We start from the raw sequence: 224,221 nt of genomic DNA on the forward strand, positions 1-224,221 counted from the left end.
GGGCATCATCGTTCGACTTGCATGTGTTAAGCACGCCGCCAGCGTTCGTCCTGAGCCAGGATCAAACTCTCCGTAAAAAATTACAGACCCAACACCCCAAAGAGCGTCAGACCGAGTTGATCTTGACTGTTGACTGTCTACTGACAATCTTCAATCCAAAAGGAATTGTCTCCGGACGCCCCAAAAAGATGAGACGCCACGGGGTCAATAAATTGGCATTGACAATGTGCACGCTGTTGAGTTCTCAAGGACCAGACGCACTCCCCGCTCGACCCGTGAAGGCTCCGCCGGAGAGGCATTCGTTCTCGTCCACCCGAGGAAACGCCGAATCGCTTCGACTTCTTCGGGGGTGGTTGCCTGAGCGGGACCCCGTCCGGACTGCGTCACCGGGGCTTGCACCCCGTGACCGTCTCGGCCGTTCCGTTCTCCGCCTCAGCGGCAACGAGTGATTACTTTACACACGCCCCGGGGGCCCCGCCAACCGTCGTCCCGCCCGGGCGTGTCGCGGCTGCACCGCCCCGTGGTTCCACGGATCTGGGCCGTAGGAGCGCCCGCGGGCGGCGGGGGCGTGCGCATCGTTCGACACCGCAGAGGTCGATCGACTTCTGCGCTGTCGAACCTTGCGGGGGCATCCGGTGCGTCCGCAAGGGTCGACAGCGCACGAGTCGATCGACGTGCGCGGTGTCGGAACACTGGCGCGAACCCGCCCGGGCACCGCAAACGCGGCCGGGCACCGCGGGCGCGCCCAGGCCGGGCACCGGCCGCGCGGCGGCCGCGCACGACGGAGGGCACGATGCGCGAACGCATCGTGCCCTCGGGAGCGGGGGTGCTACTCGGCGGCGGCGAGCTGTCCGCACGCGCCGTCGATCTCCTTGCCGCGGGTGTCGCGGAGCGTGGTCGGGATGCCGGCGGCGTTGAGGCGGCGGACGAACTCGTCCTGCACGTGGACCTCGGACGACGTCCACACGGAGCCGGGCGTCGGGTTCAGCGGGATCGGGTTCACGTGCACCCAGCCCTTGCCGCGCTTGTTGAGCTTCTCCGCGAGCAGGTCGGCCCGCCAGGCGTGGTCGTTCATGTCCTTGATGAGCGCGTACTCGATCGACACCCGTCGACCGGTCTTGACGTAGTAGTTGTGGGCGGCGTCGATCGCCTCGTCGGCCTTCCACCGCGAGTTCACCGGGATGAGCTCGTCACGGAGCTCGTCGTCCGGCGCGTGCAGCGACAGCGCGAAGGTGATCGGGATGTCCTCTTCGGCGAGCTTCAGAATCGCCGGCACCAGGCCGACCGTCGACACCGTGATGCCACGGGCGCTCATGCCGAGCCCGTGCGGCTGCGGGGCCACCATCGTCCGGACGGCGTCCATCACGCGCTTGTAGTTCGCCAGGGGCTCCCCCATGCCCATGAACACGATGTTCGTGACGCGCTCGGCGTCGACGCGGTCCTTGCCGCCCTTGCGCGGGTCACCGCCGAGCTCCCCGGCCGCGATGGCCGCGTTCGCCCGGACGATCTGCTCGATGATCTCCGCGGTGGACATGTTCCGTGTCAGGCCCTGCTGCCCGGTCGCGCAGAAGGGGCAGTTCATGCCGCAGCCGGCCTGGGACGAGACGCAGAGCGTGATGCGCCCCGGGTACCGCATCAGCACCGACTCGACCAGGGCGCCGTCGTGCAGCTTCCAGAGGAACTTGATCGTGTCGCCCTTGTCCGTCGCGAGACGCCGGGTCTCGGTCAGGAGCGGCGGGAGCATGCCCGCGACGAGTTCCTCGCGCTGGGCCGCCGGCAGGTCCGTCATCCGGTCGGGGTCGGACGTGTAGTGCGTGAAGTAGTGGGTCGACAGCTGCTTGGCCCGGAAGCCGGGCAGCCCGAGTTCCTTGACCTTGGCCTCGCGTTCCTCGACGGAGAGGTCGGCCAGGTGCTCCGGCGGCTTGCCGCGCTTGGGCGACGCGAACTGCAGGAGCGGGCGGCCCTCGCCGTCGGTGGCCTGGGTCCAGCCCTCGGTCCGGGGACGCACCTGCGGGCGGGCAGAGCGTGCTGCCTGCTGTTCCTCGAACGGGGTGCGGGTCTCGGTGGCCATCACTCCAGCTTACGGGAAGCAGACGACCCGTCAGGAACCGGCGGGCAGCAGGCGTGCGAAGTGGTGCGCGGCCGAGTACATCGGCACGATGTCGACGACCTCGCCCGGGTGCGGTGCCTGCAGCACGAGGCCGTCGCCGAGGTAGAGCCCGACGTGGTCCTCGTCGTCGTAGACCACCATGTCGCCCGGCTTCGCCTCGGCGGCCGGGATCGTCGTCGCGGCGGCGTCCTGCGTCGGGACGTAGTGCGCGAGCTGGATGCCCACCGCCTGGTACGCCACCATCGTCAACCCGGAGCAGTCGATGCCCGCGTGGCTCGCGCCGCCCTCGACGTACGGGTCCCCGAGGTACTGCAGCGCCGTCTGCAGGATCGTCGCGCGGTCGCCGCCGGCGGACAGCGCAGCGGAGATCGTCGACTCGGCCTGCGCGGTCGTCACACCGAAGCGGGTGACGAGCGTCGGGTAGGACACGACCGAGGTGGTCGTCATGCCGTCGGTCGAGGTGATCGGGATCTCGACGTCGTGCGCCACCGTGTAGGTCTGCAGGTGCTGCGACGTCGTCGTCGTCACCGGGGCGGCGACCTCGGCCGTCGCGGCGTTCGCCGGCATCGACAGGGTCAGCGCCGAGGTGAACGCCAGCGCCGGCGCGAGCAGGATCGCGGCGCGCTTGGCGTTGGCGGCGCGGCGGACGTGCCGCGGGTCCAGGGCTCGCTCAGCACGGAGAGCTCCGGTGCGCGAGACGAACGACGAGCCGGTGGCCGCACGCGCGACCGGGGCCGACACACGTGCCGGGGCCAGCGCGACGACGCGGGCGGGCTTCTGGTGCTCGACGAAGGTGGAACGGGCCACGGCCGGTCCGGCGGCCGATCGACGACCGCGGGGACGGGCCGGGGGTGCCACGGGTGCTGCGGTCGACGGGGTCGGTGCGTGCAGGCCGTCGTCGGCTGCGGGCAGAGCGTGGCGTCCCATGGTTCCTTCCGGGTACGAGTCGACCGCCTCGGGAACGGGACTCGGGAAGATAACGTATTGGTCACGAACCTGATCCCGGCTGGGGAAGCGCTGACGTTTCCTGCAGCCCGTCACAGGAACGACGGTCAGCCCCAGCGCTTCCCGAGCCGTTCGGGGCCCTGGTGGCGACCGGTCAACCGGCCGTCGGCCACATGACGGCGGCGAGTCGGGCCTCCCGGTCGGTCGCGACGGCCTCGAGGCGGGCCGCGAGCGCGACGACGGACGGATCCGCCCCGACGTCCCCCGTCCTGTCCCCCGACAGGGCGCCCGGCACCGGGGCACCCGCCCGGACCGCGAGCGGCAGGACCCCGGCCCAGACGTCGTGGTCCTCGCCGTCGTCGGCGGCCTCGCCGACGCCCGCGAACCGCACCTTCACGCTCGCGTGCTCGAGCGGGACCTGCAGGACCTGGGTCTGGCGGACCTCCTTGGCGGTCATCTCGCGGACCTCGGCGCGCCGGCCGGGCATCAGGTGGTCGCTGATCTGCCAGAGCGCCTCGGCGCGGAGGCCGTCCGGGACGACGGTGGCACGACCGGCGATCATCGCGCTGCGGTAGTTCGCCGAGCTGTCGAACGTCGAGCGCGCGAAGACGATGCCGTCGAGGTGTGTGACGGTCGCGGCGACGGGGACGCCCTCCGGCCCGGCGTCGAGGAACAGACCACCGCCGGTCGAGCCGTGCAGCAGGAGCACCGGTCCGGCGCCGAGGTCGCCGACGCCGCAGAGGAACGGCAGCACGATCGGGTGGCCGCCGCGGACGAGGCCGACGTGGGCGACGAGGGCCTCGGCGAGGACCTCGCGCAGCGCCTCGGGGTCGGTGCGCTGGCGGTCCCGCTTGCGCCGGACGGTCATGTCGGGGTGGTCGGCGCGGTCGTGCGGTGCGGCGGTCTGCGTGGTCATGGCCTCACGCTAGGTTCGGGAGTGGACCACTCCGTAGTCCAGATCGAGGTACACCGCATGGACCAGTTCGGGAAGACGGCCGGGGTCGTCGCACGGATCCGCGGCATGGTCCACGACGGCATGCTCCGCACCGGCGACGCGCTGCCGTCCACCCGTGCCCTGGCCGCGGAGCTGGGCGTCGCACGGGGCACCGTCGTGGCGGCGTACGAGCAGCTCGACGGCGAGGGGTACATCCGGACGCGGCACGGCGCCGCAGCACGGGTGGTCGGCGGAGCAGGGGCGGCGGGACGCACCCCCGCACCAGCGCCCGACCCACGTCCGGGGACGCGCCCTGATCCGCGTCCGGCGAGCGTGGTCGACTGCCGCCCGGGCATCCCCGCGGTCACCGCGATCTCGGACCGGGACTGGCGGGCGGCGTGGCGTGCGGCCGCCGACCTGCCGCTCCGCAACGCCCTCTCCGACCCGCTCGGGCTCCCCGCGCTCCGCGAGCAGATCGCCGCGCAGCTCGGGTTGAGCCGCGGCTTCGCCCCGGATCCGAGCCGGGTGGTCGTGGCCGCGGGCACCTCGGAGGCGGTCTCCCTCGTCACCGAGGCACTCCGGGTGTCGCTCGGCCGCGCTCCGCGGATCGCGGTCGAGGACCCCGGGTACCGGACCGGCCACCGCGCGGTCGTCAGCGCCGGCGGTGAGGTCGTCGGGGTCCCGCTCGACGACGACGGGCTCTCCCTCGACGCCCTGCGCGCGGGCGGCCGGTTCGACGCCGTGATGGTCACGCCGACGCACCAGTATCCGCTCGGGTCGGTGATGCCGGTCGCGCGACGGCGCGCGCTCCTCGACTGGGCCGCGGCGATGGGGACGCTCGTCATCGAGGACGACTACGACTCCGAGTTCCGGCACCGCGGACAGCCCGTCCCGGCACTCGCCGCGCTCGACGCGGGCGTGCTGCATGTCGGCGGGTTCTCGAAGTCCTTCGACCCGCGGCTCCGGTGCGCGTACGTCGTGCTGCCCGCCGATCGCCCGCACGTCGCCGCTGCCGTCACGGCCGCCCGGACCGCGCGGGGCGCCGTCGTCGCGGAGCCGGTGCAGGCAGCGGTCGCACACCTGCTGCGGACGGGCGCGTTCCGACGGCACCTCGGACGGGTGCGGCGGGACTACACGCACCGGCGGGAGCTGATCGCGGGACGACTCGCGTCCGCTGTCGCCGCCGTCCCCGGCCTGGAGGCTCGTGCCCTGACCGGCGGGCTGCACACGGTGGTGACGTGGTCGGGTCCACTGCACGGTGCGGCCGTGGTGGACCGGCTCGCGTCGCGCGGCGTCCTCGTGGCGGACCTGGCGGACTACGAGGTCACGGCGGGGAGCGCCGGCGACGGGGTGGTCCTCGGGTACGGGGCGGTGTCCCTGCCGGTGCTGGAACGGGCGCTCGACGCGCTGCTCGAGGTGCTGGGCGCGGGCCCCGGTCCGGTCACGGGGTGAGGTGCGCTCGCGCCCTGGCCTGCACGGCCGCGGCGTCGCGGTGGTCCCAGAACGCGAAGTGCGTGCCGCCCGGCAGCGTCACCAGCTCGGCGTCCGGGAGCTCCGCGGCCGCACGGGTGCTGTGCGACGGCCGGACCTCGGTGTCCGCGTCCCCGTGCACGAGGAGCACGGGTGCCCGGACCTCGGCGAGCCCGAGCGAGGTGATCCCGCGGAAGGCCCGGACGTCGTTCACCCACCCTGTGCGGTGCGGTCCCGAGCTGTTCCCGGTCGCCGCGACGTCGAGCAGGAACGCCCGCCGGGCCGGATCCGCGAGGACGCCCGACACGTGGTCCCGGAGTGCACGCCCGCGGAGTGCACTCACGCCGGACACCGCGCCGAGCACCGTCGCCCGCGGAGCGTGCGCGGCGAGCCACCCGGACACCCGGGCGCCGACCGCGGTGTGGGAAACGACGTACTCCGCCAGGTGCGGCCGCGCCGGACCCCACGCACCGCTGACGGCCGACGCCGCGACGACGGCGTGCACCCGGTCGGGGTGGCGCGCCGCGAGCCGGTAGGCGGCCGGTCCCCCACCGGACCACGCGAGTACCCCGACCCGGTCGATACCGAGGTCGTCGAGCACACCGGCGAGCAGGTCGGCCTCGTCGTCGATCGACGCGTGCGCCGGGTCGAGCGGGGTGCCGAGGTAGCCGGGCCGGGAGACGAGCACGCTCCGGAACGTGTCCTCCGGCAGGAAGCGGCTCATCACCCGGGCGGCGTCGATCCCGCCCGGGGAGCCGTGCAGCACGAGGACGGGGACACCGGTGCCCCTGGTCGTGGCCTCCACGTGCATGGACCGAACCTAGTCGGCCCGCCCATGCACACGCTGCGTGGGCACGGACGGATCCCGCCCCGGAAGCGAGATCAGCGCTTGACGGCGTCGATCTTCAGCATCTTCGCGATGACGCTGTCGAGCTCGCTGTCGTCGAAGACCTGCTTCCAGTCCTCCTTGATGAGCTTCTCGCGGCCGTAGCCCATGGCGATGTGGCACGCGTCGGAGAACGGGTTCGAGCCGCGCAGGCCGTTCGTCAGCGCGATCCAGGTGTGGCCGTAGAGCATGGCGCGGGCTGCCTCGCGGGGCACGCCGACACCGGTCACGGTCTCCTCGAGCGCGTCGTTGAGGAAGTCGCCGATCATGCAGGCGATCGTCTCGACCAGGGTCGGCTCGAGCACGGCGAGCTGCTTCACCGTGACCCAGTGCACCTGGATGACGGGCGCGTACATCGTGGTGATCACGGCTTCGGCGACGGCCTTCGCGGTGTCGCCCTCGTCGCCGAGGGACTCGGACGCGTCGAAGGCCGCGATGACCTCCTGCGGGGCGGCGATGCCACCGAAGGTGTCGTCCCACTCCTCCTTGGTGGTGCGCTCGAGGAACACCGACGGGTGGCACGGGTGCGCCACGGCGTAGTGGATGTCCGCACGCTTCGCGAGCAGGCCCGCGTACGCGGCAGCCGGGTCGAGCGTCAGGATCGTCGCACCCGCCTTCATGACGGGCACGAGCTGCTCGGAGATGCTGCCGAGCAGGACGTCCGGCACGGCGAGCACGACCACGTCAGCGGCCTTCGCGGCGTCGATGCTGTCCGTGATCGATCGGCCGAGACCCTGGATGCGCTCCTGCCCGGCGGGCGAGGCCTCGCTGTAGAGCGTCGTGTACTCGCTCTTGGCGAAGTTGTTCGAGACGCGGGTGCCCATCTTGCCGCCGGCGCCGATCACGGCGACGGTGACGTCGGCCGTGCCGGATCCGGCTGCGACGGTGTGGGTGGTGGCGGTGTCGGTCATGATTCCCTGCTCCTGGTGTACTCGATGGTCTGTTCGGTCCACGCCGCCTCGGTGCGGGTGGTGGTCTCTGCGGGGTCCCCGGTCGCGCCGACGGTGGCGTCCTGCCACGGCAGCCAGAACTCGATGACCCGGTTGATGCCCCGGACGTCGGGTGCGATGGCGGCCCGGATGGCGTCGTGGTCGATGCGACCGGTGCCGATCGGGACGCCCGTGTACTGGAACCCGACCCAGCCCGGCGACCGGGTGAAGTCGGCGTCCTTGACGTGCCAGTTCACGACCCAGGGCAGGCACGCCTCGACGACGTCGGACGGGTGCTCCAGGTCCGCGACGGTGTTCGCCGGGTCGAGGCAGATCCCGAGCGACGGCGAGGCGATCGCGGCGACGACGGCGACGAGCTCCGCGGTCGGCACGACCTCGTACGTCTCGAGGGCGAGCGTCACGCCGGCGGCCTCGTAGGCGGGCAGGGCCGCGCGCAGCCGACGCTCCGTCTCGGCAGCGGAGGGCAGGTCGTCCCCTGCGCTCCACATCGACCGGACGAGCGTCGCGCCGAGCTGCTCGGCGACGTGCAGGTACCGCGCGAGGTGGTCGGGTGCGGTGCCGCGCGTGCCGACCTCGAGCCCCAGCCCGAGGTCGTCGGCGAGCGACCGGATCGATGCCAGGCGCTCGTCCGACGCGGTGTCGAGCGGCGCGTGGTCGCAGATCTGGAAGAGGTCGACGCGCTGCGCGGCGGCGTCCCGCATCGCGTCGTCGAGCGACATCGGCGACGGGACACGGTCGGACATCCGCCAGAAGTAGGCGTACGTGGAGAGCCCGAGCAGCGAGGTCATGCGGTCACCGCCAGCGCCTGCGCTTCGTCGAGGATCGTGCGGATCGCCTCGGGGTCGTGCGCGAAGCGGCCGAGGAACAGTCCGCCGATGGCGCCCCGTCCGCGGGTGAGCAGGCCGGGTCCGGCACTGCCGCCGTAGATCACGACGCTGCCGGCGAGTTCCGGCCGGGTCGCGAGGTGTGCCTCGATCCCGGCGAGCACCGCGACGATGTGGTCGTCCGGCGCCGGCTGCGGTGCGCCGATGGCCCAGACCGGCTCGTAGGCGACGATCACGGGGCCGGCGATGCCGTCCGCGACGGCCGTCGAGACGAACCGGTCGAGCTGCGCGGTCACGTCCGCGATCGCGTCGGGACGGGAGGCTCGGCTCGGCTCACCGACGCAGATCAGGGGACGCAGGTGGTTGCGGAACGCGGCGTGCACCTTCCCGGCGACGTCCTGGTCCGTCTCGTGGAACAGACCGCGACGCTCCGCGTGCGCGATCTCGACGATGTCCACGCCGATCTCCGCGAGCTCGCGTCCGGAGACCTCGCCGGTGAACGCGCCCTCGTCGGCCCACGCCAGGTCCTGGGCGCCGAGGAGCACCGGGGTGCCCTCGAGCGCGGCCCGCACCGGGACGAGCGACGGGAACGTCGGGATGACGAACAGCTCGACTGCGCCGCTGGTGACGGCGGGGTGGTCCCTGGCGATGTCGGCCACGGCGGACGCCCACGCCAGCGTCCGGGCGTGCCCGAAGTACATCTTCAGGGACACCCCGATCGTCAGTCGGGGCGTCACCGTGGCGGGGCTCACGCGTCCGTTCCGACCGGAGCGGACCCGTCGTAGGAGCAGATCGCGGCGACCTTCTCGGCGGAGGCGGACGTGGTGTCGAACTCGTGTCCGAGCCACTCCTTCGCCATCCGGCGGGCGACCTCGACCCCGACGACCCGCTGGCCCATGCAGAGCACCTGCGCGTCGTTGGAGAGGACGGAGCGCTCGACGCTGAACGAGTCGTGCGCGGTGACCGCACGGATGCCGGGGACCTTGTTCGCCGCGATCGCGACGCCGAGCCCGGTGCCGCAGATCAGGATCGCCCGGTCCGCCGCACCGTCCGCGACCATGCGGGCCGCGTCGACGGCGACGTGCGGGTAGGCGGTGTGCCCGTCCGCGTCCACGCCCACGTCGACCACGGAGGCGACGCGGGGGTCTGCCTCGAGGTCGCGCTTGATGATCTCCTTGTAGTCGAAGCCGGCGTCGTCCGAACCGACGACGAGACGGAACTGCGTGCTCATGCTGTGGTGCCTTTCGTTGCGGTGCGTGCGGGTCAGGCCGGGACGGAGATCGTCGACAGGACCGCAGCGGTGATGAGGGCGAACGAGATCGCGCCGGCGTCGGGCGTGCCGACCGCGTCCTCGCCGTGGGTGCGGGCGCGGCCCATCCTCGGCAGGAGCGATGCGGTCGCGTCGGCGGCTGCGGTCGCGGCGGCCGTCGCCTCGGACCAGGCGGCGACGAGGTCGTCACCGGCCGCGATCCGGGCGGCGAGCACGTCGTCGAACGGGACGAGCGCGTCGACCATGGTCTTGTCGCCGACGACCGCGCCGAAGGCGAGGACCGCCTCGGTCGCGGCGTGCACGGCGCGCTGGACGGTGGCGGGTGTCGGACGCTCCTGGTCCCCGATGACGCGACCCATGGCCTCCAGGGCGGCACCCCAGATCGCGCCGGACGTGCCGCCGGCCTTGTCGGACCAGGCGTCTCCGGCGATCGCGAGGGTGGTGCCGGCTCCGGCACCGCGCGCTGCGGCGTCGGTGGCGGCCGCGTCGGCGGCGGTGGAGCCGCGCTGCATGCCGATGCCGTGGTCGCCGTCGCCGGCGACCGCGTCGATCCGGCCGAGCTCGTCGGCGTGGGCGTCGATCGTGCGGCGGACCGCGGTGACCGTCTCGGCGACGATGCGGGCGGACTCCTGGGAGTCCGGGCTGCCGGGGGCGACGGGGACCTCGACGCCGGCCGCGAGCACGGCGTCGGGGAGGCGCTCCTGCGGGACGGCGCCGCCCTTCCGGAAGGCCGGGCTGTCGGCGGGTGCCGCCCAGAGCTCCTCGAGTTCGGCGTCGAGCCAGAACAGCGTCAGCGAGACACCGGCCGTGTCGAAGCTCGTGACGAGTTCGCCCACCTCGGGCTCGACGATGACGGCGCCCGCTGCGGTGAGTCGACGCTGCACGGTGCTGAAGACGACGAAGAGCTCCTCGTACTTCACCGACCCGAGCCCGTTCAGGATCGGGACGACCCGGGCGCCGTCGGCGGTGACGCCGTCCGGCAGCTGGTTCAGGAGCTCGTCGACCAGGAGCGCGGCGAGCTCCGACGCGGTGGGGACGTCGGTCTCGTCGATGCCCCGCTCGCCGTGGATGCCCATGCCGATGGCCATCCGCCCCTCTGGCACGGTGAACAGCGGCTCGTCGGCACCGGGGAGGGAGCAGCCGGAGAACGCGACGCCGAAGCTGCGCGTGCGGTCGTTGGCGCGGTTCGCGATCGCGGTGACCTGGTCCAGGGAGTCCCCACGCTCGGCGGCCGCACCGGCGACCTTGAACACGCAGAGGTCACCCGCGATGCCGCGGCGCTGGTGCTCGTCACCGCTCGGTGCGGAGGCGACGTCGTCCGTCACCCGGACGGTGCGGACGTCGATGCCGGCCTCGGTCAGGGCACGGGCCGCCGCGTCGAAGTTGAGGACGTCGCCGGCGTAGTTGCCGTAGGACAGCAGGACCCCGCCGCCGTGCTCGGCGGCCTTGGCCACCGCGGTGACCTGCTGGGCGCTCGGGCTGGCGAACAGGTTGCCCATCGCGGCACCGGAGGCCAGGCCGTGTCCGACCAGACCGCCGAAGGCCGGGTAGTGGCCGGAGCCACCGCCGACGACGAGGGCGACGGTGCCGGCCGGGCTGGCGGTCGCGCGGGCGACACCGCCGTGCACCTTCCGCACCCACGCCTGGTTCGCGGCGACGAAGCCGTCCACCATCTCGTCGGCGAAGTCCGCCGGGTCGTTGAACAGCCGGGTCATGCGCCTGCCTCCTGCGTGACGGCGCGCTCGGCGTCGGTCGTGGTCGGTGCGCCGTCGTCCATCCGGTGCCGGCGGGAGACGATCACCATCAGCACGCTGGAGAGCACCATGAAGAAGCCGACGATGAACATCGGGACCTGGTAGCCACCGGTCCACTCACTGACCGCACCCGTGATGTACGGGGCGGCGAAGCCACCGAGGTTGCCGACGGTGTTGATCAGGGCGACCCCCGCGGCCGCTGCGGCGCCGGAGAGGAACTGGGTCGGGACGGTCCAGAAGTTCGGCAGCGCGGCGAAGATCGAGCACGCGGTGATCGCGATCACGGCGACCGTGGCGGCCGGGGAGTTCATGTACAGCGCCACCGGGATGCTCAGGCCACCGACGAGGGCGGGGAGCGCGATGTGCCAGACCTTCACCCCGCGGCGGAAGGCGTCACGCGACCAGAAGTACAGGACGACCGCGGCGGGCACGTACGGGATCGCCGTGATGAGGCCCTTCTGGAACAGGTCGAACGTGGTGCCGAACTGCTCCTGGAACCCGTCGATGATGGTCGGCAGGAAGAAGCTCAGCGCGTAGAGGCCGTAGATGAAGCCGAAGTAGACGAACGCGAGCATCCAGACGCGACCGTTGCCGAACGCGGCACGCAGCCCGCCCTTGCCGTGGCCGTCGTTCTTCGCCTGGTTCTCCTTCGCCAGGGCGGTCTCGAGCCAGACCTTCTCGTCCTCGTCGAGCCACTTCGCCTGGGACGGCTTGTCGCGGAGCACGAACAGGCACAGGATGCCGACGATGATCGCCGGGATCGAGACGCAGAGGAACATGAAGCGCCAGCCCGCGAGGCCGCCGAGCAGGCCCTCGTGGGTCATCAGCCAGCCGGCGAGCGGGGAGCCGATGACGCTCGTGAGGGGCTGCGCCAGGTAGAACAGCGCGAGCATCTTGCCGCGGTGGCGCGCCGGGACCCAGGTCGAGAGGAACAGGATCGCGCCCGGGAAGAACCCGGCCTCCGCGATGCCGAGCAGGAACCGCAGCCCGACGAGCTGCGGGTAGTTCTGCACCCACGTGAAGAGCAGCGAGACGAGGCCCCACGTGATCATGATCCGGGCGAGCCAGACGCGGGCGCCGAACTTGTGCAGCGCCAGGTTGGACGGGACCTCGAGCACGAGGTAGCCGATGAAGAACACCCCGGACGCGAAGCCGAACTGGGCCGCGGTCAGGCCGAGGTCGGCCTCCATGCCGTTCGGCGCCGCGAAGGAGATCGCGGTGCGGTCGAGGAAGTTGATGAAGAACATCAGTGCCACGAAGGGCACGATGCGGATGGCGATCTTCCGGATGGTCGTCTTCTCGACGATGGAGGTCGGAATGCCTCGCGTCGCGGGGATGTCCACGATGACTCCTGCTCGGTGATGGTGATGGTCGCTGCGGTGCGCCCAGGACAGTGTGCAGCGCCTCGTCGTGATTTGTCAACCGGTTGACCAATTGACCGAACGGTACGCTTCCCCCATGCCCGCGTTCAGCGAGAACGACCCTCTCAACATCCGGCTCGAACTCGAGTCGGTGCCGACCGGATCCCCCGCCTCCGAGGTCGCCCGGCAACTCGTGGCCCTGCTCACCGCTGGCGACCTGGCTCCCGGTTCGCGACTGCCCTCGGAGCGCGTGCTGGCGGAGCGGCTCGGCGTCGGACGGTCGGCCGTGCGGGAGGCCCTCGCCGCGCTCGAGATCCTCGGCATCGTGCAGGTCCGCCCGGGTTCCGGCACCTACCTGCGCGGTGGCACGTCGGACCTGCTGCCGACGACCCTGTCCTGGGGCCTCATGCTCGCGTCGAACCGGACCCGGGAGCTCCTGGAGATCCGGTCATCGCTCGAACGGACCGCGGCGATCCTGGCCGTCCAGCGCGCCAGCGACGAGCAACTCGACGCGCTCGGGGCGACACTCGACCAGCAGGCCGTGGCGCTCGACGACCCGCCGACGTTCATCGAGGCCGACGTCCGCTTCCACATCCTGCTCGCCAGGGCGGGCAACAACGACGTGCTCGCCGACCTGCTGCAGAGCCTCCGCTCGATGCTCAGCGTGTGGGTGGGCCGCCGGGTCACCACCCGCGAGGCCACCGAGGTGGCGTACCGGGAGCACCGGGCGGTCTACGACGCGATGCGCGCCCGGGACGTCACGCGGACGCAGCAGGCGATGGACGCGCACATGGCCACGGCGAGCGCCCGCATCGAGCACGCCGACCCCGTCCCCGCCGAGTAGCGCGGCGCCCGGGGCACGCGGGTGCCGTTGCCAGTCCGGCAACGGGGCTTGCCCCGTGAGGCCGGGGTGTGTCCGACTGGGCGCATGTCGAACGATGCCGAGCCCACCACCGCCGCCGCGTACTGGGAGCAGCGGTACGCCGACGAGCAGCGGATGTGGTCGGGCCGGGTGAACGCCGTCCTCGCCGACGTCACCGCATCCCTCGACCCCGGGTCGGTGCTCGACCTCGGGTGCGGTGAGGGCGGGGACGTGCTCTGGCTCGCCGGGCGGGGGTGGACCGCGACGGGCGTCGACCTCTCCCCCACCGCGGTGGCACGTGGCGGTGCGGCTGCTGCGGCGGCCGACCTCGACGCGCGCTTCGTTGCTGCGGACCTGGCGACGTGGGACACCGACGAACGCTTCGACCTGGTGACGGCGTCGTTCCTGCAGTCGTGGCCGGTCGAGATCCCCCGCGACGCGATCCTGCGCCGGGCGACGGGCTTCGTGGCGCCGGGCGGCCACCTGCTGGTGACGGCGCACGCCGCGGCCCCGGGAGCGCACGAGCACGAGCACGAGCACGAGCAGCACGGGTACCGGTTCCCGACGCCCGAGGACGACCTCGGCGCGCTCGACATCGACGGGTCCTGGGACGTCGTCGCCGCCGAGCTCCGCCCGCGCTCCGTCACGCGGGACGACGGGTCGACGCACGAGCTGCTGGACAGCGTGGTGCTGGTCCGCCGCGGCTGATCCCCGGTCGGCGCGGTAGGTTCGCGAGGTGACGACCGACGCGGGTGGTGACCGGACCAGGACGACTGCCGGGGAGCAGCCGCCGGGTGTCGTGCTCGTCGGTGCCAGGGGCCACGGCCGGCACCACCGCGCGAACATCGACCGTCTCGTCGCTGCCGGGGTCTGCACCCTGACCGCCCTCGTCGACCCCGCGATCGGGACCGACCGGGACGCGGGTGTCCCGGTCGTCGCCGACGTCCTCGCCGCACGCATGGTCGGCCCCGTCGACGTCGTCGTGGTCGCGGCACCGATCGCGGCGCACCTCCCGCTGGCGCTCGCGGCGCTCGAGGCCGGCGCCGACGTGCTCCTGGAGAAGACGCCGGTGACGACGAGAGCCGCGCTCGCCGAGCTGCTCGCCGCCGAGCGGCGCACGGGGCGGGTCGTGCAGGTCGGGTTCCAGAGCCTCGGGTCCGCGGCGCTGCCGGCGTTCCGCGCCGGCGAGGTCGTCGGCCGGGTCCGCTCGGCCGCCGCGGTGGGGACGTGGCGCCGGGACGCGGCGTACTGGGCACGGGCCGCGTGGGCCGGGAAGCGCCGGGTCGGCGGGGTCGACGTGCTCGACGGGGTCGTCGCGAACCCGCTCGCGCACGCGGTCGCCACGGCACTGGCGATCGTCGGGTGCCGGCGTGCCGAGGACGTCGCACGTGTCGAGGTCGAGCTGTACCGGGCGAACGCGATCGACGGCGACGACACCTCGGCCGTGCGGGTCACGACGACCGCAGGACTCGAGGCGACCGCGGCCCTGACGCTCTGCGCCGCCGAGGAGTCCGCGCCGACCGTCCGGGTCCGCGGCGCGAGCGGTTCGGCGACGTTCGCCTACACGCTCGACGAGGTCACACCCGAGCGCGGAGCGGACGACGTGACGCCCGAGCGCGCCGCGACCCCGACCGTCCACCACGACCGCACGGACCTGCTCGAGAACCTCCTCGACCACCGCCGCACCGGCGCCGACCTGCTGGTCCCGCTCGTCTCGACCGGCGCCTTCGTGGAGGTGCTCGAGGCCGTCCGTGCGACCGGACCGGTCCAGATCGACCACCCGCACGTGACGTGGACCGGCGAGGGACCGGAGCGGCACCCGGTGGTCGCCGACGTCGAGGCGGTCGTGGCCCGCGCGGCCGACGGGCTCGCCCTGTTCTCCGAGGTCGGCGCTCCCTGGGCGCACGCGACCCGCGACGAGGTGCTGCACCGCTTCGTCGTCGACGCACCGCACGGCGGTCACACCGAGGTCGCGACGTCCCTCGACGGCGCGGGCACGATCCCGACGTCCGTCCCCCGGCCGTACCTGCACCCGGTCCGGACGCTGGGCAGCGTGCACGTCAGCGCCCACCACCCGGGCGACCACGACTGGCACGCCGGCGTCGGGCCGGCGATCCCGGACCTCGACGGCGTCAACTGCTGGGGCGGGCGGACGTACGTGCACGGCGAGGGCTACGTCTGGCGCGACGACCACGGCACCGTCACCGTCGACCGCGCCACCGCGCTCGGCGACACCCGCACGGTCGAGGTCTCCTGGCGCGGCCCGGACGGCGGTGCGCTCCTGCACGAGGAACGCGTGACCACGGCGCGGGCCGCGGGACCGGACGCGTGGGAGCTCCGGATCGCGTCGTCGTTCCGGACGCCGGCGGACACCCCGGTCCGGCTCGGCGGCCCCGGCAGCAACGGCCGGGTCGGCGCCGGGTACGGCGGGTTCTTCTGGCGGTTCCCGGCGTGCGCCGACGTCGACGTCCGCTCGGCGAGCGCTGCCGGCGAGGACGCGGTGCACGGCGCGGTGGCCCCGTGGGTGTCCTGGTCGGCGGACTTCGACGGGCGTCCGGCGACGATCGTGCTCGAGGCGCTCGGCCACCGCGACCCCTGGTTCGTCCGCGCGGCCGAGTACCCCGCGATCGGGTCGGCGCTGGCGTGGTCGTCGCCGGCCGTCGTCCGCCCCGGCGTCCCGCTGGTGCGCGCGTTCCGCGCGGTGGTCGCGGACGGGCGGGCCGACCCCGTCGAGCTGCTCGGACGGTCTCCCGCGACCACGTGACGGCGTGGGCCCACACCGCCGCCGACGCGTCAGCGGCAGACCAGCCGTGTCGGACGGGAGGCCCGGTACCAGCTGGCACCGGGCCTCCCGTCCGGTGGTCCGTCAGATCAACGCGTCAGGCCGCGCGCAGGGTGGGTGCGTCCTGGGTCGCCATCCAGTCGAGCAGGAGTGCCACGCCACGCGACGGGTCGAAGCGGGGCTCGTAGCCGAGCAGTTCACCCGCGGCGGTGACGTCGGCGAAGGCTGCGCGCACGTCCCCGAGCCGGTACTGGCCGGTGACCTGCGGTGCCGGCGCGCCCGCCTGCTCGGCGATGACGCCCGCGAGTTCGAGCAGCGTCATCGGTGCACCGGAGCCGATGTCGACGGTGGTCGTCCCGGTGCGCTCGCTCCGGGTCGACGCGGCGAGCGCCCGTACGACGTCGTCGACGAACACGAAGTCGCGGGTGATCGAGCCGTCCTCGTAGACGGGGATGGAGCGGTGCTCGCGGGCCAGGCGGCCGAACAGGCTGACGATGCCGGTGTACGGGTTCGTCAGGGACTGGCCGGGACCGTAGACGTTCTGCAGCCGCAGCACCGAGAGGGGTGCGCCGTGCGCGGAGGCCCAGGCGTGCAGGACGTGCTCCTGGGCGAGCTTCGTCGCCGCGTACACGTTCGACGGGCGGGGGTGCGTCGTGGCGGCGGCGTGGGCGAGCGGCGTCGCGAGGGAGCCGTCCGGCGATGCCGGGTCCCACTGCGCGCGCTCGAGCTGGTGGACGTCACGGGCGTCGGCGGCGAAGCGCTCCCCCGAGGCCGTTGCCCAGTCGCCCTCGCCGTAGACCGCGCGGGAGGACGCCAGGACGAAGCGGTCGGGGACGACCCCGGCCCGGTGCAGGCCGTCGAGGAGCTCGCTCGTGCCGACCACGTTGACGCGGGTGTGGCGGCTGGCCTCGGTGAGGGACTGCCCCGTGCCGGTCTCGGCGGCGAGGTGCACGACGACGTCCGGGTGCACGGACCGCAGCACGGCGTCCCACATCGTCGGGACGGTGACGTCGAACGGGACGGCCGTGATGCCGGCCGGCAGGGCGGGCCAGCCTGAGGCGTGCACCTGCGGGTGCAGGGAGTCGAGCAGGACGACGTCGTCGCCGGCGGCGGCGAGGTCGGCGGCGAGACGGGAGCCGATGAAGCCGGCGCCTCCCGTGATCAGGACGGTTCGGGTCATGATGCCTCCTCGGCATGCTGCAGGACGTGCTCGTCCAGGGCGACGAACACGGCGGGGTCCGGGCCGAACTTGCGCGCGAACGGCAGCCCGGCGGCCGTCAGCATCGGGACGTCGTCCAGGGTGAAGACGTCCGGGCGGCCGGAGGTGGTGTCCGACCAGCGGATCGTGTGCAGGCTGGCCCGCTCCAGGTGGAGGGTGGGGTCGTTGCCGATGATCGTGGCGGTGGCGGACTCGACCGGGATCATCGTGCGCTCGAAGTACCGCACGAGTGCGGGGTCGTCGGTGGTGCGGTCGACGACGGCCTGCATCGCCCGGCGGTCGATCGCGAACCAGCAGCTGTCGAACCAGCAGGGCGCCTCGGCGGTGAACGGGCTGCGCAGGGCGAGGAACCCGATCCGGGCCGGGGCGCCGACACCCGGGGACGGGGCGTAGAGCCGGACGGGCATCCGGTGCTCGCGGAGCCGGTGGATGGCGACGCCGCGCACCCAGCGGAACACCCGGGCGAGCGGCTCGGGGAGCCGACGCTCGAAGCCGATGTCCGGGAACGCGCGGTACTGGAACCGGTAGCGCTGTTCCGCTTCGGCGCGGATCGCCGGGTCGGGGACCTCGGCGACCGGCCAGGCCTCGATGACCGCGTTGTCGCCGGCGGCGCTCGCGGCGGCCAGTCGGTCGTGCAGGACGGCGAACGGCGCGGTCGGGTAGTCCTGTTCGGAGAGGAGCATCACCCAGTCGACGTCGAGGTTCGTGAGCACCCAGTCGAACAGACGCCAGCGGGCGCGCTCCAGGGTGATGTCGCCCCAGCCGATGGTCTCCGGGCTCAGGAACACGTGGACGCCGAGCGCTTCGAGCGGTTCCCGGTCCAGCGGGTGGTGGGTCTCGTCGTGCTGGACGACGACCTCGGCGTGCGGGTCGCCGCGCCGGAGCGTCCGGACGAGCCGGAGCAGCTGGCCACCGTCACCGTAGGAGGTGAGCAGGTAGGCGAGCCGCGGTGGCGCGCCGGGGGGCTGCTGGTCGGGCTCGGGGTGGGGCTCGGACATCGCCTGCTCCTCGCGGGACGGTGTTGCCGTGGACCGCGGGGAAGGGCGCCGCGGTGACCACAGTGTTATACCCACGGGTACCGGTGGTCGATGACGGATCTCCGATCGTGCGGGAAACCGCAGGGGCGGGCGGGGCTGGCGGCCGTGCCGATCGCGCGCGCGGTCGGTCGCGGCTGGCGCGCGTTCCAGGCGGACGCCCGGCGCACCGTGCACCGCTTCGACACCGACGGCACCACCGACATCGATCCCGACTCCACGCGCCGTACGGTCTGGGGCAACCGCCGCTGAGCCGGTCCGCGACAGCGCACGATCACCACACGAGGTCGCCGGGGTCTCCCTCCGTGCCGAACGTGAACGCGTGCGACGACCACCCGCCCGAGCGTTGCGCTTCGTGACGATGCATGACACGTGTTGCCCAAATGTGACGAAGTAGCTCGCGTGACCCGGCATCCGGAGCCAGGCTGACGGACGCGGCGCATCCGTGCCGCCGTCAGCCCAGACGCCGCAGCCCGGAAGGCACGCACCCGATGTCCCGCGAACTGATCTACAACGCGTTCCTGCACCTCACGCCGAACCACCACAGCCACGGCTACTGGCGGACCGAAGAGGGACAGGTGCAGCGCGGCTACTCGAAGCTGCAGCCCTACGTCGACGTGGTGAAGACCCTTGAGCGCGGGCGCATCGACAACCTCTTCATCGCCGACGTCGTGGGCGTGTACGACCTGGAGTTCGGCGAGGGCGACGCCACCATCCGCGCGGGCTCGCAGTTCCCCGAGCCGGACCCGGTGTCGATCGTGTCGGCGCTCGGCCTCGTGACCGAGCACCTCGGCATCGCGGTGACGAGCAACATCATCCAGAACCACCCGTTCTCGTTCGCCCGCCAGCTCTCGTCGCTCGACCACTTCACCGACGGCCGCGTGGGCTGGAACATCGTGACGTCGTACCTGAAGAACGGGTTCCGGAACTTCGGCTACGAGGACATCGTCGGCCACGACGCACGGTACGAGTGGGCACAGGAGTACATCGACGTCGCCTACAAGCTCTGGGAGCACTCGTGGGAGGACGGCGCCGTCCTGCACGACGCCTCGACGAACCGGTTCTTCGACCCCGAGAAGATCCACACGATCGACCACGTCGGCGATCGGTACCGGGTGCAGGGCCCGCACATCGTGGAGCCGTCGCCGCAGCGGACGCCGGTGCTCTTCCAGGCCGGGAACTCGCCGGCCGGTCGCGAATTCGCGGTGCGCAACGCGGAGGTGACGTTCCTGCCGTCGGCGACGCCCGAGGCCGCTCGACGTGACATCGAGGTGCTCGACGCCCTGGCGCGGGAGCACGGCCGAGACCCGCGATCGTTGAAGAAGATCGTGACGCTGTCGACCGTGATCGGCGCGACGGAGGAGGAAGCGAAGCGCAAGCAGGCGCATCTGCACGAGCACATCGACTACGCAGCGCTCCGTGCGTTCCTCAGCGGGGGCAGCGGCATCGACCTGTCGAGCATCGACCCGTCGACGACGCTCCGCGAGCTGCAGGAGCGGTCCGAGTTCGGCGAACACGTGCGGTCCTCGTTCCGCGCCGCGGTCGACGGTCACGGCGAGGACGTCACGTTCGCCGACTACCTCCGAGACAACGCCTTCCTGCCCGGCCGGTTCGCCGGCACGCCCGACCAGATCGCCGACGAGGTCGAGCGCTGGGCCGACGCCGGCGTCGACGGGTTCAACGTCGTCCCGGTCACCACGCTCGGCTGGTGGGACGAGTGGGTCGACCAGGTCGTCCCCGTGCTGCAGTCCCGCGGTCTCGCCCAGCGAGAGTACGCGCCGGGCACACTCCGCCAGAAGCTCTTCCGGAACGGCGACGCCCTGGACCCGACGCACCACGCGCACACCGTGCGCATCGGCGAGCCCGCCACCACCCGCTGATCCGAACCGTCCCGCGCACGCATCCGGCGCGCGGTGCCGCGCCGAGCCTCCAGACCGCCCGGACCCGACCACCCGCATCTCGAAGGAACCCCGTGAACAACCCCAGGACCAGACTCGGCATCGTCGGCGCGATCACGGCCGCGGCAGCGGTCGTGCTCTCCGGCTGCGCCGGCGGCAGCGGAGCCGCCGACGGCACCGGCAAGCCGATCCACGACTCGACCATCACCTACGTCCACGCCCAGGAGCCGCCGTGCATCTGGGGATCGTGGGTGCAGGAGGCGTACTTGTCCCGCCAGGTCTTCGACTCGCTCGTCGCCTGGGGCGACAGCGGCAAGGCGGTGCCGTGGCTCGCGACCAAGTGGTCCGAGTCCGACGACCGCAAGGACATCACCTTCACCCTGAAGGACGGGGTCACGTTCACGGACGGCACGGCGTTCGACGCGGACGCGGTCGTCACGAACGTGGCCTACTGGGTGAAGAACCTCGGGTGGAACTCGTTCTCGTACCTGACCGGCGCGACCGCGAACGACGACGGCACGGTGACGCTGCACCTGTCCAAGGCGAACCCCGAGATCTACCGCGAGCTCGCGAACGGGCACTACGGCATCCAGTCCCCGAAGGCGCTGGCGGAGAACTCCGAGGCGCAGAACTGCCAGTACCCGGTGGGGACGGGGGCGTGGAAGGTCAAGAAGTGGACGAAGGGGCAGGACATCCTCTTCGAGCGCAACGACGACTACGCATCGGCTCCCGCCGACGCGAAGCACACGGGTCCCGCGTACGAGAAGTACCTCGACTGGAAGTTCGCCACCGACGCGACGTCGCGCTGGAGCGCCCTGACCACCGGCCAGGCGCAGGCGATCTACGATCCGCCGTCGACGCAGTGGGCGACCGCGAAGCAGGACTACACCGTCTCGACGTTCGTCACCGGCGGCCGGCAGCAGGCGTTCTCCTTCAACGTCCAGCAGGGACCGTTCACGGATGAGAAGGTGCGCAAGGCCTTCGTCTACGCCGTGGACCGCAAGCAGATCGTGAAGAGCGTGTTCAAGGGTTCGGTGCCGTTCGAGGGCAACGGCTCGCTCAGCCCGAACAACCCGTACTACCTCGACCTCAACGACACCTACGGCTACGACGTCGACAAGGCGAACGCGCTGCTCGACGCTGCCGGGTGGAAGAAGAACGCCGACGGCATCCGCGAGAAGGACGGCAAGGAGCTCGAGGTCAAGCTCCCCTACGGCGCCGGCCCGATCGTCAGCCAGGACGGCGCCACCGCGCTGCAGGCCGTCCAGCAGCAGGTGAAGAAGGTCGGTTTCAAGCTCGACCTGATCCCACTCACCCAGACACAGCTGTTCTCCGGACAGTCGCAGGCCGCCGACGAAGAGGACATCTCCTTCGGGTACTGGGTCTGGCCGGCACCGAACATCCTCGACATCGTCTACAACGCCGGTACCGAGGACGCCCCGAACGGCAACAACACCACGCACTTCGACGACCCGGCCATCCAGGCGAAGATCGACGCAGCGCAGGTGGAACCGGACGAGGCGAAGCGGAAGACCGATTACCAGGAGCTGCAGCGGTACTTCAACGACCACGCGATCGCGGTCGGGTTCTACGACTTCACGAACACGGTCGTCGCGTCGAAGGACCTCAAGGGGTTCCGTCAGGACCAGGGCAGCAACGGCCTGCCGATCTTCACCGACGCCTACCTCGTGGGGAGCAAGTAGGTGTCCGCCGCCACTGTCCGGACGGGAGGCTCGGCGCTGCTCCGCCCCGCGGGCTCCGGTGGACGTGCGGTCGCCGTGGTACGCGGCGTCCTCCGCCGTCTCGGCTCGGCTGTCTTCGTCCTCTGGGGCACGGTCACCGTCACCTTCATCGTGCTGTCCGTGCTGCCGGGCAGTCGTGCCACGATCGTGCTCAACGTCCAGTCCGGGCAGACGACGGTGCGGACCGCTGCGGAGATCGCACGGGTGAACCACGAGTACGGCTGGGACCGGCCGCTCGTGGTGCAGTACCTGTCGTACCTCGGCGGACTGTTCCGCGGTGACCTCGGGACGTCCTGGGAGCTGAAGCGGTCGGTGTCGTCGGTGATCGGCGAGCAGTTCGGGCCGACCGTCACACTCGCGGTCGTGTCGCTGCTGCTGGCATGGGTGCTGTCCGTGCCGTGGACACTCTGGACCGCGGGCCGAGGTGGGCGGCTGCGGAGCGTCGGTTCAGCGGTGGAGACCATCGTCGCGGGACTGCCGCAGTACTGGGTCGGCATCATCCTGCTGCTCGTGTTCTCGGTCGCTCTCGGCTGGTTCCCCGTCCTGGGCGGTGCCACGTTCACCGGCACGGTCCTGCCCGCCTTCACCCTCGCGATCCCGCTCGCCGGGTTCCTCGGGCAGGCCACCAGGACCGAGTTCGACCGGGCCGTCCGGCAGCCGTTCGTCCTGTCGGCGAGGACCCGCGGGATGACCGCGTCGGCCGTGCGGCGGCGCCACGTGCTGCGGCACGCGCTCATCCCGGGCATCACCCTCTCCGGGTGGGCGATCGGGAGTTCGCTGTCCGGTGCGGTGCTCGTCGAGTCGGTGTTCTCGCGGCCCGGCCTCGGCAACGTGCTCGTCACGGCGGTGTCCGACAAGGACCTCGCCCTGGTGATGGGGATCGTGATCCTGATCAGCCTGGTCTACGTCGTGGTCAACCTGGTCATCGACGTCGTCTACGTCATCGTCGACCCCCGTCTCGGAGGTGCACGATGACCGGGACCGTCGTGGGTGTGCGGCCCGCACCGCTGCGCAGCAGGAGGCGGCTCGGCGTCCCCGTCTCGGTCGTCGTCGCGGGCGTCGTCGCGCTGTTCTTCGTCTTCGCGGCGCTCGTCCCGCAGCTGCTCGCGACGCGCTCGCCGCTCGAGATCGACCTGTACGACACGCTCAGCGCGCCGTCGGTGGCCCACTGGCTCGGGACCGACGACGCCGGCCGCGACCTGTACAGCCGGATCGTGTGGGGCACCAGGACGTCGTTGCTCATCGGTGTCGGCGCGATGGCGGTCTCGCTCGTCATCGGGCTCGCGCTGGGCTTCGCCTCGGCACTGACCCCGCGGTGGATCGCCGGGCCCGTCGACCGGTTCCTCGAGATCCTCCTCGCGTTCCCGGTGCTGTTGCTCTCGCTGCTGTTCGTCGCGTTGCTCGGCCCCTCCGCACCGAGTCTGGTGATCGCCGTCGGCATCGGCTCATCACCCGGGTACGCGCGGCTCATCCGCGCGCAGGCGCTCGGCGTCCGGGACTCCGGCTACGTCGAGGCCGCACGGGCCCTCGGGCACACCCGCAGGACGGTCTTCGTGCAGCACGTGTTCCCGAACGCGTTCCGGCCGCTCGTCGCCCTCGTCGCGCTCGGCATCGGCCAGTCCGTCGTGTGGGCCTCGGGGCTGTCGTTCCTCGGCCTCGGCGTCGCACCGCCGTCGTCGGAGTGGGGCGTGTTGCTGAACGCCGGCAAGTCACTCATCACCACTGCCTGGTGGCTCGAGGTCATGCCCGGCATCGCCATCGTGCTCGTCGCGCTGTCGTTCACGCAGCTCGGCCGGTACTTCCAGGACCGTTCGGAAGGAGTCACCCGATGACCGCGCTCGAGGTACCGGCGGCCGACCCGCTCGACGACGTCGTGATCGACGTCGACGGACTCGACGTCTCGTTCGACACCCCGGACGGTGGTCGGCAGCACATCGTCAAGGACGTCGGCTTCACCCTCCGCCGCGGACGCTGCGTCGCCCTCGTCGGCGAGTCCGGTTCCGGCAAGTCCGTGACGGCACGCTCGATCGTCGGCTTGACGGGCGAGGGGGCGTCCGTCACCGCGCGCACCCTCGCGTTGGAAGGGGACACACTGCTCGGCCGTCCGGAGTCCTGGTGGCGCCGCATCCGCGGCAGCCGCGTGGGCTTCGTGCTGCAGGACGCGCTCGTCTCGCTCGACCCGCTCCGGCCCGTCGGGAAGGAGATCGAGGAGGCGTACCAGCTGCACGGGATCGGCGACCGTGCGTCCCGCCGGGCCGCGGCGATCGAGGTCCTCGGCCGGATCGGCGTGCCGGAGCCCGAGGTCCGTGCGCGGCAGCGGCCGGGTGAGCTCTCCGGCGGACTCCGGCAGCGAGCGCTCATCGCGTCGGCCATCGCGCTCGACCCGCAGGTCGTGATCGCCGACGAACCGACCACCGCGCTCGACGTCACCGTCCAGTCGCAGATCCTCGACGTGCTCGAACGCATGATCGCCGAGGGCCGCAGCGTGATCCTGATCAGCCACGACCTCGCCGTGGTGGCCCGCCTCGCGGACGAGATCCTCGTCATGCAGGACGGCCGCATCGTCGAGTCCGGCACCACCGAGCAGATCCTGGACGACCCGCGACACCCCTACACGCGGCAGCTCATCGACGCCGTGCCGAGCGAGCACACCAAGGGCACCAGACTCGCACCAGAGGACCCGTCGCGCCGGAGTGCCGCCGAGCTCTTCCCGCGCCGCGCTGCCGTGTCGCCGGACGAGCCCGGCCAGCACCTCCTCGAGGTGCGGGACGTCGTGAAGGCGTACCGCGGTCCTGACCGGGTCTCCCGCCGCGCGGTCGACGGCGTCTCCTTCCACCTCGACCGTGGCGAGACCCTCGGCATCGTCGGCGAGTCCGGCTCCGGCAAGAGCACCGTCGCCCGCATCGCGCTGTCGCTCGTGCGTCCGGACGACGGCGACGTCCTGTTCCGCGGTGCACCCTGGTCGGCGGCGTCCCACGCGACGCAGCGGGCGATCCGACGGCGGATCTCGGTCGTCTACCAGGACCCGCTGAGCTCGTTCGATCCCCGCTGGCGCGTCGGACGGATCCTCGACGACGCGATCCGGCTCGGCCACCCCGACCGAGCCGGACGGCTCCGGGAGCGGACGGTCGAGCTGCTCGAGATGGTCGGCCTGACCGCGGCGCACGTCTCCGCCTGGCCGCTGACGCTGTCCGGCGGCCAGCGGCAGCGCGTCGCGATCGCCAGAGCCCTCGCCACGAACCCCGAGATCGTCGTCCTGGACGAGGCGGTCTCCGCGCTCGACGTGTCCATCCAGGCGCAGATCCTCGACCTGCTGCAGGACCTGCAGACGCAGCTCGACGTCAGCTACCTGTTCATCTCACACGACCTGGGGGTGATCCACCACATGAGCGACCGCGTCGTCGTCATGCAGCACGGACGTGCCGTCGAGCAGGGCACCGCCGCCGAGGTGTTCACCGACCCGCAGGACCCGTACACGCAGCGACTGCTCGACTCGCTGCCCCGACTGCAGTACGCCCGGCTGCACCAGGCCTCCCGCCGCCCCTGATCCCGACCACCACCCGGAGACACCGATGCCCGACACCCTCATCCCCGCCGAGACGGCGCCCACGACACTCCACGACGTCGCAGCAGCCGTCCGTGCCGTCGCTGCCCGCGCGGCCGAGGACGCCGTTCGCCGAGAAATCGACGGCACGTCGCCCGCCGAGACCGTTCGGGCACTCGCCGACGCCGGTCTCGGAGCGGTGCGCGTGCCCCTGTCGCACGGCGGCGTCGGCGGCACGGTCGGCGATCTGGCGGAGCTCCTCGTCGAGGTCGCTGCAGCCGACTCGAACCTGGCCCAGATCGTGCGCGGCCACCTGGGCTTCGTCGAGTTCCTCCTCGCACGCCCCGCCGACGCGGTCCGCGACGAACTGCTCCGCGCGGCCGGACGCGGTGAGCTCTTCGGACCGGCCGCGTCCGTCCACGCGGGTGGTGTCGGCGACGCGGGGCCGGCGTCGACGATCATCGACACGTCCACGTGGCTCGACCGTGCCGACGGCGTGCGACTGACCGGGGAGAAGTACTACACGACCGGCAGCCTGTACTCGGAGTGGCTCAACGTGCTCGTCGTCGAGGACGGCACGGTCTTCGAGGTCGTGGTCCGCAGGGACGACCCCGGGGTGACGATCGTCGACGACTGGGACGGCTTCGGCCAGCGTGCCACCGCGAGCGGGACGACACGGTTCGACCGCGTCCAGGTGCGCGACGGACACGTGCTGCCGTACGACGTCCCGCGCCTCTCGGAGTACCTCGGCGCGTTCTACCAGTTCGTGCACTCCGCGACCCAGGCCGGGATCCTCCGCAGGGCATCCGCGGACCTCGCCGAGGTCGTCCGACGCCGGCGTCGGACCTACCCGCTCGCATCCGATCCGGACCCGAAGCACGACCCGCAGGTCCTCGAGGCCGTCGGCGAGGTCGCGAGTGCGGCGTTCGGCGCACTCGCCGCCGTCGAGGCCGTCGCCCGGACGATCGACCGGCTCGAGGGACTCGAGGACGCCGACGGTCTCGACCAGGTGGTCGTCGCATCGGCGGCTGCGCAAGTCCGGAACACCGCACTCGCCGGAGAGGCGCTCTGGCGGTTCTTCGACGCCGCCAGCGCATCCGCGGTCGCGACCGGGAGCGCCCTCGACCGCCACTGGCGGAACGCGCGGACGATCTCCTCGCACAACCCCGTCGTCTACAAGGCGCGCCTGGTCGGCGACCACGCGATGAACGGGACGCTGCCCACCGCCACGATCTGAACCCCGACCGGCGTCGTACCGGTGCGTGGGGTTCGTCGTCCGAGGGCGGCGCGCACGACTCGTGACGCTGGCCCTGCTCGACCTCGTGCTCGTGCTCGTGCTCGTGCTCGTGGGTTTGGCCGCCGTGCTCGCGGTACTGTTCGGCCGATCGTGACGGCGTCTGGGGCGAGTCAGTAGCGTCACCGCCATGGAACTCCTCTTCGTCCACGGTGCCCTGGTCCGCGACGGCGCGTGGTGGTGGCAGCCGAGCGCCGACCTGCTCCTCGAACGCACCGGCATCCGCAGCCGCGCGGTGGCCCTGCCGTCCTGTGGCGAGGACTCCTCCGGCGTCCCCGAGGGCGGACTCGTCGAGGACGCGGAAGCCCTCCGACGGGCGCTCGACGAGGTCGACGAGGACGGTGCCGTCGTCGTCGGGCACTCCTACGGCGGCACCGTGATCGCCGAGGCCGGCCACCACCCCGCCGTGCGACACCTGCTGTACGTGTCGTCGTACCTGCCCGACGTCGGACAGGCCCAGGCGGCGATCATGAGCGGCGAGCCGGACCCGGTGTCGATCGGCGACGCGGGCGACGGGACCCTCGCCGTCGAGGGGTACGACCGGTCGTCGTTCGGGGCGCGGTTCCTGCAGGACGCCGACGACGCGACCCAGCGGTCCGCGTGGGAGCGGGTCACCGCGCAGTCGGCCGCCGCCTTCGTGACGCCGACCACGGCCGCGGGCTGGCAGGACGTCGACTCGACCTACCTGGTGTGCACCGACGACCGGAGCACCACGACCACGCTGCAGCGCGAGCACGCGGCACGAGCGACCCGTGCCGTCGAGGTGCCGACCGGTCACCACCCGTTCATCACCCGGCCGGACCTGGTCGTGGACCGGATCGAGGCGCTCCTCGGCGAAGGTGCCGTTCCGCCCACCCCGTGAGCGGTGGACGGCGGCGTCGTTGATCGCGCTAGCGTCGGGACCATGTCGTCTCGTCCCCACGACCTCCCCGAGTGGGTCCGCGACGCCGCCGGCGGGGTCCTGCTCTTCGTCCTGTCGTTCCTCCCCCTCGGCGTCGCCGGGGTGGAACTCGGCGAACTGCACCACGACGTCGCCCCGTGGGTCCCCCCGGTCCTGGTCGCCGGGCAGTCCCTGTCCCTCGCCGCCCGCCGGGTCGCCCCCGGGATCGTCCTCGCCGTGGTCGGGGTGTCGTTCGCCGCGGCGCAGCTCGCCGGCGTCGGCACCGGCGTCGCCGGGCTCGGGCTGTTCGTCGCGATCTACTCGTTCGCCGCGCACCAGCACCGGCACCGGCGGTCGATCGCCGCCGCCGCGGCCGTCGGGTACGTCCTCCTCGCCCTGGCCCTGCACGCCGAGGGGTCGCCCGAACGCCTCATCGACTGGGCGACGTTCTTCCTGGTGCTCACCACCCCGTGGCTCGTCGGGCTCCTGGTCCGCCGACGCGTCGCCGAACAGGCGGCACGTGAGACGAAGGCGGCGGAGGACGCCGTCCGCGAGTCCCGCAACCTGCTGGCGCGCGACCTCCACGACATCGTCACCCACCACGTCACCGCGATGGTCGTGCAGGCCGACTCCGCCGCGTACCTCCAGGACTCCGACGTCGCCGAGCGCACCCGCACCCTCGAGACGATCGGGACCACCGGCCGCCGCGCCCTCCAGGAGCTCCGGTCGCTGCTCGGCGCCCTCGAACAGACACCGCACGCCCCGGGCGGGCCGGTACCCCGGGAAGCCGTCGCGCACACCGTCGCGGAGCTCGTCGCCGAGGCCCGGCAGCGCGGCTACCCCGTCGTCCTCACCGAGCCGGCCGACCGCCCCGACGTGTCCGACGAGGTCGCCGTCACCCTCTACCGCATCGCCCAGGAAGCCCTGACCAACGCCATGAAGCACGCCCCCGGCGCCCGCGTCGAGATGACCGTGACCGACCCCGACGGGCGCGTCGAGCTGCGCGTGGTCAACGCGGTGCAGGGCCGGGCACCCGGCGTCCCCGGCCGCGGCCTCCGCGGCATGGCGGACCGCGCCGCACTCCTCGGCGGACGGCTCGACACCGGCGCCGCCGACGGCCGGTTCGAGGTCGTCGCGTCCTTCGCCGTCGATGCCCGGGCCACTCCGGAGCCCCGCCGATGAGCACCGAGGGCCGCCTCCGCATCGCGCTCGTCGACGACCAGACCATGGTGCGCGACGGCTTCGCCCGGGTGGTCCGCGCCCAACCCGACATGGAACTCGTCGGGCTCGGTTCGAACGGCCGCGACGCCGTCGACCTCGCCCGCGACGAGACCCCCGACGTCATGGTCGTCGACATCCGCATGCCCGTGCTCGACGGGATCTCGGCCACCCGCGAGATCCTGAGCGCTCCGCGTGCGGACGGCGCCGAGCCACCCAGGATCCTGGTCGTGACGACGTTCAACCTGGACGAGTACGTCTTCGACGCGCTCCGCGCCGGGGCGAGCGGCTTCCTGCTGAAGGACGCATCGCCCCCGCAGCTCCTCGACGCCATCCGCACGATCTCCCGCGGCGAAGCACTCGTCGACCCCGCCGTGACGCGCACCCTGATCGGCAGCTTCGCTGGCCGGATCCGTCCGCCGGCCGCCCCGGCCGACGAGTCCGCCCAGCTCACGCCCCGCGAACTCGAGGTGCTGCGCCTCCTCGCCAGGGGCATGTCGAACGTCGAGATCGCCGAGGCCGTTTTCGTCACCCGCGAGACGGCGAAGACCTACGTCTCGCGGATCCTGCTGAAACTCGGGGTCCGCGACCGCGTCCAGGCCGTCGTCTACGCGTACCGCACCGGCATCGCGGACGACTGACGGCGAGCTCCGGCGGGACTGTCCACCTTTGGGGGACCCGGCGGATCCCGCCGTTTCCTAGCGTCGTCATGGCAGCGGATGCTGCTCCACGACGAAGGAGACAGACCATGGCGACGACCACCGCCCCGAAGCGCCCCACCCGGCGAGGACACGCCGACCAGCGGCCCGCCAAGCCGAGCGTGATGCGCCGGATCCTGACGTTCCCGGTCACCTGGATGATCATCGGCACCGTGTTCGTGTTCCTCACGAACGCGATCCTGGTCGGCGTCGGCTCGGAGATGGACACCACCGGCGTGATCGTCACCGCCCTGATCGGCGCCGCGGCCGGGCTGCTGTTCTACACGCTCACGATGTGGCTCGTCGCCCGCCGACGCACCCCCGAGCTGACGCTCCGGGGCATCGGCCGCGAGACCGTCCTGGGACTCGCGATCGGCGTCCTCTTCATCGCCGTGTCGTACCTGATCGTCGTCGCCACCGGCGCGTACAGCGTCGTCTGGGCACCCCACGACGTCACCACGACGGTCGCACTGGCCCTCGCCGTGAACGCCGGAGCCGCCATCGTCGAGGAACTCACGTTCCGCGGCCTGCTCTTCCAGGGCATCGAGCAGCTCGGCGGTCCCCGCGTCGGGCGGTGGATCGCCCTCGGCGTCACGGCGGCGTTCTTCGGCGGCGCCCACCTGCTCAACCCCGGAGCCACCCTCTGGTCCTCGCTCGCCATCGCGATCGAGGCCGGCGTCCTGCTCGGAGCCGCCTTCACCTGGCGCCGGAACATGTGGTTCGTCATCGGGATCCACTTCGCGTGGAACGTCGTCGAGGGCCTCCTCGGCATCCCCGTCTCCGGCCACCGCGACCCCGGCCTGTTCGTCACCACCGTGCACGGCGACGGCCTGCTCTCCGGCGGCGCGTTCGGTCTCGAGGCCTCCTTCGTGCCGGTGCTGGTCAGCCTCGCCGTCGCGGTCCCGATGCTCGTCGCGGCCCGCCGTCGGCGCGTCGCGCCGACGGTGTCCGCAGCCCGCGACGTCCGTCTGGACGCAACCGCCCGGTGATCGGTCACCATCCGACGGACGGGAGGCCCGGTGCCAGCTGGCACCGAGCCTCCCGTCCGCATCGGGTCGCGTCCTCACTGGGTCCCGTAGGCCACCGACAGGTGCAGCGCCTGCGCAGCTGCGCGGTGCTCCTCGGCCAGGTCGCCGGTGTCGATCTGGACCCAGTGGATCGCCCCGGAGAACCCGTTGCCCGTCGGGGCGTAGTCCTCGCTCACCGGCGACCCCGCGTCGAGCCCGACGTCGCAGGTCTCGTCGGCCGAGAAGCGGGCCGGTTCGGTGCGGTCCACGCGTCCGGAACCGATCGGCTCGCGATCGACGAACAGCGTCACCGTCCCGCCCTTGGCGAGACCTCCGCCGTCGTAGTCGAACTCGAACCGGAGCTCGTGATCGCCGGCGGCCAGCGGCACCGTCCCCCGGACCGTGGACCGCTCGAGCCCGAAGAAGTTGTAGCAGTACGCCAGGACACCGTCGACGCAGTACAGGCTCCACCCGCCGGCTCGGCCGCCCTGGGCGATGACGACGCCGTCCGCGCCGGACGCCGGGACCGAGACCGAGGCCGTGACGGCGTGCGAACGGTTCTTGATGCTGATCACCGACTCCTCGGTCAGCCGGACCATGCCGGGGAACAGCCGCTGCGAGTCGCCGTGCACGAGCTGCGGGCGTCCGGCGAGGTCGGGGTTGCCGCGCTCGGCGAACCGATCGTCGAGGGGCAGCACGGAGTACTTGACCGCCTCGATCAGCCAGAGCCGTTGCAGGTCGCGGAGCCGGTCCGGCTCGTCCGCGGCCCGGTCGTGCGCCTGCGTCCAGTCGTCCGCCGCGTAGAGCTCCCAGACGTCGTCGTCGAACGCGGGCAGGGCCACCGCGCCGGTCTCCCACGGCGTCCGGTGCTTCGTCACCGCCGTCCACCCGTCGTGGTAGATCCCCCGGTTCCCCACCATCTCGAAGTACTGCGTGGTGTGCCGTTCGGCGGCGTCGGCATCGGTGAACGTGTACGCGAGGCTGACCCCCTCGTACGGCTTCTGCTGCACGCCGTGCACGATGGTCGGCTCCGGGATGCCCGCGATCTCGAGCAGCGTCGGGGCGACGTCGATGACGTGGTGGAACTGATGGCGCGTCCCGCCGCCCGAGCGGATGACCGCCGGCCAGTGCACGATCGTCCCGTTCCTGGTGCCGCCCCAGTGCGACGCGACCTGCTTGGTCCACTGGTAGGGCGTGTTCATCGCGTGCGCCCACGCCACCGCGTAGTGGTTGTACGCCGACGGCGTGCCGATCTCGTCGATCCGTTCGGCCAGGTACTCGGGCGTCTCCAGCGAACCGAACCCGTTGAGCGTCGTCATCTCGTTGAGCGTCCCCTGCAGCGTGCCCTCCGCGGACGCGCCGTTGTCCCCGATGACGACCATCACGAGGGTCTCGTCGAGGATCCCCCGTTCCTCGAGCCCGTCGATCAACCGGCCGATGTGGTGGTCGGTCTGCTCCATGTAGCCCGCGTAGACCTCCATCTGCCGTGCGAGCACCGGCTTCATCGCGTCGTCCGTGTCCTCCCAGGAGTCGAGGCCGGGCGTCCGCGGTGTGAGGTCGGCGTCGGCGGGGACCACGCCGAGCTCCCGCTGCCGTGCGAACGTCTCCTCGCGGAGCGCGTCCCAGCCGGCGTCGAACCGGCCGCGGTACCGGTCCGCCCACTCGGCCGGCACGTGGTGCGGCGCGTGCGTGGCACCGGGGGCGTAGTAGAGGAAGAACGGCTTGTCGGGCGTGAGCGACTTCTGCCGGTTGACGTAGGCGATCGCGTGGTCGGCCAGGTCCTCGTTGAACGTGTAGCCCTCCTCCGGCGTGCGGTCCGGCTCGACCGGGTTCACGTTCTCGTAGATCGCCGGGTAGTACTGGCTCGTCTCGCCGCCGATGAATCCGTAGAAGTACTCGAACCCGCCGCCCGGGTGCGGCCAGTGGTCGAACGGTCCCATCGGGCTCGTCTCCCACACCGGCACCTCGTGGCACTTGCCGAACTGCGCCGTCGAGTAGCCGTTCAGCCGGAGCGTCTCCGCGACGGGCGCGCAGGTGTTCGGGCGCACCGACGTCTGCCCGGGAGCGCTCGTCGCCCCCTCGGTGATCCCGCCCATGTTGACGGTGTGGTGGTTGCGTCCGGACAGCAGGGCAGCACGCGTCGGCGAGCACAGCGCGGTGGTGTGGAACCGCGTGTAGCGCAGTCCGTTCCCGGCGAGCCGTTCCAGGTTCGGCGTCCGGCACGGGCCGCCGAAGACGCTCGACGAGCCGAACCCGGCGTCGTCGATGAGGATCACGACGATGTTCGGCGCTCCCTCCGGCGGACGCAGCGGTGCGATCGCCGGGTAGGTCGCCTCCGGGTCCTTCGCGTCGTACGTCGTGAAGCGCGGTCGCTCCACGTCCGGGATCGGTAGCACGTTCCGGAACACCTCGTCGCCCACTGCAGCCATGACCTGCGCCTCTCGTCGTCGTCGTCCGGCAACCGTCGCCGACCCGCCGGCCGAGGGCATCACCCGTTTCGGAGGGGATACGGTCGGACGGGGCGGGCCCGTCGGCGCCGGACCGGCTCGACGACGGACGGGAGGCCCGGTGCCAGCTGGCACCGGGCCGTCCGTCTGGTGGTCGCGTCGCGACGGCGCTCAGCGTTCCGGAGCCGCGGGAGCGATCACCACGCCGGCTGCGTCGCGAAGAAGCGTTCCCAGAACGCCGCCCGCTCCGGTGTGGCGACCGGTCGCATCGCGAAGGTGGTCCCGAGGTCCATCACCGTCGGTGCCGTGGCCGCGTACGCGGGCCAGACCGGCAAGCCGGGTCCGTTCGGGTCCCCGGTGGCGATGTAGTTCACCCAGTACGCGGACATCGTGGCGGCGACGGCTCGGTCCTCGTCGTCCCAGTCCAGGTCGACGACGTCGAGGTTGTCGAAGACGAAGTCGATCTCGGATCCGTGTCCGGCGCGACGCGGCCCGCGGGACGGAGACGGCGGCCTGTGCGTCCAGAAGTACGTGCGGACCGGGCGATCGCACGCCGCGCTCCAGGTCGTCCCCCACAGGAACGTCGAGACGGTCGCGTTGTCGTGAATCGCGTCGTTGCTCGCGCGGGCTGCCTCGTCATCGTCCCGAGCGGGGTAGAGGGTCAGGAACTCGTCGGCGAGGGAACCGAACTTCTGGCGAGCGCCCCTGGTGAACGACTGGAGGGTGACGTGGGTCGGGGGGCGTCCGGGGCGCCACGGCTGTTCGCCCTTCGCCCGGATCGCGGCGAACGCCCCCTCGGGGACGGCGCCGCTCTCGTCGAGGTCGTTCCCGGCGATGTAGTCGACACGGTTCTGGGTACCGTGCGCGTAGGTCTCGGCGTAGCCGCGTGGCAGGACCCAGCCGTCGACCACGGGCCGGAAGAGCGGCGGGCGCGCGTCACTGCCGGTCTCGACGCCCATGTCGCCGAGACGATCCCGGTCGACGAGGTCGGTCCACGGCAGCGCACGCATCGCGTCGAGGTCCGTCGCTCCGCGGGCCGCGACGAACGCCGCGCCCTGTGCCTCGGCAGCGGCGCGGTCGCGGTAGGACGTCGAGAGGTAGCGCAGTTCGGTGTCGCCCGCGTGCCGGGCGTGGCTCTGCGCGATGACCCGGTGGAACAGCCCCGCCGCAAGGGGCGACATCGCCAGGAAGTTGCACGTCCCGGCGCCGGCCGACTGCCCGGCGATGGTGACGCGGTCGGGGTCGCCACCGAACGCGGCGACGTTGTCCCGCACCCACTCGAGGGCGCGGACGCAGTCGAGCAGGCCGTAGTTGCCGGACCCGTCGTGCCCGGACTCCGCGCTCAACGCCGGCGTCGCGAGGAACCCGAGGGCCCCGAGCCGGTAGTTGAACGTGACGACGACGACCCCTCGCCGGGCGAGGTTCTCCCCGTCGAACCGGGGGTCCGCGGCGCTGCCCTCCTGGAACCCCCCGCCGTAGATCCAGACGAGGACCGGCTTCGGCTCCTCGCCGGCCGGCGCGGGCGTCCAAACGTTCAGCGTGAGGCAGTCCTCGTCCATCGGCAGGGCGAGCGCGCGGGTCGCGGCGGTCTCCGGCTGCGGGCTGATCGCCCCGAACCGGGTCGCCGCGCGGACGCCGTCCCACGGCTCCGGTGACTGCGGCGCGCGCCATCGGAGATCGCCGACCGGCGGAGCAGCGTAGGGGATCCCGCGGAAGACGTGGACGTCGTCACGGCGGCCTGTGGTCCCACCGACCAGCCCGGCGTCGGTCCGCACGGTCGTCACCGTGTGCTGATCGGCGCTCATGCCGTGACCACGCTGTCGATCTGGCGCACGATCGCGCGACGGAGGACGACCACGAGGACACCACTGATGACGAGGGCCACGGTCATGCCCTGCCACATCGCGGTGTACCCGAAGGTCGTCGCGATCGACCCGCCGACGATCGGACCGACGATGTTGCCGAGGTCGCTGCCGAGGAAGTTCGTCGTGCTCCCGGCTCCGCGGCGCTCCCTGGGGACCATCTTCATGGCCATCGACTGCAGGACCGGCTGGCAACCGCCGTAGCCGAACCCGAACAGGACCGCCGCGACGAGGAACGCCAGCAGGGAGTGCGAGACGCTGATCAGGAAGAACGATCCGATGAAGAGCACCATCATCGGGACGAGCACGAGGTACCCGAAGCGGTCGGCGAGACGCCCCGCGAGTGGCCGGGAGACGAAGAGCACGCCGGCGTAGATCGTGAAGAAGAAGGAGATGTTGCTGCCGACGCCCTGTTGCCCCGCGAAGATCGCCAGGAACGGGTTGACGAGGCTGTAGCAGGCGAAGACGAAGAAGGTGATGATCGCGGCGAGCAGGACCTCCTTCGCGAAGAAGTTCTTCGGCGAGAGTGTGAACCCCTTCGGACGCTTGTACGTGAGCTTGATCTGCGTGCACATCACCACACCGAGGCCGACGAAGCCCGCTGCGATGAAGAACGCCGTGTCGTAGGAACCCGCGGCCGCGACCTTGAGCGAGATCACCGGTCCGACCATCTGCGCGACACCGGCACCGAGCGTGAAGAACCCGAGCCCGGTGCCGATCCGCTCACGCGGCAGCGCATCGGCCGCCATGGCGATGAACGCCGTCGTGCTGAACGCCTGGCCGGCCCCCTGCAGCAGACGGAAGGTGATGAGCTCCGGGACGTTCCCGGAGATCCCGAAGCCGAGGAACGCGACGCCGATCGCGATGATCGCGCCGAGGACGATGAACTTCCGGTTGAACGCGTCGAGGGCGGGTGCCGACGCGAGCTTGAACACGATCGCGGACCAGGCGAACGCGCTCGAGACGATGCCGACCACCGCGGCCGTCGCACCGAGGGAGTCCGTGTACTTGCCGATGAGGACGTTCGACATCTGCAACCCGATCGACACGAGGACGTTCGTCGCGAAGATCGCGATGAACGCGCGGTTCCAGATCTTCGAGGGTTCCGGAGGCACGGACCCCTCTTCCTCGGCCGTCGCTGCCGGGACGGGCAGTTGCCCGTGCGCGTTGCCCGTTGTGTCCTTCGCCATTGGAGGGAGCCTTTCGCCATGTCGTCGTAACTCACACGAAATCGTGTGAGATCGAAGATAGGCAGGAACGATCGAGCCGTCAAGCGGGGCTCAGGCGACGGGCGTCGGCACGTCCAGACCGTTCAGCTTGTGCTGGCGAGCGCACGTTTCGATCGCCTCGGCACTCGCTCCGGCCTCGAGCAGGTCGAGGAGTCGCTCGTGCTCGGCGATCGAGGCACGGTGCCGGCCGGGCACCGAGTGGCTGACACTCCGACGGATCACGTCGAAGCGTTGCAGCTCGCTCGTCAGGAGCGACGCGATGTGGGCATCGCCGCTCCGCTCGTGGAAGAGTGCGTGGAACCGGCGGTTCAGCTGGCCGAACCGGTCGAGGTCGATGACGTCGAGCGCCTCCGCCATCTCCCGGTCGAGCGCCCGAGCCGCCGCGATGTCAGCATCCGTCAGATTCGGCTGCGCCAACGCGGTCGCGAACCCCTCGAGCCGTGCGATCAGCTCCAGCGTGTTCCGGTGGTCCTCGACGTCGAAGAGCGCGACGCGGGCGCCGACGTTCCGGACGACCTCGATCCACCCCTCCGCCTCGAGTCGGCGGATCGCCTCACGGAGCGGGATGTTGCTGAGCCCGGTCTCACGGACGAGCTGGTCGACGACGATCCGGAAGCCGGGCACGTACGTCCGGTCGATGATGCGACGCTTGATCAGGGCGTACGCGAGATCCGCTTTGCTCTCACTGTCCGGCTCGCGACTGCTCACGCCAGCACGATAGCGCAGAGCTCGTCGGGAACGCCGTTGCCCGACTTGACGATCGACGCCGACGACTCTAAGTTCATGCATTGGATCGTGCACGATCTTCGACAGGGAGGTCGAGATGCAGCAGCTGGGAACCGCGCCACCGCAGCGTGTGTGGACCGCTGGGTTCGCGTGCCTGTTCGCCTCCTACGCGCTGATCTCGCTCGGGCTGACGATGAGCAACGTGCTCATCGGCAAGTACACCGACTCCCTCGGTGCGACGCCGAGTGTCATCGGCATCGTGAGCAGCGCGTTCGCGGTCACGGCGATCGTGTTCAAGTGCGTCTCCGCACCGGCGATCGACAGCTTCGACCGCAAGAACGTCCTGATGGCCGCCGCCGCGACGATCGCGATCGCGATGTTCGGCTACGGTCTGTCCGGATCCGTTCCGCCGCTCATCGTCTTCCGCCTCGTCCAGGGCGCAGGTCAGGCGTTCACCGCCACGTGCTGCATCGCCTTCGCAGCCGACCTGCTCCCCCGCGAACGACTCGGCATCGGTATCGGGGTGTTCTCCCTCGCCCCGGCGATCGCCCAGGTCATCGGTCCGAACATTTCCCTCGGGGTGTCCGCCGCGTTCGGGTACCGCACGCTCTTCTTCGTCGCCGGCGGCGTGCTCCTGGTGGCCGCCGCGCTCGTCACCCGCGTGCATGCGCCGTCGGTACCGCGACGTCCGTTCCGGATCACGCCCCGGAACGTCTTCGCGCCGGAGGTCGCGGTTCCCGCGCTGCTCTTCTTCCTGCTGGTCGGCTCCTACAGCCTCGTGAACCCGTTCCTCGCGCTCTTCGCCGAACAGCAGGGAGCCGGCGCCCACATCGCACTGTTCTTCACCGTCGACGCCCTGACGCTCTTCGTGTCGCGCCCCCTCGCCGGTCGGCTCGCCGACCGGTTCGGCTACGGCGTGCTCGTCGTGTTCTTCGGTCTGTTCGCGGCATCGCTCCTGGTGATCAGCGCCGCGCACACGCTGCCGGTGTTCCTGCTGGCCGCCGTGCTGCTCGGCTTCGGGTACGGGTCGTGCCAGCCCCTCATCGAGGGCATGGCGATGAAGATGGTGCCTGCCGACCGGCGAGGCGCGGCGAGCTGCACGACGTTCCTCGGCAGCGACGCCGGGGACTTCGCGGGCCCGATCGCCGGCGGTGCGATCGCACAGTCCGCCGGGTACCCGGCGATGTGGCAGACGATGACGCTCCCCCTCGTCGCCGGAGCGGTCCTCGCCGTCGTGCTGCGCCGCCCGGTGGCGCGGCGGCTCGGGCTGGCGGCGCGGTCCGAGGCCGCCTTGTCCGGCCGACCGACGGACCGGGGTTCGGTGACCTGACGCGCGGGTCTCCACATCGCCGACGGGACCCGCGACGACCGCTGCACGGCATCTGATCTGCAGTCACCGCTGCGCGGCGTCGTCCGAGGACGCCCGACCGATCGTGACCCGCCCGGCGAGGACGGCGAGGGCGACCTCGGCGATCGGGAGCTGGTTCCGTCGTGCGTGGCCGCGGAGCAGGGAGAACGCGGTACCGAGGTCGACGCCGTTGCGGTTCGCGACCCACCCCTTCGCCTGTTCGATGACGGTGCGACTGTCGAGGGCCGCTTGCAGCTGCCCCTGCGTCGTCACGGCGTGGTCGATGGTGCGTTGCTGGACGAGGGAGATCGTGGCGATGTCGGCGAGCGCGCGCGCCGCGGTGAGGTCTTCCTCGTCGAGCGCCCCGGCGGACTCGTTGAACAGGTTGAGCGACCCGATGACGGTCGCTCGGACCCGCAGCGGGATCGAGTGGACCGCCGCGTACCCGGCGTCGGCCGCAGAGCGGCAGAAGTGCGGCCAGCGCGTCCCAGCAGCCCCGAGTTCGGGGATCGAGACCAGGTCGCCTGTTCGTGCCGCCTCGAGACACGGACCATCGCCGACCTCGAGTTGCAGCAACTCGAGCAAGCCGCTGTGGTGGCCGACCGAGGCGGCGATGTGCAGCCGCCCGTCCGGCCCGAACAGCATCAGTCCGGCCGCGTGGACGTCGAACAGGTCCGCCGACTCGTCCACCAGGAACTGCAGACGCTCCGCGAGGTCCGGTTCACTGGTGACCCCACCGACCAGTTCGGTGATCGTGCGCAGGAGACGGCGTTCACGGTCAGCACCCATCGGGTCACTCCAGATGCTCTGATCAGAAGTGGCCGATCGTGCGCTGCTCCAGCAGTCGAAGACCGCGTGCGACCACCGTACCGGCCGGAGATGCGAACCCACCGGGCGAGTCCGCCCCGTGCATCCGTCCTGATGACCCGGCGCTACTGCGATCGCAGTACGTGGGCAGGTCGCCGACTTGGTCAGATGGTTCCGTCCCGAGCCGCCCGTGCTCGTGACGTGAGGAGCACCATGCGCACCGTCGTCGTCACCGGCCCCGGATCCGTCGAGATCCGCGACGAGCCCGTCCCCGAGGTCGGCCCTGCCGACGTCCTGATCGCCGTCAAGGCGTGCGGGGTCTGCGGCTCCGACGCCTTCTACGCTGCGCGCGGTGGCATCCCGCCGCGCGAGGGCCACACACCGCTCGGCCACGAGGTCGCCGGCGAGGTGGCCGTCGTCGGCGACGCGGTCGAGGGCATCGCCGTCGGCGACCACGTGGTGGTGAACCCGATGGGCGACCCTCGCGGGATCATCGGCAACGGCGGCCCCACCGGCGGCCTCTCCGAGTTCCTGCTCGTCGAGCAGGCCGTGCTCGGCACCAGTGTCGCGATCGTCCCGGACGTCCTCCCCTGGCAGGTGGCCGCGCTCAACGAGCCGATGGCGGTCGCCCTGCACGCCGTGAACCGGACCGCGCCGCGGCCGGATGACAAGGTCGTCGTGTTCGGCGCGGGTCCGATCGGGCTCGGCGCCGTGATCAGCTACAAGGCACTCGGCGTCGGGCACGTGGTCGTCGTCGACGTGATCGCGTCGCGGCTCGAGAAGGCCCTGCTCGTCGGTGCCGACGCGGTCGTGAATTCGGCCGAGGAGCCGCTCGACGAGCGGCTGATCGCACTGCACGGCGAAGCACGGGACGGCGTCGGGCACGGCGGGAAGGCCGGCACCGACGTCTGGCTCGACGCCGCCGGGGTCCCAGCGACGGTGCAGACGGCGCTGCGACTGGCGAAGCACCGCGCGATGATCGGCGTCGTGGCCGTGCACAAGCGGCCGGTGGAGGTCGACTTCGGTGACCTGCTGGCCGTCGAGCCGACGATCGTGACGGCGATGGGGTACCCGACCGAGATCTTCGACGTCACCGAGCACATCATCGCGAACCCCGAGGCGTACACGCGGATCGTCAGCGACGTCTTCCCCGCGAGCGACGTGCTCGAGGCCCTCCGGGTGGCGGCGACCCCGGGCGCGGCCGACAAGGTCGTCGTCACGTTCGACTGATGGCGGTGCGCAGGCAGGCGGCCGTCCGGTACGCGGTCGCGGTGTGGCGGGACCGATCGCGGCGCGGGCTCGTGCTCGCTGTGCTGTCGGTACCGGGCAGTCTCGTGATGGCGGGGTGGAAGGTCGTCCTGTTCTGCGCGGCTCCGTCCCTGTTCCTCGCCGCGACCGTGGTCTTCACGCTCGGGGTCGCAGCCGCGAAGGTCTGGGCCGTCCGTCGGCACCGACAGTCGTTCGCGTTCGATGCGGCGAACGGCGACCGGATGCGGTTCAGGCAGGCCGGTCACCGGTGGATCGGGGGCGCGGTGTCCGCGATGTCGGTCGTGTTCGTCGGGTGCAGCGTGCCGATGCTCGTCGGGCGAGCGCACCCGGTGCACCACGACGAGTGGGTGGCGATCGTCATCGCGGCCGCGACGTTCGCGGAGCTGGGCATCGGGGTCTGGGGTGCGGTGACCGCACGCAAGGACGGGGAACCACTCGTCGAGGCGACGAAGCTCGTGAACGTCGCCGCCGCGGTGGTCCTGCTCGTCCTGACCCAGTCGGCGCTGCTCTCGTTCGCGGGCAGCGCCGAGGACGCCGCCGCGTCCACCGGTGCGAGCGGGGTGTTCCTCGGCGGTGTGGCCGCGGCGATCGGACTCGCGATGGTGCTCCGGCGGTTCCCGGTGGTTCCGCGGGCCGTCTCAGTCGACCAGGCCGGCCTGGAACGCGAACGCGACGAGCTGGGCTCGGTCGCGGGCGTCGACCTTCGCCATGGCGCGGTTCACGTGGGTCTTCACGGTGAGCGGTGAGAGGAACAGCTCAGCACTGATGGCGTCGATCCCCTGACCTCGGCTGACCATCGCGACGACGTCGCGCTCGCGAGCGGTGAGTGCTTCGAAGCGCCGGGTCATCTCGGGGTCGACGGAGGACGCCGGTGTGCGAGCAACCTGTCCGATGAGCGCCGCTGCGGCCGCCGCGGACAGCGCCCCTCCTCCGGCAGCCACCTCCTCGATCGCCGCGACGAGCTCTCCGGGCCCGGCGGCCTTGCTGAGGAAGCCGTTCGCTCCGGCACGCAGCGCCGCGAAGACGAGCTCGTCCTGGTCGAAGGTCGTCAGCATGACGATCCGCAACTCCTCAGCGGTGCGTTCGGCGCGGATCCGTCGGGTCGCCTCGACCCCGTCGATGCCCGGCATCCGGATGTCCATCATGACGACGTCGGCCGGGACGGACAGCGCAGTCTGCACGGCGGCGAGCCCGTCCGCGGCCTCGCCGACGACCTCGAGGCCGTCCTGCCGGTCGAGGATCGCGCGGAGACCCAGTCGGATCATGTCCTGGTCGTCGACCAGGATGAGGCGGGTGCTCATCGTGCTCCGTTCGTCGTGGGGAGGTGGACGCGGACGATGAACAGCACGCCGTCCGCCCCGGCCTGGACGGACCCGCCGACGGCGGCGACGCGCTCGCGCATGCCGACCAGGCCGAGGCCGCCACTCCGGGCCGCGACGGGATCGTCCACCGGGGTCCGGCGGCGGGCGTTGCTGACCTCGAGCACCAGGTCGTCGCCGTTGCGGGCGAGGGTGATGGTCGACCGGCCCTCGCCGTGCCGGTGGGCGTTGGTGAGCGACTCCTGCAGGACCCGGTAGATCGTCACACCGATCGGCGCGGAGACCGGGCCGACGTCGTCCAGGCGCGCATCGACGTCGAGGCCGACCCGTTCGTACGACGCGATGAGTCCGGGGAGCTGCTCGATGCCGGGGGCAGGAGCCGTCGGGTCGTCGAGCTCGGCGCCGCTGCTCGACGCCGAGCGCAGCACGGTCAGGACGTGCTGGGTCTCCGTCAGGACGTTCCGGACGCCGTCGCGAGCGGCGCCCAACGCGCGCCGGGCATCGTCCGCGCCGGCGGGCAGGGTGACCTCGGCGACCCCGAGCTGCATGCTCACCACCGCGATCTCGTGCCCGATGACGTCGTGCAGGTCCCGCGCGATCCGCACGCGCTCCTCGGCGACGCGGCGTTCGGCCTCGAGCTCGCGCGTGGCGACGGCATCGGCGGCGCGCTGTTCCAACGACGCCCGGTACTGGTGCTGGACCCGCAGCCCCGAGCCGATGGCCGCCGCGGCGACGACGGAGATGAGGGCGCCGAGGGCAGTCGGCACTGCGCCGCCCTCCCCCGGTGCGAGGAGTGTGCCGACGACCACGCCGGGTGCGACGATCGCTGCGGCGCGGACCGGGTGCCCCTCCCGCGAGGAAACCGCGAACAGCAGCAGCACCGCGCAGCTCCAGGTCACGATCGGCGGCCACCCGGACACACCACCGAGCACCGGCGCGACCGTGGCGAGACCGAGCGCCGTCCACGGGGTCCACGGCGCCGCGACGACGGCGAGCACGGTCGCGGCGACCGCGATGCCGGGCCCCGGGCCGGCATCGGCGGCGATCACCCGACCCGACTCGATCGCGCACGCGATCAGCACGACGGCAGCCGTGCCGCGGAACACCCAGCGGTCGTCCGGACGCCACGAACCCCAGATCGTCCGCAGTCGCCGCATGCACTCATCCTGTCGTGCGCGGCCCCACTCCGGCTACTGCGAACGCAGTAGCCGGAGGTACCACCGATCGGTGACGTCCCATCGCCCCACCGCCGGGACGATCGACAGCAGGCCGGGACACTCCGGCCCCGACCGGAGGAACCACCATGACGCTGACCACGACGAACACCGCTCCCACGACCTACGACTACTGCACCGTCGACGTCCCGCGCGGGAAGGACGCCCTGTACGCAGACACCTACCGCAACTTCGGCTGGATGCCCGACGGCTCGGACCGCACGGTCGGAGCGAGCCGGGAGCGTGTCCTCCGTCTCCGCCGCGACCGTTCCGTCCGCTCCGTCGAACTGACCGAGCTCCAGCAGAACGCCGAGACCGCCCTGGCGACGATCGACTCCCTCGAACGCTCCCGGACGACCGCGGCGTCGGTGGTCGCCTACGCCCTCGGCGCGATCGGCAGCGTCCTACTGGCCGCTTCGGTGTTCGCCATGCAGGACACCGTGGCCGTCCCCGACCTGCTCGGCGGGCTCGACCCGGTCACGGTGTTCCTCGTCGGAGCCGGCGGCCTGGTCAACTGGGCGATCGCTCCGGTGGCCTTCCAGCTCGTCCGTGCGGCGCGCACCAAGCGGGTCCGGCCGGCCGTCGACCGCCAGTTCGACGTCGTCTACGGCGCGTGCGAGGCGGCCAGTCGCCGCCGGACCGTCTGAGCGCGGGCTCGAGCCCCGATGACGAACACCACCGCCCGGACCGGTGCCGCTCTCCTGGCGCCGGTCCCCGGCCACCTGGAGACCCGTGTGCTGTACGCAGCGACCGCGTTCGTGCCGCTCTACCGGCACACCCTGGAGCAGTTCGGCTGGACGGTGACCGTCCAGGGCGAACGGCTCGGCACGACGTCGCTCCTGCTGCAACGTCTCCGCACCCGGACCGACCCGGCACGACCCATCCTCGAGCGTCGTGCCGAGCGTGCGCTGGCCCGGATCGCCGCCCTCGAGCACCAGCCCGCCCGGCTCGCCGGTCTCGTCGGCATCGCCGGCTCCGCGGTCGCCGTGCTGGCGGTGGCGCTCGGCGGTGTGCTCGCCCTCGGCGGGGATCCGACGCTCGTCCCGGTCCTCGTCGGCGCTGGCGTGTGGATCCTGGCAGTGGCCGCAGCGCCCGGCATCCGGTCCTGGCGGACCGAGCGGAACCAGGCTGCACTCGCCCGGGAGTACGCCGCCGTCGACGCGTGCACGCACCCGCTCGTCGGGAGGTGACGACGGCGGAGCCCCGGACGCAGCGCACGAGTGAGAACGGCAGCGGCTCTTCTCGTTCACCGGCCTCGTCGAGCCGACATGCCACGAGGCTAGGACCAGTAGTCGGCCCGCACCACCAGGAAGCCCTCGTCGACCTCCGACGACAGGTTGACCGTCCGGGGGTCCCACATCGTGCCGTGAACGCGGTGGCCGAGCTCGGTAGCCAGGTCCTCTGCGGTCGACCCGTCCGGAGGGTGAACCGTCAGGAGCCGCCAGCACCCGCCGGAGCCGCACTCGATGTCATCGTCCACGACCGCGGACCCCGACGGGAGCGCGACCACGGACGCGGACGGCACATCACCCTCGGTCGCGAACAGGAACAGGGCCCCTGCGTGCACCACACCGGGATTCTTCGCTGGCTGTCCAGTCGACGGTCACTGTTCGGGGTCTGGCTCACCCGCCGGCTCCACCGCCGCGTCCGCCGCCGTTCGAGCCGCTTCATCGCCCCACTCCGTGTGGGCTGCGATCTCCTCTTCGTAGCGAGTATCCGCGCAGAAACGGAAGGCCCAGCGCCACGACCAGACCAGCTACGTACACGATCACCGTGGACCGGCTGTCCGGGGTGTCTGAGTAGTTCGACCACCGGATTCCGAACACGACCTGCACCAACGGACCCAGCGCTGCGATGACTCCGCCCGGTAGCACGCTGAGGAGCCATGCCCTGCGCCATGGTCGTTCCTTCCCGCCCCACCGTATGACCGCGCCAACTGTCGCACCGATCGCGATCCCACCCCAGAACCATGACGCCCCTGACATTCGCCAACCGTCGTGTGTCCACCACGCTTCGATCAAGGCAGTCGTGCGTTCCCACGCGTCGGTCCGGACGTATCTTCCGGAGGACACCGGCAGCGGCCAGCCGATGATCGCAAGAACCCCAGTGACGGCAGCCACCAGCCCGAGCAGCCATCGGACCAGCCGGCGATTGTCGACTGGTTCGACGTCGAAAGACTCGATGCTCACGATCGGAGCGTATCGACCACTCGGGAGCCGAGGTCGAATCTGCAACACCGGAAGCTGATCGATCTCCAACCCCCATTGCCACGGCCGTCGACAACTCCGACCGCGAGTTCGTCCTGATACGGACTGTCCGGATCAGTTCCGCCGCTCATCGTCTTCCGCCTCGTCCAGGGCGCCGGTCAGGCGTTCACCGCCACGTGCTGCATCGCCTTCGCAGCCGACCTGCTCCCCCGCGAACGACCATCGGCAGCCCTTGATGACCGCGATAGAGAACGCGTCGGCGTCCGGAGCGAGTCGGACCGATGCCGATTCGGGCGGCTTGCCATGTTGTGGCCCGACGCTGACCAGAAAGCCTCAGAGCCTGTAGAGGACCTTCGAGCAGTCTGGGTGACGGTCGAGACCTGCGTGGCTGAGCGGACGGGCTGGCCTAGCGTTTCTCGATGAGGTCCTGTGCGTGACGGGGGCTGACCCCGTCGGCAGCCGGACGGAGCGTCCGCACCACCGGAGGAGGAACACGGATGAACGCCAACCCACGCACCGCGCTGTGGTTCGCAGCACCGGTCGTGCTCATCGCCATCGCGGTGGCGATACTCCTGTTCGACCTGCCCGGCTTCGCGTGGCTGTCGGTCCTGGTCGTGCTCGGTATCGCAGCCGCGGTGTTCGTCGTCTCGGCACGACGAGAGTGACCTCGGCAAAGGCGCACCCGCGAAGCGACTGGGCGCGGACCATCTGAATGAGACCGAGCACCTCAGACTCACGCAGGCCGGTAGGTCCTAGCGACCTGCCGCTCCTCGACTGCTCTGTCGAGGAAGGTCGTCACCGCAACAGCGACTGCACGGCGTTCCACAGATCGAACTGCTTACCGCCTGCGAAGAGCGCGCCGGCTTTCTTGTACCGGTAGTTGGTGGCGCCAGGCATGCCTGCGCCGAGCAATCGGACACCGCCGACCAGGCGACCATCATCGGCGCTCGTCACCTTCCAATCCGAGGGAGAGCCGACTGGTGGGCCTTCGCAAGTGACCACGTAGCGGTGTCCCGTGTCGGTCTCGACTTCGAACTGCTGTGCATGGTCGAGGTCGGCGTCGCGGTCCTGCGTTCGGCCCTGCACTGTCACCGTTCTGATGTTCGCTTGCACTCCTCGAGCTTCCTCGCTCTTCGGCGCTGGCGTCCGGGCAGGGATCGACCATCACGACGCCTCCGTGTGAGGCGATGCCAGGCCGGGAGGGCCGCAGGGCGCGGCCCTCCCGGCCGAGATCAGAGCGTCCGGGCGTAGTCGACAGTGGGGTACGGGATGAATCCGAGGGATTCGTAGAGCGCTCGTGCCGGCGCATGGAACTCGTCACCACCGGTTCCGATGTGCACCACAGTGACCCCCAGCTCTCCGAGGCTGGTCAGCGCGGCTGAGCAGAGCGCCCGCGCGACGCCGCGCCGTCGAGCGTCGGGGTGAACGGCGACCATCTCCAGCCGTCCGGACGATGTGCCCGTGGTGTTCCAGCCGACGTAGCCGACCTGCTTGCCGTTCTCTTCCGCCAATGTGATGAAGCGGCCGTCATCGGGAGCGAGCAGGGAGGAGACCTCGTGGCGGTAGTCGTCTTCCCAGTGCCCGTGGTCGTGCGCGGTGACTTCGGGCCGTAGCTCTACGAGGGAGCCGGCGAGGAGGGGCCGGAAGGTTTCGATCGTGAGTGCGGTGAGCGCGGGTAGGTCGAGCGGGGTGCAGTCGCGGATGTGCATGGTTGTGCTTCTTTCGTTGGCAGCCTGAAGGCTCCACGCCCGCGGTCGGGGTGGAGGAGAGCGACGGCCGAGGCCGTCCCTTCAGTGACGCGTGCGCCAGCTCGCGAAGCAGTCCATGTGACCACGGTATGCAGCGGGACTCAGCCGGGGAAGAGGTGCCCCCCTCATGCCGTACCGGCCAACCGTCCGCCATCACGACGACCCGCGGCGTCAAGCCCGGGTCGAGTCACCGCCGTTCCGACCCTGGGGTCCGGCGGTACCACTGAGACGGGTGTGTTCTGCGGTGTCCGTGAGTTGCCATCCGTAGTTCGTGACGACGACGTAGCTCTCACCGCGATGCTCTGCCCTGACTCGTCCAGATCCCAAACCGTCGGTGAAGACCTCCTCGTCGATCCAGGTCAGGAGTTGGCCGACCCAATCGGCAGCGCTCTCTGGTCGGGCGTAGACCCAGTACTGCGGTGACCCGGAAGCGGGCATCTCGACGAGCAGGCGAGCAGACTCGCCATCACGCTGAGTGATGCGCACGTCGACGACGTGTCCGCTTCGGAGGCGGACATCCGTGAGCTGATAATCGAGACGACTGCTCTTCGCGGGGTCCAAAAGACGCCAAGTTGCTGTGCGCCGCAGAGCGTCAACGATGGCCTCGTCATCAAGCATGTGCGGATTTTCCCATGCGTCCGGGCACCGATCCGTCAGCGGACGAGGGATGGACCACCGTCTCGAGGATCGTCGTCGGTACTCCCGACCGCCCCGGGTGTGGGTCCACTGCGCCGTTGAGCAGGTTGAATGAACCCATGCTCGAGGTGAGAACACGTGCCGCACGTTCTACGGCTCTTTGGACGGCCCCGGCACCGGTTGATCTGGTGCGTGAGCGGCTGCTCAACGAGATCGCACAGTCATCACGTGCACAACTGATGACGAGCACGAACGACGTCATCGAGGCATCGGTGCGTGGCAACGCGTTCTCGTGGGGTGAACGAATCACGGTGACGCTGACCCCGACCACCGGCGGAACGAGCGTGGCCGTCGAGACGCGACCAGTCATGCCTTTCACGCTGTTCGACTGGGGCGAAGGCGAACGGGACATACGCCTCCTGCACGCCGCGGCACCGGGAATGGACAGCGACTCGGGCCAGCAATCGGCCGTCGACGGTGCTCATTCCAGGCTCGGGAGAACGTCGAGGTTTGCGAAGCCCCTCGGGTGGTTCGTCGTATTCGTGGCCGGCGCCATGCTCGTGCTCGCGCTGGTCAACCTGGTGGTGAACACCGAACGCATCGGGTCATGGCTCCCACTCGTGGTCCTCATGCCGTTCGCGCTCATCGTCGTGCTGCGGGACCTCAGGCGGCGCTGAGGTCCCGCACATTCTGCCGCGAACTGATCCGTTGGCGGATCGGCGACTGATACCCGACCGAGGCGCCAGCCGTGTTCCCTTCCGCGTACGTACCATCGAGGCGTGAAGTGGTTCGTGGGACTCTCCTGGCTTCTCGGGCTGCCGTTCCTCGGACTCGCCGGGGTCGCAATCACCCTCATCACCTCTGCCCGCGGAGACGTAGGCCGCATTCTCGAGGGATGCCTCTTCGCTGCTGGCGCTGCACTGTGCGCCACTCTCATGGGCCTTGCGCAACAAGCAGGCAGGAATCGCGAGGCGGACGAAGCCATCGAGCGCAGTGCGAGATGGGATGCCCAGGAAGATCCGCTCTTCCGACGGTCAGCTGTCGAGGGCGATGCCCCACAGGATCAGCAGCAAACCCGCGACGGCCCACACTCCGATTCCTGACCAGAACCAAGGGACACGGGTCCCGCGCTCTGCTCTGGCCCGGCCGACCGATCGACTACCGAGGCACGTGAGCCGGTTCTACGAGCTGGTCACGCTTCGTGTCATCACGATGCTGTCGTAGCGCTTGCCGGGGAAGCGCACGTCGTCGACGTGTTCAAAGCCCCAACGTGCATACATGGCGACGAGGTGCTCGGCCGGTGCGGCAGTGTCGAGTCCGATCCTCGTGATGCCGTTCCTCATGGCCCACGTACAGGCGACGTCGAACAGCGTCCTGGCGACGGCGCGCCCCCGCAGCTCCGGCCCGACTGCGACTTGGCACAGCCATCCGGTGCCTGGTGCTCGAGCGTGCTCGGACAGCGATCGGACGTCGTCCGGTGGAGGCACGGACATCGTCATGCTCGCAGCGATCCGGCCGCCGTGTTCCACCACCCAGCAGACGCCTTCTGCCACCCGCTGGCGGGTCGTCTCGACATCCTGGGTCGCTGCGGTGAAGTTCAATCCCGCATCCTGCAGCTCTCGATAGGCCGAGTTCAGAAGAATCGTCAGCTCCGCGGCGTCTTGGGGGCGGAACGGACGCGGCTCGACGTTGGTGGACACCCGGCAAGCCTAGGATGCTGCCTCACGGCGGAACGACCAGGCCCGCACCGCCCGGCTCGGGGTCGGCTACCGGGCAGTGTGTGCTCGATCGTGCAACACCGGAGTCCACGGGGTGTTCGCCCTCGCCGGCGTCTGCCATGCTCACCCCATGTCCACGAGCCCGACGACCGATGCGCGGCACGGCGGCACACGCCGACTCGGACCAGTGTCGATCGACGGGCCTCGCCTGGCCGGGTGGACCGTGCTCTTCGTGGTCGTGCAGGCCGTCGCATCGGCATGGCAGATCTCGGCGACACAGCCCGGCGTGCCGGACCGCGAGTTCGACTTCCAGTCGTATCCGACATGGTGGCTGGCCGCGGTCAACGTCGCAGCCGCGGTGATCGGGTGGCAGCTCTCCGAACGGCTCGATCCGTCCGCACGGTTCGACCAGCAAACCCTCCTGCGATGGACCGTCAGAGTGATGGCCGCGATGACGGTGTTGGTTGTCGTCGCGCTGCCCGCCCAGATGGTGTGGGTGGTGTGGGCAGTCCACCACGGGGTGCTCGATCCGGTCACGTTGCCCAACGTCGTGCGAACCGTTCGACAGTTCTGATCGTCAGAGGCACGACGCACGACGCACGACGCACGACGCCCCGGATGTCTGCCGACTCCGGCTGCGGCGTATCACCTGGCCGCGCGCGGCCGTCGCGACCGCTGTCACCGCCGACGCCGTGGGGATCTCCGCGAACCCGGTCTTCCCGAACGTTCTCACCGCGACTCCGACCTCTGGACCTTGGAAGCCGGCGCTGGCGCTGACCCCGTTCCAGGAGCACCGCCTGGACCGCGGAGCAGCATCCGCTTGGGGTTCCTCTACTCGACGGCGATCGTCCGGAGCGGAGAGCACGCAGCCACCAGGACCGCACAGACGAACACGAGCGTCACGGCCAGTAGGGCGAAGCCATCGCCAGCGACGGTCATGAGGGCGCCACCACCCACTGCCCCCGCAGCCGCGAGGGTCCTGTTGGCGCTGCGCATCGTGCCGTTCGTCCGCCCGAGAAGCGCGTCCGGTGTGACGGTCTGGCGCAGGCTCATCTCGTTCGCGTTCTCGCAACCCGCAGCGAGGCCGTGCACGGCGAAGGCGACGAACCAGACCACGACAGTCAACGGCGGTGCTGCGACGCCGAGGCCGACGGTCGCGAGGGTGATGGCTGCCCACGCGATCGGGTAGGCGGCACGTGCGGCGATGATCGTCCGGCCGGCACCGAAGCGGGTGCCGAGGCGCGGTGCGGCAGTGGCGATCCGAACGCAGAGACGGTCGCGGCAGACCAGTACGAGCGGAACCCGGGCACTCGGCCCAGGGTGCTCACGTCGTCGGCCATGCGCCAACGCTGGCAGACCGCAACCCCACGAGCAAGGAAGGCAGCTTCGCAGCGGGGCTGCGCCCACGAGACCCAGAAGCACGAAGAGAGGCCCGCAGCCAGTCGGCTGCAGGCCTCTCTTCGTTCTCGGCTTCCCGCGACAGTTCGTGAGAAGCCCGTTCGGTCGGGCTGACAGGATTTGAACCTGCGACCCCTTGACCCCCAGTCAAGTGCGCTACCAAGCTGCGCCACAGCCCGCGAGCCCTTGCGGACCCGAAGCCCCGGAGGGCTCCGCCACCCGCACCCGACCGAGCGCGGAGCAGCCAGACCAGCATAGCGGACGCAGGACCCCCGCCGCGCCACTCGTCGCACCCACACCCACCACCACCCGCCGAGCACGACTCCCCTAGGGTGGCCCGATGCGTTCCCGTCCCGCCCGTGCCCTCCTCGCGCTCGCGGTCACCGGCCTCGTGATCGGTGTCGCCGGATGCAGCGGATCCGCCCCGGACACCGCCCGTCCCACGCTGACGAAGTCCCCCGCCGACACGGTCACCGTCGCCGCCCAACAGGATCCGGCCGCTCGGGCCATCCGGGCGAGTCGCGCCCTGTTCGCCAGCGCGCCCGGAGCGGTCCTCGCGCCCGCCGACGACGCCGCGGCGATCCGCCACGCGGCGAGCGCCGCCCGCGCCGCACACGTCCCCGTCCTGCTGACGGACGCGAGCCACTCGTCCGGGACGGACGACGGGGACACCGCCGTCGGGGCGGAACTCGCGCGCCTCGACGCCCGCTGGTACCAGGCCGAGGGCGACGTCGACGTCGACACCGGGCTCGAGCGCCGCGACGCGCCGGACGCGACGAACGCTGCGGAGACGACCCGGGCCTCCCGGCCGGCGACGGTGGTGGTGGCGGACCGGACGGCCGACGCGGCGGTCGTGGGGACCGCGCAGGCCGCGGGTGCCCACGTGGTGACCATGCCGCACGGGGTGACCGACCCGGCTGCAGCACCCGACGTCGTGAACGCCCTGCACGCGCACCGGTCCTCGCCGACGGTGCTGGTCGGGGCGGCGTTCGCGCAGCTCGGCGACGCGAGGTGGACGGTGCGGGCCGCGGAGAGCGGTTGGCAGCTGCCGCACGGTGGGCAGCGCCCCTTCGACGGGCACCGGTACGTAGCGACGTACGGTGCGCCCGGCGCTCCGGCGCTCGGGGTCCTCGGCGAGCAGGACCCGGCTGCGTCCGTGGTGCGGACGAAGCAGCTCGCCGCCTCGTACGACGGCGTGTCGGACGAGCCCGTGACGCCGGCGTTCGAGCTCATCGCGACGGTCGCCGCCGGCAGCGCCGGGACGGACGGGGACTACTCGAGCGAGCTGCCGGTCTCGGCCCTCGAGCCGTACGTCGACGCCGCGCACGACGCCGGCATGCCGGTGATCATCGACCTGCAACCCGGCCGTGCCGACTTCCTGTCGCAGGCGAAGCGCTACGAGTCACTCCTGAAGCGGCCGGGCGTGTGGCTCGCGCTCGACCCGGAGTGGCGGCTCGGCCCGGACCAGGTGCCGCTGGAGCAGATCGGGAGTGTCAGCGCGACCGAGGTGAACCAGGTCTCCGACTGGCTCGCCGCGCTCGTGCGCTCCGAGGGCCTCCCGCCGAAGGCCCTCGTCCTGCACCAGTTCCGGCTGTCGATGATCCAGGATCGGTCCGCGCTGCAGTCCCACCCGGAGCTCGACCTGCTCATCCACGCCGACGGGCAGGGGTCGCAGCCGGACAAGCAGGCCACGTGGAAGGCACTGCACGCCGACGCGCCGGCGGGCGTGCACTGGGGGTGGAAGAACTTCTTCGACGAGGACCAGCCCATGCTCTCCCCGTCCCAGACGATGAGCGAGGTGGCGCCGACGCCGTCGCTGGTCACCTACCAGTAGCGCGAGTTCTCCACAGCCTGGAGGCTCGGTGCCGGTTTCGTCGGACGGTCCTGACAGCATGGGGTCATGTCCACCCCCGCGCTCGGCTCCGTCCCGTCCGTCCCGGCCTCGGTCCCCGCCCCGGCACCCGCCGCGGCTCCGCCGTCGGCGGAGATCGCTGCGGAGGCACAAGAGGCCCTCGCGGCGCTCACCGGCCGCCCGGACGCGGTCTTCCACCCCGGCCAACTCGAGGCGATCTTCGCCCTGGTGGAGCACCGGCAGCGCGCCCTCGTGGTGCAGCGCACCGGGTGGGGCAAGTCCGCGGTGTACTTCCTCGCGACCCTGCTGCTGCGTCGTCGCGGCGGTGGGCCGACGGTGCTCGTGTCGCCGCTGCTGGCGCTCATGCGCGACCAGGTCGCGGCGGCCGCCCGTGCCGGCGTCCGCGCGGTCTCGATCAACTCCGCGAACGCGCACGAGTGGGGTGAGACCCAGGCCGCACTCGCCCGCGACGAGATCGACGTGCTCCTGGTCTCCCCCGAGCGCCTGAACAACCCGAAGTTCCGCGACGAGCAGCTGCCGTCGCTCATCGCCCGCATGGGGATGCTCGTCGTCGACGAAGCGCACTGCATCTCCGACTGGGGGCACGACTTCCGTCCGGACTACCGGCGTCTGGCCGAGCTCATCCGCTCCCTGCCGCACGGCGTGCCGGTCCTCGCCACCACCGCGACTGCGAACGAGCGCGTGGTCGAGGACGTCGCCGAACAGCTCACCGCCGGCCCGGCCGACCCGGTGTTCACCATCCGCGGGTCACTCGCCCGGGCATCGCTGCGACTCGGGGTCCTGACCCTGCCCGACGCCCGCGCACGGCTGGGGTGGCTGCTCGCGCACCTCGGGGACCTGCCCGGCAGCGGCATCGTCTACACGCTCACGGTCTCCGCCGCCGAGGACATCGCCCGGCTCCTGCGCGAGAGCGGGCACGCCGTCCGCGCGTACACCGGCCGCACCGACACCGACGAGCGCGAGCAACTGGAGCAGCAGCTCAAGGGCAACGAGCTCAAGGCCCTCGTCGCCACGAGCGCGCTCGGGATGGGCTTCGACAAGCCCGACCTCGGGTTCGTCGTGCACGTCGGCGCACCGTCCTCCCCCGTCGCGTACTACCAGCAGATCGGCCGCGCCGGGCGTGCGACCGACAACGCGGACGTGCTCCTGCTCCCCGGGTACGAAGACCAGGAGATCTGGAAGTACTTCGCGAGCGCGTCGATGCCGACGTCTGCGCGGGCCACCGCGGTGCTCGGTGCGCTCTCCACCGACAGCGCCATGTCGACCGTCGCGCTCGAGGGACTCGTCGACATCAAGCGGTCCACGCTCGAACTCCTGCTCAAGGTGCTCGACGTGGACGGTGCCGTCCGTCGGGTCGCCGGCGGCTGGGTGTCCACGGGGCAGCCGTGGGAGTACGACACCGCCCGGTACGAGCGCGTCGCCGCTGCCCGCGCGGCAGAGGCTGCGTCGATGCTCGACTACGAGTCGACCTCGGCCTGCCGCATGCAGCTCCTCCAACAGGACCTCGACGACCCCTCGGCCGAGCCGTGCGGGCGCTGCGACAACTGTGCAGGGGTCTGGTACCCCGTCGACGTCCCGGACGGCGCGACGGCCGGTGCTGCCTCGGCGCTCGACAAGGTCGGCGTGGAGATCGCTCCGCGTGCGCAGTGGCCGTCCGGGATGTCCGCGCTCGACGTCCCGGTCCGCGGCAAGCTCGCCCCAGCAGAGGTCGTAGCGCCCGGACGCGCCGTCGCACGACTGACGGACCTCGGGTGGGGCGGACCGCTCCGGGCCCTGTTCGCCCCCGGGGTGGCCGACGCTCCGATCTCCCGCGAGCTCCTCGACGGGTGCATCCGGGCGCTGCGGGACTGGCCGTGGGACGTCCGGCCGACCGGGGTCGTCGCGATGCCCTCGCAGTCGCGCCCACAGCTCGTGGCGTCGCTGGCGCAGGCGCTGTCCTCCATCGGCAAGCTCGAGTTCCTCGGCACGCTCGACCGCGACGGTGGGGTGCCCCGCGGTGACGGCGCGACGAACAGTGCCTACCGGCTCGCCGGGGTGTGGGACACGTTCGTGGTCGGGCCCGGACTGTCCTCGGCACTGCAGTCGCACCAGGGGCCGGTGCTGCTCGTCGACGACCTGGTCGACAGCCGGTGGACGATGACCGTCGCCGGGCGGGAACTCCGGCGTGCCGGGGCCTCCGCGGTGCTGCCGTTCGCCCTCGCCACCGTCGCCTGACGGGGACCGTGGGCTGACGCGCGCGGCGGTCCCGGCTCAGGCGCTGTAGCCCACCAGGCGCCGGACGGCTTCCTCGACGCGGGCGCGCCGTTCGCCCAGCGGTACGTGCGCGGTGAACGTACCGTCGGGCAGGTGTGCCTCGGCGGCGACCACACCGAGCACGTACGCCAGCAACTCGGCCGGGTCGAAGGCATCGGTGTCGACGGCGCCGCCCCCGGACTCCGCGAGTGCCGCGACGGCCTCGGCGGTCAGGTCCGGTACGGCGCCGCCGGCCACGACGTGTGCGAAGAGCTCCCCCGCGAACCGCGGGAGGTCGTCCGGACGGAATCGCACGCCGAGGATGATCGCCATGGACCGATCCTACGGAGCGGCCGGCCGTGCGGGTTTCGGGAACGTGGCGCGCATGTGGTCAGAGGTGAGCACGTCGCCGATGCCGATCATGAGCACCGAGAACACGATCTGCTCGACCACCATCCAGAACGGGTACAGGTTCGGGATCGCGGCGATGACCAGCGTCACGACGGGGAAGATCCGGCTGAACAGGCGGAGGCGCTGGTACGCCCAGTAGTACCCGAGCTGCGCGCGCCACGCGAAGACGTAGAGGGTCAGCGTGATGAGGAGCACGACGGTCGCACGGAACCACACCGCCCACGGGATGGTCTGCCCCGCGTGTGTGAGCACGATCGCGATGACGATCGCGGCGAGGCCGACGACCGTCTCGGCGACGAGCAACCACCGGATCCACCGGAACGACCGGACCGTGTCCGGGTGCTCGAGCATCGACTCGCGGATGACGTACCCGCCCGCGCGGCCGCCGGCGAGCCGGTCGAGCCGGAGTCGGCACCACATCCGGTCGGCCAGGGTCTGCTGCGTCACCCGTCCATGGTGCCGTATCCGACGTGCCTGGTGGACCACGGCCTCCGGACCGGTGCGCGGATGCCGCGGGGTCAGCGCCCCGGCAGCAGCTCGGCGCCGCCCAGGATGGTGGTCGTGTTCCAGTCCAGGACCACGAGGGAGTGCACCTCGTCGGGCAGGATCTGCGGGATCGCGACGTCGATGACGGCGGAGGTCGCACCGTGCGGGATCACCCCGATCTCGACGGGGTCGCCGTCCGGGATCCACCGCGCGCGTTGGCCGGTGCCGACGACGTCGCCGCCCGTGAGCTGCACGCGGATGTCGGCGGTGGCGATGTCGGTCGAGAATCCGGTGATCGTGACCCGGATCGCGCGCTCACCGGACCGGACGACCGTGACGTGTCCGGTCGTGTGCACGCCGATCGGGATGATCGTGCCGTCGACGGGCAGGCCCGTGCGGTACCAGGGCTCGTCGACCGGCGGCAGCGTCGCGACCGCGTTCACCGGAGCACGCCCCACGGGCGTGTGCGCGACCGGTTGCGGCGCGAGCAGCCAGAAGCAGAGCGCCGCCACGATGGCGACGCTGACCGCTCCGATTGCGGCCCAGCCGTTCGGCGTGGGCCCGTTCGCGGGTGACATGCACGGAGCGTACGCCCGTGCAGGTCACCCGCGCTCGTGGATCAGGTGCGCTTCCGGCGCTCGCGGACGCGCATGTTGACGGTGATCGGCGTCCCGGCGAAGCCCCAGACCTCCCGCAGGCGCCTGGTGATGAACCGGCGGTACTGCGGGTCGAGGAACTGCGTCGTGAAGAGCACGAACGTCGGCGGCTGGCTGGCGGCCTGCGTGCCGAACAGGATGCGGGGCTGGCGGCCGCCACGGACCGGGTGCGGGTGCTCCTGCACGAGTTCGGCGATGAAGGCGTTGACCTTGCCGGTCGGGATGCGGGTGTCCCACGACTCGAGCGCGGTCTCGAGGGCCGGCACGAGCTTCTCGAGGTGACGACCGGTGCGTGCCGAGATGTTGACGCGCGGTGCCCAGGCGACGTGCGCCAGGTCCTGCTCGATCTCGCGCTCCAGGTAGCGGCGGCGCTCGTCGTCGAGGAGGTCCCACTTGTTGTAGGCCAGGACCAGGGCGCGGCCGGACTCGAGCACGAGGTCGATGATCCGGAGGTCCTGCACGGAGACCGGCTCGGTGACGTCGAGGACGACCACGGCGACCTCGGCCTTCTCGAGGGCGGCGGTGGTGCGGAGCGAGGCGTAGAAGTCGGCACCCTGCTGGAGGTGCACGCGTTTGCGGATGCCGGCGGTGTCGACGAAGCGCCAGACACGACCGCCGAGCTCGACCTGTTCGTCGACCGGGTCGCGCGTGGTGCCCGCGAGCTCGTTCACGACGACGCGCTCTTCACCCGCGGCCTTGTTGAGCAGCGAGCTCTTGCCGACGTTCGGGCGACCGAGGATCGCGACGCGGCGCGGACCACCGATCTCCTGCTTCGCGACGGCGGAGACGTCGGGGAGGGTCGTGATGATGAGGTCGAGGAGGTCGGCGACGCCACGGCCGTGCAGAGCGGAGACCGGGTGCGGCTCGCCGAGCCCGAGGTTCCAGAGCTCGTAGGCGTCGAGGTCGCGGCGGTCGTCGTCGGACTTGTTCGCCACCACGATGACCGGCTTGTCGGTGCCGCGGAGCATCTTCACGACGTGCTCGTCGGTCGCGGTGATGCCCACCGTGACGTCCACGACGAACAGCACGGCGTCCGCGAGGTCGATCGCGACCTCGGCCTGCAGTGCGACGGAGGCGTTGATGCCCTTCGCGTCCGGCTCCCACCCGCCGGTGTCGACGAGGGTGAACCGCTTGTCGTTCCACTCGGCCTTGTAGCTGACGCGGTCACGCGTGACGCCGGGGACGTCCTGCACGACGGCCTCGCGACGGCCGAGGATGCGGTTCACGAGCGCGGACTTGCCGACGTTCGGGCGGCCGACGATCGCCAGGACCGGCAGCGCCGGCAGGTAGGCGATGCCGTCCTCGCCGAGGGTGCCGGCTTCGAGGAGTGCGACGTCCTCCTCGTCGAGCTCGTAGTCCTCGAGCCCGGCGCGGAGCGCGGTCGCACGCTGCTCCGCCTCGGTCTCGTCGAGGCTCGCGATCCGCTCACCCAGGGAGTCGTCGTACTCCGGGAAGTCGTCGTGCTCTGGTCCGTTGTCCAGTTGCGCCATGGTGGTTTCCTTGCCGGCGACCGTTCGGTCGCGTGTCAGTGCCCGGCCGTGCGGGCCAGGTCGACGACCGCCTGGACGGTCTGGTCGAAGTCGAGGTCGGTGGAGTCGAGCGTCGTGACGCCGTCAGCGGCGTTCATGAAGTCGACGACCTTCGCGTCGGCGGCGTCTCGTCGGGCGAGTGCTGCCGAGGTCTCGGCGGCCGACTGGGTCGTGACCTCTGCCGAGCGCCGAGCCATTCTAACCTGCTCGTCGGCGGTCAGGAGGATCCGGACCTCGGCGTCGGGTGCGACGACGGTGGTGATGTCCCGTCCCTCGGTGATGATGCCCCGTGCGTCGGCCTTCCGCATCACGTTCCGGAAGAGCTGCACGAGGCGCTCACGGACCTCCGGGAGCTTGGCGATGTGGGCCACCGCGCCCGTTACCTCTGGCGTGCGGATGGCGTCGGTGACGTCGGTGCCGCCGACCCGGACGAAGTACGCGTCGGGGTCGGTGCCGATCTCGTACTCGAACGTGTCCCAGCTCGCCAGCACCGCGCTCGCGTCGTCGAGGTCGACGCCCTGCTGCAGGGCGTGCCACGCGAGTGCCCGGTACGCGGCGCCGGTGTCCTGGTAGCCGAACCCGAGCGCCCGTGCTGCGGCGCGGGAGACGCTGGACTTGCCGCTGCCGGCGGGGCCGTCGACCGCGATCACCAACTTGGCGACGTACGCACCGTCGGCCAGGCCCGCGGGCAGCGGGTCACGGGTGAGCCCCGGCTCGCCCCCGCCCTGTCCGTCCGCGCCGCCGGTGCCGGCGGTGCCGGTGGCCGGACCCGGCTGGTCGCCGGGCGTCGGGAGACCCGTGTCGGGCCCGTCCGGTCCGCCGGTCACGCCGGAGTCGTCCGCGGTCGTCCGGCCGTCGCCGATCTGGCCGCCGTTGATCTGGTCGGGGTTCAGGCCCATGCTGCTGCGATCCTCCATCCGCGGCTCTCGAGTTCCTCGACGAGTCGCTGTTCCTGCTCGGGGACGACCGACACCTCGACGATGCCGATCGGTGCGCCCGGTGAGTGCTCGAGGCGCAGGTCCTCGAGGTTGATGCCGATCTCACCGATGGTCGTCATGAGTTCGGCGATCTGCCCGGGTCGGTCGTCGACGAGGACGACGACCTGGGCGAAGCGCTTGGTGGTGCCGTGCTTGCCGGGCAGTCGCTCGACGCCACGGTTGCCGGACGCGATCGTCTCGGCGATCGTGCGGGGCGCGCCGGCGGCGTCCGGGTCGGCGAGCGCGTCGATGACGCGGGAGAGCTCGTCGCGGAGTTCCGTCAGGACCGGTCGGATGTGTGCCGCGTTCGCGCCGATGATCTGCACCCAGAGCCCCGGGTCGCTCGAGGCGACGCGCGTCACGTCGCGGACACCGCCGCCCGCGAGCTCGAGTGCCGCTTCCGGGGCGTCCTGCAGGCGAGACGCCATCAGGGTCGACACGAGCTGCGGGACGTGGGACATGATCGCGACGGCGCGGTCGTGGGGTTCCGGCTCCATCTGGATGACCGTCGCCTCGAGGTCGAGGGCGAGGTCCTCGACGACGGCGGCGCGTCGGTAGGTGATGGCGTCGTGTCCGGCGATCACCCACGGTCGGCCGATGAACAGGTCCGCCCGAGCCGCGGTCGGGCCACTGCGTTCCCGGCCGGCCATCGGGTGGGATCCGATGTAGCGGGACACGTCGGCACCGGCGGCTCGGAGCCGCTGGAGCGGGACGGACTTGACGCTCGCGACGTCGGTCACGACGGCGTCGGGGTAGGCGGCGAGCTCGCGCTCGACGACCTGGGCCGTGACGTCCGGCGGGACCGCCACCACGATGAGCTCCGGGGCATCACCGTCGGCCGGACGACGGCCGGCGCCGTAGTCGACGGCGAGCGCGAGGGCCGCCGGCGAGACGTCGTCGAGGATCACCTCGACGCCCTTCTGCCGGAGGCCGAGGCCGATCGACGCCCCGAGGAGCCCGGTGCCGACCACGCGGACTGGGCCGCGAACGCGCCGGTCGACCTCGGCGGTCGGGTCGTGGTGGGTCGTCTCGGTCACCGCTCAAGCCTATCGACCGGTCCCGTGCGGTCCGCGGACGCCGGCCGGGTCAGCGCCAGGGTGGCCGCGCGCGCGGTGGCGATGACCTCTTCCTGTGGGGCGTCGGTGCCGAGGGCGGCGAACAGCGCGGCGCTCACGGTGTCGAACGCCATCCGGGCGCGGAGCTTCTCGGTCCAGGGGGCGTCGGCCGGGACGAGGCGCTCGACCACCTCGTCGAACCAGGCGCGGATGTCGCCACCGTCGTCCGCGAGCTTGTGCATCATCGGGCGGTTGGCGTGGGCGAACCGCATCCCGCGGATGCGACCGGGTGACGTGGAGTCCACCCACCGGAGCGCCGCACGCTGCAGCAGGTCGGGTGCCGGCGGCTGCTCGTCGATCCAGGCGAGGAGCTCGTCGAGCTCGCCACGGCGGTCGTCGAGGAGCGCCCGGAGGATCGCTTCCTTGCTGGCGAAGTGGTAGTAGAGCGACGACTTCGTGACCCCGAGCGCCTCGGAGATGTCCCGGATGGACGTGCCTTCGAACCCCCGGCTGGTGAAGAGCTCGAGAGCGACACGGAGGATCTCCGCGCGGGTCTCACTGCCCGGGCGTCGGGTCGGGGTGCTGTCGGTCACGGAGACGAGTGTACTTGCCGAACGATCGTTCGGGAGGTACCGTTTCGACCTGACCGAACGTTCGTTCGGTGGATCCGCCGAACAGGAGTCAACGTGAACCAGCAGCCCCGCATCGCCGTCATCGGCGCCGGCCCCGGAGGACTCCTCTGCGCCCGCGTCCTCCAGCTCGCCGGCGTCGACGTCACCGTGTACGACGCCGACGACTCCCTGTCCGCCCGGACGCAAGGCGGCACGCTCGACCTCCACGCGGACAGCGGACAGATCGCGATCGAGGACGCCGAGCTCCTCGACGAGTTCATCGCCCTCGCCCGCCCGGAAGGCCAGTCGAAGCGGATGGCGGCGCCGGACGGCACCGTCCTGATGGAGCACGTCGCCGCCCCGGACGAGTTCGCGGCACCCGAGATCGACCGCGCCCAGCTCCGCACACTGCTCGCCGACTCGCTCCGCCCGGGCACGATCCGCTGGGGGCACAAGCTCACGGAGATCCGGGGCGGCTCCCGCGGGCTCCGCTTCGCCGACGCCGAGGGCGCGTCCGCCGACGTGGTCATCGGCGCGGACGGAGCGTGGTCCCGCGTCCGCGCTGCCCTGACCGACACACTTCCCCGGTACACGGGGGTCAGCTTCGTCGAGGTCCTCTTCTCCGCGGTCTCGACGGCGCATCCCGACGTCGCGCGCCTGGTCGGCGACGGCCACCTCTGGGTGAACGGTGACGGCCGCTCGATGATCCTGCAGCGGAACAGCGACGACGTCGTCCGCGGCTACCTCGGGATGCGGGTGGAACTCGACTGGCTCGCCGCCGCCGGACTCGGTGCGGCGGACGGTCGTGGTGGCCTCGTGGCCGACAGCCCCTCGCTCGACGCGAACGCGACGCAACAGACGGACACCGAGCGCGTCCGCGCCGAGATCCGGTCGCGGTTCGCGGACTTCTCGCCCGAGCTGCTCCGCATCGTCGACCAGAGCGAGGGCACACTGCCCAACCGCCCGATCATGGCCCTGCCCACGCCGATGACGTGGGACCACGTCCCCGGGGTGACCCTGCTCGGGGACGCCGCGCACGTGATGTCGCCGTTCGGCGGCAACGGGGTGAACCTCGCCATGCTGGACGGCGCAGAGCTCGCACGTGCGATCATCCGCGCACTCCGGGACGGCACCGACCTCGACGAGGCGATCCGCACCTACGAGGCCACGATGATCCCTCGCGGTGCGTCGATCGGTGCGGGCGCGAACGCCGCGATCGTGGAGCACTTCGCCGCCGGTGGCCCCGACCTCGACGGCGTCCCGGACTTCGACGTCGAAGCCGAACGCTGGCGTGCGGGAGCGGACGAGTACCGTGCGGCACGGCTGGACTAGCGCACGCCGTGCCGCACCGCGATCAGTCGCTGGACTCTTCGGCCGTCTCGTTCGCCGCGGTGCCGCGCTCTGCCGCCTCGGACGTCGCGCCCCGCGCGATGCCGAGCAGCTTGCCGAGTTCGACGCCGTTCAGCTCACGGGTGCGCCCACTCGGCAGGCTCCCGAGGTGCAGTGGCCCGAACGACCGACGGACCAGCTCGTTCACCGGGTGTCCGACGGCGTCGAGCATGCGACGGACGATGCGGTTCCGCCCGGAGTGCAGCGTCAGCTCGACGAGCGACTCCCCGCGGGACGACTCGAGCAGCCGGACCTTGTCCGCGGCGATCGGCCCGTCCTCCAGGTCGACGCCGTCGAGCAGGACCTGCACGGTCGCCGGCGTCACGTTCCCGGCGACCTTCGCGATGTAGGTCTTCGTCACGCCGAACGACGGGTGCGCGAGCACGTGGGCGAGCGCGCCGTCGTTCGTGAGCAGCAGCAGCCCGGACGTCTCGGCGTCGAGGCGACCGACGTTGAACAGGCGCTCCTCGAACTTGTCGACGAACTGCGACAGGTCCGCACGACCGCGCTCGTCGAGCATGCTCGAGACCACACCCGTCGGCTTGTTCAGCAGCACGTAGCGCCGGCTCGTGTCGACCTGTACCGGTACTCCGTCCACGGCGATGGCGTCCTTCTCGGGGTCGACGCGTCGTCCGAGCGCTTCGACGACCTCGCCGTTGACGCTGACACGGCCCTCGGCGATCAGGTTCTCGGCGACGCGACGCGATGCGACACCGGCGGCGGCCATCACCTTCTGCAGGCGCTCACCCTCCGGCTCCGCGGGCGTCGCGGCACCCTCGGCCGCGTCCCACTCGGGGATGATCGGGCGTTCCGGGGTGCCCTCGAGCGGGGTGCCGTTGCTGTCGCGCTGTCCTGCGGGGCGCGGGGTGGTGCCACGGTCACGGTTCCGGACGGTCGCCGTCCCGCCGACGTAGCGCCGGCCGTTGTGCCAGACCCGGCTGGCCTCACCGTCACGGGACTGCGTGCTCCGGCGGTCGTCACCACGACCGCGCTGGTCCCGGTCCCGCTGGTCCCGGTCGGCGTTGTTCCACCGGGGGCGGTCGACACGTCGGTCGCCGGTCGGAGCCGGGCGGCGGTCGCCGTCACGGCGGGCGGGGCCGCGGTCGTCGCGGCGGTCACCGCGGTCGTCCCGACGGTCGTACCCGCGGTCGCCGCGGTCGTACCCGCGGTCACTGCGGTGGTCACGGTCGTCCCGGCGGGCGCTGCGGTCGTCACGGCGGTCGCCGCGGTCGTCACGGCGGCCCGGGCCACGAGCGTCGTCGCGACGGACGAACCCGCGGTCCTCGCGGCGCGGGGCTCCCCGGTCGTCCCGACGCACGAAACCGCCGTCGTCACGGCGCTGAGGGCCACGGTCGTCACGGCGGGGAGCGCTCCGGTCATCGTCACGCCGGCCGTACCCACGGTCGTCCCGCTGGCCGTAGGGGCGGTCGCCACCGGGACGGCCCCCGGAGCGAGCACCGTACCCACCGCGGTCGGCACCACGATCCGAACCACCGGTACGTGCACCGTAGCCACCACGATCGGCACCACCGGAGCGACCGCCACGGTCGTCCTCGCGGCGCCCGTGGCCACCGCGATCGGCACCGCGGTCGGCGCCCCCGGAACGCGCACCGTAGCCACCACGATCCGGACCACCGGAACGGCCACCACGGTCATCGTCACGACGCCCGTACCCGCCGCGGTCCGAACCACCGGAGGACGCCCCGTAGCCACCACGATCCGAGCCGCCGGAGCGCCCGCCGTAGCCACCACGATCCGAGCCGCCGGAGCGCCCGCCGTAGCCACCACGATCCGAGCCGCCGGAGCGCCCGCCGTAGCCACCGCGGTCGTCATCACGACGCCCGTACCCGCTGCGGTCCGAACCGCCACGGTCCGAACGACCACGGTCCGATCCCCCGCGGTCGGCACCGCCCGAACGCGCACCGTACCCACCGCGATCCGCCTCGCCCGGGCGACCCGAGCCTCCGGACCGTCCGCCGCCGGAGCGGCCCGCGTCGCCACGGCCAGCACCCCCGCGACCGGCGTCGCCGTGTCGTCCGTCCTCATACGCGGCCATCGGGGATCCCTTCGTTCTGCTCGAAACCGTCAGCGCCATCGTCCAAGAGCGGCGAGATGAGCGGCAGTTCCTCGAGCGAGTTGATGCCGAGCTGCTGCAGGAGCAGATCGGATGTGACGTAGTTGATGGCGCCGGTCTCGGAGTCCGTGAACGACTCCTCGATGAGCCCGCGCGCCACCAGCGTGCGGACGACCCCGTCGACGTTGACGGCCCGGATCGACGCGATCTGGGAGCGGGTGATCGGCTGCTTGTAGGCGACGACGGCGAGTGTCTCGAGCGCGGCCTGGGACAGCCGGGAGGGCCGTTCGGACTCGACGAACTGCTCGACGACGGCGTCGAGGTCGGCGCGGACGTAGAAGCGCCAGCCGCCACCGACCTCGCGGAGCTCGAACCCGCGGCGAACGGTGCCGTCGACCCCGTCGAAGTCCGCGACGAGGCGCTCGATGGCCTGCCGGACGACCGGCACGGGTGCGCCGACGGCGGTGCCGAGTGCGACGAGCGACTGGGGCTCGTCCGCGATCATCAGGATCGCCTCGAGCTGCCGGTCGACCGGCGCGTCGAGGTGCTTCTCGGCCGCCGCGTGCGCGCGGATCGTCTCCTCGATGGCGCGTGCGTCGCCGATCTCGTCGGCGCCACCGGGTTCGGCGCTGGAGACGTCGTGGACGTCATCCGTCATAGTCGGCTCCAAGATTGGCGAGGCTCTCGTCGGTCCAGTGCTCCGCGGTCCACCGCAGGGTGAGTTCCCCGAGCGGCTCGTCCTGCTCGAAGGTGATCGACGCGTTCCGGTAGAGCTCGAGGATCGCGAGGAAACGAGCCACCACGATACCCGTCATGTCGACACCGGCGACCAGTTCGCGGAACGAGACGTCCGGGGAGCCCTCCTCGGCGCGGGTCCGGAGGATGGACACGACGACGGCCGCCTGCTCCCGGATGCTCACGAGCGGGGCGTGCAGGTGGTCGAGTCCCACGGTCGGGATCTCCCGGGGTGCGAAGGCCAACGCGGCGAGCGCGGCGAAGTCCTGCACGGACAGCGTCCAGAGGAGCTCCGGGGTGCGGGCGCGGAAGCGTTCCTCGAGCCGGACGCTCCGGACGTGCCGGCGGGACTCCGTGGCCCAGCGGGCCCCGAACCAGTCCGCCGCCTGCTTGAACGCCCGGTACTGCAGGAGTCGGGCGAACAGCAGGTCGCGGGCCTCGAGGAGCGCCACGTCCTCCGCGTCGACGAGTTCGCCCTGCGGCAGGAGCCCGACGATCTTCAGGTCCAGGAGGGTCGCCGCGACGACGAGGAACTCGCTCGCCTCGTCGAGTTCCTCGGCGGACTCGGCCTGGCGGACGTACGCGATGAACTCGCCGGTGACGACGCCGAGCGCGACCTCGGTGATGTCCATCTCGTGCTTCGTGATGAGCGAGAGCAGCAGGTCGAACGGGCCGTCGAAGTTCGTCAGCCGGACCCGGAAGCCCGGCGTGTCGGCCTCGGGCGCAACAGCGTCAGGCGACGGCGCCACGCTGGACGAGCTCTCGTGCGAGCTGCCGGTAGGAGTGCGCCGCAGCGTGGTCCGGAGCGGTCTGCGTGATCGGGCGCGCCGAGACCGTGGCGTCCGGGAACTTCACGGTCCGCCCGATGACGGTGTCGAGCACCCGGTCGTCGAACGTGTCGACGACGCGCTCCATGACCTCTCGGGAGTGCAGGGTCCGCGAGTCGTACATCGTGGCGAGGATGCCGTCGAGCTTCAGCGCGGGGTTCAGCCGGTCGCGCACCTTGTCGATGGTCTCGATCAGCAGCGCCACACCGCGGAGCGCGAAGAACTCGCACTCGAGCGGGATGAGGACACCGTGTGCGGCGGTGAGCGCGTTCACGGTGAGCAGGCCGAGCGAGGGCTGGCAGTCGACCAGGATGACGTCGTAGTCCCCGGCGACCTTGCGGAGGACGCTCGCCAGGATCTGCTCCCGCGCGACCTCGTTGACCAGGTGCACCTCGGCCGCGGACAGGTCGATGTTCGCCGGGATGACGTCGAGGTACGGGGTGTTCGTCGGCTGGATGACCTGGTTGGGGTCCTTGATGGTGCCCATCAGCAGGTCGTAGACGGTGGGGATGTCGTGGGTCCGGACGCCGAGGCCTGCGGACAGCGCACCCTGCGGGTCGAAGTCGACCGCCAGGACCTTGCGGCCGTACTCCGCCAGTGCCGCCCCGAGGTTGATCGACGTCGTGGTCTTGCCGACGCCGCCCTTCTGGTTGCAGAGCGCGATGATGCGCGCGGGGCCGTGACCGTCGAGCTCCTCCGGGACGGGGAACGCCCGAACGGGCCGGCCGGTCGGACCGTACGTGGTCTCGCCGGTGCCGGGCTGTGTCGTCGGGTTGGTGCTCACCGGGCCATCGTACCGGCGCACCCGCCGTGGCCGGGGCCGCACCGCCGCGCGGCGCGACGTGCCCGCCGGTGACGAGCCGGGCCTCCAGGCCGCACGACCGGGACGGTCAGGCCACGCGCAACGCGACCCGCATGCTGTCCACGCGCTCCGCGATGACGGCGTCCGTCGACCACCGGGTCTGCAGCCTGCCGACCAGCTCCCCCACCTGCTCCCGGTCGAGGCCCGGGTGCAGGGCCAGTCCGACCGTCAGCTCGGGGCCGGCGAACCGCCCCAGCGGGTCGCCGGGCTCCAGCTCGACGCGGGCGACGCTCCGCTCCCCGTCGACGGACGCGGCGAACGCCGCGGCGACCGCGGTGTCCTCGAAGCACGGCGTCCACGGCAGGTCCTGGCCGAGTGCCCACACGGCGGGCCGGCGCAGGACGAACTCGCTCGGCGAGGTCGGGTCGAGCACCACGAGCTGGGTGTCCTCGCTCGCCGCCGCCATCGCGACCCGGCGCGACTCGACGGGGATCGGTCGGGCGGTGGCGTCCCAGGACTGCATCGCGGCGACCGAGGTGAACGCGGGCATCACGGTCCGACCGTCGGGTCCGGCGACCGTGACGATGGAGAGCTCCTGGGTCTTGTCCACGAGCCGGCCGCCCGGCGTCTCGCCGATCTCCCCGGCCTCCGCGACGAGCGGGATCAGCAGGCGTGCGGTGCCGAGCGCGCGCACGACGGCGCCCTGCGAGCCACCGGCCGTGAGGTCCGCGATCGCCGCCAGCACCGCCGGGTCGGCCAGGCCGTCGTCGTCGGCGAACGCGTCATCGTGGCTGTCGAAGGTGCGGCCCGCCCACGGGAACCCGGCCGAGTCCGCGGCGTGCGCGTGGTCGTCGGTGTCCTCGGGTCCTGCCCCGCGGCCGTTGGAGATGCCCGCCACGGGCTACTCCGACGCGATGTCGAGTGCGGCCGGCAGCGTGAACGCGCCGGAGTACAGAGCCTTGCCGATGATGGCGCCCTCGAGGCCGTGCGGCACCAGCTCGCGCAGCGCGACCAGGTCGTCGAGGGTCGAGATGCCACCGGACGCGACGACGGGCTGGTCGGTGCGGTCGCAGACCTGGCGGAGCAGCTCGACGTTCGGCCCCTGCAGTGTGCCGTCCTTCGTCACGTCGGTCACCACGTACCGGGCGCATCCGGCGGCTTCGAGGCGGTCGAGGACCTCCCAGAGGTCGCCTGCGTCCTCGGTCCACCCGCGGCTGGCCAGGGTGGTCCCGCGGACGTCGAGCCCGACGGCGATCTGCTCGCCGTACTCGCCGATCACACGGGCCGCCCACTCGGGGTTCTCGAGCGCCGCCGTGCCGAGGTTCACCCGGGCCGCGCCGGTGGCCAGTGCCGCCTCGAGCGAGGCGTCGTCGCGGATGCCGCCGGACAGCTCGACCTGGACGCCCTCGACCTCGCGGATCGCGTGCGCGATCACCCGGCGGTTGTCGCCGCGACCGAAGGCGGCGTCGAGGTCCACCAGGTGGATCCACTCCGCCCCCTGGTCGCGCCAGGTGCGGGCGGCGGCGACGGGGTCGCCGTACGACGTCTCGCTGCCGGCCTCGCCCTGGGTCAGGCGCACCGCCTGGCCGTCGACGACGTCGACGGCGGGCAGCAGGACGAGGGGCGGGGTGGAGGTCAGGTCGGTCATGGTCCTGTCGGTTCTGTGGCTGGTTCGGGGACGGTCGGGAGGCTCGGTGCGGGTCTCAGAGGGACCGCACCCAGTTGCGGAGCAGCTGGACACCGGGCTCCCCGGACTTCTCCGGGTGGAACTGGGTCGCGGTCAGCGGTCCGTTCTCGACGGCGGCGATGAAGCGCTGCCCGTGCTCGGCCCAGGTGAGCTTCGGCGCACGGAACGGGCCGTACGCCTCGAGCGGGAAGTCCGTGACGCCGTACGAGTGCACGAAGTAGAAGCGCTCGTCGCGCAGGCCGTCGAAGAGGACCGAGTCCTCGGGGGCGTCGATCGTGTTCCACCCCATGTGCGGGAGCACCTCGGCCTGCAGCTGCTCGACCGTGCCGGGCCACTGCGCGAGGCCCTCGACGTCGGCGCCCCGCTCGACCCCGCGGGAGAACAGGACCTGCATGCCGACGCAGATGCCGAGCACCGGGCGACCTCCAGCGAGCCGGTGGTCGACGATCTCGCCGCCCTGGACCCCTTCGAGCTGGTCGACGACGGCCGCGAACGCCCCGACGCCGGGCACGAGGAGCCCGTCGGCCTCGAGGGCCGCGCGCTTGTCGGAGGTCAGGGTGACGTCCGCGCCCGCGCGCTCGAGGGCCTTCGCCGCCGAGTGGACGTTGCCCGAGCCGTAGTCCAGGACGACGACGTTCGGCTTCGCGCTCACAGTGCGCCCTTCGTGGACGGGATGCCGTCGACGCGGGGGTCGAGCTCGACCGCGCGGCGCATCGCCCGCGCAAACGCCTTGAACTCCGCCTCCGCGATGTGGTGCGGGTCACGGCCGCCGAGCACACGGACGTGCACCGTGATGCCGGCGTTGACCGTGATCGCCTCGAACACGTGACGCACCATCGAGCCGGTGAAGTGGCCGCCGATGCGGTGGAACTCGAAGCCCTCGGGTTCCCCGGTGTGCACCAGGTAGGGGCGCCCGGAGACGTCCACGACGGCCTGGGCCAGGGCCTCGTCGAGCGGGACGAGCGCGTCGCCGTACCGGCCGATGCCGGCGCGGTCGCCCAGCGCCGCCTTCAGCGCCTGGCCGAGCACGATGCCGGTGTCCTCGACGGTGTGGTGCACGTCGATGTCGGTGTCGCCCGTGGACTCGACGCGGAGGTCGATGAGGGAGTGCTTGCTGAACGCCGTCAGCATGTGGTCGAAGAACGGGACGCTCGTCGAGATGTCGGACTTGCCGGTGCCGTCGAGGTCGAGCGACAGGGACACGCTCGACTCGCTCGTCGAACGGGTGATCTCGGCGGTGCGCGCGGTCATGCTCCCAGCCTAACCGGCGGCTGTTCGCGGGCGACGCGGCGCATGGCGTCGAGGAACGTCGTCGTCTCGGACTCCGTCCCCGCGCTCACCCGGAGGTGGTTCGGGATGCCGAGGTCGCGCACGATGACGTCCTGTTCGAGCAGCGACTCGAACGCGGCACGGGGATCGGCGACCCCGCCGAACAGGACGAAGTTCGACCAGGTCTCGTACGGCCGGTACCCCATGTCCCGCAGCTCGGTGACCATGCGGTCGCGCTGTCCACGGATGTCGTCCACCATCGCGAGCATCTCCGGCGCGTGGCGGAGCGCTGCGACCGCCGCCACCTGCGTCAGGACCGAGAGGTGGTACGGCAGGCGCACCAGCCGGAGTGCGTCCACCACCGCGGGGTGAGCCGCCATGTACCCGACACGGGCACCCGCGAACGCGAAGGCCTTGCTCATCGTGCGGGACACCACGAGCCGCTCGCGACCGGGCAGCAGCGTCAGGGACGTCGGCTGTCCGGGAGGCATGAACTCCGCGTACGCCTCGTCCACCATCACGATGCCGTCGGTGGCGTCGTACACGGCTTCGATCGTCGCGAGTTCGAGCGGGGTCCCGGTGGGGTTGTTCGGCCCGCACAGGAAGACCAGGTCGGGCTGGTGCTCGCGCACCGCGGCGACGGCGGTCTCCGGCGAGATCCGGAACTCCGGGTCGCGCTCGGCGGCGATCCAGCGGGTCCCGGTGCCCGAGGCGATGATCGAGTGCATCGAGTACGTGGGCGGGAAGCCGAGCACGCTGCGCCCCGGACCGCCGAAGGCCTGGAGGAGCTGCTGGATGACCTCGTTCGAACCGTTCGCCGCCCAGATCTGCTCGGGTGCGAGGTCGTGGCCGAGGTAGCCCGCGAGCGACTGCCGCAGTTCGGTGAACTCCCGGTCCGGGTAGCGGTTCACCGACCCGAGGGCCTGGCGGATCGACGACACGATGTCCTCGGCGACGTCCTGCGGCACCGGATGGGTGTTCTCGTTGACGTTGAGCTGCACGCTGACGTGCTTCTGCGGGGCGCCGTAGGGGCTCTGACCGCGGAGGTCGTCTCGGATCGGGAGGTCTTCGAGCGTGAATGCCACCGATCCATCGTAGAGCGGTGCGCCTCCGCGATGACCGGCCGTCCAGACGGTCCGGCTCGTTCCGGGCCCGGGCTGGCTCGTTCCGGGCCCGGGCTGGCTCATTCCGGGCCCGGGCTGGCTCGTTCCGGGCTCCTGCTACTTCGCGTCGGCGTACTTCGCCGGGATCGCGATCTGCTCCCCCGCCTGCACACCGGAGCCGTCGAGCGCGTTGAGGCTCACGACGTCCTGGATGAAGTCACGCGGGTCGGCGTTCGGCGCGGTCTGCTCCGCGAGCTGCCAGAGGGTCTCGCCCGGCTCGATCGTCACCGTCTGGAAGTGCACGTCTGCTGCGGTGTTGCCGGCCGACGCCTGCCCACCGTTGAGCGCGATCAGGCCGACGACGAGCAGCAGCGGGAGGGCGGCGAGCGTCGTGAGCACGACACGACCACGACGCGTAAGGCGGAGCCGAGTCCCGACGACGGCGCGCTGCGAGCCGTCGCGCTGCAGCGTTCCGGGCTGCACGGTCTCGCGTCGCGCGGACCCGCGCTGCACGGAGCTGCTCTGCATGTCTGCGAGTGCGATGGTGCTCATGTCGTGGTGCCTTCCTGCTCAGGTGAACCGAAGCGATGTACCGAACATACGTTCGAACGGGCGGCCGCACAAGCCCCCTGGAGAGATTTCTGGAGAGTTTTCGTGCGACACGCTCGAACAGGTGTTTGTCCGGCGTCATGCAGTCGGATACTGTTTCGACCGACTGGGACAAGTCTCACGGGGACCACCGACATTCCCCGATCGACAGTCCAACGGTCGTGACGAGAAGGCGAGACGACGTGGCGGACGAACTGCGGGGACAGAAACCGCTGACCGCGAAGCAGCAGGCGATCCTGGACGCGATCCGGGCCTCCATCGCCAGCCGCGGGTACCCGCCGAGCATGCGCGAGATCGGCGACGCCGCCGGCCTCTCGTCCCTCTCGAGCGTCTCGCACCAGCTCGGGCAGCTCGAGCTCGGCGGCTGGATCCGACGTGACCCGAACCGCCCCCGCGCGCTCGAGGTCCTGGTCGACGAGCCCTCCGCGGCATCCGACGGCCCCGACGTCGACGCCACGACCCTGGTCCCCCTGGTCGGCCGGATCGCCGCGGGTGTCCCGATCACCGCGGAGCAGCACGTCGACGAGATCGTCCCGCTGCCCCGTCAGCTCGTCGGGTCGGGCGACCTCTTCATGCTCAAGGTCGTCGGCGAGTCGATGATCGACGCCGCGATCTGCGACGGGGACTGGGTCGTCGTCCGCTCGCAGCAGACCGCGGAGAACGGTGACGTCGTCGCCGCCATGCTCGACGAGGAAGCGACGGTCAAGGTCTTCCGGCAGCGCGACGGCCACACGTGGCTGCTGCCCCGCAACACCGCGTTCGAGCCGATCCTCGGCGACGCCGCAACCGTCCTCGGCAAGGTCGTGGCAGTCCTCCGCTCCCTCTGACCGCTGCACGGCGGCGGCTCGATCGACGCCGCACAACGAGAACCGGTCCGAACCACGTGGGTACGTGGTTCGGACCGGTTCTCGTTGTGCGGTTGCGGACAGAACCGCCTGCCCGACAGGAGGGGGCCTGGCGGACGCCAGCCGGGCCTCCAGGCTGGGCGGAACCGGCCGCTAGGCGGACGGGACGGGCGCGACCACGTACGGGTCGAGTTCCGCGACCTGCCGCTGGAAGACCTTCACCCGCAGGCGCGTCCCCGACTCGACGTAGTCGACCGTCTCGACCGAGCCGGTGTCGTGCAGCTGGGAGACGAGGTCCCCACGGTCGTACGGCACCACCACGGTGAGCGAGACGTCGGGCTCCGGCAGCCGGTCCTCGATCGCGGCGAGCAGGTCGGCGATGCCCTCACCGGTCCGAGCCGACACGAAAACGGCGTCGGGGGCGAGGCCCACCAGCACGAGCCGCTGCGCCTCGTCGATGAGGTCGGCCTTGTTGAACGCGACGATCTCGGGCAGGTCGCGGGCGCCGACGTCGGCGATGACTTCGCGGACGGTGGCGAGCTGCGCGGCCGGGTCCGGGTGCGAGCCGTCGACGACGTGCACGATGACGTCCGCCTCGCCGACCTCTTCCAGGGTGGACCGGAACGCCTCGACGAGCTGGTGCGGCAGGTTCCGGACGAAGCCGACGGTGTCCACGAACGTGAACTCGCGGCCCTTCGTGCTCTCGGTCCGGCGGACGGTCGCGTCGAGGGTGGCGAACAGCTGGTTCTGCACGAGCACACCCGCGCTCGTCAGACGGTTCAGCAGCGAGGACTTGCCGGCGTTGGTGTAGCCGGCGATCGCGACGCTCGGGACCTCGTTGCGGTGCCGGTCGGCACGCTTGGCCTCTCGTGCGGGGCGGAACCCGGCGATCTGGCGGCGGAGCTTCGACATCCGGGTGTGGATGCGACGCCGGTCGAGTTCGATCTTCGTCTCACCGGGGCCACGCGAGCCCATGCCGGCACCGCCGGACACCTGGCCACCGGCCTGGCGGGACATCGACTCACCCCAGCCGCGGAGACGCGGGAGCAGGTACTCGAGCTGCGCGAGTTCGACCTGCGCCTTGCCCTCGCGGGACTTGGCGTGCTGGCTGAAGATGTCGAGGATCACAGCGGTGCGGTCGATCACCTTCACCTTCACGACGTCCTCGAGGGCACGACGCTGGGAAGGAGCGAGCTCGGTGTCCGCAATCACGGTGTCGGCGCCGGTGGCCTTGACGACCATCGCGAGCTCCTCGGCCTTGCCCTTGCCGAGGTAGGTCGACGGGTCCGGGTGCGGCCGACGCTGCAGCAGCCCGTCGAGGACCACGGCGCCAGCGGTCTCGGCGAGGGCCGACAGTTCGCGCAGTGAGTTCTCCGCGTCGGCCGCGTCGCCCTGGGCGTACACGCCGATCAGGACGACCTGTTCGAGCCGGAGTTGCCGGTACTCGACCTCGGTGACGTCCTCGAGTTCGGTGGAGAGACCGGCGACCCTGCGCAGCGCCGCGCGGTCCTCCCGGTCGTACTGGTCGCCGTCGCCCGACCAGCCGTGCTCGTCAACGGAGCGGGTCTGGATGGCCTGGGCGGGGGCGAAGATGGACGAGCTGGCTCGCGAGTCGGCGTTGCGCAGCACGCGCTCGACGACGCCGTCGCCTTCAGCTTGGTTGTTGGGTTCCGTCATGCTTTCCACAGGGTACCTCCGGGGCCGTCAGGACACACGGGGTTCCCGGTACGGTTCTTCCATGGCGAACGACCACTACTTCTCGGCCACCCCGGAGAGCCAGGCGCGACCGCGTCAGATCGCCGTCACGCTGGCGGGCCGTTCGCTGTCGCTGACCACCGCTGCCGGGGTGTTCAGCCCGGACGGCCTCGACCGCGGCACGCGCGTCCTGCTGAACTCGGTGCCCCCGCCTGCGCACGACGGAGCGCTGCTGGACGTCGGGTGCGGGTGGGGTCCGATCGCGATCACGATGGCGATCCACGCCCCGGACGCCGCGGTGTGGGGCGTTGACGTGAACGAGCGGGTGCTCGACCTGGCGCGCCGCAACGCCGAGACCGCCGGGGCGTCGAACGTCTCGATCGCGCTGCCGTCGGACGTCCCGGCAGACCTGCGCTTCCGGACGATCTGGTCGAACCCGCCGATCCGGGTCGGCAAGGACGAGCTCCACGACATCCTGCTGACCTGGCTTCCCCGGCTCGAGGTCTCCGGCGACGCCTGGCTCGTCGTCTCGAAGGACCTCGGCGGCGACTCCCTGCAGCGCTGGCTGCACGACACGCTCGGGGCGTCGTTCCACGTCACGCGGGCATCGACGGACAAGGGGTTCCGCGTGCTGCGGGTGCACCGCACCGCGGAGTAGGGCGCGCCGCGCGGCGCCGCGCGGCGCCGGCCGCAGTGTGCGCCGTTCCGTCCACTGTGCGAGGGCCCGAGCGCCGCACACTGTACGAAACCTCGCACAGTGCCGAAGCGCGCAGCGCAAAGCGCGCGCAGCGCGCGCCCCGCGCGCAGCGCCCCGCGCCTCAGACCGTCAGGTCCCCCGAGAACACGAGCTCGGCGGGCCCCGCCAGCGCGACGTGCTCGCCGTCCTCTGCCGCGAACATCCGCACCGTGAGCACACCCCCGGGAACCCGCACCCGCCACGTGTCCGGCGCCGCCGACCCCGCCCAGTAACGGGTGGCCAACGCCGCCGCGACCGCTCCGGTCCCGCACGACAGGGTCTCGCCGCTGCCCCGCTCGTGCACGCGCATCGTGATCTGTCCGACCCCGTCCTGCACCAGGGGATCGCCCGGCAGCACGAACTCGACGTTCGCGCCCTCCGACGGAGCCGGGTCGAGCACCGGCACGTACGTCAGGTCGACGTCGGCGAGTTCGTCCTCGGTCGCGACGGCCACGACCACGTGCGGGTTGCCGACGTCGATGCCGAGCCCGGGCCGCGCGGTGTCGAGGTTCTTCGCCCGCACCATCACGTCGTCGGAACCCCTGCCGTCGACACCGAGGCCCCAGCGCCCGAGGTCGGCGGAGAACCCGTTCGTCTGCCGCTGGATGTCGACGATGCCCTTCCGGCTGCCGACCGATAGGGTCTCCCCCGGTTCCAGGTCGACGAGTCCGGACTCGGTCAGGTACCGCGCGAACACCCGGATCCCGTTGCCGCACATCTCGGCGACCGTACCGTCGGCGTTGTGGTAGTCCATGAACCAGGTGGCGCCGGGGTCCTCGGCGACGATGGCCTGTCCCTCTGGGATCGCGTCCGAGCGCACGGCGCGGATCACGCCGTCCGCCCCGACACCGAAGCGTCGGTCGGCGATGGCACGGATCCGGTCGGGGGTCATCTCGACCGTGGCGTCGGGGTCGGCGAACAGGACGAAGTCGTTGCCGGTCCCCTGGCCCTTGGTGAAGTGCAGCTCGGTCACGGGACGATCCTACGGGCCAACGCCGACAGCCCGTCGCGGTCCGCCCCGGTCACGTCGAGGTCCTCGGCATCGGCGTAGCGCTTGAACCAGGAGACCTGCCGCCTGGCGTACTTCCGCGTCGCGACCCCGGTCGCTTCGACGGCCTCGGCCTCGGTCGAGACGCCCCGCAGCACGTCGAGCGCCTGCGAGTACCCGATCGCGGCCCGGGCGGTCCGGCCCTGCTCGAGGCCGACGGCGCGGAGCGCCGCGACCTCGTCCACGAGACCGGCCGCGAACATCCGCTCGGCCCGGGCGTGCAGGGCCGTCACGAGCTGCTCTCGGTCGCGACGCAGGTGCAGCACCCGCGCTGGTCGCCACGCGCGGGGCGCGGACGGGAGGCTCGTGGTGACCTGGTCCGATCGGCTCGCGATCTCCACGGCGCGGATCAGGCGCCGTGGGTTGCGTGCGTCGATCGTGTCCGCAGCCGCGGGGTCGAGTTCGCGGAGCCGCGCCAGGAGGAAGTTCGGCCCGCGTTCCTCGTGCTCGCGTTCGAGCTCCGCACGCAGGGCGGGGTCGGTCCCCGGGAAGTCCAGCTCGTACAGCACCGACGACACGTACAGCCCGCTGCCGCCGACGAGCACCGCGACCCCACCGCCGTCGACGATGTCCGCGATCACCGCGCGGGCGTCGCGCTGGTACGCCGCGACGCTGGCCTCGTCGGTGACGTCCAGCACGTCGAGCTGGTGGTGCGGGATGCCGTGCCGGTCAGCCTCGGGCACCTTCGCGGTGCCGATGTCCATGCCGCGGTAGAACTGCATTGCGTCGGCGTTCACGATCTCGGCGCGACGGCCGTGCACGCGGTACCGGTCGGCGATCGCGATGCCGAGGTCGGACTTCCCCGTGCCGGTCGCCCCGACGACGGCGATCAGTCCGGGCGCCCCAGTACCGTCGCCCGTGCCCGGCGCAGCGTCGGTGGAGGCGCCGGCGACGTCAGCGGCCGACACGGAGCGTCGGCAAGCCGAGTGAGACCGGCTTCGGGCCGTCGCCCGGCTCGGCAGGGGTGGGCACACCGCAGGACTCGGCCTGCGCCCGGTCCCAGGCGTCCCCGGCACGGGTACGCCGGATCCGGAGCGGCTCGTCGGTGTCCGCGATCAGGAAGTGGGGCGCCGCGCGGGTGATCTCCACCGTGACGACGTCCCCGGGCCGCGGCACGGCGGAACCGGTCGGCACCGAGAAGTGCACGAGCCGGGAGTCCTCCGCGCGTCCGGACAGCCGGTGCGTGGAGTCGTCCTTGCGGCCCTCCCCCGTGGCGACGAGCACCTCGACGGTGCGGCCGACCTGCGCGGAGTGCTCTTCGGCGGTGATGCGGTCCTGCAGGGCGACGAGTCGCTCGTACCGGGCCTGCACGACGGCCTTCGGGAGCTGGTCCGGCATCGTGGCCGCCGGCGTGCCGGGGCGGATCGAGTACTGGAACGTGAACGCCGAGGCGAAGCGCGCCTGCTCGACCACGCGCATGGTGTCCTCGAAGTCCTCCTCGGTCTCGCCGGGGAACCCGACGATGATGTCGGTGGAGATCGCGGCGTTCGGGATCTTCGCGCGGACCCGGTCGAGGATCCCCAGGAACCGCTCGCTCCGGTAGCTGCGCCGCATCGCCTTGAGCACGCGGTCCGAGCCGGACTGCAGCGGCATGTGCAGCTGCGGCATCACGTTCGGCGTCGCTGCCATCGCGTCGATGACGTCGTCGGTGAACGCGGCCGGGTGCGGGCTGGTGAACCGGATGCGCTCGAGTCCCTCGATCTGCCCGGCGGCACGCAGGAGCTTGCCGAACGCCTGGCGATCGCCGAACTCGACGCCGTACGAGTTCACGTTCTGCCCGAGCAGCGTGACCTCGATCGCGCCGTCGTCCACGAGCGCCTGGATCTCCGCGAGGACGTCCCCCGGGCGTCGGTCCGTCTCCTTGCCGCGCAGGGACGGGACGATGCAGAAGGTGCAGGTGTTGTTGCACCCGACCGAGATCGACACCCACCCGCTGTGCGTGGAGTCCCGCTTGGTGGGGAGCGTCGACGGGAAGACGTCGAGCGACTCGAGGATCTCGAGCTGCGCCTCGCCGTTGTGCCGTGCCCGTTCGAGGAGCGTCGGGAGCGACCCCATGTTGTGCGTCCCGAAGACGACGTCCACCCACGGTGCCTTCTCGAGGATGACGTTCTTGTCCTTCTGCGCCAGGCACCCGCCGACCGCGATCTGCATGCCGGGGTGCTCGCGCTTGATCCCGGCGAGTTGCCCGAGGTTGCCGTAGAGGCGGTTGTCCGCGTTCTCTCGCACGGCACAGGTGTTGATCACGACCACGTCGGCCTGGTCGCCGTCGGCCGCCACGTACCCGGCGGCCTGCAGTGACCCGCTGAGCCGCTCGGAGTCGTGCACGTTCATCTGACACCCGTAGGTGCGGACTTCGTAGGTGCGGGGGCGCGCTGCGACGGTGGCCATGGTCGTCCCAGTGTAAATCGCGGTGTGGCTACTCGAAGCGCACGGGGCCGCGCGGACCGCCCGGTCCGTTCGACCGTGGACCGCCACCGCGCCCGCCGCCGTCGAGCGCTCGCTCGACCGCGATCCGGACGATGCCGCCGTTGTAGCCCTTGCGCATCAGGAACCCGGAGAGACGCCGCTCCGCCGTCGCGCGGTCGAGCCCACGGAGCTGTCCGGCACGCTTGACCGCGAGGTCGATCGCCCGGACGAACTCGTCGTCATCGTCGTCGGTCGCTGCTTCGAGTGCGGCGTCGATCGCCGTCTGGTCGATGCCACGGCGCCGGAGCTCCGCGACGACGCCCTGTCGGCCGAGGCGCTTGCGATCGTGCAGCCGGTCCACCAGGTCGGTGGCCAGGGCGACGTCGTCGAGCAGCCCGACCCGGGTGAGCCGTTCGATCTCGTGGTCGACCACGTCCGGGTCGAGGTCGTTCTTCGTCAGGGTCGTCCGGAGTTCGGACGTGCTGACGCCCTTGCGTCCGAGCGCACGCATGCTGAGTCGCTCGGCATCGGCGCGCTGCTCGTCGAGGGGACGCGGCGCATCGGCGGGGTCGATCTCGTCACCGCCGACGATCGAGAAGACCGACGCGGTGGTCGCATCGGCCCCGGAGTCCTCGGGGTCGTAGCCGGCCATCTCGGCCCGAGCGCTCCGGCCGGAGCCGTCACCGACGACGGGCGACACCCAGTCGGCCTGCGCCTCGGGACCACGGAGGGGCAACGGGACCGGGGTGTCCGCGTCGTCCTCGAGCATCGACGACGGCGGGCCGTCGGGGTCGATCGCGTCGGGGGCCGGGGCGACCGGCTCGGGAGTCGTACGACGGCGGGACCTCGCACCGAACAGGTCGGTGACCGGTGCGAGGTCCGCCTCGTCGTCGCGGGGGGTCACGCGCCCTTGCGCGCGGCGAGCTTGGTCTCGATGGACTCGACCGGAGCGGCTTCCGCTTCGGGCTTGGCTCCACCGATGCCGAGCTTGGCGAGGATCTTGCCCTCGATCTCGGCGGCGATCTCCGGGTTCTGGATCAGGAAGGAACGAGAGTTCTCCTTGCCCTGCCCGAGCTGGTCGCCGTCGTAGGTGTACCAGGCGCCGGACTTCTTCACGATGCCGTGGTCGACACCGAAGTCGAGCAGCGAGCCTTCGCGCGAGATGCCCGTGCCGTACAGGATGTCGAACTCGGCCTGCTTGAAGGGCGGCGCCATCTTGTTCTTGACGACCTTGACACGGGTGCGGTTGCCCACTGCGTCGGTACCGCTCTTGAGGGTCTCGATGCGGCGGATGTCGAGGCGGACCGACGCGTAGAACTTCAGCGCCTTACCACCGGAGGTGGTCTCCGGGGAGCCGAAGAACACACCGATCTTCTCGCGCAGCTGGTTGATGAAGATCATCGTGGTCTGGGTCTGGTTGAGCCCACCGGCGAGCTTGCGGAGCGCCTGCGACATGAGGCGTGCCTGCAGACCGACGTGGGAGTCACCCATCTCGCCCTCGATCTCGGCGCGGGGCACGAGCGCCGCGACGGAGTCGATCACGATCAGGTCGATGGAACCGGAGCGGACGAGCATGTCCGCGATCTCGAGTGCCTGCTCGGCGGTGTCCGGCTGCGAGACCAGCAGGGCGTCGATGTCGACACCGAGCTTCTTCGCGTACTCCGGGTCGAGGGCGTGCTCCGCGTCGATGAAGGCGGCGATGCCACCGTTGCGCTGGGCGTTCGCGATCGCGTGGATCGTCAGCGTCGTCTTGCCCGAGGACTCCGGGCCGTAGATCTCGATGATGCGGCCACGCGGCAGCCCACCGATCCCGAGCGCGACGTCGAGGGCGACGGAACCGGTCGGGATGGTGGCGACCGGGGCGCGCTCGTCGGAGCCGAGGCGCATGACAGCACCCTTGCCGAACTGCCGGTCGATCTGCGCGAGTGCGGTCTCGAGGGACTTCTCGCGGTCTGCTGGTGAGGGCATGGTGTGCTTCCTTCGTGCTCGATGTCTGCCGCCTGTAGGCTGTCTGGCCCCCAGGAGCCGGTGGTGCAAGGCCCCTGGTTCTCGGACAAGGCTTCGGGCGTTCCCGATGACTCGAACCTAGGGCGGGCCACCGACATCACTGCCGGTCACCGCGCTGCCTGTGGACGAACCCATCGATCTGCGCCGCTGTGGAGGAAGCTACCACCCGTCGAACACGTGTTCGAGCGACACGCCGAACAGATGTTCGGAGATGTCGGTTCAGTCCCGCGGCTCGAGCAGGCCCTTGCCGTGCCGACGGTCCTGCGGCACGTCCTGGGAGTCACAGAGCGCGTCCCAGACCTTCCGGGTGTCGATCCCGGCGGCGATCGCATCGGCGGCGGAGCGGCCTCCGAGCTCCTCGAGCACGACGTCACGGGCGACGACGGCACCGTAGGCCTCCCCGAAGACCTGGTCGACGGCCCGCCAGAACTCACTCACCCGCATCCCACAAGCCTAAACGCCGAGCCGCGCCGGACCCAGCCCACGACGAGCGAACGCCCCCGCCGGCGGACCGGCGAGGGCGTTCGTGGTGCAGTGCGGGTCAGCGCACCGCGAGGTCGTTGTCGAACTCGGCGACGAGTTCGTCCGGGAGCGTGTCCGGGACCGGGGTGAGTCCTTCCACGACGGCGAGGCGGTCGCCCACTTCGCGCATGATCGTGGAGATGGGGGTGTCCAGCGCGTCCGCGACGGATGCGAGGATCTCCGAGCTGGCCTCTTTCTGACCACGCTCGACTTCACTGAGGTACCCGAGAGCAACGCTGGCCTTGGACGCGACCTGACGGAGGGTCCGGCCCTTCTGCAAGCGGAAGTCCCGCAGAACGTCGCCGATTTCCTGACGAACGAGAACCATGAGAACTCCTCCTTCCTGTCGTCTCCAAAGCCCGATCGATCGGGATGACCGTCACGGGTTCAGCAACACTAGCGTTGCCGGTTGCAGCATGCTAGCCACCTGGGCTGCCGTCCTGCTGGAGATTGCGTGAGATGTAACCCAGCGGTAACGCGGGCTATTCCCCGGCGTCCAGTTCGTCGAGCAGCCGTACCAGGAGTTCGGAGACGGAGGCCTGTCGGATTGCCGAGCGGTCCCCGTCGAGGTGCAGTTCGAACGCCCTGGCGCCGGCTCCGGACGCGATCCCGACGAACACCGTGCCGACGGGCTTGCCGTCCTGCGGGTCCGGACCGGCGACGCCCGTGGTGGAGATCCCCCACGTCGCGGGGACGCCGTCGACGGCCAGCGCCGACCGGACCCCGTCCGCCATCTGCATGGCGACGTCGGGGTCGACGGCACCGCGCGCGGCGAGCAGCGACGAGGACACGCCGAGGACCGACGCCTTGACCGGCGTCGCGTACGCGACCACGCCGCCACGGACGACGGCGCTCGCGCCCGGCACGCCGACGAGCTCCGCGACGACCAGGCCGCCGGTGAGCGACTCCGCGACGGCGACGGTCTCACCACGCCGGGTGAGCGTCGCGACGAGCGCGTGGGCCACCCGGTCCGGAGGCTCGGTGCCGGTCACGCCGGCGGCTCCGGTCACGGGGTGGTCCGGTTGTGCTTCCACGCCTGCCAGAGGTAGTCCAGGCCGCTCAGGACGGTGGCGATGAACGCGGCCGTCATCAGGATGCCGTTGGTCCAGTGCGCGAAGTCGCCCGCGAAGTTCCACCACGGGAAGAGCGCGAGCGTGATCGCCACGGCCTGCAGGACGGTCTTGATCTTGCCGCCGCGGCTCGCCGGGATCACGCGGTCCGAGAGCACCGCGAAGCGGAACACCGTGATGCCGATCTCGCGCACCATGATCAGGACGGTCACGTACCACGGCAGTTCGCCGAGGATCGAGAGCGCCACCAGGGCGCCACCGATCAGGACCTTGTCGGCGATCGGGTCGACGAGCTTGCCGAAGTCCGTGACCAGGTCCTGCCGGCGCGCGATGATCCCGTCGGCGCTGTCCGTGACGATCGCCACGACGAAGATCACTGCGGCCCAGATCCGGACGGGCCCGTCGTGGCCGGCGTCTGACAGCAGCAGGACGAAGAACAGCGGCGCCATCAGGATCCGGATGACGGTGATGATGTTCGCGACGTTCGCCGTCGACGCGGGACCCGGACCCTTGCGGATCAGTCGTCCGCGCCACGGGAACCGCTTCGTGTTGGTGCCTTCCGAGGCGGTCATCGTGTTCACTCCCTGCCGGTGAGGCCCCAGGCGTCCTCGTCCGGTTCGTCCTCGACTTCATCGTACCCGCGGGTCATGTCGCCCACCGGGTCGGCGCCGTACCGGTCCGCGCCGTCGGAGGCTCCGGCGGCGGGTGCGGCCGGTGCGGCCGGTGCGGCAGGGGCAGCGGGCGCCGGCGGTTCCTCACCGCGGAGCTTCGCGAGCACCGACGGCAGCTGGTCGGTCGTGACGAGCACGTCGCGGGCCTTCGAGCCCTCTGACGGACCGACGATGTCGCGGGACTCCATCAGGTCCATCAGGCGCCCGGCCTTGGCGAACCCGACCCGGAGCTTGCGCTGCAGCATCGAGGTCGACCCGAACTGCGTCGACACGACCTGCTCGACGGCGGCGAGCAGCAGCTCGAGGTCGTCGCCGATGTCCGCGTCGATCTCCTTGCGCTCGACGACCGCCGCGACGTCCTGGCGGTACTCGGGCTGGGCCTGCCGGGTGACGTGCTGGACGACCTCGGCGACCTCGCTCTCCTGCACCCAGGCGCCCTGCACACGCACGGCCTTCGACGAGCCCATCGGCAGGAAGAGCCCGTCGCCCTGCCCGATGAGCTTGTCGGCACCCGGCTGGTCGAGGATGACGCGGGAGTCGGTGACACTGGTGACCGCGAACGCGATGCGCGACGGGACGTTGGCCTTGATCAACCCCGTGATCACGTCGACCGACGGACGCTGCGTCGCGAGCACGAGGTGGATGCCGGCGGCACGCGCGAGCTGGGTGATGCGGACGATCGATTCCTCGACGTCGCGCGGTGCGACGAGCATCAGGTCGGCGAGCTCGTCGACCACCACCAGCAGGTACGGGTACGGCTTGAGCTTCCGCTCGCTGCCGGCGGGCAGCACGATCTCGTTGTTCTCGATCGCCTTGTTGAAGTCGTCGACGTGGCGGAACCCGAACGACGCCAGGTCGTCGTACCGCATGTCCATCTCCTTCACGACCCACTGCAGCGCTTCCGCTGCCTTCTTCGGGTTCGTGATGATGGGGGTGATCAGGTGCGGGACGCCCGCGTAGATCGAGAGCTCGACGCGCTTCGGGTCGACCAGGACCATGCGGACCTCGGACGGCTTCGCGCGCATCAGCAGCGAGGTGATCATCGAGTTGATGAACACCGACTTGCCGGACCCGGTGGAGCCGGCGACGAGCAGGTGCGGCATCTTCGCGAGGTTGGCGACGACGAACCCGCCCTCGACGTCCTTGCCGACGCCGATGGTCATCGGGTGCTTCGACTTCCGCGCCGCGTTCGAGCGGAGCACGTCGCCGAGGGAGACGATCTCGCGGTCGGTGTTCGGGATCTCGACGCCGATGGCGCTCTTGCCCGGGATCGGCGAGAGGATCCGGACCTCGTTCGAGGCGACGGCGTACGACAGGTTCTTCGACAGCGCCGTGACGCGCTCGACCTTGACGCCCGGCCCGAGCTCGATCTCGTAGCGCGTGACCGTCGGGCCGCGCGAGAAGCCGGTGACCTTCGCGTCGACCTTGAACTCGGTCAGGACGCCGGTGATCGCCGCGACGATGTCGTCGTTCGCCTGGCTGCGGGCGACCGACGGGGTCCCCGAGCTCAGCGTCGTGGCCGCCGGCAGACGGTACGGGCGCGACGGGTCGTCCGCAGCGGCCGCCGCGGGGAGGTCGTCGGGCTCGTCCGCCACGTCCGCCACGTCGTCGACGGGCTCGGGCGGGAGGCTCGGGGAGACGACGGCGGGCACGTCACGGCCCGGACGGATCACCTCGGTCGCGTCGTCGGGCACGGGCGCACCGAAGTCGCGCAGTGCCTGCTCGGCACGGTCGAGGTCTGCGGCGACCTCGGTCTCCGCGGAGTCGTTGAGGTTCACCGACGCGGGCTCAGCGGGCGTGTGGTCGATGAGCCCGGCCGCCGCGCCGGCGTTCGGCGACGGTGCCGCCGACGGGGCACCGGCGTTCGCCGCCGGGATGACGGGGCTGTCGTACGCGGGGTCTTCTTCCCGTCCGGACTTGTTCCGACGCCACCAGGGGACGGTGCCCTCGGCCGGTTCGTCGGCGTCCGCGTCGAAGCCGAGGTCCTCGAAGAGCTGCAGGCCCTGCGAGTCGGTCTTGCCGGCGCGCTTCCGCGACGGCCTGGTGACGGCGGGAGCTGCGGCGTCCGGTTCTGGCTCGGCGGCGGGAGCCGGGGCCCCGAACAGGTACGCGTAGAGCTCGTGGAGTCGACGACCGACCTTGTTCGGCGGCGTCTTCGTGATGATGAACAGCGAGAGGACCAGGAGCACGATCGCGACGGGGACGGCGATCCACGCCGTTGCGACGGCCACGAGCCACCCGATGACGACCCAGCCGATCACGCCGCCGGCCGCGGCCAGGGCCGGCATGCCGTCGGAGGCGCTCGGCTGCCCGCCGAAGACGTGGCAGAGCGAGGCGATCGAGACGAGCAGGAGCCCGAGGCCGATCCCGATCCGGGTGTTGTCGTGCACGGAGGCCGGGTGCCGGAACAACCACCCCGCGAACACCACCATGATCACCGGGAGCGCGAACGCCAGCCGGCCGAACAGCCCGCCGAACGTGTACGCGTCGAGCGCGATCGAGACGGCGTTCGTCGGGTTGAGCCACTCCACCACGGCGCCGGCGATGGCCAGCACGAACAGGAAGAACGGGAAGCCGTCGCGGCGCTGGTCCTTCTCGAGGGACTCCTTGCCGAGCAGGCGGAACATCGCGCCGACGCCGTGCGCCATCGCGAGCCAGGCGGTCACCAGCGGGTTCTGCCCGCTGAACTCGACCGCGGGTGCGGCCTGCGGGAGCTTCTTCGTGGTGGCCTGGGTGCGCGACGAAGGACGCGACCCGCTTCCGCGGGACGACGAGGACGCGCGCGAGCGCGTGGTCGACTTGGTGCCTCCGGCCATGGGCAGAACCCTAACGCCACCTGGGGACGTTCTCGCGGAGGCGCGCACGGCTGTGGACAACGGCAGGAGGCCCGGTGCACGTCCGTGACGGACGTGCACCGGGCCTCCAGACCGAGGGCCGAACGGCCGAACGGCGCAGCCGCTACGCCTCGATGATCACCGGGACGATCATCGGGCGGCGGCGGTGCTTCGTGTTGACCCACCGGCCGACGGTCCGACGGACCACCTGGCTGAACGCGTGCTGGTCCCGCGTGCCGTTGCCGGCCGCGTCGGCCAGCGCACGCGCGATCTGCGGGCGGACGTCGTCGAAGACGGAGTCGTCCTCGGCGAAGCCGCGCGACTGGATCTCCGGGCCGATGACGCACTGGCCGGTCGCGAAGTCGACCGCGCAGAAGACGGAGATGAAGCCCTCTTCTGCCAGGACACGGCGGTCCTTGAGGTCGGCGTCGGTGATCTCGCCGACGGTCGACCCGTCGACGTAGACGTACCCGATGTCGAGCTGCCCGGCGACGGTGACGGCACCGTCCTTCAGGTCGACGACGATGCCGTCCTGGCCCAGGATGACGTTCCGCGGCGGCACACCCGTCTGGATCGCCAGGTCGGCGTTCGCGTACAGGTGGCGGTGCTCGCCGTGCACGGGCAGCACGTTCCGCGGCCGCAGGATGTTGTAGCAGTAGAGGAGCTCGCCGGCGGAGGCGTGTCCGGAGACGTGCACCTTCGCGTTGCCCTTGTGCACGACCTTCGCGCCGAGCTTGGTCAGGCCGTCGATCACGCGGTAGACGGCGTTCTCGTTGCCCGGGATGAGCGACGATGCCAGGATCACGGTGTCGCCCTCGCCGATCTCGATCTGGTGCTCGAGGTTCGCCATGCGCGCCAGGACGGCCATCGGCTCGCCCTGGGACCCGGTCGACATGTAGACGATCTGGTCGTCCGGGACGTTCTTGGCCTTCTTCGTGTCGATGAGCACGTTCTCCGGCACGCGGAGGTACCCGAGGTCGGCCGCGATCGTCATGTTGCGGATCATCGAGCGGCCCATGAACGCGACCTTGCGGTTCGCGGCGGCCGCGGCGTCGAGGACCTGCTGCACGCGGTGCACGTGCGAGGAGAAGCTCGCGACGACGACCTTCTTGCGGGCGCGCATGATGATGTTCTCGAGGACCGGGCCGATGTCGCGCTCGGGGGCGGTGAAGCCCGGCACGTCGGCGTTGGTGGAGTCCGGCAGGAACAGGTCGACGCCGGCCTCGCCGAGGCGCGCGAAGGCACGGAGGTCGGTGATGCGGTCGTCGAGCGGGAGCTGGTCCATCTTGAAGTCGCCCGTGTGCAGCACGCGACCGGCGGGGGTCGTGATGGCGACGGCGAGGGCGTCCGGGATGGAGTGGTTCACCGCGACGAACTCGAGGTGGAACGGGCCGAGCTGCTCGGTCTGGTCCTCGGCGACGACCAGCGTGTACGGCTTGATCCGGTGTTCCTTGAGCTTGGCCTCGACCAGGGCGAGGGTCAGCGTGGAGCCGATCAGCGGGATGTCGTCGCGGAGCTTCAGCAGGTACGGGACGGCGCCGATGTGGTCCTCGTGGCCGTGCGTGAGCACGACGCCGAGGACGTCGTCGAGGCGGTCCCGGATCGGGGCGAAGTCCGGGAGGATCAGGTCGACACCCGGCTGGTGCTCCTCGGGGAAGAGGACACCGGCGTCGACGATGAGGAGCTTGCCCTCGTACTCGTAGACGGTCATGTTGCGACCGATCTCGCCGAGGCCACCGATCGGGATGACGCGGAGGGTGCCCGGCTCGAGGGGCTGGGGTTCGGAGACTTGCGTGGGCATTCGGTCCTGACTGCTTCGGCGGCGCGCGATCCCGCGCGCCGCGGTCGATCAACGGGTGGTGCCTGGCACCTTCGGAAGCGCACCGCCGGCGGCCGCGTTGCGGTCCGGGCGGAAGTTGGAGAAGTCGGCGCCGGGGATCCCGTGCACGGCTTCGAGGGAGGTCTCGATGGCGTACGCCTCGGAGTCCTCGGGGCCGACGAGCGGCAGACGGACGCGCGGGCTGCCGATGCGGCCGAGCCCGTGCAGGATGTACTTCGCCGCGACGGTGCCGGGCACGTGGGTCATCACCGCGCGGACCAGCGGCTCGATGCGCTGGTGCTCGCGCGTGGCCGTCGCCAGGTCCCCGGCGTTCACGGCGTCGATGATCGTGCGGTACGGCGTCGACGTGATGTTCGCGGTGACGCCGATCAACCCGGTGGCGCCGATCGACAGGTGCGGGAGCACGTTCGTGTCGTCGCCGGAGAAGTACATCAGGTCGGTGTTGTTGAGCACCCGGGACACCTCGGCGAAGTCGCCCTTGGCGTCCTTCACGGCGAGGATGTTCGGGTGGTGCGAGGCCCGCACGATGGTCTCGTACGTGATCGGGATGCCGGTGCGACCGGGGATGTCGTACAGGATCACCGGCAGGTCGGTGGCGTCCGCGATCATCCGGAAGTGCGTCAGCACGCCCGACTGCGTCGGCTTGTTGTAGTACGGCGTGACGATCATCACACCGTCGGCGCCGGCCTTCTCGCTCTGCTTGTACAGGTGGATCGCGTGCGCGGTCTCGTTCGAGCCACCACCCGTGATGATCTTCGCGCGGCCGCCGGCGACGGACTTGCCGACCTCGACCAGGCGGAGCTTCTCCGGGTCGGTGAGGGTCGACGTCTCACCGGTGGTGCCGGTGACGACGATGCCGTCGGCGCCGGCGGTGATGCAGTCGTCGATGTGCTGCTCGACGCCGGGCCAGTCCACTTCGCCGTCAGCGGTGAACGGGGTCACGAGGGCGACGAGGACCTGGCCGAAGGGATTCTCACGCGGGGACACGGGCACCAGCGTACCGGGGATGCGCGCAGGTGCCGCCGTCCGCCCGGACGGTGCGCCGCGGGCGGGCGGCCGGGAGGCTCGGCGCGGCGGCGCGGTGCGCCCCCGGACATGCGCGTGCGAACGACGAGTGCACGTGCGGGCGCGTGTGCACTCGTCGCCACGGCGCGCACTCGGCGGGCGTCAGGCGCGGCGGCGCCACTCGACGAAGCGGTAGCGCTGCCCGCCGTTGCGGGAGGTCTGCCACGGGCCCTCGTCGACGAGCGACCACGCGTCGTCGAGGGTCGGCGCGACGGTGTCGCCAGCGACCTCGGTGTCGATCACGGTCTCGGAGACCCGGTCCGCGAACGGCAGTGCCGCCGCGTAGACCTGTCCCCCGCCGATGACCCACACGGGCTCGTCGGTGTCGAGCGCGGTCGCCAGGTCGTGCACGACCTCGGCGCCCTCGGCGGTCCACGACCCGTCTCGGGTGAGCACCACGTTGCGGCGGCCGGGCAGGGGCCGGAAGCGCGGCGGGAGCGAGTCCCAGGTGCGCCGGCCCATCACGACGGTGCCGGAGCCGGTGACCTGGCGGAAGTGCGCGAGGTCCTCGGGGACGTGCCAGGGCATCCCGCCGTCCGCGCCGATGACCCCGCCGGTCGACCGTGCCCAGACCATCCCGACGCCACGCACCGGCTCGACCCAGTGGTCCGACGCCATCAGACGGCGACCGCGCCCTTGATGGCCGGGTGGTGGTGGTAGCCGATGATCTCGAAGTCCTCGTAGACGTAGTCGTCGATGGAGTCGCGCGGCGCGATCGCGAGCGTCGGCGGGGCGTACGGGGTGCGGGAGAGCTGCTCTTCGACCTGGGCGACGTGGTTGTCGTAGACGTGGCAGTCGCCGCCGGTCCAGACGAAGTCGCCGACCTGCAGCCCGGTCTGCGCCGCGATCATGTGCGTCAGCAGCGCGTACGACGCGATGTTGAACGGCACGCCGAGGAACATGTCGGCGCTGCGCTGGTACAGCTGGCACGAGAGCTTGCCGTCGTTGACGTAGAACTGGAAGAACGCGTGGCACGGGGCGAGCGCCATGTCCGGGATGTCCGCGACGTTCCACGCCGAGACGATCAGCCGGCGGGAGTCCGGGTTCGTCCTGATCTGCTCGATCACCTGGGCGATCTGGTCGACGTGCTCCCCGGACGGGGTCGGCCAGGAACGCCACTGCACGCCGTAGACCGGGCCGAGGTCGCCGGACTCGTCCGCCCACTCGTTCCAGATCCGGACGCCGTGCTCCTGCAGCCACGTGGCGTTGCCGTCGCCGCGGAGGAACCAGAGCAGTTCGTACGCGATCGACTTGAAGTGCACGCGCTTGGTCGTGATCAGCGGGAAGCCCTCGGACAGGTCGTACCGGAGCTGTGCGCCGAAGAGGCTGCGCGTACCGGTGCCGGTGCGGTCGCCCTTCGGTGCGCCGTCGGTGAGGACGCGGCGCAACAGGTCCTCGTAAGGAGTCGCAACGGTGGCGTCGGGCTGGACGGTCGCGGTGTCGGTCACGGCAGAAGCCTAAACGGGACCACCCACACTGGCGACCCGACCTGCGCGGCGTACCCCGGGCCTCCAGTCCGGATGCGTACCGTTGTGCCCAAGGAGGCCCACATGGCGGATCAGCCGCTCTCGATCCTGGTGGCCGGCGCGTCCGGCTTCATCGGGACCCCCCTGGTGCGCGCCCTGCGCGACGCCGGGCACCACGTCTCGACCCTGGTGCGGCGCGAGCCGCACTCCCCCACGGAGTTCCGGTGGGCTCCCGGCTCCCGTCCGCTCGACCCGGCGGTGCTCGACGGTGCGGACGTCGTGGTCAACCTCGCCGGTGCGAACATCGGCAAGCTGCCGTGGACCGACTCGTACAAGCAGGAGATCGAGCGCTCCCGCACCGACGCGACCGACACCCTGGTCGAGGCGATGCGCCACGCGAGCACCCCGCCGCGCCTGTTCCTGTCCGGTTCGGCGTCCGGTGTCTACGGCGACCGTCCGTCCGACGTGCTCCAGGACGACGCCGCCGCGGGGTCCGGCTTCCTCGCCGAGGTCTGCACCGCGTGGGAGGCCGCAGCGAACCGGGCGCCGGAGGGGGTCCGCGTCGTGACCTTGCGCACCGGGATCGTCATCGGGCAGGGCGACGGCGCACTCGCACCGCTGATCCCGCTCACGAAGGTCGGCCTGGGCGGCCGGCTCGGCACGGGTGGCCAGCACTGGCCCTGGATCGCGCTCGAGGACGAGGTCGGGGCGATCGTGCACCTGGCGACCGCGCCCGGCGCCGCGGACGTCTCCGGACCGGTGAACCTCGCCGGCCCCGAGGCCGCCGTCGCCGACCGCATCACCAAGCGCGTCGCCGAGGACCTGCACCGGCCCTACCTGTTCCGGATCCCGGAGTTCGCGCTGCGGACGCTCCTGCGGGAGGCGGCCGACGAGATGCTGCTGTCGAGTCAGCAGATGGTGCCGACGAAGCTCCTGGAGTCCGGGTACGCCTTCCGGTACACGCGCGCCGAGGACGCCGTCGACGCGGTCTTCTAGCGCGCGTGCGCGAGTGCGGTCCGCATCGCGGCCCGTGCTCGCTTCCGGTCGCCGGCGGCGTCGTAGACGACCCCGAGCCGGAACCACGCCCGCCAGTCGTCCGGAGCCGCCTCGACCGCGGCCTTGTACTCCGGGAAGAGCTCGTCGGCCGCAGCGCGGTCCGGGCGGCCGGACGGCCGGACGGGCACCACGTCGCCCGGCGTGCCGCCCTCGCGTTCGAGCCGCGCTCCGAGGCGCGTGATCCGCAGCCCGAAGCGGAACTCCAGCACGAGCAGGAGCGCCCCGATGACGGCGATCACGAACAGCGCGACGCCGATCGCGATGCCGATGGCGAGCCCCGTGGCGATGAAGGCGACGGCACGCTGCCCGACGAGCACGATGTACAGCGCGAGCAGCACGGTCATCAGGGCAGCGCCCCAGAACGGCGACCGGATCCCCATCGTCAGCCGATGCCGAGCACGGAGCCGAGCCCGACGGTCAGACCCCTGGCGTCGACGACGGCGGACAGCGCGGCACGGATGCCCGGCGCGTAGGCGACGTCGTCGTTGGTGTCGTGCCGGATCGTCAGGGTCTCCCCCGGCCCGCTCAGGACGACGTCCTGCACGGCCTTGACGCCCGGCAGACGCAGCGAGTGGATCGGCACGCTCGCGACCTGCTGGCCGCGGGCGCGCTGGTCGACGTGCGGTGCGTCGACCGGTCCGACGTCGCGCCGCGCCTCGGAGATGAGCTCCGCGGTGCGCACGGCGGTGCCGGACGGCGAGTCGATCTTTCCGGCGTGGTGCGTCTCGACGATCTCGATCGCCGGGAACCACGGCGCCGCGATCGTCGCGAGGTGGGTGCCGAGCACGGATCCGATCGAGAAGTTCGGGACGACGAAGGCGCCCTGCTCCGGGCGGTCCGCGAGTGCGGTCCGGAGCGATGCCAGCCGGGCCGCCGACCACCCGGAGGTCCCGACGAGCACGTTCGCGCCGCTCTCGAGGGCGTTCGACACGATCGCGGGGCTGAGTGCGGGGACCGTCACGTCGACGACCACGGCCGCACCCGCGAACACGGACGGTCCGGCCTCGTGTGCGCTGTCCTTCGACGACAGCCGCGCGACGAGCTCGAAGCCCGGCAGTTCCTCGACCACGGCGGCCACGAGGCCCCCGAGACGACCGGTGGCGCCGACGACGGCGACGGGAGTGACCATGCGCCCCATCCTAGGATCGACGCATGACCATCGATCGCACCCCGGTCACCGTGCGCACCGTCCCGGCGGACCTGCCCGAGGTCGATGCGCTCCTCGACGCCTACCTCGACGAGCGCGAGGCGACGTTCCCGAGCGCGCAGGGCTCGTACTCCCGCAAGCGCACCCCGGCAGCGGAGTTCACACCCCCGCGCGGCGTGTTCGTGGTGGCGTACGACGGTGACGACACCCCGCTCGGGTGCGGCGGGCTCCGGCGGATCGCGGATGACGGCGACGACGTCCGCTTCGAGGTCAAGCACGTCTTCGTGACCCCGGCGGGCCGCGGACGCGGGGTCGCGACGGCGGTCATGGACGAGCTCGAGCGTGCGGGCGCCCGGCTCGGTGCGACGGCGATCGTCCTCGACACGAACGACTCGCTCGTCGCCGCCGGCGCGATGTACCGCAGCCGTGGGTACGTCCGCGTCGACCCGTTCAACGACAACCCGAACGCGACCGCCTGGTACCGCCGACCCGTCGGCGGTGACGAGGGCCGCTAGACCGGCTGGGCGACCGGCAGACCGGTCCGCAGCTCGACCGGCAGGTGCGCGGTGTCGTTGAGCGTCACGAGCTCCGCCGGCTTCGCGGACCGGATCCGGATCACCGTCAGGGCGGTGTGGGCGACGTTCGTGCCCATCCAGCGCCACTCCGGGGCCTGGAAGACCTCGCGCACGAACCAGCCGATGACCGCGTTGTGCGTGATGATCAGGTCGTGACGGTCCTGCATCGCCGGTGTGAACCACTCGGCCACGGCATCACCCATCTGGGCCTGCCCGGCGATGATCTCCTCTTCGGTGATCCCGCCGTAGAAGGTCTTGTACGCCGTGGGCATGTCCGGGGTGGGGCCGGAGGGGATGCAGTCGAAGAGCAGCGTCGACGGCTCGGGCTGGATCGCCGGCAGCCGCTGCGCCAGGAACGAGGCGGTCTCGCTCGGGGCCTCGAGCGGCGAGTGGTACACGCCGTCGAACGGCACACCGCCGAGACGGTCCGCGATGAGCATGGACTGCCGCTTGCCGCGCTCGGAGAGCTTGCCGTCGCGGAGCCCGTGCTCGGCGTCCTGGTGCTCGCCGTGGCGCACGAGGTAGAGGTAGTGCGACATCTCCCGCATCAACCGCCGATGCCGATCGCGTGCTCGAGCGCCGCGCGCTCGACGTCACCGACGACCGCGGTGATCTTCGGCCGGGTGAGCAGGTCGCGGGCCAGGTCGAGCACGTCGCCACGGGTGACCCGGTCGACGCGCTCCAGCGCGGTGTCGAGGTCGGTGAACTCACCCGTCCCGAGCTCGGCGCGGCCGAGGCGGGTCATCCGGGCGTCCGAGTCCTCGAGCGAGAGCGTCAGCGCCCCCTCGATCTGCCCCTTGGCCCGACGCAGCTCGTCGTCGGTGATGCCCGAGTCGACCATCCGCGCGAACTCCGCGTCGATGATGTCGACCACACCGGCGACGTTCTCCGGGGCGCATCCCGCGTAGACGCCGAACGCGCCGTTGTCGAGGTAGGCGGGGGCGAACGACGACACCGCGTACGCCAGGCCCCGGCGCTCGCGGACCTCTTGGAAGAGGCGGGAGCTCATGCCGCCACCGAGCACGGCGTTCAGCACGCTCAGCACCGGACGGCGGTCGTCACGGAGGTCGAGGCCCTGCGACCCGCGGAGCATGCTGACCTGCTCGGTGGGCCGGTGCACGACCGTGAGCTGCTCCACCGCGCGGTCGGCGACGGGTTCCGCGGTGCGTCGAGCGACGGGAGCGGCCTTCGCGGCGTTCTGGAAGACCTCTTCCACCAGGGCGCAGAAGCGGTCGTGGTCGACGGCGCCCGCTGCGGTGATGACGAGACCGCTCGGGGCGTAGTGCTCGGCGTAGTGCGCCATCACCTCGTCCCGCTGCACCGCGCGGATGCTCTCCGGTGTGCCGCCGATCGGACGGCCGAGTGCGTGCCCCTCGAAGGCGGATGCGAAGAAGGCCTCGCCGGCCAGGTCCGCCGGGTCGTCAGCGGCCATCGCGAGCTCTTCCAGGATGACCCCGCGCTCGACGTCGAACGCCTGGGGTTCGAGCACCGAGTTCGTGACCATGTCGCCGATCACCCGGACGGCCATCGGGACGTCGGCGTCCCGGACCCGGGCGTAGTAGCAGGTGTACTCCTTGGCGGTCGCGGCGTTGTGCTCGCCACCGACGGAGTCGAACGCGACGGCGATGTCGAGCGCGCTGCGCGTGGTCGTGCCCTTGAACAGCAGGTGTTCGAGGAAGTGCGTGGAGCCGAACTGGCCGGCACGCTCGTCGCGGGACCCCACACCGACCCAGTACCCGATGCTCGTCGAGTGGGACGCCGGAACCGCCTCGGTCAGCACGCGGACGCCCGAGGGGAGGACGGAACGGCGGACGAAGGATCCCCCGGACGTCAGGAACGACGTGTCCGGGGCCTGGAGGGGCAACGGCACTGGGTGGTTCATCGCGGTCGAGCCTACTGACTCCCGGGAGGCGTTCATCCAGCATCTGGACTGTGCCTCGAAGTGGGGTACAGAAATTGAGGACAGACCGACTCGTCTGTCTGTCCTCCTTGTGCTACAGTCGTGCATGCCGGATCGGTAGCCCCCCTAGATTCCGATCCGGTGGCTCGGGACATCAGTCCTCGGCGGCATGAGTCCCCCCGCTCAGCCGCGGAGCCGATGAGTCCCAAGGAGAGCCACGCTGTGACGGTCGATTCCCCCCAACCGGCCGTCCAGCGTCTCCTTGGACCGAGCGATCCGAACCTCGCGTCGCCGGGTGGGTCGAGCCTCCCCCCGGCTCCCCGTCCCGGCGGCGCGAAGGTCCGGATCCTCGAGACGGCCACGCGACTGTTCTACGAAGAGGGCATCCACAGCGTCGGCGTCGACCGTCTCATCTCCGAGGCGAGTGTCACGAAGGCGACGTTCTACAAGCACTACGGGTCCAAGGACAACCTGATCCTCGCCTACGTCCGGGCGCAGCACGACCACGTGCAGGACCGCTTCGAGCGACTCATCGCCGACGCCGACTCCCCCGCGCGGGCCGTCCGGTCGTGGGTCACCGCGGTTGCCGACGAGGTGCACGAACCCGGTTTCCGCGGGTGCCCGTTCCTCAACGCCGCAGCGGAGTACCACGACTCCCGTGACCCCGTGCGCGAGGTCGTGGCGAGCCACCGCGACTGGTACACCGAGCGCCTCGCCGACCTCCTGCAGGAGGCCGGCCACCCGCTCCCCGGCGACGGCGCCGACGAGCTCATGCTCGCGCGCGACGGTGCGATGTCGGGCGCGTACGCCGGTGACGCCATCGCCGCGACCGCTGCGCTCGGCCGGGTCGCCGAGCGCGTGCTGGCCGGCTGACCGCCGCACCCCGAGCCGGCTGACCGCCGCTTTCCGCGCTGCCCTGGTGACGCCCCCTCTTCGGGGGTAGCTTGACGCGCACGATCGACCAACCCGCCGATCGCGATCCCGTCGACCCGTTTCCCTGCAGCGTCGGCGGGACCTCAGTGCTGCCAGCACGACTCGAGGACAACGATGTTCGACAACGCCTTCATCCGCCACGCCGTCGACCGGAGCGCCGAGAACGCTCTCGACCGCCGACGCTTCTTCGCAGCCGCCGGTGTCGCCGGCGCCTCAGCCGGCCTCGCCGCGCTCGGGACCTCGGTGCTCACCGCCGCCCCCGCCGCCGCCACCCCCGAGGAGGACGGTGCCGTCTCCGACGCCGCCATCCTCAACTTCGCGCTCAACCTCGAGTACCTCGAGGCCGAGTTCTACCTCCGCGCCGTCTTCGGGACGGGCCTCGCGGCGAGCATGACCGGTGGCATCGACCCGCAGGGGCCGGTCGTCGGTGGGCGCCGTGTGCCGTTCAAGACCCCCGCCATCCGGGGCATCGCCACCGAGATCGCGAACGACGAGCGGGCGCACGTCGCCTTCCTCCGGTCCGCGCTCGGGAGCGCGGTGGTGTCCCGGCCGAAGATCGACTTCACGAACAGCTTCACCGCGGCCGCACGCGCCGCCGGGGTCGTCGGCCCGACCGGCACCTTCGACCCGTTCGCGAGCGAGGAGGCCTTCCTGCTCGGTGCGTACGTGTTCGAGGACGTCGGGGTCACCGCGTACAAGGGTGCCGCACCGCTCATCACGAACAAGACGTACCTCAGCGCCGCCGCGGGGATCCTCGCGGTGGAGGCCTACCACGCCGGCATCATCCGCTCGAAGCTCTACGACAAGGGCCTGCAGGTGCCGGCGAACAAGATCTCCGACGCCCGCGACTCGCTCGACGGGGGCACCGACGACGACCAGGGCATCACGACCAGGGCCGGCGCGGTGAACTTCGTGCCGACCGACGCCAACTCGCTCGCCTACGGACGGACCGCGGAACGCGTGCTGAACATCGTGTTCCTCGACCCGACCCAGATCGACCGGGGCGGGTTCTTCCCGGAGGGCGTGAACGGCGCCATCGTCGCGAGCGGCAACCCCGGCAGCGCGACCGGTCCGGCCTGATCCGCCGCGGAGGCGACGGATCGCCGGACGGGAGGCCCGGTGCCAGCTGGCACCGGGCCTCCCGTCCGTCTCCCGGTCGCCACCAGGGCCCGGGTGGTTGCCTGGGTGCATGGCCAACGACCCGCTCTGGCGCCTCCCCGAGGTGCCCACCTTCACCCTGACCAGCCCCGACTTCACCGACGGCGGCGAACTGCCGACCAGCGCGCGCGGCTCCGACGTGGGCGGCGAGGACCGCTCCCCCGCCCTGGAGTGGTCCGGCGCGCCCGACGCCACGCAGAGCTACGTGCTCACCGTGTACGACCCCGACGCCCCGACGGGCTCCGGCTTCTGGCACTGGGCCGTGTCCGACATCCCCGCGGACGTGACCTCCCTCGCCGCCGGTGCCGGTACCGACGACGCCCTGCTGCCGGCCGCCGCGCTCCGCCGCCACAACGAGTTCGGCTCGGACACGTTCCTCGGCGCCGCGCCGCCCGCCGGACACGGCTCGCACCGGTACTTCTTCACGCTGAGCGCACTCGACGTGCCGCTGCTCGAGGTCCCGGTCGACGCGACGCCCGCGGTCGTCGGCTTCGTGCTCCGCGACCACCTGCTCGCCCGTGCCGTCCTGATGGGCACGCAGGAGACCCCCGCAGCCTGAGGGCCGTACACGCAGAACGGCCGCCGCCCCGAGGGGCGACGGCCGTTCGTGCTGTCAGGCGACAGGCTGGGCTCAGCCCTCGGCCGGCGCGGTGGCGTGGGTCTCGTGACCCGCGCCGCCCTCGACGTCGACCTCGTCGGCCACGACCGGCGCGAGCGAGAGCTTGCCGCGGTCGTCGACCTTGGTGACCTCGACCAGGATCTTCTGGCCGACGCCGAGGACGTCCTCGACGTTCTCCACACGCTTGCCACCGGCGAGCTTGCGCACCTCGGAGACGTGGAGCAGACCGTCGCGACCCGGGAGCAGCGACACGAAGGCGCCGAACGTGGCGATCTTCACGACGGTGCCGAGGAACTGGTCCCCGATCTCCGGGTTGGTCGGGTTCGCGATCGCGTTGACCTGGGCGCGAGCCGCCTCGGCCGACGGACCGTCGACGGCGCCGATGTAGACGGTGCCGTCGTCCTCGATGGAGATGTCGGCTCCGGTCTCGTCCTGGATGCCGTTGATCGTCTTGCCCTTCGGGCCGATCAGCTCGCCGATCTTGTCGACGGGGATCTGCACGGAGATGACACGCGGCGCGGTGTCCGCCATCTCGTCGGGGGCGTCGATCGCCTCGGTGAGGACACCGAGGATGGCCGAGCGGGCCTCCTTGGCCTGCTTCAGCGCGGCGTCGAGCACGCTCGACGGGATGCCGTCGAGCTTGGTGTCGAGCTGGATCGCGGTGACGAACTCCGAGGTACCGGCGACCTTGAAGTCCATGTCGCCGAGGGCGTCCTCGGCACCGAGGATGTCGGTCAGCGCCGCGTAGCGGGTCTGGCCGTCGACGGTGTCGGAGACCAGGCCCATCGCGATGCCCGCGACCGGGGCCTTGAGGGGCACACCGGCGTTGAGGAGCGACAGGGTCGAGGCGCAGACGGAGCCCATCGACGTCGAGCCGTTGGAGCCGAGGGCCTCGGACACCTGACGGATCGCGTAGGGGAACTCCTCGCGCGACGGCAGCACCGGCACGAGGGCGCGCTCGGCGAGGAAGCCGTGCCCGATCTCGCGACGCTTCGGCGAACCCACGCGGCCGGTCTCACCGGTCGAGTAGGGCGGGAAGTTGTAGTGGTGCAGGTAGCGCTTCTTCGTGACGGGCGACAGCGAGTCGATCTGCTGCTCCATCTTGAGCATGTTCAGCGTGGTGACGCCCAGGATCTGGGTCTCGCCGCGCTGGAAGATCGCCGAACCGTGGACGCGCGGGATCACGGCGACCTCGGCGTCGAGCGGACGGATGTCGGCGAGGCCGCGGCCGTCCATGCGGATCTGCTCGGTCAGGATGCGGCCGCGGACGACCTTCTTCGTGACCGACTTGTAGGCGCCGCTGACCTGGCCGTTGGCGCTCTCCGGGAGCTCGCCGGCCGTCACCTTGGCGGCGATGGCCTCCTTGACGCGGGCCTTGAGGGCGTCGTCGGCGTCCTGGCGCTCGAGCTTGCCGGCGATCTTGTAGACGTCGCCGAGCTCGGACAGCGCGATCGACTCGACCGCGTCGTAGACCTCGGGGGCGTACGGCGGGAAGACCGGGTAGTCCTGGATCTCCTTGGCCGACTGCGCGGCCATCTTCGCCTGCGCCTCGACGAGGACCTTGAGGAACGGCTTCGCCGCCTCGAGGCCCTGCGCGACGATCGCCTCGTCGGGCTTGGTGGCGCCGCCCTGGATGAGGTCCCAGCTGTGCTCGGTCGCCTCGGCCTCGACCATCATGATCGCGACGTCCTCGTTGCCGGCCTCGTCCGTGACGACACGGCCCGCGACGGTGAGGTCGAAGACGGCCTCGGCGAGCTGCGACGCCTTCGGGAACGCGACCCACTGGTCGCCGATGAGCGCGAGGCGCACACCCGCGATCGGGCCGGAGAACGGCAGACCGGAGATCTGCGTCGACGCCGACGCGGCGTTGATCGCGAGCGCGTCGTAGAACTCGTCCGGAGCGATGCTCAGGACGGTGATGACGATCTGGACCTCGTTGCGGAGGCCGTCGACGAACGACGGGCGCAGCGGCCGGTCGATCAGGCGGCAGACCAGGATCGCCTCGGTCGAGGGGCGGCCCTCGCGGCGGAAGAACGAGCCGGGGATCTTGCCGGCGGCGTAGGAACGCTCTTCGACGTCGACCGTCAGCGGGAAGAAGTCGAAGCCCTCACGCGGGTGCTTGCCGGCGCTGGTGGCCGAGAGCAGCATGGTCTCTTCGTCCAGGTACGCGGCGACGGCACCCTGTGCCTGCTGCGCGAGACGGCCGGTCTCGAACCGGACCGTCCTGGTGCCGTAACGACCGTTGTCGATGATCGCTTCAGCGAACTTGATTTCGGGACCCTCCAAGAGGATGCCTCCTTGCGTCTGTGATGCAGCAGACCCGGCCTCGGGCACACGCGTGCACGTGCGCTCCACGACGCGGAACGCATGCCTGGCCAGCAGTAGAAGCAGTCGGGACGTGACCGGCCCGCATGCCACCACCGATGACCAGCTTCGTGCCGGTCTGCGTGCGATGTTGTGTGTCGTCTCGGGAAACGGTCCCCGGACATCGTGACTTTAGCATTCAGCGGTGAATCGGCGGCGAGGCTGGTGGCGAACGGGCGTGTCCTCGCTAGCCTGGCGCCATGCGTCGAAGCCCTTCCGGACGCGTGCTCGTCGTGGCCGCCGTGGTCCTCGGTGCACTCGTCGCCCCCGTCATGACCGCTGCCCCGGCGACCGCCGCGACCGAGTACCCGAGCTGGCAGGACGTCGAGAAGGCCAAGGGCAACGAGCAGGCCAAGGCCGCCGAGGTCGAGAAGGTGCAGGCCGCGCTCGAGTCCGCCCAGGCCGAGGCCGCCACGAAGTCGCAGGCCGCGCTCGACGCGTCCGCGAAGGCCACCGCCGCCGAGGCGGACCTGACCGAGGCCACCCAGACCGCCACGAGCCTCCAGGCCCAGGCCCAGCAGGCGTCGGCGACCGCGGAGCGCGCCCAGACGCGCGCCGGACAGCTCGCCGCCAACCTGTACCGCGACGGGTCCACGAACCAGATGACCACGCGCATCGCGACCGCGAAGGACCCCGACGAGCTGCTGTACCAGCTCGGCGCGCTCGACCAGCTCTCGAGCAGCTGGGCCGGCGTGATGGACGAGGCGTCCGTCGCGGCGAAGACCGCGTCGTCGCTGCACGACCAGGCGAAGCGCGCCGAGACCGAGCGAGCGTCCCTCGCGCAGGCCGCCGAGGAACGGTCGGCCGCTGCGGAGTCGGCGGAGCGGATCGCGGACGCGGCGGTCGCGTCGACGAAGGACCACAGCGACGAGCTGTACGCCCAGCTCGCGTCCCTCAAGGACACCAGCGCGGCGACCGAGCAGCAGTACGAGGTCGGCCAGGCCGTCGCGGCCCAGGCGGCCGCGCAGCGCGCGGCGGCGAAGGCGGCTGCGGACGCGAAGGCGTCGGCGTCGACGTCGACGGGGGGATCCGCGAGCGCGGGGACGTCCTACCCGAGCACCGCGGGCGTCTCGGTCGACCCGGTCGCGGCGAAGGCCTACGCGCGGAGCGTCCTCGGCGACTACGGCTGGGGTGACGACCAGTACGGCTGCCTGGTCTCGCTGTGGACGCAGGAGTCGGGCTGGCGTGCGAACGCCCTGAACGCCTCGAGTGGGGCGTACGGCATCCCGCAGGCGTTGCCGGCGAACAAGATGTCCGCCGCCGGAGCCGACTGGCGGACGAACCAGAACACCCAGGTCAACTGGGGGCTGGCCTACATCAAGAGCTCCTACGGCACCCCGTGCGGCGCCTGGAACCACGAGATGAGCGTCGACCCGCACTGGTACTGACCGGCGGCAGGGCCACCGGGCCGGCCGTCAGCGCCGGACCAGCCGGAGCGCCTGCACCGGGCAGAGCGCGACCGCGTCCCGCGCGGCCTCGGACTCCCCCGGCCCGATCGGCACGTCCCGCGTCCCACCGCCGTCCCGCGCGATCGGGAAGCCCCACTCGTCGCGGTCGAGCCGGCCCGCGAGCAGCTCCGTGCAGAGCCCGCGACCCCGGCAGCGCGTCCAGTCCACGTGCAGTGCCTCGGTCATCGGACGCCGCCCCGTACCGAGCAGGACCCGGCGAGGTGCGCCTGCACGTCCTCGTGGAACACGCTGAGCGCACTCCGCACCATCCGTGCGACACCGTCCGGGTGGTGACAGGCTCCCCGGCCGGCCACGAGCGACGCGACCCGACGGACCTCACCGACCAGGTCCGCCCCGTGTCCGCCTGCGGCCAGCGCCGTGAGCACGTCCGCGATCCGCGGCAGGCCGTTGACGCACGGTCCGCACCGTCCGGAGGACGCACCGGCGAGCGCCCCGGCGATCCGCGCCGACACGGTGACCGGGCACGTCGCGTCGTCGAGCAGGGCGACGACGCCGGCCCCCGGCGACGCACCCCACGGTCCGAGACCCGCCGCGTCGAACGTCGCGTCGAGCGCCGCGGCCGGCACCCAGGTCCCGCCCCACCCACCGAGCAGGACGGCTCGCGTCCGCCCCGGGGCAGCGGTCGGCCGGGAGGCCCGGATCACCTCCCCGAGCACCGTCCCGCCCGCCACCTCGAGCACCACGGCCGTGGCCGGGTCGCGGACGTCGCTGACGGTGACGAGCCGGGTGCCCGGCGCCGAGGCCGATCCGACCGACCGCGTCCACGTCGCGCCGTAGCGGGCGACGAGCGCCGCCTGCGCCAAGGTCTCCACGTTCGACACGACGGTCGGCGCGCCGCTCGGTCCGCGCTCGGCCAGCCGGACGACCCGGTCCCCGGGCGTGCCGGGCCCGCCGGCCACCGCGGACGCCAGGGCGCCGGCCTCCCCGGCGACGAACGAACCGTGCTGCAGGACCCGGACCTCGACCTGGACCGGATCGCGCCGTTCCGCGAGCGCACGTCGGACGCCGTCGGCGAGTCCCGCGGACGTCGCGAGGACGGCGGACGCGGCGCCGACCGCCATGGCGGCGACGACGAGTCCGTCGAGCACCAGGTGGGGCGCGCGGCCGAGCAGGACCGCGTCCTTCCGACTGGCGGGCTCGCCCTCGGCACCGTTGGCGACGACGATCGGGGCACGGCGCCCGGACCGGTGCCCGGCTGCGGCGGTCGCCAGCTTCCGGGCGAGCGGGAAGCCGGCGCCGCCGCGCCCGTCGACGCCGGCGCGACCGAGCTCGTCGACGATGCCCGGACCGACGGCGGGCATCGGGCCGTACGTCCGCTCGTGGTCGGCGATGCCCGGGCCGGGGGCGGCGAGGAGCCGTCGGACCCCGACGGGTGGTGCGGGTGCCGTGGTCGTGGTCGTGGTCGTGGTCATGGTCATGCTGCCTGCTCCAGTCGGATCGTGCGGTGTTCGGTGACGCGGTCGGTGCAGCGCCAGACGACGGCACCGACCACCGCGGCAGCGCAGGTGCCGGCGACGACGAGGAACCAGGCGGACGTGCCGTCCGTGCCGGTGCCGATCGCGTGCGCCATCGCGATCGGCCACATCGCGTACGCCGACCAGTGCACGAGCCGGAAGACCCGCGGCCCGATCACCCGGCGCAGCAGTGCCGTCACGACGAGCACGACGAGCAGGTCCACCGCGAGCGTGCCCAGCCCGAGCCAGAACCACCGGTAGGCACCGACGAACGGCACGACGGTGTCGACCAGCCGGAGTTCGGCCTCGGTGTCGAAGAGCAGCGTGACGACGTGCACGACGACGAACAGCGTCGCGGCGAGCGCCACGTCCCGGTGCACGAGCTGCACGGCGAACCGCGGCAACCCGCGGAGCGGCCGACCACCACGGGTGACGACGCCCAGCACGACGGTGGCGGAGAGGAGCAGCACGGCGGCGACGCCCATGCCCCGCCCGAGCACCCACAGCGCGGTGTCCATCAGGCGGCCGCTCGGGCCTCGGGCCAGCCGCCGACGCGGACGACCGAGCCGTCCGCCGCGACCAGCCGCGCGGCGACGCCGTGCCGGCGGAGCATCGGGAGCGCCCGGTGTCCGCGGACCACGGCCGCGGTGGTCATCGTGTTCGCAGCGACGCAGGACGGCGCAACGACGGTCACGCTCCGCCACACCGGGTCCGCCGGCAGTCCCCAGCGCGGGTCGAGGATGTGGTGCCGACTGGTGCCGTCCTGCTCCCACCGGCGCTTCTGCGTGCTCGAGGTCGCGACGGACCAGCCAGCGGCGAGGGTGACCCGGTCCTCGGGGTCGTCGTCCACGTCCTGCACGCGGACCTGCCAGCCGCCGCGCGGCTCCGGGCCGGCCGTGGCGACGTCCCCGCCGAGGGAGACGAGCACGCCGATGCCGAGCCGGGCGGTGACGCTCGCCGCGGCCATGTCGGCGGCGGCGGCCTTCGCGGTGGCGCCGAGGTCGAGGACCACCCCGTGCGGGACCCGGAGGAAGGTCCCGGAGAGCAGCACCCGGCGCCATGCCGGTCGGCCGTCGAGCGCCGCGGCGACGTCGGCGGCCCTGGACGCCACGGGAGCGTCGGCGAAGGCGGCGTCGTACCCGAGGGACACCATCGCCGCCCCGAGCGTCGGGTCGACGTCGCCGTCCGTGGTCTCGGCGGCGTCGAGCGCCTGGTGGACGAGGGTCGCGAGCAGCGGGCTGACCGCGACGCCGCGCTCGAGTTCCCCGGCGCGGGCGAGCAGTTCCGAGTCCGGCCGGAAGCGGCTGCACGCGGCGTCGACGGCCGCGGTGACCTCGCGCACGCAGGACTCGGCGGCGGCGAGGTGGCGGCGGTCGCGGTGGTCGAGGACGACCGATGCGGTGGTGGTCCAGAGGTCCCACGTCGTGGTGGCGCGCATGGTCACGACCCCGTCGTCGTCGCGTCGGAGCTGCCCGCGCCGCCCTGGCTGACGCCGGAGTCGGATCCCGTCGACGACGAGGGGGACGACGACGAGGAGGACGACGAGCCGCTGTCGGTCTCCGTGGACGAGGAACCCGACCCCGTCGACGACGACCCACCCGAGTCGGTCGTGGTGCTCGTGCTCGTCCCGGTGTCCGACTGGGTCGTCTCCGTCTGGTGCCCCAGCCAGAGCCCGCCACCGGTGACGAGCGCCACCACGAGTCCGCCCGCGCTGACGAGCGCGCTCGTGATCCGTGCCGACCGCTTCCCGCTGCTTCTGATGTCCATCGTTCCTCCTCGCCGTCATGACGAGGCTCGCGGCCGGAACGATGGAATCCCCGGGCAGGTGCTGCACCCCTGCCCGGGGATCCCTGTGGCGCGCCTAAGAGCGCGGTCCGTGCGGGCTACTGGTGGCCGAGCCCACCGAGCAGGCTCGCGAAGTCCGCCACCTCCGGCAGGGCGTCCGCTTCCTGCGGGTTCCGACGGGAGGCCCCGATCGCCCATGCGAGGTCGGCGCCGGCCCGGCGGATGCGTCCGTCCAGTGCGGCCTGGTCGCCCTGGGTGCCCCAGTCGTCGGTCGCGGCGAACACGCCGGTGGGCACGACGGCCGCGCGGAGGTAGGCGAACACGGGGCGCATGCCGTGCTCGATCGCCAGCGAGTGGCGGGAGGTCCCGCCGGTCGCCGCGAGCAGCACCGGCATGTCGACGAGGGCGTCCTTGTCCATGACGTCGAGGAACGACTTCGCGAGGCCGCTCATCCCGGCGGTGAAGACCGGCGAGACGAAGACGAGCGCGTCGGCCTCGACGACCGCCGCCGTCGCTGCCGCCAGCGCCGGCGCCTGGAACCCGGTGAGCATCGCGTCGGTGATCTCGTGGGCCAGCGGACGCAGGTCGACGTGCACGACGCGCGTCGGGCCTCCTGGCTGGCGCTCGATGGCGGCGACGGCGGACTCGGCGAGCCGGTCGGCGAGCAGGCGGGTCGACGACGGCTCGGAGAGCCCGGCGGAGACGACGGCGATGGTGGTCATGGTGACTCCCGATCTTTCAATGCGTTTGCATGAACATCGTAGCCAACCGGGATCGGGACGCAACCATTCCCGGCAACGGAGAACGCCCCGGCCCTCTCGAGGAGAGGCCGGGGCGTTCGGTCAAGCCGTGGGTCGGTCGAACTATCGACGCAGGCCGAGGCGCTCGATGAGCGCACGGTAGCGGGCGATGTCGACGTCGGAGAGGTAGCCGAGGAGACGGCGACGCTGACCGACCATGAGCAGCAGACCACGACGCGAGTGGTGGTCGTGCTTGTGCTCCTTGAGGTGCTCGTTCAGGTCGTTGATACGACGCGTCAGAACGGCGACCTGGACCTCGGGGGATCCGGTGTCGCCCGGGTGGGTCGCGTACTCTTCGATGATCTCCTGCTTGACCTTCGCGTCAAGTGCCATTGGTGATCCCCTTTCGGTCCGTTGCGCGGTGCCCATGCCGAATGCATGAGCGCTCTTTGTCCGCGGCCGTTCGACGGCAACCGCACAAGACTACCAGAGCGGGAGTGCGTCCAGGAGCGTCAGACGGTCCGAGCACGCAGGCGACGACGGCGCGGCGCCGGCATCAGGCTGCGCACCAGTCCGACGAGGGTGGCGCCGAGCAGTCCGCCCATGCCGTTCGACAGGACGTCGCGGGGGTCGGAGACGCGGTACGGCAGCAGCGCGCCCTGGGCGACCTCGATGCCCGCGGACAGTCCGACGGCGACGATCACGCCGAGGAACCACCAGCGCCGCGGGAGCCACATCGCCGCGATCATCCCGACGGGCACGAACATCGCGATGTTCGCGAGGAACTCGGTCCGGTCGTAGGTCAGCCACGAGCCGTGCGGCAGGTGCTGCGCCCAGGCCAGCGCGTGCAGCACGAGGGAGTTCTCGGCCGACGTGAACACGTGCGGTGTCAGCGTCATCCGCCAGATCACCCAGGCGTAGGCCGCCGTCAGGGCGAGCAGGAGGAGTTTCCGGAACATCCGGACAGTGTGGGACATCTGTCTGCCAAGGACCTGGAGCGCTCCTGGGGAGATCCGTACGATGGGACACGACGAGCCCGACGGAACACGGTCAGACCAGGGAGCACCGCCGATGCCGGACCAGGACACGACCGAGCGAGAGCCGTCGGACACGACGAAGCGCCGACACCGCCGACGCCTGTCGAGCGCCGCGCGACAGTGGGTGCTGATCGGCGCGGTCGCGGTCGTGGTGGCCGCACTCGTGGTGACCGTGTCGGTGTGGCTGCCGAACCGGCCGAACGGCCCCGACGGGCGCCGGATCGTGGAACGGAAGACCGCGGCGCAGGCGTTCCCCGGCGGCCTCGCACGACAGCCGGCGAGCGCGAACCAGCCCGGCATGCGCGAGCGTGCGGCCCGGGCGGACGGCGAGGAACGCACCGCCGACCGCATCGCCGAGATCGCGGACCAGCCCATCGCGACCTGGCTGACGAACACCTCCGTGACGAAGACGCGCGCGACGATCCGGCAGGTCGTGACGAACGCGCGCGCCCAGGGCCGGACACCCGTGTTCGTGCTCTACAACGTGCCCGACCGCGACTGCGGGAGCTACTCGAAGGGCGGCACGACGGCATCGGGGTACCTGCCGTGGGTGCGGTCGGCCGTCCGCGCGATGGCGGGGTCGAAGGCGGTGGTCCTCGTCGAACCGGACGCCATCGCGCAGATCCAGGTCTGCAAGCGCCTGCTCGACTCGCGTCTGCCGCTGCTGCGGAAGGCCGTCGACGAGCTCTCCGGGCACGGGCTGACGGTGTACCTCGACGGCGGCAACGAGAACCGGGTGCCGACGGAGAAGATGGCGGGGTGGCTGCGGAAGGCCGGGATCGACCAGACCCAGGGCTTCTTCACGAACGTGTCGAACTTCTACCGCGTCGACCAGGAGCGCGCCTACGCCGACGGACTGGCGGACGCGGTCGGCGGCGACCCGCACTTCGTCATCGACGTGTCGCGCAACGGGCAGGGCTGGCGCGGCACCTGGTGCAACCCCGACGGCGCCGGACTCGGCCAGGACCCGCACGTGGCGGCGGGGTCGTCCCGACTCGACGCCCTGCTGTGGGTGAAGACGCCGGGCCTCAGCGACGGCACCTGCAACGGCGGCCCCGCAGCCGGCCAGTGGTGGGAGTCGTACGCGCTCGCGCTGGTCGAGAACCGCAAGGGCAGCTGAGGAGATCCGATCAGGTCGCCGGATCCGGGTCCGATGTCGGTGCCCGGGGGTTGCATGGGCACCATGACCGCCGCCCAGCTCCGATCCGTCGTCCCGCCGTACCTGCTGCGCGCCATCGCGGACGCGCCGACCGACGCGTTCCCCCGCGCCACCCCGGCCGCGCGCACGGCACTCGCCTCGCTCGAGACCGTCCAGGCGCCCAAGCGCGAACCCCGACTCGGTGTGCGGCCGTCCGCCACCGCACCCGACCGCTCGCCGCAGCGGAGCATCTTCGACGCGAAGGGCGCCACCACGCTGCCCGGCACGCTCGTCCGGAGCGAAGGCGCCCCCGATTCGGGCGACCCCGCCGTGGACGAGGCCTACGCCGGCCTCGGCGCGACGCACGCGTTCTGGCTCGACGTGTTCGGGCGGGTGTCGATCGACGGCGCCGGGCTCCCCCTCGACGCCAGCGTCCACTACGGGCAGGACTACGACAACGCGTACTGGGACGGCACCAGGATGGTGTTCGGCGACGGTGACGGCGAGGTCTTCACCCGCTTCACGATCGCGCTCGACGTGATCGGCCACGAGCTCACGCACGGCGTCACCCAGTACACCGCGGACCTGACCTACCAGGGGCAGTCCGGGGCGCTCAACGAGTCCGTCAGCGACGTGTTCGGCTCGCTCGTCGCGCAGTACACCGCGGGGCAGACCGCCGAGCAGGCCAGCTGGCTGATCGGCGAGGGCCTGTTCACCGCCGCGGTGCACGGAGTCGCGCTGCGGTCCATGAAGGCCCCGGGCACCGCGTACGACGACCCGGTGCTCGGGAAGGACCCGCAGCCGGCGACCATGGCCGGGTACGTGGAGACCACGGACGACTCCGGCGGCGTGCACACGAACTCGGGCATCCCGAACCACGCGTTCTACCTGGCGGCCACGGCCATCGGCGGGAACGCCTGGGACGGTGCCGGCGCGGTGTGGTGGGACGCCCTGACCTCGCCGCAGGTCACCGCGTCGATCGACTTCGCCGGCTTCGCCCGGGTCACGGTCGCCGCGGCGGACGCCCGCTTCGGCGCCGGGTCGTCACAGTCCGACGCCGTCACGACAGCGTGGCGGAGCGTCGGCGTGCTGGCCTGAGAGCGCGTATTTTCGGGACCATGCACATCGTCGTCCGCCGGAGTGGTGGGTTCGCCGGCCTCACCAGGGGCTGGCGCGTGGACACCGACGCGTGCGACGACCCCGACGGCTGGTACGACCTGGTGGGGTCGCTCCCCCGCGAGTCGCCCCCGCGCCGTCGGAACTCCGTGCCCGACGACTTCGAGTGGACGATCACCGTCGCCCGGACCACCGTCCGGATGCCCGGCAGCCAGCTCGACGGCCCGTGGGCCGCGCTCGTGGACCGGGTCCGCACCGAAGGCGAGCCGACCTGACGGAACCGCACCGGGCCTCCCGTCCGGTCGTCGCACCCGATCGCGCCCCGCTTGGTCAGTCGACGTCGATGACCGTCAGGCGGCGCGTCGGGCGCGTCATCGCGACGTAGACGGCCGCGGCGGCCCTGGCCGCGTCGGCACCGACGCCGTCCGGGTCGACGAGCAGGACCCCGTCGAACTCCAGGCCCTTCGCGTCGGCGCCCGTCAGCACCGTCACGGACCCCGGCCGCGGTGACCCGAGCGACCGGACGTCCACGTCGGCGCCGGCCAGCCGCTGCCGGACCACGTCGACCTGGGCGTCCGGCACGATCACGCCGGTGGTCCCCGAGCCGATGTGCTCGCGCTCCCGTGCCACCGTCGTGGCGATGGTGTCCAGGACCTCGGCGCGCGGCACCCGCAGGCGCACGACGGGGTCGCCGTCGCGGACCGCCTGGTTCGCGGTCACGGTCAGGCCGGCGGCGGCGGCGAACTCGCCCGCCGCGTCGACGATGGAGCGCGGCGTGCGGTAGTTGACCGTGAGTTCCTCGACGCGGTGGTCGAGCGGGACCTGGGGTGCGCGACCCCGACGGCGCCGGGCGAGGGCACCGATGACGTCGTCCCAGGTGCGTGCGGCCCCGGGGGACGAGCCCTGCGCCATGTCCCCGACGATCGTGAACGAGCGCAGCGGGTTGCGGCGGGCGAGCACCCGCCACTGCATCGGCGAAAGTTCTTGTGCCTCGTCGACGACGATGTGCCCGTAGGTCCACTCGCGGTCCTCGGCGGCACGCTCGGCCGTCGTGCGCGGGTCCCCGCCCTCGGCGAACGCCCCGGCGACCTGCTCGGCCGAGACGATGCCCTCGACGCCCATGTTCTCGATCGCCTGGCGGGCGTTCTCGATGTCCCGGTTCCGGCTCGCCTTGGCCTGCCGCTTCGCCGCACCGCCGGTCGGGTCGAAGGTGCCGAGGAGCTCGGCGGCTTCGTCGAGGAGCGGGACGTCCTCGACGGTGAAGCCGGCACCGCGCTCGCGGGCGAGCAGTGCACGGCGCTCCGGGGACCAGTTCGGGGTGAGGGACGCCAGCCAGTTCGGTCGGGCGTAGAGGTCCTCGACGAGCTTCTCCGCCGGCAGCGGGAGCCACGCGGTGTTGAGCAGGACGCGGGCGTCGTACGAGGAGCGGATGTCCTCGCGCAGGACCTTGATGTCGGCGTCGTCCACCGTGGTGCCGCGCTGGCGCAGCTGCTCGGCGAGGAGCTTCGTCATCGCGTCGAGCGCGGACTTGTTGAACGAGACCCGCGCGGCGTTGTGCGGCTTGCCGCGGTCCTGTGCGCGGTGCATCGCGTCGGCGACGAGCTGCGGCGGGACGACGAGCCGCTCGCCCTCGATGTCGAGCGTGACGGACTCGGTCGGCACGACCTGCCGGGAGCGGACCGCGCGGCGCAGCAGGTCGGCCATCTCCGCGGAGCCCTTCACCGCGGCGACGTCCCGGCGGTCGTGCTTCGCGGTGTCGATGCCCGGGTAGAGCGACCCGAGCGACGCCATCACGACCCCGGTCTCGCCGAGGGACGGCAGGACCTGCTCGATGTACGTCAGGAACGCGGGCGACGGACCGACGACGAGCACACCGGAGCCCCGGAGGCGCTCGCGGTAGGAGTACAGCAGGTACGCCGCACGGTGCAGCGCGACGGCGGTCTTGCCGGTGCCGGGGCCGCCCTGCACGACGAGCACGCCCTCGAGCGGGGAGCGGATGATGCGGTCCTGTTCGCCCTGGATCGTCGCGACGATGTCCGTCATCCGGCCGGTGCGCTCGGCGGTGACGGCGGCGAGCAGCGCGCCCTCGCCCTGCAGGTGGGTGCGCTCGTCGTCGTAGAGGGTCGCGTCGAAGACCTCGTCCTCGACGCCGACGACGCTGCGGCCCTCGAGGGAGAGGTGGCGACGGGCGCGCATCCCCATCGGGTGCGCCGCGGTCGCCTGGTAGAACGCGCTGGCACCGGGGACGCGCCAGTCCAGCAGGAGCGGGCGGTGCTCGGCGTCCCGCAGGCCGACACGGCCGATGTAGCGGAAGGCGTCCTCACCGGCGGGCGGGTCGGCGACCTCGAGCCGGCCGAAGACCAGGCGGTCCCCGACGCGCTCGAGCGTCTGGATGGTGTCCTCGTAGAGCTTGGCGAACGCGTCGCGCTCACTGCGGCTCTGGTGGTTCCCGCCGACCGCCTGACGACGGGTCTCGGCGAGACGCTGTTCGGCCTCGGCGGTCAGTTCGTCGAGGCGGGCGAAGAGCCCGTCGACGTACGCACGCTCACGGTCGATCTCGGTCGGTTCGGACACACGCCACCCTTCGGGACAGGGGTATCCAGTGTAGTCCCCCTGCCCCGTCGGGTGATGTCGCTACCGCGGTGTGCGGCCCGTCACATCTCCTCGTGGGTGTCCGGGTCGCCGTCCCAGAGCCGGCCGCGCTCGAGGCCGGAGATCGCCGCGACCTCGGCCTCGGTCAGCGTGAACCCGAAGACGTCGAGGTTCTCGCGCTGCCGGTCCGCGTCGCCGGACTTCGGCACCGGGACGGCACCGAGCTGGGTGTGCCAGCGGAGCACGACCTGCCCGGGGGTGACCCCGTGCGCGGCCGCGGCGGCGGTGATCGGCTGCTCGGTCAGGAGCTCCGAACGCTTCGCGAGCGGGCTCCAGCTCTCGGTGACGATGCCGAGGTCCTGGTGCACCCGGCGGAGTGCTGCCTGCGGGAAGTACGGGTGCAGCTCGACCTGGTTCACGGCCGGGGCGACACCGGTGGCGTCGATGATCCGGTCGAGGTGCGCCGGCGTGAAGTTCGAGACGCCGATCGAGCGGACCTTGCCGCTGTCCCGGAGGTCGACGAACGCCTTCCAGGTGTCCACGAACTTGTCGACCGACGGGTTCGGCCAGTGGATCAGGTACAGGTCGACGTGGTCGAGGCCCAGGTTGCCCAGGGTCTCGTCGATCGACCGGTGGGCCTCGTCCCAGCCGTGGTGGCGCCCGGGGAGCTTCGAGGTGACGAAGAGTTCCTCGCGCGGGACGTCGGACTCGCGCACGGCACGGCCGACCGCGTCCTCGTTGCCGTAGTTCAGCGCGGTGTCGAGCAGCCGGTAGCCGCTGGTGATCGCGGTGCCGATCGCCGCAGCGCCCTCGTCGCCGTCGAGCGAGTAGGTGCCGAGGCCGAGGACGGGCATCAGGTGCCCGTCGTTCAGCTCGACGGTCGGAGCGGTCGGGACGCTCGGCATCAGCGCACGCCCAGCAGGTCGATCACGAAGATCAGGGTCTTGCCGGAGAGGAAGTGGCCGCCACCGGCCGGGCCGTAGGCGAGCTCCGGCGGGACGACGAGCTTGCGGCGCCCGCCGACCTTCATGCCGGGGATGCCCTCTTGCCAGCCACGGACGAGGGCCGCGAGCGGGAAGTCGATCGGCTCGCCACGGCTCCACGAGCTGTCGAATTCCTCGCCGGTCTCGTACTCGACGCCGGCGTAGTGCACCTTCACGGTCGAACCGGCGCTCGCTTCGTCGCCGGAGCCCTCGACGATGTCGGTGATCACCAGGTCGGTGGGCGCGGGGCCCTCGGGAGCGTCGAACTCGGGCTTGCTGTTCAGGTCAGTCATGCCGCAAGTCAACCAGAGACGACGGACAGGCCCCAGAATGGTTCCACCGTGACACGATCCCCCCAGCAGCAACGCCGCCGCCTGTTCGCCGACCTCACCCCGCTCCGCCGCTCCCCCGCGTTCGCCCGACTCTGGGCCGGTACCGCGATCGCCGGCATCGGCACGCAGATGACCACCGTCGCCGTCGGCCTCGAGGTGTACGAGATCACCCACTCGACCTTCGCGGTCGCCCTCGTCGGGGTGATCGCCCTGCTGCCGATGATCGTCGCCGGGCTCTACGGCGGCATGCTCGCCGACGCGTTCGACCGGCGGACGGTGGCCCTGGTGTCGAGCATCGTGGCGTGGGCCGCGGTCGCGCTCATCGCGACGCACTCCTGGCTCGGGCTGCACAGCGTCGTGCTGCTCTACGTGCTCGCGACCGTCAACGCCGTGGCGGCGACCGTCAGCAACGCCTCACGCTCGGCCATCGTGCCCCGCCTGGTCGGCACGGACCTGCTCCCGGCGGCGAGCGCCCTCGGCGGGATCGCGTCCGGGTTCCAGGTCACCGTCGGCCCGGCCATCGCCGGCGTCCTCATCGCGAGCGTCGGGTTCGCGCCGACCTACACGATCGACGTCGTGCTCTTCACGTTCGCCTTCGCCGGGGTGTTCACGCTGCCGAGGATGGCAGCCGACCACGACGCGCTCCGTCCGGGGCTCAGCTCGCTCATCGAGGGCGCCCGGTTCCTCCGGCGTTCGCGGAACATCACGATGACGTTCGTGCTCGACATCGTCGCGATGACGTTCGGCCAGCCGCGGGTGCTCTTCCCCGCCATCGGTGCGCTCGTCATCGGCGGCGGGGCGATCACGGTGGGGACGCTCACCGCCGCCTACGCGATCGGGGCCCTGCTCTCGAGCGTGTTCTCCGGGCCGCTCGGACACGTCCGCCGCCAGGGCGAGGCCGTGGGGTGGGCCATCACGGCGTACGGTGCCGCGATCGCCGGGTTCGGTGTCGTGGTCGCGCTCGCGCACGTGCTCGGCGGGCGTGCCGGGGAGTCGTTCAGCACGGCGATCCTGCCGGCGCTCGGGTTCGCGGCGCTGTGCCTCGCGCTCGCCGGCGGCGCCGACAACGTGAGCTCGGTGTTCCGCAACACGATCCTGCAGGCGGCGTCGCCGGACGGGATGCGTGGGCGGCTGCAGGGCATCTTCATCGTCGTCGTCACCGGTGGCCCGCGGCTCGGGGACCTCTACGCGGGGCTCGCGGTCGCCGCCGGGTTCGCGTTCCCGCCGGTGCTCGGCGGCATCGCGATCATCGGCCTGGTCGCGCTGCTCCTGCGGCTCGTGCCGTCCTTCCGCCGCTACGACGCCCTGCACCCGCACGCGAACTGACGGCACCACGGCGTCGCGGGGCGACAGGTGACCGGTAGATTCGTCTGCATGCCGGAACGTGGGACGCGCGACCTCCAGCGGACCGGGGTCCGCGTCGTCGTGCGTCGTACCTACCACTCGGTCATCCGGCACCGCGTCGTGGACGCCGCGGCATCGCTGACGTTCTTCGCGCTGCTGACCGTCTTCCCGACCGCGCTGACCGTGGTGTCCGGCCTGTCGATCGTGGACCGGGCCGGCGACAGCCTGTCCGACATCATCGAGATCCTCGGGTTCATCGTCCGCCCGGAGACCGCCGCGCACCTCGAGCAACCCCTGCGACAGCTGCTGACGCTCGACAACCCGGGGCTCGGGTTCGCGATCGGGATGGTGCTGACGCTCTGGTCGCTCTCCGGGTACGCGACCGCGTTCGGCCGCGCGATGAACACCGCGTACGAGGTCGAGGAGGGACGCCGGATCTGGAAGTTCCGCAGCATGATGCTCCTCGTCACGCTCCTCGTGATGGCCGGCGGCGCGATCGCGATCGTGATCCTGCTCGGGACCCCGACGATCGCGTCCGCGGTGGTCTACCAGCTCGGCTGGGCGACCTGGATCGACGACCTCTGGAACGTCGCGAAGTGGCCGGTGCTCGCCGCCGACCTGGTCGTGATGGTCGCGGTGCTCTACTACGCCACCCCGAACGTGAAGACGCCGCAGCTGCGCTGGGTGTCCGCCGGCGCCGGGTTCGCGATCGGCACGTGGGCGATCGCGACGTTCGGGTTCGCGCTCTACGTCGAGACGATCGGCGGCGGCAACAAGGCGTACGGGTGGCTCGGCGGGGCGCTGCTGCTGCTCGTGTACCTCTACATCTCGAACTTCGTGCTCGTCGTCGGCGGGGAGCTCGACTCCGAGGTGATCCGGATGCGCCAGCTCCTCGCGGGCATCGACGCGGACGAGGCGATCCGGCTCCCGCTGCGTGACGTGACCCGGAACTTCACGCTCGCGCGCTGGCGGGACGCCGACGTCGCCGCGGCCCACGCCGTCCGGACCGCGGCGCAGGAACTCCCCCGCGCGGAACCGCCGACCCCGCGGGAGGAGCACCTGCGCGACGTGGCCGCACAGGTGCGGGTCGGCGAGCCGCCGCTCCCCTGAGCCGCCACAGCGCCACAGCGCTGCCGCGTCGCTACCGCTTGCGGTTCGCTTCGGCGTCCAGCATCTCCTCGGTGATCACCGGGATCGCTCCCGTCGCGAGCTCGATGCCGGACAACCGTGCGGGGCTCAGCACGCGCTGCACCTGGTCCTCCTCCATCAGCCCCGCCGCGGTGACGAGCGTGGAGATCGGCGTCGACGTCGTCAGCGCCGTGTGCGCGATCGAGGCGGCTGCCGCGTAGCCGATGTACGGGGTCAGTGCCGTGACGACGCCGACGTTCGTGTCCACCTGGGCTGCGAGCTTCGCCTCGTTCGCCTCGATGCCGGTGACGCAGTGCTCCCGGAGCGTGGCGCAGCCCCGGGTCATCCACTGCAGCGACTGCATGATCGAGTGCGCGATGATCGGCTCGAAGGCGTTGAGCTGGAGCTGCCCCGCCTCTGCCGCCATGGTCACGGTGGTGTCCGCGCCGGCGACCGCGAACGCGATCTGGTTCACGACCTCGGGGATCACCGGGTTCACCTTGCCGGGCATGATCGACGATCCCGCCTGTCGTGCCGGCAGCGTGATCTCACCGAACCCGGCCTGCGGTCCGGACGCCAGGAGCCGCAGGTCGTTGCAGATCTTGGAGAGCTTGGCGGCGCTGCGCTTGACGGTGCCGGACAGGGTCATGAACGAGCCGGCGTCGCTCGTGGCCTCGATCAGGTCCGGTGCCGTGACGACGTCGATGCCGCTCGCCTCCTGCAGCTGCCGACGGACCTCGTCGCGGTAGAGCGGGTCCGCCGTGATGCCGGTGCCGATCGCCGTCGCACCGAGGTTCATCTCGGCGAGGAGCGGCGTGACCCGGCGGAGCAGGACCGCGTCCTCCTGGATGGTGTGCGAGAAGCCGGTGAACTCCTGCCCGAGGGTCATCGGCACCGCGTCCTGCAGCTGGGTGCGCCCGACCTTGAGGACGTCGGCGAACGCGGTCCCGCGCTCCGCGAAGGCCTCGGACAGCTGCTCGAGCTGGTCGATGAGGCGCCGCACGCCGAAGATCATCGCGATCTTCACGCTCGTCGGGTACGTGTCGTTCGTCGACTGGCTGCGGTTCACGTGGTCGATCGGGTGCAGGTACGCGTAGTCGCCCTTCTCCCGCCCGAGGAGCTCGAGCGCCCGGTTCGCGAGCACCTCGTTCGTGTTCATGTTCGTGCTCGTGCCGGCGCCGCCCTGCACGACGTCGACCACGAACTGGTCCCGGAGGGCGCCGTCGCGGACCTCCTGCGCGGCACGGTCGATCGCGTCGGCGCGCTCGTCGTCGAGGACGCCGATGGCTCGGTTCGCGCGGGCCGCCGCCTGCTTCACCGTCGCGAGGGCCTCGATCAGGTCCGGGTACACCGCGATCGGGACGGAGGTGATCGGGAAGTTCTCCAGCGCCCGGAGCGTGTTGATCCCCCAGTACGCGTCCGCCGGCACCTCCCTCGAGCCCAGGGAATCGGTCTCGGTGCGGGTACCAGCACTCACGTGCGCCTCCTCGTCGTGGTTCACGTCACGAGGCTAGCCCAGTCCGTCTGGCCGGTCCGGGAGCGCGCGGTGCGCGGCGCAGGTGGCGCCGGACGGGAGGCACGGGTCACCGCCGACCCGGGCCTCCAGTCCGGAACGGGACCGGACCGGCGCGCGGTTCGCGCGTCAGCGCAGATCGCGCGTCAGCGCAGATTGCGCGTCTGCGCAGACCGCGCGTCTGCGCGGATCGCGCGTCAGTGGAACTGCGGGACGATGAGGTAGATGCCGTAGAGGACGACCGCACCGCAGACCACGAAGCAGGCGACGGCGAGCGCGCGGAACGCGCGCACCGCGGCGGTCGCGCCCTGCGGGTTCGGGAACCCGATGGTCGCGGGGCCGATCGTGCCGTCGTCCTTCACGGTGAACTTGCCGGCGCGGGTGTCGGCGGCGCTCCAGAAGCGGAGGCCGACCGAGTACACGGCGACGACGAAGCACGAGGACACGACGGCGACGAGCGCCACGGTGACGAATGCGAGCCAGTCGATGCCCATCAGCGACGGCCTCCCTTGCGTGCGGCCATGCGGCGCAGCGTGCGCTCGCGGCTCAGCTCGGCGCGACGCGCGGCGACGTGCTCGGCGCGCTTCTTGCGCTGCAGGTCGCGCAGCTCCTTGCGGGTGTACACCGCGTTCGCGGCGACGTCGATCTCGATCGCGGACGCCTGCTCGTGCGGCTTCCGGAGCGACCACAGGTAGAGGCCGAGGATGACGGCGGCACCGACGAGGGCGTCGATGACGAGTCCGACGATGCCCAGACGGGCGATCCCGGAGGCGACCGCGCCGACCGCTGCGGAGGCCGGCAGCGTGATGAACCAGGCGATGACGATCTTGCCCGCGGTGGACCACTGGATCTTCGACCCGCGACGACCGAGGCCGGCACCGATGATCGATCCAGAGGACACCTGCGTGGTGGAGAGTGCGAAGCCGAGGTGGCTCGACGCGAGGATCGTCGCGGCGGTGGAGGCCTCTGCCGCGAAGCCCTGCGTCGCGCGGATCTCGGTGATGCCCGAGCCGAGCGTGCGGATGATGCGCCAGCCACCCGTGTACGTGCCGAGGGCGATCGCGAGCGCACAGGCGACGACGACCCAGAGCTGGACGCCGCTGTTCGAGCTCTGCGCGCCGGATGCGATGAGCGTGAGCGTGATGACACCCATCGTCTTCTGCGCGTCGTTCGTGCCGTGCGCGAGCGACACCATCGACGAGGTGAAGATCTGTCCGATCCGGAACCCGCCGCGTTCGTTCGGGAACACCGGGCGCTTCGTGATGCGGTAGGCGATGCGCGTCGACAGGAAGGACACGAACGCCGCGATCACCGGGGACAGGAAGGCCGGGATGATGACGACGGTCATCAGTGCGAGGTAGTTCACCGAGTCGAACCCGGCACCCACGATCGCCGCACCGATGAGCCCGCCGAACAGCGCGTGCGAGGACGACGACGGCAGGCCGCGCAGCCACGTGATCATGTTCCAGACCACGGCGCCGATGAGCCCGGCGAAGATCATCTCGGGCGTGATGGCGACACCACCAGGACCCTCGTTGATCAGCCCGTGCGAGATCGACGTCGCGACGGCGGTGCTGAGGAACGCACCGACGAGGTTGAGCACCGCGGCGACCGTGACCGCCACCTTGGGCTTCATGGCCCCGGTGGCGATCGGTGTCGCCATCGCGTTGGCGGTGTCGTGAAAACCGTTTGTGAAGTCGAAGAAGAGGGCCAACGCGATGACCAGGACGACTATGAGTGTGATGTCCACCGCGGGCCAGTGTTCCCCATCCGGGGGCTTCCGAGCAAACCTGATCGGCAACTCGCCGTTCACTCCACCTTCAGACTCGTTCAGTTTCGGAAGCATGCCGATGGAAGAATGGGTCCCATGGACACCGTGGAGCTCCTCATCCTGCTGATCGGATCGCTCGCGGTGACCGGGTTCGCGCGGGCCAAGGGGCTCCCGGCACCGCTGCTCGTGACCGCGGTCGCACTCGCGGCGTCCTTCCTGCCCGGGCTGCCGCACATCGAGATCGACTCGGAGATCATCCTGACGGTGGTCCTCCCGCCGCTGCTCTACTCGGCGGCGCTCGACGTCTCGTGGCAGAGCTTCCAGACGTCCATCAAGCAGATCCGCCGCCTCGGCATCTTCCTGGTCATCGTGACCGCCCTCGCGGTCGGTGCCGCCGCCTACTTCCTCATCCCGGACATGACGTGGCCGGCGGCGATCCTGCTCGGCGCGATCGTCGCCCCGCCGGACGCGGTGTCCGCGGCGGCCATCGGCCGGAAGCTCGGGTTGCCGCGACGCGTGATGACGGTGCTCTCCGGCGAGAGCCTCATCAACGACGCGGCATCCCTGACGCTCGTGCGCGTGTTCACGCTGATCATCGCGGGCACGTCGTTGACCGTCTGGCAGGACCTCGGCATCTTCGGCCTGGCGATCGGCGTCGGGCTGGTGGTCGGCATCGTGCTCGGCGTCCTCGTGCACTGGATCCGGATGCGCATCAACGACCCCGTGGTCGAGACGATCATGAGCATCCTGCTGCCGTTCGTCGCGTACGTCCTCGCCGAGGACCTCTCCGGCTCCGGCGTGATCGCGGTCGTCACCGCGGGGCTCTACATCGGCTACAACTCCCCGAAGGAGGGCTACGCCACCCGCCTGCAGGAGCGTCCACTCTGGACGAGCATCGACGTCATCCTCGAGGGGTTCGTGTTCGCGCTCATCGGGCTGCAGCTCAACAGCGTCGTGCAGGACCTGGTCGAGAGCGAGCGCAGCCTCGGGCAGGTGATCACGGCCGCCGCCGTGGTGCTCGCGGTGGTGATCCTGGTGCGGCCGGCGTTCGTGTTCGAGTCCTACGTGCGCAACCGCTTCAACGGCCGGTGGCTCAGGCCCCTGCGGATCAAGCTGTCCCGCGGACACCGGTCACTGCGGTGGATGCGCGGTTCGGCGGAACCCAAGCTCAACTGGCGCGAACTGACCGTCATCTCGTGGACGGGCATGCGCGGCGTGGTGACGCTCGCCGCCGCGGTGTCGGTCGTCGCGAGCCCGACGAAGATCCCCGCGCAGGACACCATCTTCGTGATCGCGTTCTTCGTCACCGTCGGCACGCTGCTCCTGCAGGGCCTCACCCTGCCGTTCGTGATCCGCGCGCTCAAGGTGCAGGACCCGGCCGAGGGCGAGGAGGACATCCGCAGCGAGATGCGCCTCAACCAGCGCACGACAGAGGCGGCGATCGAACTGCTCGACAAGCGCCGCCCGGACTGGGCGAAGCAGTTCGGGCAAGAGGCCGTGGACACCGTCGTCAACCGTCTGAAGCTCCGGCTCGAACGGCAGGCCGAGACCTTCCGGCGCGACGCCGAGGAAGAGGAGTCCGAGGAACGGAACGCCCCGGTGCGGCTCCGCGGCTCGCAGATCCAGGACATCCGGCGCGAGCTGCTCGACCGGCGGCGCGAGATCGTGCTCGAGGAGCGCGAGCGCGGCAACCTCGACGAAGAGGTGATGCGCCGGGTGCTCGTGACGCTCGACGCGGAGGAGCTCGCGATGGACTCAGCGCAGGCCTCGCGCAGCCGCTCGTAGCCGTACCCGGCGGGGCTCGCTCCGGCCCGTTCCCGGGTCGGCTCTGGCCCGTTCCCGGGTCGGCTCGCCCGGGCCGCGGTCAGTCGTCCGGCGTATCCTCGACTGACCCGACACGAGAACCAGGAGCACAGCGCCGAGTGAGCACGCCGCGGAACGACGTCCCGAAACACACCGACACCCCGGACCGTTCCGGGCCGTCGGCACCGAAGTCCGCGCCGAAGCAGCGCACGACCCGCCCCTCCGCCCGTGGCACGAAGCCCCGTCGTGGTGCGAAGGTCGCCGGTTCGAGCCGTCCGACCCCGCGCCGCCAGGCCCCGGTCCCCGCACCGCAGAAGATCAGTGCCTACCGCCGCTGGTACGGCACCCTGCACCCGTCCCTGCAGCTCATCGGCCTGCAGCTCTGGATGCCGCTGTTCTTCATCGTCGGCTTCTGCCTCTGCTACGTCTTCGCGTTCCACGCCCCGCACCCGCACGACGTCCCGATCGCCCTGGTCGGCAGCGACCCCACGTTCGTCGCCGCCGTGCAGAAGGCCCTCCCCGGCGAGTTCGTGTTCCACACCTACGACTCCCTGGTCGCCGCGAAGCGTGACGTCGTCGCGGGGTCGATGGCGGTCGCGTACGACCCGTCGACGAACGAGTTCTTCAAGGCGAGCGCGCACCAGTTCCAGGTGGCGAGCCTGGTCCCCGCGACACTGTCGGCCGTGCTCACCGCGATCGGCGTCGCGACACCGAAGGTCACCGAACTGGCGGCGCTGCCCTCGTACGACGAGTACGGCACGGTCGCGATGTACGTGATGCTCGCGTGGTGCATCGGGGGCTACATGGTCGCCATGTTCATCGGCATCATGGGTGGTCCGCTCCGGCACCGCACCCGGATGACGGTGATCGTCGTCGGCGGTCTGGTCATCTCCCTCATCACGAACACCCTCGCCGGACCGGTCGTCGGTGCCATCCACGGGCACTGGATCGAGCTGGTCCTCATCGCGTGGGGCTGGATCGTCGCGATCGGCCTCGCAGTGAACGGCCTGAGCTACTTCGTCGGTCGGTTCATCGCCGCTCCCGCCATGATCTGCTTCGTCTTCCTGTCGATGCCGTCCTCCGGTGGCGCGTACCCGAAGTGGTTCATGCCGGAGCCCTTCGCGTGGCTCAACAACGTCGTCGTCGGGTCGAGCATGGTCGACATGATCAAGCACCAGATCTACGGCGTCGGCCCCGGTCCCGCTCGCGGCCTGATCACGATGGCGTGCTACGCCGGAGCCGGTCTGGTGCTGATGTACTTCGGCAAGATGTGGTGGGAGCGCCGCCGCATCCGCGCGATCGTCACCGGTCGCACCACGATGTTCCAGGACGCCCAGACGGCCAACCGCGAGTTCCTCGGCAGCCAGCGCGACGCCGAGCTCGAGCGGCACGGGCTCTCCTCCACCGAGACGGGCACGCTGCAGGTCCTCCGGGACTCCGACTGGGAGGACGAACGCGCCGGCGGGGACGTCTTCACCGGCGGTCGCGACGGCCTCGAGAACGAACCGCTGACGACCGGCCGGATCCCGGTGGTGCGCCAGCAGCCCCAGCGTCCCGGCGAGCAGCGCACCGCGGAGAAGCCGCACAGTCGGCATGCTGCGCGCTGAGCGGTATCCTGGGCCGATCATGACCCGTTCCGCCTGGCACCGCCTGCTCATCACCCTCGTCGTCGTCCTCCTGGCGCTGACGGTGGTGTTCTACGTCGCGAGCGTCGTGCTCGCGCCGGCGGACGGCCGCAACACCGCGGGGCTCTTCGTCGGCTGGGCGATGTTCTCGATGGTCGGCGCGATCGTGTTCGGGATCATCGACTTCTTCGTGCGCCCGCTCGGTGGCCGCAGTGGCGACGCCGACGTGATGGCCGCCGCGGAAGAGGCCCGGACGGGCAGCACGCGCACGCAGCAGTCCCGCTAGCGCCCCGCTCGCACGCCGCTCGCACGCCGAGGCGCCGCCGGATCCGGCGGCGTCTCGCGCGCCGTGCGGCGCCTCGGGGACGCAGCGGTGTCGCGAGATCCGGCACCTGGCCACACGACGGACGGGAGGCCCGGTGCCAGCTGGCACCGAGCCTCCCGTCGTTCCTTCCCATCGCGCCTGCGCTGGGAAGTGCTTCCGCGCGTAGGAGGTGGGAACTTCCGACCACCTACGCGCGAAACGACTTCCCTCAGGGAGCCGCGCGCGGCGCGCCGCGGCGCGCCGCGCCGCGCGCTCAGCGCGCGAGCGCGGCAGCCACGTCGGCGACGTGGGGCTCGCGGAGCACCGAGCTGTGCTCGGAGTGCACCCGGACCTCGTCGACGGCTCCGGTCAGGAACGGAGCCCACCGTGCCGCCCCGGTCTCGTTGCCGTCCGCGATGACCAGCGTGACGTCCCCCGCGTACACGGTGGGGCGGTGTCGGCGGGACACGACGAGCGCGTGGTCGAAGAACGCCCGGAACTGGCGCTGCCCCTTCCAGCTGAACATCCCCGCGCCGTAGGCCCGAGCGTGCCGCCCGAGCTGTGCGACCGGTGTGACGGCCCGCTCCCGGAACGCCGCGGTCCGGTCCGCCAGGACCCTGGCGACACCGGGGAACGCCCGGCGCGTCGGGGTCCCGAGGTCCAGCTCGCCGAACTCGACGCGGTCGGCCTGCTCGGCGGACTGCTCCGGCAGGTAGGTGTCGAGCAGGACGACGCGGCGGACCTCCTGACCGGCGGCGGCCAGGATCGCGGCCATCTCGATCGCGACCAGGCCGCCGAAGGAGTGCCCGACCAGCGTGTACGGCCCGCGGGGCTGCACGACGCGCATGAGCTCGACGTAGCGACGGGCCATCGCGTCGATGCTCCAGTCCGGGACGGCCCGGCGCTCGAGCCCGTGCTGCTGGAACGCGTAGACGGCACGGTCACCGAGCCGTCGGGTCAGCGGCACGTAGGTCAGCGCGAGCGCACCGGCTCCGGCGACGCAGAACAGCGCCTCCTCGGTGCTGTCCGCGCCGTCCGAGAGCGTCACCACGTCGGGGTGGGTCGGCACCGCGGCGGCACCACGGCGGGTGCGTGCGGCGAAGGTGCGCACGGTGGGGTCCTCGAGGAGCGCCGAGGACGGCAGGTCGACACCGAGCCGGTCGTGCACGGCGGCGAGCATCTCCTCCGCCGAGAGCGAGTCGCCGCCGAGCGCCGCGAAGTCGTTGTCCAGCCCGACCCCGGGCAGGCCGAGCGGGCCGACCGCGGGGAGCCCGAGCACCTCGGACCAGATCTGGGCGACGGCGAGCTCCCACTGGTCGTAGGTGTCCTCGTCGATGCCGGCACCGCCGTCGGCGCCGATGGTCATCGCGAGCGACGGCGCCTCCGGGAGCGCCGCACGGTCCACCTTGCCGCGCTCGTTGCGGGGCAGCACCGCCATCGGCACGATCGCGGTCGGCACCATGTAGTCCGGCAGCAGGTCGCGCAGCGCCTTGCGGATGGCCGCCGGCGACGGCGCACGACGCCCGGGCCGCGTCACGAAGTACGCGACGAGGCGGGTGGGCGCCGGCGGGGCCTTGACGGCGATGACGGCCGCTTCCTGGACGGCGTCGACGGTCCGGAGGGCAGCCTCCACCTCGCTCGGCTCGACCAGGTACCCGCGCACCTTGACGGCGTCGTCGGCCCGGCCGAGGAGCGTCAGCCGGCCCTCCTCGTCGAAGCGGCCGAGGTCGCCCACCGACCACGTGGGGACGCCGTCCTCGGAGATCCCGGCGCGCGCCGCGGTGACCTCCGGCGCACCCCAGTAGCCGCTCGTCAGGGCATCCGAGACGCAGACGATCTCGCCGGTCTCGCCGACGTCGGCGACGGTCCCGTCGGGCCGCCGCAGCACGACGCGCTTGCCGGCGACGATGCGACCGGAGGGGATGTTCCGCTCCGGGATCGGGTCCCCCGCGGCGATCTCGTTGACGGCGTAGACGTTCGTCTCGCTCGACCCCGTCCAGTTGAAGAAGGACGCGGTCGGCCCGAGCAGCGGTCGCAGCGCGGCGATGTCGGCGCCGGTGATGGCCTCGCCGACCGTGGCGACCATCCGCAGCCCGTGCAGACGGGTGTCGGTGGGGTCGAGCGCGGCGACCACGGAGCGGACCAGGTGCGGAGTGGTGTGCAGCGTCGTCAGCCGGGCGTCGTGCACCCAGGCGAGGAGTCGGTCGATCCCGGTGCGGCGCGGGTCGACGACGTGCAGGGAGGCACCGGTCAGGAGCGTGGAGAGGACGAGCATGAACCCGGCCGCGAACCCGTGCGGGAGCACGGAGGCGATCCGGTCCTCCGGCACCAGTCGGAACAGCTCGCGCTCTGCCACGGTGTCGGCGAGCGCCTGCCGGTGCGTCGTCACGACGCCCTTCGGGGCACCGGTGGAGCCCGAGGTGAAGATGATGTCGAGTGCGTCGCGCCCGCCGCGTTCCGCGGCTCCGGGCACCGCCGGGATCGCAGCGTCGGTCGCGGCGAGCGCGCGGGCATCCGCCAGCAGGGATCCGAACGGGAGGACCGTCCCCGGCTCCGCCACGAGGGCTGCGGCCTGCGCGGTGTGCGACTCGTCGGCGATCACGTCCACGATGCCGGCGAGCGACATCACGTGGTGCAGCCGGGCCTCCGGCAGGAACGGGTCGAGGGCGACGATGATCCGCCCGGCGTGCACGAGTCCGAGCAGTGCGACCACCGAGCCGACCCCGTGCGACACCATCACGCCGACCGGCACCGAGGCACCACGCTGTTCGGCACCCACCCCGCGGCCGCTGTGGTCGTCCGGCGTCAGCCGCTCGTGCAGGAGCGTCCCCAGCGCCCGGGTGACACGGTCGAACTCCCGGTGGGTCATCTCGGTGTGCTCGTCGGCGACCGCGAGTGCGTCCGGCGTGCGCGAAGCGACCTCGGCGAGCCCGGCGAGCAGGGACGAGTGCGGGACCGGAGCCCCGGCGTGGTCCGCGCGCGCCGACGGTCGCGGCGTCGCGACGACGGGGGTGGAATCGGTCGAGGTGAGCACGTGGTCCCCTTACCATGCTGGACTTTGGCGGTCCCCCGACGGTAACTCGGGTGCTCTGCGGGTCGGCATGCGGTCCGGGGTGCCTGCGGGAACCCGCGCGAACCCTGCGACAACCCGCAGGGGGCCCACGGCGACCCGCACGACGTCGCCGCGGCGGCCGTGACCCGGCGCTACGGAGTGTGCGCGGTCGGCGGCGACGGGGCGTCGACGCCCAGCCCGGTGAAGCCCGCGACGGTCGTGTCGTCGTCGGCGAACGAGAACCGGGCGTCCACGGTGCCGCCGTCGAGCACCGCGGGCAGCCAGTACTTCGCGTCGTCCCACATCGCCGCGTAGGGCACCGCGTCGACCGGGATCCACCGCGGGTCGAGCTCGTCGCTCGCGACCGGCGTCCCGGACCAGCGCCGGCAGACGAAGACGTCGGAGACCTGGGACCAGGACGGGCGGTACGGGAACCGGTAGTCCAACGTGCCCCTGGCCTCCAGGTCGGTCGGGTCGAGCCGCAGGCCGACCTCTTCGGCGACCTCGCGCACGGCCGTCTCGACGGCCGTCTCCCCCGGCTCCCGCTTGCCGCCCGGGCCGACCAGACGCCCCGCGCCGAGGCCCCGCCGCTTCTCGCCGAGCAGGACCTCCGGGCCGGTGGCTCCGTCGCGCAGCAGGTACACGACGACGACACGGGGGTGCTGGTTCTTCGTCTCGTCGCGCTCGCTCACGTGTCCAGTGTGGCCGATCATCTGGCGTACGCTCGTTCCATGGCAGGCGTGCTGCGGGGGCACCATGGCTGAGCACCGTCGATTCGGGCGCAGCCTCGAAGTGCTGCGCGCAGAGGCCGCCGAAGAGATCTCGATGATCGTCGAGCACCGGTCCCGGCAGGGCGACGACCCGTGGGACTTCATGCCGATGCTGCCGACCGTCGACGAGCAGGTCGTGCTCATCCTCCGCGCCGAGGCACTCGAACTCGACGCCGCGATCGGCCAGCGCAGCGCCCAGTGGTCGATGCACCCGGCATCCGGGCACGGCACGCAACTCGGCGAGGAGTACCACCGCCTGCGCCGCATCGCGCTCCAGCACCCGGAGCTCACCGAGGCGGTCTGGAAACTGATGGGTGCCCTGCCGAAGCAGGACTGAGCCGGGGCAGGTGCGGTTGGATGAGGACATGACCGAAACCGTGCTCGCCGTCCTCAACCAGCCCTCCCGCGACGCTGCGCCGCACGACCCGTCGGCCGACGCCTTCACGTTCGCCGCCCCGCTCGAGGAACACCTGCAGGTCCAGGACCTCGGTGTCGTCCGGGGCGACGGGGTCTTCGAGACGATCACGGTGGTCGACGGCCGACCGCAGGCCCTCCAGGCGCACCTGGACCGCTTCGTGCGGTCGGCCGGGATGCTCGACCTGCCGCTCCCGGACCTCGACGCCTGGCGCCGCGCGATCGAGGCCGTGTGCGCCGAGCTCGACCCCGTGCACGAGGCCTTCGCGAAGACCGTGCTCACCCGCGGGGTCGAGGGGTCCGACCGTCCGACGGGCTGGGTGTACGCGGCCGCCTCGGGCGACTCCACCGCCGCGCGGACGCAGGGCATCTCCGTGGTCACGCTCGACCGCGGGTACCGGCACGACGTCGAGCGGACTTCGCCGTGGCTGCTGCAGGGCGCGAAGACGCTGTCCTACGCGGTGAACATGGCCGCGCTGCGCGAGGCGGCCCGCCGCGGTGCCGAGGACGCACTGTTCGTCTCGACCGACGGCTACGTGCTCGAGGGCACCAGGGCGAACCTGGTCCTGTCGGTCGGCGGCCGGCTCGTGACGCCACGGACCGACATCGGGATCCTCGCGGGGACGACGCAGGCGGACGTCTTCCGGTTCGCCGCGGACGAGGGCATCGAGACCGCGTACGAGCTCGTCACGCTCGACGACCTCCGTGCAGCGGACGCCCTGTGGCTCGTGTCGAGCGTGCGGCAGGCGGCGCCGATCCGGCTCCTGAACGGCTCCGAGGTCCCCGTCGACGCCGACCTGACGGCCCGCGTCAACGAGTTCCTGCTGGCGCGCGAGTCCTGACGGCGGCCGCTACCAGCGCGGGGTGGTGACGCCGGCGCCGTCCGTCCAGGCGAAGACCTGACGGCCGTCGATCCACACCCGCGTCGCGCGGCTCGTGGCGTCGAGGGGGTCGCCGGACCAGAGCACCAGGTCGGCGTCGTACCCGGCCTCGAGCCGTCCGACGCGGTCCCCGAAGCCGAGGAACGTCGCCGGGTTGGTGGTGAGCGCCTCGAGCGCGGTCTGGCGGGGCAGGCCGTCCCGCACGGCCATGGTCGCCTGCGTGACGAGCATGGCGATCGGCACGACGGGTGCGTCGGTCGTGATGGCCACCCGCACGCCGGCTGCGGCGAGCGCCGCGAGGTGCGGGATCCCGCGGTCCCGGAGTTCGACCTTCGACCGGCTCGTGAACAGCGGGCCGTAGATCACCGGGATGTCCTTCTCGGCCAGCACGTCGGCGATCTTGTGCGCCTCGGTGCCGTGGTTCACGACGAGTCGGTAGCCGAACTCCTCGGACAGGCGGATCGCGGTCGCGATGTCGTCGTGCCGGTGGGTGTGCTGGTCCCAGGCGAGTTCGCCGTCGAGCACCCGCGCGAGGGTCTCCTTCGTGAGGTCCCGCTCGAACGGCTCGCCGGCCTCCTGCGCGGCGGCGCGGGCCGCACGGTAGTGGTCGGCGGCGAGGAAGGCTTCTCGGATGACCTTCGCGACGCCGAGTCGGGTCGAGGGGGTCTGGCCCTTGTCGCCGTAGACCCGCTTCGGGTTCTCGCCGAGGGCGCTCTTCACGCTGACCGAGTCGGAGATGAGCTGCTCGTCGATCGTCCGGCCGCCCCAGGTCTTGATCGCGACGGACTGGCCGCCGATCGGGTTGCCGGACCCCGGCTTCACGACGATCGCCGTGATGCCGCCGGACAGGGCGTCCCGGAAGCCCTCGTCGTCGATGTCGACGGCGTCGATCGCGCGGACCGCCGCCTGGTTCGGGCCGGTGAGCTCGTTCGTGTCGTTGCCGGCCGGGCCGTTCGCTTCCTCGTGGATGCCGACGTGCCCGTGCGCCTCGACGAACCCGGGGAGGAGCCACGCGCCGGCCGCGTCCACGACCGGGAGGCCGGGCGGCGGGACCACGTCCGGCCCGAGCGCGGCGATGCGCCCGTCCTCGACGACCACCGCCCCGCCGTCGAACTCCGGGGAGGTGACGGGGACGACGTGGGCACCGGTGATCGCGAAGGAGTTCGTCATGCCGTCCACCGTATCGATGGCCACCGACACCGCACCGGAATACAGAATACGAACGGTTGGCGTCCCGGCCGGGTCCGTGCGTACGGTTCCCCGACGAGGAGGCGCACATGGACCGGAACAGACCCGAACGACTGGCAGAGGTGCCACGACACCACACGACGGACCGTCCGTGGCGGAGCGCGCTGCGCGGGTCCCGGGCAGACCGGATGACGACATCGGTCACGGCATCGGTGCCGCCACGGATCGCCGAGCTCGTCGTCACGCCCCGCCCTGGCGACCTCGCCCTGCTCGACCGTGCGGCGGACGCGCTCCGCGCCCTCGACGACGACCACGGTGCCCGGCTCGCCCCGCTCGGCGCGCTCCTCGCCCGCACCGAGGCCGTGGCGTCGTCCCGGATCGAGGACGAGCACGCGGACCTCGTCGACTACGCCCGCGCCGTCGTCGGCATCCGTGCGAACACCAGCGCCACCATGATGGTCGCCGCCACGGCAGCGGTCCGACGACTCAGCGACGACGCCGCCGGCGGCGCCGTCACCGAGTCCTCGATCCTCGCCGCGCACCGTGCCCTCATGCGGGACGACCCCGTCGACGGTCGCGACGCCGGCCGCTACCGCACCGTGCAGAACTGGATCGGCGGTGGGCGGACGCCACGGCTCGCGACCTACGTCCCACCGCCACCCGAGCTCGTCCCCGACGCCATGGCCGACCTGCTCGCGTTCACCGCTCGCGACGACGTGCACCCGATCGTGCAGGCCGCCGTCGCCCACGCGCAGTTCGAGTCCGTCCACCCCTTCACCGACGGCAACGGGCGGATCGGCCGCGCCCTCGTCGGTGCGGTCTTCCGGCGCCGCGGCCTGACGACCTCGGTCACGGCGCCGGTCGCCGCCGCGCTCGTGGCCGACCGCGCGCGGTACTTCGACCACCTGGTGCGGTACCGCTTCGGGTCCGTGCACGACTTCGTCGCCGACCTGGCCGTCGCGGTCGGCACGGCCTGCGACGAGGCCTCGGTCACGGCGCTGCTGCTCGCGGAGCACGCCGACTCCCCCGGTGTCGACGACCTGCTGGACGACCCGGTGCTCACCGAGGACCGGGCGTCCGAGCTCGCCGAGCGGTCCGGCGTGACGACGGACGACCTCGTCGCCCGTCTGGTCCGTGCCGGCACGATCCGACCGGTGACCGCACGGCGCCGGAACCGTGCGTGGCTCGTGACGGCCGTCGCCGCCGAGCTCGACGCCTTCGCCGAGCGCGTGCACGCGGCCGTGCTCGACACCACCGCGCCCGACGAGGACCCGCACACGGTTGCGGCCTAGGCTGGTCCGGTGAGCAGCGAGCACGGAGCGACCACCCCGCCGACCGCCGAGAAGCGTCCGGTGACCCGAACGCACCACGGCATCGACTTCGTCGACGACTACGAGTGGTTGCGCGACAAGGAGTCCCCGGACACCATCGCGTACCTCGAGGCCGAGAACGCCCACACCGAGGCGTCGACCGAGCACCTGGCCGCCCTGCGCGAGCGGATCTTCGGCGAGGTCAAGGGCCGTGTGCAGGAGACCGACCTCTCGGTCCCGGTGCGGATGGGCGACTGGTGGTACTTCACCCGCACGAACGAGGGCAGCCAGTACGGCGTGCAGTGCCGTGCACCGATCAGCGGGCCGGACGACTGGACGCCGCCGTCCCTCGACGAGGGCTCCGCGACCCTCCCCGGCGAACAGGTCGTCCTCGACGGCAACGTCCTCGCCGACGGTCACGACTTCTTCTCGCTCGGTTCCTACGACATCACCGACGACGGCACCCGCCTGGTGTACGGCGTCGACGTCGCCGGTGACGAGCGCTACACCCTGCACGTCCGTGACCTCACCACGGGGAAGGACCTCGCGGACGTCGTCGAGAACACCAGCTCGGGCGCCACCTTCGACCCCTCCGGCCGGTTCGTGTTCTACCCGACGGTGGACGAGTCCTGGCGCCCGGACCGCATCTGGCGCCATACGGTCGGCACCCCGGCGTCGGACGACGTCGTCGTGTTCGAGGAGCCGGACGACCGCTACTGGGTCGGTGTCGGCGTGACCCGCTCCTCGCAGTACATCGTCATCGAGCTCGGCTCGAAGATCACCTCAGAGGCCTGGATCCTCGACGCGGCCGACCCCACCGGCGAGTTCCAGGTCGTCTGGCCCCGCCGCGACGGCGTCGAGTACGAGATCGAGCACGCGATCGTCGGGGGCAGCGACCGCCTGCTGGTCCTGCACAACGACGGCGCCGAGAACTTCGAGCTCGTGGACGTCCCCGCCGACGACCCGACCTCCGAGACCGACCGTCGCATCGTCGTCGCGCACCACGCCGAACGACGCATCGAGTCCGTCGACGCGTTCGCCGGGCACCTGGCGCTCGAGTACCGCGCCGAGGCACTCCCCCGCGTCGCGATCATCCCGATCGAGGGCGACGGGTACGGCGACGCCGACGAGGTCCACTTCGACGAGGCCCTGTTCTCCGCCGGCCTCGGCGGCAACCCGGAGTGGGAGCAGCCCACGCTCCGCCTCGGCTTCACGTCGTTCGTCACCCCGTCCGAGGTGAGCGACCTCGACCTGGCCACCGGCGAGGTCACGGTGCTCAAGCGCCAGCCCGTGCTCGGCGGCTACGACCCGGCCGACTACGTGCAGGAACGCGACTGGGCGACCGCCCCGGACGGCACCCGGGTGCCGGTCTCCCTGGTCTGGCGCCGTGACGCCGTCGATCCCGACGCTCCCGCACCCCTGCACCTGTACGGGTACGGCTCCTACGAGCACTCCATCGACCCGGGGTTCAGCGTGATGCGCCTGTCGCTGCTCGACCGCGGGGTCGTGTTCGCCGTCGCGCACGTGCGCGGTGGCGGCGAGATGGGCCGGCACTGGTACGAGAACGGCAAGACCCTCACGAAGAAGAACACCTTCACGGACTTCGTCGCGGTCGCCGACCACCTCATCGCCACCGGGCGCACGAGCGCCGACCGGCTCGTCGCCGAGGGCGGCAGCGCCGGGGGGCTGCTCATGGGCGCCGTCGCGAACATCGCACCCGACCGGTTCGCCGGCATCGTCGCCGCGGTCCCCTTCGTCGACGCGCTGACGAGCATCCTGGACCCGGACCTCCCCCTCACGGTGATCGAGTGGGACGAGTGGGGCGACCCGCTGCACGACGCCGAGGTCTACCGGTACATGAGCGAGTACACGCCGTACGAGAACGTGCGGGACGACGTCCGGTACCCCGCGATCCTCGCCGTGACGTCGATCAACGACACCCGCGTGCTGTACGTCGAGCCGGCGAAGTGGACGGCGAAGCTGCGCGAGGTCGGGGCACCCGTGCTCCTGAAGACCGAGATGGCGGCGGGCCACGGCGGGGTCAGCGGTCGCTACGCCTCGTGGAAGGAGCGGGCGTTCGAGCTCGCCTGGATCCTGGACACCCTCGGACTCGCCGAGGTCTCCCCCGCGGCGGCCTCGGCAGCGCCGATCGCCGCCGGCTGAGCCGCGGGGGCCGCGGGGGCACGAGGGTCGGGGGCCGTCACACGCGGTTGAGCGCGTGCACCGCCTCGTCGTAGGACTCCTCCGCGAGCCGCACCCGGTCCCCCGCCAGCACCCCGTACCCGAACGTGCCCTCGCCACCGCGCTCGGCGATCCCGGCGTTCGTCCGCAGCGCGTCGAGCGCGTACAGCGACCGCACCCGCTCCGTCAGCACGTCCGCCGCGGTGCCGATGCGCTTCCACAGTGCGTGCGGGAAGGCGTCGTCGCCGAGCACGTCCATCGCGAGCCGGGCCCGCATCGTGCCCTGCCACGCGAGCTCCGTCGCCGCGCGGTCAGCGGCCTCGCGCTCGGCGGCGCTGTCCGAGGTGTCATCGGCGACGGCGTCACGGACGAGCTCACGCACGTGCGGCTTCACCGTCGCGGAGACGTCCTGCGCGACCTTCTTCGGCGACCGCAGCGCCCACGCCGTCGGCGAGGGACGCTCGACCGCGTCGTCGAGGGCATCGAGCAGCTCCAGGAACGGCTCACCGTGCAGCGACGCCACGACGTCCCGCACCGCCTGGTCCCGCCGTTCGCGGGTGGCCGCGAGGATCCGCTCACGGGTCATCGCGTCGACGAGCGCGTCCTGCGCCGGGGTCGAGGCGCGCGGCAGCCGCTCGATCAGGTACTCGGCGAGTGCGGCGCGCGCGGTCACGCCCGCCAGGTCGTCCGCCGCGGCCGCTGCGCGGTCGACGGCCTCGGTCGCGGGGAACGCCGGACGGTACGCGCCGAGGATCGCGGCGATCTCGAGGGTGGTCGCGGCAGTCTGCCGGAGTTCCGCGTTCTCGCCGGACCGCAGCCGGGCCTCCTGGCCGAGCAGCGCGGAGCGCAGCTTGCGGAGTCGCTTGGTGAGGATCCGCGCGGTCGTGCCCTTCTCGGGTCGGTCGACGGTCTGGAGGCGCGGTGCCGGTGCGCCTGCCAGCCCACGTGCCAGCTTGGACGCCACGGCGGCGGGGCCGGCGCCCACGGCCTGGAACCGGCCGTCCAGTGACGCGAGGAACTCGTGGGCGATCTGCGGGTCGACGCCCTCCACGGTCTCGACCTCGACCTCGCGCCAGGTGCGCGGGTCGGCGGGGGCGTCGTCGTCGAGGCGCTGCGCGCTGACGCGGTCGTCGGCGAGCTCGGCGATCTGGTCGCCGTCCTCGTCGAGGAGCCGGGTGACGGTGCGGGTCGTGGTGATCCGGACGACGGGGCGCAGGCCGCGGCCCCGGCGCTCGGTGAACAGTGCGGCGAGGACGTCGACCGGCACCGTGTCGGCGTCGTCGGTGAGCGGGAAGTGCTGCTCGTGCCGGACCGTGTCCGACTCGGCGCGCTTGATGTGCCAGCCGGCGTCGGGTCCGCCGGTGCGGCGACGCACGGTCACCCGGGAGGCGACGAGGTCGTACCGCTCGGTGTCCCAGTAGGTGGCGTCGAGCTCGAACGGTTCCCGGTGGTCGAGCTGCAGGATCCCTCCGACGCCGATCAGGTCGGGGAGCTCGGCCCCGTCGGGCAGGTCGTACGTGCGCTCGATCTCGAGGTGCGTGTCCGTCACACGCTCTTGTCTACCAGGCCGTGCGGGGAGCTCCGAACCACGCGGGTTAGCCTGAGCGCATGAGCGAGACGATCACCCGCGACGCGTTCGTGCCGGAGGCCGGCGCCGTCACGATGTTCACGACCACCTGGTGCGGCTACTGCGCGCGCCTGAAGAACCAGATGTCGAAGGCCGGCGTGCCCTTCCGCGAGGTCGACATCGAGGCCACCCCGGGTACGGCCGAACTCGTCGCCGAGGTCAACGGCGGCAACCAGACCGTGCCGACGCTGGTGTTCCCCGACGGCAGCACCGCGACGAACCCGTCCCTGGCCGAGGTGCAGTCGCGCATCTGAGCGGCGACGCCGCGCGGCGCCCGGCGCCGGCGCCTCCGGTGCCGGCGCCTCCGGTGCCGGCGCCTCCGGTGCCGGCGCCTCCGGTGCCGGCGCCTCCGGTGCCGGCGCCTCCGGTGCCGGCGCCTCCGGTGCCGACCGGCCCTGCACAACGAAAACCCGCTCGAACCACGGAATTCCGTGGTTCGAGCGGGTTTTCGTTGTGCGGCACCGAACGGCACCGCGCGGCACCGCGCCAGCACGCGTCAGCCGCCGAGCGCCTCCGTCAGCATCGCCGCCATCGCGTCGAGCTGGATGTCGCCGGAGTCGACGAGTTCCTCGTCGGACCCGTCGAGCGCCCGCGCGGCGAGTCCGGCCTTGGAGTCGATGAGCTCCGCGATCTTGGTGTCGATCGTCTGCGCGGCGATGATCCGCCACGCGGTGACCGGCTCTTCCTGCCCGATGCGGTGCACGCGGTCGATCGCCTGCGTCTGCTCGGCGCTCGTCCACGACAGCTCCGCCAGGACGACATTGGACGCCACCTGCAGGTTCAGGCCGACGCCGGCCGCGGTCAGCGAGCAGACGATGACGGCGACGTCGGGGTCGTTCACGAACGCGTCGATCTCGGCGGTGCGCTGCGCGGGCGTCTGGTCGCCACGGACCGTCGCGGTGCGCAGACCCCGGCGCGCGAAGACCTCTTCCGCCTGGTCCATCACGTCGAGGTGCTTCGCGAAGAACACCACCTTGCCGACGTTCGAGGCGAGCTGCGCCGCGTAGTCCGCCGCGAGCTGGGCCTTGGCGCGACCGATCCGGCGGACCATCGAGAACACGTTCTCGCCGGTCGACGAGGCGTCCTGGTCCTCGAGCTCCCAGCGGGCGACCTGCCGGACGAGCCGGTGGTCGATGCCCTCGACCGGGTCCTGCCCGGTGCGGGCGTCGAGCGCCTGGTGGTAGCGCTTCACGAGCTTCGCGGTGAGCTCGCGCTCGGCGTCGCGGATCGAGCGGCCCTCTTCGCCGTCGAGCTCCACCGGGATGTCGGCGATGCGACGGGCCGGGATGTCCGCCGCGACGTCGACCTTGCGGCGCCGGACGATGCCCATGTCGATGACGGCACGCCGGGCCTCGACGAAGAAGCCCTGGTCGGCCGGGGTGAGTCCGATGTCCTCGAGCTCGTTCATGAGCTTCGCGCGGGGCTTCTTGTCGTCGATCCAGCCGAGGTACTCCCAGATGGTGCGGAAGTCCTCGACGGAGTTGATCAGCGGGGTCCCGGTCAGCGCCATGAGGAGCGGCGACGAGGACCGGGCACGGATCTTCTCGGCGAGCTGCAGCACGAACTTCGAGCGCTGCGAGTCCTTGTTCTTGATGAAGTGCGCCTCGTCGACGACCATGCCCTTGAACCCGAAGGCGCCGAGCCAGCCGAAGTGCCGGTCGAGGATCTCGTAGTTCACGACCACGATGTCCGCGAAGCCGTCGAGGTCGTCCCCGTCACCGTGGATGACCGTCGCGCGGCGGTTCGGCACCCAGCGCTCGGCTTCGCGGGCCCAGTTCGTCTTGACGACGTTCGGGACCACGACGAGCAGCGGGTACGCGCCGGCGGCCTCGGCGGCGAGGAGCGACTGCGCCGTCTTGCCGAGTCCCGGTTCGTCGGCGAGCAGGAACGTGCGGTGCCCCTGTGCCGCCGCGGCGACGAGCTCCGCCTGGTGCTGCATGAGGTTGGTGCCGGACAGCGTCGTCAGCGTCGACGGGTCGGGCAGCGGCATCGTCGCCGCACCGCCACCGGCGCCGTACTCGAACGACTTGAACAGCGGGCCGAAGAGCTCCCAGTTCGCCAGGCGTCGCGGGTGCGCGACGGGCTGGTCCGCGAGGGCGAAGTCCGGCGGCAGGAACGGGTTCGCGAGCTGGCGCTGGACGACCGCCTGCGGGACGACGGCGCGCTCCTGGGTCGCCGCGACCGGTGCGGGTTCGGCGGCGATCACGAGGTCCTGCGGCTGCATCTCCACGCCGCCGGCGATCATCATGTCCCGCTTGACCGTGCGCGTCGCCTCCGAGACGGACGCTTCCTCGGCGAGCAGCTGGATCACGCTGGTGTCCCGCGCCGCCGTCTTCGCGAGGATCTGCGCGACGCCGTCGAGACGCTTCATCTGCTCGGCGCGCTGCGCGTCGGTGAGGTCGGTGTCGGCCTTCACCCGGGCGCGCTCCTCGCGCATGAGCAGGGCGACCGCCTGGAACTTCGTGCGGTTCGTCGCCTTCAGCGGTCCGCGTTGCGCGGCCGCCTCGACCTCGCGCACGGCGCGGGCGAGCACCGGGATGACACCGTCGTTGTCGAGCGGCCGGGTCCGGCGTGACGCGGTCCGCGTCCCACCGGCTGCACGCCGCGTGCCTGATCGAGCCAAGGCTCCTCCTCTTCCACCCCGCGACCGGGGCGAGCCGCCCGGGTGGACGGAAGTCTCGTCGGTGCGTCCGTCGCACCGTTCGCCGGTGACGGGCCACCGTGGCCCGCCGATCCCCACCACGTGGTGTGCGACCGTTCGCATCGAGGACACCAGGGTGGTGTCCGTGGCCGATGCCGCGGTCTGCGCGGAGGATCCGGCGCCGTCGCACGCACGCGATGCTCGGGACGATGTCGTCCCGGCGCGGTCGCGGACCCGGTGCTCGCTCCGGCCCAGGGGCTCTGATCGCGTCCGGAATCGACGCGAAGCGCGAGCACGCGGTGCGTGCACGCTCAGTTTACTCCCGGACCACCGACGGAGGCGAGTCGACGCACCCCGCGCGAGTCGGGCCTCCCGTCCGCACCGTCGGTGGTTCCGTGCGTCGCTTGTCGAAACGCGCGTTGGTGGCCGTTTCTTCCGACCCCCGACGCGCGATCCCGCCTCCCAGCGCGCGCGGTATGGGCTGGAACGTGCGTCTCAGACGCGGGGTGCGGACCGCGGACGCGCCGTCAGGTCGGACGGGAGGCTCGGGGCCGGTTCCGCGAGCGCGGCGCGTGTCGCCTCCAGCAGCTGTTCCGCGGTGGCGATCCCGTTCGCGGAGCCGGTGGTCGCCTGGCCTCCGGCGTGGGCCAGCAGCTGGGCCCCGATGGCCGGTCCCATGCGCTCGGCCTCGCCTGGGTTCCGGGCCGCCCAGTCCCGGGCGATCGCGTCGGCAAGCCGCTCCGCGGCCGCCCCGCGGTCGGCGTCGCCACGCGACCGGTGCCAGAGCCCGGTGACGACCAGGTGCGCGACGACCGCGCCGATGTCGCGGACGGGGTAGCCCCACCCGGCCGTGTCGATGTCGAGGAGCCCCGAGATCCGCCACGGCTCGGCCTCGTCCACGAAGACCTGCTCGAGGTGCAGGTCACCGTGCACGACCTGCTTCGTCGCCGCGGCCCAGCCGATCGACCGGCGGCCGATCGCGTCGTAGAGCTCGTCGATCTGCTGCGCGTCCTGCGGCAGCGCCGCGACGAGGGTCCTGCGGTGCCAGTCCGCGTGGTCCATCGCGTCCGCTCGGGCCTGCTGCGTCATCGGGACGGTCGCGATGCGTCCGGTGAGCGCCGCGAGCGAGGCGACGAACCGGGGATCGTCGGCGATGTCGAGGATGCGGCTGCCCGCCGGCACGCCCCGGATCCGCTCGAGCACCAGCAGCCCGTCGCCCCGGCTCGACAGCACGCGCGGGACCGGGAGGCCGGCGGCGACGAACTGCTCGTGCGTCTTCACGATCGGCGCGACGCGGTGCGGCCGGACCACCTTGAGGAAGAGCGTGCCCTCCGGCGCGTCGACCCGGACCACGGCGCGCTTGCCCGGCCGGTACGCCGCGACCGTCAGCGTCGGGTTCGTGACCGGCATGCCGAGCGTGGTGAGGAGCTCGGCGACGGCGTCGCGGTAGGTGACCTGCGGCAGCACCGGCAGGCCGGGGTCGTTCGGGTACGCCCACACCGAGACCGGCTCGTTCGTCGCCGGGTCGGTGACGAGCGCGCTGTTCTGGTCGTGGGTGCCGCCGGTGTCCACGTAGGTCAGGACGGTGGCGCGCTGGCCGTTCCGGTCGACCGTGTCGACCTCGTAGCCGTAGAGGTAGCCGTTGCCCGAGGGCTCCACCGAGTGGGCCCGTGCGGCCACGACGGTGGTCCCGGAGCCGACGAAGGCCTCAGGGATGACTCGCTCGTGATTCGGCCACACGAGACCAGTCAACCGTGTCGGCGGGGTTTCGTCGCCTTCGTGCACGGCTCGGCGTGCGTCCGGTGGCTAGCGTTGACGACGTGAACCCGGTCGCGCGCCTCCGCAGTTCGAGCCGCACGCCGTTCCTGCAGGTCGTGAAGACCGCGGTGGCGGTCGTCGCGGCCGTACTGCTGTGCCGGGTCGTGATCGACGGGCCGTTCCCGACCTTCGCCGCGATCGCCGCGCTGCTGGTCGTGCAGCCGAGCATCAACCAGTCGTTCGTGAAGGGGCTCGAGCGGAGCGCGGGGGTGGTCCTCGGGGTACTGCTCGCGACCGGGCTGCACTTCCTGCTCGGCGACTCGGTCTGGGTCGTGCTGCTCGTCATCGTGGTCGCGATCCTCATCGCGTGGGCGCTCCGGCTCACCCCCACCTCCGCGACGCAGGTCGGCATCAGCGGGATGCTCGTGCTGACCGCCGGGGTCGTCACGCCGAACTACTCGGCGGACCGGATCCTCGAGACCGTGCTCGGCGCCGCGGTCGCCCTCGTGGTGAACGCCGTGATCGTCCCGCCGGTGCTGCTCCGGCCGGCACACCTCTCCGTCGCGCGGCTCGCCCGCGACACGGCCGTGGCGTTCGAGCGGGTCGCGATCGGGCTCACCGAGGGGTGGGACCACGACCGGTGGCACGATGCCCTCGTCCGCGCCAGGGCCCTCCGGCAGCAGCACGCCAGGGCAGAGGCGGCGCTGACGTCGGCGCAGGAGTCGCTCACGATGAACCCCCGCGGCGGGCGGCACCGGACGATCCTCGAGCGGGACGTCGTCGTCGCGGAGCACCTGCGGGTCCTCGTGACCCGGGTCACCGGGATGACCAGGGCGATCCGGGACAACACCGCGCCGGACCTCCGCGCCGACCCGATGGTGGGGCGGATCGCGACGGAGGTCGCGCGGATCGGCGCGGACCTCCGTGCGCTCGGCGCACGGGTGGAGGGGCCGTCGTCCGGCGAGCCCGTTGCCGCACCGGACGACCCCGGTCACGACGCGGAGCCCGAGTCGTCGCTCACGGCGCCGCTCGAGGTGATCCGGCCGAACTCGCGGCACTGGATCCTGATCGGCGCGCTGCTCGAGGACATCCGGCGCGTCCGCGAGGAGCTCCTCGGCGAGGACGACTGACGCCCTGCCGCGGGCACCCGGCGGGTGCGGGCGGTTGCGGGCGCGCGCGGGCGGTGCGGGTGCGGGTTCCTTCCCAGACCACGCGCAATGGGAAGGCGTTCCGCGCGTGGGAGGTCGTTCCTTCCGACCCCCTACGCGCGGTTCAACTCCCCGCGCAGGTTCGCGCCACCGAGTCGTGGGACGCCGTCGCGGCCTCGGCAGCCCGGCCGACGATCTCGCCCCAGATCGTCCGGGTCGGCACCATCGGGTCCGAGGCGACCACGTCGGCATCGGCGAACCGTGCGATCTCGGCGACCACGGCCTGCTGACCGACCTCGCGCGCGGCGCGGCTCGCGACGTCCGGCACGGCAGCGCGGAGTTCCGCGACGATCCGCGCACGGCGATCGGGGTCCATCTGCCCCAGGGCACCGATGCCCTTCCACGCGGCGTCGAGTTCGGCGCGCAGGCGGATGATGGCCGGGTGGTCCGGCTGGTCGTTCATGGGTCCCCCAGAGACAGGACGTTCTGTCGGGTACAGCGTCCGGCCGGGAGCCTATCAACGAAGCAAGCAGTGCTCACGTCCCTCGATCGCGGGGCAGACGTCCCACGGTCGCTGTGACGAGATTCAGTCAGGATGCCCGTCGGTGCACCCTCTGGACGCGGTTCGATGCCACGATGGGTCGCAGGAGGTCCACTATGCGGTTGTTGGTGGTCGAGGACGACGACGAGATGCGCGCCCTCATGGAGCGCGGACTCGCTGCCGAGGGGTACCGCGTCACCGCGGTCGAGAACGGTGTCGAGGCGCTCATCGCGCTCGGAGAACAGGCGTTCGACCTCGCGGTCGTCGACGTGATGATGCCCGGGATGTCGGGCTTCGAGCTCGCACGACGGATCCGCGAACGCGAGGACCCCGTGCGCATCCTGCTCGTCACCGCGCGCGACGCCGTCGACGACCGGGTGTTCGGGCTCGACGCCGGCGCGGACGACTACCTCACGAAGCCCTTCGCCTTCGCCGAACTCACCGCACGCCTGCGTGCGCTCGGTCGTCGCGAGGCCACCGGAGCCCCGCGCACGATCGAGGTCGGCGACGTCTCCATCGACTCCGAGGCGCGCCGCGTCTCGATCCAGGGCCAGCGCGTCGCCGTGAGCCCGACCGAGTTCGCGCTGCTCCGGCTGCTCGCACGGTCCGTCGGCACCGTGGTCGACCGTCCGAAGATCCTCGAAGAGGTCTGGGACGGCTCGCAGCACGTCGACCCGAACGTCGTCGAGCAGTACATCTCGTACCTGCGCAAGAAGCTGACGTCGCACGAGGCGACCGTCGCCATCGCCACCGTGCGTGGCCGGGGTTACCGCCTCGACCTGCTCGGCTCCTGACGCCGACACCCGTCGCACCGATGCGCTTCGTCAGACCGCTCCGACTGCTCTCGCTCCGGTCGCGCATCACGATCGGGTCGACGGCGATCGCCGCGGTCGTGATCGTCCTGCTCGTGCTGGTGATGCGGTTCCAGGTCGTCAGCGTCGTCGCATCGGCCACCAGGACCCTGCTCGACGCCGACGCCGACCCGTACGTCGCGACGCTCGAGGTCGACAGCGACCCCGACCTGTCCCCGCCCGGCAACGCGCAGCTCGTCGCGGTGGTCTCCCCCGCCGGTGACATCGTGCTGTCCACGATGCCGTCCCGCGTCGAGCGGGCACTCGGCAGCCTGACCACGACCTCGGCGGGCACGAGCGTCATCGACGTGTCGGGCTCCCAGTACCGCGTCGTCGTCGAGCACCCGGTGAACGGCGCCGGTCGGTGGACGGTGGTGGCCGCCCGCAACTCGCAGGCCGAGGCCATCGTCGTCGACGACCTGACCACGACGCTCTCGATCACCGGGCTCGCCATCCTGGTCGCGTTCGGGATCGCATCGTGGGTGCTCGCGACCGCAGCGCTCCGCCCGGTGAACCGGATGCGTCGCGAGGCCGAACGGCTCTCCGTCGCACCGGAGCGCGCCGAGCTGCCGGTCGGTCCGGCGCAGGACGAACTGGCCTCGTTGGCGACGACCCTCAACGCGTTCCTCGCCCGGACCCGCCAGGCGACCGAGCGTGAACGCCAGATGGTGTCCGACGCGAGCCACGAGCTGCGCACGCCCCTGGCGATCCTCACGACCCAGCTCGACCTGGCGTCGCTCGACGCCGACGACGCCGCCGCGCTCGCCGGGCACATCGAGCGGGCGAAGAACAACGTGGCGCGGCTGTCCCGCCTGGCGAACGACCTGCTGACGCTGTCCCGCATCGAGGAGTCCGAGCGACGCTCCGAGGACGGCGACCAGCGACCGCTCACGGCGTGGTCCGACCTCGGCGACGAGGTGATGGCTGCCGTCGACCGCGTCCGGCTCATCGCGAGCGCGAAGGACGTCACCGTCGACTTCGACCTCGAACCGCCGGTCGCCGTCGGCGGTTCCGGTCCGGGCATCGGCGGTGGCACCAACGAGCCGCGGTACCGGCTGGACACCGGGGGCATGGCGCAGCTCGTGACGAACATCGCCGGCAACGCGGTCGCCGCGCTGCCCCGGGGCGGCGGGATCCTGGTGACCTGGCGGACCTCGGGGAACACCGGGGAGCTCCAGGTCACGGACGACGGCCCCGGGGTGCCGGAGTCGTTCGTGCCGGTGGCCTTCGACCGGTTCACCCGGCCCGACGAAGCCCGGAAGTCGCGGCCGAACCCGGACCCGGCGACCGGCGGGATCCCGGTGCCCGGCGGCTCCGGCCTCGGGCTCGCGATCGTGCGGGCGGTCGCCGAACGCGCGGGAGGCACGGCGTCCCTCCGGAACGTCCGCTCCGGTGGCCTCGAGGTCACGGTGCGCATCCCCCAGGCCGAGTAGCCCGCACAGGACCGTGCCCCGCCCGCCGCGGTCACTGGAAGTCCCGGGAGCGGGTCCGGACGGACAGGGACAGGTGCTCGATGCGGTCCGCGACCACGTTCACCACGCCGTCCGGTGACCGCTCGAGGATCCCCCGCACGATCACCGCCGGTGACTCACGCGCCACCCGGCGGTAGCGCCCCCAGACCCCGACGCTGCAGATCACGTTCACCAGGCCGGTCTCGTCCTCGACGTTCATGAACGTGATCCCCGATGCCGTCGCGGGTCGCTGCCGGTGCGTCACGATGCCGCCGACCTCGATCCGCCGGCCCGTCTCCGCCGTCGCGAGGTCCGCCACGCTCAGCACCCGCTTCGCGACGAGCCGGTCCCGCACGTGCCGCACCGGGTGGTCATCGGTCGTCATGCCCGTCGACCACATGTCCGCGATGAGGACGTCGCCGCTCGTCATCTGCCCGAACAGCGGCGGCTGCACGACCACCTGCGTGTCCGGCAGCTGGTCGGCCCGCTCCGCCGCGGCCTGCGCGGCGGACCACATGCCACCCCGGCGGTCCACGCCGAACGGGGCGAACGCGTCCGCGGCGGCGAGGGCCTCGAGCTGCGCCGTCGTCAACCCGACCCGACGGGCGAGGTCGGACATGTCGGCGAACGGCCCGTTCGCATCGCGCTCGGCGACGATCCGCTCGGCGCTCTTCCGGCCGAGGGACGCGACCTCGGCCAGGCCGAGCCGGACCGCGAACGCCCCGTCGCGACGGTGTCGGGCGGTGTCGTCGGGGCGGGCCTTGTCGAAGGGCAGCACGGGGTCCTGCTCGACGGCGAGACAGGCGTCGTCCCCGAACCCGGCGGCACCGGAACCGGAACCGGCACCCGCACCGGTACCAGCACCGGCACCGGCACCGGCACCGGCACCGGCAGGCTCCAGCGTGGCGTCCACGCCGGAGCGCAGGATGTCCGGCCGGAGCACCGTGACCCCGTGCCGACGAGCGTCGGCGACGAGCGTCTGCGGTGAGTAGAACCCCATCGGCTGCGCCCGGAGCAACGCCGCGAGGAACGCCCCCGGGTAGTGCAGCCGCATCCACGCGCTGGCGTAGACGATGAGCGCGAAGCTGATCGAGTGGCTCTCCGCGAAGCCGAAGTTCGCGAACGCCTGGATCTTCGCGTAGATCGCGTCGGCGTCCTCGCCGTGGATGCCGTTCTCCGCCATCCCCGCGTAGAGCTTGTCCCGGAGCCGGTCGATCTTCTCGTGGCCGCGCTTGGACCCCATCGCCCGCCGGAGCAGGTCGGCGTCGTCGCCGGAGCAGTTGCCCACCGCGATCGCCATCTGCATGAGCTGTTCCTGGAAGAGCGGCACCCCGAGGGTCCGCTCGAGCACGGGTTCGAGCGACGGGTGCATGTACGTGATCGGTTCCTCGCCGGTGCGCCGTCGGATGTACGGGTGCACCGCGCCGCCCTGGATCGGTCCGGGGCGGACCAGGGCGACCTCGATCACGAGGTCGTAGAACCGCCGCGGCAACAGCCGGGGCAGCGTGCCCATCTGCGCGCGGGACTCCACCTGGAACACCCCGATCGTGTCGGCGCGGCAGAGCTGGTCGTAGACGCCCTGTTCCTCTTTCGGGATGGAGTGCATCTCCCAGCGCTCCCTGCAGTGCTCCGCGGCGAGGTCGAAGGAGTACTGCAGCGCCGCGAGCATCCCGAGCCCGAGCATGTCGAACTTGACGAGCCCCATGTAGGCGCAGTCGTCCTTGTCCCACTGCAGCACGGTGCGGCCGTCCATCCGGGCGTGCTCGATCGGCACGACTTCCCCCACGGGGCGGTCGGTGAGCACCATGCCGCCGGAGTGGATGCCGAGGTGCCGCGGGAACCCGAGGACGTCGCTCGCGAGCCCGACGACGCCAGCGGGGATGTCGTGGTCCTCGCTCTCGGTCACGGACCCCCACCGCTCGACCTGCTTCGACCAGGCGTCCTGCTGCCCCGGGCTGTGGCCGAGCGCCTTCGCCATGTCCCGCACGGCGCCCTTGGGCCGGTACGTGATGACGTTCGCGACCTGCGCGGCGTTGTACCGGCCGTACTTGTCGTAGACGTACTGGATCACTTCTTCCCGCCGGTCGGAGTCGAAGTCGACGTCGATGTCGGGCTCTTCGTCGCGCATCGCGGAGAGGAACCGCTCGAACGGCAGCCCGTACCGGATCGAGTCCACCGCGGTGATCTGCAGCAGGTAGCAGACCGCCGAGTTCGCCGCGGAACCCCGACCCTGGCAGAGGATCCCCCGCCCGCGGGCGTACTGCACCATGTCCCGCACGATCAGGAAGTAGCCGGGGAAGTTCTTGTCCTGGATCACCGACAGTTCGCGCTCGATGCGCTCCCGCTTGTGCGGGTCGACGCCGTCGGCGCTGCCCGGGTACAGCCGGCGCGCACCGTCCCAGGTGAGTTCCCGGAGCCAGGACATCGCGGTGTGCCCGTCCGGTACGTCCAGGTCGGGCAGCCCGGGCTTGACGGTCTTCAGCTGGAACCCGAGTTCGTCGGCGAGCGTGACGGTGTGCTCGATCGCCCCCGGGTACCGCGCGAACCGCCTGGCCATCTCGGCGCCGGAACGCAGGTGCGCGGTGTCCGCCGCCGGCAGCCAGCCGTCGATCTCGTCGAGGCTCCGCCTGGCCCGGACCGCGGCCAGCGCCGTCGCCACCGGGAACCGGTCAGGGGTGGCGTAGTGGACGTTCCCCGTCGCCACGACCGGCAGCGCGTGCTTCGCCGCGAGCGCCGCGAGGACGTCGTTCCTGGCGCTGTCGAGCGGGTCGCCGTGGTCGAGCAGTTCGACGATGACGTTCCCGGTGCCGAAGCGGTCGAGCAGTGCCCGGACGGCGGTCTCCGCCGCGGACTCGCCGCCCTGCTCGAGGGCTTGGCGCACGGTGCCCTTGCGACACCCCGTGAGCACCCGCCAGTGGCCGTCCGCGCGTGCGGCGAGGTCGTCGAGGTCGTACCGCGGCCGGCCCTTCTCGGACCCCGCGGCGAGGTGTGCGCTCGTCACCGCGCCCGCGAGCCGGTGGTAGCCGTCCTGGCCGTCGGCGAGCAGGAGCAGGTGCGAGCCCTCGGGGTCGGGGACACCGTTCTGCGGCTCGGTCAGCCCGAGGGAGAGCTCGGTGCCGTAGACCGTGCCGACGCTCGGGTAGGCCTCTGCCACCTCGGCCATCCGGGCGGCACCGTAGAAGCCGTCGTGGTCGGTGAGCGCGAGGGAGTGCAACCGCAGCCGTGCCGCCTCTTCGAACAGGTGCTCCGGCTGGCTGGCGCCGTCGAGGAAGCTGAAGGTCGAGTGCGCGTGCAGCTCGGCGTACGGGACGACCGGTCCGGTCTCGCCGTCCGGCAGCCCGGCGGGCTGGTACGGCGCACGCTTCCGTGACCACGCCGGGCTGTCGCCGCCGTCGCCGTCCGTCGCCGTGCCCGGGCTCCGCTTGTCGGAGAGGGCGCGCTCGAACTGCGACCACGGGATGGGTGGGTTGCTGTAGCCCATCAGGCTCCCCCGTTCACGTCGCCACGGCTTCCGCCCACCACCGGTGGTCCGCGAGCACCAGGTACCAGGCCCGTCCCTCGGCGTCGACGAGCTGCAGGCGGTGGAGTCGGCGGCCGCCCGCGTCCCACCACCGCACGACGAGCGGCCAGGGACCCGCCCAGGCCGTGACGGCAGCGAACCGGCCACCGCGGTCCCCCTCGGCGCGGAACCGCTCGGGCGCCCCGGAGAGCACCCCGCGGTCGTCGACGTCCACGCTGCCGCCGTCCCCGGCGACGACGTCCACCGGTCGGGGCCGTTCGAGCACGGTGGCCGGCGGCGGCCCGGGGAGTCTGCCCGGCCAGGGTCGGTCCCGCACGGCGGCGAGGTCGGCGGGCGGGGCGTCACCCCACGGCACGAGCACCATCCGCTCGGACAGCGTGCGTCCGCCGCCGATGCGCGGGGTCACGACGCCGTCGTGGCCGACCATGCCCTGCACCCGGGCGAGGCCGTGGTGCACGCGTTCGTCCGGCCCCGAGCCCCAGAGCCCGCGCTCGTGGTTCGCCATGTCGTCGACCGCGACCGGCTCGAGCACGACCGAGGTCACCGGCGCTTCGAGGCCCGTCGGGTCGACGCCGCCGGCGAGCTGCCAGCGCACCCGGTCCACCACGTCCGCGGCGTCGAACCAGCGCGGGTGCGTCCAGGTGCGTTCGAGCAGGATGTCCCGCTCGTCGACGATGCCCACCCGGATGCTCGTGGCGACGAGCCCGGCGGCACGGAGCCGTGCGGCGAAGTCGTCGGCCGACCGGCGGAACGCGAACGCGATCTGGTCGGCACGGTCGAGTGCGGGCTCGAAGGAGGCCTCGGTGCGGAGCTCGGGCGGGACGTCGCGTGCCGAGATCTCCCGCGGGTCGCGTCCGCCGGCCAACCGGTGCAGGAACGCCCCGGCGACTCCGAACCGGTCACGCACCTGTTCGTCGCCGAGCGCGGCGAACTGCCCCAGCGTGACGATGCCCAAGCGGTCGAGCACCGATGCCAGGTCGGGGTCCCCGAGCACCCCGAGCGGCAGCCGCGCGAGGAAGTCCGCCGAGCCCGACACCGGCACGATCCGGACGCGTTCCCCCGGGCGCCCCGGTCGGGCACGTGCTGCCTGCTCCGCCGCGAACGGGGTGTCCGCGACCCCGGCACGCACCGCGGGGGCGCCGTGGTCGGCCGCGATCCCCGCGAGGGTCGCCGCGGCGGCCCGCTCGCCGCCGTAGTAGCGCGCCGGCCCCCTGGACCGCAGCGCGAGGGTGCCGGGCCGCACGGCCTCGACCCCGGGGACCGCGGCTTCCACGGCGCGGATGACCGGCTCGAACGCCCGGTGGTCGAGGGCGTCGTCGTAGGGCTGCACGACGAGCCCCGGGCAGCGCGCCTGGGCTTCCCGCACGCGGAGCCCACGGACGACGCCGTCCTGTCGGGCGGAGGCCGAGCATGCGAACACCAGCCCCTTCACGATCAGGGCGAACGGCTGCTCCGGTGGTGCGCCGGCAGCACGGGCCGCGGCGATGACCGGCCAGTCCGGGCACCAGAGCACGATGGTCCGGGTGGGTGGCGGCTCGGGCAGCGCACCCCCGCGGGCGACCGCGTCCGCGCGGACGCGCCCCGACGCGATCACGAGGCCACCGCCACGGGGCGGAGGTCCCTGCGGAACCCGTGGCCGTCGCCCGGCAGCCGGGCCGGCACCGGCGACGCCGCCCGGACCGCGCCGTCCGCGGCGGGCAGCAGCAGCTCGGCGGTCGTCGGGCGCACCGCACCGGCACGCCCGGTGGCCGTCACGGTCGCCCGTCGCTCGGTCAGGTGGCCGTGTCCCTGGCCGATCCCGCTCCACTCCGACGCCGTGACCCGCAGCGTGACGTCGGCACCGGGCCAGGAGCCCAGCGCCACGAGGGCACTGCCACGCTGCCGCAGCCGCGCCGAGAGCCGTGCGACGTCACCGGGGACGACCCGACCGAGCGGCCGGGTCAGGACCATCTGGGCGACGTCGGCCATGGCTGCCGTCACCGCGAGCCACTGGTCCCCCGGGTCGGGCACGAGCACGAGTCGTTCGAGGTCGATCCCGGCGGCCGCCGCGGCTTCCACCCCGAAGGACGGCACCCCGACGACCGCGCACCACGCACCGGCCGCCGAAGCCGCCTGCAGCATGGTCATCGCGAGCAGCACGGACTCCGGGACGGCGTAGGTGCCACCGACACGGATCGCGCCACCGGGCAGCAGGGGTTCGAGCGCCGGCGCCGTCGGCAACCCGGCGGTGTCCACCCGGGTGGACTCCATGTCGGCCACCCGGGAACGCAGCGACGTGATGCGGTCGAGCGCCGCGCGGGCGTCACCGAGGTGGTCGGGAGCGGCAGGACGAGCGACGGCAGCGCGCGCACCCGGGGTCCGCCCGACCCGGTCCGGGCCGGGCGACCGGAGTGCTGTCGCCGTCTGCATCCCCTCATATTCGAACATGTGTTCGATGATGTCAATCGGCACCGACATCGTGTGGACAACCGGGTCGAACACGTGTTCGATCAGGGTCACCAGTGGGCAACGGCCCCCAGGCTGCCGAGCACCGAGCGGGTCTTCGTCTCGACCTCGGTCGCCTCGTCCGCGGCCACCGACGACCACGTCACGGCCCCACCGGCCCCGAGCGACCGCGACCGGACCACGGCACCACCGAGCCCGAGCCCGAACCCACCAGCACCAGCACCGGCACCAGCACCGGCACCAGCACCAGCACCAGCACCAGCACCAGCACCAGCACCGACCACTGTCACCAGTGTGCGGATCACCACCGACAGATCGACCGCCCCGCTCGCCGAGAAGTACCCGATCGCCCCCGAGTACACCCCGCGCGGCGCCCCCTCGAGCCGGTCCGCGATCGCCATCGCGCTGATCTTCGGTGCACCCGTCATCGACCCCGGCGGGAACGCCGCACGCACCACGTCCGCGCGCGAGGTCCCCGACGGCAGCGACGCACCGATCGTCGACACCATCTGGTGCACGCTCGCGTAGGTCTCCACGTCGCACAACCGGTCGACGTGCACCGACCCCGGCACCGCCGTCCGGAGCAGGTCGTTCCGCAGCAGGTCGACGATCATCACGTTCTCCGCGCGGTCCTTGACGCTCGCCGCGAGCTCGTCCCGGACCGCCGCGTCCGCGGCGGTGTCGGCGAGCCGCCGCCGGGTCCCCTTGATCGGCTCGGCCAGGACGGACCCGTCCGCGTCGATCCGCAGGAACCGCTCCGGCGAGCGGCTCGCCACGCGCAGCGGGCCGAGCCGCAGGTACGCGCCGAACGGGACGGGGTCGGCCACCCGCATCCGCAGGTACTCGTCGAGCTGCGGGTCCGCGCCGGGGGCGACCCCGGCCTCCCACCCGACGCCGGGCAGGCTGAAGGCGGTCGTGAGACAGACCTGGAACGCGTTGCCGTCCCGGATCTCCGCTCGGCACGCGTCGACCGCGGACTCGTGGGCGGCCCGCGTGACGCGGCCGGTCGCCACCACACCGGACGGGAGGCTCGGGGGCACCTCGCGGACGTCGGTGGCCGCTGCCAGCGTGGTCACGGAGTCCAGCCATGCCCGGTTCGCGCGCGTCGCGTCCGGTTCCGCGTCCACCTCGAGGGCGAGCGCCCACGCTGCACCGTCGTCACGGACCACGACGGCGCGGTCCACGAACCGCAGGTCGGCGTCGGCGTGACCGTCTGCGGTCCGGTCCGGCCCACCGGACTCCCGACCGAGCTCGTACCCGAGGAACCCGACCCAGCCGAGCGCGAACCCGAGCCCCGCGACGGGCTCGTCCAGTTCCGGGGTGGCGGCGAGGAGCTCGGCGAGCACCGTGAACGCCGGTCGGTGCTCGGACCGACCGGCACCGAACCACGGCCGCGCGGGCACGGAGACGTCGAGGACGGCTGCCCGGTCCTCGTGCCGGAACCGCACCGCGAAGGGGCCGTCGCACGGGGCCAGGATCGACCACCGGGCCCGGGCGTGGGCACGCGCGGGTGCGCCGGACGGCAGTGCCGAGTCGAGCCAGACGACGTCGCCCCGCTGCGCCAGGGCGAGCCCGCGCAGGTCGATCCCGTCGACCCGACGAGACGCGATCCGCGGGGTCAGACCGCCTGGATCGTCCACGATGCGGGGTACGAGGCGCCCGGGTCGAGCACGACGAGTCCGCGCTCGGCGCCCCCGTTGAAGGCGTCGGGCGCGCACGTCATGGGCTCGACCGCGAGGCCGGCGCGGTGGTACTCCGGCACGACGTGGTCGGCGGTGTGGACCTGCGCCCAGGGGCACTCGTCACCGAAGACCATCCGGACACCCTGGCCGTCCGCCGCGGTGAGGGTGATCGCCGCGGTGTCGCCCTGCCGATCGAAGCCGGTGAACGCGTGGTCGATGAACCGCGAGCCGATCAGCGTCGGCGTCCGCAGGTCGAACTCGTCGTGCACGGGCACGAGCGCCGTGGGGATCAACCGGTCCTCGGTGACCTCGAGCACTTCGGCCGCGGGCAGCGTCAGCGTCCAGTCGTCCACGGTGCCCGCGCCTGCGGACAGGTACGGGTGCGGGCCGGTCCCCCACGGCGCCGGACGGTCCCCGGTGTTCGTGCCGGTGACGGTCGTGTGCAGGCCCTGCTCGTCAACGCGGTACTCCACGCGCACGACGACGCGGAACGGGTACCCCTCTTGTGCCGCGATCGTCGTCGTCAGGACCACGCGGTCCGGCGCGACGGACTCGACGTCGAAGTCCGTCCAGCCGACCAGGCCGTGCAGGGCGTGCGAGCGCCGGGGCTCGGTGAGCGCGAGCTCGAGGTCCTGGCCGTCGAAGGTGTACCGGCCGTCCACCACGCGGTTCGGCCACGGGGCGAGGACCGCGCCGCGGAACACCGGGCGGACCTCGTCGGCGGCGAACGGCACCACGAGGTCGCGGCCCTGGTGCCGGAGGCTCCGGAGCGTCGCCCCGACCGTCGCGATCTCGGCCGAGTACCCGGCGGCGGCGATGGTCAGTTGCGTTCCGGACAGCGGGGCGTCGTTGCTCATGGGCTCAGCGTAGCGAACGGCTCGGCAGGCCTCCGGACGCGGAGAAGCCCCGCGCTTCCGGAGAAGAGCGGGGCTTCGTTGGTGGATCTGAGGGGACTCGAACCCCTGACCCCCTGCATGCCATGCAGGTGCGCTACCAGCTGCGCCACAGACCCAGGTCGTTGTTGCTTCCGTGACTCCGGCTTCCCGGAGGCACCATAGAAGCGTACACCATCGCCGACCCGGGGAACGAAATCGGAACCGCACCCCGGGCGCGTCGGAAGCTACGCCGAGTGCTCGGCTGCGGACGCAGCAGCAACCACGTCGAGCGGGATGGTCGGGCAGTCCGACCAGAGGCGCTCGAGGGAGTAGTACTGGCGGTCTTCTTCGTGGAAGACGTGCACGATGACGTCACCGAAGTCGATGAGGACCCAGCGGCCTTCGCTCCGACCTTCACGACGGAGGGTCTTGGCGCCGGCCTGGAGCATGCGGTCCTCGACCTCGTCGGCGATGGCCATCACGTTGCGCTCGTTGCGCCCCGTGGCGAGCAGGAACACGTCGGTCAGCTGCAGCGGGCCGGTCACGTCGAGGGCCACGAGGTCCTCGGCCTGCTTGGCGTCGGCCGCACCAGCGGCGACCTGCACGAGTTCCAGTGCGCGTGTGGAGGCGGTCACGGAGTCCTTCCGGTTGTCATCCAGCACGGTGCCGGATCGGACACGATCATAAGCCACGCCACCGACGGCGGCGAGGGAGGGGTGCGGTGCGCGACCCCGGGGAAGCGGGTCAGCCGCCGAAGAAGTTCGTCGACACCAGGGCGACGACGATGACGGCGGCCGCGGCGACGCAGACGCCGCAGACGGTCACGGCGAGCACGACCGGCACGCGTGACTCCTTCGGCTTCGCGGCCGCGAGCACCACCTGACGGGTCGAGGTGTGGCTGGACACGGCGCGGCTGGCGCGCACGGGGCTGGCGTCGGTCTCGGGCTGCTCGTCGTGCTGCTCGAGGAGACGGTCGACCTCGGCGCCGTCGATCGGCCGGTGCGAGCCGGTCGAGGACAGCGAGGCCGGCAGGTCGATCGAGCCGGTGAGGATGACCTCGCCGGTGGCGTTCAGCGCACCGGTGGGGTCGGCCAGGGCGGAGTTCGGCAGGATGATCGCGTTCGTCCGGGTCTCGGCGATGCGGCGGGTGCCGGTCTCCTCGTCGTGGACCTCGGTGTCGTGCGAGTCGTGCGCCTGCGTGGACCAGTGCCCGACCGGCGGTTCGAACGCGGTGGTCAGCGGCTTCGGCTCGGGGGCGCGACGGAACGCGACTCCCGGGGCGTCGTCGGGCTGCGGGGCGCTCTGGACCGGGACCTCGTTGGTGTCGTCGTCCTGGGCGTCGAGCGAGAGCGGGAACACACCGGGGGTGGCGGCTGCGGCGGCGGTCGGTGCCGGCGGCACGGCAGCGGAGGGCGCAGCAGTGTCGGTCGGTGCGGCGGTGTCGGGCTGCGCGTCGGCGCTGCTCGGTGCGGCGTCCTCTGCGGACTGCGGCGCCCAGGTCGACCGGTGTCGGCGCGGTTCCTCGGCGTGCGCTGCGGCTTCTTCGAGGGGCTCGAGCGCGTCCGGGGACCCGTCGGCGGAGGTGGCCTGTTCGACCGCGGCCTCGTCGAGCTGGGTGATCTCGGGGGTCGGCTCCTGCCAGTCCGACGGCGCGGCGTGGGGTTCCGGGACGGACGTCGGCACGCTCGGTCCGGCGAACCCGGCCGGTGCGGTCGGCGGTGTGGTCTGCTCGTCGTCGTCCTCGAGCGAGGCGACGGTCCCGAGGACGTCCTGCACCGTGCGGTCGGAGGACTGCGGCGTGGGGTTCTGCAGCGGGACCGGGCGGACGCCCTGTCCTTCGGCTTCCCGCATCTGCCGGATCTGGCGACGGGTGAGGCCACCGGTGCCCGGGACGATCTCGGTCGCCGATGCGGGCGGCTGCTCGGGGACGCCGCCCGAGGGCAGCTGGACCGGCACGGAGCCCTGCGCGGGAGCGCCGGACTGCGCGGGTGCCGGAGCTGCCGGCGCGACGTGCGAGCCGGGGCGACGGCGGACGCCGGGCTCCGGGGAGGTCGAGGGCACGGTCGGCGGCGGGGTCACGGGCTGCGCGCCGCCCGAGGCCGCGCGCTCGCGCTCGCGCGCCTGACGCCGCGACAGTGGCGGCTGCGCGTCGGACGGACTCATGCAACGCTCCGATACAGATGGTGCTTGGTGATGTACTGGACGACACCGTCGGGGACCAAGTACCACACGGGGTTCCCGCGCTTCACCCGGTCGCGGCAGTCGGTCGACGATATGGCCAGCGCGGGGACTTCGAGCAAGCTTACGTCTCGCTCGGGCAGTCCGGTGATGCTCAAGTTGTGCCCTGGACGGGTCACGGCGACGAAGTGCGCCAGGTCCCAGAGACCATCATGGTCTTTCCAGTCGACAATCTGCTGGACGGCGTCTGCGCCGGAGATGAAGACGAGCTGGGCATCGGGCCGCTGGTCGTGCAGGTCCCGGAGGGTGTCCACCGTGTAGGTCGGGCCCGGACGGTCGATGTCCACACGGCTCACGGTGAACATCGGGTTCGACGCGGTCGCGATGACCGTCATCAGGTAGCGGTGTTCCGCGTCGGTCACGCCGGACTTCATGTAGGGCTGTCCGGTGGGGACGAAGACCACCTCGTCGAGGTCGAACGACTTCGCGACCTCGGACGCGGCCACGAGGTGACCGTGGTGGATGGGGTCGAACGTGCCGCCCATCACACCGATGCGCGGCCGACCCGAGCTCTCGAGCATCGAGCAGTGCGTCAGATCTTGGTGTGGCCGAACTCGTCCACACCGGTCTCGTGGGTGCGGGTGGCCTCGAACTTGTTCGAGTGGCGGTACGCGACGTCACGGAAGGACCACGTGACGAACCCGAGGAACGCGAAGAACGCGGCAGCCACGACCGGGAAGATGAACGCGGGGACCGACGAGGCGTGCTCGGCGGCTTCAGCGAGGAGGGTCATGGTGCGATGCTCCGATCGGTCGAGGAAGGCTGCGGACCAGTCTAGCCGCGGATCTGTCCCTGTCCGCGCACGACCCACTTCGTGCTGGTCAGTTCGGGCAGCCCCATCGGCCCACGTGCGTGCAACTTCTGCGTGGAGATGCCGACCTCGGCGCCGAAGCCGAACTCGCCGCCGTCGGTGAACCGCGTCGACGCGTTCACCATCACGACCGCCGAGTCGACCGCCGCGATGAACCGCTCGGCCGTGTCGACGTCGTTCGTCACGATCGACTCGGTGTGGTGGGTCGACCATTTCGCGATGTGCGCCATCGCGCCGTCGACGTCGGGGACGACCCGGATCGACAGGTCGAGGTCCATCGACTCCGTGGCCCAGTCGACGTCCGTGGCCCGGAGGACCCCTGGGACGATCGCCCGGGTCTCGTCGTCGCCGCGGAGGGTCACCCCGGCGGCGCGGAGCCTGGCCGCGAGCGTCGGGAGCAGGCGCTCGGCGGCGGAACGGTGCACCAGGAGCGTCTCGAGGGCGTTGCAGACGCTCGGGCGCTGCACCTTGCTGTTCAGGACGATGTCGACGGAGCGCTCGAGGGGCGCGGACTCGTCGAGGAAGACGTGCACGACGCCGGCCCCGGTCTCGATCACGGGGACCTGCGACTCGGTGACGACCGTCTGGATGAGCGACGCGCTGCCCCGCGGGATGAGCACGTCGACGAGACCACGAGCACGCATCAGCTCGGTCGCGCCCTGACGCCCGAACTCGTCGATCGTCTGCACCACCGCACGCGGGAGCCCGACGGACTCGACGGCGTCCTGGAGCCGGGCGACGAGCACCGCGTTCGTGCGCTCGGCCGCCGATCCTCCGCGGAGCACCACCGCGTTGCCGCTCTTCAGCGCCAGGCTGGCGATGTCGACCGTGACGTTCGGGCGCGCCTCGTAGACGGCGCCGACGACACCGAACGGCACCCGGACCTGGGAGAGCTGCAGTCCGTTCGGCAGCACGGAGCCGCGCACCGACTGCCCGACCGGGTCGGTGAGGCCCACCACGTGCTCGACCGCGACCGCGAGTGCCTCGATCCGGGCGGGATCGAGCCGCAGCCGGTCCAGCAGGCCGCCCGAGAGCCCGCTGTCCTCACCCGCGACGAGGTCACCGTGGTTCGCGGCCACGATCTCGTCGGTCGCGGCGCGGACCGCTGCCGCGATGGCGCGGAGCGCACCGTCCTTGACCGCCGTGGTGGCCGTCGCGAGCGATGCCGCGGCAGCGCGGGACGCGACGAGCTTGTCCGTGAGGGTCGGTGCGGGTGCGGTCAGCGACATGGCTCGATTCTAGGTCGGCGCTCCCCCGCGTGACGGAGCGTGACCCGGCGACCGCGCGACCCCGCGACCCCGCGACCGCGTGACGGAGCGTGACCGCGCGACCGCGCGCCGGAGGAAGCCGACAGGACCGGGCGAGCCGAGCCTCCCGGCCGCGTGCGGACCGACCCCGCCGGAACGCGACGTCCGTCAGGGACGCGGCGCCGCGTGGAACCAGGTCCCGACGGCGTCGCCGGCCAACGCCTGCTCGACCAGCGCGGTCGCCGTCACCAGCACCGACGTGCCGGCCTCGGCTGCGAGCCGAGCGGCCGCGACCTTTGTGCCGGCTCCCCCGGTACCGACCCCGGACTTTCCCACGGACCCGAACGTGACCCCGGCAAGCTCGTCGCCGAAGGGGACCTCGTCGATCCGGGTGGCTCCCGGCAGCTCTGGCGGCCGCGTGTACAGCGCCTCGACGTCGGACAGCAGCACGAGCGCGTCGGCGCCGAGCAGCCGCGCCACCAGCGCGGCGAGCCGGTCGTTGTCGCCGAAGCGGATCTCGTGAGTGGCGACCGTGTCGTTCTCGTTGACGATCGGCAGGACACGCAGTGCGAGCAACCGGTCGATCGCCCGCTGCGCGTTCACCCGGTGCGTCGGGTTCTGCAGGTCCCCGGCGGTCAGCAGGATCTGGGCCGCGACGACGTCGTGCCGGTCCAGTTGCTGCTGGTACCGGAACATCAGGACGTTCTGCCCCGTGGCCGCCGCCGCCTGCTGGGTGGCGAGGTCGTCCGGGCGCCCCTCGAGTCCGAGGAACGGGAACCCCGTCGCGATCGCACCCGACGAGACGAGCACGACCTCGGTGCCGCGGCCGTACGCGGCGGCCAGGGCGTCGACGAGCGCGCCGATCTGGCCGGTGTTCTCGCCGCTGACCGACGACGAACCGACCTTCACGACGATCCGGCGGGCACGCGGGATGTCCGCGCGCTCCCGGACGGTGCCGAGCGCGGTGCGGTTCGTCGTGTCGGTCATGCCCGGTTCAGTCCCTGCTGTCGCTGTCGCTGTCGCTGTCGCTGTCCTCGTCGTCCGCCCAGAGTCCGGAGACGCGCTCCTGCTCGAGCTCGGCACGGGCAGCGGCCTTGGCGTCCATGCGCTCGAAGTACTCCTCGCGGCGCTGGTTGCGCGTCGGACGCATGTTCATGTCGACGCGGGCGTCCGTTCCGCGGGCGCTCGTGATGAGCTCGGCGGTGGACGTGAGCGTCGGCTCCCAGTCGAAGATCATGCCGCCCTCGCCGCCGATGACGACGGTCGACCCCGCGACGGCTCCGGCCTTGAAGAGGCCGTCCTCGACGCCGAGCTTGGCGAGCCGGTCGGCCAGGTAGCCGATCGCCTCCTCGTTCTCGAAGTCCGTCTGCTGCACCCAGCGCTCGGGCTTGGAGCCGCGGACGCGGTAGAAGCGGTGCTCCTCGCCGCCCTCGGCCTTGACCGTGAAGCCGCCCTTGGCGTCGACCGCCTTCGGGCGGATGACGATCCGCTCGGCGACGGGCTCGGACGCCCGGGCCGCGCGGGCCTCTTCGACGATGCCGGCCAGCGCGAACGAGAGCTCGCGGAGCCCGGCGTGCGACGCGGTCGAGATCGGGAACACGCGGTAGCCACGGGCCTCGAGCTCGGGGGTGACGAACGCGGCGAGCTCGGCGGCGTCCGGGACGTCGATCTTGTTGAGCGCGATGAGCTGCGGGCGCTCGAGGAGCGGCACCTGCCCCTCGGGCACCGGGTACCGCTCGAGTTCGCGGAGCAGGACGTCGAGGTCGCTGATCGGGTCTCGGCCCGGGTCGAGCGTCGCGCAGTCGATGACGTGCAGGAGCACCTCGCAGCGCTCGACGTGGCGGAGGAACTCGAGCCCGAGGCCCTTGCCCTCCGACGCGCCCTCGATCAGGCCGGGGACGTCGGCGACCGTGAAGCGGACGTCACCGGACTCGACGACGCCGAGGTTCGGCGTGAGGGTCGTGAAGGGGTAGTCGGCGATCTTCGGCTTCGCGGCGGAGATCGCGGCGATGAGCGAGGACTTGCCGGCGCTCGGGTACCCGACGAGTGCGACGTCGGCGATGGTCTTGAGCTCGAGCCGGACGTCGCCGCCCTCGCCCTCGGTGCCGAGCAGCGCGAAGCCGGGGGCCTTCCGCTTGGTCGTGGCGAGGGCCGCGTTGCCGAGTCCGCCCTGACCACCCTGGGCCACGACGACGCGCATCCCGGGCTCGGTCATGTCGGCGAGCAGGTCGCCGTTCTCCTCGTACACCACGGTGCCGACGGGCACCGGGAGTTCGAGGACCTCGCCGGAGATGCCGCTGCGCATGTCGCCCATGCCGGGCTGGCCGTTCTTGCTGGAGCGGTGCGGCGACCGGTGGTACCCGAGCAGGGTCGTCACCTGCGGGTCGGCGACGAGCACGATGTCGCCGCCGTCACCGCCGTTGCCGCCGTCCGGGCCGGCCAGCGGCTTGAACTTCTCGCGACGAACGGACACGCAGCCGTTGCCGCCGTTCCCCGCGCTGAGGTGCAGGATCACGTCGTCGACGAACGTCGCCATCGGGTGTCACTCTTTCGTAGGAATGGAGCCGTGCAGGAATGAGAAAGAGGGGCAGGCGCTCGGCCTGCCCCTCTTCCAAGAACGTGCTTCGTCGGGATCGCTTACGCGTTGACGATGTTGATGACCTTGCGGCCACCCTTGGTGCCGAACTCGACCGAGCCGGCGGCCAGGGCGAACAGCGTGTCGTCGCCACCGCGACCGACGTTCGCGCCCGGGTGGAAGTGCGTGCCGCGCTGGCGGACGATGATCTCACCGGCGTTGACGACCTCGCCACCGAAGCGCTTCACGCCGAGGCGCTGTGCGTTCGAGTCGCGACCGTTGCGAGTGGAACTCGCACCCTTCTTGTGTGCCATTGTCTACTCCCGCCTTACGCGATCTTCGTGACCTTGACGCGCGTGAGTTCCGCGCGGAAGCCCTGGCGCTTCTTGTAACCGGTCTTGTTCTTGAACTTCTGGATGATGACCTTCTTGCCGCGGAGGTCCTCGAGCACCTCGGCGGTGACGGTCACCTTGGCCAGGTCGGTCGCGGCGGAGGTGATGTTGTCACCGTCCACGAGGAGCACGGGCGCGAGCTCGATGTTGCCCTTGTCATCGGCCTTGGCGCGATCGATGGTGATGATCGTGCCGACCTCGACCTTCTCCTGACGGCCGCCGGCGCGCACTACTGCGTAAACCACGTGGAAATCCTTACGTAACTCTGCTTGAGGGAAGTCTCGGGTGCCCAGGCGCGATCGGGCCGGTCGGAACCGGTGATCGGCGACACAGGCAGCAGGGCCGATTGACCAGACCGCACAGTGACACCAGGGATCGAGAATACTCGATGGGCATGGGTCCGGTCAAACGGCGACACGCACGTAGCATGTCTGAGTGACCGTGTTGATCGACCCGCCGACGTGGCCCGCACACGAAACCGTGTGGTCGCACCTCGTCAGTGACCTATCGTACGCGGAACTCCACGACTTCGCGGCACGTGCGGGTGTGCCGCGCCGTGCGTTCGACCACGACCACTACGACGTGCCCCTGTCCCGGTACCAGGAACTCGTGTCGCTCGGGGCAACGCCGGTCACCGGTCGGGAGCTCGTCCTGCGGCTCATCGCGAGCGGTCTGCGGGTCGCGCAGCGCGACAAGCGCGCGCACTGACGGACTCTGCCGGGAGGCCGGGGTCGCCTCCGCCAGGCACGCTGCGGTCCCGGGACGGGGCCCAGTGCAGCCCCGCCCCGGTCGGGCGCGCATGCTCAGGATGCGGGCATGCTCAGCGCGCGGGCTCGCTCAGCGTGCGAGAGCGCTCAGCGTGCGGGCGGCGGGGCCCACGGGTTCGCCGGCGGTTGCTGCGGCGGCTGCTGCTGCGCGTGCTGCGGAGGCCCGAAGCTCGTCGGCGGGACCGCGTCGGCCGGACGGACCGTGCCGGGGGTCCCGGGAGCACCCGGGCGGGCACCACCCGCGTGCCCGGCGGCGCCGACCCCTGCGCGAGCACCGCGCGGGCGTCCGAGCCACAGCCACGTGGCCGTGGCGGTCGCGAGCAGCATCGCCGTCAACGGGATGCCGCGCTGGATCGGGGAGGTCACCACGTCGATGACCAGACGCTGCGGCCCGGCACCCACGGCCGCGTACGCCCCCGTGAAGACCCCGACGAGCGCGAGCGCGAGCGTGCCGGCAGCCCCACCGAGCACGGCGCGGAGGAGCACGACGGGCAGCGGGCTGCGACGGGTGATCGGCGTCAGAACCCCAGCGCGAGGAACGCACCCGCGTAGAACGGGAACGGCGCCAGGAAGACGGCCGTCGCGAAGCTCAGCACCACGCTCTGCCCGCCGTACGAGCCGAAGGGGCCGATGTACATGCTGGTGCCGACCATGCCGACGAGTCCGGCCACCGCCTGGATCGCCAGCACCGCGACGACCGCGATCGCCGCACCCGCAGCGGCGGACGCCGAGGCACCCGGAGCGAACGCCCTGGTCGGGTCACCGGGCACCCGGGGAGCGCGGGGCGGCCGCGGGGGTGCGTACGGACCGGTGCCGTACCCACCGCCCTGCGGCTGCTGCTGGTGCTGCGGCTGCGGCTGGTGCCATCCGGCGCCGTAGTACCCGCGACCGTCTCCCGGACGCTGCTCCGGACCGCTCACGCTCAGTTCCCCAGGATCACGGGGCCGTCGTCGGTCGGGGTCTCCCCCGAGGTCGCCGGAGCGCTGATGCTGCCGGACGACACCCGACGCGAGCGTGCACGACCCTGACCGGGCTGCTTGGGCTCGGGGAGCGCCTGCAGCACCGAGTCCAGGAGCGAGTCCGCGTCGGGCGCCTTGCGGGGCTCGCGCTTCGTGACCGCGACCGGGATGTCCAGGATCGCGACGGTGGTGTCGGTCGGGGTGACCGGTGCCGAGGACGAGACCCGACGGCGCGTGGGCGCTGCGGGTGCCTCTGCAGCGGCTGCCGGAGCGGCTGCCGGCGTCGGCTCGGCGGCCGGAGCAGTCGTCGCCGGAGCAGCAGCAGGGGCGGCGGCGGCCGGAGCGGCAGCGGGCGCGGAGATCGTCAGGATGCCGTCGTCGGACGTCGGCGCGGCCTGCTCGGAGCTCGCACGGCCACCGCGGCGACGACGACGCTTCGACCCGCCGGAGGACTCGCCCTGCGGCTCGGTCGACGCGGCGGTCTCGGGTGCGGTCGACCCGGTCGTCGACGACGGTGCGGACACCGGCGACTCGACGGCCGACGGGGACGACGGCGCCGATGCGACCCCGTCTTCCTCGTGTGCCAGGGTGGACGCGGCGATCCGGGACAGCGCGTTCTTCACGTCGTCCGTGATCTGGTGGGCCTGCGACGACTTCGACTCGCCACCGTTGTGGCCGCCGTTCCCGTTGCTGTTGCCGCCGCGCGACCCGTTCCCGTTGGAACCGTTCGAGCCGTTGCCGTTGCCGTTGGACCCGCCGTCGGACCCGTTGCCGCGGCCCTTGCGACGCCCCTTGGAGGGACCGGGGTCCGCGTTGTTGTCGTTGACCTTCGCGTTGACCTCGTCGAGGGACTCGCGGAGCCCGACGCCGATCTTCTTGCGGGTCATCTGCACGAGGCCGAGCGAGGTGACCTCGGCGACCTGGTGCTTCGTGCGGTCGCGGCTCAGGCACTCGACGAGACGACGGAGCACGAGGTCCCGGTTCGTCTCGAGCACCATGTCGATGAAGTCGACGACGATGATGCCGCCGATGTCACGCAGACGGAGCTGCCGGACGATCTCCTCGGCCGCCTCGAGGTTGTTCTTCGTGACGGTCTCCTCGAGGTTGCCCCCGGAGCCGACGAACTTGCCCGTGTTGACGTCGATGACCGTCATGGCCTCGGTGCGGTCGATCACGAGCGAACCACCGGAGGGCAGCCAGACCTTGCGGTCCAGGGCCTTCTCGATCTGCTCGTTGAGGCGGTACTCCTCGAAGGAGTCCGGCCCGTCGTAGAGCTCGACGCGGTCCTTCAGGTCGGGCGCGACCGCGGTCAGGTACTCGTCGATGGTCTCGCGCGCGGCGTCGCCGTCGATGATCAGCTTCGTGAAGTCCTCGTTGAAGACGTCGCGGACGATCTTGACGAGCAGGTCGGGCTCCGAGTGGAGCATGACCGGCGCGTGACCGTTCTCGACCTTCTTCTGGATGGCCTCCCACTGGGCGGTGAGGCGCTGCACGTCGCGGGTGAGCTGCTCCTCGGTGGCGCCCTCCGCAGCGGTGCGGACGATGACGCCCGCGTGCTCCGGCAGGACCTCCTTGAGGATCTTCTTCAGACGAGCGCGCTCGGTGTCCGGGAGCTTCCGCGAGATGCCGTTCATCGAGCCGTTCGGCACGTAGACCAGGTAGCGGCCGGGCAGCGAGACCTGGCTGGTCAGGCGGGCCCCCTTGTGGCCGACCGGGTCCTTCGTGACCTGCACGAGCACCTTGTCGCCCGGCTTCAGGGCGGCCTCGATGCGACGACCGTGGTTGCCGGTCTCGACCGAGTTCCAGTCGACCTCGCCGGCGTACAGCACGGCGTTCCGGCCGCGGCCGATGTCGACGAACGCGGCCTCCATCGACGGCAGCACGTTCTGGACCTTGCCGAGGTACACGTTGCCGATGAGCGACACGTTGTGCGACTTGGTGACGTAGTGCTCGGCGAGGACGTTGTCCTCGATGACGCCGATCTCGATCTTCTGCGCGCTCGAGCGGACGATCATCTGGCGGTCGACGCTCTCGCGGCGGGCGAGGAACTCGTCCTCGGTCACGACCTGGCGGCGGCGGCCGGCGTCACGGCCGTCGCGACGGCGCTGCTTCTTCGCCTCGAGGCGGGTGGAGCCCTTGATGCGCTGCGGCTCGGTGATGAGCTCGACCTCGCGGCGGCGGGGTTCCTGGTGGTCCCGGGGCTCGCGGTGGTCACGCGGCTCGCGGTCGGCGCTCGAGCCACGACGGCGGGTCCGGCGACGGCTGCCGCCCTGGACGTCGTCGTCCTCGTCGTCCCAGCGGTCGTCGCGCTCCGGACGGGCCGCGCGGGCGGGCAGCTCCGGCAGGACCGGTGCGTGGAAGATCAGGCTGAGCGTCGAGGTCGCCTTCGGGGCGACCGGCTCCGGCGCCGCAGGCGTCTCGGTGGGCTGCTCGGCCACGGCGGCGTCGGTGTCCTGTGCGGCGGACTCGGCGACGGCCGTCGCCTCGGCAGCAGCGGCGGCACCCGCGTCGACGACCGGCAGGTCACCGGTCAGCGTGCTGACGTCGTGCGGTGCGTCCGCGGTGGCGGCAGCGACCGACACCTCGACGGAGACCGTCGCGTCGGTCGCGGTGTCACCTTCGGCCGGACGGGAGGCCCCGCTCGCCTCGGGCGTCGCAGCCCGGTCGGGCTCGGTGCCCGTCTCGGACCCGGCGCCGGTCTGCGCGACCGTTCCGGTGTCCTCGTCGGTGACCGTCTCGACCGCGTCGGTCGACACGGTCGACTCGACCCGGGCCTCCTGGCCGGACCGGGCGCGGCGACCGCCGAACAGGCGGCCCCGTCGCTTCGGTGCGGCGTCGTCGGTGTTGTTGGTTCCGTTGTTCTCGTTCTGCTCCACCATGGACTGGTGCACTCCTCGGCCCCGCTCCCACCCCGAGGGGCGGCGGGAATTCTGTAGTTGTGGCGGGCGGCGGCGACGCCACCCGCACTCGCTGGTCAGTGACCGTCCGGCGTCGACATCTTCTGCGGTCCGCGCTCGTTCCGTGCGGAGCACCCGGCCCCGCTCGGCTCGGCGTCGGAGTGACGCGTCGTCCGGTCACGGCACGCTCTCACCGCGCCTGATCGTCCGGGCTGGTGCCCGGAAAGCTCTCGTCGTCGGGTGGATCTCCCACTCGACCCTGTGATTATCGCACGCGACGCCCGGGAAGGCGCGGAGGCGTCGTGTCATGATGACGATGTGAGTACGACTGCACCCGCCACCCGTCGTCCGGTCGCCATCGCGGTCTTCCTCCTGGTCACCGGTGCGGTGGCCCTCTACGCCGCGTTCCGCCTGGTGCTCGACGAGTTCGAGAAGTACGCCAACCCCGACGCGGTCCTCAGCTGCGACGCCAGTCCGTTCATCAGCTGCTCGAACGTGATGGCGAGCTGGCAGGGACACCTCCTCGGCTTCCCCAACCCGCTGCTCGGGCTGATGGGGTTCGTCGCGCCGATCGCCGTCGGCGTGGTCCTGCTCGCGGGCTTCCGCGGTGCGAAGTGGTTCTGGATCGTGTTCAACGCGGGCGTGTTCCTCGCCTGGGTCTTCGTCACGTGGCTCTTCACGCAGACGGTGTGGTCGATCGGTGCGCTCTGCCCGTGGTGCATGCTCGTCTGGTCGATGACGATCCCGATGTTCTGGGTCTTCACGGTCTGGAACATGTCCCGCGGCACGTTCGGCGCCCGCGGTCAGCGCATCGGGAAGGCCCTGCTGCCGTTCTGCTGGGCGATCCCGCTCGCGAACTACCTGGTCATCGTGGTGGTCATCCTGATCATGTTCCCGACGGTGCTCACCTCGCTCTGAGCCCTCGGGTTTCGGTGACACGTCACCTGATTCCTGGACTCTTCTCAGCCAGGAGCGCCCGTCGGCGCGTCGGCAGCCGTTACGCTCGTTCCCGATGAGCGACAACGAGAGCAGCAAGAAGGCTCGCCGGAACGCCGCACGGGAACGTGCCGCCGCCCAGCGCGAGAAGGAGAAGGCCCGCCGGCGCCGCAACCGCACGCTGACCATCAGCGGCATCATCGTGGGCAGTCTCGCCGTGATCGCGGTCGTCGTCCTGGTGATCGCGAACTCGATCCAGCCAGCGGGCCCCGGACCGAAGAACATGGCGAGCGACGGCATCCTCTTCAAGGGCGAGAACAGCCAGATCGTCCCCGTGACGACGAAGGCCATCCCCGAGGGCGGCAAGCCGACCGCCACGAAGCAGGACGACTCGGTCGCGAACATCACCGTGTACGAGGACTACATGTGCCCGTACTGCAACCAGTTCGAGACCGCGCAGATGACCCAGATCAAGCAGTGGGTCCAGAGCGGGTCCGCCACGCTCGAGATGCACCCCTTCAACCTGCTCGACCGCTCCTCGCTCGGCTCGAAGTACTCCACCCGGGCAGCCGCGGCCGCCGCGTGCGTCGCGAACTACCAGCCGGACGCCTTCCTCGACGTGAACGCCGCGTTCTACGAGAACCAGCCGTCGGAGAACACCCGCGGTCTGACGAACGCGAAGCTCGCCTCGATCGCGAAGAAGGCCGGTGCGACGAACAAGAACATCGCCTCGTGCATCACCGACCAGGACTTCGCCGGGTGGGTCGGTGACGCCACGAACCGTGCCCTCACCGAGAAGATCCCGAACTCGTCGCTCGACAAGCTCACCGGCACCCCGCTCGTGCTCGTCAACGGCAAGCAGTACAGCGGCACCCTGACCGACACCGACGCCTTCGCCGCGTTCGTCGAGCAGAACGTCAGCGCCAGCTAGCCGGCGCGCCGGCGGCCGCGCGGCGGCGGCCGCGCGGCGGCCAGCGGTCGCCGCACAACCGAAAGCAGCCCGCACCACGGGAATCCGTGGTGCGGGCTGCTTTTCGTTGTGCGGACGCGAATCACACCACGCGAGCGCGGCGCACGCGCGCCGCGCTACGCGGGACGCGTCACGCGAACCAGAGCGCGAGCTCGCGCGCGGCGGACTCGGGGCTGTCCGAGCCGTGCACCAGGTTCTGCTGGACCTTGAGGCCCCAGTCACGACCGAGGTCGCCGCGGATGGTCCCCGGCGCGGCCGAGGTCGGGTCCGTGGTGCCGGCGAGCGAGCGGAAGCCCGCGATCGCCGCGTTGCCGGCGACGCGCACGGCGACGACCGGGCCGGACTGCATGAACTCGACGAGGGGCTCGAAGAACGGCTTGCCCTGGTGCTCCTCGTAGTGCGCGTCGAGCAGGTCGCGCGGCGCGGTGATCATCTTGAGGTCGACGATCTCGTAGCCCTTGGCCTCGATCCGGCGGAGGATCTCACCGGTGAGCTGGCGGGCGACGCCGTCGGGCTTGACGAGGACGAGGGTCTCTTCGAAGTCGGACACAGCGGTGCTCCCTGAGGTTCTGGGGGTGGATTGAGGTCAGTCGCCGGCAGCGGCTCGTCGGGCGGCGTTCTGACGGTCGAGCTGACCGCCCTTGACGAAGCAGAAGATCCACAGCGCCAGGAACACCAGGCCCACCACGAACATGAACGGCTCGATGAAGCCGGTGGCGAGGATGGCCGCCTGCAGCAGCCACCCGAACCATACACCGGCACGGTTGCCCGTCAGACGCGACGCGAGCGCCAGCACGATCATCGCGCCGATGCCCCCGCCGAAGGCCCATCCGGCCGGCAGGGTGTGCTTGCCGAAGACGACGAGCATCGGGAAGAAGAACATGATCGCCTCGAGCACGAGGGCGATCGAGGTGAGGCTCTCCTGGGCGCCACGCTCACGTCGCTGACGTGGCTGGCGACCCGGCCTGGAGGCTCCGCTCGCGTCCGTCACTTCGTCTCACCTTCCGTGTGGACCAGGTCCATGACCGCGCCCACCATCACGATGGAGCCGGCGACGAGCACCATGGCGTCCTCGGCCTCGGCCTCGTCTGCCAGGTCCCGCGCTTCCTGCAGGGCCTGCGCGAGCGAGGGCTCGACGACCACGCGGTCGTCGCCGACCTCGTCGACGACGATCCGGGCGAACTCGTCCGCGTCGAGCGCACGCTCCCCCGGTGGCTGGGTCACGACGAACGTGGCGATCGTGTCCTTGAGCGCGCGGACGAACCCGCGGGCGTCCTTGTCGGCGAGGATCCCGACCACGCCGACGACGTGCTCCGAGGGGAACGCGACGGGCAGCGCGTCGGCGAGGGCCTTGGCGCCGTGCGGGTTGTGCGCGGCGTCGACGACCACCGTGGGGTCCTGCGCGATGGGCTGCAGACGACCGGGGCTCGTCGCCGCGGCGAGGCCCTCACTGAGGACGTCCTCGTCGAGGGCCTGCGACCCGCGGCCGATGAACGACTCGACGGCGGCGATCGCGACCGCGGCGTTGTGGGCCTGGTGCGCGCCGAACAGCGGGACGAACAGGTCGTCGTAGCGACCGGCGACCCCCTGCACGGTGATGAGCTGGCCACCGACGGCCGGGGTCACGTCCACGACGCTGAAGCCCACGCCCTCGACGGCGAGCGTGGACTCGGTGAGCTCCGCGGCGCGTTCGAGTTCGGCGAGCGCCTCGGGCACCTGCGCACTCGACACGACGGCGGAGGACGGCTTGATGATCCCCGACTTCGTGCGGGCGATCTCGGCGACGGTGTTGCCGAGCTGCTTGGCGTGGTCGATCGCGATCGGGGTGAACACCTGGACCTGGCTCTGCACGACGTTGGTGGAGTCCCACTCGCCGCCCATGCCGACCTCGATCACCGCGACGTCGACGGGTGCCTCGGCGAAGCACGCCAGCGCGAGCACGGTCAGCGCCTCGAAGAACGTCAGCGGGAGCTCGCCCTTGTCGGTGAGCTCCTGGTCGGTCATCGCCAGGATCGGCGTGATGTCGTCCCAGTTCTCCACGAAGCGGTCCGGGGCGATGGGCTGCCCGTCGATGACGATGCGCTCCCGGATGGACACCAGGTGCGGGCTCGTCATGAGTCCGGTCCGGAGGCCGTGCGCGCGGACGATGCTCTCCGTCATCCGGGCGGTCGAGGTCTTGCCGTTCGTCCCCGTGAGGTGGATGACCGGGTACGCCAGGTGCGGGTCGCCGAGGAGCTCGACGGCACGACGGGTCGCGGTCAGGCGGTGCTCGGGCGACTGCTCGCCGATCCGGGCGTACAGGGCCGCTTCGACGCGACGCACCTCGTCGTCGTCGCCCCCGTAGGGCAATGCTTCGTCAGGGGCGGTGTCGCCGGCCGGGCCCACCGGGATCTCGATGCCGTCCGGCGTCTGGTCCTCGAAGCCGTTCTCGTCGTCGTCGCTCATGCGCGCTCCACCTCCACGGTCACCTTCGCACCGTCACCGACCTCGGTGGCCGGGTCGTCCTCCGCGAACACGGCGGCCACCAGCTGCAGCGTCGTCGTCAGGGTCTCGTTCGCGATCAGCTCACGGTGCGCCTGCACCGCTGCCTCGGCCGTCTCGTCCGCACGGAGCGTCAGGACGATGCGGTCGCTGACGTCGAGGTCGGCCTCGCGGCGGGCCTGCTGGACGGCGCGGACGACGTCACGGGCCACGCCCTCGGCCTCGAGCTCGGGCGTGGTCACGGTGTCGAGCACCACGAAGCCGCCGCCGTCCAGGAACGCCACCGCGTTCGAGGCGTCGGCGACGGTGAGGTCGAGCGTGAACTCGCCCTCGACCAGGTCGATGCCGCCGACGGTGACACCGGTCTCGGTCGCGACCCAGTCGCCCTTCTTGGCGGCCGGGATGACCTGCTGCACGGCCTTGCCGATGCGCGGGCCGGCGGCGCGGGCGTTCACGGTGAGCTTCCGCTCGATGCCGTACTGCGCCAGGGACTCCTCGGCCTGGGTCTCCAGCACGACGCGCTTGACGTTGAGCTCGTCGCGGAGGATGTCCGCGAACGGCTCGACGGCGGCGGGGTCGGGCACGACGAGCGTCAGCGTCGCGAGGGGCAGCCGGACGCGCTTGCCGGTGGCCTTGCGGAGCGCCAGGCCCTTCGATGCGACGTCGCGCACGCGGTCCATCGCGGCGACCAGGGCGTCGTCCGCGGGGAAATCGGCAGCGTCCGGGAAGTCCGTCAGGTGCACGCTGCGGTCGCCGGTCAGGCCCTTCCAGACCTCTTCCGTGACGAGGGGCGCGAGCGGGGCGGCGACCCGGGCGAGGGTCTCGAGCACGGTGTACAGCGTGTCGAACGCGGCCTTCGCCGAGTCGCTCGACTCGGCGCCGAGCCAGAACTTGTCACGCGACCGGCGGACGTACCAGTTCGTCAGCACGTCGGCGAAGTCGCGGACGGCCTGCGCCGCGAGCGGGGTGTCGAGCGCGTCGAGGTGCGTCGTGACGTCGGTCACGAGCACGCGGGTCTTCGCGAGCAGGTACCGGTCGAGCACGTCGGTGCTGTCCGTCCGACGCGACGCCTGGTACCCGGACTCCCCGGACGCGTTCGAGTACAGCGTGAAGAAGTAGTACGTCGACCAGAACGGCAGCAGGAACTCGCGGACGCCCTGGCGGATGCCCTCTTCGGTGACGACGAGGTTGCCGCCGCGGATCACCGACGAGGACATCAGGAACCAGCGCATCGCGTCGGCGCCGTCGCGGTCGAAGACCTCGGAGACGTCCGGGTAGTTCCGGAGCGACTTGGACATCTTCTGGCCGTCGGAGCCGAGGACGATGCCGTGGCTGATCACGTTCGTGAACGCGGGCCGGTCGAACAGCGCGGTGGAGAGCACGTGCATGACGTAGAACCAGCCGCGGGTCTGCCCGATGTACTCGACGATGAAGTCGGCCGGGTTGTGGCTGTCGAACCACTCGCGGTTCTCGAACGGGTAGTGCACCTGCGCGTACGGCATCGACCCGGAGTCGAACCAGACGTCGAAGACGTCGGAGATCCGGCGCATGGTGGACTTCCCCGTCGGGTCGTCCGGGTTCGGGCGCGTGAGGTCGTCGATGAACGGGCGGTGCAGGTCGACCTGTCCCTCGGCGTTCAGCGGGAGGCGGCCGAAGTCGCGCTCGATGTCCGCCAGCGACCCGTACACGTCGGTGCGCGGGTACTCGGGGTCGTCGGAGACCCACACCGGGATCGGCGTGCCGAAGTAGCGGTTGCGCGACACCGACCAGTCGATGGCGTTGCCGACCCACTTGCCGAACTGGCCGTCCTTGACGTTCTCCGGCACCCAGGTGATGTCCTCGTTGAGCTCGCCCATCCGGTCACGGAACTCGGTGACCCGGACGAACCAGGACGAGACGGCCTTGTAGATGAGGGGCTTCCGGCAGCGCCAGCAGTGCGGGTAGCTGTGCTCGTACGAGGCCTGGCGGAGGAGCCGTCCGGCGTCCTTCACGGCCTTCGTGAGCGGCTTGTTGGCGTCCGACCAGAGCTGCCCGGCGACGAGCGGGAACTGCGAGGTGAAGACGCCGCCCTCGTCGAGGGAGAGCACCACGGGGATCCCCGCGGCGGCGCAGACGACCTGGTCGTCGGCGCCGTACGCCGGGGCCTGGTGGACGATGCCGGTGCCCTCGCCGGTCTCGACGTAGTCGGCGACCAGGATCTGCCAGGCCTGCTCCATGCCCTCGGTGTCGGCGAGGAAGTCGAACAGGCGCTCGTACCGGACGCCGTCGAGCTCGGCACCCTGCAGCTCGCGCGTGACGGCCGCGACAGCGGCCTCTGCCGACTCGTAGCCGAGGTCCTTCGCGTAGGCCGCCACGGTGTCGGACGCCAGCAGGTACGAGACCGCACCGGCGTCGCTGCCGTCAGCCGAGCCTCCAGGCCCTGCCGGCAGCACCACGTACGCGACCGCCGGTCCGACTGCCAGGGCGGCGTTCGTCGGGAGCGTCCACGGGGTCGTCGTCCAGGCGAGCGCCCGCACGCCGTCCAGCCCGAGCTCGGACGCACGGGCGCCCTGCAGCGGGAACGAGACCGTGACGGACTGGTCCTGGCGCATCTGGTAGACGTCGTCGTCCATGCGCAGCTCGTGGTTCGACAGCGGGGTCTGGTCGTTCCAGCAGTACGGCAGGACCCGGAAGCCCTCGTAGGCCAGGCCCTTGTCCCAGAGCTGCTTCCACGCCCAGAGGACGCTCTCCATGAAGGTCACGTCGAGGGTCTTGTAGTCGTCCTCGAAGTCCACCCAGCGGGCCTGCCGGGTGACGTACTGCTGCCACTCGTCGGTGTACTGCAGCACGGACTGCTTCGCCGCGGCGTTGAAGACGTCGACGCCCATCTCGTCGATCTCGTGCTTCTCGGTGATGCCGAGCTGGCGCATCGCCTCGAGCTCCGCGGGCAGGCCGTGGGTGTCCCACCCGAAGCGGCGGTGCACCTGCTTGCCGCGCATCGTCTGGTAGCGCGGGAAGACGTCCTTGGCGTACCCGGTCAGCAGGTGACCGTAGTGCGGCAGACCGTTGGCGAACGGCGGGCCGTCGTAGAAGACCCACTCGTCGCAGCCGTCGCGACGGTCGATCGACGCCTGGAAGGTGTCGTCGCCCTTCCAGAAGGCGAGGATGCCCTGCTCGACATCGGGGAAGGACGGCGAGGGGGTGACGCCGGCAGCGTCGGCTGCATCGCGGTTCAGTGGGTATCGCACCGGTTGCTCCTGTGGGTTCGGTTGCTCTCCACGAGGACGGAGCACGCTCCGCGGTACCACCTCGCTTGCCGCACACGCCGGTGCGACCGCTCGTCGTCGGGGATGGTGACGGTCCCGAACCCGTCCGGCTCTACTGACGGTCCGCTCGCGCGTCCCGCGTTCTTCCGGAAGCTCCCCGGTGATGGCCGGATCGATGCTCGTGGAACACGAGTTTAGCGGACGGGAGCATGCTTGAGAGATGCCCTCGTCTGAACAGCAGGACCGCCCCGAGTCCTCACTCACCGTCGTCATCGCGTTCGGGGCGAACCTGCTCGTCGCGATCGCGAAGACCATCGCCTCGATGCTCTCCGGATCGGCCTCGATGGTCGCCGAGGCCGCGCACTCGTGGGCCGACACCGGGAACGAGGTCTTCCTGCTCGTGGCCGAACGCCGCGGGGCCAGGAAGCGGGACACCGCGCACCCGCTCGGGTACGGGCGGGAGACCTACATCTGGTCGATGTTCGCGGCGTTCGGCCTGTTCACCGCCGGCGCGATCGTGTCGATCTACCACGGCATCACCGAGCTCGGGGACACCGGGCCCGCCGACGACGTCCTGCTGAACTACATCGTGCTCGCGCTGTCGTTCTGCCTGGAGGGGACGAGCTTCCTCCAGGCCTACCGGCAGGCGCACGGCGCCGCCCGGAAGCGCCGCGTGCCGGTGCTCCGGCAGGTGCTGCAGTCCTCGAACCCGACGCTGCGGGCCGTGTTCGCCGAGGACGCGGCGGCGCTGATCGGCCTCGTCGTGGCGTTCCTCGGCGTGTTCCTGCACCAGATCACCGGGCTGGCGGTCTTCGACGCGATCGGGTCCATCGCGATCGGCATCCTGCTCGGCGTCGTGGCGATCGTCCTCATCGACCGCAACCGCCGCTTCCTGCTCGGGGAGAGCACCTCCCCGGAGCTCGAGAACGCGGTGCTCGTCGAGCTGCTCGGACGCCCGCAGATCGATCGGGTCACGTACCTGCACCTGGAGTTCGTCGGGCCGTCGCGGGTGTACCTCGTCGCGGCGATCGACCTCACCGGGAACGAGGACGAGTCGCACGTGGCGGTCCGGTTGCGCGAGGTCGAGAAATCCCTGGAGGACAGCCAGTACATCGAGGAGGCCGTCCTCACCCTGAGCCTGCCGGGTGACACGTCCCTGGTGCCGAAGGACGGCGACGTGCCCGAGGTCGTGCGGGACGGCACGGTGGAGGACGTGGCGTCCGGCGGTGCCGGCACGCTCCGGACCGACTGACACGGCGGCGGCGCGGCTTGCGCCGCCCGCGCGGCCGCGCGGCCGCGCGGCCCGCTCCGGCGGTGCCGACCGGCACAGCACAACGGAAACCGGCTCGAACCACGCAAGTCCGCGGTTCGAGCCTGTTTCCGTTGTGCGACGCCGATCCGCGTCGCGGAGCGCGCGAACCGCGTCGCGGAGCGCGAGCACCGCGGAGCGCGAGCACCGCGGCGGAGCCGCGCCACGGGTCAGCGGGCGTCGAGGCCAGCGGCCACGGGGGTGAGCGCGGCGCCGACGTACTCGACGAGCGGGCGGCGTGCCACCCCGTCGGCGACCCAGACCCCGAACGCCGCGGCCGCCGCGCCGAGCATCGCGCCCGACACCGTCTGCGGCCAGAGCGACCCCGGGTACTCCCCCGTCCGCCGGGCGACGAACGCCGCGACCACGTCGTGCTGGGCCATCACCCGGGCGGCGACGCTCGCGACGAGCTCCGGCCCGATGCCCATCACCTCGGCCTGCGCGACCGCCCACGGCACGCGCTCCGGGTCGTGCGCGCGGGCGGCTGCGAGGAGCGCCTCCTCGACGGCACGCACGGCCGAGGGCTCGTCGGAGCCCGCGAGCAGGGACGGCAGCGCGGCGACGGCGGCGTCGAGCTCGAGCCACATCACGTCGGACTTCGCCGGGAAGTAGTTGAAGAACGTCGCTCGACTGACCCCGGCCCGAGCGGCGATGTGGTCCACGGTGGTGCCGGCGTACCCCTGCTCGAGGAACAGCTCCGCGGCCGCGTCCGCCAGCACCTCGGCACTCGAGCGTCGCGGCCGTCCCCCGCGGCGGATCGGTTCGTCCATGGTCCCCAGTAAACAGCTAGACTCGTCCAGCCATGATCTTGGACCCAGTACAGAAACGCCGCGCCCGAACCGCTGGCGTCATCGCGGGGGCCACCGCGATCCTCCTCGCCGTCACCGCCTGCACCGGTGCCGGCACCAGCTCCGCGAGCAGCACGCCCGTCGCCGGCGGCACCCTGACGTACGCGTCCGGTGACGCCGAACCGACCTGCCTCGACCCCCACGTCGGCGGCAACTACCCGCAGGCGCTGCTGGCGACCCAGTACATCGAGGAACTCGTCGGCCTCGACGACGGCAAGCCGACCCCGGCGCTCGCCACGAAGTGGACGACGAGCGACGACGGCAAGACCCTGACGTTCACCCTGCGGGACGACGTCACGTTCACCGACGGCACCCCGTTCGACGCCGCCGCGGTCGTGGCGAACATCGAGCACGTGCAGGACCCGGCGACCGCGTCGAGCACCGGCTACCTGGCACTCCGGTCCATCGCGAAGGCCACCGCCACCGACGCCCACACCGTCACGCTGTCGCTCAGCCGTCCGGACAGCGCGCTGCTCGAGTCGTTCTCGCAGCCCTGGGTCGGGATGGAGTCCCCGAAGGCCCTCGAGCGCACGCAGGCCGTGAACTGCGAGTCCCCCGTCGGCACCGGCCCGTTCAGGATCACGGACTGGAAGCACGGCGACCGCGTCACCCTGGCGAAGAACGACGACTACTGGGGCACGACCAAGCCGCGTCTCTCCGGGATCACGTGGCGCTTCCTGCCGGACTCGACGTCCCGGTACGCCGCGCTGCAGTCCGGACAGGTCGACGTGATCGACAACGCCCAGCCCGACCAGCTCAAGGCAGCCTCGGCGAAGTCCACGATCCGCGACCTCGACGCCCCGCGCCCCGGCGCCTCCAACCGCCTCGAGCTGAACTCCGGGCACGGCGTCTTCCAGGACGAAGCCGTGCGCAAGGCGTTCATCGCCGGCGCGGAGATCAACCCCGGCGTGCAGTCGCTGTTCCTCGGCACCGCGAAGCGCTCGTACTCGGCGCTCTCCAGCGTCGAGCCGTTCGGCTACTCCGACAAGAGCCTGTTCCGGTACAGCCCGAAGACGGCCGAGCAGCTCCTCGACGACGCCGGGTGGAAGGTCGGCTCGGACGGCGTCCGCGAGAAGGACGGCAAGCAGCTCACGGTGACGTTCCCGGTGTCGACGAACCAGTCGGTGCCCGCCGAGCGCAGCCTGTTCCAGCAGATCCAGGCGTCCGAGGCGAAGGTCGGCTTCAAGGTCCAGCTCGAAGAGCTCGACCTGTCCAGCTGGTACGCCGCCCTCGCGAAGAACCAGTACGACGTCGTCAGCGCCCCGTACACGAAGGTCGGCGCCGACGTGCTGCGGATCCTCTACGACTCGGCCAGCATCACGCCGGCTCCGTCCGGGTACTTCGCGAACCTCGCCCAGCTCGACGACCCGAAGGTCGACGCCCTGCTCGAGGAAGCCGCGCAGACGTCCGACACCAGCACGCGTGGCAGCCTCTACGAGGAAGCGCAGGAGCGCATCCTCGCGTCCAGGACGGTGCTGCCGCTCTACGACCAGCAGAACCACTTCCTGTACCGCTCGGCCGTCCACGGCATCCGGACCACCGCGGTGTCGACCCCGTGGTTCGGCACCGCATGGATCGACCGCTGAGCTGGACGTGGTGGGTGCTCCGCCGGCTGCTCGGCGGCATCGGGGTGCTCTGGGCGGTCGCGACGATCGTGTTCGTCGCGATCCGCCTCATCCCCGGTGACCCGGCGCTCGCGGTGCTCGGTGGCCCCGGGTCCCAGGCCTCGGCGGCCGCGGTCGCCCAGGTCCGCGCGGACTACGGGTTCGACCGTCCCGTCGTCGTGCAGTACGCGGTGTTCCTCGGACGTCTGGCGACCGGGCAGCTCGGGGACTCCTACGCCTTCCGGACCCCGGTCGCGACACTCCTCGGACAGCAGCTGCCGGTGACGCTGACGCTCGCCGTCGCCGGGCTCGTCGTCGCCTGGGCGCTCGCGATCGTCGCCGCGTGGTGGTCGACCCAGCGCGGTCGGGTCGCCGCGACGCTGACCAGTGCGATCTCCGTCACCGCGAGCGTGACCCCGCACTTCTGGCTCGGCAGCGTGCTCATCGTGGTGTTCGCCAGCGCGCTCGGCTGGGTGCCGGCGGTCAGCGACGGCAGCGTCCGTGGCTGGGTCCTGCCGGTGCTCACCGTCGCCGTCCCGGTCGCCGGGTACCTCGCCGAGACGGTCCGCGACGGCGTGGTGGACGCCCAGCGCTCGGCGTTCGCCCTCGCCGCCCGCGGCCGTGGCGAGACCCGTGCCGGTCTGTTCGGACGGCACCTGCTCCGGCACGCCGCGCTGCCCGGGATCGCCCTGTCCGCGTGGGCCTTCGGGTCGCTCGTGTCCGGGGCCGTCGTCGTCGAGTCGGTCTTCGCGCTGCCCGGCATCGGACGGGCTCTCGTGACCGCGGTCACCCAGCGGGACATGCCGCTGGTCGCCGGGATCGCCCTCGTCTCCGCGGCCGCCTACGTCGTGGTCCTCGCGATCGCCGACCTCGTCGAGCGCGCCGTCGACCCGCGTCGGGTGAGATCGCACTCCGCGTGGGACCCCCGCGGACCGCGGCGACCCGGAGTGCGACCTCACCGCGGCGCGCGAGCCGGCCACGGGGCGGGCGCGCGATGAGCGGCATCGCCGAGCCGAGCCTCCAGGCCGGTACGACCGCGGCAGACCCGCCGACGCGACCCGGACGCCGACGCGCACTCGGACCCGCCGGCACCGTCGCAGCCGCCGTGGTGGCGATCGCGGTCGTCGCCGCCGCGTGGCCGTCGCTGCTCGGCGGTGCGCACCCGCTCGCGGTCCACCCCGCCGAGGCCCTGCTCCCACCCGGCGCCGGGCACCCCTTCGGCACCGACGAGTCCGGCCGCGACGTCCTGGCGCGGGTCGTCGCCGGCACACGCGCGAGCCTGCTCGTCGGGGTCGTCGCGACCCTGGTCGGCGGCGGCGTCGGCATCGTGCTCGGTGTCCTCGCCGGCCTGGGCGGCCGGGTCGTCGACGCCGTCGTCGGCCGCGTCACCGAGGTGGCCTTCGCGCTCCCGCTGCTCCTCGTCGCGCTCGTGGTGATCGCGGTGACCGGGCCGGGGCCCGTACCCGCGATGCTCGCCGTCGGGTTTGCCACCGCGCCCGGCTACGCCCGCATCGTGCGCGGCCTGGTGCGGACCGCGAAGTCCTCGCAGGTGGTCGAGACCGCCGTGCTGCAGGGCCGCTCCCCCGCACGGATCGTCGTCCGGCACGTCCTGCCCGCAGCGCTCTGGCCGATCGTCGCCGTCGGCACGCTCGGCATCGGGCAGGCGATCGTCTGGGCCTCCGCGCTCAGCTACCTCGGCGTCGGCACGCCGCCCCCGGCTCCGGAGTGGGGCGCGATGCTCGCCGACGGCCGCACCTACCTGCAGACTGCACCCTGGATGAGCACCTTCCCCGGACTCGCGATCGTCGTGCTCGCGACCGCGGTGACGGTGCTCGGCCGGGCCCTCCGACGGACTGGAGCAACCCGATGAACGTCGTCGAAGCACGAGGACTCGGCGTGGCCGTCGGCGGCACGCCGCTCGTCCGGGACGTCGCCCTGCACGTCGCCGCCGGCGAGTGCGTCGCCCTGGTCGGCGCGTCCGGCTCCGGCAAGACCGTCACCGTCCGGGCACTCCTCGGCCTGTCGGCACCGGGCTCCGCCGTCCGTGCCGACCGGCTCGACGTGGCGGGCCTCGACGTGCGCGCGTTCTCCGACCGGCGGTGGCGTTCGGTGCGCGGCGCGCGTGTCGGGTACGTCGGACAGGAGGCCCTCGGTGCGTTGGACCCGCTCCGTCCCGTCGGGCGCGAGGTCGCCGACACCCTCCGGCTGCACACCGAGATGAGCGCACGTGAGCGCGTGGACGCCGTGCGCTCCGCGCTCGCCGGGGTCGGGCTCGACCCGGCCATGGCGTCGGACGGTCGGCTCGCGAGGACGCTCTCCGGGGGCATGCGGCAGCGGGCGCTGATCGCTGCGGCCACGATCGGGGCGCCCGCGCTGGTGATCGCGGACGAGCCGACGACGGCCCTCGACGCGGGCATCGCCGTGCGGGTGATGGAGCAGTTGCGGGCGGCGCAGGAGCGTGGCGCGGGGGTGCTCGTCGTGACGCACGACCTGGGGCTCGTGGCGGGGTGGGCCGACCGTGTCGTGGTGATGGACGCGGGGCGGGTCGTGGAGGAGGGCACCGTCGCATCGGTGCTGCGCTCCCCGGAGCACGGTGCGACGCGGGCGCTGGTGGCGGCTGCGGGCGCGGGCGCTGCCTCGCACCGTGCGAGGTCCGGCGCTGGCGCTGCCTCGCACCGTGCGAGGTCCGGCGCGGGCGCTGACGCTGTGTGCGAGGTTCCGGACACCGTGCGAGGGTCGGAGGGGCGCACCGTGTCCGGAACCTCGCACACTGCGGGGTCGGGGGCGGGGTCGGGCGCGGCCTCGCACGGTGCGGGGGGCGGCGCGGTGCTCGCGGCGCGGGACCTCCGGAAGGCGTACGACCGGGTGGACGCCGTCACGGGGGTGTCGTTCGCGCTCGAGCGCGGCCGCTCGCTCGGCGTCGTCGGGGCATCCGGCTCGGGCAAGACCACACTCGTCCGGATGCTGCTCGGCCTCGAGACGCCGGACACCGGCACCGTGACCCTCGACGGCGAGCCCTGGGCACCGCTCGCCGAACGCGACCGTCGTTCCCGCCGCCACCGGGTGTCGGCCGTCGTGCAGGACCCCGGCGCGACCTTCGACGAACGGTGGAGCGTGGAGCGGGTGCTCGCGGACGCGCTCACGGACGGCAGCGCGCGGCGGGCGACGGGCGACCTCGGCGACCGGGTGGACGCCGCACTCCGGCGGGTGGACCTGGAGCCGGCGCTCCGGGACCGGTCGCCCCTGACGCTCTCCGGCGGGCAGCGGCAGCGTCTGGCGATCGCCCGGGCGCTGGCGTCGGACCCCGAGGTGCTCGTGCTCGACGAACCCGTGACCGCGCTCGACGCCACGGTGCAGGACGCGGTGCTGACGCTGCTGGAGCGGCTCAGGGACACCACCGGCGTGGCGATGGTGTTCGTGTCGCACGACCTCCGCGCCGTGCGGCGGATCGCGGACGACGTGCTGGTCGTGCACGAGGGCGCGGCCGTCGAACACGGACCGGCCGCCGACGTGTTCACGCACCCGGAGCACCCGGTGACGGCAGCGCTCCTCGCCGCGGCCGAACGCCTGTCGGCCGGCCCGGCTGACGCTGCGGCGTAGCAGCGCCGCAACAGCGCCCCAGCAACGGCGGAGCAACGGCAGAGCAACGCCGCCGGGGCCGGCCACGGACGAGCAGAGGCCCGACCCACGGGACGTGAGTCGGGCCTCCAGGCCGGAGCCGGTCAGTTGCCGGACGTGGCCTTGTCGTTGTCCGCCGAGGCGCCCGACGAACTCGAGATCACCGGGATCTCGCTCGTCGAGAACTCCTTCGCCCAGTCCGACTGCGCGAACTCCGACGACGGGTCGTTGTACTCGTCGATGACCTGGGCGACCTCTTCCTCCGAGGCGACCGTCGGGCCGGACCCCATGAGCGGCGTGGCCGCGGTCTCCTTCGTGAAGTACACCGCGACGAGCCCGATGAGCGCAGCCGCCATCAGGTAGAACGCCGGGATGTCCTCGGCCCAGGCGAAGCCCGCGTCCTTCGCGCCGTTGATCAGCGCCGCCGTCGCGAGCGGGGTCGTCCCACCGAAGAGCGACACCGACACGTTGAACGCGATCGCCAGGGCGCCGTAGCGGATGATCGTCGGGAACAGCGCGGGGAGCGTCGAGGGCATCGTCGAGGTGAACGTGACGAGCACGACGCCGAGGATCAGCAGGCCGAAGAACACGCCGACCCCGGTGCCGGTCTGCACGAGCTGCAGGGCCGGCCACGAGAACAGGAAGAACCCGATGCAGCCGGCGGCGAGCACCGGGCGGCGTCCGAACTTGTCGGAGAGCCGGCCGCCGAACGTGATCACGACCATCATCAGGATCATCACGATGACGATGAGGATCAGACCGAACGTGGCGTTCTGCCCGAGGTTCTGCTCGAGGTACGTCGGCATGTACGACAGCAGCATGTAGTCGGTCACGTTGAAGACCAGGACCAGGCCGATGCAGATGATGAGCGCACGCCAGTTCTCGGCGAAGAGCTTGAGGAACGGCGTCTTCTGCGACTCGCGCTCGGCTGCCTCTTCCTGCTGCTTCTGGAAGGCCGGGGTCTCCTCGAGCTTGAGGCGCAGGTAGAGCCCGATCAGCCCGAGCGGCCCCGCGATGATGAACGGGATGCGCCAGCCCCAGCTGAGGAGGGCGTCCTCGGAGAGGCCGAACTGCAGGCCGGTCACGATCGAGGCACCGAGCACGTAGCCGGCGAGCGTGCCGAACTCGAGCCAGGAACCCATGAACCCGCGCCGCTTGTCCGGGGAGTACTCGGCGATGAACGTCGCGGCGCCGCCGTACTCACCACCCGTGGAGAAGCCCTGCACGAAGCGGGCGACGAGGAGCAGCACCGGGGCCCAGAAGCCGATCGTGTCGTACGACGGGATCAGGCCGATCATGAGCGTGCCGGCGGCCATCAGGATCATCGTCAGCGCGAGGACCTTCTGCCGGCCGATCTTGTCGCCGATCGGGCCGAACACCGCGCCGCCGATGGGCCGCACGATGAAGGCCGCGGCGAAGAAGCCGAACGTGGCGACGAGGTTCGCGGCCGGGTCGCCCTCGGGCAGGAACACCTTCGAGATGGTGACCGTCAGGTACGCGAAGATCCCGAAGTCGAACCACTCCATCGCGTTGCCGAGTGCTGCGGCGGCGACGGCGCGCTTGAGGAGCGACTCCTCGACGACGGTGACGTCGCCCGTGGTGAGCTTGCGGCGTGCGCGCTTCGCAGCGCCCTTCGACCGGACCGGCCGGTCGCCGTGCGGGTGGGGGGTGTTGTTCGGGGCCAAATCGTCCTCCGGTTGCTGTGGCTGCCTTCGGGAGTCCGACGAGAAGAGCGACATCGCAGGACTGCGAACACCGACGGCCCGCCGAACAAACTCCGACAGACTATCAGTCGAACGGTCCCTACGGAATATCAGGTGTGATGCGCCCTGTCCGCATTCCGCGAACGGACCGATCTGCGGTCATGCGAGCCGCCCGGTACGATTGCTGCACCGCGCGTCACGCGTGGACACTCAGGCACCTCATCACGGACTCGGTGCCGCACATAGCGATCGAAAGGCGCAGCCATGACCAAGCCCATGCCCGACAAGCCCACCGTCGACGGACTCGAGCAGGTCTGGGGCCCCGTCTGGGACCAGGACGGCACCTACCGCTTCGATCGCTCTGCCGCCGCGGACCGCAGCCAGGTCTACTCGATCGACACGCCGCCGCCCACCGCCTCGGGCTCGCTGCACATCGGGCACGTGTTCTCGTACACGCACACCGACCTCAAGGCCCGGTTCGAGCGCATGCGCGGCAAGCACGTCTTCTACCCGATGGGCTGGGACGACAACGGCCTGCCGACCGAGCGTCGCGTGCAGAACTACTACGGCGTCCGCTGCGACCCGCAGCTGCCCTACGACGGCACGTTCGTCCCGCCGTTCGAGGGCGGGGACAACAAGTCGAGCAAGGCCGCGGACCAGGTCCCGATCTCGCGCCGCAACTTCATCGAGCTGTGCGAGCGCCTGACCGTGCAGGACGAGCAGCAGTTCGAGCACCTCTTCCGGACGCTCGGGCTCTCGGTGGACTGGACGCAGTCGTACCGCACCATCGACGACACCTCCCGCGCCAGCGCACAGCGCGCGTTCCTGCGGAACCTCGAGCGCGGTGAGGCCTACCAGGCCGACGCCCCGACGCTCTGGGACGTCACCTTCCGCACCGCGGTGGCGCAGGCCGAGCTCGAGGACAAGGAGATGCCGGGCGCGTACCACGGCATCGCGTTCCACCGCACCGACGGCCAGGGCGACATCGTCATCCAGACCACCCGACCCGAGCTCCTCCCCGCGTGCGTCGCCCTCGTCGCGCACCCGGACGACGAGCGCTTCCAGGACCTCTTCGGCACCACGGTCCGCTCCCCCCTGTTCGACGTCGAGGTCCCGGTGCTCGCGCACCACCTCGCGCAGAAGGACAAGGGCGCCGGCATCGCGATGGTCTGCACCTTCGGCGACACCACCGACGTGGTGTGGTGGCGCGAGCTGCAGCTGCCGAACCGCGCCATCATCGGCTTCGACGGCCGCGTCCGCTCGGACGAGCCGTCCTGGATCGAGTCCGAGGGCGGCAAGGCCCTCTACGCCGAGCTCGCCGGCAAGACCGTGTTCTCCGCGAAGAAGGTCGTCGTCGACGCCCTCACCGAGTCCGGCGAGCTCGTCGGCGACGTGAAGACGATCCAGCACCCGGTGAAGTTCTTCGAGAAGGGCGACAAGCCGCTCGAGATCGTCTCCACGCGCCAGTGGTACATCGTCGACGGCGCCCGCGACGAGGAGCTCAAGGCCACGCTCCGGAAGCGGGGCGAGGAGATCGCCTTCCACCCGGACTTCATGCGCGTCCGCTACGACAACTGGGTCGGCGGCCTCTCCGGCGACTGGCTGATCTCCCGCCAGCGCTTCTTCGGCGTGCCGCTGCCCGTCTGGTACCCGCTCGACGCCGACGGCAACCCGGTCTTCGACCAGCCGATCGTCCCGACCGAGGCCCAGCTCCCCGTGGACCCGGCGTCCGAGCCCGCCCCCGGCTACACCGAAGACCAGCGCGGCGTCGCCGGCGGGTTCCAGGGCGAGCTCGACGTCATGGACACCTGGGCGACCTCGTCCCTGACCCCGCAGCTCGCCGGCAAGTGGGAGACCGACCCGGAGCTCTACGGCCTCGTCTACCCGTACGACGTCCGCCCGCAGGCCCAGGACATCATCCGCACGTGGCTGTTCACGACGGTGCTCCGCAGCCAGCTCGAGGCGGACGTCGTGCCGTGGAAGAACGCGAGCATCTCGGGCTTCATCGTGGACCCGGACCGCAAGAAGATGTCGAAGTCGAAGGGCAACGTCGTCACGCCGCTCGCGATCCTCGAGCAGCACGGCGCCGACGCGGTCCGCTACTGGGCGGCATCGTCGAAGCTCGGCACCGACGCGGCCTTCGACCCGCAGAACCCGAAGCAGATCAAGGTCGGCCGCCGTCTGGCGATCAAGGTCCTCAACGCGGCGAAGTTCGTCTACGGCTTCGAGCTGCCGACCGGCGCGCACCGCGTGACCGAGGCGCTCGACGTCGACGTGCTCGCCGCACTCCGCACCACGCTGGAGCAGGCGACGACCGCGTTCGAGCACTTCGACCACGCCCGCGCCCTCGAGGTCACCGAGCGCTTCTTCTGGACCTTCTGCGACGACTACCTCGAGCTCGTCAAGGAGCGTGCGTACGGCACCGCGCCGGACTCGACCCACGAGACGCAGGCGAGCGCCGTCCTGGCGCTCCGCGCCGCCATCGACGTGCTGCTCCGTCTGCTGGCACCGTTCCTGCCGTTCGCGACGGAGGAAGTGTGGGCCTGGACCCACGAGACCAGCGTGCACCGGGCCTCCTGGCCGACTGCTGCCGACCTGCCGGTCGACGCGGCCGAGACCGGTCTGCTCGCTGCCGTCGGACAGGCGCTCATCGGGATCCGCGGTGCCAAGACGGCCGCCAAGGCGTCCCAGAAGACGCCGGTGACGCGCGCCGTCGTCGCGGCTCCGGCCGCGACCCGCGAGCTCGTGGAGCGCGCGGCCGTCGACCTGGCGGCCGTCGGCCGCATCCAGGACCTGTCCTTCGTGGACGGGCCGGAGCTGGCGGTCACCGAGATCGAGCTGGCCGAGCAGCCCGCGTAGGGTCGCGTCGGACGGACGGGAACGGAACACACGGACAGGAGGCCCGGATGCAGTTGGGTACGCGATGGAACGTGGGCGCATCGGCACCTCCGCGCCTCGAGGAAGCGCTGGTCGTGGCGGTGCGGGGCGTCGAGGACGAGCTCGCGGCGGAGTCCGTCGACACGACGGGGTGGGGGTGGACGCTCACCTACCTGGAGGGCAAGCCCCGCGTGGAGCTCGACGACGGCACGTCGATCCACCTCGACGACGCCGGGCACGCCCAGGTGACGAACCCCGACGACGCCCCCGAGGAGGACTGAGCGCGGCGCGCGCGGCGTTGCGCGCGGCGCGCGCGGCGCGCTCGCGCGCGGCGCGCGGCGGCGGTGCCGCTTGGCGGCGCACAACGGAAACCGGCTCGAACCACGGACGTCCGCGGTTCGAGCCGGTTTCTGTTGTGCGAGGCTCAGGCCTCGGCAAGCCAGCCGAGCAGGACCTCGTTCACCTCGGCGGTGTGGGTGGTCAGCAGGCCGTGCGGGGCGCCCTCGATCTCGACGTACTCCGCGTGCGGCAGGGCCTTGGTGAAGCGGCGGCCGGTGGCGTCGATCGGCAGGATGTTGTCCGCCGTGCCGTGCACGATCAGCGCCGGGACGGTGACCTTCGGGATGTCCTGGCGGAAGTCCGTCGGCCAGGTGAGCGGCGCTGCGGCGGACGCGATCGCTCCCGAGCCGGCGGCGACGTTCCACGCGTTGCGGACGGCTTCCTCGGAGATCCGAGTCCCGAGGTTCTCCGACAGGTTGAAGAAGTCCTGGTAGAAGTTCGTGAAGTACGCGTACCGGTCCTTCTTGACGTCGGCGGCGATGCCCTCGAAGAAGGACATCGGGCCGGCGCCGTCGGGGTTGTCGTCCGTGATCGCCAGGAACGGCTCGAGCGAGGCCAGGAACGCCACCTTCGCGATCCGGTCCTCGCCGTGGCGGCCGATGTAGCGCGCGATCTCGCCGGTGCCCATCGAGAAGCCGACCAGGATCACGTCGTGCAGGTCGAGGGTCGTCAGGACCGCGTGCAGGTCGTCGGCGAACGTGTCGTAGTCGTAGCCGGTGCTCGGCTGCGACGACTGTCCGAAGCCGCGGCGGTCGTACGTGATCACGCGGTAGCCGGCGTCGAGGAGTGCCGGAGTCTGGCCCTCCCACGAGTTGCCGTCGAGCGGGAAGCCGTGGATCAGCACGATCGGCTGCCCGGTGCCCTTGTCCTCGTAGTGCAGTGCGATGTCGACGCTGTTCTCGGTCCCGACGGTGATCTCACCCATGGTGCTGCCTTCCCTTGGCGCTCGTGTTCGTGGCGTTCGTGTTCGTGCCGTTCAACCCGGGAGAACGCTCGTTCTCGCCGGTGTCCGCTACACTAGAGAACGATCGTTCCCAGCGCAAGTCGGAAGGGGCACACCATGGCCGTCACCATCGAACCGGACACCCGGGCACACATCGTCGACGTCGCGGACGAGCTCTTCTACACGCGCGGCATCCAGTCCGTCGGCATGGACGAGATCCGGACCGGCGCCGGCGTCTCGCTGAAGAAGCTCTACGCGGCGTTCCCCGGCAAGGACTCCCTGATCGCCGCGGTGCTCGCCGGTCGGCACGACTACTGGGAGCACGGTCTGGCGCAGGCGGTCGACGCGGCGACCACCCCGCGCGACAAGCTCCTGGCGATGTACGACTTCCTGGAGTCGTGGTTCGGCGACGCCACGTTCCGCGGGTGCGGCTTCATCAACGCCTTCGGGGAGCTCGGTGCGACCTCCCCCGCGGTCGCGGAGATCGCCAGGGCTCACAAGGAGTCCTTCCAGCAGTACGTCGGCGGCCTCACGCGCACGGCCGTGGCGGACCCGGCCCGTGCCGACGAACTCGCCGCCCAGCTGGCCCTGCTCGCCGAGGGAGCGCAGACCACCGCGGCGATCGCGGGCGACGCGGCGCCGGCCCGGCACGCGCGTCGGGCGGCGGCCACGCTGATCGACGCCGCGACCGCGTAGCTAGGGTGGGGTGATGACGACGCCGTTCGACGAACCGAGCACCCTCCCGTACGCACTCCCCCCGTTCGACCAGGTCCGGCTCGAGCACCACCGTCCGGGCTTCGACGCAGGGATCCGCGAGCAGCGGGCCGAGGTCGAGGCGATCGCCACGAACCCCGACGCGCCGACGTTCGAGAACACGCTCGTGGCGCTCGAGCGGAGCGGTCAGCTGCTCTCCCGCGTGAGCATGGTGTTCTTCACGCTCTCCTCTGCCGACTCCACGCCGGAGCTGCACGACATCGAGGCCGAGGTCTCCCCGCTGCTCGCCGCGCACCGCGACGCGATCACCCTCGACTCCCGGCTGTACGAGCGTGTCCGGGCCGTTCGCGACAGCGCTCCCGAGACCGGGCTCGAGGGCGAGGACCTGCGCCTCGTGGAGCGCACCTTCACCGAGATGACCCTGGCCGGCGCCGGCCTCGACGACGCCGGCAAGGAGCGCCTCACCGCGATCAACCAGGAGCTCTCCACCCTGACCACCACGTTCGAGCGCAACCTGCTCGACGAGACGAACGACCTCGCCGTGCACGTCACCTCCGAGGAGTCGCTCGCCGGCCTCGATGACGGCGCCAAGTCCGCCGCCGCAGGTGCCGCTGCCGACCGTGGCCTGGACGGGTGGCTGATCACCCTGCCGCTCTACACGGGCCACCCGTGGCTGGCGTCCCTCGCTGACCGCGACCTCCGCGAACGCATCATGCGCGCGTCGCTGTCCCGCGGTCGCCGCGGCAACGAGCACGACAACCGGGACGTCCTGCTCCGCATAGTCCGGCTCCGGGCCGAGCGCGCGGAGCTGCTCGGGTTCCCGAACCACGCGGCCGTGGTGACCGCCGACGAGACCGCCGGTACTCCGGAGGCGGTCGACGGGCTGCTGTCCTCGCTGGTCGGCGCGGCGGCGGCGAACGCGGACGACGAGCGTGCCGTCCGCTCCCAGACCGTCGGCTTCGAGGTCGAGGCGTGGGACTGGGCCTACGCGACCGAGATCCTCCGCGGCGAGCAGTTCGCCGCCGACAGCACCGCCACCCGGCCGTACCTGGAGGCCGACCGGGTCCTGCGCGACGGGGTCTTCTTCGCGGCGAACGCCCTCTACGGGCTGAAGTTCGCCGAGCGCCCGGACCTGCACGGGTACAACGACGAGGTCCGCGTGTTCGAGGTCACCGACGAGGACGACAGCCCGATCGGCCTGTACCTGCTCGACCTCTACACGCGCGACGGCAAGCGCGGCGGCGCGTGGATGAACCCCGTCGTCGAGCAGTCCGCGCTGATGGGCACGCTGCCGGTCGTCGTGAACAACCTCAACGTCGCCAAGCCCGCTGCTGGCTCCCCGACGCTCCTGATCCAGGACGAGGTCGAGACGCTCTTCCACGAGTTCGGCCACGCGCTGCACGGGCTCATCGCCCGGACGACCTACCCGCGGTTCTCGGGCACGAACGTCGAGCGCGACTTCGTCGAGTTCCCGAGCCAGGTCAACGAGATGTGGGTCTCCTGGCCCGAGGTCCTGGCGAACTACGCGAAGCACCACGAGACCGGCGAGCCGATGCCCCCGGAGCTCGTCCTCGGGCTGAGCGACTCGGCGGGCTTCAACGAGGGGTTCGGCACCACCGAGTACCTCGCCGCCGCCCTGCTCGACCAGGCGTGGCACCGGCTGTCGAAGGCAGAGGCCGACGCGGTGACCGACGTCGAGGCGTTCGAGCGCCAGGCACTGGCCGACGCCGGCATCGACGTCGCCGCCGTCCCGCCGCGCTACTCGTCGACGTACTTCGCGCACACGTTCTCGGGCGGGTACGACGCCGGGTACTACGGGTACATCTGGAGCGAGGTGCTCGACGCCGACACCGTGGAGTGGTTCCGCGACCACGGTGGGCTCGACCGCGCTGCCGGGCGTCGCTTCGCCACGATGGTGCTCGGGGTCGGCGGCTCGAAGGACCCGATCGAGGCCTTCCGCGAGTTCCGCGGCCGCGACGCCGAGGTCGGTCCCCTGCTCCGCCGCCGCGGCCTGCAGTAGCGGGGAGGCAGTTCCGCGCGTAGGCATTCGAATCGCGCGTAGGCGGTCGGAAGTTCCGGCCCCCTCCGCGCGATTCGCCTTCCCACAGCGGGCGTGATGGGAAGGAACGCGCGCCAACCGCGCACCGGGACCCCGCGCCACACAGCAGCAGAGCCCGCACCGAGACGGTGCGGGCCCTGCTTCGTGGCAGTTCGCCTACGCGGACTTCTCGACGCGCTTCGCTCGCGGCCGCGGGACGATCGTCGGCGCCGCGTTCTCGAGCACCGACGCACGCGTCACGACCACCCGGGCGACGTCGTCGTCCGAGGGCACGTCGAACATGATCGGCCCGAGCACTTCTTCCATGATCGCGCGGAGGCCACGGGCGCCGGTCTGTCGCAGCACGGCAAGGTCGGCGATGGCCTCGAGGGCGCCCTGGTCGAACTCCAGCTCGACGCCGTCGATCTGGAACATCCGCTGGTACTGCCGGACGAGCGCGTTCTTCGGCTCGGTCAGGATCTGCATGAGGGCGGACTGGTCGAGCTGCGACACCGTCGTGACGACGGGCAGACGACCGATGAACTCGGGGATGAGTCCGAACTTGTGCAGGTCCTCCGGCAGGACGTCGGCGTAGAGGTCCTGCTGGTCGAGCGGGCTGTGCAGCTGTGCGCCGAACCCGATGCCGCGCTTGCCCACGCGCGAGGACACGATCTCCTCGAGCCCGGCGAACGCCCCGGCCACGATGAACAGCACGTTCGTCGTGTCGATCTGGATGAACTCCTGGTGCGGGTGCTTCCGACCGCCCTGCGGCGGCACCGAGGCGACCGTGCCCTCGAGGATCTTGAGCAGCGCCTGCTGCACGCCCTCGCCGGAGACGTCGCGCGTGATGGACGGGTTCTCCGCCTTGCGCGCGATCTTGTCGACCTCGTCGATGTAGATGATGCCCGTCTCGGCCCGCTTGACGTCGTAGTCGGCGGCCTGGATGAGCTTGAGCAGGATGTTCTCGACGTCTTCGCCGACGTACCCGGCCTCGGTCAGGGCGGTGGCGTCCGCGACCGCGAACGGCACGTTGAGGCGCTTCGCCAGGGTCTGGGCGAGGTAGGTCTTGCCGCAGCCGGTCGGCCCGATGAGCAGGATGTTCGACTTGGCGATCTCGACGTCGTCGCGGTCTTCCGCGGCGGTGATCTGCCCCTGCGCACGGATGCGCTTGTAGTGGTTGTAGACCGCGACGGCCAGTGCGCGCTTCGCCGGGTCCTGCCCGATGACGTACTCCTGCAGGAAGTCGAAGATCTCGCGCGGCTTCGGGAGTTCGAACTCGCCGCTGCCGGTCTCGTCGCTGGCTTCCGCCAGACGCTCTTCGATGATCTCGTTGCAGAGTTCGACGCATTCGTCGCAGATGTAGACGCCGGGACCGGCGATCAGCTGCTGTACCTGCTTCTGGCTCTTGCCACAGAAGGAGCACTTGAGGAGGTCAGCGCTCTCTCCGATGCGTGCCATGCTCCGGCCTTCCCTGGTCGACGTGCACACGGCTCGTGTGCACGGGTCGTCGTGTTGTCGAGCCTAACCGCATCCGGTGACACTCACGGCGACGCCGAGCGCGTTTCCGGCGGCGCGTTCGCCCAGGGCGTTCGGTCCTGCTAGGTTGGTCCCGGTGTTCTACAAGTTGTAGAGCACCAGAGGTCCCCGGAAGGAACAGTCCCATGCAGAAGCGTCTCGCCGTCGGCGGAGCAGCGACCCTCGGCGTCGTCGCCGCCATCGTCCTCGGCACCGCCGCGTCCGCGAGCGCCCACGTCGAGGCGACGAGCACGTCCACCGCCGCCGGCTCCTACACGACGGCCACGTTCTCGGTGCCGCACGGCTGCGACGGCTCCCCCACCACGAAGCTGCAGTTCCACGTGCCGTCCTCCGTGATCGAGGTCACGCCGACCGTGAACCCGAACTGGGACCTCACCAAGACCACCGAGCCGTACACGAGCCCGTCCGCCGCGGCCGACGACGAGTCCGCCGAGGACGCCGGTGAGCGCGTGACGAGCGTCACCTACACGGCGAAGACCCCGCTCCCCGCCGACGAGCGCGACACCTTCTCGCTGTCCTTCTCGCTGCCGGACGGCAAGGCGGGGGACGTCGTCTCCCTCCCCGTCACCCAGACGTGCGAGAAGGGCTCCATCGAGTGGGACCAGGTCCAGAAGGCCGGCGAGGCCGAGCCGGAGCACCCGGCGCCCTCGATCACCCTGACGGCGGCGTCCACCACGACCGACGGTGACGACGAGCAGGCAGCGGCCACCGACGACTCCACGACGGCCGCGTCCGCCGACACCGCCGGGACGCAGCCCGACCTGGTCGGCCGCTTCCTCGGCCTCGGTGGCCTCGTCCTCGGCGCGGCCGGCCTCGTCGTCGCGGTGGCGGCGACGCGTCGCCGCAGCACGAAGTGACGACCGAGCGGGGGCGGGTCACCTCCCGTCCGGCGCGGCGCCGGTCACACCGGGCCTGGAGGCTCGTGGCCGCGTCCGCCACGACCCTCGCCATCGCGGGCGGTGCCGTCCTCGGCCTCGCCGGTCCGGCCAGCGCGCACAACTACATGATCGCCTCGACACCGAAGGTCGACGGCACGTTGACGTCCCTGCCGGACGCGTTCGAGATCACCACGAACGACAAGCTCCTCGACATCGGCGGGTCCGGGTCGGGCTTCGCCTACCGGATCGTCGGACCGGACAAGCGCTACTACGAGGACGGTTGCGTCGACATCGACGGCCCCTCGATGACCACGAAGGCCGCACTCGGTGCCTCCGGCGAGTACGAGATCGAGTGGCAGATCGTCTCCGCCGACGGCCACACCGTCTCCGACGAGTACGCCTTCACGTGGAAGGCCCCGGCCGGCTTCACGCCCGCGAAGGGTTCGGCGACCCCGCCGACCTGCGCCACCGCGGGTTCGGCGTCGAGCTCGTCCGCGACCACCGGCACCGCCTCGGGCGACACCGACTCCGCCACCTCGGACGCGATCTGGATCGGTGCCGGCGGCCTGGTCGTCGTCGCCGCGATCGTCGCCGTGCTGCTCCTGGTCCGCCGCCGCCCCGCCGAGGACCCCGACGACGAGTGACGCCCTCCCGGCCAGGTCCGTCCTGCCGGTGAGATCGCAACTCGTGTCGCTCCGCGCGACCCGATGTGACACCGAATGCGATCTCACGGACGCGATGCGAGCCTCCAGGCCGGCACCGGTACCGGCACGGACGACGAAGGGCCCCGCACCATCGGTGCGGGGCCCTTCGTCGTGTGCGCTACTTGACGAGCACCGGGAGGTTCTTCCGGCTCGTCAGCACCTGGTCGATCAGGCCGTACTCCACGGCTTCCGCAGCGGACATGATCTTGTCGCGCTCGATGTCGTGGTTGACCTGCTCGGCCGTCTTGTTGGAGTGCTTCGACAGCGTCTCCTCGAGCCAGGTGCGCATGCGGAGGATCTCCGCCGCCTGGATCTCGATGTCGGACGCCTGACCGCCACCCTGCTGGGTCGCGGGCTGGTGGATGAGCACGCGGGCGTTCGGCAGCGCGAGACGCTTGCCCGGCGTACCGGCGGCGAGGAGCACCGACGCGGCCGAAGCGGCCTGGCCGAGGCAGACCGTCTGGATCTGCGGGCGGATGTACTGCATCGTGTCGTAGATCGCCGTCATCGCGGTGAACGAGCCACCGGGCGAGTTGATGTACATCACGATGTCGCGGTCCGGGTCCATCGACTCGAGCACGAGCAGCTGGGCCATGACGTCGTCGGCCGACGCGTCGTCGACCTGGACGCCGAGGAACACGATGCGGTCCTCGAACAGCTTCGCGTACGGGTCCTGGCGCTTGTAGCCGTAGGCCGTGCGCTCTTCGAAGCTCGGGAGGATGTACCGATCAGTGGGAGCCGGGACGTTCTGCGCGCCACCGAGCATGGGGAGATGCATTCTCGTTTCCTTTTCTTCGGTGGGGATCAGGACTGGGCGTCGGGGTCGGCGGCCGGCGTGGGGGTCTCGCCGTCGTTGACGGTCCCGCCACCACCGATGACCTCGGCGGACGACGCACGGAGGTGGTCGACGAAGCCGTAGTCCAGGGCTTCCTGCGCCGTGAACCAGTTGTCGCGGTCGTTGTCCTTGAGGATCTGCTCGATCGACTTGCCGGTCTGCTCGGCGGTCAGCTCGGCCATGCGCTGCTTCATGTCGAGGATGACCTTGGCCTGCGTCTGGATGTCCGCGGCGGTTCCGCCGAAGCCACCGGACGGCTGGTGCAGGAGCACACGGGCGTTCGGGGTGATGTAGCGCTTGCCAGGCGTGCCCGACGAGAGCAGGAACTGCCCCATCGACGCGGCGAGGCCGATGCCCACCGTGACGATGTCGTTCGGCACGAACTGCATCGTGTCGTAGATCGCCATGCCGGCGGTGATCGAACCACCGGGCGAGTTGATGTAGAGGTAGATGTCCTTCTCAGGGTCCTCGGCGGCGAGCAGCAGCAGCTTGGCTGCGATCTCGTTCGAGTTGTCGTCGCGGACCTCGGAGCCGAGCCACACGATCCGGTCTCTCAGAAGGCGGTCAAAAACACTGGGGTTCAGTGTCGCTTCGGCCATGGAAAAGCTCCCGTTCAGTTGTCGCTTGATGTCGAACTTATCGGTTGCAACGCAGCAGTTCGCGCCTGTTCGCTGTCGGCAATGCGCGGTGCCGTTCCAGGCGCTTCCCGGCACCGCATGGACCCCGAGACACCTCCGAGTTCCCGAGACGCCGCGCTCTTCGGCGGTGTCTCGAGGCACGCGCGGCGTCTGGACACACGGGCGGCGTCGCGAGCGCAGGCGGTCGCCGCCCACGAACGGACAGGAGGCACGGTGCCAGCTGGCACCGTGCCTCCTGTCCGTGACGCTGGTCGCGTCGGCCGGCGGACTACTCCGCGTCGACCGTGGCCGGCTGGGCGACACCCGCGGTGAACGCGGAGAGGTCGACCGGCTCGCCGTTGGAGTCCTTCACCGTGACCTGCGCAAGGACCGTGGCGACGGCCTTCGAGCGGGCGACCTCGCCGACCATGCCGGGGATCTGCCCGTTCTGGTCGATGACCTTGATGAACTCGCCCGGCTCCATGCCGTACTGCGCGGCGGCCTGGATCAGGTACTGCGTGAGCTCTTCCTGCGAGACCTGGATCGACTCCTTCTCGGCGATGGAGTCGAGGAGGATCTGCGAACGGAAGGCCTTCTCGCTGGACTCGGCGACCTCGGCACGGTGCTCGTCGTCCTCGAGGCGGTTCTCCTGCTCGAGGTGACGCTGCACCTCGTCCTCGATGAGCTTCTCCGAGATCGGGATGTTGACGTCCTCGAGTAGCTTCTCGACGAGCTTGTCGCGAGCAGCGGCGCCCTGACCGAAGGTCTTGGACTTCGCGATCTGCTCCTTGAGGTCCGCCTTCAGCTCGTCGATGGTGTCGAACTGGCTGGCGATCTGCGCGAACTCGTCGTCGGCCTCGGGGAGCTCGCGCTCCTTGACGGCGGTGACGGTCACGGCGATCTGGGCGGTCTCGCCCTCGCGGTCGCCACCGACGAGCTTGGACTCGAAGGTGGTGGACTCGCCGGCGGTGAGGGACTCGAGCGCCTCGTCGATGCCCTCGAGCAGGTCGCCCGAGCCGAGCTCGTAGGAGACGCCGGTGGCCGAGTCGACCTCGTCGTCGCCGATGGTGGCGGTGAGGTCGATCTGGGCGAAGTCGCCCTTCGTCGCCGGACGGTCGACCGTGACGAGCGTGCCGAAGCGCGTGCGCAGGTTCTGCAGCTCCTCCTCGATCTCCTCGTCGGAGACCTCGACGGCGTCGACGGTGAGCTCGTAGGAGCTGTAGTCGGGCAGGTCGAACTCGGGACGGACGTCCACCTCGAAGGTGAGGACGAGGTCACCGGTGAAGTCGTTGACGTTCGGCAGCTCGGAGACGTCGGCCTCGGCACGGCCGAGGATGCGGAGCTCCTGCTCTTCGACCGCCTGGCGGTAGAAGGTGTCGATGGCGTCACCGACGGCGTGGTTCAGGACCTCGCCGCGGCCGACGCGCTGGTCGACGATCGCCGGCGGGACCTTGCCCTTGCGGAAGCCGGGGATGTTGATCTGCTCTGCGATGTGCTTGTACGCGTGGTCGATGCTCGGCTTGAGCTCTTCCGGCGTCACGTTCACCGTGAGCTTGACGCGGGTCTCGCTCACCTTGTCGACGGTGCTGTTGGCCAAGGGGGATTCTCCTGATGGTTGGCGATGGTGTGGGTCCTGGTCGGGGCGACAGGATTTGAACCTGCGACCTCCCGCTCCCAAAGCGGGCGCTCTACCAAGCTGAGCTACGCCCCGTTTGAATGGGCCAGGGTGCTCGCGCACACCGGTGGGGCGCATGCGACGCCGATGAGTCTAGCGGTCCGCTGGTGTCCGGTTCTCGGGAGCTTCACCGGTCTGCCGCAAGCCGCGGCGCCACTGCACCCCGACGAGGACCTGGACACCGAGCGCGGCGACGGCCAGCACGATGCCGAGGACGATGCGCCACACGTGCAGGAGCGCGTGCCACGGCGGGGCAGCGGGGTCCCCGAACAGCTCCGGGCGCAGGGAGAGGACGACCGCGGCGAGCGCGACGAGCACGTACGAGAGGATCCGCGAGCGTTTGATGGTCCGCTGTGACGACTCGTCCGGTGGCGGCAGGATCATGAGGTCTGGTTCGTCCGCTCGTGTGTCGTTCGTCCGCTACAGTAGTGGGGCTGCGCCTCGAGCGCAGGCGCGGGGATGTAGCTCAATGGTAGAGCCCCAGTCTTCCAAACTGGCTACGCGGGTTCGATTCCCGTCATCCCCTCCAATCCGTCACCCGCTCCAAAGGGTCTCGAGCCACTCCCGCGGCGCACTCCGGTAGCTCGCCGGCATCTCCTCGCCGGACGCGTCGATCGCCCGCTGCCAGCTCAGCACCCGTGCGACCACCCCGAGCGTCGTCGCGAGCCCGACGATGTGCTGCACGTCCGGGTCCGCCGCCACGCCCGGTTCCCCGAAGAACGTCTCGAGGTACGCCTCGACTCCCCCGGGGACGTCCTCGCGCCCGGCGACGAGCAGGCTGAGGAACGGGTGCGACACGCACGCGTCACCCCAGTCGAACGGCACCGCCCCGCGTGCGAACGCGTTGCCGACGTGCAGGTCGCCGTGCTCGAGCGTCGCCATGGGCATGAGTTCGTCGAGCTCGACGGCGGCATCGGTGAGCAGCGGCACGAGCCCCCGGTGCTCGGGTGCCCAGCGGGCGACGAGCTCGGCGGCGACGTCCGGCAGCACCGCGAGTCGCAGGTCGGGCACGCCAGCACGGACGAGGTCATCGGCAGCGGCGGGCTCGGTCGCCCACTGCGCTTCGGCGTAGTGGCGCATCACGTCGAGCCACACGGCGTCACGGTCCTCGACGAGCCGGACGATCGGACCCCCGTCGGGCAGGAGCACGTGCTGCCCCTCGGCCGCGACGGGCCGCTGGACGTGCGGGACCCCGTGCAGCGCGAGGACCTCGAGCAGCGCGGGTTCGGCCGCGACCCCCTCCGGTGCGGTCTTCAGGTACAGGTCGTCGGCGTCCGTGGACACCCGCCAGATGGTGCTCCACGCGCGTCGGCGGACCTCCTCGACCGCGCGCACCTCCGTGCCCTGCTCGGCGAGCGCCGACCGTGCCCATGCCACCGCGTCCATCCCGACACCGTACGACAGCCGACGGAGCCGACCCGGGCCTCCCGTCCGGAACGACACGGCCGGAACGGCCGGACCGACATGGGCAGGCCGACGCCGCCGGAACGACACGCGGACCGACGCCGCACGACCAGCGCACCCACCTGCCGGACTTGACGAACCATTCGAACACACGTTCGAATACGTCTCGTGGGACGGCGTCGCGAGAACCGGTGGCAGCCCCCGGAACACCCGGAGGTCGAACGTCCGCGCGCCTACTCCCTGTCCGAGGACGCCCGCGGCCCCGACGTCTGCCACGCGGTCACCCCGATGGCCGTCTGGGCGTGGATCCAGTTCCCGACCTTCCACGTCCGGGTGAAGGCGTTCGCGAAGAGCTGGACGCGTGACGCGGTGCTCGTCGAGTGGGCGCAGTTCGGGCAGCAGGCCGAGGCGTGGGTGTGGCGTTCCGCGGTGAAGCACCGGACCCTCCGGGCCGAGGCGGACCGCCGCAGGGGTCAGTCCAGATGACGCACGCGATTGACACCCGCCGAGCGGCACGAGATCGTTTAGGCAACGCCGGTACAGCAAGAAACTCGACAATCAAGACATCCGTCCGCGAGTGTCACGACCGGAAGGAGGCACCATGAAACCCCATGACGTGCCGTCCTGGGTGGCACATGTGCTCACCCCGCCAGAAGTCATCGCCGCCTACGTCGACCGACGGGTGAACGACCCGTCGCTGCTCTCCGGCGACCAGCACGAGCCGACCTACGCGGACTTCCTCCGCGAGGAGTAGACCGTCACGCCGACGCTCGCAGCGGTCACGCACGCGAGCGCCACGACCTCGACGAGCGAGAGCGCTTCGCCGAGGACGAGCAGCCCGGCGAGCGCCGCGACCGCCGGCCCGAGGCTCTGCAGCACGCCGAACACCCGCGTGGGCATCCGGCGGAGCGCGAGCATCTCGAGCGCGTACGGCAGCACGCTGGAGAGCACGGCGACGGCACCGAACACGATCAGGAGCGCCGGGTCGGCGACGACACCGTCGACCGCGGTCTCGAGCCCGAACGGCAGCGAGACCAGCATCGCCACGAGCATCGACACCGCCAGGCCGTCGACGCCCGGGATGATCGCGCCGACGTGCCGGTTCATCACGATGTAGCCGGCCCAGCACGCGGCGGCGGCCACGGCGAACGCGACGCCGCCGAGTTCGGTGACCGCGGACGGCCCGATCCCGAGCAGCACGACACCGGCGAGGGCCAGCACCGCCCAGAGTGCGTCGCGCCACCGCCGGGTGTGCACGAGCGACAGAGCGAGCGGCCCGAGGAACTCGATCGTGACCGCGACGCCGATCGGGATCGACGCGAACGCCAGGTAGATGAAGACGTTCATGCCACCGAGCGCGAGCCCGAGTCCGAGCGCGCCGAGCCACTGCGCACGGCGCCAGTGCCGGACGCGCGGGCGGACGACGAGCGCCAGGACGATCGCGCCGATCACGAGCCGCAGTGTCGCCGCGCCGACCGAACCGACCTCGTCGAAACGGGTCTTCGCGATCGCTGCGCCGAGCTGCACGGAGACGATCGCGGCGAGCGCCAGCAGCGGCGCGGGGACGCGCGTCATCCGAGGTAGGCGAGGACGGCCAGGACGCGGCGGTGGTCCTCGCCGGTGTCCTCCAGCGCGAGCTTGGCGAAGATGCTCGACACGTGCTTCTCGACGGCCCCGGTGCCGATCACGAGCGCACGGGCGATCGCCGCGTTGGTCCGGCCCTCCGCCATCAGCCCGAGGACGTCGCGCTCGCGCGGTGTCAGGGCCTCGAGCGGGTCCCGGCGGCGGCTCATCAGCTGTGTGACGACCTCGGGGTCGAGCACGGTCCCGCCGGAGGCGATGCGCCGGACGGCGTCGTCGATCTCCTCGAGTCGGGTGACGCGGTCCTTGAGGAGGTACCCGACGCCGGACGTGCCGGATGCCAGGACGTCCTCGGCGTAGGTGGCCTCGACGTACTGGGAGAGGAGGAGCACGCCGGTCCCCGGGGCCAGGCGGCGGGTCTCGACGGCGGCGCGGACGCCCTCGTCGGTGAACGTCGGGGGCATCCGGACGTCCATGATCACGACGTCGGGGGCACCGGCGGGCAGGGTCGCCAGGAACGAGACCGCGTCGGCGTACTGCCCGACGACCTCGATCCCGGCCTCGCGCAGGACCCGCGCGAGGCCCTCGCGCAGCAGTACGGCATCGTCGACGACGACGGCCCGGATGCGTGCTGCATCCGGGCCGTCGGTCATGACACCAGCCTAGCGGGACCCGGCCGTCGAGCCGGGTGCGGTGTCACCGGGAGGTGGGGACCCCGTTCAGTGCGCCGAGCGGGATCCGTGCGGTCGCCTCGGTCGGCCCGCCGGAGGGGCTCGACACCGTGAGCTCCCCGTCGAGGGCACGCATCCGGCCCATCAGGCCCTCGATGCCGTGGCCCTCCTGCACGCTCGCCCCGCCGACCCCGTCGTCCGTGACGCTGACGGTGAGGTACCAGACCGAGGAGGCGTCCACGACGAGCCCGAGGTAGACGCCGGCCGTCCGGGCGCCGGCGTGCTTCGTGGTGTTCGTCAGGAGCTCGGACACCGTGAAGTACACGTTGCGCTGGATCTCGGTCGCGAGCTCGAGGCCCTCCGGCAGGCGGATCTCGAGTCCGACCGGGATCGGCGTCCGGGCGACCAGGGCCTCGAGCGCGGCGACGAGTCCGCGGTCGAGCAGGATCGGCGGCGCGAACCCGCGGGACAGCGCGCGGAGTTCGTCGAGCGCGTCCTTGGCGTGTTCGGAGGCCTCACCGATGAGCTGCTTCGCCGCAGCCGGGTCCTTGTCGAACGCCCGCTCGGCGGCCGACAGGTCCATCCGGAGCCGGACGAGCCGCTGCTGCGGGCCGTCGTGCAGGTCGCGCTCGATCTGTCGGAGCGCCTGCCCCTCGGCGGTCACCGCGCCGGCACGGGAGGCCTGCAGCCCCGCCACGCGCTGCTCGAGCACCTCGGCGCGGAACCCGCCGAGCAGCCCGAAGTCGATCCAGTAGTGCGCGATCACCGAACCGCGGGCCCAGAGCGGGAACAGCACGACCGAAGCCGCCATGCTCACCGCGCACGCGAGCGCACCGAGGATCCACGCCCAGGTCGCGTCGATGCTGTTGAGCATCAGCCACTCGTTGATCTGCCAGCCCCAGCGGAGCGCGGTGAACCCGGCGACGATCGGGCCGAAGAACCCGGTGACGAGGAGCGCACCGGCACCCACCGTGACGAGCGCGGCGAGCGGGTAGACGACCGCCGCGTGCAGCAGGTACAGCCAGTAGTGCGGGTTCGCCACGGCCGAGCCGGTCCGTGCCCACCAGTTCTGCTGCCAGCGCGGCGTCCAGTCGACGGGACGGATCGGGCGCGGGTCGGCCCACGAGATGCGGAGCCGCTCGAACTGCCCGAGCCACCGCGCGACGAAGAGCGCGACGAAGAACATCAGGAGCACGAACGGGTTGAAGAGGTCACGGAAGCCCCCACCGAGCACCGCGGCCGGGAACGCGAAGTACAGCGTGCACAGGAGCACCGCCGTCAGGGCCATGTACCCGAAGTCCCGGGGCAGGCGCTTCCACGCGTCCCGGTAGAACTCCCCGGCGGTCGGGGTCGGCGGCTGCGCGGGGATCTGCGGCGGCTGCTGCTGCGGCTGCGCGGGCATGGGCGTCGTGGCTCCTGGCGGTACTGCGTCGTCCAGCGGCACGGTGGTCGCCTGGTCGAGACGGTCGGTGTCGGTCATGACTCAAGCCTCGCGAACACGGGCTCTCTCCCCCATCCTGCCGTCTCCCGCATCCGGGGTGGGGTTAGCCCTACCCTGGCTCCATGGGGACGACGACGGAGACGCGGACGGACGAACGATGGATCGCGCTGGCAGCGGTGGTGGCTGCCCTGGCGTTCGCGATCGGCCCGGTGGCCGGGCAGGTGGTGCTCACCCAGTGGGACCCGGGCCAGCCGGTCCTGATCGGCGCCGCCGCCGTCGGCGGGGCCGCGTCGGTCGTGGTCGCGCTCTCCGCGTGGCGCCGCGGCGACCGCACCTCGCTCGGGTTCGCGCTGTCCGTGCTCTGCTCCGCGCTCTCCTGGGTACCGCTCGGCCCGCTGTCGTTCCCGATCACGACGATCCTGCTCATCGCGTCCGAGGCGCTGCTCATCACCTTCGGCGTCATGGTGCTCCGGCGCTCCACCGGGAGCCCACGCGTCGCCGGCTGGGTCATCGCGGTCGGTGCGTCCGTCTGGCTGTTCGGCGGCTTCGCGATCTGGCTCGGCACCCTGCCCGGGACATCACAGACCGTGCTCACGGTGCTCTTCGCCATCCCCGCGGTCGGCCAGTTCGCCGCGTTCGTGGCCGCGGCACTCCTGTTCGCCGGCCCGCTGCTGCGCCCGGTGCGCGCCGGCGTGCAGTACCTGTGGTCGACGGCCGACGTGCGCTGACGGTCCCCGGTGGGTGACGCGCTCCGCGCGCTCTACGGTGCGGTCGGCGTCCGGGTCACGTACGGCGCCGGACTGGAGGCCGACCTCGCCTCCGCCTGGACCCACGACTTCCCGACGGGGCGGGTCGACCACACGTGGGTCGCCACCCGGTTCGAGCGGGTCTGGGTGGGCCGCGGCGACGCGTGGGAGGTCCTCGAACCCGGTGGCGTCGCGATCGTCGCGGGCGGCGCTCCGACGTGGGTCGGGACCCGCAGCGCCCGGCACCCGCCACCCCGCGCCGAGGACCCGCTGTTCCCGGTGGTCGGGGTCCACCACGGCGAGGTCGCGTTCGGCCCGCTCATGCCCGAGGTCCTCGGGCTGCCGGACGTGCTCACCACGATGCGGCCGCAGGACAACGGCTGGGGCACCGGCTCCGACGTCGTCCTGACCCTGCAGCACCTCGGCTCGCTCGTCGGGCAGCGCTGGCCCGGCCCACCGCAGGACGCACTGGCCGAGATGGTCGTGACGACGGCCCTCAGCACGTGGCGGCCGCCGGTCCTCCGCGACAACAGCCTGACACGGTGCATCGACGCCATCGCCGGCCCCGGCCCGGCACCGACCGTCCCCGAGCTCGCCGTCCTCGCGAACACGTCCCAGTCCACACTCCGGCGCCGCTTCCGCGCGGGGACCGGGCTGACCCCGGACGAGTTCTCCCGGTGGTTCCGGACGCTCCCGGTCCGACGAGACCTGCTCGAAGGCCAGGACCCGACCGAGGTCGCCGCGCGCTTCGGGTTCCCCACCGTCCGGTCGATGCGCCGCACGCTCGATCGAGTCGAGGGCTCCCTGCCACGTCTGCGGCGCGCAGAGACACGACTTCGGATTCTCGATTGACCGATCCGGTTCACGAAACCCGGGTTTCGTGAACCGGATCGGTCAAACCGGAAGAGGAAATCGTGTCTGCCGTCGCGCAGGCTCGATCCGGGGTGGTCCGGGTTGCGCGGGCGGTCAGGCGGCGCGGGAGGTCAGGCGGCGCGGGTGGCGAGGCGTGCGGCGCGGCGGGTGGCCTGCTCCTCGGGGTCGGGGACCGGGGCCGCCTGGATGAGGCGTCGGGTGTACGGGTCCTGCGGGGCGCGCAGGATGGCGTCGCAGGTGCCCTGTTCGGCGACCCGGCCCTCGTGCAGGACGACGACCCGGTCGCAGAGGGTGTCCACGACGGCGAGGTCGTGCGTGACGAAGAGGCACGCGAAGCCCAGGCGCTCCTGGAGTTCGCGGAACACGTCGAGCACGCGGGCTTGAACCGACACGTCGAGGGCGCTCGTCGGCTCGTCCGCGATGAGGAGCGCCGGGTCGAGTGCCACCGCGCGGGCGATGGCAACGCGTTGGCGTTGGCCTCCGGACAGTTCGTGCGGGAAGCGCTCGCGGTACCCGCCGTCGAGCCCGACGTCGGCGAGCAGCCGCTCGACGCGCTCGCCGGCCTCCGTGGCGGAGAGCCGGAGGATCTGGCGCAGCGGTTCGGCGACCGTCTGCCCGACCGTGTACCGCGGGTTCAGGGAGCGCAACGGGTTCTGGAACACCACCCCGACCCGGCGGCGCATCGCCCGGCGGTCGACACGGCTCGCGCCGGACACGTCCGTGCCGTCGACGGCGATCGTGCCCGCCGTGATCGGGGCGAGCCCGACGGCTGCCCGTCCGATCGTCGTCTTGCCGCTGCCGGACTCGCCCACCAGGCCGACGATCTCCCCGCGCCCCACGGTGAACGACACGTCGTCGACCGCGCGGAAGCGGCGGCGCAGCGCACCGCCGTACTCGACCACGAGGCCCCGGACGTCGAGGACGGTCGACGGGGGCGGCGTGGCGGGGCCGGTCCCGGCCTCCGGTCCGTGCAGGACCATGCGTGGGACCGCAGCCAGCAGTTCGCGGGTGTAGTCGGCCTCCGGCGCCGCGAAGACGGCGCTCGCCGTACCGGACTCGACGACCTGGCCGCTGCGCATCACGACGACGCGGTCGGCGATGTCGGCGACGACGCCCATGTCGTGGGTGATCAGCAGGATCGCGGTGCCGGTGCGCTCGCGGAGTGCGCGGAGGACGTCGAGGACCTCGGCCTGGACGGTGACGTCGAGCGCGGTCGTGGGCTCGTCGGCGATGAGGAGCTCCGGGTCGGCGGCGAGCGCCATCGCGATCATCACGCGCTGGCACTGTCCGCCGGACAGCTCGTGCGGGTACTGCCCGAGCCGGCGCTCCGGCTCGGGGACCTCGACGGCGCGGAGCAGGTCGAGGGAGCGTTCCCGGACGGCCGAGCGGTCGAGGGAGCCGTCGGCGCGTCGGACGGCCTCGGCGAGCTGGAACCCGATCGTGAACACCGGGTTGAGCGCCGCGGAGGGGTCCTGGAAGATCATCGAGACGCGGCGGCCGCGGACCTCGCGGAGGTGCTGCTCCCCCGCCGTGAGGACGTCGACGCCGGCGAGCCGGATCGCCCCGGATGCCCGAGCACCCTCGGGGGCGATGCCCATCGCGGTCATGGCCGTCATGCTCTTGCCCGAGCCGGACTCACCGACGACGGCGACCACCTCGCCGCGGCCGACCGTGAAGGAGGCGTCGTCGACAGCGCGGACGAGCTGGCCCTCGACGTCGAACGTCACGGTGAGGTGGTCGACCACGAGGACGTGCTCGCGCGGCTCGGTCATGTCAGTCCGTCCCTGGTGCGTCGTCGCCCGTGTCCCGGGCGGCCTTGAACGCCTCCCAGTCCTCGAGCATCTTCCGGTGGTGGCCGTTGAGCCACTGCATGTAGTCGCGGCCGTTCCGGAGGCGCTCGCGGACCGCGGCGTCGACGTCCCCGGCGGCGGTGTGGCCGTCCTGCTCGACGACCGCCAGCCCGCGGGCGATGATGTCCCGCTGCCGGTCGAGGTACTTCCGCTCCCCGGCGAGCCAGCTGCCCCACACGTCGGTCTCGGCGCGGAAGAAGTGGCTCCGCTCTCCTGGGACCGTGACGCGCTTGACGAACCCGGCGTCCGCGAGCCGCCTGGTGGCCATCGACACCGACCCCGAGCTCGCGCCGAGCGCCGCCTGGAGGTCCGCGGAGGACGAGTACGGGGCACGGGTCATGATCAGGTAGCCGAGCACCCTGGCGTCGGTGAGTGGCATGCCGGCGCCGTCGGCGAGCATGATCGCGAACTCCTCGACGAACGCCTGGCGTTCCGGTTCGAGGTGCAGGTCGTCGCGTGCGTCCCCCTCCTGCGGTGCGGTGCTCATGCCAGGCCTGCCGCGACCTCGGGGGCCTCCTCCGGGATCGACCAGGGCTCCTCGCTCATCCCGCCGCTGCCCCGGATGCCGGTGACCACGCCCTCGGCGTCGCGGGTGTACACGATGTCCTCGTCCACCGAGCCGAACCGGTTGCCGTGGGTCATCCGGAGGGTGTCGGCGTCGACGACCTCGAGGCGCGTCGGGGACTCCAGCGGGTCCGGGCCGGACGGGTCGATCGCCAGGAGCCGGTCGCCGACGCGGGCGATGTCGGTGACGCCCCACGGGTTCGCGTACCGGCCGGTGAAGCTCGCGGCGACGCCGTCGTCCGTCACGGCGGCCCCCGGTGCCGCGGTGTCGGCCGCGGCGTCGAGCAGGTGCAGGATCCCGGTGGCGATGAGCGTGGCGGGGCCGGCGGCGGAGCTCGTCATGACGGACACGACGAGCGAGGACGCCGGGTCGAACAGCGACTGGGTGATGTGTCCGGGGAAGCCGCCGGAGTGACCGCGGACCTCGCGACCGTCGATGCGGTCCACGATGAACCCGGCGCCGTAGCCGCGGGCTGCGGGGTCCTCCTCGGTCGCGCTCCACGACTTCCGCTGCGCGAGGCGCTTCGAGTGGTCGCTGAGCAGGTCGCCCTGGCCGAGCACGTGGGCGGAGAAGTACCGGACCAGGTCGGACGCGGTGCCGTGGAAGCCCGTCGCCGCGGCCATCGCCCGGGTGTCGACGTGGGCGATGCGCTGCCGGGTGCGTGCCACGTGGAAGCCGGAGTAGCCGATCACGAAGTCGTCCTCGCGCGACGGGTCCCAGTCGGGGCCGGTGTTCCGGAGGCCGAGGGGTTCGACGATCTCCTGGCGGACGAAGTCGTTGTAGGTCCGCCCGGAGACGGCCGCGATGACGAGCCCGAGGAGTGAGTACCCGAGGTTGGAGTAGTTGAACGAGGACCCGGCCGGGACCTTCTGTCCGCGGTCGAGCACGAGCGCGAGGAGTTCGGACTCGTCCGGGAACGGCCGCTTCAGCGACCAGTAGTCACCGTCGTGCCCGTCGCGGATCACGCCGGCACCCATCTCCATGAGCTCCCGGATGGTGGCGTCCGCGATCGGCGAGCCGCCGTCCACGAGCGCCGGGACGTACGTGCCGACGGTGTCGTCGAGCCGCAGCGACCCGCGCTCGGCGAGGAGCAGCAGCGCGGTCGACGTGAACGTCTTCGAGTGCGATGCGATCCGGAACAGGTCGTTCGTGGTGAGGCGGCGGCCGGCCTCGACGTCGGCGTAGCCCCACGCCTCGGAGAAGAGTTCCTCGCCCTGGAAGCCGATCGCGACCTGGACGCCGGGCACCCGCAGTTGCCACACCTTGTACGCCACCCAGTCGCGGATGTAGGGCAGGGTCGTGCGGTACGCGTCGAGGGCGACGGCGGTGTCGGTCACAGGGTGTCCTTTCGAGAACGGGTCACGGGGTCAAGACTGCCGTCAGCGTCGGCGCGGGTCGAGTGCGGCGCGCAGGGTGTCCCCGAGCGCGATGACGGCGAGGACGGTCACGGCGAGGAACGACGCCGGGGCGATCAGCATGTGCGGGGCCCGCAGGAACTGGGAGGTGGCGGCGGAGAGCTGCAGTCCCCACGAGATCGCCGGGCTCTCCAGCCCGATGCCGAGGTACGTCAGCGAGGACTCCGACACGATCACCCCGCCGACGGTGATCGTGGCGAGCACGAGCAGCGGTGAGACCGACGACGGCAGCACGTACCGGGTCGTGATCCGCCACGTGGACAGCCCCATCGTGCGGGCGGCGAGCACGAACTCGGCGTTCCGCACACCCCGCACGCTCGAGCGCACGAGCCGTGCCATCGTCGGCCAGCCGAACAGCGCCAGGACGAGCGAGACCGTCAGCACCGAGCGCTCGCCGACGCTGTTGAGCACGACGACCGCGCCGAGGAGGAACGGGAACCCGAGGAACACGTCGGTGAGGCGGGCGAGGACCGCGTCGACCCAGCCGCCGACCATGCCGGCGACCGTCCCGACCACCAGGGCGACCATGCCGGCGAGCACCGTGGTGAGCACCGCGACGGAGATCGAGGACCGCGTGCCGTAGACGACGTTCGCGTACACGTCGCAGCCCTGCAGGTCGAAGCCGAACGGGTGCCCCGACGACGCCGGGTCCCCGCTCCGCCCGAGGTCGCACACGCGCGGGTCGCCGTGTCCGAACAGCCCCGCGAAGAGCTGCGGGAACGCGGCGATCGCCAGGACGACGACGAGCACCGCTGCCGGCACCCAGAAGCCGGGCGTCCTGGCCGCGGCCGCGAGGGGGCGGCGCCGGGCGGCGACGACGGGTTCGACGGTGGCGGCGATGGCGGAGGTGGTCATGCGGCGGCTCCCGATCGGACGCGCGGGTCGAGGGCGGCGTGCAGCAGGTCGACGAGCACGCTCGTGACGAGGAACACCAGGATGAGGGCGGTCGAGATCCCGACGACGACGGCGCCCTCGTGCGAGCGGATGCCCTGGAACAGCAGGTTCCCGACGCCGGGCAGGTTGAAGATGCCCTCGATGATGACGGTGCCGCCCATCAGGTACCCGAGGTCGGTCGCCAGGTACGTCGCCGTGGGGATGAGCGAGTTCCGCATCACGTGCACGCCGACGACCCGGCCGGGCGTGAGGCCCTTCGCGCGGGCGGTCCGGACGTAGTCGGCGTCGAGCGTCTCGATCATCGACGTGCGGGTCAGCCGCGACACGGCCGCGAGCCCGAACAGCGCGATCACGAACGCCGGGAGGACGTAGGCGGTGGGCCAGCCGGCCGTGGCGCCCGCGACCGGGAACCAGTGCAGCCGGACGGAGAACACGAGCTGCAGGGCGACACCGAGCACGAACACCGGGACCGCCCCGACGACGATCGTGCCGACGAGCACGGTCTTGTCGAGCACGGTGCCCCGCTTGAGCGCCGAGAGCACCCCGAGCCCGATGCCGAGCACGATCTCGAGCGCCCACGCGGTCAGCGCCAGGGTGATCGTGACCGGCCACCGCGAGGCCATCTGCGCCCCGACGGACTGGCCGTTGAAGTCGGTGCCGAAGTCCCCGCGGAACAGGCCGCCGAGGTACTGCACGTACTGCAGCCAGAGCGGCTGGTCGAGGTGGTACTCGGCGCGGAGCGCTCGCACCACCGACTCGGTGAGCGGGCGGTCCCCGCCGAGCGCCCGGATCGGGTCGCCCGGCAGCGCGAACGTCATCGCGTAGATGAGGAAGGTCACGCCGAGGAACACGATCGCCAGGCCGCCGATCCGGCGGCCGACGGCGAGCGCCGGACGCATCACGAGCCTCCAGGGATGGTCGCGGACACCGGACGGGAGGCCCGGGTCGGGTCCGCCACGTGGCTCGCGCAGGCGAGGATCGCCCCGTACTGCACCCCCACCAGCTTGCCCACCGGGATCGGCTCCGCATCGCTCACCGCGTCCGCCTGCCAGAGCGCGTAGCGCTCGGCCAGCCGGTCGCGGAGCCGCCGCAGCGGCGCGGACGCCGTGCCGGCGGTCGTCTCCGCCTCGATGGCCCGGAGGAGCATGCCGCCGTAGCGGAGCCGGAAGCAGCGGACGAGGTCCTCGCAGCCGAACCGCTCGGCGACGGTGGCCATCCGGTGCGGCGGTTCCCGGTCGGCGCGGGCGCGGTCGGTCTCCGGCGTCGACACGAGCATCGGGACGAAGGCGCGGGAGCCGTCGAGGAAGGGGGTCTCGATGGTGGTCATCGGCGACGCGAGGTCGAGGATCTCCTGCAGCTCCGCGCCCGATGCCCCGAGGTCGTCGGCGCAGCGGCGGAGCAGGTCGGCGTACGACTCGTCCGTCGGGGTCTGGTCGTCGGCGTCCGGGTGGCTCCAGTACGGCAGCTCCGCGACCATGCACAGCGCGCCGTGCCGGAGTGCCCAGGACGCGCTCGACGCCCCGTGGATGTGCTCCCCCGGGTCGACGCCGAGCCCCTCGAGGTAGTCGTAGGCCTGCTCGATGCCGTCCATCGCGAACACCGCCGGGGCGAGTTCGCGGAGGAACGGCGACTCCGGCTCACCGGTGTCGAGCGGCAGCCCGAGTGCGTCGGGTACCGCGTGCAGGACGTCGATCACGTCGGGCAGGTCCTCGGACAGGTAGTAGTAGACACCGCCCATCTCGCCGTTGTGCAGCGAGACCAGCAGGTCCGGCTCGGTGTCGTCGATGAGCCGCATGAACGCGAGCGTCTCCGGCAGCACCTGGTCGAAGTACACCGACTTGTAGCTGTTCGGGAACGTCCACTCCACCTGGCTGTCCGGGGCCGGCCGGTAGAAGTGCCGCGAGTAGAACACCCGGTCGTGCGGGTCGTGGAACCACGCCTCGTTGAGCCGCATGCCGTCCGGGTCGATCGTCGGGACGATGTGCCACGTCGTGTCGAGTTCCGCGGCGGTCGCCGGGTCCTCGGCCATCGTGGTGGCGAGGTGCAATGCGGTCCAGGAGCCGATCGGTTCGTTCGGGTGCACGCCCCCGACGATGACGGCCGTGTGCGATCCCGAGCCGACGCGGTAGGCGTTGAGCGGTTCCCCGAGACGGCTCGTCCCGATCCGGGTCACGGTGACCCGGTCGGGGTGCGCCGCGGCGAGCGCGTCGAACCGTGCGTGCAGGTCGTCGACGAGCGGGAAGCCGTCGTGGTCGGGGACCTCGGTGACGAGGCGGAGGATGGTGTCCTTGTCCATGCGGTGGTGCCCCGGCCCTTACTGCACGGCGATCTTGGCGATGACCGGGCTGCCGGCGACCGCGGGGAGCTTCGTCACCTTGTCGCTCGTGACGTAGGAGTACTTGTCGAAGAACGTCGGGATGATCGGGAAGTCCTTGAGCACGGCCTGCTGCGTCTGGTTGTAGTAGTCGTTCGCCTCGGACTGCGACCCGGCCGAGTCCGCCTTCGCGAGCAGCGAGTCGACGGTGTCGTCCTGGTAGTAGCCCGTGCAGGCGGTGCAGCCGCCGGCGCTGGTGAACAGGGCGCGGAGGGTGTTCTGCTGGCTGATGTAGAGCGCGCCCCAGTGGCCGAAGTGCGGGCCCTCGATCTTCTTGTCGGTCAGCTCGGAGTAGTACGAGGCCCAGTCGGTCGTGGCCTTCGCCTCGGCGTCGACCCCGAGGTTCTGCCGGATCTGGTTGGCGTACGCCTCGTACAGCGAGTCGAGGCCGATGCCGCCCGGGTAGACGAGCGTGATGGTGCCGTCGAAGCCGCCGGCGCTGGCCAGGAGCTTCTTCGCGGCGGCCGGGTCGAACTCACAGGCGTCACCGCAGATGCCCTCCTGCGTGCCGGACATCGACGGCGGGGTGAGTGCCGTGGCGGGTTCGTACAGGCCGCCGTAGATCGCCTTGTTGACCTGCTCGCGGTTGATCGACATCGAGATCGCGCGACGCACGTCGGCGTTCGAGTAGCGCTCGTCCCAGAGCGGGAAGCCGATGTAGTCGATGCCGGGGGCGTCGAAGGAGTGCAGCTTGTCGCCGAAGTCCGCCTTCGCACTGGTCATCTTGTCGGTCGGCAGGAAGAGCACGTCGGCGTTCCCGGCGAGGACGTCGGTGTACGCGGTGTTCATGTCCGAGTAGCTGCGGAACGTGACGTTCGTCGTCGTGGGCTTGGTGCCCTCGTAGCCCTTCCACGCGGTGACGGTGAACTCCTGGTTCGCCTTCCAGGCCTTCGTCATCTCGTACGGGCCGTTGCCGATGGGCTTCTTGTCGTACGCCTTGATGTCGTCGTAGGCGGCGGACGGCATCGGGTAGAACGCGGTCTGCGCCTGGCTGAGCTGCAGCGGGAACTGGCTGTCCGCGTGGGTGAGGGTGACCGTGAAGGTGTCGTCGCCGGTGACCTTCAGCCCCGACATCTCCTTCGTCGTCGGGGTGCCCTTCGCCGGGTTGAGGTCCGAGTAGCCGACGATCGAGGCGAGCTGCCCGCTGTTCTCCCACGCGTTCGGGCCGTACGCGACGTAGTTCCACGCCTTCACGTAGCTCTCCGGCGTGACTTCTTCGCCGTTCTGGAACTTCCAGCCGTCGCGGAGTGTGATCGTCCACGTGGTGGCGTCGTCGCTCTCGACGCTCTTCGCGGCGACGTCGTGGAGCTTCCCCTTCGCGTCGGTCTGCGTGAGCGGGGCGAACAGGCTCATCACCTGGTCGAACGCGACCGTCTGGCGGCCGGGCGTGAGGTGGTCGGGCTCCCCGGTGGCGTACACCAGCGTGCTGCCCGAACCGGAGGCGGAGTCGGCGTTCCCGCTCGAGGAACACCCCGTCGCCACCAGTGCCAGCGTGGCCGCTGCGGCCAACGCGGCCATCGTCCTGCGTCGCATGATCTCTCCTCGGGTCGTCGTTGAGAAGTGAAGCTAGGCCCGCCCTGCGCTCGGAAGCAACAGTTCTTTCAATGCGCTCTGAAACATTTACCGTTCCGAAACACTAGGGAAACGACAGCCGTCGCGCTCGGCGGGGGACCTGTGCCACGCTGACCTGCATGCGACACACGCCCCACTTCCTGATGACCGAGGTCGCCGAGGTCCAGCGCCTCGTGCGCGGCAACCCGTGGGCCACGATCGTGTCGCACACCGCGTCCGGGATCGTCGCGTCGCACTACCCGTTCCTGCTCGAGTCGTCCGCCCCGGACGAGATCGTCCTGGTCTCGCACGTCGGCCGGCCCGACGAGCTCGCGCACGAACTCGGCCAGCACGAGGTGCTCGTCATCGTGCAGGGGCCGCACGGCTACGTCTCCCCCGCCTGGTACCCGGCGTCACAGTTCGTGCCGACGTGGAACCACGTCACCGCGCACCTGTGGGGTACGCCGGAGATCCTCTCCGACGAGGAGAACTTCCGCGTCCTCGGCGAACTCGTCGACCACTTCGAGCAGGTGATGCCCGAGCCGGTGTCGCTCGACGTCGACGAGGAGACCGCCAGGCGGATCGCGAAGGGCACCGTGGGGATCCGCATCCGGGTCACCCGGTTCGACGCCCGCGCGAAGCTGTCCCAGAACAAGGCACCCGAGGTGGTGGACGACGTCATCGCGGGGCTCCGCGGGGACGGCCCGTACGCGTCCCCGGCGCTCGCCGACGAGATGGAGCGGGTCCGGGGCGGTGGTCACGCGTGACCGAGGTCCTGCTGCGCACCGTCCGGCGGGTCGGCACCGCCGGCGCTCCCGCGGACGTCCTGGTCCGCGACGGTCTCGTCGTCGAGGTCGCGCCGGCCGGCACGCTCGACGCCTCGGGTCCGGACACCGACGTCGTCGAGGCCGACGGGGCCTGGCTCGGCCCGGCCCTCCGTGACCACCACACCCACTTCGACCAGTGGGCGCTCGTCCGACGCCGGGTCGACGTGTCCGCGTGCGACTCCGCCGAGGCCACGGCGGCCGTGCTCGCCGAGGTCGCGCGGACCGGGGTCTCGGACCCGGTCCTGATCGGCCACGGGTACCGCGACGGGATGTGGCCCCGCCCCGCACGAGGTGCGCTGCTCGACGGAGCCGCGCCGGGCCTCCCGACGGTCGTCATCAGCGGCGACCTGCACGCCGTCTGGTGCAACGCGCTCGCCCTCACGCACTTCTCCGAGGCCCTCGGCCGGCCGCTCGCGGCGGGCGAGGACGGCGTCCTCCGCGAGCAGGACGCGTTCGACGTGACCGGTGCGCTGTCCCAGGTCCCGGACGCGGTGCTCGACGGGTACGTCGCGGACGCGGTCGAGGCCGCCGCCGCGCGCGGACTCGGGAGCGTCGTCGACCTGGAGATGCGCTTCGGACTGGACCGCTGGGTCCGCCGGATCCACGGCGGCACGGACGCCCTCCGGGTGTCCTCCGGCGTGTACCCGGCGGAGCTCGACGCCGCGATCGACCGCGGACTCCGCACCGGGGACGTCGTCGACGGCACCAGGGGGCTGCTCACGATGGGGCCGTTCAAGGTGGTCACCGACGGGTCGCTCGGCACCAGGACGGCGGCGCTCACGGACGGCTCCGGCGTGCTCGCGTGGCCATTCGAGGACCTCGTCGCGATCACCAGACGGGCCGTCCTCGCCGGGCTGACCCCGGCGATCCACGCGATCGGCGACCGGGCGAACACCCTGGCGCTCGACGTCTTCGAGGCCGTCGGCGCCCGCGGGACCATCGAGCACGCGCAACTGCTCGTCGCGAGCGACTTCGACCGGTTCGCCCGGCTCGGCGTCGCCGCGTCCGTGCAGCCGGAGCACGCCATGGACGACCGGGACATCGCCGACCGCTACTGGGCGGGCAGCACCGACCGGGCGTTCGCGTTCGCGTCGCTCGTCCGGGCCGGTGCCCGCGTGCTCCTCGGGTCGGACGCCCCGGTGGCGCCCCTCGACCCGTGGGTGTCCCTCGCCGCGGCCGTCGGGCGGGACCGGGACGGCCGGGCGCCGTGGCACCCGGCCGAGCGGCTCACCGCGCTGGCGGCGTGGACGGGCTCGACGGACGGCCGGGTCGGGGTGTCGGTCGGGGACGTCGCCGACCTGGTGCTCGTCGCGGCCGACCCGCTGACGGCGTCGTCAGACGCGCTCCGTTCGATGCCGGTGCTGGCGACCGCCGTCGCCGGACGGTGGACCTACCGGGACGTGTAGGGCGCGCTCACTTCTGGTCCTTCGGGCACCAGTACAGCTTGCGGCCGGCCATGTCCGCCATCCGGATCTCCGTGCCGCACACCCGGCAGGGCTCGCCCTGGCGGTGGTACACCCAGTGGCGGTCCTTCCGGGACTTCTGGGCCTTGCGGTGGTCCGCCTCGGACAGGCCGTCCATCGTCATCATCAGGCCGTCCCGGACGCCGTCGTGCAGCAGCTTGGACCAGTCCGCCCAGAGCGCCTTCGCCTGCTTGACGGTGATCTTCTTGCCGACCTTGTACGGATCGATGCGCTGCCGGAACAGCAACTCGGCACGGTAGATGTTGCCGATGCCGCTCACCACGGCCTGGTCCATGAGCAGCTGACCGATGGCGACGTTCCGCTTCCGGACGTTGTCCACGAAGATCTTCTCGGCCTCGGGGCCGTCGTCGTTGATCGGGTCGGGGCCGAGCTTGTCGAGGGCCTGCTGCACCTCGGCCGGGGTCTCCACCACGCACGCGGTCGGGCCGCGGAGGTCGGCGACGGTGTCCTCGGTGAGGAGCCGAACGCGCACCTGGCCGACGGGGTCCGGCGGGAAGGCCTCGATCGGGTCCTCGACCTTCTCCTGCTCGGCCATCCGGTACCGCGCCAGGCGTGGTGCGCCGATCGAGCTGAGCGACAGCTCACCGTCCTGGTCCGACGCGAGCGCGGCGTCGGTCGACAGGTCGCCCGCGAAGTCCCACGCCCCGTACAGCCCGAGGTGGACGCGGAGGAACAGGTCGCCCTCGAACTCGAGGAACATCTGCTTGCCGACCGCACGGGCAGCGATCACGCGCTTGCCGTCGAGCTGTGCGGCCCCGGCGGCGAACCGGCCCTGGGGACTCGACACCTCGCAGCGTTTGCCGACGAAGTGCCGGGTGAACTGGTTGGCGATGCGGTGGACGGAGTGACCCTCGGGCATGGGACCTGTGTACTCGTCGTGCCTTACGCGTCGATCTGCTTGCCGGCGATCAGCCCGGTCTGCTCGTACTCGGCGAGCTGCGCGATGCGGCGGGCGTGGCGCTCTTCGCCGGAGAACGGCTCGGCGATGAACAGGTCGACGAAGTCGATGACCTCGGCCTCGGTGTGCTGACGGGCACCGATCGAGATGACGTTCGCGTCGTTGTGCTGGCGGGCGAGGAGCGCGGTGGACTCGTTCCACACCAGCGCCGCCCGGACGCCGGTGACCTTGTTCGCGGCGATCTGCTCGCCGTTGCCCGAACCGCCGAACACGACGCCGAGCGCCTCGACGCCGGCCAGCTGGTCCTGCACGACGGCGTGCGCGGCGTTGATGCAGAACGAGGGGTAGTCGTCGAGCGCGTCGTACTCGGTCGGACCGTGGTCGATGACCTGGTGACCGGCATCGGTCAGGTGGTCGGCGAGGGTCTTGCTGAACTCGAGGCCGGCGTGGTCCGTTCCGAGGTGGATGCGCATGGCTCCGATCCTATTCCCGGCCGCGGGTCCCCCTCGCCACGATGACGACGTAGCGGCAGTCCTCGGTCCCGGGGTTCCGGTAGGTCACCTCGGCCGGGTCCCCCAGCTCGATGCGGTCCCCCGCGGCGAGCGCGACGGGTTCCCCGCCGACGACGAGCTCCAGCTCGCCCTGGACCACCCAGATGCAGTGGCGCAGGAACGCGTACGCGGACGCCGGGTAGGTCACGGAACGGCCGGCCGGGAGGCTGACCTCGGTCACGTCCACGGGGAAGTCCGCGCTCGACACGGGACGGCGGCGGTACCCGGTCTCGGGGTCGGTCCAGTGGTCTGCGGTCGCGCCGCGCTGCACGCCGGTCGCGTCCTCGGGGGTGCCCGGCTCCTGGTGGCCGGCCGGCCCCTCGTCGAGCAGTTGCGAGATGGTCATCCCGAACGCTCCGGAGAGTCGCCCGAGGATCGTCGCCGTGGGGCTCGAGACGCCACGCTCGACGCGGTTGATCATCGCGCGGGAGACGCCGGACTCCTCGGCGAGCTCGGTGAGGCTCCACCCGCGCTCGGTGCGCAGTGACTGGAGCCGTTCGCCGAGCAGCCGCTCATCGTCTACGATCTGAGACATGGCGACAGCATATGCGACGAATGGTCGGTCCTCCGAGCCGGACGTGCTCGTGCGCGACTGCGAGCCGGGCGACCTCGACGTCGTGCACGGGCTGCACGTCGACGCGGTGCTGCACACCACCGCGATCTGGCAGGACGTCCCGAACCCCCGCGCGTGGTTCGACACGTGGCTCGCCGACCGCCGCGCCGCCGGCCTGCCCGTGTACGTCGCCGAGGTCGACGGGGTCGTCGCCGGCTACGTGACGTACGGCCCGTTCCGGTCGCACCCGGGGTACCGGCACACGGTGGAGCACAGCGTGTACGTGGTGCCGGCGTTCCGGGGGCGCGGGATCGCGTCGGTGCTCATGCGGGCACTGGTGGAGCACGCCAGGACGCAGGACCTGCACGTGATGATGGCGGGCATCTGCAGCGCCAACACGGGGTCGATCGCGCTGCACGAGCGGCTCGGGTTCGAGGTCGTCGCGGTGTTGCCCGAGGTCGGGCGGAAGTTCGACCGGTGGCTCGACTTGACGCTGATGCGGTTGCCGCTGGACTGACCGCGGCGGGGCCTGGGCCAGGGACGCGGGTCGCTGCGGGCTCGTTGCCGCTTCCGCAGGGGGTCTGCCGGACGGGCGCCGGGCCTCCCGTCAGTCGACGGTGTCGAAGACCGGGCCGACCGTGCGCGATCGCTTCAGCTCGAAGAAGCCCGGGTACCGGGCGGCGGCGACGACGCCGTCCCAGAGGTCGAGCGCCTGCTGCCCCTTCGGGGCCGGCGAGATCACCGGGCCGAAGAACGCGGTGCCCTCGACGGCGATGACCGGCGTCCCGACGTCCTGGCCGACCCGCTCGATGCCGTCGCGGTGGCTCTCGCGCGTGGCGGCGTCGACCTCGTCGCTCCACGCGTACTCCGCGAGGTCGGCGTCCAGGCCGAGCTCGGCGAGGACGGCGGGGACGACCTCGTCCGGGTTCTTCTCCTGGCGGTGGTGGATGTGCTCGCCGAGGGCGTCGTAGAGCGGCTTCACGACGCCGTCGCCGAGGCGGAGCTTCGCCGCGGTGACCAGGCGCGGGTAGATCTGGCCGGCGGCCAGGCGGTCCTTGTACTCCGGCGGGACGTCCTGGTCCTCGTTGAGGACGAAGAGGCTCATCACCTTCCAGGTCACGTCGAGGGGTCGCTGCGCCTCGACCTCGCCGACCCAGCGGCTCGTCATCCAGGCCCACGGGCAGTTCGGGTCGAACCAGAACTCCACAGGGGTGGCGGTCTGGTTCGCGTCGTCCACAGTCGTCTCGGTCACGGTGCGAGCGTACGCGCGCTCGCTAGGCTGGCTCTCACACGTCCCGCCGGTGCACGACGCCTCGCGGGAACACCGATGCGCGGACATCGACCGTCCGCGCCAGCAACCATGGAGCGTCCGTGCCAGGAGAGAACCTCACCCGTATCGAAGCCCAGGAACGTGCCGCGATCGTCGACGTGCAGTCGTACGACGTCGAGCTCGACCTCACCCGTGGGGCCGAGTCGTTCGGCAGCACCACCCGGGTGCGCTTCACCGCGACGCCCGGTGCGTCGACCTTCATCGACGCGATCACGAAGGCCGTGCACTCCGTCGAGCTGAACGGCACCGCGCTCGACGTCGCGGCCGTGAACGACGGCGTCCGCATCCAGCTCGCCGACCTGCAGGCGCAGAACGAGCTCGTGGTCGTGGCCGACGCGCTCTACACGAACACCGGTGAGGGCCTGCACCGCTTCGTGGACCCCGTTGACGACGAGGTCTACCTGTACTCCCAGTTCGAGGTGCCCGACTCCCGCCGGATGTTCGCGGTGTTCGAGCAGCCCGACCTCAAGGCCGAGTTCACCTTCACCGTCACCGCACCGTCGCGCTGGCAGGTCGTCTCGAACTCCCCCACGCCCGAACCCCGCGTCGACGGCGAGATCGCCACGTGGGCGTTCCCGCCGACCACGCGGATCTCGAGCTACATCACCGCGCTCGTCGCCGGCCCGTACGAGGTGGTCCGCAGCGAGCTGACCTCGAGCGACGGCCGCACCATCCCCCTCGGGATCTTCGCGCGCAAGTCGCTCGCCGGGTACCTCGACCCCGAGTACGTGTTCGACATCACGCGCAAGGGCTTCACCTACTACGAGGACAAGTTCGACGTCCCGTACCCCTTCGAGAAGTACGACCAGCTGTTCGTGCCCGAGTTCAACGCGGGTGCGATGGAGAACGCCGGCGCGGTGACCTTCACCGAGACCTACGTGTTCCGGTCCAAGGTCACGGACGCCATCAAGGAGCGCCGGGTCGTCACGATCCTGCACGAGCTCGCGCACATGTGGTTCGGCGACCTCGTCACGATGAAGTGGTGGAACGACCTCTGGCTGAACGAGTCGTTCGCCGAGTGGGCGTCGACGATCGCCACGGCAGAGGCCACCGAGTGGACCGAGGCGTGGACGACGTTCCAGGCGATGGAGAAGTCCTGGGCGTACCGCCAGGACCAGCTCCCCTCGACGCACCCGATCGTCGCGACGATCAACGACCTCGAGGACGTGCAGGTCAACTTCGACGGCATCACGTACGCCAAGGGCGGTTCCGTCCTGAAGCAGCTCGTGGCCTGGGTCGGCATCGACGCGTTCTTCGCCGGTGTCTCCGCGTACTTCAAGAAGCACCACCACGGGAACACCGAGCTGAAGGACCTGCTCGTCGAGCTCGAGGCCACGAGCGGCCGTGAACTCGGCGAGTGGTCGAAGCTCTGGCTCGAGACCGCCGGCGTCAACACGCTGCGCCCGGAGATCCAGGTCGACGAGTCCGGCGTGATCACCTCGTTCGCCGTGCTGCAGGAAGCCCCTGCGGACCACCCGACGCTCCGCCCGCACCGCCTGGCGATCGGCGTGTACGCGTTCCAGCAGGACGCCGAGGCACCGTTCGGCGCCGACACTGCGTCCGCCGGTGGCAAGCTCGAGCGCATCCACCGCGTCGAGATCGACGTGGACGGTCCCCGCACCGAGGTCCCCGAGCTCGTGGGTCAGCACCGCGGCGACCTCGTGCTGCTCAACGACGACGACCTGGCGTACGCCAAGATCCGTCTCGACGAGCGGTCCCGCCGCACCGCCATCGAGCACCTCGCCGCGATCGCGAACCCGCTCGCCCGCTCGATCGTGTGGGGCGCGATGTGGGATGCCACCCGCGACGCCGAGTCCGCCGCCAGCGACTACGTCCGGCTGGTGCTGGGCAACATCGCGACCGAGACCGAGTCGACGACGATCCGCACGACGCTCTCGCAGCTGCTCCTCACCGCACGGAACTACGTCGCACCGGCGAAGGCCGACGCGGCGATCCGCACCGTGGGCGAGACGCTCTGGCAGCTCGCGGCCTCGGCCGAGGCCGGCTCGGATGCACAGTTCCAGTTCGTGAAGTTCTTCGCGCAGATCGCCTCGACGCCGGAGCACGTCGCGACGCTGTCCGGGCTCCGTGACGGCTCGGTCACGCTGAGCGGGCTCGAGATCGACACCGACCTGCGCTGGGAGCTGCTCGAGGGCCTCGTGCTCGCGGGCGCCGCTGGTGACGCCGAGGTCGACGCCGAGCTCGCGGCGGACCGCACCGCCTCGGGCGAGCAGGCCGCCGCACGGGCACGTGCGACGATCCCGACCGCCGAGGGCAAGCTCGCGGCGTTCTCCTCGCTCGTCGACTCCGACGCGCTGCCGAACGCCATCGTGCGCCAGACCACCGTCGGTTTCCAGCACGCGAACTCCCCGGTCGTGCTCGAGGGCCTCGTCGCGAAGTACTTCGACGTGCTCACCCGCATCTGGGCCGAGCGGAGCTACCACATCGCCGACACGATCGTCACCGGGCTCTACCCGGCGCCGCTCGCCTCGGCGGAGCTCCGTGACGCTGCGACCGCGTGGCTCGAAGCGCACCCGGAGACCCCGGCGCTCCGTCGCATCGTGACCGAGAACCTCGCCGGCACCGAGCGTGCTCTGCGGGTCCAGGCCGCGGACGCCTGAGTCTGAACCGCATCAGCGGGGCCTTGGCGTTCCCCCAGGAGCGCCGAGGCCCCGCCCTTTAGCATCGACCGCATATGACCTCCGCTGCAGACGACACCTCGAAGCTCATCTCGAACGCGTTCACCCAGTTCGTGGAGACCTGGCACGTCCCGATCGTGATCGTCATCACGGTCCTGGCGGCGATCATCCTCCGGGTGATCCTCCGGCACTCGATCAAGGGCATCGTGGACCGCGTCGTCAACGGCGTGAAGAAGCGCCAGGGCGCGACGGACACCCAGGCGCTCATCGCCTCGCCGGTCCAGACCGCCCGCGTCGTCCAGCGCACCAGGACCCTCGGCAGCGTGCTGGAGAACCTCGCGACCGTGATCGTCGTCGTGATCGCGCTCGTCATCATCATCCCGCAGGTCATCCCGAACGCGGCGGTCGGCATCGTCGGCGGCGCTTCGCTCGTAGCAGCGGGTCTGGCCGTCGGCGCGCAGTCGATCGTGAAGGACCTGCTCTCCGGCATCTTCATGATCCTCGAGGACCAGGCCGGCGTCGGTGACGTCATCGACACCGGACAGGCCACCGGCGTCGTCGAGAACGTCGGGCTGCGGGTCATGCAGATCCGCGACGTCAACGGCATCCTGTGGTTCGTGCCGAACGGGCAGATCCTGCGCGTCGGCAACCTCTCGCAGGGCTGGTCCCGGGTCCTGGTCGACATCACGGTCCCGTACGACACGGACATCGACGCCGTGCAGGACGCCCTGCTCGCCGCGGCCGTCCGGATGTCCCAGGAGCCCCGCTGGCGCCAGCGGATCGTCGAGAAGCCGGAGATCTGGGGCCTGCAGTCGATCTCCGACACCGGCATGGTGTTCCGCCTGGTCGTGAAGACCCGGGCGGCCGAGCTCGACGTCGTCGGCCGCGAACTCCGCGTCCGTCTGAAGCACGCCGTGGACGAGATCGGTGTGACCCTCCCCGCGATGGCGATGATCATGCCGGCGGGCTGGGAGAACGCGACCTCGATCAACGGACTGCGCACCGTGCGGACCCAGCCGACGCCGGCGCCGACGAAGCCCCGGCGCGGCAAGAAGACCAACGTGTACGGGCAGCCGATCGACACCGACCGGACCGAGCCCCGGAAGGACGACCGATGACCGACGTTCCAGCCCCCGGCGGCGTGCCCGCACAGCCGATCACGCTCCGGGTGGGGATGGGCGGGGCCGCCGCGACGGGCTCGCTGTTCGAGCGCATCGGCGGCGCCCCGACCTTCGACCGCCTGGTCCGCCGCTTCTATGACGGCGTCCAGACCGACGACGTCATCTGGCCGATGTACCCGCAGGACGACCTCGAGGGTGCGATCTCCCGCCTGTCGCTCTTCCTGCAGCAGTACTGGGGCGGACCGGGCACGTACAGCGAGGAACGCGGCCACCCTCGACTGCGCATGCGGCACATGCCGTTCCGCATCACCGCAGAGGCACGGGAGCGATGGCTGCACCACATGCGCGACGCAGTCGAGTCGCTCGGGCTCGCCCCGCTCGACGAGGCGGAGCTGTGGGCGTACCTCGACCGCGCGGCCCACGCGATGACCAACGCGTTCGACTGACGGTCGCTCCGGTGGTGTCCACGGCACCGCGCTGTGCTCGAGACGCCGCTCCGGCACCGAGACGCCGCACTGTGCTCGAGACGCCGCACTGTGCTCGAGACGCCGCCGGAATCCTGCGGCGTCTCGAGGAGGACGCGGCGTCTCGGAGGGAGTGCGGTGCGTCAGCGCGCGTACGAACCGGTGGCCAGGTCCTCGAGCAGGCTCGGGCGGGAGGGCTGCCAGCCGTACGCGGCACGCGCATGTGCGCCCGAGCACTCCTGGTGCATGAGGAGCGCGTCCGCGTACTCGGTGCCGAGCCGCGCACGCGAGTCGTCGACACTCTCTGAGACCACCGGGGAGCCGTGCGCCGCTGCGGCCGCGATCTCCCGCACCGTCGGGTTGTCGCCGGTCGCCGCGAGGACGTAGCCGTCCTGCTCGCCACGCTCGACGGCGAGCGCGTACAGCTCGCCGAGGTCCTCCGTGTGCACCGTCGCCCAGCGCTGCGAGCCGTCCCCGACCAGGCGGACCTCGTGCTCGCCGTCGCCGACGAACATCGCCGGGATGCCGGCACCGAGTCCGTACACGATGCCCGGAGCGACGATCGTGGTGCGCACCGAGCTCGCCCGGACGGCGGCCTCGTTCGCACCGCGCCACGACGTCATCGCGGGCGGTGACGCCGGGGACTGCTCGGAGATGTCGGTCGAGTTGCCGAACGTGAAGATGCCACCGGTGTGCACGAAGGGCTTCGGCGTGCCCTCGAGCGCGCCGAGCACCGTGGCGACGAACGCCGGGTCGACGTCCTTCGCGCTCGCGGTGTGCACGACCGCGTCGGTCTCGTGCGCGAGGCGCTCGACGACCTCGGTGTCGGTGACGTCCTCGACGAGGGCACGACCGCCGGCGTCACGGACCGCCTGGGCCTTCTGGTCGGAACGCACGATCGCGGTGACGTCGTGCCCCCGGGCGACGAGGGCACGGAGGACGGAGGAGCCGATGTAGCCGGACGCGCCGGTCAGGAAGACGTGCATGCGGCCAGCCTGGCACCGGGGGGCTGGCCGAGCGCTCCGTGCTGCGGGGCTAGGACGCCAGGGTCCAGGCGCGCCGCTTCACCAGGACGTGCCCGCGCGAGGTGGTCAGGCGGCTCCACGGACCGGTCTCGAACAGCCGGACCGGGTCGTGCCCGAGGAACCCGAGGCTCTCCCCCGCGAAGCCGGCGCCGGCCGGTACGTGCTCGATGCCCGGGATGGGTGCACCCCAGACCTCGGACCGGACCTTGCGGACGATCGCCTCACCGGCGTTCGTCGGGACCGCGTCGGCGACCTCGGCGATGCCGGCCTTCGCCGCGCGGCGCAGGAGCTCGGCCGAGATGTCGGGCAGCGGGATCCACCCACCGCGCGGGGGCGAGATCGCTGCCCAGGTGACCGTGTGGACCTCGTGCGGGAGTTCCACCTCGATCGGGGTCGCGCGGGTGGGGTCCGCTCCCTCGGCGTGCTCGGCGTCCTGCGCGTCGGCGAGGATCCGGAGTCGCTCCTGGAACGACGCCAGCGGGACCACGGCGTCGATGGAGGCCGGTTGGGTCAGCGAGAAGGTGCGCAGGCCGAGGACGGTCGGCAGCTCGTCGAGCAGGCCGATCGGGTACATGATCGCCGTGTAGACGGCGAGCACCCCGGAGTCGGCGATGAGGCGGACGGAGCCGTCCTCGACGCGGGCAGCACGTCCGAGGTACGTGCGGAGGTCCCCCAGGGAGGCGGCGTCGGGCAGCGTGAACGAGGTGCTCATGTCGATGCCGATCCTACCGGGACGCGCTGTCAGCACGGGGTCCGCGCGGCGCGCCACGGTCGTTCGTAGACTGCGGGGGTGGCGAACGGTGAACCGGACTTCCTGCGGACCCTGCGACTCGAGGACACTGGCGCCTCGACGCGCGAGACGATCCTGACCGGGGCGAGCCACTGGTCTCCCGGCGGCCGGGTCTTCGGCGGCCAGGTCCTCGCGCAGTGCATCGTCGCGGCGCAGGCCACCATCGAGGACCGCGCCATCCACTCGGTCCACGGGTACTTCCTGCGACCGGGCGACATCGAGACGCCGATCACGTTCGGTGTCGAGCGCATCCACGACGGCCGTTCGTTCGCCGCACGTCGGGCGCAGGCGTACCAGAACGGCGTGCCGATCTTCTCGATGATCGCGTCGTTCCAGACCGAGGACGAGGGCGTCGAGCACCAGGACGCCTTCCCGGTCGACACCCCGTCGCCGGAGTCGCTGCCGTCCGCCGCGTCGATCCTGTCCGCGATCGACCACCCGGTCGCACGGGCATGGGCCGAACGGTCGATCGACCTCCGGCACGTCGAGGGCCCGGTCTTCGTCGATGTGCAGGGCGAGCACCTGCCCCACCAGGCCGTGTGGTTCCGGGTGCAGGGCGAGCTGCCGGAGGACCCGGCGCTGCACCGGGCGGTCCTGGCCTACGCGAGCGACCTGTCGATCCTCGAGCCGATCATGCGCCGGCACGGGGTCGCGTGGGGAACGCCCGGCGTGAAGAGCGCGAGCCTCGACCACGCGATGTGGTGGCACCGGGACGGGCGCGCCGACGAGTGGATCCTGTACACGCAGGAGTCCCCGAGCGCGCAGGGCGGCCGGGGACTCGCGTTCGGGCGGATGTTCTCGCGCGACGGACGCCTGCTGGCCAGCGTCGCGCAGGAGGGGATGATGCGGATCCCGCACTGATGGCTGTACCCGCGCCTACGGACGCGAGAAGACCACCGGGTCCTCGACGAACGGCTCGCACGCCGCTCGCTCGGCCGGGGTGAGCCGACGTGGGCGGTTGGTGGTCGCGTCCACCATCACGAGCGCCGTCGTCGCACGGGTGTACAGCTCGGCAGGCTCATGCCCCGCCGGCGACCAGACCTCGTACGAGATGTCGAGACTCGCTCCGCCGATCCGCCCGATCCACAGCTGGATGTCGAGCGGCCGACGGAAGTACGGCGTCGACGCGAGGTACTCCAGCCGCTGCGCAGCGATCACCGTCATCGTGCCCGAACCCGGGCGGCCGTCGATGATCGGCTCCGGCGCGGACCCCGACTCGTCGACCTCGTCGGGGTCCGGCGCCCAGAACGCGAGCACGCGGGCTTCCTCGAGCAGACGCAGCATCGCTGAGTTGTTCACGTGCCCGTAGGCGTCGATGTCACTCCAGCGGATGCGGACCGGCGCGTGCAGCCTCGCCACGGATCAGTCCCGCGTGAGCTTGCGGTACGTCGCGCGGCCGGGCTTGGCGGCCTCCGCGCCGAGACGCTCGATCTTGTTCTCCTCGTAGGCCTCGAAGTTGCCCTCGAACCAGTACCAGTTCGGCGTGCCGTCCTCGTTGAGGCCTTCCCACGCCAGGATGTGGGTCGCGATGCGGTCGAGGAACCACCGGTCGTGCGTGATCACCACGGCGCAACCGGGGTACTCGAGGAGTGCGTTCTCGAGGCTGCCGAGGGTCTCGACGTCCAGGTCGTTGGTCGGCTCGTCGAGGAGCAGGAGGTTGCCGCCCTGCTTGAGCGTCAGCGCGAGGTTCAGTCGGTTGCGCTCACCACCCGAGAGGATGCCGGCACGCTTCTGCTGGTCCGGGCCCTTGAACCCGAACTGCGACACGTAGGCACGCGACGGGATCTCGGTCTTGCCGACCTGGATGTAGTCGAGCCCGTCGGACACGACCTCCCACAGGTTCTTGTTCGGGTCGATGCCACCGCGGCTCTGGTCGACGTAGGAGATGTCGACCGTCTCACCGATCTTCAGCGTCCCGCCGTCGAGGGGCTCGAGACCGACGATCGTCTTGAACAGGGTCGTCTTGCCGACGCCGTTCGGGCCGATGACGCCGACGATGCCGTTGCGGGGCAGCGTGAACGAGAGGTCGTCGATGATGACGCGCTCGCCGAACTGCTTGTGCAGCTTCTCGGCGTCGATGACCTGCGAGCCGAGTCGGGGGCCGACCGGGATCACGATCTCCTCGAAGTCGAGCTTCCGCGTGCGCTCGGCCTCCGTCACCATCTCCTCGTAGCGGGCGAGACGGGCCTTGGACTTGGCCTGACGGCCCTTCGTGTTGCTGCGCACCCAGTCGAGCTCCGAGGACAGGCGCTTCGCGAGCTTCGCGTCCTTCTTGCCCTGGACGTCGAGTCGGGCGCGCTTCTTCTCGAGGTAGGTCGAGTAGTTGCCCTCGTACGGGTAGAGACGACCGCGGTCGACCTCGGCGATCCACTGGGCGACGTGGTCCAGGAAGTACCGGTCGTGGGTCACGGCCAGGACGGCACCGTGGTACTGCTGCAGGTGCTGCTCGAGCCACTGCACGCTCTCGGCGTCGAGGTGGTTGGTGGGCTCGTCGAGGAGCAGCAGGTCCGGCTTCTGGAGCAGGAGCTTGCAGAGCGCCACGCGACGCTTCTCACCACCGGACAGGTGGGTCACGAGCTCGTCCCCCGGGGGGCACTGGAGCGCGGCCATGGCCTGCTCGAGCTGCGAGTCGAGGTCCCACGCGTCAGCGGCGTCGATCTCCTCCTGCAGGGTGCCCATCTCGGCCAGGAGCGCGTCGAAGTCGGCGTCCGGCTCGGCCATCAGCGCGGAGATCTCGTTGAAGCGGTCGAGCTTGCCCTTGATCGGGCCGACGCCTTCCTGCACGTTCTCGAGGACCGTCTTGGACTCGTCGAGCTCGGGCTCCTGCATGAGGATGCCGACGGTGAAGCCGGGCGTGAGCTTCGCCTCACCGTTGGAGGGCGTGTCGAGCCCCGCCATGATCTTGAGGATCGTCGACTTCCCGGCGCCGTTCGGTCCGACGACGCCGATCTTCGCGCCGGGGAGGAACGACATCGTGACGTCGTCGAGGATCAGCTTGTCGCCGACCGCCTTGCGGGCGCGGACCATCTGGTAGATGTACTCAGCCAAAACGTGAAAACCCAATCCTGTTCGTCGAGCGACTCAGCGGACCAGACTACCGGCCGCGGTGGCCTGTCCGCTCAGCGCCGCGTCGCGGGCTCGTTCGGTGCTCATGCCGCGTGGAGGTCGGCGGGCGGGACGGAGCCGGCATGCGCGTCGTCCCGGTGCAGGGCGGCGGTGGCTGCTGCCGCTGCAGCGGCTTCCGGCAACTCGTCGTGGTGCGGCTCACCGTCGGCGCGGGCGTCGCCGCCGGGGACGTCGTCGCCGGGGACGTCCCCGGCCATGTCGTCGCCGGCCATGGCGCCGCTGGCCATGGCGCCGTCGGCCATGTCGTCCGGGCCCGAGTCCGATCCCTCCACTTCCCCGGTGGAGGGATTCACCCGCGGGCCACTGCCGGGTGCCGCCGATGCCTCGGACGTGTGCCGCGGGACCCGGATCCAGTTGCTGATCCCCCAGGCCAGGTCGTGACCGAGGCCCTCGGCGTCGATCTCGATCGAGGTCCCGCCGCGGCCGTCGCGTTCCCAGGTGCGGATGCGCACCCGGCCCGTCACGATGATCCGGTCGCCCTTCTTCAGCGACTTGTGGACGTTCGCGGCGAGTGAGCGGAACGCGGTGACGGTGAACCAGTTGGTCGGACCGTTGGTCCAGGTGGAGTTGGCGCGGTCCCAGCGTCGGGACGGCGATGCGAGACGCATGCTCGTGATGGCGATGCCGGTCTCGGTGACGAGGTGGCGGGGCTCGGTCGCGACGATGCCGCAGACGGTGATGGTGTCGTTCATGCCACCGATCGTGATCGAGCCCCGGCCGCCGAAGCGGGCCGGGACTCGATGTGTGGGGTGTTGACCCGATCAGGCGACCTGTGGAGGACGAGTCCCCCGAGCCTCCAGGCCGGTCCCGCCGGGACGCACCGGACCGTCACCGGTCAGTGCGCGTGGAACTCCGGACGCGGCGCGAGCGGGCCGAGCGCCGCGTGGACGGCACCCTTCGCGGTCTCCAGGGTCGGGTAGGTCCCGCTCCTGGCCCCACGGTTGCCGTAGAGCTCGACGCGGAAGCCGTCCGGCGCGCGGTGGATGCTGCCCACCGCGCCCGCCGGTCCGACCGCGACCCAGGTCCCTGCCGTCACCGTGTCGTTCGTCGTCGTGTTGTTCGTCATCGTGCGACCACCTCCTCGTGGCCCCGACGCCCGTCGTTCAGGACGCCAGGATGTACTGACTGTAGGCCTTGCGGACCTTGTTCACCTTCGGCAGCGCCACTGCGAGGCAGTAGCCCTGACCGGGGTTCTTCGCGAAGAAGTCCTGGTGGTACTCCTCCGCCGGGTAGAACGTCGTGAACGGCTCGATCGTCGTGACGATCCCGCCGTCCCAGATGTCCGACGCGCGCTCGATCGCCTGCTCGAACAGCGCGCGCTGCTCGTCGTCCGCGGGGAACATCGCGGAGCGGTACTGCGTGCCGACGTCCGCGCCCTGTCGGTTGAGCTGGCGCGGGTCGTGGAGCGTGAAGAAGACGTCGAGGATGACGTCGGCGGGGATGACCGACTCGTCGAACGTGACGGCGACGGCCTCGGCGTGGCCGGTTGTCCCGGTGCACACCTGCTCGTACGACGGGTTGTCCGCCGAGCCCCCGATGTACCCGGACACCACGTCCTGCACGCCCTGGAGCGTGCGGTACACGGCGTCGAGACACCAGAAACATCCACCTGCGAGCACGAACGTGGTCATGGGCACAACCTAGCCTTCCTGGGCTCCGCGGAGCCCCGAGTTGGGGGACACCTCCTCCACAACGCACGAGGCGCATTCCGTGTTCCCCGGGCCCCTGCGACAGCCCCGGCGTGTCAGTGGTCGCCCGTACCGTCGAGTCCACACCGACAGGAACGTCGCCGGCCAGGCACCGGCCCCGACCGCCCCGGTGTGAACGTACCGGGCACAGAACTGCCCGGTACAGAACTCCCCGACACAGAACTCCCCGACACGGAACAGGAGGCACCACGATGCAGACCACGACCGAGCCCAGCCTGCGCATCCGCACTGCGCACCCCGTCGCCCGCTCACGCGGCGACCTCCGCATCCTCGACGTCCGGGACGACCTCTCCCGGGTCACCCGGGCCAACGGCGAGATCGTCGGGTACGTGGACCGCGTCGACGTCGCAGGCGGGACCGCGTACCGCGCACGACGGTACGTCGCCGCCGAACGCCGGTTCGTCGAGCTGCCCAACGTGTGGTCCGCCGACGATGCGGTCGACTGCCTGCGCTGGTGACACCCGGTCCAGCCGCATGATGTTCCACATTGGAATCAAGTGCGACCAGATGGACGGAACGCCGTCCGATGTCCCCTGGAACTGACCCGCGGATGGATATGGTGCGCGCATGGACTGGTGGAACGACTTCATCGACTGGACCTCGTCGGACACGGGCTGGCGAGTGATCTCCGGAGCGCTGATCCCCTTCGTGGCGATCATCGTGGCCGGGGTGGTCGCGGCCCTCATCGGCCGTGGCGCCACCAAGCGCGTGGTCTCCCTGCAGGAGCGTGAGTCGAAGAACGCCGCGGTCGCGGCGATCATCTCGGCCGCGCGCAAGGCAGCCTCGTGGGGTTCGCTCGGGCACGACGAACGGAACTACGCCGACCACCTCGCCGAGGACGCCGACATCCGTCTCCGGCTGCTGCCGATCGCCGGAGCCCCGCTCGCGGCGAACTGGGCCCAGCACGAGATCGCGGACATCAAGAAGAACTCCTCGACCTTCAGCTTCCAGGCGGAACAGTCCCTCGCGGAGTTCCGCGATCGACTCCTCGACTGGCAGGCCCGTCCCGGCCGCGCCCGCAAGCTCTTCAAGAGCGACCTCGAGCGCTGGAAGTTCGAGTCGCCCGACCCCGACGCCGAGCTGATCAAGCGTCAGCAGGACTGGAGCGCCGACCAGGCGGACGCCAAGCGTCCGGCTGCGCCGCCGACGACGCCTGCACCGACTCCCACGACCACGTCGCTCCGCCCTGCTCCGCAGCGACCGGGAGGCCCCACCTCCCCCG

General features: G+C 71.5%; 214 protein-coding genes, 4 tRNA genes and 1 rRNA gene (1 of these 219 cut by a window edge). 80 read left to right on the forward strand and 139 right to left on the reverse strand.

Annotated features, from left to right (window positions below; translation table 11 throughout):
• The 4 genes from ACIPJY_RS07435 to ACIPJY_RS07450 all read right to left on the reverse strand — a co-directional run.
• A 16S ribosomal RNA gene (locus ACIPJY_RS07435) occupies positions 1 to 77 on the reverse strand; the annotation flags it as partial.
• Positions 78 to 829: 752 nt separating this feature from the next.
• Positions 830 to 2,071, reverse strand: coding sequence for a 23S rRNA (adenine(2503)-C(2))-methyltransferase RlmN (gene rlmN / locus ACIPJY_RS07440; protein WP_400462373.1), 1,242 nt, complete (start codon positions 2,069 to 2,071; stop codon positions 830 to 832).
• Between the two features lie 30 nt (positions 2,072 to 2,101).
• Positions 2,102 to 3,037, reverse strand: a complete 936-nt coding sequence (locus ACIPJY_RS07445; protein ID WP_400462376.1) for a C40 family peptidase — start codon at positions 3,035 to 3,037, stop codon at positions 2,102 to 2,104.
• A 172-nt stretch (positions 3,038 to 3,209) separates the two neighbouring features.
• Positions 3,210 to 3,971, reverse strand: a complete 762-nt coding sequence (locus ACIPJY_RS07450; RefSeq protein ID WP_400462377.1) for a pyridoxamine 5'-phosphate oxidase family protein — start codon at positions 3,969 to 3,971, stop codon at positions 3,210 to 3,212.
• A 57-nt stretch (positions 3,972 to 4,028) separates the two neighbouring features.
• Here ACIPJY_RS07450 and ACIPJY_RS07455 point away from each other — a divergent pair, with 57 nt between their 5' ends.
• Positions 4,029 to 5,441 (forward strand): PLP-dependent aminotransferase family protein, encoded by a 1,413-nt coding sequence (locus ACIPJY_RS07455; protein ID WP_400462380.1) that lies wholly within the window; start codon positions 4,029 to 4,031, stop codon positions 5,439 to 5,441.
• Here ACIPJY_RS07455 and ACIPJY_RS07460 read toward each other — a convergent pair.
• The 7 genes from ACIPJY_RS07460 to ACIPJY_RS07490 form a co-directional block, all read right to left on the reverse strand.
• Positions 5,431 to 6,270 carry an alpha/beta fold hydrolase gene (locus ACIPJY_RS07460; protein WP_400462382.1) on the reverse strand — a complete coding sequence of 280 codons (840 nt, stop codon included), beginning with the start codon at positions 6,268 to 6,270 and terminating at the stop codon, positions 5,431 to 5,433. The genes ACIPJY_RS07455 and ACIPJY_RS07460 overlap by 11 nt on opposite strands.
• Before the next feature lie 71 nt (positions 6,271 to 6,341).
• Positions 6,342 to 7,256: a phosphogluconate dehydrogenase C-terminal domain-containing protein gene (locus tag ACIPJY_RS07465; RefSeq protein ID WP_400462385.1), complete on the reverse strand. Its 915-nt coding sequence runs from the start codon at positions 7,254 to 7,256 to the stop codon at positions 6,342 to 6,344.
• On the reverse strand, positions 7,253 to 8,083 hold the full coding sequence (locus tag ACIPJY_RS07470) for a sugar phosphate isomerase/epimerase family protein (RefSeq protein ID WP_400462388.1): 831 nt from the start codon (positions 8,081 to 8,083) through the stop codon (positions 7,253 to 7,255). Before ACIPJY_RS07470 ends, ACIPJY_RS07465 begins: the two co-directional genes overlap by 4 nt.
• The gene (locus tag ACIPJY_RS07475; RefSeq protein ID WP_400462391.1) at positions 8,080 to 8,871 is read right to left on the reverse strand and encodes a triose-phosphate isomerase family protein; all 792 of its coding nucleotides are present in this window, start codon (positions 8,869 to 8,871) and stop codon (positions 8,080 to 8,082) included. Before ACIPJY_RS07475 ends, ACIPJY_RS07470 begins: the two co-directional genes overlap by 4 nt.
• Positions 8,868 to 9,350 (reverse strand): ribose-5-phosphate isomerase, encoded by a 483-nt coding sequence (locus tag ACIPJY_RS07480; RefSeq protein ID WP_400462393.1) that lies wholly within the window; start codon positions 9,348 to 9,350, stop codon positions 8,868 to 8,870. The genes ACIPJY_RS07475 and ACIPJY_RS07480 overlap by 4 nt, the downstream gene beginning before the upstream one ends.
• 32 nt (positions 9,351 to 9,382) lie before the next feature.
• The gene (locus tag ACIPJY_RS07485; protein ID WP_400462396.1) at positions 9,383 to 11,104 is read right to left on the reverse strand and encodes a dihydroxyacetone kinase family protein; all 1,722 of its coding nucleotides are present in this window, start codon (positions 11,102 to 11,104) and stop codon (positions 9,383 to 9,385) included.
• A complete protein-coding gene (locus ACIPJY_RS07490; protein WP_400462399.1) occupies positions 11,101 to 12,486 on the reverse strand; it encodes an MFS transporter in 1,386 nt (461 codons plus the stop codon). The genes ACIPJY_RS07485 and ACIPJY_RS07490 overlap by 4 nt, the downstream gene beginning before the upstream one ends.
• A 115-nt stretch (positions 12,487 to 12,601) precedes the next feature.
• Here ACIPJY_RS07490 and ACIPJY_RS07495 point away from each other — a divergent pair, with 115 nt between their 5' ends.
• From ACIPJY_RS07495 to ACIPJY_RS07505, 3 genes are all read left to right on the forward strand, one after another.
• A complete protein-coding gene (locus tag ACIPJY_RS07495; protein ID WP_400462402.1) occupies positions 12,602 to 13,348 on the forward strand; it encodes a FadR/GntR family transcriptional regulator in 747 nt (248 codons plus the stop codon).
• Between the two features lie 84 nt (positions 13,349 to 13,432).
• Complete coding sequence (locus ACIPJY_RS07500; RefSeq protein ID WP_400462405.1) at positions 13,433 to 14,074, forward strand: class I SAM-dependent methyltransferase; 642 nt, start codon at positions 13,433 to 13,435, stop codon at positions 14,072 to 14,074.
• 28 nt (positions 14,075 to 14,102) lie between these two features.
• Positions 14,103 to 16,130, forward strand: coding sequence for a PmoA family protein (locus tag ACIPJY_RS07505; protein ID WP_400462408.1), 2,028 nt, complete (start codon positions 14,103 to 14,105; stop codon positions 16,128 to 16,130).
• A 115-nt stretch (positions 16,131 to 16,245) separates the two neighbouring features.
• Here ACIPJY_RS07505 and ACIPJY_RS07510 read toward each other — a convergent pair whose 3' ends face one another.
• Both ACIPJY_RS07510 and ACIPJY_RS07515 read right to left on the reverse strand, forming a co-directional pair.
• Positions 16,246 to 17,328, reverse strand: coding sequence for an NAD-dependent epimerase/dehydratase family protein (locus tag ACIPJY_RS07510; RefSeq protein ID WP_400462410.1), 1,083 nt, complete (start codon positions 17,326 to 17,328; stop codon positions 16,246 to 16,248).
• Positions 17,325 to 18,365, reverse strand: a complete 1,041-nt coding sequence (locus ACIPJY_RS07515) for a hypothetical protein (protein ID WP_400462413.1) — start codon at positions 18,363 to 18,365, stop codon at positions 17,325 to 17,327. The genes ACIPJY_RS07510 and ACIPJY_RS07515 overlap by 4 nt, the downstream gene beginning before the upstream one ends.
• A 90-nt stretch (positions 18,366 to 18,455) precedes the next feature.
• Between ACIPJY_RS07515 and ACIPJY_RS07520 the strand changes: the two genes are divergently transcribed.
• The 12 genes from ACIPJY_RS07520 to ACIPJY_RS07575 all read left to right on the forward strand — a co-directional run bounded on the left by ACIPJY_RS07520 (position 18,456) and on the right by ACIPJY_RS07575 (position 30,664).
• Positions 18,456 to 18,653 carry a hypothetical protein gene (locus ACIPJY_RS07520; RefSeq protein ID WP_400462415.1) on the forward strand — a complete coding sequence of 66 codons (198 nt, stop codon included), beginning with the start codon at positions 18,456 to 18,458 and terminating at the stop codon, positions 18,651 to 18,653.
• A 239-nt stretch (positions 18,654 to 18,892) separates the two neighbouring features.
• A complete protein-coding gene (locus ACIPJY_RS07525) occupies positions 18,893 to 20,281 on the forward strand; it encodes an NtaA/DmoA family FMN-dependent monooxygenase (RefSeq protein ID WP_400462416.1) in 1,389 nt (462 codons plus the stop codon).
• Between the two features lie 92 nt (positions 20,282 to 20,373).
• A complete protein-coding gene (locus ACIPJY_RS07530; protein WP_400462419.1) occupies positions 20,374 to 22,002 on the forward strand; it encodes an ABC transporter substrate-binding protein in 1,629 nt (542 codons plus the stop codon).
• The gene (locus tag ACIPJY_RS07535; RefSeq protein WP_400462421.1) at positions 22,003 to 23,016 is read left to right on the forward strand and encodes an ABC transporter permease; all 1,014 of its coding nucleotides are present in this window, start codon (positions 22,003 to 22,005) and stop codon (positions 23,014 to 23,016) included.
• Positions 23,013 to 23,873, forward strand: a complete 861-nt coding sequence (locus ACIPJY_RS07540) for an ABC transporter permease (protein WP_400462424.1) — start codon at positions 23,013 to 23,015, stop codon at positions 23,871 to 23,873. Before ACIPJY_RS07535 ends, ACIPJY_RS07540 begins: the two co-directional genes overlap by 4 nt.
• Positions 23,870 to 25,588 (forward strand): dipeptide ABC transporter ATP-binding protein, encoded by a 1,719-nt coding sequence (locus ACIPJY_RS07545; RefSeq protein ID WP_400462427.1) that lies wholly within the window; start codon positions 23,870 to 23,872, stop codon positions 25,586 to 25,588. The genes ACIPJY_RS07540 and ACIPJY_RS07545 overlap by 4 nt, the downstream gene beginning before the upstream one ends.
• Positions 25,589 to 25,613: 25 nt before the next feature.
• Positions 25,614 to 26,822 carry an acyl-CoA dehydrogenase family protein gene (locus ACIPJY_RS07550; protein WP_400462429.1) on the forward strand — a complete coding sequence of 403 codons (1,209 nt, stop codon included), beginning with the start codon at positions 25,614 to 25,616 and terminating at the stop codon, positions 26,820 to 26,822.
• Between the two features lie 25 nt (positions 26,823 to 26,847).
• Positions 26,848 to 26,976, forward strand: a complete 129-nt coding sequence (locus ACIPJY_RS07555; protein ID WP_400462432.1) for a hypothetical protein — start codon at positions 26,848 to 26,850, stop codon at positions 26,974 to 26,976.
• Between the two features lie 33 nt (positions 26,977 to 27,009).
• Complete coding sequence (locus ACIPJY_RS07560; protein WP_400462435.1) at positions 27,010 to 27,741, forward strand: alpha/beta hydrolase; 732 nt, start codon at positions 27,010 to 27,012, stop codon at positions 27,739 to 27,741.
• 42 nt (positions 27,742 to 27,783) lie between these two features.
• Entirely contained in the window at positions 27,784 to 28,941 is a 1,158-nt protein-coding gene (locus ACIPJY_RS07565; protein WP_400462438.1) for a sensor histidine kinase, read from the forward strand.
• A complete protein-coding gene (locus ACIPJY_RS07570) occupies positions 28,938 to 29,618 on the forward strand; it encodes a response regulator (protein WP_400462441.1) in 681 nt (226 codons plus the stop codon). Before ACIPJY_RS07565 ends, ACIPJY_RS07570 begins: the two co-directional genes overlap by 4 nt.
• 107 nt (positions 29,619 to 29,725) lie before the next feature.
• A complete protein-coding gene (locus tag ACIPJY_RS07575; RefSeq protein ID WP_400462444.1) occupies positions 29,726 to 30,664 on the forward strand; it encodes a lysostaphin resistance A-like protein in 939 nt (312 codons plus the stop codon).
• Between the two features lie 74 nt (positions 30,665 to 30,738).
• On the opposite strand, the gene ACIPJY_RS07580 is transcribed toward ACIPJY_RS07575, so the two are convergent.
• The 4 genes from ACIPJY_RS07580 to ACIPJY_RS07595 all read right to left on the reverse strand — a co-directional run bounded on the left by ACIPJY_RS07580 (position 30,739) and on the right by ACIPJY_RS07595 (position 36,928).
• A complete protein-coding gene (locus ACIPJY_RS07580) occupies positions 30,739 to 33,111 on the reverse strand; it encodes an arylsulfatase (RefSeq protein ID WP_400462446.1) in 2,373 nt (790 codons plus the stop codon).
• 215 nt (positions 33,112 to 33,326) lie between these two features.
• Complete coding sequence (locus ACIPJY_RS07585; protein WP_400462449.1) at positions 33,327 to 34,934, reverse strand: carboxylesterase/lipase family protein; 1,608 nt, start codon at positions 34,932 to 34,934, stop codon at positions 33,327 to 33,329.
• Positions 34,931 to 36,181, reverse strand: coding sequence for an MFS transporter (locus ACIPJY_RS07590; RefSeq protein ID WP_400462452.1), 1,251 nt, complete (start codon positions 36,179 to 36,181; stop codon positions 34,931 to 34,933). The genes ACIPJY_RS07585 and ACIPJY_RS07590 overlap by 4 nt, the downstream gene beginning before the upstream one ends.
• Positions 36,182 to 36,271: 90 nt before the next feature.
• Positions 36,272 to 36,928, reverse strand: a complete 657-nt coding sequence (locus ACIPJY_RS07595) for a GntR family transcriptional regulator (protein WP_400462454.1) — start codon at positions 36,926 to 36,928, stop codon at positions 36,272 to 36,274.
• 115 nt (positions 36,929 to 37,043) lie between these two features.
• On the opposite strand from ACIPJY_RS07595, the gene ACIPJY_RS07600 reads away from it, so the two are divergent.
• Positions 37,044 to 38,276 (forward strand): MFS transporter, encoded by a 1,233-nt coding sequence (locus ACIPJY_RS07600; protein WP_400462457.1) that lies wholly within the window; start codon positions 37,044 to 37,046, stop codon positions 38,274 to 38,276.
• 63 nt (positions 38,277 to 38,339) lie between these two features.
• Here ACIPJY_RS07600 and ACIPJY_RS07605 read toward each other — a convergent pair whose 3' ends face one another.
• On the reverse strand, positions 38,340 to 39,083 hold the full coding sequence (locus ACIPJY_RS07605) for an ANTAR domain-containing protein (RefSeq protein WP_400462460.1): 744 nt from the start codon (positions 39,081 to 39,083) through the stop codon (positions 38,340 to 38,342).
• Between the two features lie 231 nt (positions 39,084 to 39,314).
• Here ACIPJY_RS07605 and ACIPJY_RS07610 point away from each other — a divergent pair, with 231 nt between their 5' ends.
• Entirely contained in the window at positions 39,315 to 40,331 is a 1,017-nt protein-coding gene (locus ACIPJY_RS07610) for a zinc-binding dehydrogenase (protein WP_400462462.1), read from the forward strand.
• The gene (locus ACIPJY_RS07615; RefSeq protein WP_400462465.1) at positions 40,331 to 41,116 is read left to right on the forward strand and encodes a hypothetical protein; all 786 of its coding nucleotides are present in this window, start codon (positions 40,331 to 40,333) and stop codon (positions 41,114 to 41,116) included. The genes ACIPJY_RS07610 and ACIPJY_RS07615 overlap by 1 nt, the downstream gene beginning before the upstream one ends.
• On the opposite strand, the gene ACIPJY_RS07620 is transcribed toward ACIPJY_RS07615, so the two are convergent.
• Both ACIPJY_RS07620 and ACIPJY_RS07625 read right to left on the reverse strand, forming a co-directional pair.
• On the reverse strand, positions 41,009 to 41,671 hold the full coding sequence (locus tag ACIPJY_RS07620; RefSeq protein WP_400462468.1) for a response regulator: 663 nt from the start codon (positions 41,669 to 41,671) through the stop codon (positions 41,009 to 41,011). The two genes, ACIPJY_RS07615 and ACIPJY_RS07620, sit on opposite strands and share 108 nt — an antisense overlap.
• A complete protein-coding gene (locus tag ACIPJY_RS07625; RefSeq protein ID WP_400462470.1) occupies positions 41,668 to 42,846 on the reverse strand; it encodes a sensor histidine kinase in 1,179 nt (392 codons plus the stop codon). Before ACIPJY_RS07625 ends, ACIPJY_RS07620 begins: the two co-directional genes overlap by 4 nt.
• Positions 42,847 to 42,992: 146 nt before the next feature.
• Between ACIPJY_RS07625 and ACIPJY_RS07630 the strand changes: the two genes are divergently transcribed.
• Together ACIPJY_RS07630 and ACIPJY_RS07635 are read left to right on the forward strand one after the other, a co-directional pair.
• Complete coding sequence (locus ACIPJY_RS07630) at positions 42,993 to 43,550, forward strand: hypothetical protein (protein ID WP_400462472.1); 558 nt, start codon at positions 42,993 to 42,995, stop codon at positions 43,548 to 43,550.
• Positions 43,551 to 43,568: 18 nt separating this feature from the next.
• Entirely contained in the window at positions 43,569 to 44,093 is a 525-nt protein-coding gene (locus tag ACIPJY_RS07635; RefSeq protein ID WP_400462475.1) for a hypothetical protein, read from the forward strand.
• Positions 44,094 to 44,182: 89 nt separating this feature from the next.
• On the opposite strand, the gene ACIPJY_RS07640 is transcribed toward ACIPJY_RS07635, so the two are convergent.
• Positions 44,183 to 44,473, reverse strand: a complete 291-nt coding sequence (locus tag ACIPJY_RS07640) for a hypothetical protein (protein ID WP_400462478.1) — start codon at positions 44,471 to 44,473, stop codon at positions 44,183 to 44,185.
• Between the two features lie 97 nt (positions 44,474 to 44,570).
• Entirely contained in the window at positions 44,571 to 45,092 is a 522-nt protein-coding gene (locus tag ACIPJY_RS07645; protein WP_400462481.1) for a hypothetical protein, read from the reverse strand.
• A 515-nt stretch (positions 45,093 to 45,607) separates the two neighbouring features.
• On the opposite strand from ACIPJY_RS07645, the gene ACIPJY_RS07650 reads away from it, so the two are divergent.
• Positions 45,608 to 45,775, forward strand: a complete 168-nt coding sequence (locus ACIPJY_RS07650) for a hypothetical protein (RefSeq protein WP_400462484.1) — start codon at positions 45,608 to 45,610, stop codon at positions 45,773 to 45,775.
• A 130-nt stretch (positions 45,776 to 45,905) separates the two neighbouring features.
• Here the strand turns inward: ACIPJY_RS07650 and ACIPJY_RS07655 are convergent, their stop codons facing one another.
• From ACIPJY_RS07655 to ACIPJY_RS07665, 3 genes are all read right to left on the reverse strand, one after another.
• A complete protein-coding gene (locus ACIPJY_RS07655; RefSeq protein ID WP_400462487.1) occupies positions 45,906 to 46,223 on the reverse strand; it encodes a hypothetical protein in 318 nt (105 codons plus the stop codon).
• Positions 46,224 to 46,342: 119 nt separating this feature from the next.
• The gene (locus ACIPJY_RS07660; RefSeq protein WP_400462489.1) at positions 46,343 to 46,819 is read right to left on the reverse strand and encodes a GNAT family N-acetyltransferase; all 477 of its coding nucleotides are present in this window, start codon (positions 46,817 to 46,819) and stop codon (positions 46,343 to 46,345) included.
• A 210-nt stretch (positions 46,820 to 47,029) separates the two neighbouring features.
• A complete protein-coding gene (locus tag ACIPJY_RS07665) occupies positions 47,030 to 47,476 on the reverse strand; it encodes a hypothetical protein (protein WP_400462492.1) in 447 nt (148 codons plus the stop codon).
• A gap of 137 nt (positions 47,477 to 47,613) precedes the next feature.
• On the opposite strand from ACIPJY_RS07665, the gene ACIPJY_RS07670 reads away from it, so the two are divergent.
• Both ACIPJY_RS07670 and ACIPJY_RS07675 read left to right on the forward strand, forming a co-directional pair.
• Positions 47,614 to 48,171, forward strand: a complete 558-nt coding sequence (locus ACIPJY_RS07670) for a hypothetical protein (protein WP_400462495.1) — start codon at positions 47,614 to 47,616, stop codon at positions 48,169 to 48,171.
• Positions 48,172 to 48,273: 102 nt separating this feature from the next.
• The gene (locus ACIPJY_RS07675; RefSeq protein WP_400462498.1) at positions 48,274 to 48,597 is read left to right on the forward strand and encodes a hypothetical protein; all 324 of its coding nucleotides are present in this window, start codon (positions 48,274 to 48,276) and stop codon (positions 48,595 to 48,597) included.
• Between the two features lie 78 nt (positions 48,598 to 48,675).
• On the opposite strand, the gene ACIPJY_RS07680 is transcribed toward ACIPJY_RS07675, so the two are convergent.
• Positions 48,676 to 49,194, reverse strand: a complete 519-nt coding sequence (locus ACIPJY_RS07680) for a GNAT family N-acetyltransferase (protein ID WP_400462501.1) — start codon at positions 49,192 to 49,194, stop codon at positions 48,676 to 48,678.
• Between the two features lie 241 nt (positions 49,195 to 49,435).
• Between ACIPJY_RS07680 and ACIPJY_RS07685 the strand changes: the two genes are divergently transcribed.
• Positions 49,436 to 49,786 (forward strand): hypothetical protein, encoded by a 351-nt coding sequence (locus ACIPJY_RS07685; protein ID WP_400462504.1) that lies wholly within the window; start codon positions 49,436 to 49,438, stop codon positions 49,784 to 49,786.
• A 257-nt stretch (positions 49,787 to 50,043) separates the two neighbouring features.
• On the opposite strand, the gene ACIPJY_RS07690 is transcribed toward ACIPJY_RS07685, so the two are convergent.
• Positions 50,044 to 50,559: a hypothetical protein gene (locus ACIPJY_RS07690; protein WP_400462507.1), complete on the reverse strand. Its 516-nt coding sequence runs from the start codon at positions 50,557 to 50,559 to the stop codon at positions 50,044 to 50,046.
• A 156-nt stretch (positions 50,560 to 50,715) separates the two neighbouring features.
• Positions 50,716 to 50,789, reverse strand: a tRNA-Pro gene (locus ACIPJY_RS07695).
• Between the two features lie 161 nt (positions 50,790 to 50,950).
• Here ACIPJY_RS07695 and ACIPJY_RS07700 point away from each other — a divergent pair.
• Positions 50,951 to 52,444, forward strand: coding sequence for a hypothetical protein (locus tag ACIPJY_RS07700; protein WP_400462509.1), 1,494 nt, complete (start codon positions 50,951 to 50,953; stop codon positions 52,442 to 52,444).
• 66 nt (positions 52,445 to 52,510) lie between these two features.
• Positions 52,511 to 54,697, forward strand: a complete 2,187-nt coding sequence (locus ACIPJY_RS07705; RefSeq protein ID WP_400462512.1) for a RecQ family ATP-dependent DNA helicase — start codon at positions 52,511 to 52,513, stop codon at positions 54,695 to 54,697.
• A 36-nt stretch (positions 54,698 to 54,733) separates the two neighbouring features.
• Here ACIPJY_RS07705 and ACIPJY_RS07710 read toward each other — a convergent pair whose 3' ends face one another.
• The 7 genes from ACIPJY_RS07710 to ACIPJY_RS07740 form a co-directional block, all read right to left on the reverse strand.
• Positions 54,734 to 55,048 carry a hypothetical protein gene (locus tag ACIPJY_RS07710; RefSeq protein WP_400462515.1) on the reverse strand — a complete coding sequence of 105 codons (315 nt, stop codon included), beginning with the start codon at positions 55,046 to 55,048 and terminating at the stop codon, positions 54,734 to 54,736.
• 9 nt (positions 55,049 to 55,057) lie between these two features.
• Positions 55,058 to 55,546, reverse strand: coding sequence for a hypothetical protein (locus ACIPJY_RS07715; protein ID WP_400463822.1), 489 nt, complete (start codon positions 55,544 to 55,546; stop codon positions 55,058 to 55,060).
• Positions 55,547 to 55,644: 98 nt separating this feature from the next.
• The gene (locus ACIPJY_RS07720) at positions 55,645 to 56,190 is read right to left on the reverse strand and encodes a hypothetical protein (RefSeq protein WP_400462517.1); all 546 of its coding nucleotides are present in this window, start codon (positions 56,188 to 56,190) and stop codon (positions 55,645 to 55,647) included.
• Positions 56,191 to 56,231: 41 nt separating this feature from the next.
• Complete coding sequence (gene der, locus ACIPJY_RS07725; RefSeq protein ID WP_400462519.1) at positions 56,232 to 57,758, reverse strand: ribosome biogenesis GTPase Der; 1,527 nt, start codon at positions 57,756 to 57,758, stop codon at positions 56,232 to 56,234.
• Between the two features lie 35 nt (positions 57,759 to 57,793).
• The gene (gene cmk, locus ACIPJY_RS07730) at positions 57,794 to 58,447 is read right to left on the reverse strand and encodes a (d)CMP kinase (protein WP_400463824.1); all 654 of its coding nucleotides are present in this window, start codon (positions 58,445 to 58,447) and stop codon (positions 57,794 to 57,796) included.
• A 239-nt stretch (positions 58,448 to 58,686) separates the two neighbouring features.
• Positions 58,687 to 59,811: a prephenate dehydrogenase gene (locus ACIPJY_RS07735; protein ID WP_400462522.1), complete on the reverse strand. Its 1,125-nt coding sequence runs from the start codon at positions 59,809 to 59,811 to the stop codon at positions 58,687 to 58,689.
• Entirely contained in the window at positions 59,808 to 60,422 is a 615-nt protein-coding gene (locus tag ACIPJY_RS07740) for a TetR/AcrR family transcriptional regulator (protein WP_400462524.1), read from the reverse strand. The genes ACIPJY_RS07735 and ACIPJY_RS07740 overlap by 4 nt, the downstream gene beginning before the upstream one ends.
• Positions 60,423 to 60,515: 93 nt before the next feature.
• Here ACIPJY_RS07740 and ACIPJY_RS07745 point away from each other — a divergent pair, with 93 nt between their 5' ends.
• Positions 60,516 to 61,772 (forward strand): FAD-dependent oxidoreductase, encoded by a 1,257-nt coding sequence (locus ACIPJY_RS07745; protein WP_400462527.1) that lies wholly within the window; start codon positions 60,516 to 60,518, stop codon positions 61,770 to 61,772.
• A gap of 22 nt (positions 61,773 to 61,794) precedes the next feature.
• Here ACIPJY_RS07745 and ACIPJY_RS07750 read toward each other — a convergent pair whose 3' ends face one another.
• From ACIPJY_RS07750 to ACIPJY_RS07795, 10 genes are all read right to left on the reverse strand, one after another.
• Positions 61,795 to 62,556 carry a pseudouridine synthase gene (locus ACIPJY_RS07750; RefSeq protein ID WP_400463826.1) on the reverse strand — a complete coding sequence of 254 codons (762 nt, stop codon included), beginning with the start codon at positions 62,554 to 62,556 and terminating at the stop codon, positions 61,795 to 61,797.
• A gap of 1,315 nt (positions 62,557 to 63,871) precedes the next feature.
• Entirely contained in the window at positions 63,872 to 64,561 is a 690-nt protein-coding gene (scpB, locus tag ACIPJY_RS07755) for an SMC-Scp complex subunit ScpB (protein ID WP_400462530.1), read from the reverse strand.
• Entirely contained in the window at positions 64,551 to 65,387 is an 837-nt protein-coding gene (locus tag ACIPJY_RS07760; RefSeq protein ID WP_400462533.1) for a segregation and condensation protein A, read from the reverse strand. Before ACIPJY_RS07760 ends, scpB begins: the two co-directional genes overlap by 11 nt.
• Positions 65,371 to 66,249, reverse strand: a complete 879-nt coding sequence (locus tag ACIPJY_RS07765; protein WP_400462536.1) for a ParA family protein — start codon at positions 66,247 to 66,249, stop codon at positions 65,371 to 65,373. The genes ACIPJY_RS07760 and ACIPJY_RS07765 overlap by 17 nt, the downstream gene beginning before the upstream one ends.
• 106 nt (positions 66,250 to 66,355) lie before the next feature.
• The gene (locus ACIPJY_RS07770; RefSeq protein ID WP_400462539.1) at positions 66,356 to 67,165 is read right to left on the reverse strand and encodes an SseB family protein; all 810 of its coding nucleotides are present in this window, start codon (positions 67,163 to 67,165) and stop codon (positions 66,356 to 66,358) included.
• Between the two features lie 3 nt (positions 67,166 to 67,168).
• Complete coding sequence (gene priA / locus ACIPJY_RS07775) at positions 67,169 to 67,915, reverse strand: bifunctional 1-(5-phosphoribosyl)-5-((5-phosphoribosylamino)methylideneamino)imidazole-4-carboxamide isomerase/phosphoribosylanthranilate isomerase PriA (RefSeq protein WP_400462542.1); 747 nt, start codon at positions 67,913 to 67,915, stop codon at positions 67,169 to 67,171.
• Positions 67,916 to 67,970: 55 nt separating this feature from the next.
• On the reverse strand, positions 67,971 to 68,606 hold the full coding sequence (gene hisH, locus ACIPJY_RS07780) for an imidazole glycerol phosphate synthase subunit HisH (protein WP_400462545.1): 636 nt from the start codon (positions 68,604 to 68,606) through the stop codon (positions 67,971 to 67,973).
• A complete protein-coding gene (gene hisB / locus ACIPJY_RS07785) occupies positions 68,603 to 69,205 on the reverse strand; it encodes an imidazoleglycerol-phosphate dehydratase HisB (RefSeq protein ID WP_400462548.1) in 603 nt (200 codons plus the stop codon). Before hisB ends, hisH begins: the two co-directional genes overlap by 4 nt.
• Positions 69,202 to 70,308, reverse strand: a complete 1,107-nt coding sequence (locus tag ACIPJY_RS07790) for a histidinol-phosphate transaminase (RefSeq protein ID WP_400462551.1) — start codon at positions 70,306 to 70,308, stop codon at positions 69,202 to 69,204. The genes hisB and ACIPJY_RS07790 overlap by 4 nt, the downstream gene beginning before the upstream one ends.
• 135 nt (positions 70,309 to 70,443) lie before the next feature.
• Entirely contained in the window at positions 70,444 to 70,878 is a 435-nt protein-coding gene (locus ACIPJY_RS07795) for a hypothetical protein (protein ID WP_400462553.1), read from the reverse strand.
• Between the two features lie 218 nt (positions 70,879 to 71,096).
• Between ACIPJY_RS07795 and lexA the strand changes: the two genes are divergently transcribed.
• The gene (gene lexA, locus ACIPJY_RS07800; protein ID WP_400462556.1) at positions 71,097 to 71,762 is read left to right on the forward strand and encodes a transcriptional repressor LexA; all 666 of its coding nucleotides are present in this window, start codon (positions 71,097 to 71,099) and stop codon (positions 71,760 to 71,762) included.
• Between the two features lie 171 nt (positions 71,763 to 71,933).
• Here lexA and hflX read toward each other — a convergent pair whose 3' ends face one another.
• On the reverse strand, positions 71,934 to 73,457 hold the full coding sequence (hflX, locus tag ACIPJY_RS07805; protein ID WP_400462559.1) for a GTPase HflX: 1,524 nt from the start codon (positions 73,455 to 73,457) through the stop codon (positions 71,934 to 71,936).
• Positions 73,458 to 73,518: 61 nt separating this feature from the next.
• Between hflX and ACIPJY_RS07810 the strand changes: the two genes are divergently transcribed.
• Entirely contained in the window at positions 73,519 to 74,133 is a 615-nt protein-coding gene (locus ACIPJY_RS07810; RefSeq protein ID WP_400462561.1) for a class I SAM-dependent methyltransferase, read from the forward strand.
• A 160-nt stretch (positions 74,134 to 74,293) separates the two neighbouring features.
• Here ACIPJY_RS07810 and dapF read toward each other — a convergent pair whose 3' ends face one another.
• From dapF to ACIPJY_RS07880, 14 genes are all read right to left on the reverse strand, one after another.
• Complete coding sequence (dapF, locus tag ACIPJY_RS07815; RefSeq protein ID WP_400462564.1) at positions 74,294 to 75,184, reverse strand: diaminopimelate epimerase; 891 nt, start codon at positions 75,182 to 75,184, stop codon at positions 74,294 to 74,296.
• Entirely contained in the window at positions 75,181 to 76,167 is a 987-nt protein-coding gene (miaA, locus tag ACIPJY_RS07820; protein ID WP_400462567.1) for a tRNA (adenosine(37)-N6)-dimethylallyltransferase MiaA, read from the reverse strand. The genes dapF and miaA overlap by 4 nt, the downstream gene beginning before the upstream one ends.
• Entirely contained in the window at positions 76,154 to 77,647 is a 1,494-nt protein-coding gene (gene miaB, locus ACIPJY_RS07825) for a tRNA (N6-isopentenyl adenosine(37)-C2)-methylthiotransferase MiaB (protein ID WP_400462570.1), read from the reverse strand. The genes miaA and miaB overlap by 14 nt, the downstream gene beginning before the upstream one ends.
• A gap of 28 nt (positions 77,648 to 77,675) precedes the next feature.
• Complete coding sequence (locus tag ACIPJY_RS07830) at positions 77,676 to 78,569, reverse strand: regulatory protein RecX (RefSeq protein WP_400462573.1); 894 nt, start codon at positions 78,567 to 78,569, stop codon at positions 77,676 to 77,678.
• Complete coding sequence (gene recA / locus ACIPJY_RS07835) at positions 78,566 to 79,633, reverse strand: recombinase RecA (RefSeq protein ID WP_400462576.1); 1,068 nt, start codon at positions 79,631 to 79,633, stop codon at positions 78,566 to 78,568. Before recA ends, ACIPJY_RS07830 begins: the two co-directional genes overlap by 4 nt.
• A 258-nt stretch (positions 79,634 to 79,891) precedes the next feature.
• Positions 79,892 to 80,116, reverse strand: coding sequence for a DUF3046 domain-containing protein (locus tag ACIPJY_RS07840; protein WP_123656394.1), 225 nt, complete (start codon positions 80,114 to 80,116; stop codon positions 79,892 to 79,894).
• 97 nt (positions 80,117 to 80,213) lie between these two features.
• Positions 80,214 to 80,522: a helix-turn-helix domain-containing protein gene (locus ACIPJY_RS07845; RefSeq protein ID WP_058725115.1), complete on the reverse strand. Its 309-nt coding sequence runs from the start codon at positions 80,520 to 80,522 to the stop codon at positions 80,214 to 80,216.
• A gap of 154 nt (positions 80,523 to 80,676) precedes the next feature.
• Positions 80,677 to 81,204, reverse strand: coding sequence for a CinA family protein (locus ACIPJY_RS07850; RefSeq protein ID WP_400462579.1), 528 nt, complete (start codon positions 81,202 to 81,204; stop codon positions 80,677 to 80,679).
• Positions 81,201 to 81,836, reverse strand: coding sequence for a CDP-diacylglycerol--glycerol-3-phosphate 3-phosphatidyltransferase (pgsA, locus tag ACIPJY_RS07855; protein WP_400462582.1), 636 nt, complete (start codon positions 81,834 to 81,836; stop codon positions 81,201 to 81,203). The genes ACIPJY_RS07850 and pgsA overlap by 4 nt, the downstream gene beginning before the upstream one ends.
• Positions 81,837 to 81,841: 5 nt before the next feature.
• Complete coding sequence (locus ACIPJY_RS07860) at positions 81,842 to 84,751, reverse strand: DNA translocase FtsK (protein ID WP_400462584.1); 2,910 nt, start codon at positions 84,749 to 84,751, stop codon at positions 81,842 to 81,844.
• Between the two features lie 142 nt (positions 84,752 to 84,893).
• Positions 84,894 to 86,570, reverse strand: coding sequence for a ribonuclease J (locus tag ACIPJY_RS07865; RefSeq protein WP_400462586.1), 1,677 nt, complete (start codon positions 86,568 to 86,570; stop codon positions 84,894 to 84,896).
• A 48-nt stretch (positions 86,571 to 86,618) separates the two neighbouring features.
• Positions 86,619 to 87,596: a 4-hydroxy-tetrahydrodipicolinate synthase gene (gene dapA / locus ACIPJY_RS07870; RefSeq protein ID WP_123656390.1), complete on the reverse strand. Its 978-nt coding sequence runs from the start codon at positions 87,594 to 87,596 to the stop codon at positions 86,619 to 86,621.
• A gap of 180 nt (positions 87,597 to 87,776) precedes the next feature.
• Positions 87,777 to 88,292 carry a dihydrofolate reductase gene (locus ACIPJY_RS07875; RefSeq protein WP_400462589.1) on the reverse strand — a complete coding sequence of 172 codons (516 nt, stop codon included), beginning with the start codon at positions 88,290 to 88,292 and terminating at the stop codon, positions 87,777 to 87,779.
• Positions 88,292 to 89,122: a thymidylate synthase gene (locus ACIPJY_RS07880; protein ID WP_400462592.1), complete on the reverse strand. Its 831-nt coding sequence runs from the start codon at positions 89,120 to 89,122 to the stop codon at positions 88,292 to 88,294. Before ACIPJY_RS07880 ends, ACIPJY_RS07875 begins: the two co-directional genes overlap by 1 nt.
• A 102-nt stretch (positions 89,123 to 89,224) precedes the next feature.
• Between ACIPJY_RS07880 and ACIPJY_RS07885 the strand changes: the two genes are divergently transcribed.
• Complete coding sequence (locus ACIPJY_RS07885; RefSeq protein ID WP_400462595.1) at positions 89,225 to 90,136, forward strand: TIGR01777 family oxidoreductase; 912 nt, start codon at positions 89,225 to 89,227, stop codon at positions 90,134 to 90,136.
• Here ACIPJY_RS07885 and ACIPJY_RS07890 read toward each other — a convergent pair.
• The gene (locus tag ACIPJY_RS07890) at positions 90,133 to 90,576 is read right to left on the reverse strand and encodes a tetratricopeptide repeat protein (protein WP_400462598.1); all 444 of its coding nucleotides are present in this window, start codon (positions 90,574 to 90,576) and stop codon (positions 90,133 to 90,135) included. The two genes, ACIPJY_RS07885 and ACIPJY_RS07890, sit on opposite strands and share 4 nt — an antisense overlap.
• Positions 90,577 to 90,578: 2 nt before the next feature.
• Entirely contained in the window at positions 90,579 to 91,325 is a 747-nt protein-coding gene (dapB, locus tag ACIPJY_RS07895) for a 4-hydroxy-tetrahydrodipicolinate reductase (protein WP_400462601.1), read from the reverse strand.
• Between the two features lie 23 nt (positions 91,326 to 91,348).
• On the opposite strand from dapB, the gene ACIPJY_RS07900 reads away from it, so the two are divergent.
• Positions 91,349 to 91,858: a GNAT family N-acetyltransferase gene (locus tag ACIPJY_RS07900; RefSeq protein WP_400462603.1), complete on the forward strand. Its 510-nt coding sequence runs from the start codon at positions 91,349 to 91,351 to the stop codon at positions 91,856 to 91,858.
• Here ACIPJY_RS07900 and ACIPJY_RS07905 read toward each other — a convergent pair.
• Positions 91,855 to 92,457: a histidine phosphatase family protein gene (locus ACIPJY_RS07905; protein ID WP_400462606.1), complete on the reverse strand. Its 603-nt coding sequence runs from the start codon at positions 92,455 to 92,457 to the stop codon at positions 91,855 to 91,857. The genes ACIPJY_RS07900 and ACIPJY_RS07905 overlap by 4 nt on opposite strands.
• Before the next feature lie 8 nt (positions 92,458 to 92,465).
• Positions 92,466 to 93,800 carry a M16 family metallopeptidase gene (locus tag ACIPJY_RS07910; RefSeq protein ID WP_400462609.1) on the reverse strand — a complete coding sequence of 445 codons (1,335 nt, stop codon included), beginning with the start codon at positions 93,798 to 93,800 and terminating at the stop codon, positions 92,466 to 92,468.
• A gap of 240 nt (positions 93,801 to 94,040) precedes the next feature.
• Here ACIPJY_RS07910 and ACIPJY_RS07915 point away from each other — a divergent pair, with 240 nt between their 5' ends.
• The 3 genes from ACIPJY_RS07915 (at position 94,041) to ACIPJY_RS07925 (ending at position 96,468) form a co-directional block, all read left to right on the forward strand.
• Entirely contained in the window at positions 94,041 to 94,691 is a 651-nt protein-coding gene (locus ACIPJY_RS07915) for a TetR/AcrR family transcriptional regulator (RefSeq protein WP_400462612.1), read from the forward strand.
• Positions 94,692 to 94,865: 174 nt separating this feature from the next.
• Positions 94,866 to 95,831 carry a ferritin-like domain-containing protein gene (locus ACIPJY_RS07920; RefSeq protein ID WP_400462615.1) on the forward strand — a complete coding sequence of 322 codons (966 nt, stop codon included), beginning with the start codon at positions 94,866 to 94,868 and terminating at the stop codon, positions 95,829 to 95,831.
• A gap of 109 nt (positions 95,832 to 95,940) precedes the next feature.
• Positions 95,941 to 96,468 (forward strand): YbhB/YbcL family Raf kinase inhibitor-like protein, encoded by a 528-nt coding sequence (locus ACIPJY_RS07925; RefSeq protein ID WP_400462618.1) that lies wholly within the window; start codon positions 95,941 to 95,943, stop codon positions 96,466 to 96,468.
• A gap of 72 nt (positions 96,469 to 96,540) precedes the next feature.
• Here ACIPJY_RS07925 and ACIPJY_RS07930 read toward each other — a convergent pair whose 3' ends face one another.
• The gene (locus ACIPJY_RS07930; RefSeq protein WP_400462621.1) at positions 96,541 to 98,814 is read right to left on the reverse strand and encodes a polyribonucleotide nucleotidyltransferase; all 2,274 of its coding nucleotides are present in this window, start codon (positions 98,812 to 98,814) and stop codon (positions 96,541 to 96,543) included.
• A gap of 278 nt (positions 98,815 to 99,092) precedes the next feature.
• Here ACIPJY_RS07930 and ACIPJY_RS07935 point away from each other — a divergent pair, with 278 nt between their 5' ends.
• The gene (locus tag ACIPJY_RS07935; protein ID WP_400462624.1) at positions 99,093 to 100,280 is read left to right on the forward strand and encodes a hypothetical protein; all 1,188 of its coding nucleotides are present in this window, start codon (positions 99,093 to 99,095) and stop codon (positions 100,278 to 100,280) included.
• Between the two features lie 27 nt (positions 100,281 to 100,307).
• On the opposite strand, the gene ACIPJY_RS07940 is transcribed toward ACIPJY_RS07935, so the two are convergent.
• The 8 genes from ACIPJY_RS07940 to ACIPJY_RS07975 all read right to left on the reverse strand — a co-directional run bounded on the left by ACIPJY_RS07940 (position 100,308) and on the right by ACIPJY_RS07975 (position 105,299).
• Complete coding sequence (locus ACIPJY_RS07940; RefSeq protein ID WP_400462626.1) at positions 100,308 to 100,526, reverse strand: ferredoxin; 219 nt, start codon at positions 100,524 to 100,526, stop codon at positions 100,308 to 100,310.
• Positions 100,523 to 101,779, reverse strand: coding sequence for an NADH-ubiquinone oxidoreductase-F iron-sulfur binding region domain-containing protein (locus ACIPJY_RS07945; RefSeq protein ID WP_400462629.1), 1,257 nt, complete (start codon positions 101,777 to 101,779; stop codon positions 100,523 to 100,525). Before ACIPJY_RS07945 ends, ACIPJY_RS07940 begins: the two co-directional genes overlap by 4 nt.
• Positions 101,776 to 102,333 (reverse strand): ferric reductase-like transmembrane domain-containing protein, encoded by a 558-nt coding sequence (locus ACIPJY_RS07950; protein ID WP_400462632.1) that lies wholly within the window; start codon positions 102,331 to 102,333, stop codon positions 101,776 to 101,778. Before ACIPJY_RS07950 ends, ACIPJY_RS07945 begins: the two co-directional genes overlap by 4 nt.
• Positions 102,333 to 103,253 (reverse strand): FAD:protein FMN transferase, encoded by a 921-nt coding sequence (locus ACIPJY_RS07955; protein ID WP_400463829.1) that lies wholly within the window; start codon positions 103,251 to 103,253, stop codon positions 102,333 to 102,335. Before ACIPJY_RS07955 ends, ACIPJY_RS07950 begins: the two co-directional genes overlap by 1 nt.
• A gap of 2 nt (positions 103,254 to 103,255) precedes the next feature.
• Positions 103,256 to 103,582: a hypothetical protein gene (locus tag ACIPJY_RS07960; RefSeq protein WP_400462635.1), complete on the reverse strand. Its 327-nt coding sequence runs from the start codon at positions 103,580 to 103,582 to the stop codon at positions 103,256 to 103,258.
• 116 nt (positions 103,583 to 103,698) lie between these two features.
• Positions 103,699 to 104,322 (reverse strand): CE1759 family FMN reductase, encoded by a 624-nt coding sequence (locus ACIPJY_RS07965; RefSeq protein ID WP_400462638.1) that lies wholly within the window; start codon positions 104,320 to 104,322, stop codon positions 103,699 to 103,701.
• Positions 104,323 to 104,463: 141 nt separating this feature from the next.
• Complete coding sequence (gene rpsO / locus ACIPJY_RS07970; RefSeq protein ID WP_070416523.1) at positions 104,464 to 104,733, reverse strand: 30S ribosomal protein S15; 270 nt, start codon at positions 104,731 to 104,733, stop codon at positions 104,464 to 104,466.
• A 119-nt stretch (positions 104,734 to 104,852) separates the two neighbouring features.
• Positions 104,853 to 105,299 (reverse strand): VanZ family protein, encoded by a 447-nt coding sequence (locus ACIPJY_RS07975; RefSeq protein ID WP_400462642.1) that lies wholly within the window; start codon positions 105,297 to 105,299, stop codon positions 104,853 to 104,855.
• Positions 105,300 to 105,411: 112 nt separating this feature from the next.
• On the opposite strand from ACIPJY_RS07975, the gene ACIPJY_RS07980 reads away from it, so the two are divergent.
• The 3 genes from ACIPJY_RS07980 to ACIPJY_RS07990 all read left to right on the forward strand — a co-directional run bounded on the left by ACIPJY_RS07980 (position 105,412) and on the right by ACIPJY_RS07990 (position 107,906).
• On the forward strand, positions 105,412 to 106,497 hold the full coding sequence (locus tag ACIPJY_RS07980; RefSeq protein WP_400462644.1) for a glycoside hydrolase family 6 protein: 1,086 nt from the start codon (positions 105,412 to 105,414) through the stop codon (positions 106,495 to 106,497).
• 63 nt (positions 106,498 to 106,560) lie between these two features.
• Positions 106,561 to 107,613: a M4 family metallopeptidase gene (locus tag ACIPJY_RS07985; RefSeq protein WP_400462647.1), complete on the forward strand. Its 1,053-nt coding sequence runs from the start codon at positions 106,561 to 106,563 to the stop codon at positions 107,611 to 107,613.
• 20 nt (positions 107,614 to 107,633) lie between these two features.
• Positions 107,634 to 107,906 carry a protealysin inhibitor emfourin gene (locus ACIPJY_RS07990; protein WP_400462650.1) on the forward strand — a complete coding sequence of 91 codons (273 nt, stop codon included), beginning with the start codon at positions 107,634 to 107,636 and terminating at the stop codon, positions 107,904 to 107,906.
• A gap of 55 nt (positions 107,907 to 107,961) precedes the next feature.
• Here the strand turns inward: ACIPJY_RS07990 and ACIPJY_RS07995 are convergent, their stop codons facing one another.
• The 3 genes from ACIPJY_RS07995 to ACIPJY_RS08005 form a co-directional block, all read right to left on the reverse strand.
• Complete coding sequence (locus ACIPJY_RS07995; RefSeq protein WP_400462653.1) at positions 107,962 to 110,205, reverse strand: HelD family protein; 2,244 nt, start codon at positions 110,203 to 110,205, stop codon at positions 107,962 to 107,964.
• 80 nt (positions 110,206 to 110,285) lie between these two features.
• On the reverse strand, positions 110,286 to 111,128 hold the full coding sequence (locus tag ACIPJY_RS08000) for an aldo/keto reductase (protein WP_400462656.1): 843 nt from the start codon (positions 111,126 to 111,128) through the stop codon (positions 110,286 to 110,288).
• A complete protein-coding gene (locus tag ACIPJY_RS08005) occupies positions 111,128 to 111,499 on the reverse strand; it encodes an FKBP-type peptidyl-prolyl cis-trans isomerase (protein WP_400462659.1) in 372 nt (123 codons plus the stop codon). The genes ACIPJY_RS08000 and ACIPJY_RS08005 overlap by 1 nt, the downstream gene beginning before the upstream one ends.
• A gap of 48 nt (positions 111,500 to 111,547) precedes the next feature.
• On the opposite strand from ACIPJY_RS08005, the gene ACIPJY_RS08010 reads away from it, so the two are divergent.
• Both ACIPJY_RS08010 and ACIPJY_RS08015 read left to right on the forward strand, forming a co-directional pair.
• Positions 111,548 to 112,864 carry an MFS transporter gene (locus ACIPJY_RS08010; protein WP_400462662.1) on the forward strand — a complete coding sequence of 439 codons (1,317 nt, stop codon included), beginning with the start codon at positions 111,548 to 111,550 and terminating at the stop codon, positions 112,862 to 112,864.
• Positions 112,865 to 112,912: 48 nt separating this feature from the next.
• The gene (locus ACIPJY_RS08015) at positions 112,913 to 113,992 is read left to right on the forward strand and encodes a YihY/virulence factor BrkB family protein (protein WP_400462665.1); all 1,080 of its coding nucleotides are present in this window, start codon (positions 112,913 to 112,915) and stop codon (positions 113,990 to 113,992) included.
• Positions 113,993 to 114,023: 31 nt separating this feature from the next.
• Here the strand turns inward: ACIPJY_RS08015 and ACIPJY_RS08020 are convergent, their stop codons facing one another.
• From ACIPJY_RS08020 to ACIPJY_RS08030, 3 genes are all read right to left on the reverse strand, one after another.
• Positions 114,024 to 115,511 (reverse strand): aspartate ammonia-lyase, encoded by a 1,488-nt coding sequence (locus tag ACIPJY_RS08020; protein ID WP_400462668.1) that lies wholly within the window; start codon positions 115,509 to 115,511, stop codon positions 114,024 to 114,026.
• A gap of 209 nt (positions 115,512 to 115,720) precedes the next feature.
• The gene (locus ACIPJY_RS08025; protein WP_400462670.1) at positions 115,721 to 116,017 is read right to left on the reverse strand and encodes a hypothetical protein; all 297 of its coding nucleotides are present in this window, start codon (positions 116,015 to 116,017) and stop codon (positions 115,721 to 115,723) included.
• Positions 116,017 to 117,273 carry an anion permease gene (locus ACIPJY_RS08030; protein WP_400462673.1) on the reverse strand — a complete coding sequence of 419 codons (1,257 nt, stop codon included), beginning with the start codon at positions 117,271 to 117,273 and terminating at the stop codon, positions 116,017 to 116,019. Before ACIPJY_RS08030 ends, ACIPJY_RS08025 begins: the two co-directional genes overlap by 1 nt.
• 117 nt (positions 117,274 to 117,390) lie before the next feature.
• On the opposite strand from ACIPJY_RS08030, the gene ACIPJY_RS08035 reads away from it, so the two are divergent.
• The 3 genes from ACIPJY_RS08035 to ACIPJY_RS08045 all read left to right on the forward strand — a co-directional run bounded on the left by ACIPJY_RS08035 (position 117,391) and on the right by ACIPJY_RS08045 (position 121,008).
• On the forward strand, positions 117,391 to 119,079 hold the full coding sequence (locus ACIPJY_RS08035) for a cation:proton antiporter (protein ID WP_400462676.1): 1,689 nt from the start codon (positions 117,391 to 117,393) through the stop codon (positions 119,077 to 119,079).
• Between the two features lie 137 nt (positions 119,080 to 119,216).
• Positions 119,217 to 120,704, forward strand: coding sequence for an ABC transporter permease (locus tag ACIPJY_RS08040; RefSeq protein ID WP_400462679.1), 1,488 nt, complete (start codon positions 119,217 to 119,219; stop codon positions 120,702 to 120,704).
• Positions 120,705 to 120,723: 19 nt separating this feature from the next.
• Positions 120,724 to 121,008 carry a hypothetical protein gene (locus ACIPJY_RS08045; protein ID WP_400462682.1) on the forward strand — a complete coding sequence of 95 codons (285 nt, stop codon included), beginning with the start codon at positions 120,724 to 120,726 and terminating at the stop codon, positions 121,006 to 121,008.
• Positions 121,009 to 121,300: 292 nt separating this feature from the next.
• Here the strand turns inward: ACIPJY_RS08045 and ACIPJY_RS08050 are convergent, their stop codons facing one another.
• Entirely contained in the window at positions 121,301 to 124,060 is a 2,760-nt protein-coding gene (locus ACIPJY_RS08050; RefSeq protein ID WP_400462685.1) for an alpha/beta fold hydrolase, read from the reverse strand.
• Between the two features lie 170 nt (positions 124,061 to 124,230).
• On the reverse strand, positions 124,231 to 124,770 hold the full coding sequence (locus tag ACIPJY_RS08055) for an 8-oxo-dGTP diphosphatase (protein WP_400462688.1): 540 nt from the start codon (positions 124,768 to 124,770) through the stop codon (positions 124,231 to 124,233).
• 64 nt (positions 124,771 to 124,834) lie between these two features.
• Between ACIPJY_RS08055 and ACIPJY_RS08060 the strand changes: the two genes are divergently transcribed.
• Positions 124,835 to 125,185: a tryptophan synthase subunit alpha gene (locus ACIPJY_RS08060; protein WP_400462690.1), complete on the forward strand. Its 351-nt coding sequence runs from the start codon at positions 124,835 to 124,837 to the stop codon at positions 125,183 to 125,185.
• A gap of 28 nt (positions 125,186 to 125,213) precedes the next feature.
• Complete coding sequence (locus ACIPJY_RS08065; RefSeq protein ID WP_400462693.1) at positions 125,214 to 126,104, forward strand: aminodeoxychorismate lyase; 891 nt, start codon at positions 125,214 to 125,216, stop codon at positions 126,102 to 126,104.
• 9 nt (positions 126,105 to 126,113) lie between these two features.
• Here ACIPJY_RS08065 and ACIPJY_RS08070 read toward each other — a convergent pair whose 3' ends face one another.
• Positions 126,114 to 127,313 carry an amidohydrolase gene (locus ACIPJY_RS08070; protein ID WP_400462696.1) on the reverse strand — a complete coding sequence of 400 codons (1,200 nt, stop codon included), beginning with the start codon at positions 127,311 to 127,313 and terminating at the stop codon, positions 126,114 to 126,116.
• Positions 127,314 to 127,420: 107 nt separating this feature from the next.
• On the opposite strand from ACIPJY_RS08070, the gene ACIPJY_RS08075 reads away from it, so the two are divergent.
• A complete protein-coding gene (locus ACIPJY_RS08075; protein WP_400462698.1) occupies positions 127,421 to 128,623 on the forward strand; it encodes a Fic family protein in 1,203 nt (400 codons plus the stop codon).
• Positions 128,624 to 128,632: 9 nt separating this feature from the next.
• The gene (locus tag ACIPJY_RS08080; RefSeq protein ID WP_400462701.1) at positions 128,633 to 130,804 is read left to right on the forward strand and encodes a S9 family peptidase; all 2,172 of its coding nucleotides are present in this window, start codon (positions 128,633 to 128,635) and stop codon (positions 130,802 to 130,804) included.
• Positions 130,805 to 130,841: 37 nt separating this feature from the next.
• On the opposite strand, the gene ACIPJY_RS08085 is transcribed toward ACIPJY_RS08080, so the two are convergent.
• Positions 130,842 to 132,371 carry a CYTH domain-containing protein gene (locus tag ACIPJY_RS08085; protein WP_400462703.1) on the reverse strand — a complete coding sequence of 510 codons (1,530 nt, stop codon included), beginning with the start codon at positions 132,369 to 132,371 and terminating at the stop codon, positions 130,842 to 130,844.
• 59 nt (positions 132,372 to 132,430) lie between these two features.
• Between ACIPJY_RS08085 and ACIPJY_RS08090 the strand changes: the two genes are divergently transcribed.
• Entirely contained in the window at positions 132,431 to 132,703 is a 273-nt protein-coding gene (locus ACIPJY_RS08090; protein ID WP_123653932.1) for a mycoredoxin, read from the forward strand.
• Between the two features lie 242 nt (positions 132,704 to 132,945).
• On the opposite strand, the gene ACIPJY_RS08095 is transcribed toward ACIPJY_RS08090, so the two are convergent.
• Together ACIPJY_RS08095 and ACIPJY_RS08100 are read right to left on the reverse strand one after the other, a co-directional pair.
• A complete protein-coding gene (locus ACIPJY_RS08095) occupies positions 132,946 to 135,072 on the reverse strand; it encodes a DEAD/DEAH box helicase (protein ID WP_400462706.1) in 2,127 nt (708 codons plus the stop codon).
• 513 nt (positions 135,073 to 135,585) lie between these two features.
• Positions 135,586 to 136,830 carry an aminoglycoside phosphotransferase family protein gene (locus tag ACIPJY_RS08100; protein ID WP_400462709.1) on the reverse strand — a complete coding sequence of 415 codons (1,245 nt, stop codon included), beginning with the start codon at positions 136,828 to 136,830 and terminating at the stop codon, positions 135,586 to 135,588.
• Positions 136,831 to 136,910: 80 nt separating this feature from the next.
• On the opposite strand from ACIPJY_RS08100, the gene ACIPJY_RS08105 reads away from it, so the two are divergent.
• Positions 136,911 to 137,978, forward strand: a complete 1,068-nt coding sequence (locus ACIPJY_RS08105; protein WP_400462712.1) for an aromatic acid exporter family protein — start codon at positions 136,911 to 136,913, stop codon at positions 137,976 to 137,978.
• Positions 137,979 to 138,120: 142 nt separating this feature from the next.
• On the opposite strand, the gene ACIPJY_RS08110 is transcribed toward ACIPJY_RS08105, so the two are convergent.
• A complete protein-coding gene (locus ACIPJY_RS08110) occupies positions 138,121 to 138,459 on the reverse strand; it encodes a hypothetical protein (protein WP_400462715.1) in 339 nt (112 codons plus the stop codon).
• A 194-nt stretch (positions 138,460 to 138,653) separates the two neighbouring features.
• Here ACIPJY_RS08110 and ACIPJY_RS08115 point away from each other — a divergent pair, with 194 nt between their 5' ends.
• Both ACIPJY_RS08115 and ACIPJY_RS08120 read left to right on the forward strand, forming a co-directional pair.
• Entirely contained in the window at positions 138,654 to 139,331 is a 678-nt protein-coding gene (locus ACIPJY_RS08115; RefSeq protein ID WP_243564346.1) for a response regulator transcription factor, read from the forward strand.
• Between the two features lie 20 nt (positions 139,332 to 139,351).
• Positions 139,352 to 140,821: a sensor histidine kinase gene (locus tag ACIPJY_RS08120; RefSeq protein ID WP_400462719.1), complete on the forward strand. Its 1,470-nt coding sequence runs from the start codon at positions 139,352 to 139,354 to the stop codon at positions 140,819 to 140,821.
• Between the two features lie 31 nt (positions 140,822 to 140,852).
• Here the strand turns inward: ACIPJY_RS08120 and ACIPJY_RS08125 are convergent, their stop codons facing one another.
• The 15 genes from ACIPJY_RS08125 to rplU form a co-directional block, all read right to left on the reverse strand.
• Complete coding sequence (locus tag ACIPJY_RS08125; protein WP_400462722.1) at positions 140,853 to 144,320, reverse strand: error-prone DNA polymerase; 3,468 nt, start codon at positions 144,318 to 144,320, stop codon at positions 140,853 to 140,855.
• Positions 144,321 to 144,333: 13 nt separating this feature from the next.
• Positions 144,334 to 145,953 carry a DNA polymerase Y family protein gene (locus ACIPJY_RS08130; RefSeq protein WP_400462725.1) on the reverse strand — a complete coding sequence of 540 codons (1,620 nt, stop codon included), beginning with the start codon at positions 145,951 to 145,953 and terminating at the stop codon, positions 144,334 to 144,336.
• The gene (locus ACIPJY_RS08135; RefSeq protein WP_400462728.1) at positions 145,950 to 146,786 is read right to left on the reverse strand and encodes a hypothetical protein; all 837 of its coding nucleotides are present in this window, start codon (positions 146,784 to 146,786) and stop codon (positions 145,950 to 145,952) included. Before ACIPJY_RS08135 ends, ACIPJY_RS08130 begins: the two co-directional genes overlap by 4 nt.
• Positions 146,787 to 146,854: 68 nt before the next feature.
• A complete protein-coding gene (locus ACIPJY_RS08140; RefSeq protein ID WP_400462731.1) occupies positions 146,855 to 148,444 on the reverse strand; it encodes an anthranilate synthase component I family protein in 1,590 nt (529 codons plus the stop codon).
• Positions 148,423 to 149,343, reverse strand: a complete 921-nt coding sequence (locus ACIPJY_RS08145; RefSeq protein WP_400462734.1) for an aldose 1-epimerase family protein — start codon at positions 149,341 to 149,343, stop codon at positions 148,423 to 148,425. Before ACIPJY_RS08145 ends, ACIPJY_RS08140 begins: the two co-directional genes overlap by 22 nt.
• Positions 149,344 to 149,422: 79 nt before the next feature.
• A tRNA-Ala gene (locus tag ACIPJY_RS08150) sits at positions 149,423 to 149,498 on the reverse strand.
• 108 nt (positions 149,499 to 149,606) lie between these two features.
• Positions 149,607 to 149,996 carry a ribosome silencing factor gene (rsfS, locus tag ACIPJY_RS08155; protein WP_400462737.1) on the reverse strand — a complete coding sequence of 130 codons (390 nt, stop codon included), beginning with the start codon at positions 149,994 to 149,996 and terminating at the stop codon, positions 149,607 to 149,609.
• 109 nt (positions 149,997 to 150,105) lie between these two features.
• Positions 150,106 to 151,524 (reverse strand): hypothetical protein, encoded by a 1,419-nt coding sequence (locus tag ACIPJY_RS08160; RefSeq protein ID WP_400462740.1) that lies wholly within the window; start codon positions 151,522 to 151,524, stop codon positions 150,106 to 150,108.
• A complete protein-coding gene (nadD, locus tag ACIPJY_RS08165; RefSeq protein WP_123653945.1) occupies positions 151,521 to 152,120 on the reverse strand; it encodes a nicotinate-nucleotide adenylyltransferase in 600 nt (199 codons plus the stop codon). Before nadD ends, ACIPJY_RS08160 begins: the two co-directional genes overlap by 4 nt.
• A gap of 11 nt (positions 152,121 to 152,131) precedes the next feature.
• The gene (locus ACIPJY_RS08170) at positions 152,132 to 152,332 is read right to left on the reverse strand and encodes a hypothetical protein (RefSeq protein WP_123653946.1); all 201 of its coding nucleotides are present in this window, start codon (positions 152,330 to 152,332) and stop codon (positions 152,132 to 152,134) included.
• A gap of 41 nt (positions 152,333 to 152,373) precedes the next feature.
• Positions 152,374 to 153,639 (reverse strand): glutamate-5-semialdehyde dehydrogenase, encoded by a 1,266-nt coding sequence (locus ACIPJY_RS08175; protein ID WP_400462744.1) that lies wholly within the window; start codon positions 153,637 to 153,639, stop codon positions 152,374 to 152,376.
• Between the two features lie 186 nt (positions 153,640 to 153,825).
• Positions 153,826 to 154,644: a glutamate 5-kinase gene (gene proB, locus ACIPJY_RS08180; protein ID WP_400462747.1), complete on the reverse strand. Its 819-nt coding sequence runs from the start codon at positions 154,642 to 154,644 to the stop codon at positions 153,826 to 153,828.
• Between the two features lie 7 nt (positions 154,645 to 154,651).
• Positions 154,652 to 156,193 carry a GTPase ObgE gene (gene obgE, locus ACIPJY_RS08185; RefSeq protein ID WP_400462750.1) on the reverse strand — a complete coding sequence of 514 codons (1,542 nt, stop codon included), beginning with the start codon at positions 156,191 to 156,193 and terminating at the stop codon, positions 154,652 to 154,654.
• A gap of 101 nt (positions 156,194 to 156,294) precedes the next feature.
• Positions 156,295 to 156,546, reverse strand: a complete 252-nt coding sequence (gene rpmA, locus ACIPJY_RS08190) for a 50S ribosomal protein L27 (protein ID WP_071298800.1) — start codon at positions 156,544 to 156,546, stop codon at positions 156,295 to 156,297.
• Positions 156,547 to 156,560: 14 nt separating this feature from the next.
• Positions 156,561 to 156,869 carry a 50S ribosomal protein L21 gene (gene rplU, locus ACIPJY_RS08195; protein WP_123653950.1) on the reverse strand — a complete coding sequence of 103 codons (309 nt, stop codon included), beginning with the start codon at positions 156,867 to 156,869 and terminating at the stop codon, positions 156,561 to 156,563.
• Between the two features lie 190 nt (positions 156,870 to 157,059).
• On the opposite strand from rplU, the gene ACIPJY_RS08200 reads away from it, so the two are divergent.
• On the forward strand, positions 157,060 to 157,332 hold the full coding sequence (locus ACIPJY_RS08200; protein WP_400462754.1) for a DUF4031 domain-containing protein: 273 nt from the start codon (positions 157,060 to 157,062) through the stop codon (positions 157,330 to 157,332).
• A gap of 146 nt (positions 157,333 to 157,478) precedes the next feature.
• On the opposite strand, the gene ACIPJY_RS08205 is transcribed toward ACIPJY_RS08200, so the two are convergent.
• The 3 genes from ACIPJY_RS08205 to ACIPJY_RS08215 are packed head-to-tail and all read right to left on the reverse strand — an operon-like array spanning position 157,479 to position 161,229.
• Positions 157,479 to 157,877 (reverse strand): hypothetical protein, encoded by a 399-nt coding sequence (locus ACIPJY_RS08205; RefSeq protein ID WP_400462756.1) that lies wholly within the window; start codon positions 157,875 to 157,877, stop codon positions 157,479 to 157,481.
• A gap of 32 nt (positions 157,878 to 157,909) precedes the next feature.
• The gene (locus tag ACIPJY_RS08210; RefSeq protein ID WP_400462758.1) at positions 157,910 to 158,311 is read right to left on the reverse strand and encodes a hypothetical protein; all 402 of its coding nucleotides are present in this window, start codon (positions 158,309 to 158,311) and stop codon (positions 157,910 to 157,912) included.
• Between the two features lie 2 nt (positions 158,312 to 158,313).
• Positions 158,314 to 161,229 carry an Rne/Rng family ribonuclease gene (locus ACIPJY_RS08215; protein ID WP_400462761.1) on the reverse strand — a complete coding sequence of 972 codons (2,916 nt, stop codon included), beginning with the start codon at positions 161,227 to 161,229 and terminating at the stop codon, positions 158,314 to 158,316.
• A 336-nt stretch (positions 161,230 to 161,565) separates the two neighbouring features.
• On the opposite strand from ACIPJY_RS08215, the gene ACIPJY_RS08220 reads away from it, so the two are divergent.
• Both ACIPJY_RS08220 and ACIPJY_RS08225 read left to right on the forward strand, forming a co-directional pair.
• Entirely contained in the window at positions 161,566 to 162,165 is a 600-nt protein-coding gene (locus ACIPJY_RS08220; protein WP_400462764.1) for a vitamin K epoxide reductase family protein, read from the forward strand.
• 94 nt (positions 162,166 to 162,259) lie between these two features.
• Complete coding sequence (locus ACIPJY_RS08225) at positions 162,260 to 163,114, forward strand: DsbA family protein (RefSeq protein WP_400462767.1); 855 nt, start codon at positions 162,260 to 162,262, stop codon at positions 163,112 to 163,114.
• 169 nt (positions 163,115 to 163,283) lie between these two features.
• Here ACIPJY_RS08225 and ndk read toward each other — a convergent pair whose 3' ends face one another.
• From ndk to ileS, 4 genes are read right to left on the reverse strand one after another with little or no spacing between them, the layout of a single operon-like run.
• Positions 163,284 to 163,703, reverse strand: coding sequence for a nucleoside-diphosphate kinase (gene ndk, locus ACIPJY_RS08230; protein ID WP_123702843.1), 420 nt, complete (start codon positions 163,701 to 163,703; stop codon positions 163,284 to 163,286).
• A 36-nt stretch (positions 163,704 to 163,739) separates the two neighbouring features.
• Positions 163,740 to 164,144 carry a DUF4233 domain-containing protein gene (locus ACIPJY_RS08235; protein WP_400462770.1) on the reverse strand — a complete coding sequence of 135 codons (405 nt, stop codon included), beginning with the start codon at positions 164,142 to 164,144 and terminating at the stop codon, positions 163,740 to 163,742.
• Entirely contained in the window at positions 164,141 to 165,598 is a 1,458-nt protein-coding gene (locus tag ACIPJY_RS08240; protein ID WP_400462773.1) for a bifunctional folylpolyglutamate synthase/dihydrofolate synthase, read from the reverse strand. The genes ACIPJY_RS08235 and ACIPJY_RS08240 overlap by 4 nt, the downstream gene beginning before the upstream one ends.
• Positions 165,595 to 168,861, reverse strand: coding sequence for an isoleucine--tRNA ligase (gene ileS / locus ACIPJY_RS08245; RefSeq protein WP_400462776.1), 3,267 nt, complete (start codon positions 168,859 to 168,861; stop codon positions 165,595 to 165,597). The genes ACIPJY_RS08240 and ileS overlap by 4 nt, the downstream gene beginning before the upstream one ends.
• A 238-nt stretch (positions 168,862 to 169,099) precedes the next feature.
• On the opposite strand from ileS, the gene ACIPJY_RS08250 reads away from it, so the two are divergent.
• On the forward strand, positions 169,100 to 170,131 hold the full coding sequence (locus ACIPJY_RS08250; protein ID WP_400462778.1) for a cation diffusion facilitator family transporter: 1,032 nt from the start codon (positions 169,100 to 169,102) through the stop codon (positions 170,129 to 170,131).
• 227 nt (positions 170,132 to 170,358) lie between these two features.
• Here ACIPJY_RS08250 and ACIPJY_RS08255 read toward each other — a convergent pair whose 3' ends face one another.
• Positions 170,359 to 170,958 (reverse strand): TetR family transcriptional regulator, encoded by a 600-nt coding sequence (locus ACIPJY_RS08255; protein WP_400462781.1) that lies wholly within the window; start codon positions 170,956 to 170,958, stop codon positions 170,359 to 170,361.
• 32 nt (positions 170,959 to 170,990) lie between these two features.
• On the opposite strand from ACIPJY_RS08255, the gene ACIPJY_RS08260 reads away from it, so the two are divergent.
• Genes ACIPJY_RS08260 through ACIPJY_RS08275 form a run of 4 tightly spaced genes read left to right on the forward strand, consistent with a single transcriptional unit; the run spans position 170,991 to position 176,240 of the window.
• On the forward strand, positions 170,991 to 172,622 hold the full coding sequence (locus tag ACIPJY_RS08260; protein ID WP_400462784.1) for an ABC transporter substrate-binding protein: 1,632 nt from the start codon (positions 170,991 to 170,993) through the stop codon (positions 172,620 to 172,622).
• Positions 172,607 to 173,638, forward strand: a complete 1,032-nt coding sequence (locus ACIPJY_RS08265) for an ABC transporter permease (RefSeq protein WP_400462787.1) — start codon at positions 172,607 to 172,609, stop codon at positions 173,636 to 173,638. The genes ACIPJY_RS08260 and ACIPJY_RS08265 overlap by 16 nt, the downstream gene beginning before the upstream one ends.
• Positions 173,635 to 174,510, forward strand: coding sequence for an ABC transporter permease (locus ACIPJY_RS08270; protein ID WP_400462790.1), 876 nt, complete (start codon positions 173,635 to 173,637; stop codon positions 174,508 to 174,510). Before ACIPJY_RS08265 ends, ACIPJY_RS08270 begins: the two co-directional genes overlap by 4 nt.
• Positions 174,507 to 176,240, forward strand: a complete 1,734-nt coding sequence (locus tag ACIPJY_RS08275; RefSeq protein ID WP_400462792.1) for an ATP-binding cassette domain-containing protein — start codon at positions 174,507 to 174,509, stop codon at positions 176,238 to 176,240. Before ACIPJY_RS08270 ends, ACIPJY_RS08275 begins: the two co-directional genes overlap by 4 nt.
• Positions 176,241 to 176,362: 122 nt before the next feature.
• Here ACIPJY_RS08275 and proP read toward each other — a convergent pair whose 3' ends face one another.
• Positions 176,363 to 177,943, reverse strand: coding sequence for a glycine betaine/L-proline transporter ProP (gene proP, locus ACIPJY_RS08280; RefSeq protein ID WP_400462795.1), 1,581 nt, complete (start codon positions 177,941 to 177,943; stop codon positions 176,363 to 176,365).
• Positions 177,944 to 178,225: 282 nt separating this feature from the next.
• Between proP and valS the strand changes: the two genes are divergently transcribed.
• Complete coding sequence (valS, locus tag ACIPJY_RS08285) at positions 178,226 to 180,820, forward strand: valine--tRNA ligase (protein ID WP_400462797.1); 2,595 nt, start codon at positions 178,226 to 178,228, stop codon at positions 180,818 to 180,820.
• A 47-nt stretch (positions 180,821 to 180,867) separates the two neighbouring features.
• Positions 180,868 to 181,119, forward strand: coding sequence for a hypothetical protein (locus ACIPJY_RS08290; protein WP_400462798.1), 252 nt, complete (start codon positions 180,868 to 180,870; stop codon positions 181,117 to 181,119).
• Between the two features lie 143 nt (positions 181,120 to 181,262).
• Here ACIPJY_RS08290 and ACIPJY_RS08295 read toward each other — a convergent pair whose 3' ends face one another.
• Entirely contained in the window at positions 181,263 to 182,102 is an 840-nt protein-coding gene (locus ACIPJY_RS08295; protein WP_400462801.1) for an alpha/beta fold hydrolase, read from the reverse strand.
• A 135-nt stretch (positions 182,103 to 182,237) separates the two neighbouring features.
• Here ACIPJY_RS08295 and ACIPJY_RS08300 point away from each other — a divergent pair, with 135 nt between their 5' ends.
• The gene (locus tag ACIPJY_RS08300) at positions 182,238 to 182,816 is read left to right on the forward strand and encodes a TetR/AcrR family transcriptional regulator (RefSeq protein WP_400462804.1); all 579 of its coding nucleotides are present in this window, start codon (positions 182,238 to 182,240) and stop codon (positions 182,814 to 182,816) included.
• A 13-nt stretch (positions 182,817 to 182,829) separates the two neighbouring features.
• A complete protein-coding gene (locus ACIPJY_RS08305; protein ID WP_400462807.1) occupies positions 182,830 to 184,854 on the forward strand; it encodes a M3 family metallopeptidase in 2,025 nt (674 codons plus the stop codon).
• A 195-nt stretch (positions 184,855 to 185,049) separates the two neighbouring features.
• Here ACIPJY_RS08305 and clpX read toward each other — a convergent pair whose 3' ends face one another.
• Positions 185,050 to 186,330 carry an ATP-dependent Clp protease ATP-binding subunit ClpX gene (gene clpX / locus ACIPJY_RS08310; RefSeq protein WP_400462810.1) on the reverse strand — a complete coding sequence of 427 codons (1,281 nt, stop codon included), beginning with the start codon at positions 186,328 to 186,330 and terminating at the stop codon, positions 185,050 to 185,052.
• Positions 186,331 to 186,533: 203 nt separating this feature from the next.
• Here clpX and ACIPJY_RS08315 point away from each other — a divergent pair, with 203 nt between their 5' ends.
• Positions 186,534 to 187,265, forward strand: a complete 732-nt coding sequence (locus tag ACIPJY_RS08315) for a YcnI family protein (protein WP_400462813.1) — start codon at positions 186,534 to 186,536, stop codon at positions 187,263 to 187,265.
• 65 nt (positions 187,266 to 187,330) lie between these two features.
• A complete protein-coding gene (locus ACIPJY_RS08320; protein ID WP_400462815.1) occupies positions 187,331 to 187,930 on the forward strand; it encodes a copper resistance protein CopC in 600 nt (199 codons plus the stop codon).
• A 178-nt stretch (positions 187,931 to 188,108) separates the two neighbouring features.
• Here ACIPJY_RS08320 and ACIPJY_RS08325 read toward each other — a convergent pair whose 3' ends face one another.
• The 5 genes from ACIPJY_RS08325 to ACIPJY_RS08345 all read right to left on the reverse strand — a co-directional run bounded on the left by ACIPJY_RS08325 (position 188,109) and on the right by ACIPJY_RS08345 (position 191,501).
• Complete coding sequence (locus tag ACIPJY_RS08325) at positions 188,109 to 188,768, reverse strand: ATP-dependent Clp protease proteolytic subunit (protein WP_400462817.1); 660 nt, start codon at positions 188,766 to 188,768, stop codon at positions 188,109 to 188,111.
• A 26-nt stretch (positions 188,769 to 188,794) separates the two neighbouring features.
• On the reverse strand, positions 188,795 to 189,424 hold the full coding sequence (locus ACIPJY_RS08330; protein ID WP_400462820.1) for an ATP-dependent Clp protease proteolytic subunit: 630 nt from the start codon (positions 189,422 to 189,424) through the stop codon (positions 188,795 to 188,797).
• A gap of 307 nt (positions 189,425 to 189,731) precedes the next feature.
• Entirely contained in the window at positions 189,732 to 191,039 is a 1,308-nt protein-coding gene (gene tig / locus ACIPJY_RS08335) for a trigger factor (protein ID WP_400462823.1), read from the reverse strand.
• A gap of 37 nt (positions 191,040 to 191,076) precedes the next feature.
• Positions 191,077 to 191,153, reverse strand: a tRNA-Pro gene (locus ACIPJY_RS08340).
• A gap of 57 nt (positions 191,154 to 191,210) precedes the next feature.
• Positions 191,211 to 191,501 carry a hypothetical protein gene (locus ACIPJY_RS08345; protein ID WP_400462825.1) on the reverse strand — a complete coding sequence of 97 codons (291 nt, stop codon included), beginning with the start codon at positions 191,499 to 191,501 and terminating at the stop codon, positions 191,211 to 191,213.
• A 71-nt stretch (positions 191,502 to 191,572) separates the two neighbouring features.
• On the opposite strand from ACIPJY_RS08345, the gene ACIPJY_RS08350 reads away from it, so the two are divergent.
• Positions 191,573 to 191,646 (forward strand) — tRNA-Gly (locus ACIPJY_RS08350).
• Between the two features lie 5 nt (positions 191,647 to 191,651).
• On the opposite strand, the gene ACIPJY_RS08355 is transcribed toward ACIPJY_RS08350, so the two are convergent.
• Positions 191,652 to 192,503 (reverse strand): hypothetical protein, encoded by an 852-nt coding sequence (locus ACIPJY_RS08355; RefSeq protein WP_400462828.1) that lies wholly within the window; start codon positions 192,501 to 192,503, stop codon positions 191,652 to 191,654.
• A 186-nt stretch (positions 192,504 to 192,689) separates the two neighbouring features.
• Between ACIPJY_RS08355 and ACIPJY_RS08360 the strand changes: the two genes are divergently transcribed.
• Positions 192,690 to 193,007 (forward strand): hypothetical protein, encoded by a 318-nt coding sequence (locus tag ACIPJY_RS08360; RefSeq protein WP_400462831.1) that lies wholly within the window; start codon positions 192,690 to 192,692, stop codon positions 193,005 to 193,007.
• 115 nt (positions 193,008 to 193,122) lie between these two features.
• A complete protein-coding gene (locus ACIPJY_RS08365; RefSeq protein WP_400462834.1) occupies positions 193,123 to 193,275 on the forward strand; it encodes a hypothetical protein in 153 nt (50 codons plus the stop codon).
• On the opposite strand, the gene ACIPJY_RS08370 is transcribed toward ACIPJY_RS08365, so the two are convergent.
• The 3 genes from ACIPJY_RS08370 to ACIPJY_RS08380 are packed head-to-tail and all read right to left on the reverse strand — an operon-like array spanning position 193,248 to position 196,253.
• Complete coding sequence (locus ACIPJY_RS08370) at positions 193,248 to 194,096, reverse strand: EamA family transporter (RefSeq protein ID WP_400462836.1); 849 nt, start codon at positions 194,094 to 194,096, stop codon at positions 193,248 to 193,250. The two genes, ACIPJY_RS08365 and ACIPJY_RS08370, sit on opposite strands and share 28 nt — an antisense overlap.
• Positions 194,093 to 194,755, reverse strand: a complete 663-nt coding sequence (locus ACIPJY_RS08375; protein ID WP_400462839.1) for a response regulator — start codon at positions 194,753 to 194,755, stop codon at positions 194,093 to 194,095. Before ACIPJY_RS08375 ends, ACIPJY_RS08370 begins: the two co-directional genes overlap by 4 nt.
• Before the next feature lie 43 nt (positions 194,756 to 194,798).
• The gene (locus tag ACIPJY_RS08380) at positions 194,799 to 196,253 is read right to left on the reverse strand and encodes a histidine kinase (RefSeq protein ID WP_400462842.1); all 1,455 of its coding nucleotides are present in this window, start codon (positions 196,251 to 196,253) and stop codon (positions 194,799 to 194,801) included.
• A gap of 83 nt (positions 196,254 to 196,336) precedes the next feature.
• On the opposite strand from ACIPJY_RS08380, the gene ACIPJY_RS08385 reads away from it, so the two are divergent.
• Entirely contained in the window at positions 196,337 to 196,942 is a 606-nt protein-coding gene (locus ACIPJY_RS08385; protein ID WP_400462845.1) for a hypothetical protein, read from the forward strand.
• A 9-nt stretch (positions 196,943 to 196,951) separates the two neighbouring features.
• The gene (locus ACIPJY_RS08390; protein WP_400462847.1) at positions 196,952 to 197,812 is read left to right on the forward strand and encodes a helix-turn-helix domain-containing protein; all 861 of its coding nucleotides are present in this window, start codon (positions 196,952 to 196,954) and stop codon (positions 197,810 to 197,812) included.
• Positions 197,813 to 197,943: 131 nt separating this feature from the next.
• Here the strand turns inward: ACIPJY_RS08390 and ACIPJY_RS08395 are convergent, their stop codons facing one another.
• The 7 genes from ACIPJY_RS08395 to ACIPJY_RS08425 are packed head-to-tail and all read right to left on the reverse strand — an operon-like array spanning position 197,944 to position 206,464.
• A complete protein-coding gene (locus ACIPJY_RS08395) occupies positions 197,944 to 199,605 on the reverse strand; it encodes a dipeptide ABC transporter ATP-binding protein (RefSeq protein ID WP_400462850.1) in 1,662 nt (553 codons plus the stop codon).
• A gap of 1 nt (position 199,606) precedes the next feature.
• The gene (locus ACIPJY_RS08400) at positions 199,607 to 200,170 is read right to left on the reverse strand and encodes a GbsR/MarR family transcriptional regulator (RefSeq protein WP_400462853.1); all 564 of its coding nucleotides are present in this window, start codon (positions 200,168 to 200,170) and stop codon (positions 199,607 to 199,609) included.
• Entirely contained in the window at positions 200,167 to 201,585 is a 1,419-nt protein-coding gene (locus tag ACIPJY_RS08405; protein ID WP_400462855.1) for a serine hydrolase, read from the reverse strand. Before ACIPJY_RS08405 ends, ACIPJY_RS08400 begins: the two co-directional genes overlap by 4 nt.
• A gap of 42 nt (positions 201,586 to 201,627) precedes the next feature.
• On the reverse strand, positions 201,628 to 202,518 hold the full coding sequence (locus ACIPJY_RS08410) for an ABC transporter permease (RefSeq protein ID WP_400462858.1): 891 nt from the start codon (positions 202,516 to 202,518) through the stop codon (positions 201,628 to 201,630).
• Positions 202,515 to 203,456, reverse strand: coding sequence for an ABC transporter permease (locus tag ACIPJY_RS08415; RefSeq protein WP_400462861.1), 942 nt, complete (start codon positions 203,454 to 203,456; stop codon positions 202,515 to 202,517). The genes ACIPJY_RS08410 and ACIPJY_RS08415 overlap by 4 nt, the downstream gene beginning before the upstream one ends.
• A complete protein-coding gene (locus ACIPJY_RS08420; protein ID WP_400462863.1) occupies positions 203,456 to 204,853 on the reverse strand; it encodes a M14 family zinc carboxypeptidase in 1,398 nt (465 codons plus the stop codon). The genes ACIPJY_RS08415 and ACIPJY_RS08420 overlap by 1 nt, the downstream gene beginning before the upstream one ends.
• A gap of 18 nt (positions 204,854 to 204,871) precedes the next feature.
• The gene (locus ACIPJY_RS08425; protein WP_400462865.1) at positions 204,872 to 206,464 is read right to left on the reverse strand and encodes an ABC transporter substrate-binding protein; all 1,593 of its coding nucleotides are present in this window, start codon (positions 206,462 to 206,464) and stop codon (positions 204,872 to 204,874) included.
• Positions 206,465 to 206,622: 158 nt separating this feature from the next.
• Here ACIPJY_RS08425 and ACIPJY_RS08430 point away from each other — a divergent pair, with 158 nt between their 5' ends.
• Both ACIPJY_RS08430 and ACIPJY_RS08435 read left to right on the forward strand, forming a co-directional pair.
• Complete coding sequence (locus ACIPJY_RS08430) at positions 206,623 to 207,249, forward strand: FMN-binding negative transcriptional regulator (RefSeq protein ID WP_400462867.1); 627 nt, start codon at positions 206,623 to 206,625, stop codon at positions 207,247 to 207,249.
• Positions 207,246 to 208,715: an amidohydrolase gene (locus ACIPJY_RS08435; RefSeq protein ID WP_400462869.1), complete on the forward strand. Its 1,470-nt coding sequence runs from the start codon at positions 207,246 to 207,248 to the stop codon at positions 208,713 to 208,715. Before ACIPJY_RS08430 ends, ACIPJY_RS08435 begins: the two co-directional genes overlap by 4 nt.
• A 7-nt stretch (positions 208,716 to 208,722) precedes the next feature.
• Here the strand turns inward: ACIPJY_RS08435 and ACIPJY_RS08440 are convergent, their stop codons facing one another.
• The 3 genes from ACIPJY_RS08440 to ACIPJY_RS08450 are packed head-to-tail and all read right to left on the reverse strand — an operon-like array spanning position 208,723 to position 210,777.
• A complete protein-coding gene (locus ACIPJY_RS08440; protein ID WP_400462872.1) occupies positions 208,723 to 209,652 on the reverse strand; it encodes an Fpg/Nei family DNA glycosylase in 930 nt (309 codons plus the stop codon).
• A 23-nt stretch (positions 209,653 to 209,675) separates the two neighbouring features.
• Positions 209,676 to 210,164, reverse strand: coding sequence for a ribose-5-phosphate isomerase (locus ACIPJY_RS08445; protein WP_400462875.1), 489 nt, complete (start codon positions 210,162 to 210,164; stop codon positions 209,676 to 209,678).
• Positions 210,165 to 210,174: 10 nt separating this feature from the next.
• Positions 210,175 to 210,777: a helix-turn-helix domain-containing protein gene (locus tag ACIPJY_RS08450; RefSeq protein WP_400462878.1), complete on the reverse strand. Its 603-nt coding sequence runs from the start codon at positions 210,775 to 210,777 to the stop codon at positions 210,175 to 210,177.
• Here ACIPJY_RS08450 and ACIPJY_RS08455 point away from each other — a divergent pair.
• A complete protein-coding gene (locus ACIPJY_RS08455; RefSeq protein WP_400462881.1) occupies positions 210,776 to 211,312 on the forward strand; it encodes a GNAT family N-acetyltransferase in 537 nt (178 codons plus the stop codon). The genes ACIPJY_RS08450 and ACIPJY_RS08455 overlap by 2 nt on opposite strands.
• 90 nt (positions 211,313 to 211,402) lie before the next feature.
• On the opposite strand, the gene ACIPJY_RS08460 is transcribed toward ACIPJY_RS08455, so the two are convergent.
• A complete protein-coding gene (locus tag ACIPJY_RS08460) occupies positions 211,403 to 212,047 on the reverse strand; it encodes a DsbA family protein (protein ID WP_400462884.1) in 645 nt (214 codons plus the stop codon).
• 119 nt (positions 212,048 to 212,166) lie between these two features.
• On the opposite strand from ACIPJY_RS08460, the gene pepN reads away from it, so the two are divergent.
• The 3 genes from pepN to ACIPJY_RS08475 all read left to right on the forward strand — a co-directional run bounded on the left by pepN (position 212,167) and on the right by ACIPJY_RS08475 (position 216,331).
• Entirely contained in the window at positions 212,167 to 214,746 is a 2,580-nt protein-coding gene (gene pepN / locus ACIPJY_RS08465; protein WP_400462886.1) for an aminopeptidase N, read from the forward strand.
• Between the two features lie 74 nt (positions 214,747 to 214,820).
• A complete protein-coding gene (locus ACIPJY_RS08470; RefSeq protein ID WP_400462889.1) occupies positions 214,821 to 215,882 on the forward strand; it encodes a mechanosensitive ion channel family protein in 1,062 nt (353 codons plus the stop codon).
• Between the two features lie 56 nt (positions 215,883 to 215,938).
• The gene (locus ACIPJY_RS08475; RefSeq protein ID WP_400463832.1) at positions 215,939 to 216,331 is read left to right on the forward strand and encodes a globin; all 393 of its coding nucleotides are present in this window, start codon (positions 215,939 to 215,941) and stop codon (positions 216,329 to 216,331) included.
• Positions 216,332 to 216,492: 161 nt separating this feature from the next.
• Here the strand turns inward: ACIPJY_RS08475 and ACIPJY_RS08480 are convergent, their stop codons facing one another.
• Together ACIPJY_RS08480 and ACIPJY_RS08485 are read right to left on the reverse strand one after the other, a co-directional pair.
• Positions 216,493 to 217,335, reverse strand: a complete 843-nt coding sequence (locus ACIPJY_RS08480) for an NAD(P)H-binding protein (protein WP_400462892.1) — start codon at positions 217,333 to 217,335, stop codon at positions 216,493 to 216,495.
• 49 nt (positions 217,336 to 217,384) lie between these two features.
• A complete protein-coding gene (locus tag ACIPJY_RS08485; protein WP_400462895.1) occupies positions 217,385 to 218,086 on the reverse strand; it encodes a hypothetical protein in 702 nt (233 codons plus the stop codon).
• A 78-nt stretch (positions 218,087 to 218,164) separates the two neighbouring features.
• Here ACIPJY_RS08485 and ACIPJY_RS08490 point away from each other — a divergent pair, with 78 nt between their 5' ends.
• The gene (locus ACIPJY_RS08490) at positions 218,165 to 219,025 is read left to right on the forward strand and encodes an acyl-CoA thioesterase (RefSeq protein WP_400462898.1); all 861 of its coding nucleotides are present in this window, start codon (positions 218,165 to 218,167) and stop codon (positions 219,023 to 219,025) included.
• Between the two features lie 15 nt (positions 219,026 to 219,040).
• On the opposite strand, the gene ACIPJY_RS08495 is transcribed toward ACIPJY_RS08490, so the two are convergent.
• From ACIPJY_RS08495 to msrA, 5 genes are all read right to left on the reverse strand, one after another.
• The gene (locus ACIPJY_RS08495; RefSeq protein ID WP_400462900.1) at positions 219,041 to 219,523 is read right to left on the reverse strand and encodes an acyl-CoA thioesterase; all 483 of its coding nucleotides are present in this window, start codon (positions 219,521 to 219,523) and stop codon (positions 219,041 to 219,043) included.
• A 3-nt stretch (positions 219,524 to 219,526) separates the two neighbouring features.
• Positions 219,527 to 221,212 (reverse strand): energy-dependent translational throttle protein EttA, encoded by a 1,686-nt coding sequence (gene ettA / locus ACIPJY_RS08500; RefSeq protein ID WP_400462903.1) that lies wholly within the window; start codon positions 221,210 to 221,212, stop codon positions 219,527 to 219,529.
• 101 nt (positions 221,213 to 221,313) lie between these two features.
• A complete protein-coding gene (locus ACIPJY_RS08505) occupies positions 221,314 to 221,982 on the reverse strand; it encodes a single-stranded DNA-binding protein (RefSeq protein WP_400462904.1) in 669 nt (222 codons plus the stop codon).
• A 143-nt stretch (positions 221,983 to 222,125) separates the two neighbouring features.
• Entirely contained in the window at positions 222,126 to 222,356 is a 231-nt protein-coding gene (locus ACIPJY_RS08510) for a methyltransferase (RefSeq protein WP_400462907.1), read from the reverse strand.
• A 37-nt stretch (positions 222,357 to 222,393) separates the two neighbouring features.
• Positions 222,394 to 222,921: a peptide-methionine (S)-S-oxide reductase MsrA gene (gene msrA, locus ACIPJY_RS08515; protein WP_400462910.1), complete on the reverse strand. Its 528-nt coding sequence runs from the start codon at positions 222,919 to 222,921 to the stop codon at positions 222,394 to 222,396.
• A 269-nt stretch (positions 222,922 to 223,190) separates the two neighbouring features.
• On the opposite strand from msrA, the gene ACIPJY_RS08520 reads away from it, so the two are divergent.
• Complete coding sequence (locus ACIPJY_RS08520) at positions 223,191 to 223,457, forward strand: hypothetical protein (RefSeq protein WP_400462913.1); 267 nt, start codon at positions 223,191 to 223,193, stop codon at positions 223,455 to 223,457.
• A gap of 109 nt (positions 223,458 to 223,566) precedes the next feature.
• On the forward strand, positions 223,567 to 224,221 hold the 5' portion of the coding sequence (locus ACIPJY_RS08525; protein ID WP_400462915.1) for a hypothetical protein. It continues 524 nt past the right edge of the window; the window shows 655 of its 1,179 coding nt (coding positions 1-655); its start codon is at positions 223,567 to 223,569; its stop codon lies beyond the right edge, outside the window.

It is taken from the genome of Curtobacterium sp. NPDC090223 (assembly GCF_044746585.1).
Classification (GTDB): domain Bacteria; phylum Actinomycetota; class Actinomycetes; order Actinomycetales; family Microbacteriaceae; genus Curtobacterium.

Bases quoted from the DNA above. Each gene is read 5' to 3' on its own strand.
- rlmN (WP_400462373.1), bottom strand. From the start codon at position 2,071: ATGGCCACCGAGACCCGCACCCCGTTCGAGGAACAGCAGGCAGCACGC.
- ACIPJY_RS07445 (WP_400462376.1), bottom strand. From the start codon at position 3,037: ATGGGACGCCACGCTCTGCCCGCAGCCGACGACGGCCTGCACGCACCG.
- ACIPJY_RS07450 (WP_400462377.1), bottom strand. From the start codon at position 3,971: ATGACCACGCAGACCGCCGCACCGCACGACCGCGCCGACCACCCCGAC.
- ACIPJY_RS07455 (WP_400462380.1), top strand. From the start codon at position 4,029: ATGGACCAGTTCGGGAAGACGGCCGGGGTCGTCGCACGGATCCGCGGC.
- ACIPJY_RS07460 (WP_400462382.1), bottom strand. From the start codon at position 6,270: ATGCACGTGGAGGCCACGACCAGGGGCACCGGTGTCCCCGTCCTCGTG.
- ACIPJY_RS07465 (WP_400462385.1), bottom strand. From the start codon at position 7,256: ATGACCGACACCGCCACCACCCACACCGTCGCAGCCGGATCCGGCACG.
- ACIPJY_RS07470 (WP_400462388.1), bottom strand. From the start codon at position 8,083: ATGACCTCGCTGCTCGGGCTCTCCACGTACGCCTACTTCTGGCGGATG.
- ACIPJY_RS07480 (WP_400462393.1), bottom strand. From the start codon at position 9,350: ATGAGCACGCAGTTCCGTCTCGTCGTCGGTTCGGACGACGCCGGCTTC.
- ACIPJY_RS07485 (WP_400462396.1), bottom strand. From the start codon at position 11,104: ATGACCCGGCTGTTCAACGACCCGGCGGACTTCGCCGACGAGATGGTG.
- ACIPJY_RS07495 (WP_400462402.1), top strand. From the start codon at position 12,602: ATGCCCGCGTTCAGCGAGAACGACCCTCTCAACATCCGGCTCGAACTC.
- ACIPJY_RS07500 (WP_400462405.1), top strand. From the start codon at position 13,433: ATGTCGAACGATGCCGAGCCCACCACCGCCGCCGCGTACTGGGAGCAG.
- ACIPJY_RS07510 (WP_400462410.1), bottom strand. From the start codon at position 17,328: ATGACCCGAACCGTCCTGATCACGGGAGGCGCCGGCTTCATCGGCTCC.
- ACIPJY_RS07515 (WP_400462413.1), bottom strand. From the start codon at position 18,365: ATGTCCGAGCCCCACCCCGAGCCCGACCAGCAGCCCCCCGGCGCGCCA.
- ACIPJY_RS07520 (WP_400462415.1), top strand. From the start codon at position 18,456: ATGACGGATCTCCGATCGTGCGGGAAACCGCAGGGGCGGGCGGGGCTG.
- ACIPJY_RS07525 (WP_400462416.1), top strand. From the start codon at position 18,893: ATGTCCCGCGAACTGATCTACAACGCGTTCCTGCACCTCACGCCGAAC.
- ACIPJY_RS07540 (WP_400462424.1), top strand. From the start codon at position 23,013: ATGACCGGGACCGTCGTGGGTGTGCGGCCCGCACCGCTGCGCAGCAGG.
- ACIPJY_RS07545 (WP_400462427.1), top strand. From the start codon at position 23,870: ATGACCGCGCTCGAGGTACCGGCGGCCGACCCGCTCGACGACGTCGTG.
- ACIPJY_RS07550 (WP_400462429.1), top strand. From the start codon at position 25,614: ATGCCCGACACCCTCATCCCCGCCGAGACGGCGCCCACGACACTCCAC.
- ACIPJY_RS07560 (WP_400462435.1), top strand. From the start codon at position 27,010: ATGGAACTCCTCTTCGTCCACGGTGCCCTGGTCCGCGACGGCGCGTGG.
- ACIPJY_RS07565 (WP_400462438.1), top strand. From the start codon at position 27,784: ATGTCGTCTCGTCCCCACGACCTCCCCGAGTGGGTCCGCGACGCCGCC.
- ACIPJY_RS07570 (WP_400462441.1), top strand. From the start codon at position 28,938: ATGAGCACCGAGGGCCGCCTCCGCATCGCGCTCGTCGACGACCAGACC.
- ACIPJY_RS07575 (WP_400462444.1), top strand. From the start codon at position 29,726: ATGGCGACGACCACCGCCCCGAAGCGCCCCACCCGGCGAGGACACGCC.
- ACIPJY_RS07580 (WP_400462446.1), bottom strand. From the start codon at position 33,111: ATGGCTGCAGTGGGCGACGAGGTGTTCCGGAACGTGCTACCGATCCCG.
- ACIPJY_RS07585 (WP_400462449.1), bottom strand. From the start codon at position 34,934: ATGAGCGCCGATCAGCACACGGTGACGACCGTGCGGACCGACGCCGGG.
- ACIPJY_RS07590 (WP_400462452.1), bottom strand. From the start codon at position 36,181: ATGGCGAAGGACACAACGGGCAACGCGCACGGGCAACTGCCCGTCCCG.
- ACIPJY_RS07600 (WP_400462457.1), top strand. From the start codon at position 37,044: ATGCAGCAGCTGGGAACCGCGCCACCGCAGCGTGTGTGGACCGCTGGG.
- ACIPJY_RS07605 (WP_400462460.1), bottom strand. From the start codon at position 39,083: ATGGGTGCTGACCGTGAACGCCGTCTCCTGCGCACGATCACCGAACTG.
- ACIPJY_RS07610 (WP_400462462.1), top strand. From the start codon at position 39,315: ATGCGCACCGTCGTCGTCACCGGCCCCGGATCCGTCGAGATCCGCGAC.
- ACIPJY_RS07615 (WP_400462465.1), top strand. From the start codon at position 40,331: ATGGCGGTGCGCAGGCAGGCGGCCGTCCGGTACGCGGTCGCGGTGTGG.
- ACIPJY_RS07620 (WP_400462468.1), bottom strand. From the start codon at position 41,671: ATGAGCACCCGCCTCATCCTGGTCGACGACCAGGACATGATCCGACTG.
- ACIPJY_RS07625 (WP_400462470.1), bottom strand. From the start codon at position 42,846: ATGCGGCGACTGCGGACGATCTGGGGTTCGTGGCGTCCGGACGACCGC.
- ACIPJY_RS07630 (WP_400462472.1), top strand. From the start codon at position 42,993: ATGACGCTGACCACGACGAACACCGCTCCCACGACCTACGACTACTGC.
- ACIPJY_RS07635 (WP_400462475.1), top strand. From the start codon at position 43,569: ATGACGAACACCACCGCCCGGACCGGTGCCGCTCTCCTGGCGCCGGTC.
- ACIPJY_RS07650 (WP_400462484.1), top strand. From the start codon at position 45,608: ATGAACGCCAACCCACGCACCGCGCTGTGGTTCGCAGCACCGGTCGTG.
- ACIPJY_RS07660 (WP_400462489.1), bottom strand. From the start codon at position 46,819: ATGCACATCCGCGACTGCACCCCGCTCGACCTACCCGCGCTCACCGCA.
- ACIPJY_RS07665 (WP_400462492.1), bottom strand. From the start codon at position 47,476: ATGCTTGATGACGAGGCCATCGTTGACGCTCTGCGGCGCACAGCAACT.
- ACIPJY_RS07670 (WP_400462495.1), top strand. From the start codon at position 47,614: ATGCTCGAGGTGAGAACACGTGCCGCACGTTCTACGGCTCTTTGGACG.
- ACIPJY_RS07700 (WP_400462509.1), top strand. From the start codon at position 50,951: ATGCGTTCCCGTCCCGCCCGTGCCCTCCTCGCGCTCGCGGTCACCGGC.
- ACIPJY_RS07705 (WP_400462512.1), top strand. From the start codon at position 52,511: ATGTCCACCCCCGCGCTCGGCTCCGTCCCGTCCGTCCCGGCCTCGGTC.
- ACIPJY_RS07710 (WP_400462515.1), bottom strand. From the start codon at position 55,048: ATGGCGATCATCCTCGGCGTGCGATTCCGTCCGGACGACCTCCCGCGG.
- ACIPJY_RS07715 (WP_400463822.1), bottom strand. From the start codon at position 55,546: ATGTGGTGCCGACTCCGGCTCGACCGGCTCGCCGGCGGCCGCGCGGGC.
- ACIPJY_RS07720 (WP_400462517.1), bottom strand. From the start codon at position 56,190: ATGTCACCCGCGAACGGGCCCACGCCGAACGGCTGGGCCGCAATCGGA.
- der (WP_400462519.1), bottom strand. From the start codon at position 57,758: ATGGCGCAACTGGACAACGGACCAGAGCACGACGACTTCCCGGAGTAC.
- ACIPJY_RS07750 (WP_400463826.1), bottom strand. From the start codon at position 62,556: ATGGCCGCCGCCGGTGTCGCATCGCGTCGCGTCGCCGAGAACCTGATC.
- scpB (WP_400462530.1), bottom strand. From the start codon at position 64,561: ATGACGGATGACGTCCACGACGTCTCCAGCGCCGAACCCGGTGGCGCC.
- priA (WP_400462542.1), bottom strand. From the start codon at position 67,915: ATGACCGACCTGACCTCCACCCCGCCCCTCGTCCTGCTGCCCGCCGTC.
- hisB (WP_400462548.1), bottom strand. From the start codon at position 69,205: ATGACCGCGCGCACCGCCGAGATCACCCGTTCGACGAGCGAGTCGAGC.
- ACIPJY_RS07795 (WP_400462553.1), bottom strand. From the start codon at position 70,878: ATGAGCACCATCGCACTCGCAGACATGCAGAGCAGCTCCGTGCAGCGC.
- hflX (WP_400462559.1), bottom strand. From the start codon at position 73,457: ATGACGGAACCCAACAACCAAGCTGAAGGCGACGGCGTCGTCGAGCGC.
- ACIPJY_RS07810 (WP_400462561.1), top strand. From the start codon at position 73,519: ATGGCGAACGACCACTACTTCTCGGCCACCCCGGAGAGCCAGGCGCGA.
- miaB (WP_400462570.1), bottom strand. From the start codon at position 77,647: ATGGCCACCGTCGCAGCGCGCCCCCGCACCTACGAAGTCCGCACCTAC.
- recA (WP_400462576.1), bottom strand. From the start codon at position 79,633: ATGCCCTCACCAGCAGACCGCGAGAAGTCCCTCGAGACCGCACTCGCG.
- ACIPJY_RS07840 (WP_123656394.1), bottom strand. From the start codon at position 80,116: ATGCGGGTGAGTGAGTTCTGGCGGGCCGTCGACCAGGTCTTCGGGGAG.
- ACIPJY_RS07845 (WP_058725115.1), bottom strand. From the start codon at position 80,522: ATGGTTCTCGTTCGTCAGGAAATCGGCGACGTTCTGCGGGACTTCCGC.
- pgsA (WP_400462582.1), bottom strand. From the start codon at position 81,836: ATGACCGCCTCGGAAGGCACCAACACGAAGCGGTTCCCGTGGCGCGGA.
- ACIPJY_RS07860 (WP_400462584.1), bottom strand. From the start codon at position 84,751: ATGGCCGGAGGCACCAAGTCGACCACGCGCTCGCGCGCGTCCTCGTCG.
- ACIPJY_RS07865 (WP_400462586.1), bottom strand. From the start codon at position 86,570: ATGCCCACGCAAGTCTCCGAACCCCAGCCCCTCGAGCCGGGCACCCTC.
- ACIPJY_RS07875 (WP_400462589.1), bottom strand. From the start codon at position 88,292: ATGGCGTCGGACCACTGGGTCGAGCCGGTGCGTGGCGTCGGGATGGTC.
- ACIPJY_RS07885 (WP_400462595.1), top strand. From the start codon at position 89,225: ATGGCGGATCAGCCGCTCTCGATCCTGGTGGCCGGCGCGTCCGGCTTC.
- ACIPJY_RS07890 (WP_400462598.1), bottom strand. From the start codon at position 90,576: ATGGGGATCCGGTCGCCGTTCTGGGGCGCTGCCCTGATGACCGTGCTG.
- dapB (WP_400462601.1), bottom strand. From the start codon at position 91,325: ATGGTCACTCCCGTCGCCGTCGTCGGCGCCACCGGTCGTCTCGGGGGC.
- ACIPJY_RS07900 (WP_400462603.1), top strand. From the start codon at position 91,349: ATGACCATCGATCGCACCCCGGTCACCGTGCGCACCGTCCCGGCGGAC.
- ACIPJY_RS07905 (WP_400462606.1), bottom strand. From the start codon at position 92,457: ATGTCGCACTACCTCTACCTCGTGCGCCACGGCGAGCACCAGGACGCC.
- ACIPJY_RS07910 (WP_400462609.1), bottom strand. From the start codon at position 93,800: ATGAACCACCCAGTGCCGTTGCCCCTCCAGGCCCCGGACACGTCGTTC.
- ACIPJY_RS07920 (WP_400462615.1), top strand. From the start codon at position 94,866: ATGTTCGACAACGCCTTCATCCGCCACGCCGTCGACCGGAGCGCCGAG.
- ACIPJY_RS07925 (WP_400462618.1), top strand. From the start codon at position 95,941: ATGGCCAACGACCCGCTCTGGCGCCTCCCCGAGGTGCCCACCTTCACC.
- ACIPJY_RS07935 (WP_400462624.1), top strand. From the start codon at position 99,093: ATGCGTCGAAGCCCTTCCGGACGCGTGCTCGTCGTGGCCGCCGTGGTC.
- ACIPJY_RS07940 (WP_400462626.1), bottom strand. From the start codon at position 100,526: ATGACCGAGGCACTGCACGTGGACTGGACGCGCTGCCGGGGTCGCGGG.
- ACIPJY_RS07945 (WP_400462629.1), bottom strand. From the start codon at position 101,779: ATGACCATGACCACGACCACGACCACGACCACGGCACCCGCACCACCC.
- ACIPJY_RS07950 (WP_400462632.1), bottom strand. From the start codon at position 102,333: ATGGACACCGCGCTGTGGGTGCTCGGGCGGGGCATGGGCGTCGCCGCC.
- ACIPJY_RS07955 (WP_400463829.1), bottom strand. From the start codon at position 103,253: ATGCGCGCCACCACGACGTGGGACCTCTGGACCACCACCGCATCGGTC.
- ACIPJY_RS07960 (WP_400462635.1), bottom strand. From the start codon at position 103,582: ATGGACATCAGAAGCAGCGGGAAGCGGTCGGCACGGATCACGAGCGCG.
- ACIPJY_RS07965 (WP_400462638.1), bottom strand. From the start codon at position 104,322: ATGACCACCATCGCCGTCGTCTCCGCCGGGCTCTCCGAGCCGTCGTCG.
- rpsO (WP_070416523.1), bottom strand. From the start codon at position 104,733: ATGGCACTTGACGCGAAGGTCAAGCAGGAGATCATCGAAGAGTACGCG.
- ACIPJY_RS07975 (WP_400462642.1), bottom strand. From the start codon at position 105,299: ATGTTCCGGAAACTCCTCCTGCTCGCCCTGACGGCGGCCTACGCCTGG.
- ACIPJY_RS07980 (WP_400462644.1), top strand. From the start codon at position 105,412: ATGCCGGACCAGGACACGACCGAGCGAGAGCCGTCGGACACGACGAAG.
- ACIPJY_RS07985 (WP_400462647.1), top strand. From the start codon at position 106,561: ATGACCGCCGCCCAGCTCCGATCCGTCGTCCCGCCGTACCTGCTGCGC.
- ACIPJY_RS07990 (WP_400462650.1), top strand. From the start codon at position 107,634: ATGCACATCGTCGTCCGCCGGAGTGGTGGGTTCGCCGGCCTCACCAGG.
- ACIPJY_RS08000 (WP_400462656.1), bottom strand. From the start codon at position 111,128: ATGCCGAGCGTCCCGACCGCTCCGACCGTCGAGCTGAACGACGGGCAC.
- ACIPJY_RS08005 (WP_400462659.1), bottom strand. From the start codon at position 111,499: ATGACTGACCTGAACAGCAAGCCCGAGTTCGACGCTCCCGAGGGCCCC.
- ACIPJY_RS08015 (WP_400462665.1), top strand. From the start codon at position 112,913: ATGCCGGAACGTGGGACGCGCGACCTCCAGCGGACCGGGGTCCGCGTC.
- ACIPJY_RS08025 (WP_400462670.1), bottom strand. From the start codon at position 116,017: ATGGGCATCGACTGGCTCGCATTCGTCACCGTGGCGCTCGTCGCCGTC.
- ACIPJY_RS08035 (WP_400462676.1), top strand. From the start codon at position 117,391: ATGGACACCGTGGAGCTCCTCATCCTGCTGATCGGATCGCTCGCGGTG.
- ACIPJY_RS08045 (WP_400462682.1), top strand. From the start codon at position 120,724: ATGACCCGTTCCGCCTGGCACCGCCTGCTCATCACCCTCGTCGTCGTC.
- ACIPJY_RS08060 (WP_400462690.1), top strand. From the start codon at position 124,835: ATGGCTGAGCACCGTCGATTCGGGCGCAGCCTCGAAGTGCTGCGCGCA.
- ACIPJY_RS08065 (WP_400462693.1), top strand. From the start codon at position 125,214: ATGACCGAAACCGTGCTCGCCGTCCTCAACCAGCCCTCCCGCGACGCT.
- ACIPJY_RS08070 (WP_400462696.1), bottom strand. From the start codon at position 127,313: ATGACGAACTCCTTCGCGATCACCGGTGCCCACGTCGTCCCCGTCACC.
- ACIPJY_RS08075 (WP_400462698.1), top strand. From the start codon at position 127,421: ATGGACCGGAACAGACCCGAACGACTGGCAGAGGTGCCACGACACCAC.
- ACIPJY_RS08090 (WP_123653932.1), top strand. From the start codon at position 132,431: ATGAGCGAGACGATCACCCGCGACGCGTTCGTGCCGGAGGCCGGCGCC.
- ACIPJY_RS08110 (WP_400462715.1), bottom strand. From the start codon at position 138,459: ATGAACGACCAGCCGGACCACCCGGCCATCATCCGCCTGCGCGCCGAA.
- ACIPJY_RS08115 (WP_243564346.1), top strand. From the start codon at position 138,654: ATGCGGTTGTTGGTGGTCGAGGACGACGACGAGATGCGCGCCCTCATG.
- ACIPJY_RS08120 (WP_400462719.1), top strand. From the start codon at position 139,352: ATGCGCTTCGTCAGACCGCTCCGACTGCTCTCGCTCCGGTCGCGCATC.
- ACIPJY_RS08125 (WP_400462722.1), bottom strand. From the start codon at position 144,320: ATGGGCTACAGCAACCCACCCATCCCGTGGTCGCAGTTCGAGCGCGCC.
- ACIPJY_RS08135 (WP_400462728.1), bottom strand. From the start codon at position 146,786: ATGTTCGAATATGAGGGGATGCAGACGGCGACAGCACTCCGGTCGCCC.
- ACIPJY_RS08145 (WP_400462734.1), bottom strand. From the start codon at position 149,343: ATGAGCAACGACGCCCCGCTGTCCGGAACGCAACTGACCATCGCCGCC.
- ACIPJY_RS08160 (WP_400462740.1), bottom strand. From the start codon at position 151,524: ATGAGTCCGTCCGACGCGCAGCCGCCACTGTCGCGGCGTCAGGCGCGC.
- nadD (WP_123653945.1), bottom strand. From the start codon at position 152,120: ATGCTCGAGAGCTCGGGTCGGCCGCGCATCGGTGTGATGGGCGGCACG.
- ACIPJY_RS08170 (WP_123653946.1), bottom strand. From the start codon at position 152,332: ATGACCCTCCTCGCTGAAGCCGCCGAGCACGCCTCGTCGGTCCCCGCG.
- ACIPJY_RS08175 (WP_400462744.1), bottom strand. From the start codon at position 153,639: ATGTCGCTGACCGCACCCGCACCGACCCTCACGGACAAGCTCGTCGCG.
- proB (WP_400462747.1), bottom strand. From the start codon at position 154,644: ATGACCGACACGACGAACCGCACCGCGCTCGGCACCGTCCGGGAGCGC.
- obgE (WP_400462750.1), bottom strand. From the start codon at position 156,193: ATGGCGACGTTCGTCGACGACGTGATCCTGCACCTCAGCGCGGGGAAC.
- rpmA (WP_071298800.1), bottom strand. From the start codon at position 156,546: ATGGCACACAAGAAGGGTGCGAGTTCCACTCGCAACGGTCGCGACTCG.
- ACIPJY_RS08215 (WP_400462761.1), bottom strand. From the start codon at position 161,229: ATGGTGGAGCAGAACGAGAACAACGGAACCAACAACACCGACGACGCC.
- ACIPJY_RS08225 (WP_400462767.1), top strand. From the start codon at position 162,260: ATGAGCGACAACGAGAGCAGCAAGAAGGCTCGCCGGAACGCCGCACGG.
- ACIPJY_RS08240 (WP_400462773.1), bottom strand. From the start codon at position 165,598: ATGAGCGACGACGACGAGAACGGCTTCGAGGACCAGACGCCGGACGGC.
- ACIPJY_RS08250 (WP_400462778.1), top strand. From the start codon at position 169,100: ATGCCCTCGTCTGAACAGCAGGACCGCCCCGAGTCCTCACTCACCGTC.
- ACIPJY_RS08255 (WP_400462781.1), bottom strand. From the start codon at position 170,958: ATGGACGAACCGATCCGCCGCGGGGGACGGCCGCGACGCTCGAGTGCC.
- ACIPJY_RS08260 (WP_400462784.1), top strand. From the start codon at position 170,991: ATGATCTTGGACCCAGTACAGAAACGCCGCGCCCGAACCGCTGGCGTC.
- ACIPJY_RS08265 (WP_400462787.1), top strand. From the start codon at position 172,607: ATGGATCGACCGCTGAGCTGGACGTGGTGGGTGCTCCGCCGGCTGCTC.
- ACIPJY_RS08270 (WP_400462790.1), top strand. From the start codon at position 173,635: ATGAGCGGCATCGCCGAGCCGAGCCTCCAGGCCGGTACGACCGCGGCA.
- ACIPJY_RS08275 (WP_400462792.1), top strand. From the start codon at position 174,507: ATGAACGTCGTCGAAGCACGAGGACTCGGCGTGGCCGTCGGCGGCACG.
- valS (WP_400462797.1), top strand. From the start codon at position 178,226: ATGACCAAGCCCATGCCCGACAAGCCCACCGTCGACGGACTCGAGCAG.
- ACIPJY_RS08290 (WP_400462798.1), top strand. From the start codon at position 180,868: ATGCAGTTGGGTACGCGATGGAACGTGGGCGCATCGGCACCTCCGCGC.
- ACIPJY_RS08295 (WP_400462801.1), bottom strand. From the start codon at position 182,102: ATGGGTGAGATCACCGTCGGGACCGAGAACAGCGTCGACATCGCACTG.
- ACIPJY_RS08300 (WP_400462804.1), top strand. From the start codon at position 182,238: ATGGCCGTCACCATCGAACCGGACACCCGGGCACACATCGTCGACGTC.
- ACIPJY_RS08305 (WP_400462807.1), top strand. From the start codon at position 182,830: ATGACGACGCCGTTCGACGAACCGAGCACCCTCCCGTACGCACTCCCC.
- clpX (WP_400462810.1), bottom strand. From the start codon at position 186,330: ATGGCACGCATCGGAGAGAGCGCTGACCTCCTCAAGTGCTCCTTCTGT.
- ACIPJY_RS08315 (WP_400462813.1), top strand. From the start codon at position 186,534: ATGCAGAAGCGTCTCGCCGTCGGCGGAGCAGCGACCCTCGGCGTCGTC.
- ACIPJY_RS08325 (WP_400462817.1), bottom strand. From the start codon at position 188,768: ATGCATCTCCCCATGCTCGGTGGCGCGCAGAACGTCCCGGCTCCCACT.
- ACIPJY_RS08330 (WP_400462820.1), bottom strand. From the start codon at position 189,424: ATGGCCGAAGCGACACTGAACCCCAGTGTTTTTGACCGCCTTCTGAGA.
- ACIPJY_RS08345 (WP_400462825.1), bottom strand. From the start codon at position 191,501: ATGATCCTGCCGCCACCGGACGAGTCGTCACAGCGGACCATCAAACGC.
- ACIPJY_RS08355 (WP_400462828.1), bottom strand. From the start codon at position 192,503: ATGGACGCGGTGGCATGGGCACGGTCGGCGCTCGCCGAGCAGGGCACG.
- ACIPJY_RS08365 (WP_400462834.1), top strand. From the start codon at position 193,123: ATGAAACCCCATGACGTGCCGTCCTGGGTGGCACATGTGCTCACCCCG.
- ACIPJY_RS08370 (WP_400462836.1), bottom strand. From the start codon at position 194,096: ATGACGCGCGTCCCCGCGCCGCTGCTGGCGCTCGCCGCGATCGTCTCC.
- ACIPJY_RS08375 (WP_400462839.1), bottom strand. From the start codon at position 194,755: ATGACCGACGGCCCGGATGCAGCACGCATCCGGGCCGTCGTCGTCGAC.
- ACIPJY_RS08380 (WP_400462842.1), bottom strand. From the start codon at position 196,253: ATGACCGACACCGACCGTCTCGACCAGGCGACCACCGTGCCGCTGGAC.
- ACIPJY_RS08385 (WP_400462845.1), top strand. From the start codon at position 196,337: ATGGGGACGACGACGGAGACGCGGACGGACGAACGATGGATCGCGCTG.
- ACIPJY_RS08395 (WP_400462850.1), bottom strand. From the start codon at position 199,605: ATGACCGAGCCGCGCGAGCACGTCCTCGTGGTCGACCACCTCACCGTG.
- ACIPJY_RS08400 (WP_400462853.1), bottom strand. From the start codon at position 200,170: ATGAGCACCGCACCGCAGGAGGGGGACGCACGCGACGACCTGCACCTC.
- ACIPJY_RS08410 (WP_400462858.1), bottom strand. From the start codon at position 202,518: ATGACCACCTCCGCCATCGCCGCCACCGTCGAACCCGTCGTCGCCGCC.
- ACIPJY_RS08415 (WP_400462861.1), bottom strand. From the start codon at position 203,456: ATGCGTCCGGCGCTCGCCGTCGGCCGCCGGATCGGCGGCCTGGCGATC.
- ACIPJY_RS08420 (WP_400462863.1), bottom strand. From the start codon at position 204,853: ATGGACAAGGACACCATCCTCCGCCTCGTCACCGAGGTCCCCGACCAC.
- ACIPJY_RS08425 (WP_400462865.1), bottom strand. From the start codon at position 206,464: ATGCGACGCAGGACGATGGCCGCGTTGGCCGCAGCGGCCACGCTGGCA.
- ACIPJY_RS08430 (WP_400462867.1), top strand. From the start codon at position 206,623: ATGCGACACACGCCCCACTTCCTGATGACCGAGGTCGCCGAGGTCCAG.
- ACIPJY_RS08440 (WP_400462872.1), bottom strand. From the start codon at position 209,652: ATGCCCGAGGGTCACTCCGTCCACCGCATCGCCAACCAGTTCACCCGG.
- ACIPJY_RS08445 (WP_400462875.1), bottom strand. From the start codon at position 210,164: ATGCGCATCCACCTCGGAACGGACCACGCCGGCCTCGAGTTCAGCAAG.
- ACIPJY_RS08455 (WP_400462881.1), top strand. From the start codon at position 210,776: ATGGCGACAGCATATGCGACGAATGGTCGGTCCTCCGAGCCGGACGTG.
- ACIPJY_RS08450 (WP_400462878.1), bottom strand. From the start codon at position 210,777: ATGTCTCAGATCGTAGACGATGAGCGGCTGCTCGGCGAACGGCTCCAG.
- ACIPJY_RS08470 (WP_400462889.1), top strand. From the start codon at position 214,821: ATGACCTCCGCTGCAGACGACACCTCGAAGCTCATCTCGAACGCGTTC.
- ACIPJY_RS08475 (WP_400463832.1), top strand. From the start codon at position 215,939: ATGGGCGGGGCCGCCGCGACGGGCTCGCTGTTCGAGCGCATCGGCGGC.
- ACIPJY_RS08480 (WP_400462892.1), bottom strand. From the start codon at position 217,335: ATGCACGTCTTCCTGACCGGCGCGTCCGGCTACATCGGCTCCTCCGTC.
- ACIPJY_RS08485 (WP_400462895.1), bottom strand. From the start codon at position 218,086: ATGAGCACCTCGTTCACGCTGCCCGACGCCGCCTCCCTGGGGGACCTC.
- ACIPJY_RS08505 (WP_400462904.1), bottom strand. From the start codon at position 221,982: ATGAACGACACCATCACCGTCTGCGGCATCGTCGCGACCGAGCCCCGC.
- ACIPJY_RS08510 (WP_400462907.1), bottom strand. From the start codon at position 222,356: ATGACGAACAACACGACGACGAACGACACGGTGACGGCAGGGACCTGG.
- msrA (WP_400462910.1), bottom strand. From the start codon at position 222,921: ATGACCACGTTCGTGCTCGCAGGTGGATGTTTCTGGTGTCTCGACGCC.
- ACIPJY_RS08520 (WP_400462913.1), top strand. From the start codon at position 223,191: ATGCAGACCACGACCGAGCCCAGCCTGCGCATCCGCACTGCGCACCCC.